Source organism: bacterium, assembly GCA_013360215.1.
GTDB lineage: Bacteria > CLD3 > CLD3 > SB21 > SB21 > JABWCP01.
On sequence record JABWCP010000001.1, the window covers coordinates 57,672 to 288,357 of the forward strand.

Sequence of the window (230,686 nt, forward strand, 5' to 3'; positions counted from 1 at the left end):
CGGCGCAAAATATCCGAATCCGGCGCTGTGTATTAACACATCCAGCGATTCTTTCGTCGGCCATTTTTTTTCAACTTCTTCGAGCGCATTTATATCCCGAACGTCACACACTATCGGTACGAAGTTCGCATGACGCCAGGTTGTTTTATCAAAATTACGTGCAAGTCCATAAACCCGGTACCCCATTTCAGTAAGCTTCTGCGCCGTGGCCAATCCTATCCCGGATGAAGCGCCGGTTATCAATGCCGTTTTCATAGGATTATCCTCTCCTCTTGGACATAAGGACTCATTGTTTTACGAATGAAATCCAGCATACTTTCCCGATCGAGGTCAGTATAACTCATAGTTTGATCTTTTTCGTCGTACGGATAAAACAAAATATCGGAATCAACACGCATAGCACGAATATTATTAAGATAATTTTTATTCATACGAAAAACACCCAGACTTACATCATGCAGCGCTGCGCCCGGAATACGTTCGAATATGTATTCAATACAACGGCTATATACGGCTTGCCAATCCTTGATTTTCAAAATCGGATCGATACACAAACGCACTTTCCGTCCGTCTTTTACAGCTTGTGCCATCGCCGAAAGTCTTGTATCTAATGGCGGCGTGCCGGATTCATATACTTTTATAATCTCATCCGGTGAGCATGTCCATGCCAAAATCACGTTATCTGAAACCGGCGTATCGCGTATGGCATCATAAGCGCCGGATTTGGTGCGAATTTCAACCACCAGATCCCGTCGTTGTGCGGCGAAATGAATCCAGCGATGACACTGCGGGAGAAATGACTCCATCGCCAGCAAATCGGTATCGTACGATACACACAAATACAGGGGACCCTTGGCCAACTCAGCAACGACGCTATCAAAAAAAGCATCCGGATTGACAAAGAACAAAAGATGCGCTGACGGGAACATACCCTGCAAATAACAATAATCACAATTGTAAACACAGTTGAGCGCCATCGCATTGTAAAAAAAACGATCATGCCCGAAACTCGGCGTCTGCGGTGAACCGGCGTATAAATAACCTTCGCGTTTGACAGCAAGAATGATATCCATCGCCCGTTTTTGAAGCTGAAAGTCTTGATGCTTGCGGTTAAAAACATCTTTATAATGCCGTATCGGAATGCGTCGGGCTGTCGGAAACCGCGCAAGAATAGTTTGCGCGTCCGGATAAGCTTCTGCGCCGTCCTCGATATAAATACGGCTAAAATGTTTACTGAATGAGCTTTTGTCGAAGCCGCTCCACGCGTGCATTGCGCTCCTGTTTATTTTCTCCGGCCCATTGTGTCATATCCATGAGATCACCGGGTAAGTAACCATTACGAATTTTATAACTGCGTGCCGCATCAAAAAGCGCTATACGCTGGGCATGACTGGGTTTGATCATTTCAAAAATGTGCTGCATGGTTTCCTGTTCATTCACACCCAACACTTCTTTATCAATATACATCGCCGACAGAACATCCAGACACGAGGAAAACTTCGGCAAACATTGCATAGTAAGATTTTCGATAAAATCCGAAGTTATACCCTTGATTTGTAAATGATCGGACACGATTTTCAGAACATGAATACGTTCTAACGGCAAAAAACGCGTTGATGCAACAAAAAAACCGCTCGCCTCCATATCATAGAGCGCATGGTCAACGGAACTTACAGACTGGTTTTCTTGCGGCCGATCTACGGTTCGCAAAACACTCTCCCCCATCGTCAAACGGATACTCCCGTCGGGATAATAATCTCTGCCGGAAACTACGTCCGTGATCTTGTGAATGCGCCAAAGCGAGCCGATATCGAGTGATGTATCCGATGCGCCGCAGATTCCGAAATTCCACAACGTATGAAGATGGCCTGTCGTGTAGAGGTACGTAGCAGCCGTTGCTGATTTGATTTTTCCGATCCCGCTGACGATCAGGCTTATGGTTTCGTTTTCGAACACTTCAAACGCCGTATGCGCGATGTTTTTTTTCAATCGCCATGCGCGTATCAGCGGCGCGGCTTCCGGGCGTAATGCGACGACGATACCGTGCTTAGTGCTTTTTTTCACAAAGCTCCAGTAATACGCCGCCTGTGGACTTAGGATGCACAAATGCTATTTTGGCGCCGTGCGCACCTGTTTTCGGTACTTCATCAATAAGCTGAAATCCTTTAGCTTTGAGATCGGCGAGTTTTTCTTCGATTCCCGTCACACCGATCGCGACATGCGCAATACCGCCTTTACCATTATTTTTTTCAATGAATTTGGTAATCGGGCTTTCGGGATCAGTACCCGCAAGTAATTCGATCGAAGATTCGCCGACTTTAAAAAAAGCCGTCTCGACTTTTTGATCCGCCACGATTTCGCGACCATGGTATTCAAATCCCATAGCCTTATATAATTCGATGAATTTTTCAAGATCGGGTACTGCAATTCCGAGATGATCGATTTTTTCGAGTTTCATCTGCGTTATCCTTGTTTTGCCGCTTTAAGTGTATTTTTGAGTAGCATAACGATCGTCATCGGACCCACACCGCCGGGAACGGGTGTGATGGCTGACGCCACTTCTTTGGCCGAATCAAAGTGAACATCCCCTACCAAACGTGATCCCGATTTGGTGGACGGATCGGATATGCGATTGATTCCCACGTCAATCACCACCGCGCCCGGCTTGAGCATTTCGCCGCGTATCATTTCCGCACGCCCCACCGCCGCAACGACGATATCGGCTTGCTTGATAAAATATGTCATGTCCGGTGTTCCCGTATGGCATACCGTCACGGTAGAATTAGCGCCTTTGGCTTTTTGCACCAGCATATTGGCCAAAGGTTTTCCCACGATATTGCTACGTCCTACGATCACGGTATGTTTTCCTGATGGGTCGGCGTCCGAACGCATGAGTAATTCCTGCACCCCGGCCGGTGTACATGGCAAAAAAATCGCATCCCCTATCGCCAAACGGCCGACGTTAAAAGGATGAAAACAATCTACGTCCTTGGCCGGATTGATGGCATTGATGATAAGCGATTCATTGATGTGTTTTGGCAAAGGCAATTGCACTAAAATACCGGTGACCGAAGGATCCTTGTTAAGCCGATCAATCAGAGCCAGCAGATCTTTTTCAGGCATCGTTGTGGGTTGTTTGATCGTTTCATGTGCCATGCCGACTTGTTCACAGGCCAACCCTTTGTTGCGAACATAAACTTGTGAGGCCGGATCTTCGCCGACTAAGACAACGACCAATTTGGGCTGCACATTTTTTATTTTAAGCGCTTCGACTTCTTGCGCAATTTCACGTTTGATGGATTCGGCGATTTGTTTACCATCGATTATTTTTGCATTCACGGATGTATCCTCGTATATAGATTCGATAATGAAGTTATTTTTACAAACCGATTGTTTCTAATATCCAGCCGCATATCCCATAATTCGTTGATCCGCTTCCCCGTGATAATATCCAGTCCGAGGATCAATCCAGATGGAATGGGCGTCACCGATAAATGGCCGTTCTGATAATATATATCCGTTTCGTAATAAAAAAGCACGTCGCGTTTCGTCTAGTTTATCTTTTTCGTAGGATAACACATTCGGTGACCACGTATGACTCAAGCGTGGACGATCCACCGCCTTCCGCAAGGAATCCCCATAATCTATCATACCGATGATGATTTGCAGTACGGTATTGATGATTGTTTTACCGCCGGGCGAACCCGTGATCAAAAACGGTTTGTCATCTTTGAGAATGATCACCGGTGTCATCGAACTCAACATGCGCTTATGCGGTTCGATACGATTGGGTTTTTGCCCATGAACGGGAAAACGATTACTATCCGGAAAAATATCAAAATCATGCATTTCATTATTGAGCAAAAATCCTAAACCGGTCACCACAGCTTTGGAACCAAAATTATCTTCGAGAGTATAGGTATTGGAAACGCAATTACCGTCTTTATCAATGACCGAAAAATGTGTAGTCTCGTTCGGCTCCTGCTTCATGGCTAAGGCCGGTATTTTAGCATTGATACGCGCCGAATCAATCCATGAAGCCAACTTGCGAGCCAGTACTTTATCCGTCAGAGCGGAAACCGGAATATCTGAAAAATCAGGATCACCGAGATAAACTAACCTGTCTAAAAAGGAACGGCGCATCGTTTCGATCACGCGGCGCGTTGATATCGAATCGTCATGCAGTGTAAAATTTTCGAGTATATTCAACATCTCGATCAATGTCACTCCACCCGAAGACGGCGGCGGCATGCTGTATATGGTATAACCGCGATAATTCCCTCGTATGGGTTCCCGCACCACCGCTTCGTAGGCCGCAAGATCCGCCTGCGTGATCAGACCGCCATGCGCTTTCATATCATCGGCTATTTGTGTGGCGATTTTACCCCGGTAAAAAACATCCGCACCTTCATCGGCTATAGCACGCAAAGTCGCTGCTAGTTCTTTTTGAATCCACCGTTCGCCCTCGGCATAAGGTGATCCGTCGGCTTTAAAAAACATGCGCGCCGTTTCATCAAACCGTTTGAGTGCCGGCGCAAATTCACTTAGTCGCCGTGCTTCTGCCGCCTCGAGAATAAACCCTTCTTCCGCGAGACGTATCGCGGGGTTTATCAGTTCCGACCAGGGCAGCTTACCGTACAATTTCCATGCTTTTTCAAGCCCGCGAACTGTTCCCGGCACACCGGCAACTTTGTATCCATAATTACTGGCGATCGTATCCTCGCTGCCATCCGCATTCAAAAACATGCGTGCATGCGCTTGATGCGGCGCTTTTTCACGATAGTCTATGGCTTTCACATTTCCGTCGGATGTTCGCACCATCATAAATCCGCCACCGCCGATATTGCCGGCTTGCGGATACGTCACGGCCAAAGCAAAAGCCGTAGCAATAGCCGCGTCCACGGCATGGCCGCCTTTTTGTAAAATTTCCAACCCGACACGCGCCGCATTCTGATCAACACAGACCACGACACCGTTTTGTGCGGTTACGGAAGATGATATACGCGATGTTTGGTGCGAATTCTGACAGGAGGGAAAAATTATCAGTGCGGTAAGAAAAAAAATCCGAAGAAGCATAATCCCAATCTCAAACTAAATTGCTGAAGCAATTTAGCGAATATGATAAAAAACCACAAGCAACGATTGTATAACGTGTAAGCTTCGTTTCGCGATTTTTATAGTTAAAACGAAGCTTACGCAAGGTTCAAAAAAATCACATCAAGGCTTCACGCACCGCGGCTTCAAATTTGGCCTTGGATTGCAAACCGATCATGGTTTTTACGGATTTACCGTTTTTATCAATGATCACCGTCGTGGGAAATGCCTGCACTTGAAACTGTTGGGCGAACGCATCGTCACCATACCATACCGGATAATTGATATTAAATTCTTTCACCGTCGGCTTCGAAGCTTCGGCGGATTCGGACTCGAGAAGAACACCGAGCACAACTACATCTTTGTCCTTCATTTCGTTATGCAAAGCGATGAGATCCGGAATTTCTTTTTTACATGGTCCGCACCACGTCGCCCAAATATTTAATAAAACCGTTTTGCCGCGGTATTGTGAAAGCGAAACGGTATTCCCGTCGAGATCTTTGATCGTAAAATCCACAGCGCCACCCGATCCGGGTTTATTGCAACCCGATAACATGAGTCCTGACAAAACAAATATCGCGAGAGACCAACGCATAAAAACTCCTTATGAAGTTATTTTTGACTTTTTTGTAATCCGTCAGCTAAAAATGATTTAAAAATTTCGGGGTCGCGTTCAAGCCCGCCGAAACGAGCCAATACTTTTTCATCGGGCGTGATGATAACGTAAAACGGCAAAGCTACACTGCCGACCAAACGCTGCTGCAATTCCTGATAACGTTCCATGTCTTCTCCAAAATCAGTCCACAGCCGCGTCAACACCATACGATCAAAGTAGGATTGAACGTCAGCGCGCGTAAACATGGTTTTTTCCATGAGGCGACAATTGGTGCAGGTTTTGCCGGTAAAATCAATAAACAACGGTTTGCCGGAAGTACGGGCTTCACGAAGCGCGGCCTCGTAATTTTCGATCCATGTGCCGTGTGACTCTGTACTCTTGGCATTTCCGGCCGTACGCACTACGCCATAATCCGACGGTGGCAAATACGCATCCATATCAGCTTGTAACGGATTTCCGAAAAGCCCGCTGAGCAAATAGACCGTAAACGAAATAAATAAAAGTCCGGTCATCGTACGGCCAAAACCTATTTCTTCGACTTCATCTTCGACAGACCAGCGAATTTTCCCCAACAGATAAATACCGCTGACGCCAAACAATGTGATCCATATCGAAAGCATGGCCGGGCGTGTGAGCCACTGCAGATCCCAGACTAAGTCAACATTACTAAAAAATTTGAACGCCGCGGCTATTTCGACCAATCCCATGACAATTTTTGTCGCATGAAGCCATCCGCCGCTTTTAGGTAGATTAGCGAGGTATTGCGGAAATAAAGAAAGAAAGAAAAATGGTGTAGAAAATGCCGTCGCAAAACACAACATCCCAATCACCGGCAGAAACCACTCTCCGTCGGCTGCCGCCACCATCAAAAGCCCGAGAAATTGCACGGTACAGGTAAATGAAACCAAAGTAAATGTAACACCGGCCATCAGCGTACCGATCGTTTGTCCGGTATGGGCTTGCTGTTGCGAAAAATTGACAATAAACGACGGTAGCCGAATTTCAAAAACCCCAAATAAACTCATTGCAAAAACGATGAATAAAATTCCGATCGCGAGATTCACCCAGGCGTTGGCAGCAAAATTTTGTGCTCCGGTAGCGCCGACGACAAGCGACATAAGCCATCCGAATAACGTAAACGACGCGATAATTCCGACGACATAGATCACCGACTGACGCACCGCCCCCGCCCGGCTTGATGCCGAATGTTTGGTAAAATATGAAACCGTAATCGGAATCATCGGAAAGACGCAGGGAGTGAGTAGCGCCAAGAGCCCTGTAAGAAATGCTAATCCGATGAATGAGGCCAATGATTCTTGACGCAAACTTTCGTACGAAGCCGTGCGCTCCTGTATCGTCGAAACTTTATCCGACGCTGTTTGAGCGACGCTATCATGGGACGCAGAGCTTTTGTTTTCGGGATCAGCGACCGAATGGTTCTGCGGGCTGATGGTTTCAACGGCTTGGTTAGGATTTATTTTTTTTAAGGGTTTTATCGTCCCCGCGGATAATCCGATCCATTGTTGCGAAATGGTATGCGTAGTCCGTATTGTTTTAGGAGGAAGGCAATAAGATTCGGTACACGCCTGATACGTCATCGCGACGGTTATTATGTCGCTCGTTTTTGCCGTTGCGTTAAGCTTGAGCTTCTGTTTAAATACAGCTTTACCGGAGTGCCACGTCACGTCAATGCCAAATCCCTCATCATGATGACGTTTCCCCTCCGGGCTCATCACTTCTCCGACGAGCTCTATACCTTCCGGCAACGTAAATTTAAATTCCGTTGCGATGGGACCGTCGAGTTTTTCCATTCCGTAAACGTGGTATTTCGAATCAATATCAGCTACGATTTCCAAAACCGGTTGGCCGTTTTCGATCGCCTCACGGGTTGAAAGTTTAACTACGTTGGTTTGCGCACGTGCCGGTATGCCGGAGAAAATTAAGAATGTAAGAATAACGACAATCGTTCGCTTTGTTTTATACATCATGTTTTTCCTTAATTGCAAGTTGCCCGCAAGCCGCCGCAATATCCCTGCCCCGGGAGCGACGTAATGTTAAAGGCGATGAAATACCTGAAACTAATTTCATAAATCGCGCGATATGCTCCGGCGAAGGGCGTTTCAGATCGGGGCCTTCGATGGGATTGTACGGTATAACATTCACTTTACATTTTCCTAATTGTTTAGCCATCGTACGTAAGCGTTTGGCATCGTCATCCGAATCATTAACGCCCGCAAGTAAAACATATTCCAGCGTCGCCGGGTTTTTTCGCCGGGCATTGAGATATTGGATAGATTCCAGCAAATCCTTAAGCGGATATTTTTTGGTAATGGGCATCACTTTTTGCCGCACCTCATCCGTCGTGGCATTGACACTGATCGCGAGATTGTAAGGCAAATCGGCGGCGGCAAACTCATAAATTTTGGGGATAATACCTGAGGTGGATATGGTGATTCGTTTAGGCGCCAAACCGGGACCATGTTCCGATATTATAATGCCCGCCGCATTCATGACATTTTCATAATTAAGAAACGGTTCGCCCATGCCCATAAAAACAATATTGGATATCTCAGGATCGATTTCACGACGGATATACATAAGCTGCCCGATGATCTCGCCGACACTAAGGTTGCGACGAAACCCCATCCAGCCTGTGGCGCAAAATTGGCATGCTACCGCACAGCCGACCTGGGAGGAAATACAAACCGTTTTACGCCCCTCATCGGGTATATACACGGCCTCAACTTTTTCACCGTCCGCAAGCTGAAATAAAATTTTTCGCGTTACGTCGTTCTCTTTTTCGCCGGAAGTTTGGATTTTGATCACGGTATCGGTTATGATAACGGCGGATGCATGCAGCTTATCCCGTAAGGATTTGGACAAATCCGACATATCATCAAAATTTGTGACACCGCGTTTATACATCCATTGAAAAACCTGTACGGCACGGAATTTTTTTTCACCCAACGCTTCAAAAAACGATTCCAGTTCGGGCAATGTCTTGCCGAAAATATTGATCGTCTCGGGCTTTAAATTTTGATTTTTTGCAATGCTTTTCATTGGTTTGCAACATATTAACTCCGGTGAAGATAAACAAGATTTTTTAGCCGCCCCTTGCACGTCACGGCAAATCATTGTATCATGCGCCATGAATTTTTATGCACGTGTAACCGTATTTCTTTTATCCTTGGTCTCCATTTTATTAACGGCATGTTCCGGAAAATCGTATTCAACCGATACCCCGGAAAACTGCCATAATGCCGTGGTGACTGCGATCCGTACGCAGGATTTTGGCGCCTTATATACTCTGATAGACACCGCCATTCGTTCCGATGTACGTACATACTTTCACAATACACGCTCTGTATTATCCATGATCGATTTGTCCTATCCTCCCAGCCAGCATATCGCGGCACGCGGTGATCTGACGTTACGATTCAACAATGACTCTCTGACGATGGCGTATTTTGAAAAAATCAGTACCGACACGGTTTTGTTTTCCGATGTTTCATCGCGCAGCATCGGTAATGTTTCGTGGTGGGAAAACATTATCCAGGCCTATCGTGCACACGCTGAAAAAATTATCGAGGAAGATGGTTTTGCTTCTGTCATCACGTCTGCCGGTGATACGGTGCTCTATCAACGTTATAACGACGGTAAATGGTACTGCCTATTGCCGGTTCATACGTTTTGGAAAACTCTCGCCACGGTCAGTCGGCAAAACTTAGAAGTAACCCGTCGCAATAGTATCGTTTTTTCATCCGCATTACAGGATACGCTATGAGTCTAAAGTTACCTTGGGATATCGAATCGCTGCATCTGATTTGCGAACGTGACGAAGAATCTTGGCTTCACGGTGGCACGCATTATTTCCATGACAATAATTCTTCGATCCTCGCCGTAGCCCATCTGGATTGTGTTCAGGCATATGCGGGATTTGACTTTGAAGAAACCGACGGGCATTCGACGGTGCATTGCACTACATTGGACGATCGCCTTGGGGTATATATCATTACGGAATTACTTCCCACCATAGGAGTGACTACGGATATACTCTTAAGTACCGATGCACGGCATGGTGAAAGTACGGCACAAATGTTTATACCGGAAAAAAGATACCATTGGATCTTTTCGTTTGATCGAAAAGGGTCGGGTGTTGTTTTATACCAATACGGCGATGCGGAAACCATACAGCGAATGCAAAAATACGGATTTGATGTGCATGAAGGCTACCGCTCGGACATTGTTTTGATGGATCACTTGGAGTGCAAAGCATTTAATTTTGGCTGTGGATATCATGAACCTTTGACAGACAAATCCTTTGCGGTATTGGACGAATCGGAGGCAAATATTCTCCGATTTCAACAATTTTACAACGATCATAAAAACACGCTGATGCCGCATGTGCCGTCGTATTTATAACATTATGCAACTTTAATTTATCAACCAATCATACTTTTTATGTCCGAACGTTTATTCTTATTAGATGGTATGGCCTTAGCTTATCGCGCATATTTTGCATTTATTCATAATCCTTTGAAAAATGCTAAAGGTGAAAATACCAGCGCGGTATTCGGTTTTATTAATGCCTTGATCAAAATCCGTGATGAAGAAAAACCGGATTACATCGCCGTTGCGTTTGATCTCGCTGAACCTACGTTTCGACACAAGCAATATAGCGAATACAAAGCAACGCGTGAAAAAATGCCGGAAGACATGGTGCCGCAACTTCATTATCTCAAAGAACTGACTGAAGCCATGGGCGTACCTATTCTCGAGTACCCGGGCTATGAAGCAGATGATGTGATCGGTACATTATCCGTACGCGCCGCACAGCAAGGTGTCGTGGCACACATGGTGACGGGTGATAAAGATTTCATGCAGCTGATCGGCCCCAATATCGTAATGTATAATCCCTTAAAAAAAGGCGGCGAAAAAGAAATCATCGGACGCGAAGGTGTTCTTGAAAAATTTGGCGTCGAGCCTTCGCAAGTCACCGATATACTGGGCCTCATGGGCGATGCCGCTGATAATATACCCGGCGTAAAAGGTATCGGAGAAAAAACTGCGGCCAAATTGATCAATCAATACGGCTCCATCGAAAAAATATACGAACAAATTGATAGCATCAAAGGAAAGCTGCGCGAAAACCTGGAACAACATAAAGAGGATGCTTTCCTTTCCAAGTCGCTCGCAACGATTGCACTGGATGTGCCGCTTCGCGAAGATATCCATGATCTGCGTGGCCGGACGCCGGATCATCAAAAAGTCACTCGCCTTCTTACCGAACTCGAATTCAAGTCTTTGATTAAAAAAATTTTAAAAAACGAATCCGATTTATTCGTCGATGATACACCGCCTCAGCGTGAACGTGCGCCGGAAGCCGCTCGTAATTATCATACACTCCAAACCGAAGTGGCTATTCAAGAACTTGTCACCAAGTTAACGAACTCAGGCGGCTTCGCGTGGGACACAGAAACGACCGATGCCGATCCGATGCGTGCTGAGTTAGTGGGCTTTTCATTCAGTTGGACCGAAGGCGAAGCCTTTTACATTCCTTGCAATGGAAACGTCCCTGTCGAAACAATTTGCACTTTATTGAAACCCGTATTGGAAGACTCGTCCATTCCCAAGTGGGGACAAAATACCAAATACGATATCATCGTCGTATCACACTATGGTATCGAAGTACAAGGAACTGCTTTTGACACTATGATAGCGGGGCATCTGTTGCACTCCGACAAAGAGGTCAACATTGACGCTCTAGCCGCGTCCTATCTTGGGATTGAAAAAATTCCCACAACGGATCTGATCGGCACCGGAAAAAATCAGATTACGATGCGGGATGTCCCCATCGAAAAAGTCAGCGTTTATGCCAGTGAAGACGCGGACTGCGTCGTACGTTTAAAAAATGTCATGTCCCCTTTGCTCAAAGAAACGCATAGTGCAAAAATTTTTAATACGATTGAAATGCCGCTTATTCCGGTGCTTCAACTAATGGAACGCCACGGCGTATGGCTTGATTTGGAAATTTTAAGTACGATGTCCAAAGATTTTGCCGTACAAATCACTCAGGAAGAACAACGCATTTTCAAAGAAGCCGGAACTGACTTCAATATGAATTCGCCTCAACAGCTTGGTGAAATACTTTTTGAAAAACTGCAAATTCATAAATTGGCCGGTATCGAAAAACCGAAACTAACGGGTAAGACCAAACAATACGCCACGGATGTAAAAATATTAGAACAATATCGTACGCTACCGATCGTTGAGGCTATACTCAATTACCGCCAGCTGACCAAACTTAAGTCAACTTATATTGACGGCCTTCCCCCGCTTCGTAATCCTCGAACCGGGCGTATTCACACGACATTCAATCAAACGATCGCCGCTACTGGACGTTTATCATCGACTAATCCCAATTTTCAAAATATCCCTATACGTACCGACATGGGCCGTGAAATTCGTCGCGCATTTACAGCACAGGAAAAAGGTTGGGTTTTGTTATCAGCCGATTATTCGCAGATCGAACTTCGTGTTATGGCGCACATGTCCGGAGATGAAAATTTAATAGCGGCGTTTTCTGAGGATGCTGATATTCACACAAGTACAGCCGCAAGGGTGTTCGGCGTCCCGGCCAATGAAGTGACAAAGGACTTGCGCCGAAAGGCTAAAGACATTAATTTCGGCGTCATTTACGGTATTTCACCGTTTGGCTTGGCACAACGAATCGGCATGAGCCAAGCCGAAGCACGCGACTTTATTCATAGTTACTTTGCTACATATCCTAAAGTAAAGTCGTATATCGAATCGGTTATTGCCAAGGGAAAAGAAGACGCCTTTGTAACAACTCTCTTTGGTCGCCGACGGTATTTACCGGACTTACAAAGTAAAAACTTTACAGTACGCCAGTTTGCAGAGCGCGCAGCGACTAATACGCCGATACAAGGAACGGCCGCTGAGATTATAAAAATGGCTATGCTCAAAACACATGCGGCGCTTGAGAAAAGTTCACTTTCGGCAAAAATGATTTTACAGGTTCATGATGAATTGGTATTTGAAACACCACAGACCGAATTACAGCAACTTGAAGCGTTAGTTCGTTCGTCCATGGAGTCTGCTGTTCAGATGAAAGTTGCACTTAAGGTGGATATGGGCAGCGGTGACAATTGGTTAGAAACAAAATAAAAATTGATATAACAAGGAGACAGTATGGCTTCCGTGAAAGCAAGTAAGATCAATTACAAAACAATAGTCATAGCGGTATGCGGGTTAATACTCGTGGGATTGGCAATTTGGTACTTCTTTTTACGTTCTAAAGAATATCCGGGCGTACCCCGTACGGCCGTAAAGTATTATAAAGAAGGTTTGGATTCGTTAGATGCCGGACGTATCGAAGCCGCCGCAAATCTCTTCACTAAGGCCGTGGATCTGGATCATACCTTTGCGGATGCATGTGCCAAGTTGGCAGAAACTTATTATCAGGCTGGCGCTGTTCATAAACGAAATAAAGATATTAAAATGCAAAACGCGATGTTTGATCAATCCAAGAGGTTCATGAATATGGCCTTTGATGCAAACCCACTAAATGGAAATGCGTATTTTGTTCGCGGTTTATTGCATTACGAAAATGAAGAATGGTCAGATGCTACGCGTGATTTAGAATTAGCCATTATTTATGGAGTTAGTAATTTCAACGTGCACTCGACACTGGCTTATTTATATAATCAAAGTGAGCTCACGGCAAAATGTGTCGAACAGTATCAAAAAGCGTTGAACTACAAGAAAAATGATGTGCGGACATTAACCAATTTGGGCGATATATATTTTCAGTTGGAAAATTATACAGTAGCAACCGATTATTACTCAAGTGTTCTTAAAGAAAACGAGAGTAATATTAAAATTAAAACTCGCTATGCGGTTGCTCTTTGGAAATCCGGGCAACAAGAAACGGCTAAAAATATTTTGAATCAAATTTTATCAGATGATGCCGGTAAAAAAGTTCAAAACTATAACGCTATCGCATGGGCGTTAGTAGATAACGATGTTGACTATGAATGGGGACTCAAGCTTGCTCAAGCTGCCGATGAAATGAAACCCAACAATATTGAATCTTTAAATATCTTAGGTTGGGCTTATTTTAAGTTAAAAGATTATGATAAAGCCATCCAACATTTGAGCAAGTCATACAAACAAACCAAATCAGATGATGTAAAAGAAAGAATTCGCCTCATCAAAGAGCAACAAGAAAAATCGAGTAAATAATAAATCCAAATAAATTCTACGATTGACCGCCTAACGCCTGCTCTACCAACCGCAGGCGTTTTCTTATTTCATTTTGATATATGGATTTTGGAAATTTTACTAACAATTGCCGATAGAGCTGAATCGCTCTATCAGGTCGATTTAATTTATAATCGTAAATTTCGGCCGCTTTTTTTAAAGCCAAATCAGCCTGAATGCCTTGGGGTTCAGCTGTCAAAACTTGATAAAACGTACTCACGGCTTCATTGTACTGACCGAGCCGCTCGTGGGTTATTCCGATCCGCATCAAAATCCATTCTTTTAGACGACTCTCCCCCAGCGTTTCGCTGATATGGTTGAGCTCACGCAAAGCTTCTGTATACTTTCGTTGCTCTGCCAGCAAATCGGATTTTGCGATAGCCTTCTGAAACGATAAATTCTTCTTACTCTCCTGCAAAAGTAAAATGAAAGAAAGCGCATCGTTGACATATAAACCGTTAGGTACTTTAGCCAAAGACTGCATACGTTTATAGCACGTATCTATGTGACCGTTATAAAAATCAATTTTAGCTAAGGCAAATTCAGCGCGCTCCAAGTAAATTGGAGTACGGTTGATCCGCATGGCTTCTTTATAACGCTGAGCACTGTTATCTATTTCGCCGCGAATCAAATGACATTCGCCCAAGCGAAACAACGATTCGATGGCGAAATTATTTTTAGCAAAATTTCGGTACACCGCTTCATAGTGACGAATAGCTTCATCAACGTCAAACATTCGGTTTAAATAAATTTCTCCAAGTCGAAAATGCGCTTCGGCCGCCCACTCTAAATTTTTATATTTTTCAGCAATGTTTTTGTAAACTTCGATGGCTTGATTAGTATAGCGCAATTCGGCTACCATAGCTTGGCCAAGCGATGTATCCTGAAAAGCTTTTACTTCCGATGTGCGTACATCTTGATTTTCCCAACATCGCGCTAAACCCATTTCAGCTTGCGGCGCATTAGGGTACTGATTAAGAAATGATTTGTAGGCTTTCTCAGCTATCGTATATCGTTGTGCGCCAAATGCCATATCCGCAAATGCGAGGAACTCCGTCCCCTGTTTTTGAAACTGTTCATCTAATTGAATTGTGGTAGCAAACGCCGCATCCATGCGTCCGGTTTTAAATTGAAGTTCTCCAATGAGCTTGAGCAGTTTAGGTTCTTTGGGTAATTGCTGAATATAGATTTTTACAGCGTTTACGATAGTATCCAAATCTGCGGATACATCGCCGAATTGTAATATTTGCTGACGCACGTAATCAAATGTCCCCATGCCGTAAGACCAAAACGAGAGAAATTCAAGCGTAGCCGCATGATAGTCGCCGCGATATTGCTGCAAGTTGGCCATTTCAGCAATAAACAGTTTTTCGTTACGCAATGTTTTACGCGCCGATTTATACAATCGTTCCAATTCATCCCATCGACGGTTTTCCATTAAAATCGAAGCAAATACGCGGTAATTCCCGATTGGGTTTTGTCCGGTAGAAATATACTTTTGTATTATGGTAGCAGCTAGCTCCGGGCGTTTAAGTTTATAATAATTATCAGTTAATTCTGCCCAAAATGTAATTTGGGACGAATCACTTTGAATCTGCGCCAAAAGTACGCGCTCTCTCAATTCATATTTTCCTAAAGTTTTATACGCGCGTTTCAGGCGATCTGCTATAACGATATTTGAGGGGTCTTTTTGATATAATTTTTCATAAATGGTCACTGCTTTTTCAAATTGACCATCCGCTTCCAGACTTTGTGCGAGGCTCATCGGATCACCGCTTTGCGCGCTGATTGGAACTATCTTAAAAAGAAAAACAGCAACGTAAAAAGTTGCTGTTATTAAAATACGACTGAACATATTATCCCTGATTATTTGATGGATTCCACGCGAAGTTTTCCTAGCCCGGTTTCCAAGTGTAATTCCAAAACAGCATCCGAAGCGTCAAATCCTTTGGAAATATATAACCCGTCACGCTTCTTCACAAAATCATTATGATCAATTCGAATTGATGATAAATACGATTCGTCCGTATGTATTTTTACGGCAAGGTTCTGAGGCAATCGTATAATAAGACTACCGATGCCTACTGTAATATGCGCCGACGCACTTTGTGTCATCGTTCCCGAAAAATCCAACATATAATTTCCTACACCGCCTTCAAACTCTAGTTTTTCGAAGTTGGCATTGCCTAAGCCGTACATATTAAGCTTAGAAATACCGGCTTCGATTCTAAATTTATTGATGCGATCACGATTGAGTGTCGAGAAGCGTATATTGGACGAACTGGCACCCATATTGAGCGTAAGATCGCGAACGCGTAACTGAGTAAAATCCATCTCACTCTCACAGGCACCCAAATCAATTTTAAACGATACTGGTATCTTGTCCGTCAGATACATCTGTATATCTTGATTGCCCACATCGAAGAAGCCCACATTGTTTTCTTCGTCCATACGCATGGAAATCATACCGGTGGTACCGTTTTTTTCATAGTCCACGGTCGGTTTGACTTCACGATCTTCTGATTGTATCGTTATTCGAGCAAGCTTGTCCGTTGAAATCCTTTTTAGCGATAACTTGCCGGCGGCATACTCAAGACGAACTTTTAATTCCTTTTCATCCGTACGTTCGATCTCCTGCACATCATATTGCCCAACTGCAGGCAATACCTGTAAAATAAACAGCCATAAAAAGTAGAAGATCTTATTTGCTGGATTGAACGTCATTACAGTACCTTATCTATTTTTCCTTTTAGGAATTTATTCAACATTTCACGCGCTCGAAAAATCCGCGCTTTTACTGTCCCGATCGGTATGTTGAGCATTTCAGAAATTTCTTCATACGATAATTCTTCCGAATGCCTTAAAAATATAACCCGTTTGTATTTTTCCGGTAATTCGTCGATCGCACCCTTGATCATTTGCGTTCTCTCGTTACGCATCATTTCTTTTTCGGGGTGATACGTAAGATCGGGTATCTCAATCTGATACTCAGAATCCTTATATTGTACCGGTGCATCAATCGAATACGTCTGCAACTTTTTCTTGCGAAGGTGGTCTATACAGTTATTGGTTGCAATTTTGTATAACCATGTGCTGAATGCATATTCGTAATTAAAATTACTTAATGAGGTAAAAGCCTTCATAAATGCTTCCTGCACCAAGTCCTCGGCTTCCTCGGATTTATGTACCATACGATACATCAAACCGAATATCTGAGGACGATACCTATTCATCAGCAGTTCGAATGCTTTTTGATCGCCACCGACGGCCCGAGCTATGAACTCAAAATCTTCTTTTTTCTGCTTTTCACGCTTTTCCAAAAGAAGCCGATTGGGATCCTCCGGCGTTAACGGCACATCAAGATCCAAATCATCGTCAAGTTTTGGCTTGGACGGTGGTTGCTCAGAAACCACTGATTGTAGCGGGGTTTTCAAAGAGCGTTGAACCGGCTTACGCTTGGCTTTCGCAGTCGGTTTATTTTTCTTTATTGCGCGCTTGGCCATTTCCAAACCAATAGTGATACGTTAAATGTTTATTCTAAGTTTCGATTATTTTCGATTTCTTTTAAACCGTGTTTATCCAGAACGCCGTAAATTAAGGGTTTTTTATCCGGTGCATTATACTCTATTTTATAAGCACTCTGTATTCGATGCGCGACCGTTTTTCCATCCACGCGGGGTGAATGATAAATTTCGGCAATGAGGTCATTGGCTTTGACGGCATCACCCACTTTTTTCTTTATAACTATACCGGCTGTCGGGTCAATCGTATCTTCTTTTTTACTGCGACCGGCACCGATCGCAACCGACGCTAAACCGATCTGCAATGTATCCGTCGCCGTGACAAATCCGTCCGTTTGAGCATACACCGGAGTTTTGCATTCGGCTTCAGGATACGTTTCAGGCCGGTCAATATAGGATAAATTACCGCCATGTACACGCACGATTTCACGAAATTTATCAAATGCTTTGCCGTTATTCAAATTATCTTTACACCGCGCATAGGCTTCGTCATACGTCATACCGGGATTAGCAAACATGAGCATATACGCCGTTTGCGCTAATGTCAGTTGAATAATATCCTGCGGGCCGCCGCCGCGTAAAACATCCAGCGATTCACGCACTTCCAGCCAATTGCCAATTCCCTCGCCGAGTGGTTCATCCATATTGGTAAGTAACGCCACAACCGATTTGCCGGCCGATTCACCGATAGATACCAAGTGTTGTGCCAGATTGACGGCGTCATCAAAGTGCCGCATAAAAGCGCCATTGCCCACTTTGACATCCAGTACAAGTGCGTCTATGCCTTCTGCTAGTTTCTTGCTCATAATACTTGCCGAAATCAGCGGTATAGATTCTACGGTCGCTGTCACGTCACGCAGCGCGTATAGTTTTTTATCGGCTGGAGCAATTTCCGCCGTTTGACCGATCATGCAAACTCCGATGGATCGCAGTACGTTTATGAATTTTTCCATCGAAAAAAAAATATCGAATCCGGTTATGGATTCAAGTTTATCCAATGTACCCCCCGTATGACCAAGACCGCGACCACTGATCATCGGCACGACAACGCCCAGCGAAGCTGCCAGTGGAGCAAGTATCAAAGAAATTTTATCGCCGACGCCGCCGGTACTGTGTTTGTCTACTTTGATACCCGGTATGGACGATAAATCAACAACCACTCCGGAATCCCGCATTGCCAAAGTCAGGTCCGTCGTTTCACGGAATGTCATTCCGTTAAAAAAAACGCTCATCAGCCATGCGGACATCTGATAATCGGGAATTTCGCCGTCGGTATACGACCGTATAAGCCACCGAATTTCATCGCCGGACAACTCCTGGCGATTTCTTTTTTTCATTATGATTTCATATGGCGACATAGTTTTTCTTTCTTAAAACAAAATGAACGCGCTCCGATGCCTCACTTCCGTCCGTAAAACCAAGATTGGCTAATTGCGCAACGCAGGTAAATGGTGATGCACGGATTATCGCATGGATTTCATCCAAAGAATAAATTCGTTGTTGATGGGTTTCATGAAACAAGGTTCCGTTTATTTCTGCTTCGATTTCGTTAAATTGTGTTCGGGAAACGCGATCATAGTAACTGCGGCGTTTGTAATGATGCGTTCGATCCAGTTCATACCTCTGATCGAAGTGATCAAGTGAGTTTTTTTCAGTACAGACATCAAAAATAAAAACACCACGGTCCGTGATACACTCAGAAACATGATTAAAGAAATTCAGGATATCTTCAGCTTTCATCAGATAATTAACACTGTCATATAGGCAAAGCGCGGCATCGCATTCGACAGTAGGCTTGAAAGAAAGCATATCGCCAGTAAAAAATTGCATCTTATCCGATTGAGCAACGGGTTTTTTACGTGCGGTCATGATCATGGTTTCAGACCGATCGCTGCATATCATCGTATAAGGAAACGCGGCCATCGCTGCGGCAAAATTACCGGTTCCGCAGGCAAATTCACAGACGGTTGATATACCAGACCCGTAACGCTCGAATATTTGATGAATAAATGACGACCATGTCCGGTAATCCACATGCTCCATCATGCCGTCATAAAAATCTGCAAGCATAGAATACGGAGGTACATTCTTTTTTTCAAGAAAAGGCTGCATGCGCCATCACTTTCAGTGAAAATAAGTCCGGAATTACAACATCCGCTTCATTCAAATATTTTTGATCTAGGGTCGTCGTCAGTGCGATACACGCCATCTTCGCTTTTTTGGCTGCAGTTACTCCCAAAGGTGCGTTTTCTATCACAATGCACCGTTCGGGTGATACGGAAAGCCTCGTCGCCGCTGTCGTGTAGGGCTCCGGATCAGGTTTGGTTTTCATAACGTCATCAGCCGTTATGATGACTTCAAATCGTTTTGTAAAATCCGGCCCCACTGTTTTATAAAAACGGTCCCGATGCGCTCCGGTAACCAATCCGGTTTTCAGACCTTGTTTGCGAAACCATTCGATCAAGTCCTCAGCCCCATCGTAAAGCTTAGGTTTTGCCGTATTCAGGTATAAATTATTCTTCTTCTTTCCAATCTCCTGACCATATTTAATATCCACGCCGTGGTTCATACATAATTGTTCGGCTATTACAAAAAGGCTTTGGCCTTCGAGTAAACAAAATTCGTCCCAGTTTATGGAAACGCCGTATTCAGAAAAAACACTATTCCAAGAGCGATGGTGATCGCCAATACTATCCATGAGTACGCCGTCAAAATCAAAGAGTACGGCTGAAAATTCCTGTAAACGTAAGTTTGACATCTATCGTTTTTTCATTCTGCGATGATATCGCATTTCTAATTCTTCCGGTGAAGCACCCAGCAAACGAAAACGAATAATCACTTCCGCCGCGATACATATGCGCTTGACGATACCGGAAGAAAAATATCGGCGCGACGAAACGATAACCGGATCTTTTATGATAATCATTCGCCCTGCCTTTTTCATTGCATCACAAAATATCACATCTTCCAACAAAGACACTTGTTTAAATCCGCCAAGCTGATGAAATACGCTTGATCGGACAAAGATCGCATTGGTACCAACGAGATTACGCAACCAAAGTGTGCGGATCGTATTGATGAGGATACGGTACAATCGCATGAGCATATTTTCGGGATTATATTTTTTTTGAAATCCGCCGCCGATGCATTGGGGATCGCTCAGAAATTGTTCGACGGATTTAAACGCATCCGGAGGAAGTTGGCAATCTACATGCAAAAAGAGCAGTACCTCACCTTTAGCGGCTTGGGCTCCCCGATTAAGTTGGTTCGCTCGCCCTTTATCACCCGATACGACGGTGCACGGAAAAGATAAATTTTTCAAATCACTTACACGTTCGAGCGTTCCATCTGTACTGCCACCGTCGGAAACGATAACTTCGAATACGCCGGTCTGATGTTTCAGTTGTTCAATACAATGGGTTATCCACTGGCCTTCATTGAGGACAGGTATGATGACAGAGATCATCCCGGAGAATTTCCGTTTTGTTGGAGACCAAGACGTTGATTGACAGCATCCATTTGTCGCTGTTTGTATTTACTATGGCTGCCCTCGCCGATCTCATTATTCTGGTACGTCATCTGGTCCATGATCTGTATTTCGACCGGCACAAAAATAATACGGCCAAATTCGGAAAAATCCGGTGTGTATAAAAAATCATCCACCCGTATCGGTATATCCATAACGATATTGATGGAACGATAGCTTGTGCTTGAAAATTTATTTTCTTTGGATACTTCATCCGGATCAAAACCGTGCGTATCTTTTCGTCTGAGAAATTTTGCGTACGATCTCAGATTGGGAAACATCTCAACGAGCTCTGCAAAGGCAATCAGATTATTATGCGAACTCCCCGGAATAACATAATTAAACGGACAAATCGTGCGGCCTAAAAAATACAATACCGGCAGTATGTCTTCGAGCGTCTGAGTAATGATACGAAAGCGGATACGGTCATAGATAGCCGCCGCATGATTTTCTTTCTTGGCCATCAGTTTGGTAACCATGCTCATCTTGTCTTTATGGCTTCCGTAAAAATCAACGATATGAAATTCGTTATTTTTCATCGTCGTAACGGCATGTTCCACTTTCCGTTCGACGGCAAAATAAAGATCCGAAGCCCGCATCTGGCACCGGTGGAAAAGTTCGCGCGCATCCAGGTGGTTGATCGTATGCATGATCTTGAGGACCATACACGCATAAAATTGATGTTTATTTTTTCGTGCGGACTGTGAAGCGAGATACAGAAGTTGTTCGATGGTGGCCGATTCCGGTCGGATTTCTTTGGGTATACGATGCGGGTATTTACTGTCGAGATATTCGACCGCTTCGCGATGAATTTTTTCAATACGTTTGTGGTCCTGCACATTGGTAAGATCGTAGCCGTTGACTTGTAAAAAAAGCTGAACCTGATCCGGTGTATGAAAATCTAGACGGAACCAATCAATCACCGAATCTCCGTTGAGTACCAGCCGAATGGCTTCGAGATCACTCAAACGCATATCGCTGAGATAGAGTATCTCCTGCGGAGAAAAAATATTTTTCACCGGCGGAACATACAACGGCGCTTTTTTCTTGGGATCAATCATGCGTTTACTTTGCGCAAAGCTTGTGCGCGATCCTTGAGTCGCTGGACGACGGAATACGGGACACGGTACTGACCTATGAGCGGCACTTGCCCTCGCCCGTGGCAATCGGAACCGCCGCTTTCTTCGAGTCCGTATTGTACAGTAAGGCGTCGGTAATATGCGGTCGAATCGGCCGTATGTTTGGGATGAATGCACTCGATTCCGTGGATACCGGCTTTGATCATATCATAGACATGCGTTTCTTTCATATTAAGCGTAGGATGCGCCAAAACGGCTACACCCCCGGCCTTTTCGATGAGCTCGACGGCAAAACGCGGTGAAATTTTATATTTATCCTCATAGGCTGTACCGTCAGGGCCGAGAAACCGCGCAAAAACATCGTTGATATTGTACGCCAATTTTTTGGATAACATCACATCGGCAATGTGCGGTCTGCCGATCACACCGCGACCGGCTTTCATTTCGACTTCTTCGATCGTAATCTCCATGCCTTGTTTTTGAAGACGGTCAATAATACGTATGGCCCGGTGGCGCCGCTCATCTCGGTAAAGCTGCAGTTGCGCATCCAATGCCGCATCGGTGTGATCAAAACAATATCCCAAAACGTGAATATCGCGTCCATCCCAAGTCGTGCTGAGTTCTATGCCGGTCAGGACTTCCACATTATGTTTATTCCCCGCTTCTGTGGCTTCATCCACGGCCTTCACCGTGTCATGATCGGTGATCGCTATACAGTTCAGGCCGATTTTGGCGGCGTACTTTACAATGGCTTCCGGCGATAATATGCCATCCGAATAATAGGAATGCATATGCAGATCGGCCCAAAGTTCGGACGTTTTTTCGATCATAAATCCTTAGAGTAATTCCGATAATAGCGGCGCTTGTTTTTTAAAAGCCATCCGAAGTCCGCCGAGATTGACTTCCGGTTCGCATAAGACAAATAACCATTCTTTGCGACCGGGCACTGGCGCCATGAAAATGGTTTTCTTATTGAAATCAAGAGTGATAAAACGAAGCCCTTCGCCTTTCAGTTCCGTATCCACTTTCAGCAGATATTCCAAGCCTGGTGGAATGATCGTACTCAGAAGCGTGATATCCATACGCTCTTCTTTTTTTTCATTAAAAAGCGACGCTCTCGAAAACCCGGCATCATCGATCACAGCTACCAGATCCACACCTTTGATTTTGATAAACTCCGCTATAGATGACTTTATTTTTTCGAGCATCTCCTGACGCGATTCTTCTTTGATCTGCGTTTTCGTCTCGGGCGAATATTCATCTTTGCGGCGCATTCCTTCCAATAAAAGACTTTGCCACCCTTTATCTATAGTCTCTTTTTCGGGATCTTCACCTTTACGAAATTCAAAACGTCCGTTTTCCCATGCCAATATTTTATAAAACGCTTCTTCGCCGATCAGCGTACCGCATTCGGCATGAACAATATTACCATCACTAAAGTATAATGTTCCCTTCTCTTCATCTTTGTTTACCACCAAGGCGGCTTTCATACGCCCGAGTATATTCATTTGGATAAGATCGGACAACTGAAAGTCGGAAACTTTACCGTCAAATCCTTTTTTCTCCGTCAGTGCACGGTGTATCAGCGTACGCAGCTCTTCGATTTCAAACGGTTTTTCGATGTAGTACAACGAACCGCGATCCGTAGCTTCACGTTGAACTTCGGCGGAACCAAAGGCTGTCATAATGATAACCTTGGTTGTCGAATACGTTTCTTTGATTTTTACAAGCAGTTCCAACCCGGACATACCCGGCATTTTGATGTCGCTTACTACCAGATCCACAGGTAATTGGGAAAGAACATTAAGCGCCTCTTGAGCGTTATTGACACAGATCAGGTCAAAACTATCCTTGTCTTTAGATAAATTTTTGGAAATGCTCCACGTAAGGTCTTCTTCGTCGTCAACTATGAGTACTTTTTTTTGCATATGGATTTAACGGTTAGATGGTTGTTGTCAATGTATGCCGGTTTTCCAATATAGATTTTGATTTTTCTGCACAAGGTATGTGCATGATGAATGTTGTACCTTTACCCGGTACACTTTCCACTTTGATTTCACCTCCGTGCTCCTGCACGATACGATACACGATCGAAAGACCTAACCCGATACCACCGGGTTTAGTCGTAAAAAAAGGATCAAAAATGGAACGAACTTGCTCTTGAGGAATACCTTTCCCCGTATCGCTGACGCGTATTTCCGCCATAGTTACCGGTAAATCATAGTTATTCAGCGGTGTACGCTGAACGGATTGAGCAAGGATCGCGATGCGCCCTCCTTGACCGATCGCATCCATAGCGTTCATCATAAGATTAAGCATGACTTGCGAAAATTGATTTTCATCCACCTCGATGGGCACAAGTTTTTCGTCATACGCTTCGTGTATTTCGATGTGATCCGTCTCGGCACGCGCTTTCAAAAGAGCCTTGATTTCTTGTATCAGTTCCGGCAGTGCACAGGCTTTTTTCTCCGGGCGCACGGGTTTGGCATAGGTGAAAAAAGCTTTAAGCAAATCGTTGAGCCGGTTAATCTGTTTGATAATGCGATAAACATACTCATGGCGCGGGTCATCGGGCGGCAGTTCCTTTTGAAGGGCCTGTGCGATGGTTTTAATGCCCGCCAAAGGGTTGCGAATTTCATGCGCAATGGCACTGGTCAATGCGCCCGATGCGGCGAGACGATCCATTCGCATGATCGTCTCATGCATGGATTTGACCAGGGAAATATCTTTGAAACTGATAATATACCCTACCATGTTGTGGTCGACGTCGTAACGCATAGTGGTCGTAAAACCTAGAAAAAGGCGTGTACCGTCTTTTTGTCGAACCTGCACCTCCGCATTGCCCGGGGCGGATTCATTTTCTACCGTCGGATGAAGCATGCGTGAGGCCTCTTCGCGACCAAAAATTGTTTCCATTTTGTGATCGAGCAATTCGTTATCGGAATATCCTAAAATGGATTTGGCGGCACGATTGACAAATAAAATGCGCCCGGAAAAATCAGCCGTGATGATACCGGCGCTGACATTGTGCAAAATACTCTCATTAAAATTTTTCAAATCCACCAATGCATGCGTCGCCTGCCGAATTTGATCCTGCAAGTTACGATTGAAATCCGACAACTTATTAAAAAGCTGCATATTCTCCATCGCTAAGGCGATTTGACCGGACACCGTCATGAGTAATGAAAGGTCGCCGTGTTCGAAACCCATCTGTGTTTTTTTATTGATGATCATCATCACCCCCATGAGCTGACCGCGTATGTATATGGGTGTACATATCGCTGCACGCAACGGATTGGGCGTCAGTGCATAAATCGCCGCGGGTATCCTTTCATCGCGAACGGCATCATTGACGATCATCGGCTTTTCATAACGCTCGATATATTCAAAAATCGAACCGCCATGCGGTAATAACGTCCCGATGTGTTTTTCGGAAATATGAGATGACAATGTATGAATCGCCCAGTCCGATCCTTCCCGCGTTATGAGCAGAGCAACTTCGACGCCAAACGCGGCCGTTATTTTATCAATAATTTCCGCTAATACGATTTTCTGTTCTTTGAGCGAAATAACAATCCGCGCTATGTCCGATAGAAGTTGCAGTTCGCGGGTACGTTCTTCTAATTTACGTTTTTCGGTTTCTTTTTCAGATATCAAATTTTCCAAACGATCGTGCAGATGCTTGATGCGCAAGAGGTTGACGACACGCGACAACAGTTCGACACGATTGTACGGTTTCGTGATAAATTCGTCCGCACCCGCCTGTATCGCGCGATTGCGCGTTACTTTATCGGACATACCGGAAGCCAGCATCACCGGAATATGCCGCGTTCGTTCGCTCTCTTTAAGCAAACGGCACACCTGAAAGCCGTCCATCGCATACGTATCGGTAGCAATCAGCGCCAAATCATAATCGAGGCTTTTTACCTTATCGAGCACATCGTGGCCGTCATGTGCATGAACCAATGCATAATCGTTGGAGACGAGAATTTCCGTCAATGCGGACGCGGAGTCCGGATGCGGGTCACAAATTACGATAGTGGCTTTTTTCTTCATATGATTTATGCGCGGGCAATATACGGAAGCACCTTTTCAAAAGCCAAAAAAACAAAAGCCAACCGTAGGGCTGGCTTTGGGCTGCATTCCATATTTATTCTTAAACCAAATCTTTTTTAAATTTTTCAAAATCTCTGATCACAAGTTTATTACCATCTTTAGATACATAACCATCATTGATAAAACGCTGTAGCACCCGGGAGATCGTCTCGCGACTTGTTCCTGACATATTGGCCAAGTCCTGTTGCGTCGGTAAATTGGGAATTTCGATGGTACTGCCGTTATTGGGAATACCAATATCTTCGGCTAAGCGTGCGATCGTACCGGCTACTTTGCCGGTCGAATTTTTCAGCGATAGATTTTTAATCTGAGAATCGGATTTTCGCATACGACTTGCCAATTCACGCAGAAGTTGGATAGCGATTTGCGGAAATTCACTAAGTAAGTTGAGAAAATCATCCCGGTTAATAAGAAGCATCTCTGCATCTTTTGTACAAACCACATTAGCCGAACGCGACTGGCCATCTAGCAACGACAATTCGCCAAAAAAATCTCCCTCCGCCATAACAGCCAATATTACTTCACGGCCATCTTCACTGATGCGTGAAATTTTGACTTGCCCGGTCATCACAATAAAGAGCGTTTGGCCGCCTTCATCCTCGAAAAGCACAACCTGCTCTTTTGTGTAACTGCGTTGAAAGGCTACGTTCGCTATTTTCTCCAGGTCTTTAATACCAAGGCCGGAAAAAATAGGTACTATTTTTAGCGTCTCAAGTTTCCGCGTTACGGATTTGTTATCGTTCATAGATATTGTTTGAAGGGATTTTGGAACGGCACAAAGTACAATATTCGCATCCTGCAATCAAGAACTAATTAGGTACAAGCACTTTGAGGCGCCCCGGCAGAATTTTAAAATGTAAGGTGTTATTTGTTTCGCGCGCTTCGCCGTCCATGTGATAATATATTTTACCGGACGGTATCACCTCGGCTTCCTGCACACGCAAGCTGACCACATCTTTGACTTTATCAATCGTACCGTTAAATAAACGCCATCCGTTTAAAAGACCTTTAACAAAAGACATGGACTGTATCATGGAAATATCAAAGGCACCGTCATCCGGTAAGGCATTAGGGGCGATACGCGCACCATTACCGTATTCATCCGTATTAGCTATCGCTAAGATAAAGGGTTTGCCGGAGTACAACACATCATCGGCTTTCAAAGTAAGCGCCACCGGCGCATAACCATTGTACGCCGTGAGCGATAAATATACATACGGCAGAAGCCCGCGGCGCCCTTTGCGTTGATTAAAAAGCCGCCCGATGTAAGCATCGTAACCGATACCGGCAAATCCGAAAAATAACCGCTCCTGTGGGCCATCAGTGAGTTGCCCGACATCAATGCGGCGAACTTTTCCGTTTGGAATACCTTGTACTGCCGTGGATGGCTTAAGTGGTATCGCCAAACCGCGTGCCAAACCATTGCCTGAACCGTAAGGGATAATCGTAAAAGCCGAATCAGAATCCATAACGCCCTGTGCCGTTTCATTGGCCGTGCCGTCTCCGCCTGCCGATGCGATAACATCATATCCTTGTTGCACTAAATTTCGCGCCATTACCGTCGCATCGCCCGGGCCTTGGGTTTTGTGTAATGTTATCGTATGACCCTGAGCAACCAATTTGCCGGCCAAAGCGCTAACCTCTTCGTATGCATTATGATGCGTTCCCGCACGCGGGTTGACGATAAAACCTATTTTCATCTATTGTTCGACTACACCTTTCCCAATTTTAACTGCAACGTAAGACGCTTCTTTTCGCGTAATACCTCGACATCTACGACATCGCCGGCACGCAAGTCGTCGCCTAACGTGATTTTTCGAAAATCGTATTCTGAATTGATCGGTTTATCATTGATTTTTACGATAAGATCGCCGACCAGCAATCCGGCATTTTCAGCCGGGCCGTTTTTGATAATTTCGGAAACGACGATACCTCGTAATTCTTTTAGACCAAGGTATTTGGCGATCATTTGATCCACCTGCTGATAGCGAAAACCCATCGTAAAATAACGATCCACCTTACCGTTGGATTTTAGTTCGGATATAATTTTATCTATGCGATGAATCGGTATTGCAAACCCGATACCGATACTCGTTTTTGAAGTGTTACTTCCGCTGTAAATGAAAGTATTCATCCCTATCACTTCGCCATTACTGTTCAGTAAAGGCCCCCCGCTATTTCCACCGTTAATCGCAGCGTCGGTTTGTATCATGTTTTGGTAGACGTGATCGTTATCTACGAGCCCGAAATCACGATTGGTCGCACTGATCACACCGACCGTTACCGTAGGTTGGCTATTGATGTCAAACAAACCGAACGGATTGCCCATGGCAATAACCCATTCGCCGATAAGCAGTTTTTCCGAATCGCCAAATTCGAGATATTTGAGTTTGCGCTCCGGTTCGATCTTGAGTAACGCGATGTCCGTAGTTTTATCGCCGCCGACTATTTTAGCGGGATATTTTGTACCGTCGGTCAATGTAACAACGATCTCTACGGCACCATTGATCACATGGTGATTGGTGACAATATACCCATCCGATGAGATGATGAAGCCCGACCCAAGGCCTTTGACTTTATCGTAATATTTTTGCTTCGGAAAAAATTGGCTGAAAAAATCGTCATTAAAAAAAGGATTCCCGTAGGTAAATTCTTGAATCTGTACGACGTTGATACCGACGACGGCAGGTAACGCCTTTTTGACGGAACGGGTAATCGCATTTTGACGCGACGACGTAATGTCATCTTGCGCAACAAGAGAGAAACATACGAAGAAAAATATTAAACCCCAGCGCTTCATCCGGAACCTCCTGAAATGTTGTACTTCATTATATGCAACCTTGCTTACGTAGGGTAAATCCAAAAGGTTCCGGCGCGTACTGATTCATTCATTATTTTCCGGCTTTTACTTTGGCCCAATCTTCAAGAAACTTTTTCAAACCGAGGTCGGTCAACGGATGCGCGATCAGCTGATCAATCACTTTATAAGGCATCGTACAAACATGCGCACCGATCTGAGCGGCTTCGACCACATGCATCGGATGACGTACGCTGGCCACGAGAACCTGCGTCTCATACCCATAATTGATATACATATTCACGATTTCTTCGATAAGTTGCATACCGTTGGTGCTGATATCGTCAAGACGACCCACAAAAGGACTGATAAATGTGGCACCTGCTTTCGCAGCCATCAAAGCCTGATTGGGCGAAAAGCATAGCGTCACATTCGTCTTTATACCGTCCGACGTAAAACGTTTGCAAGCCTGTAAGCCGGATTTGATCAATGGTAATTTGACCGTGATGTTGGAGTGAATTTTGGCTAATTCGTAACCTTCTTTGAGCATGCCGTCCAGATCGGTACTGACCACTTCCGCCGATATAGGTCCGTCAACGACTTTACAAATCTCTTTCAGCAAATCATGAAAATTGACATTTTTTTCGCGCGCTACCAGAGATGGGTTGGTTGTCACACCATCCAAAATGCCCAACGATGCGGCTTCGCGAATTTCATCTAAATTGGCGGTATCAATAAAAAACTTCATACGACGACCTCCTGCGGTTAATAAACGGCCTCAACTCTTCGATTAATTTTAGCAGAACGGTCTCAAAATAGCCCTTTGATTTTATCCAATCAAGGCTATTTCTGCATATGAAATTTATGCAAAGCACAAGCACATTATTGATACATTTGTTTTTTCATTGTTATTTTTTTATATACTGACATAAGGTTGTCACTACGATCGTGTATATTTGATGTATGGAATTTAAACTCAAATCCGATTATGCCCTACAAGGCGATCAAAAAGAAGCCGTAGCCCATCTTGTGCGGGGCATCCGAGACGGACAGCAACACCAAACTCTATTGGGCGTTACCGGTTCAGGTAAAACATTTACCATGGCTAATGTCATAGCTCAGATCGGCAAACCTACCCTCGTACTCTCTCATAATAAGACTCTGGCGGCGCAGCTTTACGGTGAACTCAAACAATTTTTTCCGGACAATGCCGTCGAATATTTTATCAGTTATTACGATTATTACCAACCTGAAGCCTACGTCGCGTCAACGGACACCTACATCGCTAAAGATATGTCCATCAATGACGAAATCGAAAAATTACGTCTTCGCGCTACCAGTTCGTTATTGGAACGTCAGGATGTCATAATTGTCGCATCAGTAAGTTGTATTTACGGCATCGGGTCACCGCAAGATTACAAAGATATGTTTGTTTTTGCAGAAAAAGGGCAAACCGTTGATCGTAATAAAATGCTCGCCCGTTTGGTAGATATGCAATATAACCGCAATGATATTGCTTTTGAACGCGGCACATTTCGTGTGCGCGGTGATGTGATTGATATCTATCCGGCTTACGAAGATCACTATGTCCGTATCGAATTATTCGGCGATGAGATCGAACAGATCGCTTATCTTGATCCGGTAACACATAAAACTATCACAAAACCGGCAACGGCGATTATTTTTCCGGCGACACACTTTGTCACATCAGAAAGCAAATTGCATCAAGCCATACTGCGTATACAAAAAGAACTCGAAGAGCGTTTGACTTTTTTTCGGAGTCAAAATCGCCTGGTCGAAGCACAACGGCTGGAGCAACGCACCAAATACGATATCGAGATGATGCTGGAGTTAGGCTATTGCTCGGGCATCGAAAACTACTCACGCCACATTGACGGCCGCGATGAAGGTGACAGACCGGCCTGTTTGCTGGACTACTTCCCCAAAGATTTTCTGATGTTCATAGACGAATCCCACGTAACGATATCGCAGGTGCGCGCTATGTATAACGGCGATCGCGCACGAAAAACGAATCTGGTCGAATATGGATTTCGTTTGCCTTCCGCTTTGGATAATCGCCCGCTCAAATTTGAAGAATTTGAAAAAATGCTGAGTCAGGTCGTGTATGTCAGCGCCACGCCCGCCGACTATGAATTGCAAAAATCCGGCGGAGAAATCGTTGAACAAATTATACGCCCGACCGGTTTGCTTGATCCTATGATCGAAGTGCGTCCCGTAAAAAATCAGATTGATGATCTGATCCACGAAATCCGCAAACGAACGCAGGCCGGTGAACGCGTGTTGGTCACCACCTTGACGAAACGTATGGCCGAAGACCTCACGGAATATTTAGCCAACCTCAAAATACGGGTTCGCTATATGCACTCCGAAATTGATTCTTTGGAAAGAGTGGATATCCTGCGCGATTTGCGGTTGGCGGGTTTTGACGTATTGGTAGGTATCAATCTTCTACGGGAAGGCTTGGATCTTCCGGAAGTTTCCCTGGTTGCCGTACTTGATGCCGACAAGGAAGGTTTTTTGAGAAGTGAACGCTCGCTGATGCAAACAGCCGGACGTGCTGCGCGCAATGCCAACGGAACCGTGATTTTTTATGCCGATAAAATGACCGACTCAATGAAATTAGTCATTGATGAAACCGGTCGTCGCCGTGCCATGCAAATGGCGCATAACGAAAAACACGGTATAACGCCGACCACGGTTTTCAAATCAAAGGAACAAATTATCCGATCCACATCGGTTGCCGATTATTTTACGTACAAAGAAGGCCAGGAGGAAGCTCAAGCTTTAGCGGCAGCCGAAGCGACGATAGACTATCAGACCATGTTGAGCGCCGATGACCGCAAAGCCATGATAAGCAAACTCAAAACGGAAATGCAAGAAGCCGTAAAAAAATTGGAATTTGAACGTGCCGCCAGCCTCCGGGACCAAATCATTCGCCTCGAAAAATAAAACCAACACATCCGTATATCATAAATCCTCGCATAATTGTTTTTACTGTTTCTCGTTGGCATTTTAGCCGCGTTCAATTATATTGCCACCATGAAAAAATTGACCTCATGGTTTGCAATACTTTTGATTGCGACCGTTATCAAGTCCTGCGGCGGTTGTAATGAGCGACAGCTTCTAGAAAAAGCAAAACCTTATTATGAAAAAGCCGTAGAACTTGAGCAAAACGGACAGTTTTCGTCAGCCGTGGCCTTTTACGATACGGCGATTCAGATTTTTCCGGATTACCGCGATGCTTATTTTCAAATGGGCACAGTTTATGAACGCCTCGTATTGCCGGAAAAGGCCGCCGCATCATACCGCACCGCAATCCGCATTGACGCGGACTTTGCAGCCGCACATAACAACCTCGGCAATTGCTACGGAAAGCTCAACAAATTGGACAGCGCTTTGCTGCACTTGAAAAAAGCTATCCAGTTGGATACTCAATCCCCTTCGGCTCATTACAATTTAGGTCACGCCGCATTGCTCAAAGGTGATTTCTTCGGGGCAGAAACAGCTTTTACTACAGCCTTAGCATTACGCCCGTCCGACCCTGATTATTTGCAGGCATTAGCAATGCTGTATGTTACACAAAACAAATTGGCCGAAGCACTGCCTCTTTATGAGCGCGCTGCCTTGCAACGTCCGGCGCAACCGGAATTGAGATACCGTATGGCGTTGGTATATCGCGATCAGAAAATGTACCCTTCGGCATTAACCGAACTTGAAGCCTACCTGAAAACGCGAACCGACCCCCAGGAACAAACGATGATAAGACGCCTGATCGGCGAAATAAAAGTCGAACAAAGTCGCGAAAAACTGGCTCAGGCAAGAAAAGTGTACCAAAAACCATAAAAATTTCATTATTTTCCGTTTACCTTCTTTACCAAATTGTATTTATAACATAAGAAAAACGGCCCATGAATTCTGGTTCTCCGGTTTACGAAAACGCTACGATAGAAACGGATCAGATACTGATCGAACGTATTCGCCGTGGTGATGAAAAAGCGCTCGTCACGATCTATCATAATAATATCATGATGGTTCGCAAATATGTGATGGATAACAGCGGCCATGAAGACGACGCGCAGGATATGCTGCAGGATGCCATCGTTGTTCTTTGGGAAAATGTAACAAAAGGCCAGTTCGACTTGACTTCCAAGATCAGCACGTACCTTTATTCTGTGGTACGAAATAAATGGCTGCGGGAAATCAATAAACGCAAAATCGGCAAAACGAGCGATATTGCCGATTACGAAATGGCGGAAGAACAGATCGATGCCCTGCGCAGTGTGGTCCAAAAGGAAGAATTTAAGACTATTCTGCGTTGTATCGAAAATATGGGCGCTACGTGCCGTAAACTGTTGATGATGTTTTATCTAGAAGAAAAAGGCATGGAAGAAATAGCTCATGAGTTAAAATTCAGCAATACAGATGTCGCCAAGGCCAAAAAATGGCAATGCAAAAAAGAACTCGAAAAAATGGTCGAAAAAGCATTTCAATAAAACAGAAACTAAGCACAAGTAAAAACAAATAACACGAAATGATGCGATAGAATATGGTAAATCCGATCGACCGCCAATGGCTTGATGAAAATGAGATTATAGATAAGTTTGTCTTCGGCAGACTGACGGATAACGAATCTATCCGTCTGAGTGAATTACGTAAAAACGAAGATTTTAACGTGATGTTTGATCGCGAATTAATGACCATAGCCGCTTTGCGTGCACATGGCCGCATGGCCATGAAACAACGCATTAGAGAATTGCTCCATACATCTTCTCCGCTACATTTATCGCACACCGCAAATCCGGCATCCGGAAAAGTAATGACCATGCGTTTTGTGTGGCGTGCCGCAGCGGCCGTAGCTGTGATCGCCGGAGGACTCTGGATTTATAAGATGAATCTTCAACCGGCACCGGAAGTTGCTAAAAAACAAAATATTCAAAACGAGCAAGCACCGATTGTAAACACGGACAAACAGGCTCCTGCTCAAACGTCTACCGAGCCGGGTACTCCATCCAATGATGTAGCCGCAAAACGTACCAATAAACCCAACGAACGCAAGAGTATGATCGCCGGTCAGTTACCTCCGAGTAAAACTGATCGTACACGTCCGGCCGCTCTGGCTGCTGTTCCGCATGAAGTGTACGTGCCGATTTCAGTTTTGAATGCGACGGAATCCATAGAAACCCGTATTTTATTTAAAAATCCGTTCGACCTGGTTGCGGCGGATATACGCGAAACGCAGGATGAAAAGGACGGGCAGCTCAATTGGTTTTATGTGTACTACGAAAATCGTATCGTTAGCGCATATTTGGACAATTCTAAATATGTAGCAAGATTTATCGGGACCCATCTGAAGGAAGAACCCGGGGTCTTGATAATAAATACGCCTCAATCCAAATATCGCGTTGATCTTACGACTAAAGAAAAATTCAAAAAAGCCGTACGCATTCCTTAACCATGTGTGATTTTACGGGCATTATTCTGGCCGGCGGTCTATCCCAACGTATGGGTCAGGATAAATTTAGTCTCTATTTCTACGGAGTCCCACTTCTTAAGAATTTAGCTGATGAATTGGCTAAAACCGCACGCGAAATCCATATCGTAACTAAATCCCCTGACTCCTTAGCAGCGCTTAATATACATCACTCGATCATCACGGATGTGCATCCGTCGCGATCAGCGATGGCAGGAATCTATACCGGACTTCAATCCGCATTATATGACCACGTATTTGTTTTAGCTTGTGATTTACCCCTTTTTGATCATCGCGTAACCACTCTGATGCAATCCAGATTGCTTCAGTTTGATACGATCGTCCCCCAAACACCCGGCGGCCTTGAAACGCTATGTGCATTTTACCACAAAAAACACCTTCCTATAATTGATTCGATGATCCGAGGCGAAAATTACCGCTTAACGGATTTCCTGAATCAAACCAAAAATCTCGTTCTGCCTGCCTCACATTTTGAATCTGCAATTTACCCTGACGTTTTTTTTAACATGAATAGTCCTGAAGATTATTCGACAGCGTTAAAACTATTTAAAGATCGAAAAAACATCTAAAAAGGGAATATAAAGGATATATAATTGCAACTTTTTTGGTGTTAAACGGTCTTTTTAAGAAAATATAAAAATCCTGCAACTTTTTGGGATTAAGCATCGTAAAAAACAAAGCTAACCATATAAGAGATAAGGGGCGACCATGAAACTTTTCACGAAAACTTTAACAGCAGTTTGTTTATTGATGCTTAGCTGGACATTTCCAGGTATGGCACAAAATGAAATGATTGACGAAGACGGTGTTGTTGCAGATGTGCGTGAGAAATATTTGGCCGATTCCAAATCGGTCCTTATATACAACGGTAATCGTGAAATTCCCGAAGGACGCACGATCAAAAGCGACATTTTACTGCTCAACGGCGACCTTATTATTGCCGGTACTGTGGAAGGTAAAATTGTCGTTTCCAATGGAAATATCATCATGCGCGAAACCGGTTCGGTCACTCGTGATGCTGTCAGTATCAACGGCCGCGTCGAAACGGTTAATTCCGATCAGATTGCAGGCAACATTCTGCAGGTAAAGTCCTCTCAGCGCTCAACGAATAAACAAGATATCGCCGCAAAGCAAGAATCTAATTTTTCAGCCGATGAATTTACAGCAGATGAAACATCAAGCGAAGCAACAGCTTACACTCCATCCGTCAAGTCGAATAGTTATCAAGAAAATGATCCCGAGGAATTAAACGATGATGAAACCTCCGTAACACCACCTACTGTCCAGCGTAAGGACGGTGCGCGGGTATATGACTATAAAAACAAACGTAAGAATAAAAGTATTACCCCGTATGTCGAAGTGCCACCTGTGGTAGAAGCTCCTAACGCGGACAACATGACCGAAGCGGATTGGAAGCGGTTCAATCGCGAGATGGAAAAGTTTAATCGTAAAATGGAAAAATTTAACCGCAAAATGGCACGGATGAATGAAACCGTCGAAAAAGATCTGCCGGAATACGAATATAACTATACTCCCCAGACGGATGAAGACGACAATGAAGACGAAGATCGTTCGCACAGCGCTTCGTTTGTACGGGTGGATAATGTGCCTCGCCGTAATGAAGATCGTACAAGTCCGCGCTATTATTCACGCAATAATTATTGGGACAATCATCAGGAAAAACTTCGTAATACATCCTTCGTTCTTTTTGACTACAATCGTGTAGACGGTCTTTATATCGGCGGCAAAATAGATCGTGACCATCAGATATATGATAACAAACCGTTTCAAATATATGGTGAAGCCGGTTATGCTTTCGGACCTAAAGATTTCCATTACCGCCTTGGCCTGGATAAAATCTGGGGTGCGGAATACCGATTTACTTTAGGCGGCGAAGTACACGATCTTACGACGACAAATGATAATTGGATCGTCGGTCAGATGGAAAACGCCATGAATTCCATGCTGCTAAAAATAGACAATCGAGATTATTTTCGTACACGCGGTTTTAGTTTCCAAGCTCAGCAAAATCTGAACAGTCAATTCAAAATAAGCGTTGCATACAAAGTTGATGACTACTCGTCCGCATCCAATAATGTTAATTGGGCGCTTTTTCGGAGTAAAAAAATTGACTTCCGAACAAACCCTATGATTGATGAAGGTCGCATGAACAGCGTTGTTGTACGTGCTGAACTCAATACGCGCGGATGGGTCTATAATAATCGCAAGTACAGCAAACGTGTAGGATGGGATATTTACGGCGAAGCCGAGCGTAGCCGCGATGAGTGGAATTCCAATTTTGATTTTTCTCGCTACGTTCTGAGCATCGCACGCTACCAACCGCTGAGCCGTTACGAAAATCTGGATATGCGCCTGATGTTGGGATCGGTGACCGGCACTGTCCCCGCTCAGAAAATGTTTCACCTCGGCGGCATCTCCACCTTACGCGGTCATGATTATAAAGCGATGTCGGGAAATCAAATGGCATTGGCTAATGTCGAATACCGCATCAGTTCCGGTGCTCTGAAAAATGATCGCATTTTCCCCATTCACCCGTTTAGTGCCATTTTATTTGCCGACGCCGGTTATGCATGGAATAATACGATTTATTCCATTCGCGAATTGGCTCGCGGAACCAATCTGCGCGATATACAAACCGACCTCGGCGTAGGTATTGGCGATGAAAATGACCTGTTCCGATTTGATATTGCCAAATCAGTAAGCGAAAAAGGCAGTCCTTACAAATTTGCATTCCGCGTGAATTACATTTTCTGATTTGATACAAACTTATCGTACAACCCCGCTTCGTCATCCGATGCGGGGTTTTTATTTTACATGCATTATCAGGCTTGAATGAAAATATCCTTTAAGGTATATTGTTCAGATTTTTATGAACTTACTATTATTTTTATGGCATTTCGTTTAGCTAATCGTTTTGAAGAATTGCCCGTACATGCTTTTGCCGAGGTGGATCGCCTCAAACGCGAAGCCATTGCCCAAGGAAAAGACGTTATAGATTTGGGTGTAGGTGACCCCGATGTTCCCACCCCACAACCTATCATAGATGCTTGCACCAAGGCGCTACAAAAACCGGCCAACCACCGATACCCCTACCAAGCCGGTTCAATGCGTTTTAGGGAAAGTGTTTCGGCTTTTATGAAAAGACGATACGATGTAACGGTAGATCCTCAACGCAATATCGTTCCTTTGATCGGTTCCAAAGAAGGTATAGCCCATTTTCCGATCGCTTTTGTAAATCCGGGTGAAACCGTCATTGCACCGGATCCTGGTTATCCGGCCTATGTGACGGGAACTAAATTAGCCGGCGGCGTGCTCCATTCGATACCGTTATTAGCAAAAAATCGTTTTCTGATGCCGCTCAATGAAATCCCTGCCGATGTCGTAAAACGTGCACGATTGATGTTTTTCAATTATCCCAACAACCCGACTACCGGTTGGGCGGATCGAAGTGATTTCGAATCCATCGCTCAGTTCTGTAAAACTAACGACATTATTGCTGCTCATGACGCGGCATATCAGGAACTTTTCTTCGAAGAAGCACCACCCAGTCTGATGCAAACAACATGCGGTCTTGACGGCGGCATCGAATTCCATTCGCTGTCTAAAACTTTTAACATGACCGGATGGCGCGTCGGATTTGCCGTTGGCGAACCTTCCTTGATCGCCGGACTGTCCAGACTCAAAGCCAACATAGATACCGGTTTATTCTTAGCGTTACAAGAGGCGGCCGCGTTTGCATTGGATCATTGCGAAGAATTTACGAAACCTATGATCGAATTATATAGACGCCGTAAAGATACGGTAGTGCAAGGGCTCAATGCGGCCGGATTCAAAAGTCATCATGGCAAAGCAACCATTTACGTATGGACAGAAGTGCCCGGCGGTTCAGATTCAATGACCTTTACTAAACAATTATTGGATAAAACAGGAGTCGTTGTAACACCCGGTTCGGCGCTCGGTCAGTCCAGCGGATCGTACTTTCGCATTGCGCTGACACAGTCCGAAGAACGTCTCTCGGAAGCCGTGCGGCGTATGGCGGCTTTTGCTAAAGCGTAACATGAAAAATAACGATAAAATCCGACTCGTCAATCTGATCATTTATGCTCATCATGGTGCACATGAAGAGGAGCGGCGCTTAGGTCAGCGCTTTGAAATCGATGTTGAACTTGGACTTGATTTCCAACCGGCGGCGCTCGCCGATGATTTGCATCTGAGCGTGGACTACGGCACCGTGTATCAGCGCATTCACACTGTCGTCACGGAAAAGAAATATTACCTGATTGAGGCGGTCGCTGAAAATATCGCGCAGCGACTACTTAATGATTTCCCGATACAGGTCGTCACAGTCTGTGTCCGTAAACCGAGTGTTCCCATTCACGGTTCCTTGGATCATGTGGAAGTTGAAATCACCCGTGAAAGAAAAACCACATGAAAAGTAAAGTACTGCTCAGCTTAGGCTCCAACATAGGTGATCGGATGCAGCATCTTCGCGAAGCTGTTGATCTAATGAGCCGATTTGCCGGCATTACACAGATCGCATCCATTTATGAAACCGAGCCGGTTAGCCCGATCATGCAGGATAATTATTACAATACGGCTATGATCATTGATACGGACTTAGATGCTCAGAGCCTCATGAAAAAACTATTAGACGTAGAAAAATCATTAGGTCGTGAAAGAACGATTCCCGGGAACGCACGCACGATTGATTTGGATATTATATTGTTTGGTGATCTCATTATGAATACGTCGGATACGGTCATCCCCCATCCGCGTTTTGCAGAGCGAAATTTTGTTCTCGTACCGTCGGCCGAAATTGCCGGGAATTGGCTTTGCCCGGTTCGGCACCTCACGATACAGGAAATTCTAAATCTATCCCGTGATACGCATCACGTACAATGCGCCGTTTCGCGGGACAATCCCGACGCCATCTTTCACTTATTACCGATGGGAGACGCGATTGGCCACTGACGAAAAAATACGATTTATCGCCATAGAAGGCGTCCTTAAGCCGGAAAACACCGCGCTCGCACGCAATCTTTCCCAGATGGCCAATGCCCGACCCATTTTGGAAGCCGAATTTCTTTCTCCATTGGTTAACATTCACAGCACCGATCCCAAAGATATGGCCTTCAAAAAGCATATGCTGCACCTTATGGATCGGTATAAAATGCTCAAACAGATTCATCAGACTGAGATTTTTTTTGAACAGGTCATTTGCGATTATCTTTTTTATGCCGATCGCGTATATGCGAACCTGAAACTTGATAACGAAGATATGCATCTGTACGATACGATGATGAATGTGATGGAACGCGAATTACCCATACCGGATCTGGTCATCTATCTTCAGAGTAATATTGACACCGTGATGGAAAAAATTCACACCCGGCATGCACTCGGTAATGCAAGCAAAGAACGGCAACGCATGGACGAAGCCTACATCGCAGCGCTCAACGAAGAGTTCAATCAATTTTTTCTTTATTACCGTTGGTCACCGGTGCTTATTGTTAACGCCAATCAATTAGACCCGGAAAATACCCATCACCTCGAAGATCTTTACCAACGTTTAGATACGCGCTTATCCGGCGTAGTTTACTATAATCCGCCGGCCTGAATCCCCGAAAGGACGGATCATGCGTGCCCCATCATCATTGCGCGATAACCTCCGATCACTTGTCCAAGAAGGAACACTGTATAAACAAACCGACGACGGTCGTGTGCAATGTTACGCGTGCGGTCATCGCTGCATCATCGGCGAAGGGCGCGATGGTATTTGCAAAGTTCGCTTCAACCGCAATAATAAATTATGGGTTCCCCACGGATATACGGCCGGCATACAACTTGATCCCGTCGAAAAAAAACCATTCTTTCACGTGTTTCCCGGCAGCACAGCGATGAGTTTTGGAATGTTAGGATGCGATCTGCACTGCGCGTATTGCCAAAACTGGATCACATCCCAAGCCTTGCAAGACCCATACGCCGGCGTACCGCCCCGTCTTATCACCGCCGCCGAATTGGCCCAACATGCATCGGATCATGGCGCGCGCCTTCTCACAAGTACCTATAATGAACCGCTCATCACCGCCGAATGGGCGGTGCGCGTCTTTGAAGAAGGACAACGCCTAGGTTTATACGGTGCCTTTGTATCCAATGGCAATGCAACACCGGAAGTTTTAACTTTTCTGCGTCCGTATGTTTCTATGTACAAAGTAGATCTCAAAAGTTTTAACGACAAAAATTATCGGAAGCTCGGTACCACGTTAAAAAATGTAACCGACAGCATAGAAAAAATTCATGCCATGGGTTTTTGGTTGGAAATCGTAACCCTGATCGTTCCGGGCTTTAATGATTCGGATGCCGAACTGCAGGGCATGGCATCATTTATAAAAAAAATTTCATCCGATATACCCTGGCATGTCACGGCGTTTCATCCTGACTACAAGATGACCGATCCGGATGAAACCGATGCCGATACATTAGCACGCGCAGCACATATCGGTAAAAACGAAGGCCTGCATTTTGTATATACCGGAAATCGCCCGGGTGAACTGCGTGATATGGAAAACACGTACTGCCCGGGATGCAAAGCATTGTTAGTAAAACGCCACGGTTATCGCATTCAGCAAAATAGGATTATCCACGGAAAATGCCCGAATTGCGATCGGAAAATTCCCGGCTATTGGTCCTAAATTTACCCCTTATCGTAATCATTAGTTTTAAATTGAAATAAATAGCACTGGTATAAGTGTGCACGCATTTAATCTTCGATTGATTATTTTCTAACATCTTATTCTTAATAACGTAATTGCTAAAATAGCGTAATGACTAATACTTCTTATTCAACACACTGATTCAATCTCCTACAGAAATTTAGTTTAATCCAAAATATTTGATTCCATGCTTTCTTTTTTATATACTTCGCGCGGTTTCGGTTTCACTAAGAAGGAAAATTCATTGGTTATTGAAGATCCGCGCTCAGAAGCACGTAAGCGCTTATTGCAATACATTTTTATCGGCATCAGTATTCTCGTCGTTGCTACATTGCTTGTCGTTGTTAGTTTTTACAAACTTGTTTTGTATAACGCGCCTTCGATCAATGTCGAACAATTACCGTTAGATAAAAAGTTACTCATTACTATTCCCAAAGGCGCATCGTTGAATGGCATTTCGAACGTCTTACAGGAAAGCGGTGTTATAGAAAACGCTACTCTCTTTCGTTTGGCCGCTCGCTATCTCGGCGCAGAACGAAGTCTGAAAGCAGGGCAATATCTTTTGCCGGCACACGGTTCCAATCATCAGATCATCCGCATATTACAAAATGCCGTACCCCAGAGTGTTCGTGTGACGATTCCGGAAGGCCGCGGCTTACGCTCCATCATACAGCTTTTATCGGCCAAACTTCCGCTGGACTCTGCTAAATTTGTCAATGCCGTCAATGACTCTTTACTCTGTCGTGAATTAGGATTCCCGGATAAATCGCTCTTTGGTTATCTGATGCCCAACACTTATTTCATTGATCCCGGAACCAGCGAAAGTGACATCGTTCGCTTGATGATCGCGGAGTATACTAATTTTTTTGGCGATGACTTAAAAAAGCGAGCTGCAGAATTGCAATTGACACCGCGTCAGATCATGACCATTGCCTCCATCATCGAGGGCGAAACTGCGGACGATGACGAGCGATATTTAGTTTCATCCGTTTATCATAATCGTGTACGCCGCGGAATGATGCTGCAAGCGGATCCGACCATACAGTTCATCATCAAGGATGGTCCGCGTCGCCTATACAACAAAGATCTGGAAATAGACAGCCCTTACAACACATATAAATATGCAGGTCTGCCTCCGGGCCCGGTCAACAATCCAGGCAAAGCATCCATTCTTGCCGCGCTGTATCCGGCCAATTCGGAATATCTTTATATGGTGGCGGACGGAAAAGGAAAACACATTTTTTCTAAAACAATGGAAGAACACTTGCGTGCGCGCAAACAATTGGATGCGATACGTAAACAATTAGAAAAAAAGAAAAAATAGCGTCATTCTCCATCACGTTACCACAAAATCTCACATAACCCGCAGAACCGCAACCTACAATGTTTTACAGCCAATCGCATAAAAAAATACACCAAACGGTAAAAAAAAACACAAAATCAAAAACCATTTTTATTCTCCGAAGTATAAAATTTTATTGACTTTATTTTCAAAATAGGTTAAAATAATTTTGTGAGAGTTTGAAGGAGCTCTCATTTAATTAACAGAAGTACTAACAGGTGAAAGGAGTTCAAACCATGCCTACTAAAAAAGCTGGTGCGAAGAAACCCGCTGCTAAAAAAGCCGCGAAGAAGACCGCTAAGAAAACGACCAAAAAAGCTGCTAAGAAGAAGTAATCTCTTCTAATCGCTTACTTACCGGGTTCCGACTGGATTACACCCCGTAAGTTGTCGTTTGCGGAGGGTTACACGACCTCCACAGTCTTTGAAAAAGCAGGTATCCTTGATGCCTGCTTTTTTCTTTTCTTTTTTTTAATTATGATTTGCTATGAAAAATATTTTAATACCTACCACTATCATAACTACAATCCTATTCCTGTTAAGCAACTCATCACTGCAAGGTCAAACCGCGAACTCCGAGGCGATGAGTAAGAAACATGTTTTGGGCAAATGGGTACAACTTCCCGATACGCTGACTTTTTGCGGAGAGGTCATCCCTCTCAATGATCCCGAAGTACGCGAACGTGCAGAAGATATTTTTTATACACGGCTGGGCGACGATGATCGCTTCTATCTTTTATTACGACGCACCTCCCGTTATTTCCCGTTTTATGAAAAAGTTTTTCGTGAAATGGAATTACCATCCGACCTTAAATACTTATCTGTCGCCGAAAGCTCGTTGCGTATTGATGCATACTCTTCAGCCGATGCCACAGGTTTATGGCAATTTATTGCAGGAACGGCCAAAATTTGGGGATTGCGCGTAGATAAATATGCCGACGAACGATTTCATGTCGAAAAATCAACCCGCGCTGCCTGCACTCTTTTAAAGAATCTGCGCATGGCTTTCGGCAGTTGGAGTTTGGCCGCAGCAGCGTACAATACAGGTGAAGCAAATATCGAAAAAGCCGTTGACGGCCAGCATGATGATAACTATTACAATCTTTTTTTAAACAAGGAAACACGGCAGTACGTGATTCACATCGCCGTACTTAAGGAAATTTTAGAACATCCCGAAAAATATGGTTACGCCATTCCGGATTCCTCCTACTTCAAACCATTCGATGACCGTACAGAAACAATAGCACTAAAAGGTCCGGTCAAAGATTTGGGATTGTGGGCAAAATCAATCGGTACCAATTACAAAACGATCAAAATGCTTAACTTCTGGATTATGCGCTATGATTTGCCCGAAGGTATTTGGGAGCTACGCGTTCCTGAAGGTCTCTCAAGTGATTCTTCGCTCATGCAGTTTTGGCAATCAAAAAATGATTCGATCATTTACGGCGAAAACAATCGGGTGACGATTTTTCACACAGTTCAACCGGGTGAATCGCAGATACGTATTGCCGCCATGTACAGCATAAGTATTCAGGAACTGAAAGATTGGAACGGGCTTAAGAATGATGCTGTTGTGGTAAATCAAAAATTGAAATTGAAAATCCCTGCTCACACTAAGATACAATATCCGGTTCGCAGTGGTGATAATCTTTTGAAAATAGCCGAACAATTTAAAGTCACAGCAGCACGTATCAAAGAATGGAATAAACGAGAGTTGAATGGTTTGCAGGCAGGTGAAGTACTTACGATCTATATCGGAAGGAATTAATTACCATTCCATTTCCAAATAATCCACCATATCGAAGAAAATAAAAAGCTCAGGGTTTTGAGGTACATTATTGATACGCACTTCGTAGTGCAAATGCGGTCCGGTAGATAAACCGGTGCTCCCCACCTCAGCAATTTTTTGATTACGCTTTACCCGTTCCCCGTTTTTTACTTTATACGATGACAAATGGCCGTATAGTGTCTTTATTCCGTTACCGTGATCTACGATGATAGATTTACCGTAACCACCGCGCCAAGTCACCCCTTCGACAACGCCATCGGCCGTAACATAAACCGGCGTTCCCCAACGCGCGGCAATATCCAAACCGGTGTGCGGTATAAACGAACGAAATGATTTACGAACGCCGAAACGATCTGTGATGCGCCCGCGTTTGATCGGATTGATTGACGGAAGATAAACCAACTTCGCTGCATTGGCACTGATGTTTTCATGCAGTTCCGCATAACTCTGCAATTCGAGTTTAATATTACTTTCCAGCTTCTCTAAGTTCTCAAGATTTTTACGCACCAGCCCATCCGCATCGTCCGATAACAAATCCGGGTTGTAATCAATTTCCAAATCACTGCCACCGATACCGGCATCTTTAAGCAGCATATTGATATCCGGCAGATCGGCGATGACACGCAGTTCACTATCCTTAGTACGAATTAGCTTAAGCTGTTCGTCAATCACTTTCATACGGCCGCCGATATCGGAAAGTTGATCTTTGAGAATTCGATTTTCCGCGTTGAGTTCGGCCAGGCGTTCATCACCGGAATATTTGGAAAACAAAAAACCGAGAATACTCATTGAAATAAATAAAAAACTAACCAAAGCCGCCAAAAACAAAGTAAGGCGATTCCGGGAAACCATAAGTTCACGCATGCCCGATTGATTCTCGGGAACGTATAACAGGCGGAACCGTTTGTCAGTAAACCATTTCATGGGCATAAAAGTACATAAGCATGCCCTTAAAGGCAAGATGTTTTGAGGATACCGCCTGCACTTTTTCCAAAAAAAGCTGCTATGCAAAGACATTTACTATTGCATATCTATGCGGTTCGGTATAATATTGCGCACCATTAATTTTAACTTTACAACGCAGACTGAAATACCTGCATTTTGAGGAGACGCCGAAGTTGACCTGGACAACCGATGATGCCAATAAAATCTACAATGTCGAAGAATGGGGTGCGGGTTATTTTCACATCAACACCAAAGGCCATATTAGCGTAACGCCCACCGGCGACCTTGGCAAATCCATTGACCTTAAAACGGTTGTAGACGATATCAAAGCACGCGGCATAGCCCTGCCCGTTCTTGTTCGGTTTCAGGATATTCTTCGAAGCCGCGTTCGGGAGCTCAATGAACATTTTCGCCGTGCGATCAGTGAATACAATTATCAAGGCAAATACCACGGCGTTTTCCCGATCAAAGTCAATCAATTGCGTGAGGCCGTCGAAGAAATACTGGATGCCGGTATTCCCTACGGTTACGGGATTGAGTGTGGCAGCAAACCGGAACTGTATGTCGCGCTAGCTCTTGTCGAAGATAAAGAAACGCTCATCATAGCCAACGGCTATAAAGATGCGCAATTCATTCGTATGGCGCTCCTGGGTAAACAACTCCGAAAGAACGTTATCATCGTTGTCGAAAAGTTATCCGAGCTGCGGCAGATTTTGCAGATATCCAAAGAAATCGGTGTCGAGCCGGCAATCGGTATTCGCGCTAAACTCAGTACCAAAGGCACCGGCAAATGGGAAGCTTCCAGCGGTGATCAGTCCAAGTTTGGCCTCTCTATGCCAGAGATCGTCGAAGCCATCGAAATGCTCAAAGAAAATAACCTGACGAGCGCTTTTAAGTTACTGCACTTTCACATGGGCTCCCAAATACCCGATATCCGTACGATCAAAGCGGCCGCTAAGGAAGCTTCGCGTATCTATGCGAGCGCCTATAAAATGGGTATGCCTATTCAGTTTATTGATGTCGGTGGCGGTTTGGGCGTTGACTATGACGGATCTCGGACAACATTTCGCAGCAGTATGAATTATAGTTTGCAGGAATATGCCAACGATATCGTTTATACTATTTTGGAAGTATGTAATTCGGAAGAAATTCCCCATCCCAATATTGTCAGCGAAAGCGGACGTGCCATCGTAGCCCATCATTCCGTTTTGGTTTTGGAAATTTTTGGTAACATTGAGAAAAAACCGTCCGCATTTAAAATGGATTTTTCTCCCGAAGATCCGGACATTATACAAGAAATGCTGGATCTGCGTCATCAATTGCACAAAAAAAACACCAACTACCTCGAAGTCTATCACGACGCCGCACAACGCCGCGAAGAAGCGCACTCGCTATTCTCACTCGGTTATCTGACGCTCATCGAAAAAGCTAAAATTGAGAACCTGTATTGGGAAATCATCAATATCATCCGTGAATATTCCCGCAGTCTGGAAGTGATACCCGAAGAATTAGCCGAGCTTGAGCCCAAATTAGCTGATCAGTATCTCTGCAATTTTTCGATTTTCCAATCGTTGCTGGACCATTGGGCGATCGACCATTTATTCCCCATTGTACCGATACACCGACTCAACGAAGAGCCGACCAAACGCGCTATTCTGGTGGACATCACCTGCGACTCCGACGGAAAAATCTGTAAATTCATTGACATGAAAGATGTCAAAGATAAGCTGGAACTTCACCCCCTGAATGATGATCCCTATTATATCGGTATTTTCTTATTGGGCGCTTATCAGGATATCATGGGTGATATGCATAATCTTTTCGGTCGCGTCAATGAAGTACACGTTTTTATGGATGACGAAGAACCGGATAACTACTACGTCGAAGAAATCATTCCCGGTTCCAATGTTGGGCAAGTATTATCGCTGGTACAGTACAATGAAAATGAGATCATCAAGCTCATCAAAAAAACCGTGGATCAGCGCATCAAAGAAGGGCAACTCAAACCCAGCGAAGGTGTTAAATTATTAGACACCTACGAAGCCGGACTTAAAGATTATACCTATCTTCAGCTCAACGGCCGTTCACGTTAGACTGTGGCGGATATAGGACTATGATCACACGCACCCGCATTTTGTATCTTACGGGGCCGTTGCTTTTTTTATTAAGCTTTCCCCCGCTTCCTACCGGATTTTTAGCCTATATCGCTCTCCTTCCTTTTTTTGAATTGCTGCGTCAAAATCAATATCGGTTCGGTTTTAGAACCGGTTACGGCTTGGGTTTGCTTACCATGGGTATTTTTATTCATTGGCTCAATGCCAATACCGGAGCAACACTACCGCAGGCCACCGGCATGTATCTCGGGACGATCATGTATCTGGCTTTGTATTGGGGATGTTTCGGCGCCATACAAGGTTTTATCCAACGCAAACTTGGTGAACGTGGTTTATGGTTAGCTCCCTTTTTGTGGGCATCGCTGGACTACGTCCAGTCGCTCGGCGAACTTGGTTTTACTTGGCATAATCTGGCGACAACCCAGTCTTATTATCTTCCTTTGATTCAGTTTATAGATATTACCGGCATTTACGGGCTTTCGTTTTGGATCGCTTTGGTTAATGTTATCATTTTCAAATTAATCAATGCCTATCGTGAACAGCAAAAAAATCAAGTGGTGTCCTATGCCGTGGGTTTGGGAATGATTTTTCTTTTGCCGCTAGTCTATGGCTTTTTGTCGTCGTGGCGGGAAACTTCGGAAAAAAAGTTGCGTGTAGCGATCATACAGCCCAATATTGAACCGAACCGCAAATGGCTTGAGCATGATTTTGCATACGAAGAATTGTTGCGCTTAACGCAATCCATCCCTGAAGGTAAAACCGATCTGATCATTTGGCCGGAAACGGCCATTCCAGTTCGATTGAGACAAGATCGAACTAAACTCGCAGCGATACGTGAAATCTTAAAAGAAAAAAAAGCCTCTCTGCTCACCGGAATACCCGATCGGAAAACGACAGAAACCGAAGACGGACGACGGACGGCTGAATATTATAACGCCGCGCTCGTTATTCGCCCGGATAATACGCAGCTTGGAAATTATGAAAAAGTTCATCTTGTTCCTTTTGGCGAATTCGTTCCGAGTTTTTTGAAGTTTTTGGACGCCATCGCCATGGAAGTCGGTGCCTCTAACTATACGCCCGGCGATTCAGTTCATGCTTTTACCATTCCTCTCTATTCCGATAGCATCCCGGCCGACTCAGCGTGTATTACTGCTGTCATTTGCCTTGAGTCCATATTCCCCTATCTAGTTCGGGAAGGTTTGGAGCGGGATGCGCAAGCTTTGGTCATTGTAACCAATGATTCATGGTATGATGGTACGATGGCGCCTGAACAACACGCACGCATCGCCGTTCTGAGAGCGATTGAGTTTCGCACTTCGGTAGCCCGGTGCGCCAACTCCGGCGTCTCCAACGCCATTGATCCCTACGGGCGCATTACGGCCAAGTTGGATAATGGCTTGCAGGGAGTGCTGTATGCGACGATACCGTTGCAAACCAGTACCAGCATTTATATGCGATGGGGCGATTGGTTCGCTCACAGTCTTTGGGTGATCACCACTTTATCGCTGTGCTTTTTGTTTTTTTATAAACCGTCGAAGCTCGATTGACCATGATTCAAAAGCCTTCATTTTTCATATCTGACATTCATTTTATGGGCGGGCGCTCAGCGGCGGAGTTTCATAAATACAGAATGGTCAAATCTTTTTTTGAGCACGTCGCTGAACATGGACAAGAGCTTTTTATACTCGGGGATTATTTTGATTTCGGCATTGATTATCGTCACAGCCTTCCCTCGCAAAACGTACGCGGCCTTGCGTTGTTGGTATTATTGGCAGACGCAGGAGTACAAATTCATTACCTTGTCGGCAATCATGATTTTTGGCTCGGTGATTTTTTACAAAAGGAGTTGGATATTAAACTTTATTATGAGCCATTTTCGATTTCACGCAACGGGAAAAATATTTATCTTATACACGGCGACGGATTATCCGATCTTGATAAATCCTATCGCACGATGCGCCGCATTTTGCGCGCTCGTTTCAATCAGTTTTTATTTCGATGGTTACATCCCGATCTCGGTATCGCCTTAGCCAATCGTATGTCGCACGCGAGCAAAAATCAGGATGTTTTATATACCAAATACAATCAGGATGAAAGCTATTTTAAGTCGCTGAATACCATTTTTGATCAGGGCTATGATATGATATTGATGGGACATCATCATCAGCCTATGATGCGTGTTTTCAATAATAAAATATATTATAATCTGGGAGACTGGATTCAGCACGGCAGTTACCTTGAATCCGACGCGCAGGGGTTTTCGCAAAAAACTTGGAAACTTACATGAGTTATATTCGACGAGTATTGTTTATCCTGTTATGCTTTCAAGCGTCGCTCTTTGCACAAGCACAGGTTTCAACGGACGCATTGAAGTCGCAGTTAACTTCCCTACGCGAGCTATTAAGAGATACGGCGCGCTTCCGTTCGACGCACGCTCCGGTTTTGATGGACCAGCTGATGGATTGGAATGAAATTACACGTCGAAAATTTGAAGCCAATTGGGTGAACCTTACCAAAAGCTGGCAGTTACGTTTCGAAAGAGCGATACGACAACGCCTCAGCGAGGTTTTTACACAATACCTGATACACAATGCGGCAACATTACGCCGTGCCGAGTCCCGTTGGTTTGACGAAGAGATCGGTATAACACGCGCCAAAGCGTCTCTGGAAATCGTACAAAATCAAGAAATCGTGCGCATCGCGTTGCGGCTTTCCTTTTCCGAGAACCGATGGCGAATATACGATATACGTACGCCCGAATTTCGTTTGCTGCGTGACCTTTTACCGGATTGCGATGAAAAGATCAGTGACGGATATAGCAATGAATACGTAGAAGCGCTGATCACCAACGCCGAACATTTTGTCATTGACGATTTTAATGCCGTTGAGTCAGGTGTTTTTCCGCGCAATTGGGGTTGGCGCAAGCGGGATGATGATCTGATGCGTTCTTCACAGCGCGTCTATAGTGTCGTCAAAGACAGTCAGGACAGCTATTTATCCGCCATAGCCCGCGGCACATCCGTTGCGCTAGTTCGGCCTTACAGTTATGATCTCCGTGAATATCCGGTACTCAAATGGAAATGGCGCGTCAATACCATGCCTCCGGCTTCATCCCAAAACGATGCGATCGAAAACGCCGCCTCGGTAACCGTCATTTTTTATCAAAATTGGCTCGGTGTGCCGATCACCATAACCTATGCCTGGGCCTATGAAGGCGGCACTTGTACGACGGTCAAAACTTCGGGTTGGTTATACGATAACTTTTCGATCGTTTTACGCAATGCCCAATCACCGCACGGTCAATGGATCGAAGAGACCATAAATCTTAGGGAAGATTATAAACGTATTTTCGGCGAATACCCACCGGATCAAATCGCCGGGTTATACATTATCACGGACAGCCCCAATTTTCAGTTTCCAACAACCGCCGATTACGATCATATCCGGGCTCAAAAAAGCACCACTACATATTCGTGCCGAAATTGAAAATTTACCTCAGTAACCCGGCTTCCAAGCCTTTGATTTTAGATACAAATTTTCCTTGCTTGCATAACTCTGATTTTCTATCTTCCTGCCCCTAAAACGGGATCTAAAAACAACAGCGTACACAAGGACGCCTAACCAAACCTCCGTTTACGCGGAGCCAGTAAAAGGAAATTTTGCGGATGCACCCTGTGGTCTGCCCATCCGGCGGATAAACATCAGCAAATAAAAGTTATCATGTCACAAACCACAAACCAAGCCCGTGACAAATTTCACGGCAAAGCCCCGCTCCCTTTCGTCAAAGTCAATGAAGCCATCGGTGATTATTCCGAATCGGAATTTCTTGATCTCAAGACCATGTATGATCGCACACTGAGTGAAATTTCACAAAGCACGATCGTCAAAGGTAAAATCCGTGCCATCAATGAAAAAGAAGTCAAAGTGGACATCGGATTCAAAAGCGAAGGCATTATTGCAACAACCGAATTTGGTTCCAACCTCGACAAATACAAAGTCGGCGATGAGATCGAAGTTTATCTTGACAATATGGAAGATAAAGAAGGCAATGTGATCCTTTCACACAAAAAAGCCGACTTTATGCGTTCCTGGGAAAAAATCAACCGCTTGCATGACAGCGGTGAAACCGTCAGCGGTACAATCGCCAAACGTATCAAGGGCGGTATGGTTGTCAGCGTGATGGGTATTGACTGCTTCCTCCCCGGATCGCAAATCGATGTTAAGCCGATCCGCGATTTTGATGCGTATGTAGGCCGCGAAATGAATTTCAAAGTCGTTAAGATCAACAACCTGCGCAAAAATGTGGTTGTCAGTAGCCGCGTTCTCATCGAAGAATCCACCAAAGGCCAGCGTGAACGCATCCTTACGGATTTACAAAAAGGTCAGATTCTTGAAGGAACGGTCAAAAACATTACCGATTTCGGTGCGTTTATTGATCTTGGCGGAGTGGACGGACTATTGCACATTACCGATATGTCTTGGGGTCGTGTCAAACATCCTTCGGAAATCGTCAAACTTGATGAAAAAATCAAAGTTATGGTCATTGATTTCAACGAGCACAAAGACCGCATTTCCCTCGGCCTCAAACAAATGCAGCCGGAACCGTGGCTCGAAGCCGCTAAAAAATATTCCATCGGTTCGATGGTCAAAGGTAAAATTGTTTCGATCACCGACTACGGCGCCTTCATCGAAATCGAAAAAGGTATCGAAGGTCTCATTCACATTTCTGAAATGTCATGGAATCAAACGATCAAACATCCTTCGCAGATGTTCAATCTCGGCGATGAAGTGGAAGCCGAAGTCGTTAATATCCAGGCGGATCAACGCAAAATATCCCTCTCGATCAAAAAACTGCAAAATGATCCTTGGGAACATGTGGATGACCGTTATCCCCTCGGCAGCAAACACGCCGGTACAGTACGTAATCTTACCAACTTCGGCGTTTTCGTGGAACTCGAACCCGGTATTGACGGTTTAGTTCACATTTCCGATTTATCATGGACTCGTAAGATCCGCAATCCTAATGAAATGGTCAAAAAAGGCGATCACTTGGATGTTGTCATCATGGGTATTGATAAAGATAATCGCCGTATCTCCATGAGCCACAAGCATGTCACGGAAAATCCGTGGGATGGCTTTATCCAGGCTTATGCCGCCAGTACGGAAACAACCGGCAAAATCATGCGTCATATCGAAAAGGGTGTGATCGTCGAATTGCCGCTCGGCGTCGAAGGTTTTGTACCGACGTCGCACTTGCCGAAATCCGATAAAAAAGACGCTTACGGCGAAGGCGTAGAACTCAACTTAGTCGTGATCGAATTTGATAAGGACAACAAAAAAATCGTCCTGTCCGCGACAGAGCTTGAAAAACAAAAAGAAGCTAAAATGGTCGAAGAATATAACGCCAGCCAAAAAGGCGGCGAAGCGCAAGCTTAATCTTCAGCCGTAATGAATCTGTTAAGGGTTGAATAGCGTAAGCCGTTCAACCCTTTTCTTTTAACCGTTTGAACTATGAGCAGTCATCCGCTATTAAAATACGAAACTGAGTGTTGGGAACACGGTCATCCCCACGTTGCCGGCGTGGATGAAGCCGGACGCGGTCCTCTGGCCGGGCCGGTCGTCGTGGCCGGTGCGATTTTTGAACGCGATTTTGTGATCGAAGGCGTTACCGACAGTAAACAGCTCACGGAAGAACGACGGGAGTTTTTTTTTAACACCATTCAAAGTAGTGCCTTAGCATTTCACATCGAAATCATCGATCATGAAAAAATAGATAAAATCAATATTCTGCAAGCTTCGCTATTAGGAATGCGGATGTGCGTCGAAAAGATGCGTATACCCGCTGATTTTGTTTTGATTGACGGCAACTCCGAAGCGTTTCCTAAAAACAACACCTATTATACCCGTCAGCGCCCTATCGTCAAAGGTGATGCCAAAAGTTTTACGATCGCGGCCGCTTCCATACTTGCCAAAGTAACACGGGATCGTTTGATGGTCGAATACGATAAAATTTTTCCACAATACGGATTTGCCAAACACAAAGGTTATCCGACCGCCGACCATATCCAAGCCCTCAAAACGCACGGACTTTGTATGATCCATCGCAAAACCTTTTGCGCTGGAATTATGAATGAGCAGATGGGATTAGAATTTTAGCGGATAGATAACTGTCGACGAAGAAAATTGCGAAGTATGCGATTAACTTCTTCCGGTTTTTCCATCATGCTGAGATGCCCGGATGCTTGTAGCATGTGAAACTCTATGTTTTGATCCAGCTCCCCCATTTTTTTTCGCCGTTCCTCAGAAACCAGTACATCATCGGTGCCGGTGATGATTAATTTCGACACGCGGCTTTGGATCAACATATCGGTATTATCTTCGCGTCGGGCCATCGCACGCTGCCCTTGCACCATGCCTTTAATATCCGCCTGTGTCATGATCGGAGCAATCGCTCCCGACAAATGCGACTGGTTGGCGGAGAGCATTTTGATTTTCATCATGTCTACGACAAACGCGCCGCCTTCCCTTTCTATGCGTTCTGCCATAGCATAACGATTTTGTATGCCTTCTTGTGTATCGGCAAAGGGTTGCGAATTCACCAACGTAAAAGAGAGAATATCGGCTGTGCCATCCTGACGCAACATCTCCAAAGCGATATATCCGCCCATAGAGTGCCCGAGAAGATGATAGCGGGCAATGTTTTTTTGTCGTAAACATAGCGTTACCCATCGTGCATAATCAGCTATGGTTTCCAATTCATAAAACGGAGTCTTACCCATACCCGGAAGGTCCAAAGCAAAAAACCGATATGTATCCGACAGTTCAAACTGATTTTGCCAAATCGAATGATCAAGCGGGTAGCCGTGTATAAATACAACGGGTACACCGCTACCTTGATCCTTACAATGAAATTTAATTTCACTATTCATAGCGATGCCCTCTGTTTAAGCAGTCATTAATACGCTTTAGCGAAAATTACCTGCACATCCGTTTCTTGGCCTGTCAACACACAGCGACCTTTTTCTCCGGACTGCTCCATCGGTATGCATCGGATCGTGGCCTTGGTTTCTTCTTTGATCTTGGCTTCATCTTCGCGCGAACCCGCCCAAAAGCAACGTGCAAAACCTTCTTCGTTTTCTACGATCTTTTTTAATCCGGCATAATCGCTGACGAAAATTGTATTTTTATCGCGAAATTCTTTTGCCCGATCAAATAGATTTTTTTGAATCTCTTCCAATAACGCTGGAATACGTGACGAAGCTTCATTGACCTTCATAGTGATTTTATCCGTTTTGGCCGTTTTATCACGACGTGCGCATACGATCTGGCCGGCGGCTAAATCTTTCGGGCCCAGTTCGACGCGGATCGGCACGCCTTTGACTTCCCATTCGTTAAATTTGAAACCCGGGCGATACTGATCACGGTCATCCACATGCGTGCGAATGCCTTTGGATTGCAAGTCGGTTTTCAACTTTTGCGCGGCTTCCACCGTCGCAGTACGTTCATTATCTTCTTTATATATCGGAACTATCACCACCTGCATCGGTGCCAATTTAGGCGGTAAAACCAATCCGTTATCATCGCTGTGTGCCATAATGAGTGCACCGATCAGACGAGTGCTTACCCCCCAACTGGTTGCCCATACATGCTGGAGCTGAGCATTCTCATCCTGAAACTTCACGTCGAACGCTTTGGCAAAATTTTGCCCGAGATTATGCGACGTACCGGCTTGAAGCGCCTTTTTGTCTTGCATCATCGCTTCGATACAGTAGGTGTGCAGTGCGCCGGCAAATTTTTCAGAATCGGTTTTTTTTCCGTGGTAAACCGGCAATGCCATATACTCTTCAGCGAACGTTTTATAAACATGCAGCATCTGCATAGCTTCTTTTTCCGCGTCATCATACGTCGCATGCGCGGTATGCCCCTCCTGCCATAGAAATTCCGTCGTCCGTAAAAACAATCGAGTACGCATCTCCCATCGCACGACGTTCGCCCATTGATTGATCAAAATCGGCAAATCGCGATAGGAATGAATCCAGTTTTTGTACATACTCCAAATGATTGTTTCCGACGTCGGTCGTACGTATAAACTTTCTTCCAGTTTTTTTCCACCGCCATGCGTGACCACCGCACACTCCGGCGAAAAGCCTTCAACGTGCTCTTTTTCTTTAGTCATGAAACTTTCCGGTATGAATAGCGGAAAGTAGGCATTGACATGGCCGGTATCTTTAAACATTTTATCTAAAGATTGTTGAACCAACTCCCATATCGCATAACCATTTGGACGAATTACCATACAACCTTTGACCGGCGCATAATCGGCCAGTTGAGCCTGCGCAATGACATCCAGATACCATTGTGAATAATCTTGTTCGCGTTTAGTAATTCGTTCAGCCATGGGTCGATTCCTTCGATAAAATAAAAAAACTGTTTCGGGTTATCGGGGACACCGGAAACAGCTTTTGTAAATTAATACGTTTTCGTAATACGTTTAAAAGTGTTTCCTATCTCAAGTTGTACTAGGTCGATTATTTAAAAAAGTAAAAATCATAGTCTGTATCTATCATACATTATGTAATAAAGATGTGCGCCCGGCGGGAATCGAACCCACAACCTTTGGCTCCGGAGGCCAACACTCTATCCAATTGAGCTACGGGCGCAAACAAAAACAGCGCGTGCATAGTACAAAACGAGGTTTACAAATTCAAGGTGAATTATGAATAAAAACAATAAATTCTCCTCAAAAAAATTCTTGCAGAAGTAATAACAAATACCTAATATTTCCGCAACAAATCAGTCCCATATTACCTCGTTTAGTTCATTTCTTTTAAGTATTTGTTTTTAAATGTTAATCAATTCTTCACGATGTCCCAATCTCAACTAATAAGGAGAAGTCAGGATGAGAGGTAGTTTTTACTCTCGTAATTGGCGTGGCGCTTTTGTGTATATGGCAATGTTCTTATTTGCCCTTACACTTAACCTCCGCGCTCAGGTGACCACATCTGCCATAAGCGGTATGGTCAAAGATAATAACGGCACACCGCTTCCGGGCGTCAACATAGTCGCCGTACACGAGCCATCAGGAACAAAATCAGGAACCTATAGTCGTTCCGACGGTCGCTTTAATATTCCCGGTATGCGTGTTGGTGGTCCTTATACGATTACCGCCTCAATGATCGGATACAAAGAGCACAAAATTGAAAATATCAACCTTGCTCTCGGCGAAGACAAAAATCTTTCATTTGTATTGGTTGAAGAAGCGGTAGAAATGGAAGGTTCCGAAATTGTTGCTGAGCGTAATCCGATCATCAGCGATACGCGAACAGGGGTAGCCCAGTCAGTTTCAACAAAAGAAATTGAAAACCTCCCTACTATTTCTCGTAGTTTTGACGATTTCACGCGCCTTACCCCTCAATTTTCCGGTAATAGCGCAGCTGGCCGCAATAATCGTTATAACTCAATTCTCATTGACGGCGCCGTAAACAACGATTTGTTTGGGTTAGCCGCAAGCGGTACACCCGGCGGCCAGGCTGGTACCCAACCTATCAGTTTGGATGCCATTCAGGAGTTTCAGGTAGAAATTGCACCGTATGATGTTCGTAAAGGAGGGTTTACGGGCGGTGGAATTAACGCAGTAACGCGCTCTGGAACAAATAAGTATGAAGGCTCAGGCTACTACTATTTTCGAAATGAAAGCTTTGTCGGCAAGTACGAAAACGCAACATCTTATGCAAATTTAGACGAAAAAGTCGCCGGTTTCCGTATTGGCGGCCCCATAATTAAAGATCAATTATTTTTCTTCGTAAATGGCGAGTATTCTACCCGCACAACCCCTACACCGCTTGGTATACTTGGTAACGGAAAAAGCAACGATTTCACCGGTATATCATCATCCGATGCGCAACGCGCGATACGGATATTGGATTCGGTCTATAACTACAAAGCCGGCGGTTATGGTATCCAAGATTTGAAACGCCCCAATACCAAATTTTTTGCTCGTCTTGACTACAATTTAAACAACCAACATCGTCTTACCTTACGTCATAACTTCGTCGACGCAAGCGATGACAATCTGTCCCAGTCATTAAGTTCGACCTCTGCGAACTCAGGTTTTCGTTTGAGTGATGCAGGTTATGAATTCTTGAGCACTACGAACTCAACCGTGTTCCAGGTAAATAGCGTCATCACAAACGAATTGCACAACGAAGCAATTATCGGTTACTCCACAGTTAGAGATCGTCGAAAAATCAACGGATCGCCTTTTCCGGCTATTAACGTTCGCATTGGGAGTAATACTCTGATTGCGGGTAGTGAAAATTTTTCACAAGCAAACAGTTTGGATCAGGATATTCTTGAAATCACAAATAATTTGACGTACTACATGGGTGACCATACAATTATGGCCGGCACTCATAATGAGTTTTTCTCTTTCAAGAACGTTTTCATTCGTGATTTTTACGGCAATTATACTTTTAGCAATCTTGACTCATTAGCCGTAGGATCTCCCAGTTCTTATGGTTTGAGCTATTCTTTGGATACCAATAATTTAAAACCCAGCGCCAAATTTGATGTCCAACAATATGGATTTTACGTTCAAGATATGTGGCGAGTTACTCCTACAATGAATGTGACATTGGGTCTTCGTTTTGACTTACCGGTATTGCCGACCAATCCGACCAATAACCCCACCGTTGATACAACCGTATTTGCGGGCGGTTTGAAGCTAAAAACTTCCGAGGTCCCGAGCGGAAATTTGCTCTTTTCACCTCGACTTGGATTTAACTGGGATGTGAAGGGTAACAATACTACCCAGGTTCGTGGTGGCATCGGTATTTTCTCCGGACGTACTCCCTATGTATGGATTTCTAACCAGTATGGAAATACGGGTATTGAAATTGGCCGCACAACAACCAATCCTGGGCCGCGAAGCTTCAGAACAGATGTCAACAACCAACCCGGGAAAGTATATACTGCCCCACCCAGCGAAATTGATTTGACCGATCCAGATTTTAAATTACCCCAAGTTTATCGATTAAATCTGGGCGTTGATCACGAGCTGCCGATGGGCATTACCGGCACAGTTGATTTTCTGTTGTCAAAAAATAAAAATGATATCCTCTATCAGGATATTAATCTTGTTGGCTCTTCAGGTACTTTGCAACTCAGCAATAGCGGTGACGAGGACGGAAATCGTGTCCGTTACACAACTACGCCGACGAGCACCACGGTAAACAAAATTCGCAGCCAGTACTCCAACGTTATTTATTTAACAAACGCGGATTACGGATACGAATATAGTTTTACAACTCAACTGAGAAAATCTTTTTCAGCTGGATTATTTGGTAGCTTTGACAAAGGATTTTTTGCAAGCATCGCATACACGTATGGACGTGCATTTGACAATAACAGCGGTACCTCCAGCCAAGCGTTTTCAAACTGGCGGTTTAATCCAGTCAAACAAGATCCAAATAACGCACCATCCGCTACGTCAAACTATGAGACACGTCATCGGATTATCAGCTCCGTGGTTTATGATTTTGAATTCATACCTAAATACACGACAACTGTCTCTTTGTTTTACAACGGATTCTCAGGTAGGCCTTATTCCACAACGTATGACGGTGATGTCAACGGCGACGGCCAGACGTCCAATGATTTGATTTATGTTCCCAAGGATCGTAACGATATTAATATCGTTCCTGCTACAGCCAGTGGTGGTGCGCCAGCCGATACGCGTACCGCGGATCAGATTTGGGTTGCACTCGACGAGTATATCTCCGGCGATCCTGTTTTACGTAAATCAAGAGGTAAAATTATTAGCCGAAATGCAAGCCGTGAACCATGGACTAACCGACTTGATTTCCGCCTTGCGCAAGAAATACCTGTCGCCGAACAATGGGGCAAGTTCGAATTGACTGCGGACATTCTCAATTTGCTCAATTTTCTTAATGAATCTTGGGGATTGTCGGAATTTGTTAACAATCAAAACAACAGCGCTATTGTTTACCGCGGTATCATCAGTGGCAAACCTGCATTTACATTCGGAAAGTATAATTTCCTCACAAAAGAATACGAAAACCCAAAACGCACCCAAGTCAGTGATTTGGCATCACGTTGGCAGTTGCAGCTCGGCGTTCGCTATACTTTCTAAGGCAAGCTTTTCCTGAGTATAAAAAGCCCTGATGCCTTCGCATCAGGGCTTTTTATTTATAATATCTGTCCCGGTCTGGATTTCCTAAATAAACACACAAAGCGTGACACAATGCAAGAAGCGGCAAGAATTATCGAGTCGATAATTCTGAACGATAGATTCATGTGTTCTGGATTGCGTTGTTATACAGAGAGGCGTAAGTAAACGTACGCCGACTTACTGAAAAGATCAGTATAAACTTGTAGTATCTTTTTCTAGTTAACGATTTAGTCACCATCGTACAAAAACAATGGAAAAACCTGCTAATTTACTCCTTCTCTATCGCACGCTTAGGCAAAACTTCATCAGACATAGCACTCATATAAACGAAGTAAGCGACAATAGCCGCATTGCGTTTCAAATCTAAAGGCTGGATATGATCATACATATCCATGTTGGTATGCCAAGTGATATTACCATAATCCATGGGATCTTGAATGAACTGAAATCCGTTTAATCCGGCACTGATAAAAGACATGTGGTCCGTACTACCGGTACCTTTAAGTGAAATGGTTGATGCGCCCCAGGAGCGGAAAGGTTCCATCCATTGTCTAAAATAAGACTGCACATCTTCATGCCCTTGCAAATAAATGCCGCGGATTTGACCGCCGCCATTGTCCATGTTAAAATAGACATTGAATTTTTCATACCCCGGTTTAGCGCCGGTCGAATCATATAAATGTTTATTAACATAACCTGCCGAGCCGAGTAAACCTTGCTCTTCTGCTGACCAAAGGCCTATTTTGATGGTGCGACGGGGTTGAAAACCGATAGCTTTGAGAATACGAATAGCCTCCATCATTACGGAAACGCCGGCGGCATTATCCGTCGCTCCGGTGCTGGAATGCCAAGAATCCAGGTGCGCCCCGATCATCACAGTTTCATCTTTGCGATCACTTCCACTCCAAGTCCCTATCGTATTATACGCTTTCAAATCTTTATCACGCCACTCGACTTGGAGATCACATTCCATGATCACTTCTTTACCGCTTTTGATCAATTCGATCAGCTGATTGTACTGCTCCGCAGAAATAGCAATCTGCGGTGCTACCGATGGCGGATTAGGATCCCACGCTTTGGGATTCGTATTACTGAACGGATCGGATTCGTCCACAAGCGGCATGGATGCACCCATAACACGCACTATGCCCGAATGAGGTGTACCGCCGCGAAAACTAAACGATCCTCCGTCCACGATAAGCGCCGGTTGTTGATTATTAATCCATGTAAATATCCTCTGCCTTTCAATAAAAGCCGAGAATCGAGGCGACTTACGAAAACTCTGACGAAAAGATTCTGCTCGTCCTTCATTTTTACCGGCATTGGACATGGTTAATAATTCACTATCGCTCCAGCGTTTAGCATCCGCTTCAAAATCTTCTTCAATCTTTACCTTATCGCCTAAAAGAACAATGGCATTCTTGAGCTTGTTTGAATATTTCTTCTGAATGTCCTCGAGTTTAGTTTCGTTGATATACAAGATTTTTGATCGTACCGTACCGCGCGTAGCGGGTGACCAAGCTTTGGGATAAGCGATGAGTGGTATCGCATACGGCGCTACAATGCCGGCACGAAAACTTTTCATATCCCATCCGCGACCAAATTCTCCCCACGGCTCGACTTCCGCCGATAAACCCATTTTTTCAAGCGCCTCACGTGTCCAATCGTTAGCGGCCGCTAATCCTTTAGAATTAGTTAAACGTGCACCGATCACATTTGTAAGAACATTCAGAGTTTGCAGAGCTTGCGAGCGCTCTATCGCCTCGGTTTTTATGGCTTCGGCGGCGGCCGAATCACCTTTTTCCGCTTGTGCAAACAGCGAAAGACTACAGCACAAGATTACAATCAACATACGATAAAAATGCATGTTACCTCACAGGATAGTTTTATGTTTATTGATTTTTGGATTCAGAAGTCGTCAGTATTTCGATAATCGTTTCATGTTTTTTAATACGCGCTATGGTAAGTGCCGTGCGCCCTTGCACATCTTTGGCTTTCAAATCAACGCCACGATTAACTAATAACCGAACAGCCTCCATTCGATTATAGTTAACCGCAAGCATCAATACGGTTTCTCCGTTGGGTGTTCTTGCTTCAAGATTAGCTCCTTTGTCCAGTAAAGCCTCAATGATCGGCGCTTTTCCTTTGATAGCGGCCTGCATCAGCGGTGTAAATGAGAACCGATCCATTGCATTAGGATCCGCTCCGCGATCTAGTAAAAGACGTACAACATCCAAACGATCCAGTAACACGGCAAAGGTAAGCGCGCTTTTACCGTCTTTGTCACGCCCATTTACATCGGCACCTGCGGCTATGAGATCGGACACAAGTTCAGCCGGTGCATAACGCACACCGTACATCAATGCTGTTTGCCCATTATTGGCAACGGCCGTCGGATCAGCGCCCTTGCGTAATAGTGAACGAACAATACCGATATGCCCTTCACGCGAAGCGATCATCAGCGGCGTAGGGTCATTGGACTCGCCTTGCGAAACCGAATCCTTATGATTGGTAAACCTCATGTTTGGATTCATCCCGGCCTGAAGAAACATATTGGTCAGAATAAGATCGCCTTTTCGAATTCGCGACAAAAATTCCTGATCGTTGTATGCAATTCCAAGGCGCATCAAATCGCGTTGGGCGCTGTCTTTTGGGTTTGAACAGGAAACGATGACTAAACACATCGCAAGCATAACTATCGTACGCATAATAACTACATTCCTTTTAACCGCCATAATTCCAACCGGTGTCCCGTAATAAAATAGGTTTAAAATCACGACGTACTTTAGCATTAATGATGGAGGCTACTATGATCGAATGATCACCCCGTTCGATACGATCGGTAACCGTACATTCGATATACGCGTACGCTTCATCCAATATCGGTGCGCCGCTTTGATCCGTATCAAACGAATATCCATTGATCATCTGGCCGTTTACTTCAATGTTTTTAAAAAATTTTCCGGCAATCGATTTTTGATCTTCTGATAAAATATTCAGTGCAAATGAATCGGTTTGACGTATCGCCTCATTGGCCCAACTGTCTTTGCGCAATCCCAGCATGATCAGAGGCGGTTCAAAGGATGCCTGACTTACCCAAGTCACGGTTGAGGCGACATACGGGCTTCCTTGGAAATCATGCTGCGCTTTGGCCGTCAAAATGAACATACCGTATTGGAAAAAACGTAATGCTTTTTTTTTATCTTCGTTGGTCATATTAATGTTTATATCGTTTTGGTTAATTTACCGACAGTTTCTGTTATGCGTTTGATCGTATAGTCTATATGGTCCGGTGTGTTCCCGCGTCCAAGTCCAAATCGTAATGAGGCTTTCGCCAATTCTTTAGAAATGCCCATGCGCAGTAAAACATGCGAGGGTTCAGGGACGGCCGACGAACATGCCGATCCGGTGGACACAGCAATATCTTTGAGCGCCATGATAAGGCCTTCGCCATCAATGTCCGGAATGCTGACATTGAGATTATTCGGAAGCCGACGGGAAAAATTGTCGTCTTTTTCAAAATCAGGACCATTTAACCGAATGCCTTTTATTGTTTGTTTTAAGCCACTCCATAGGCGCTCTCTAAGTACGGTATAATGTTTTTGGTTTTGTTGTAATTCATCAACGGAAAGGCGCGCCGCTTCGCCCATGCCCACGATACCCGGCACATTAAGTGTGCCGGAACGTCGCCCGTTTTCATGACCCCCTCCGTGTAAAAGAGCCGTGAGCTGAATACGGGGATTACGTTTTCGAATATACAGTGCGCCAACGCCTTTGGGACCATAAAACTTGTGTGCTGAAAGGGATAATAAATCAGCATTAAGGTTTTCTACGTGCACCGGGATTTTGCCAAGAGCTTGTACCGCATCGGTATGAAGAATAATACCTTTCTCACGTGTAATAGCGCCAATAGCTGCTATATCTTGAATCACGCCGGTTTCATTGTTGGCCAACATGACACTCACCAAAATCGTATCGCTTCGTATGGCGCTGACGATTTTTTGAGGATCCAATAAACCGTCTTGTGAAACCTCCAATACAGTGATTTCAAAACCGGCTTCTCGCAAATATTCACACGTATCCAATACACTGGCGTGTTCGGTCGAAACCGTGATGATATGGCGTCCCTTGTTTTGAAACGTTTCGGCTATACCTTTGATTGCAAGATTATTAGCTTCCGTCGCACCGCTTGTAAATACTATTTCATCCTTGCTTGCCCCGATAGCCGTAGCGATGCGGATCCGCGCTTGTTCTACGGCTTCTTCGGCGATCCAACCGTATTGATGCGTTCTACTGGCGGCATTACCGTAATGCTCAGTTAAATATGGCATCATTTTTTGCAAAACGCGCGGGTCGAGCGGCGTCGTCGCATGGTGATCTAGATAGATCGGTTTTTTCATGGCGACGCAAAGTAGATAATCACTATCATAAAATCAACCGACAGGCCGATGAAAAAAACTTGTTAAAAAAAAATAGCTTTCGTAAGATAGGCTAAACCAAAAGGAAATTATTATGAAAAAAATTCTGACGTTTTTATTGTTCACGGGCGCAATTTCCGTTTACGCGCAGGACGTTTCAAAGCAACTTGAGCGCCTAGATCCGGGTACGGCCACGGCCAATCTGGATAACTTCGGTAAAACTCACAGTGAACAAATCACGGCAGCGCACCAAGCTCGTCTGGGCGAACTCATCAAGGCCGGTACGATCATTATTCGCCAAGACACTATGATCACCGCGGATAAACCGGTTAAAATCGCATTTAACTGGCCTGTTGCAAGCGGTCAAAATCTCAAAGATAAATCCATGGTCAAACGCGACCCGCAGATAATGACACTCTATCCCGCTAAAGATCCGAGCAACAAAGATATTCCACAGCGGTGGCAGGTCACTTACAAAGATGGCACAGTCAAAGCGATACAATAAATTTTTTGTTTAGTTATCAAATAAGCACCCCTTCATCAAAACGGATGAAGGGGTTTTTAGTGGACCTAACTGAGGATATATCGTATTAGAAATTTGTCTCAAGCCATTTTGCTGCAAAAGCGGCTTCATCCTCATGAGCGGGCATACGGACAAACCGTTCGTTGAATTTCCATGCACCGGTTTTGGGCGAAATTGACGAATAAACAATCATAATCGTTTTCCAATTCGCATCGCGCTTTTGTTTATCCGTTTTTTCGCCAAACGTTTGTTTCTTGGCCATATTTTTATAACTCCATTTAAAAATTCATAGATTAATTCACTGCGCTCTCTTCCGCGGATTGGATTATCCACTCGGGAAACGGATCAACAAATCGCACCCAATCCGTATGATCGATTTTCATCTCTTCGTCCGTAAGCAAACACTTTTCAAATGCTTCGCTTAACGAGACTTTATCCATGTCTTTACCTATGAGGACGATTTCCTGACGACGATCTCCGTATGGCGGGTGCATTTGTGCTTCGATATCTTGTATATACGCCGCATCGTCCGGCCATGAACGGCGATCTATCGCAGACCACCAAAAACCAGCCGGTTCATAGTTGCATGTACCGCCGGCTTGTTCCCAATGCCCCGCCCACTCCATGCGCGTCGCCAGCCAAAAATAACCCTTGGATCGAAGCACTCCGGGCCACTCTGTATGCACCCATACCCAAAATCGTTCGGGATGAAATGGTTTTCTTGCGCGAAAGACAAAACTGGAAATACCGTATTCTTCCGTCTCCGGCGTATGTTCACCGCGCAATTCCTTAAGCCAGCCGGGAGCCGACGAAGCTTTATCAAAATCAAAAAGTCCCGTATTCAATATCTGCGTCAATGGCACATCACCGTATTTAGAAAAAACAATCTGCGCGTCAGGATTCAATCTTTGGCATACGGAAAACAAAACTTTTCTGGCCTCTTCACCGATCAGGTCTGTTTTGTTTACGATTATGACATTGGCAAACTCAATTTGGTCTATCAACAAATCGGCGATCGAGCGCTCATCTTCCTCACCCAAAGCAATGTTTCGATCTATCAGTGAATCGCTGCCGCAATAGTCGTTAAAAAAATTATACCCGTCCACAACAGTAACCATCGTATCCAGTCTGGCGTAACGGGATAAACTTTCGCCCTGTTCATCTTCAAACGTAAATGTTTCGGCAACCGGCAACGGTTCGGATATTCCGGTTGATTCGATCAACAGATAGTCAAATCGCCCTTCTTTGGCCAGGCGCGCTACTTCGACAAGAAGGTCTTCGCGCAATGTACAACAAATGCATCCGTTGGTCATTTCGATCAATTTTTCTTCTTTGCGACTTAAGGCGGCCTCACCGTTTTTGACGAGCGATGCATCAATATTTACTTCGGACATATCATTGACGATTACCGCGACACGTTTACCTTCGCGGTTTTTCAAAATGTGATTGAGTAATGTCGTTTTTCCGGCGCCTAAAAATCCGGAAAGCACGGTGACTGGAAGTTTTTTAATCATAAAAGCATCTCTAAAATAAGTGTAAATGAAGAATAAATCATCACTGGCCGGGTCACGGCAATACATAACACCGATCTTTTGTGTAAGGCCAATGGAAAAGGAATAATGGAAAACCTCTGTTAGAAGTTTCCTCATTTAAGGAATAAATGTTAATGTGTATTTAGACGAACAATGGCGGGGCTCGAGCGGAACGACGTGGTAAAATACTTTCAAGAAACCAAACATGGCTGTGGCCTGTGTTCTCATTGATACTAGACACAATAACGAGTGACAACGAATCAACACGATCGTGCCCCAATGCAAATTGATGAGCCAAACAATACGGATGTTGGGCGTCTTCCCCTGTAGAATAGCCGATATCGCTGCTGGCAATTTCAACCGTATGAACCGATATGCCGCACTGATCCGTATGCAGCATCGGTAGCAGGCTACAAACGATCAGATAAAAAACAATGTATAAATATCGTAACAAAGAGTGCACGTTCCGCTTTCCGATTAGAACTAATAAAGGCGTCACATGATAAGTAACGCCTTGTATTTATGAGAAACCTTATTGAATCCGAATCGGAAACTCCACCTCAATATCCGTTTCGCCGGGTGTAGATGTACCGTTTTTGACTCCGGGCTGGTGTTTAAGCGTCACATGCGCTTCGCCGCTTGAGGCCGCACCGGTAATCCAACGCGTCAGTAAACCGACGGGAATATTATTATCATCCACATCGCGATAGTTTACGACAAGGTTAACATCGTGGCCATGAAAGAAAAACATATGATCATTACGTTCATCATACACTTCATTGGAAATCGTATCGGCGGGTTCTTCCGTTTCGTTTAATAAAACGATCGTAGCGTGATAGGTTTTGTTTGCGGCTAATTTAATTGTATCAAACTGTACCGGATCCGCGCCGCCTTCACCGTCCAAATCGCGAAACGAGGCCGTAACCGTATTCGCCGCATTCGAAGTATCTACAAACTTAATCACGACCGATGTGATGAGTTCTTCCGGATTGGTTTCCTTATCGTCTTTTTCGCATCCGCTGAATACAAATAATGACATCAGTATAGTTACAGTTAATAACGCTGTTTTTGAGAAAACACGTGTCATACAACACCCCTTAAGTTTTTCGATTAATGATTTATTTTAACTAAAATTCTAGGTTACCAAACGGAATCTGAACACGCAGCACAATATTGCGACCGGGATCATCTATATAATATCGAAACCGGCTCAGATAATTCGCGTACCGCGTATTGAATACATTATTGATGGCCAGACTGATCGTGATCGGCGACCAGGATGTATGCCATTCGCACCCAACTTCAAAATCAACCGTCACATAGCCGGGTGGCGGAGTGACCGTAACCGAGTCGGCATCGTTTACAAACGTCTCGGCACCTTCAGGTACATGCGATTGACGGCGATACCATGTTATCCCGATATCCACATACGGTTCATGGATCGTACCCGCATCTGAAAAATGCCAATGCATAAGTCCACTAAATCGGTCGGAAGGCATATAAATCAGGGGCTCATCTTTTTTCAAATCGCGACCGCGCACGATAGACCATCCGGCATCAAGACGCACAATGTCAAGGGCATGCCATTGGATCTGACCGTCAATACCGGTCAATTGAGCTTCGGTCTGCGCATAACGAAACGTCGGAAAAGCCCCCCTGATCGTGAGCGTAGGTTTACGCGATGGATACAAATGAATATAGTTATCCATGCGGTTTACAAACACACTCACATCGCCGTTGATCTTTTCACTGTTATGATGCAAAGTGATATCCGTACTGTAGCTTTTTTCTACACCCATCGCAGGATCGCCGATTTCGTATTGTGCCGTGCCATGGTGAACTCCGTTACTATATAACTCATTTACTCCCGGCGGTCGCCACGCCGTACCGGCATTGATCCCGATTGACCAATATTCCGCAAAACGCCGGTTCACACCGACGGCCGCCGAAGTACTGCGATAAACATGGTCTTCATTTTCATTTACACCCAACTTCAACTGTTGTTGTGCTGTAAAGGAAGCATCCAGCCATCGTTGGTCATAGCGTAACCCCGCCTCTGCTGACCAATCATCTTGCACCCATTTTTCGATCCAGTACAGACCGGCATTATATGTACGGAAACTGGGAATCAGACGTATCGCTTGATTGACATTGCGCTGCCGCATGACATTGACGCCGATGGTTCCGGCAAAGTCCCCGATCGGACGATGACGCCATCGTACATCGGCGGTGTAGGTGTACAGCGAAAGATCAAAGGAAGGTTTTTTTAAATCCTCGGCCGGTGTACCGAGCGGCTTATGCGAATCAAACTCCTGACGATGATTGCGTTGCCAACCGCCCTGAAATTCGAAACGATCACCGGCATCCGTTTGACGGTGCACACGAGCTGATATCAGATCATGAGTGATTACCTGACGTGGATTTCCGATCGCGAAGGAAAAATCATCCTCGGTTAATGGAACACGGTTGCGTTTTATCGCAGCGATAAGATCGCTGGTATTCCCGATATGCGAACCTTTGTAGATACCAAGTTCCGTTCCAAAATGACTATAATACAATTGCGATTCCCAGCGATGGTTTCGAAATCCCACCGCCGCAGATCCGTTGAACTCCTGAAATCCGGAATTACCTATGACATAACGCGGTGTTTGAGCATTACCCGCCTTACGCCCGCTGACCTGTGCACGCCAACCAAAACCGGGTTTATTGGCAAGGCCCCCTTCGATTCGCAATGCTCCGGCCATTTGGCGATTATTGGTAAAACCGTTGAGAGAGAGCTCGCCTCCGATTCCGGCATGTTCCGGTAACGGACTTGGCTCTACACGTATCACGCCGCCGATAGCACCTGCTCCGTATTCTAAACCCGAAGCGCCGCGTATCACCGTAATGCTTCCGGCCGCAAACGGATCTATTTCGGGTGCGTGTTCCCCTCCCCACTGCTGTCCTTCCTGCGTTACGCCGTCATTGAGCACGACGACGCGTTGGCTATGCAGGCCGCGCACTACCGGTTTGGCAATCGACGGACCGGTTTGGAGTAACGAGACCCCCGGAACATCCTTTAGGGTTTCTCCCAGGGTTTGTCCGCGATGTTGATCCAGCTGCCCTTCATCCAGTGCCGTCACGGATTGATAGGAATCCATTACATTATCCCGCTCCACGGTTACAGTTGAACCTTCGATCTGTAACGGATCCGGAGTTAATGTGATGTCCAATGTTATTGAACGATTGAGTTCGATCGTTTTTTTATAAATACCGTAACCGATGATCTGGGCCGTAACTTCATACGTACCGGCCTTGAGACCGCTGATCACATAATGACCGTGCGCATCCGTAATTGTTCCCTTTTTTAAGGCGGGAAAAAATACAGACACACCGGGTAATCCATCATGGGTATCTTTATCGTACACAGTTCCGCTGAGTTTGAATGTCTCACCGGGATTTTCTTCAGCAACAGCCGTCGAAAAACCAAATATGAGCATGACCCAAACCACAACGGAAGTACGATGCATCGTTAAAATAGGCATGCATTTCCTTCGTGTAGATCGCGGCAAACTAAATGTCGCCGGATACAATCATGAAACCAAAAGGGAGTTTTAAATGGAAACTAGGAAATTACGGGAGGACCGCGACCGGCATGAACCTGATCAAGTGATGCGGTGTGTATCGGTGAGTAACAAACAATTTCAAATAACGGAATATAAACATGCGAAACGCCGTGAAATTGGACTAAACTATGTGATGCGCTGTACTGGTGCGCCAAACAAAAGTCCGCGTCATCCGATAAATGATGACCGTTTTCAACGTCGGTAATGATCGTTTGCGCAGCTCCGCTACAAGGCAAACGATCCGTATGAAAAAACGGCAGCAGCATAACCAGCGGTACATACGCGATCAATATCAGGCGCGATAAAATATGTTTAGCCGGTTGCTTCATAAAGTATGATAAGATATCGTTAGTTATTTGTCAAGCGGTTTGACGTTGGCCGCTTCATCCAAAATATCAAACAGACGACGGAGCGTTTCGCTTGTTATAACGATAGGATTTTCAGCTGTTGGTTTAGAGGTGATACTCGGGGACGCATCGGCGCTATCGGGTTGATTTTTGTTGGCATCCGGTATCACGTGCAGCTTAAAAATTGAAAGACCGATTCCGCCTTCAGCCATAAGTTCGTCTGACAAATGTGCTATAGCCGATATTTTGATGACATAGATACCATCTGTCAAAAGTTTTGCGGGAGTGGTAATGGCCGTTTCGTGATGTTGGCCATATCTGATTTTTCTGACACTTCCGGGTATCATCGAGGCGCGCCAGCATTCTTCGATGCGTTTTCTTCCGTTCTGGCTTTCTTCCGGTAAATACCGGCCTACCGTGATGGTAAAATAATCAATCATCATCGGTACATCCGCCACGGTGCTCCATTCGATTTCCCAATTCTCCTCAGGAACAGTCATACCGCGTTGCTGCGGCTTCTGTATGGCATCCTGAGGACGCACTTGTATAAAAAATCGTTCCATACCTACCAATTAACCTCTATTTGAATCGGTTTATTTCCGCGATCAAAATATTTGACGTGGCCTTCACGTACACCGTATTCTACCACATCACGCAAAACCTGCACATCTTGCTTACAATAGTCAATGATCTCCTGTATCCGCCCTTCTTTCCACCATTTAAGCGCTTCCAGACCATCCGCACTTTTACCCACATTTAAAGTCGCAGTTGCCACACTGTCCAACTTGATGCGATGTTTGAGTTTGAAACTCAGATATTGCGCGACGTCAAACGAACGCTTGTTGATTGGGGAAACATCTCCGTAATGCGATAATACTTTACTGTCAAAGTTATCGCCATTAAATGAGACAACTTTATCAAAGCCGCTCATATACTGAATCATCGCAGGCACATCTTTTTCATACCATACCTTGAAACCATCATTTTCCGCATAGGTTACCGCAATAGAAATCAGCATCAGATCCGCTCTATCCCAGCCACCGACTTCTTCGGCCAGTTTCTGAGTTTCCACATCGTAGTATACCAAACGTTTTCCGGCTGTGATCGGCTCTTCAACCTGAATCGTTGAAGATTCCAGATCAAAATGCGAATAACAGCTAAACCAATATTCCGCAGGATAGCGATCTTCAGGTACAACAAGCGTCATTTATTCCCCGCTGTAATCCACTAAACTCAGGACTTTATACGGATTCAGTTTTTCTCGTGCACCTAGAAACGATAACTCGATTACGACGCTTATCGCGGCCACTTTACCTCCCAATTTCTCCACTAATGCGCACGTCGCACCGACCGTACCGCCGGTTGCCAAAAGATCGTCCACGATCAACACGCGTTGTTCTGGTTGGATCGCATCGGTATGCATGTGCAACGTGTTTTCACCATACTCAAGTGCATACGAAGCGGATATCGTTTGATACGGCAGTTTCCCCGGCTTGCGAACGGGAATAAATCCAACTCCCATTTTTTCAGCGATGGCTGCACCAAAAATAAATCCACGCGATTCGATGCCGGCAATAAGATCAATTTTCAGTTCAGCGGCGGCTTCTGTCATTGTACGAATAACATGCCTAAAAGCATCCGCATCACCTACCAATGTCGAAATGTCTTTAAAATTAATTCCCGGCTTTGGAAAATCCGGAACTTCACGTATATATTTTTTATAGTCCATAATACGATGCACACTTCAAACTAATATTTAATCATAAAACCGGTGAATTCGGATGTTGCATGCACCCATTCGACGTTTACATTTGTTACACGCGCAAACGTCGGGCCCTTGCGAAGATATTGGAGAAATTGATCGAGTTCGGTGTCATGCCCTTCGACGACGCAGTATACATCGCCATTCTCGAGGTTTTTTACCCAACCGTTCAGTTTACATTCAGCGGCGCGCTTTTCCACAAATCGGCGATACCCGACACCTTGCACCATTCCGCTGACGGTGATGACGGCCCGTTTCATCCTTTGATTTGCTTGTACTCCGGCAGATCCGAATAACGTACCGTCTGGTTACGACCATGTTCTTTAGCGTAGTATAAACCTTTATCGGCCCATTCAATCAACGTAAACTGGTCATTCATCAGATCGTCAGGAAGTGACGAAATACCGACGCTCACCGTCCTGCGAATGGAATTGGTCGCATCTTTAAATTCATGCTCTTCGACTTTTTTACGAATACGATCCGCCACTACAAATGCATTATCAATATCCGTATCCGGAAGAATCGCAATAAATTCCTCGCCGCCAAAACGTCCGCAAATATCTACCAATCGCGCCGTTTCAAGAATTATCGCGGCAATGTCCTTAAGCACCACATCGCCAAAGGCATGGCCATAGGTATCGTTTACTGATTTGAAATGATCCGCGTCAAACATGATAACGGATAAAGGACGCTTATAACGTACGGCACGACGAAATTCGTCATCGAGTTTTTTGTTGATGTATCGGCGGTTGTATAACTTGGTCAATTCATCCGTAACCGATAATTCTTCAAGTTGACGGTTGGCGTTACGAAGCGAATCATTGAGTTGCTTGATGCGCAACATGGAACGAATACGCGCTTGCAATTCGCCCATATCGTAAGGTTTTGTGAGGTATTCATCGGCACCGCAATCAAGTCCTTCGATTTTGCTCATCAGTTCGCTTTTCGCCGTCAGAAGAATGATCGGAATATACTGACCTTCCTCGGTAGCTTTCACGCGTTTGCATACTTCGAAACCGTTCAATTTGGGCATCATGACATCCAAAAGAATAATGTCCGGTATCAATGCCTCCGCCTTATGCAGCGCTTCTTCGCCGTCCTTGGCCGTGTACACTTCGTACTTCATTTTGGATAAAAGAAGCTTGAGGATGTACAACCCGTCATCATCGTCATCCACGACCAATACACGCGTCGGGCGTTTATTGTCTTCCGCGTTGCGCTGGGCTTCGTCTTCTTTGATTGTGTCTTTCGTCTGCAATTCCATCATGGCTTCGCCTTTTAATAATCTCCATGGGAAGGTTTTATGATCATTTCTTCGATAACCGTAGGTGGTGGCACATGATACGCATAAACCACCGTATTTGCAATATCTGCGGGCGGTATCATGGTTTGGGTATCAAACGTCGTTTTGTTCTTTTCCCAAAAATCAGTTCGCACTCCGCCGACCGTAAGATGTGTTACGCGAATTCCTAACGGTCGCATTTCTTCGCGTAGCACTTCGCAAAATCCGAATAATCCAAACTTGGACGCACTGTATGCGCCGTTTTTGATAAATCCTTTGCGCCCGGCCGTTGAACCGACTAAAAAAATATGCGCTTTGCTACTCTTTCGCATAAGCGGCAAAAGGGCCTTCGTCAAATAAAAAGAACCGTTCAGATTGGTATCTATAACCTGCGTCCAATCACGATGCATTGTGTTTTCGATCGTATCAAAAAATCCGACGCCTGCGCAGTGAACCAAAACATCAAGTGTCGGTGTGTGTTCAGATATTTTAGAGACCGCTTCCTCGACCGATTTTTCCGAACGTATATCGCAAGGAATCGAAATCAGACGACTTTTTAAGTCGTTCGTTGTATCATGTTTTGAGGTTCGGGACATTGCAAAAACATCCGCACCCTCAGCCAACCATGCTTTCACCGCTGCCGCGCCAATACCGCCGGTCGCTCCGGTTACGGCCACTTTGAGAACCATACTTTACGGTGATTTATTGATATGATAAATTAAGTAAAACTACGCAATTATGCGCGCACTAGCAACCCTTTTCTAATGCGGACGCATAATGTCACTGATGAGATTTGCCAAAGGCTCTTCATTTCTTTTTTTGGCCGCTTCTTCGATCGCACGTAGTACATTTATTTTTGAGTCCAGCGTAGATGAGGTTTCCTCATGCGGCTGATGGGTTATTAGAGACTGGGCGTAATCCAATAAAAGAAATCGCTGTTCCAGCGTCATTTCGTCAATGAGCTTATGTAACCATCGGCGTGCATTATTCGTTTGCAAAATCAAAATCCGGTCGTCATCCAGACCCGGTTCACTCACAATGGGTTTTGAAATTTCTATTTCATCATACTGTATATTCATAGTCCTCATTATCCGTTGTATATTGCAAATAATCCGATAAACATGGCTAACTTCAGAAGTTGATTCAGCCGGCGTATTTTGAGTGCGGATGTATCACGCCACATCATAAAAGTCACCGCAACGATCAAAGGCATCAATCCGCTCAGCACGATCAGCGCATACCACTTACCATAAAAACCGGTATGATAAGGCCAGTACATCGCAATGCTAAGAATGATAAATGACAACGTCACGATAAGCAATGATGCACGAACGCCATACAGTACGGGAAATGTATTCGCACCGCCGACACGATCGCCTTCGATATCCTCTACGTCTTTAAGTAACTCACGCCCGAACTGAAATAAGAAGGTAAATAACGCAGGATACCACGCATGTTCCGTTTGATCAAAGGCCATACCTCCGGCCAAAAAGTTTACCGATGTAAAAAAACAAACGGTCAGGTTACCCCAGATCGGTGTGCGCTTAAGATATACACTGTAATAGTATAATAGTAGAACAGAAAAAACTACGATACCAAAAACAGCCCAATTTATCCAAGTACTCAAAATTACGGCCGAACCCGTTAAAAAAACATAATACCGTCTCGCAGCCATCAATGACATAGCCCCGCTGGCTATTACGCGGTGCGGTTTATTGATACGATCAATCTCAAGATCAAAAATATCATTGATCACATTGGCTCCCGCACAGACAAAGGCCGCCACAATTCCGGAAAGCAGCGCAATACCCCATGCGACTTCATCTTCTGATGCATCGCTGATCACGAGGATCAACATCGGCGAGAGAAATGAAATCAACGCATTGAGCGGTCGTATAATAGTCAAATAAGGAGTGATACGATGCATCATGTTAAATGTCGTAACAATGGCAATGGAACCGAATAAGAAAAAAAAAAGGGCATGCCAATCGCATACCCTTATTCAATAAAAGTCGAAACTTATTTTGCGGCCGTTTGTGCCGTTTCCGTTGTATCCACAATATCTTGAATACGTGCACTCTTACCACGGCGACCGCGGATATAATAAAGTTTGGCACGACGAACACGACCACGCTTCAAAACTTCGACGGTACCAAGGCGGGGCGAATTAGCCAAAAAGATACGTTCCACGCCGACACCGTTTGAAATTTTGCGAACGGTGAATGATTCATGGATACCGCTTCCACGGCGTTGGATTACGACGCCTTCAAATGTCTGAATACGTTCTTTATCGCCTTCAACTACTTTTACATCTACGGCAACCGTATCGCCTGCGCGAAATTCCGGTATATCGTTACGCAACTGGAATGCCGTAAAGGCATCTACTTTGTTCATGGGTTCCTCCAAAATATGTATTGTTAAATTATTTTTTTAATACTTCTTCTTTACGTATCAAATCGGGACGAAGCTTACGCGTCATTGCCAACCTTTGCTCTTCCCGCCATGTTTGTATCGCTTCGTGATGCCCTTGCAGTAATACCTCAGGTACTTTCATTCCACGAAAGTTTTCCGGCCGCGTATAATACGGGCAATCTAAAACACCTTCCTGAAACGAATCCGTCAACGCCGACTGCGCATCACCGATGGCACCCGGTAAAAGTCGAACCGTCGCATCCACCATTGCCAAAACCGGTATCTCGCCGCCGGTCAGAACATAATCTCCGATGGAAACAGATTGGGTAACTAGTTTTTCATGGACCCTTTCGTCTATACCTTTGTAATGGCCGCAAATAAAAACCAGATGTTTTTTCAATGAAAATTCCACGGCTTTTTTCTGGTCAAATGTTTGCCCCATCGGTGAGGTCATAATTACATCCGTATCCGGACTAATCACATCGCGTACATGATTTGCACTGGTGATCGGAGGAATCTGAAGCACCTCCTCAATACAAGCAAACATCGGCTCCGGTTTGATAAGCATACCGCCGCCGCCGCCGTAAGGTGTATCGTCTATGGTGCGATGCCGATCTTGCGTGTATGTACGCAGATCAATGGCACGAATCTGTACCAGCCCTTTTTTGGCCGCACGTCCCACGATACTGTGACCCAGTGCATCGCCGATCATTTTCGGAAATGCCGTGATGATGTCTATACGTAAAGTACTCATTGTAAAAGAACATCGCTCCGTTTAGGAGACCGTCTGATATTCCAGCAAACCCGGAATCAGATGTATTGTAATAACGCCGGTTTCTTTATTGATAGCCTTAATAAATTCTGCAACGGCCGGAATTCGGTATCTTTTGCCTTGCACCTCAATGACGTACAGATCATGTGCAGGTGAGGTTTCGACATCGGCTAAAATTCCTATTTTTTTTCCGGATTCGTCCCGCACTTCCAAACCCGTAATATCCTTCACATAAAAAGCATCTTCGGGTAAAGCCGGCAACAACTTTTCGAGTAACCATATTTCGCCTTGCGACCAAACATCCGCGGAAGACTTATCCTGCATCTCACGCAATTTCAGGATCGTATCATTACCAAAACGTATGCGCTCAATATGCATTTCCGCTTGTTTACCGAACCGCGACTTTAAAACACAGGGCGTACCGGATTCCAATTCTTCCAGACCGTCGTTGAAAACTTCGATCTTAAGTTCGCCACGTAAACCGTGGCTGCGCAAAATACGACCGACCTGAATTAATGCCTCGGATTGCACGTACAGTTACTCCAGGATCTCCAGCACGGCGCGTTTACCGGCGCGTGCCGAAGCGGCCGCGAGCAGAGTTCGTAAGGCTTTGGCGTTTTGTCCGCGTTTGCCGATCACTTTGCCCAGGTCGCCTTGGCCTACCTTGAGTTCGTAAACGACTACACGTTCACCATCCACCTCTTTGACTTCGACTTCATCGGGTTTATCAACCAGGTGTTTGACAACAAATTCAATGAAGCTCTGCATCGTCATTCCTCCTTAGAAGTTAGTTGCAGACCAGTCCTGTATGAATTAAGCCGCAGATCCTTCAGAAGCTTTTTCAGTTTTTTTCTTCACCGCTTTTGTACGTTTGGCACGTTTTTCCGCGGCTTTTTTAGCTTGATTGGCTTTCCACTTTTCCATTTCGGCGTTGACTTCTTCGACGGAAAGACCTTTCGCCGTCAGGCGCCAGCGGTGCAGAATACCCGCACTGCGGAATAATGTCTTTACCGTATCCGAAGGTTGTGCACCATCCGTAAGCCATTTCAGCGCTTTCTTCTCGTCAATCGTGATTTGCGGCGGAGTCGTCAGCGGATTATAACTGCCGATACGTTCGATATAATCACCGTCGCGTTTACGCGTGCTGTGCGCCGCTACAATACGATAAAACGGTTGATGGGCTTTGCCCCCGCGCTGCATTCTGATCTTAACCAAGGTATTTTACCTCCAATTCGATGTACGTTAATTTTATATATAAACTACTAAACTTTTTATACTTAACACATTTTTCACTTTAGCGCACATCATAAAAAAAACAAAGGATTAACGCAAGATTTTTTTTGTTCAGATATCAATGCGCTATTTCCATTCCTACAGACGTGTACGCCGTGTTACAACTCATCTATTCTCAAACCCTATCGCCCCATTTGCGACATCATATTCATCACTTCAGCCGGATTCATTTTTCCGATCTTTTTCATCATGCGTTTCATATCATCAAATTGTTTAAGCAGACGGTTCACTTCCTGTACCGAAGTGCCGCTGCCGCGGGCAATACGCAAACGGCGGCGCCCGTCCAGCATCTGCGGACGTTCGCGTTCTTTGGGGGTCATGGAAGAAATAATCGCCTCCATGCGAACCAAAACTTTATCGTCCATCTGCATGCCTTTGATTTTGCTGCCGACACCCGGTATCATCGAAAGAATAGATTCCAGCGAACCGAGTTTTTTGATCTGCCCGAGTTGCGTCGAAAAATCGGCGAGCGTAAACTCGTTTTTCATCATCTTCTCGTGCATCTTCTGGGCCTGCTCTTGATCAATCGTCTCTTGCGCTTTTTCCACGAGACTGACGATGTCGCCCATACCCAAAATACGCGACGCCATGCGATCCGGATAAAATTCTTCCAGCGCATCCATTTTTTCGCCGGTACCGATAAATTTGATCGGTTTTCCCGTAATACTGCGTATAGATAATGCCGCACCGCCGCGCGCATCACCGTCCAACTTGGTCAGTACTACACCGTCAAAATCCAATCGTTTGACAAACTCGGCCGCGGTATTAACGGCGTCTTGTCCGGTCATACCGTCGGCAACAAATAAAATTTCGTTAGGCTGCGTTTTAACTTTGATCTGTTCGAGCTCCGTCATCAATGCATCATCAATATGCAAACGACCGGCCGTATCGAGTACGATCAGATCACGCCCGTGTTGCCGTGCATAGGTCACCGCATCAAAACAGATTTTGACCGGATCAAGGGAACCCGCTTCGTCGGGAGAAAATGTCGGAATATCGAGCGTTTTGCCAAGGGTGCGCAACTGATCGGCCGCAGCCGGACGATATACGTCCGCCGCCACCAGCATGGGCTTACGACCTTTTTTTCTCAGATAGTTTGCTAATTTGCCGGAAAACGTCGTCTTACCGGAACCTTGCAAACCGACGACCATCACTACTGTCGGGGGAATGCCTGCGTGTTTGAGCGGCGCGTGTTCGTGCCCGAGTGTCTCGACCAGTTCATCATACACGATCTTGACGAGCTGATCACCCGGCGAAACGCTGCGCAACACTTCCTGTCCGAGCGCTTTGGCCGTGGCTTTATCAATAAAGTCTTTGACTACTTTAAAATTGACGTCGGCTTCCAAAAGCGCCATACGAATTTCGCGCAACGCTTCCTGGATATTCTTTTCATTGATAACGCCGCGCCCGGCAAGACGCTTGAAAGCACCTTCTATTTTGGCCGAAAGATCATTGAACATATTTTATCCTGTAGTCTGATCCTTAATCTTTTTTCTTACGCTCTTCACGACGACGATCCGATTCTTTGAGTACTTTTTTACGAAGACGGAATGTTTTAGGCGTAATTTCAACCAATTCGTCATCATTAATGAACTCAATATAATCTTCCAAACTCATCGGACGCACCGGTTCCAATCGAACCGCATCATCCGAACCGGAAGCACGCATGTTGGTCAGTTTTTTTCCTTTTCCAACATTCACGACAAGATCGTTTTCACGGGAATGTTTACCGATGATCATTCCTTCGTAAACCGGTGTCTGAGGATCCACGATCAATTCACCGCGTTCCTGCAAACCAAACAATGCATACGCTACGGTTTCCGTTTGTTCCATCGAGATCAAAACACCGTTTAAGCGTCCGCCGATATCGCCTTTGTACGGCGCGTAGTCGTGAAAAATATGATTGAGTACGCCGGTTCCGCGGGTATCGGTGAGAAATTCACCGCGATATCCGATCAATCCGCGCGCCGGAATAACAAATTCGATTTTCACCTGTTTATTGTCCAAGTGAATCAGGTTTTTCATCTCGGCTTTACGCTTACCCAATTTTTCGATCACGACACCCATATACTCTTCTGGTACGTCAATGATCAGATATTCCATCGGCTCCAGTAATTGGCCGTCGACGCGTTTCATGATCACTTCGGGACGCGACACTTGAAATTCAAATCCTTCACGCCGCATATTTTCGATAAGAATACAAAGGTGCAGTTCACCGCGTCCGGATACTTTGAACGTATCCATACTTTCGGTATCTTCGACGCGCAATGCGAGATTCGACAATAATTCTTTATACAAACGTTCGCGTAAATGGCGTGACGTTACAAATTTTCCGTCTTGCCCTGCGAAGGGTGAATTATTGACGATAAAATTCATAGCAATCGTAGGTTCATCCACGTGTATCGGTTCCAGTGCTTCCGGATTATTGTAATCCGCGATCGTTTCACCGATCTGAATTTCCTCCATACCCGCCATGGCTACGATTTCACCGGAGTAGGCGCTTTCCGTTTCCGTACGTTTCAAGCCTTCATAGGCGAAAAGCTTCACCACACGGCTATTGTAGCGCGTACCGTCTTTTTTCATAACGGCCACATTTTGGCCGGTTTTGATTTCGCCCCGCTGAATGCGACCGATAGCAATCCGTCCGAGATAATCGGAATAGTCTATATTGGCTACCAGCATTTGAAACGCCGCTTCCCGTTCGCCCGGCGGACTCGGGATACGTTCGAGGATCGTATCGAACAGGGGCACCATGTCGCTATTGGCCTGATCAATTTCATACTGCGCAAATCCCATCTTAGCTGACGCGTAGATGGTGGCGAAGTCCAACTGCTCGTCGTTGGCGTTGAGTTCGAGAAAAAGATTAAATACTTCGTCGAGCACTTCGTGCGGCCGCGCACCAGGGCGGTCAATTTTATTGATCACGACGATCGGTGTACAGTTGGAAGCGAGAGCTTTTTTGAGTACAAATTTGGTTTGCGGCATAGGCCCGTCAAACGCATCCACTAGTAGCAATACGCCATCCACCATGGTCATGATACGTTCCACTTCACCGCCAAAGTCGGCGTGACCGGGTGTATCCACGATATTGATTTTTGCGCCTTTGTAACGAATCGACGTGTTTTTAGCTAAAATGGTAATGCCGCGTTCACGTTCGAGATCGTTGGAGTCCATCACGCGTTCGGCGACCTGTTGATTTTCGCGAAACGTGCCGCTTTGGCGCAAGAGCTGATCCACCAAGGTTGTTTTGCCGTGATCAACGTGGGCTATGATAGCTACATTGCGAATGTCCGTTCGGCGCTTCATGGAAGGGGTACTCCCCTTTTTTTCTTCAGAAATCACATCTTCGATCATAAGACTCCAGGATATTTATCAAAAACAAAAACAATAAATTACGTGTTTATTCAAAGGCGCGGCAATATATTTATCCGACCCTGCAAAAACAAGTACTTTTATAGCAAAATCCAATCATTACGAATGCACGGCAAAACTTTTAAATTAGATTAGAATCTTTTTATCCTTTTTTTATTTTTATGTGCTACACTGTAGCATAACGTGCGCATTTAATGCCGCACGTACCGTGGCGGCGCTTTTAAGTCGCACATCAAATTGTTTATGTATTAGTATGTAAAATAAAACAAATAATTTTTAAAATATTATATAACAATCAAATATGGCTAATAAATACTAATAAAATAGTACTATTTTCTACTTGACAATAGTTTTATTTTGTTTAACATTTAGTTGTCCATATTAAACATTTTAACGCTACTATTTAAACGCGAGGAAGATGTCGTATGGAAATTGCGATTTTTTTTGCAGGACATTGGTTCACGTCCTTGTTTTCCCAAAGTTTCTTTTTACACCGTTATTCGGCTCACAAGATGTTTAATATGAACGCGTTTTGGGAAAGGTTCTTTTATTTTTTCACGTTTCTGACGCAAGGATCGTCGTTTCTCAACCCGCGTGCATACGCCGTGATGCATCGAATGCACCACGCTTTCAGTGATACCGAAAAAGATCCGCATTCACCGCATTTTTTTAAGGATGTGTTTCGCCTGATGTGGCATACCAAAAAAGTTTATTTTGACCTGTTGACGGGAAAAACTATTCCCGAACAACAATTTGACGGCGATACGCCGCGCTGGGGTTGGCTTGATGCGATGTCCAATGCCTGGGTCGTGCGCGTCGCGTGGGGTGTAGGATACTTTATTTTTTATTATTTTTTCGTCCCGGAAGGATATACCTGGCTATACGCCCTTTTACCACTGCATTTTTTGATGGGACCGATACACGGCGCGATTGTCAACTGGTGCGGACATAAGTACGGATATGCTAATTTTGACAATCGTGATAAATCGAAAAATTCACTCGTCTGGGACTTTATGTTGCTGGGCGAATTATTTCAAAATAATCATCATAAATACCCTAACCGGCCTAATTTTGCCGTGCGTTGGTTCGAATTGGATCCGACCTATCCGATTATGAAGGTTTTGGATTGGATGCGAATCATACGTATACGCCGCAAATCCAACGCCGCGTAGAAAGAGAACCATGCTTACTTTTCTGAAAATCCTATTCAGCGTTATTTTTGCGGGCATGATCGCCGTCGTGGTTACTACCAGCTACGAAAGTAATCTATTTACTCTGATCGCTACCTGGGATCCCGCGAATTCTATGGCCCCGTGGTTTTCGGCCACGCTGTGGGATTTTTATGCTAATGTCGTTTTTATTTTTGTGTGGGTTGCATATAAAGAAAACAATGTTCTTCGCAGTATTGTGTGGTTGATCTTGCTGGTTACTCTCGGAAGCATCGCCACGGCACTGTACGCATTGATTCAGCTTTTCAAACTGCAAACCGGGCAAACTATACGTGATTTTTTTACGGCACAAAACGCAGCATAAGCGCAGAAAAGACGCATGGTACATGATTTTTGGAACTATCAGCTGATCGCGCTGATCGTCATGATTTTAATTATGACGATTGTTTGGATTATCCATCTGATTATCCGGCGCGCCGATATTGTTGATATCGCTTGGGCATACAGCCTGTCGATATTGGCTGGAATGTTTGCCTTGTTATCACCGCACGAAGGTTTGCGCCCTGTTCTGATGGCCGTGCTTGTCGGGATTTGGGGTTTACGACTTGGTACGCACCTCTTGTTGCGTATCGCGGGTCATGAGGAAGACGGCCGCTATCAACAAATGCGTCGCGAAGGAAAAGGAGCATTGGATTTTTTTTGGTTTTTTCAATTTCAAGCCCTGCTCAATGTCATACTCTGTATTCCGTTTTCATTCGTTGCACTCAACCCCGTCAACCGCCTCGGCTTTTTTGAATACGCAGGTTTGAGTATCGGCGTTATTGCGATTATCGGTGAATCGCTCGCGGATGCGCAACTCCGTCGTTTCAAGGCGCGTACCGGCACCCGCGGCCAAGTCTGTCGCGATGGATTATGGAAGTATTCACGCCATCCTAATTATTTTTTCGAATGGTTGATATGGGTGGCCCTTTTTGTTTTCGCCTGCGGCTCACCGCTCGGGTGGATTTCCTTTATCGGCCCTTTATTGATGCTGTATTTTCTTTTTAAAGTCACCGGTATTCCGGCTACGGAAGCGCAAGCATTGCGTTCCAAAGGCCTCGCATATGCAGAGTATCAACGCACCACCAGCGCGTTCGTACCGTGGGTCAATAAACAATAACAAAATATACAAAACTACGACATGATTCATACCCTACTTAAAAACGACCTCATTCCGGATGCATTCATTCGTTACGGTATTCGCAGACTATTACGTCAGCGTTTGTTTGAAGAAAAGAAACCGACGATCGAACTCCAATGGCAGCACTGGAAAAACTATATCAATATGCTCAAAGAAAGCCCTATCGCCATTGATACCAAGGCCGCGAATGAGCAACATTACGAGGTGCCAACCCGTTTTTTTCAGCTCGTACTGGGACGGCATCTGAAATACAGTTCCGGCTATTGGCAAGAAGGTGTCACGGAATTGGATCGCGCCGAAAAAGACATGCTGGCCTTAACTTGTAGCCGAGCCGATCTGCGTGACGGACAGGATATTTTGGAACTCGGATGCGGTTGGGGCTCCCTATCGCTTTATATGGCCGAACATTTTCCTCAAAGCCGCATCACCGCGGTTTCCAATTCCCGCACCCAAAAGGAATTTATTGATGCCACAGCACGGCAACGCGGGTTTAATAATCTGACGATCATCACCGCCGACATGAATCATTTTACGACCGATCAAAAATTTGATCGCGTGGTGTCTGTAGAAATGTTTGAACACATGCGCAATTACCGCACGCTTCTCGCCAAGGTCGCCCAGTTTATGAAAGACGATGCCCGGCTTTTTGTACATATCTTTACCCACCGGGAGTATGCCTATCTTTTCGAAGTGCGCGATGAAAGCGATTGGATGGCCAAATATTTTTTTACCGGCGGTCAGATGCCCGGTGATATGCTTTTTCATTATTTCAATGAAGATCTTCGCATTGAAGAACATTGGCGCGTATCGGGTTTGCATTACGCCAAAACATCCGAAGCGTGGCTGGCCAACATGGATCGCCACCGCAAGGAAATCATGCCGCTTTTGGAATCAACCTATGGCAGCAACAATGCGCGCATGTGGTGGGTGTACTGGCGAATATTTTTTATGGCCTGCGCCGAACTATGGCAGTACAACCAAGGTGACGAATGGTTAGTCAGTCATTACCGATTCAGGAAAAATATATGAACCTGAAACGATCCTATTACCTTTTGTTTGCGCTTTCGTCGGTCAGTTTGTCGGCCATAGTGTCGCCGACGGAAACGCCGACACTGCAACTTAAAACACCGGCATGGGATAACAAAAGCGGGACTCTGTTGTACACGGAGGAACGTAAACAATTTGACTCCGATGGAAAACCGGGACGATGGGAGTTTAATTATCAAAATCCCAAAGGACAAATCGTCGTTCAACGTTCAGTAAATTTTCAGCAAGACAAGCTCAAGCCTTCTTTTATACTTCGCGATTTACGCAACGGCTATAGTGAAGGCGCAGAAATCATCGGTAATAAAATCAAAGTTTTTAGCGGCGGTTCGCCGGACGATCCGTACCAGGAAAAAACAATCCGGGTTCCTGAACCGGCTGTGATTGATGCAGGATTCCATTTTTTCATCGAACAACATTGGCGTGCTTTACTGAACGGTGAAACTAAAACGTTTTATTTCGTTGCACCGAGCCAATTGGATTATTTTTCATTTCGCGTTTATAAATCCGGTGAAACTCAGACCGGAGGCCGCACCGCGTATCAGTTGACTATGGATATTGATAATTTTTTACTCCGTCTTTTCGTGGACCCGATACGACTTACATATGATCCGGAAAGCCGTAAACTGATCGGATACGAGGGCATTTCCAATATCTACAACGACGAAGGCAAAGCCCATCATGTACGCATGGAATTTGTTTATTAATTTCAATTCGGAGCGAGACTGATTTGGAACGGTTAGCTATTATAGGCACAGGCATTGCCGGAATGGGATGTGCTCATTTTTTAAATCACCGGTATGACATTACGATGTACGAACAAAACAACTACATCGGAGGACATACTCATACGGTCACCGTAGATGAAGAAGGTTCGCCTGTTTTTATTGATACCGGCTTTATGGTTTTTAACTTGGTTACGTATCCTAACTTAGTGCGACTCTTTAAAGAACTGGGCGTAGACTATAAGCCGACTTCCATGTCTTTTAGTGTTCAGCATGTACCCAGCAAATTAGAATTTAACGGATCCGGCCTTAACGAATTATTTGCGCAACGTAAAAATTTGTTTAACCCGCCCTATATCCGCATGCTTTTGGAAATAAATCGTTTTAACAATACGTGCCGTGAAGTGATCGAAAAATCGCAGTTCGCCGATTATACGCTCAAAGAATACGTTGAGGAAAAAGGATATAGTGACGATTTTTTGATGAAGTATCTCGTACCGATGAGTTCCGCAGTATGGTCTACCCCGCCGGATGCGATGCTTGGTTTTCCAGCCGCAGCGCTGGTTCGCTTTTTTGATAACCACGGTTTTCTCGGTTTACATACCCAACATCCATGGTACACACCGGTCAACGGGAGTCAACAATATCGGGAAAAGCTTATCGCACCTTTTAGGGATCGTATTTTTACGGATCGAGCCGCCGTGCACGTTCGTCGCGAGAATGGGAAAGTTTTCATTACGGATAAACGCGGCGACAAAGCTGCTTTTGATAAAGTCATTATAGCATCGCACGCCGACCAAGCGCTGGCCATGTTGGAGCAACCGTCGGAAGCCGAATATCGTTTGTTGAAAGAATTCAAATACCAAAAAAATATTACTACATTGCATACGGATGCATCCGGCATGCCGCGAACCCGCCGGGCCTGGGCTTCATGGAATTATCGAATGGATCAAAAACATGACGGTTCACTTGAGGCGCATACGATTTATTGGATGAATTCGCTCCAGCATGTATCCCAAAAAACAAATTATTTTGTTTCGATCAATGGCGCGGAACGCATTGCACCGGATCGCGTGATTCGCCGCATGACCTATGAGCACCCCGTTTTTTCAGTAGCCGCGATGAAAGCGCAATCCGAGCTCCCGACCCTCAACACCAAAGGACCGGTGTATTTTTGCGGGAGTTATTTTCGCTATGGATTTCATGAAGATGCGTTTATGTCCGCATTGGCATTGTGCCGTCAAATCACGGGAGAAGCGATTTGGTTATGAATTCATGCCTGTACCGATGCCGTGTCATGCATCACCGGATGGAACCGAAGCCGCATCGCTTTTTCTATAATATTTTCATGTTCTATCTGGATTTGGACGAATTGGACACACTATCCGATAAACTTACACTTTTCGGACATAATGCATTTGCAGTTTTCAATTTTAAAGACACCGATCATTTATTTTATAGCGGCACATCGCGACGTGAGCATATCACAACCTATCTGCGACAAAACGGCATTACTTCTCCGGTAGGTCGTATCATGTTGCTGACGCATGTTCGTATGTTGGGTTATGTATTCAATCCCGTGTCGTTTTATTTTATTTTCGATAATGACGACCAACCGATTTGCGCCATTCCGGAAGTTGGCAACACGTTTGGCGAAATGAAACCCTACTTGATTCGCCGCAGCATGGAATCGTCCCATACATTTTACCTGAAAACCACAAAATTTTTTTATGTCTCCCCATTTATTGATATGGATGCAGAGTTTGAATTTGACCTCACGTTGCCGGACGATCAGCTGATGATGCGTATCAATGATATTCAGAATAATCGCCGTTTTTTTGTCAGCACCTTATCCGGAAAACGACAGATACTAACCGATGCAAGATTGGCACTGTATCTTCTTCGGTTTCCACTCGTAACCTTGCAGGTGATATTTTTTATTCACTGGCAGGCATTTAGACTGTGGTTGAAAAAATTACATTATCATAAAAAAACGGATTTTCCCGACTTACAACGGGAGGTACATCATGCAGGAAGTTATGTTAACGCCATTGCCACAGAGCGCCGATAACACCAAAAAATTAATGCCGGGTTTTTACGAAAAACTGGTACTTCGTACGTTCGAAGGAATGCATCAAGGTTACATGCGCATCCATTTGCCGGACGGACGAATGTATACGTACGGTAATGCCAATGCCGAATTGCAGGCAACAATCCAAGTGCGCAGCAATAATTTTTTTAAGAAATGCGCTCTTTACGGTGATATCGGTTTCGGCGAAGCCTATGTGGATGGCGATTGGGACACCGACAGCGTTACCCGTGTGATTCGCTGGTTTTTGCTCAACGTCGAACAAGCGCCTACCATTTCCGGATCCAAGCGCCGCATCGTCACCGCTAATTTTCTCAAAGGGATAAATCGTTTATATCATCGGTTGCGGGAAAATACCGTCAAACTTGCGCGTAAGAATATTCAGGCTCATTACGATCTGAGCAATGAATTTTTCAAAACGTTTCTGGATGCTTCCATGACTTATTCAAGCGCGTATTTCCGTACGCCCGATATGTCGCTGGAAGCCGCACAAACGGAAAAATATGACCGTCTTTGCCGTCAGCTGAAACTCAAGCCGACGGATCACGTTCTCGAAATCGGTAGCGGCTGGGGCGGGTTTGCCTTGCATGCGGTCAAACACTACGGTTGTAAGATTACGACGATTACGATTTCAGAAGAACAGTATCATTATGCCCGCGCACGTTTTGCAGCCGAGGGATTTGCGGATCGGATTTCAATATTGTTTACGGACTATCGCAATGTCAGTGGTCAATTTGACAAAATCGTATCCATCGAAATGCTGGAGGCCGTAGGGCATCGCTATTTCAAAACTTACTTTGCAAAACTTCATGAAGTACTAAAACCCAATGGCCTTGTCGGCTTGCAAGTCATTATATGCCCCGATTCACGCTACACCGCATTGCGCAAAGGTGTGGACTGGATTCAAAAACATATTTTTCCCGGATCCTTGTTGCCATCCGTAGGTGTGCTCCATGAGGCCGCTCATCGCACCGGCGATCTTTCACTGGTTGATCTCAAACATCTTGGTCGTCATTATGCCCGCACATTGGCCACTTGGCGTGATCGCTTTAATCAGAATAACGAACTGGTACAGGCGCTGGGTTTTGATGAAAGTTTTCGACGGAAATGGAATTATTATCTTAGCTATTGCGAAGCGGCTTTCGAAGCGCGTAATATAGGTGTTGTACAAATGATATGGTCACGCCCCAATAATATGCTGGTTTCATGATCACCGATTTCTTTCGACGACGCCTTATTCAGCCGCTGATGGATTTGTTACGCCAAGGCCTTTCCGCCGAAAAACTTGCGCTGAGTGTCAGCCTCGGTTTTGTGTTGGGTATATTCCCTATGATCGGCGCCACGACCATTTTATGTTTGGTGATCGGAGCGCTTTTTCGTGTTAACCAACTGGCCATTCAAACGGTTAATTATTTTCTCTTTCCTGTACAAATCGCTTTTTATATTCCTTTTTTTCAGATGGGTGCTTGGCTTTTCGGATACGATCATTTTCCTTTCACGTTTGAAGAGATCGCAACCATGCTCAGCCGTAATCCATGGCAAGCCATCGTATCCCTATGGTGGGCCAATCTGCGTGCTATAACGGCATGGCTTCTTACGGCGCCGCTTTTAGGCGGAATACTCTATCTGATTTTAGTTCCCGTTTTCAAACCTATCACAGCGCGTTTCTTTCCGGACAAGGCTTGAATTCCAAAACTCAGCAATGTATCTTCATCGGATAGCCGGAATAACTTGATTACGTTTTTCGTTGTAGTATCATAATCCTTTTTTTGAAAGCTATAGACGCATGGCACCGCTGCGTAGGATGATCCTTACGTTGTTCTATCCGCTTGCTTTTATACTGGCGAGTAATAACGGCGGGAATCCACTTGTAGATTCTCTTTCGAGCATTTCGCCCGAATCACCATACTATTCCACGGCTATGGTACGCCTGTCTGAAATTCTCATGACGGAAAACACCGTGTTATCCCGACGTGCCGCGGAGGAGGCTATGCGCAATGCTATACGCACATCGCCCGACGATCCGTGGCACTATGTACGTTTAAGCAAAATACAATTTGAACGCAGTTTTTACCGTTCTGCGTTTGCCGCCTGCGATGATGCGATCCGGGTCAATCAATCTAAACCAGTGCCTTATCATGATGTTTTTTCCGAAGCCTATTACTACAAAGGCCTGATCAAAGAACGGCAAGCGCTCAAATACAAAGATATGATCAGCCCCGTTAACGAAGATTTCAGCATTTCTTTATCCAATTTCGGTTACGAAGATATGTTGGAATCAGCGCGATACTACGAAAAAGCGCTGGAATATAATGGCACACATCGGGACGCCCTTTTTCATCTGGGGTTGTTGTATTATGAAATTCGTGCGTTTGATAAAATGTCGGCTTTGTTTGAAAAAATCATTCAGTATAAGCCGGAAGACAAAGATGCCTTGATGTTTTTGGGGCTGGCTTATTATCACCGCGGCGATTTTGCACAAAGCCACACCTACTACCAACGCGCCATGCATGCGATGTCGCCGGAAGAGGCTTCGCGTGTTAATCATATCGGACATATCATACCCCGAGACGATAAAGAAAGCTATTTGTCCCGCGCCGGAAGCCCTACGCAATCATCAGCTTATGCGGCACAGTTTTGGCGGAAGCGTGATCCCCTGTTGTCGTCGGATTACAATGAACGTATGTTGGAACATTATAATCGAATGGCGTACGTCAATCTTCGTTTTGGAATACCGCGACAGAATATCATGGGTTGGGAAACAGAACGGGGTATGATCTACATTCGGTACGGCAAACCCTCGCAATGGGTGCGCACACAACCGGACGAAAAAATGCTGGGCGGTACCGAAATATGGTATTATCCGAGGTTCTCATTTCGTTTTGAGGATCATTACAGCAGCGGAAAATTTTTGCTGGATAATCCCTCACTGCTCGCATCGGAATCGGCCTATAACGAGCATTCGGAAGATTACGTATTTCCGGCCGAACGTTTATTCCCTGTGACGGCCAGAGTGTATCAATTCAAATCCCAATCCGGTCTCAACAAAATACGCGTGTATTATTCCGCCCTGATCAAGTCCATGGACCCCGATTATGAGACCTACGGTCCGACCGGCAAAACACAAACCGGTTTTTTTATCACAGATTCCGAGCGAAACATTTTATCTAAAACCATGGATACTTCGCTCGTTGAACCGAAAGAAACCCGGGATGCGCATGTATATAAAACGACCACGATGGAGACCTTCATACAAAGTAAAGAGCCCGTGCAGTGGTCTCTCGAATTAAAATCTTTGGGTGAATTTCGTTATGCGATGGCCGGCGATTCGTTGACCCTCCGAAGTTTTTCGTCACGCACTTTGGATATGAGCGATGTTGTTTTGGCCGATTATGTTGACGAAAATAAACCTTATGCCGTTTTTGCCAATACCCAAGGTGTTTTGCAGGCAGACAAACCCCTATACTTTTTTGCCGAAGTGTACAACCTTACTTTAGAAAAAGATCAAAGCCGTTTTGTCGTGGAAGCCGGATTAGCGCCGCATGCGACGGGTGGCATACGAACCTTTTTGCAAAAAATTTTCGGAAACACCGATGCCTTGGTGTATTCGACGTTTGAACAAACCGGCACGTCCCGTGATGATACCGTTACCTTTGCGCTCAATGTCAGTGAGGTACCGCCGGGAAACTATGATGCCGTTGTACGTATAAGGGATTTGATTTCCGGGCATACCACCGAACAGAAAACATCTATCAGGATCGTACGATGAAATGGTTAGGATGGTTTCATAAACCCAAATCAGCTATTTCCGTTGAAATTTTTAGCAAATCGGATTGTCATTTATGCGATGAGATATCCGATGCGTTTCATGGTCTGCAAAATGAATTCCCCATGACCATAAAATACACCGATATTACTTCCGATGAAACCTTGTTTGAAAAATACCGCTACGATATTCCCGTAGTATTTGTCAATGGCCGCAAAGCATTCAAGTATCGCGCAACAACCGATGCGATACGAAAACGTTTGCGCAGAGAGATATAAACTAAGCCGCGGTCTCTTTTACGTTATGCAAGCGTTCAAAAATCCCCACTTTATCCAAATGGAGCACCGTTGCCGTTCCATCCGGTGATGGCGCAAACATCGGCAAAAAACGTGCATTCCATTCGAAGTCGGCATGCAAATAAGAACGCCGTGCACTCGCGATTTGCATGGAAGTTTCCTCCGTGCCTTTGAGCGATACGATGAGTTCGGCCTCACCTTGCATCAAATCGGCAGGCGTCAAACCATTCAAAGGACTTTCAGCGTTCAACGGATGTACGACAGTCCAGTTGAGCGGAAGAAAGTTGACCGTGGAACGCTCCAAATTCAGATTAAAAAATTTACGCGTCGGTGCTCCCGATTCATCCAATACCATTGAAAACATCATATTGACTTCAACATCCATCAGCTGTGTGTCTTTGGAATTGGCCAGCCGCATCATGACCGCCTGTCCGTCGCGATACGGAGCGATCAAAACTTTATCGCTCCAAACGATTTTGGCGTCCGGTCTGGAAAAACGAGCATAAAGTAACCCGGTCGCAAGAGCAAAACAGAGTAGCCCGATCAATGCCTCCGCCGAAGCGACAATATTGGCTGCAACGCCTGTGGGATTGACGCGCCCGTAACCCACTGTCGTAAGAGTCTGTGCGCTAAAGAAAAAATCTTCGATATATTCACTGGCTGTATCAGAGGACAATAAGCCTGAAAAATGTTCCCGGCCGATCACAAAATATACCGACGCAAACACAAGGTTAATCGCAGTATAGATACCAAAGATAACGGCAAAAAATCGCCCCCAACTCATAGTTAGTAACGCATTGAGATAACTAAAACGATCCGCAAAGGATGCGCCGCGTTTGATCACATTAAATCGCCCGTCGGCATTCATCAGACGTTTGCCCTGATTATTGATCGTGCTGCTAAAACCGGAATCGTTGTAATCTTTGATCGTACGCGCAAGTTTCGTGAGCATAGGTTTTTCTGCCAATTCGTAGGTGAATTAAAAAGTAATTTTATAAATTTTTGACTGCAATGACGGTCGCTAATCGGTTACCGACGAACCATTATAATAGATTACTGGCCAATTCTGCCAAGGCGCTGCGCTCCCCTTTGAGCAAATTGACATGCGCAAACAGATCCTGACCTTTCATGCGATCCACCAGATACGCCAAACCATTGGACTGTGTATCAAGATACGGTGAATCAATTTGATAAATATCGCCGACAAATACCATTTTAGCACCTTCGCCCGCACGGGTGATAATGGTTTTTATTTCATGCGGCGTCAGGTTTTGCGCTTCATCTACGATAAAAAATATTTTATCCAGGCTCCGCCCGCGGATATAAGCCAGCGGCGCAATGACCAATTTTTCGCGCTCAAGCATTTCAGCAATGCGTGTCACTTCGGTGCTTTCCTGAGAAAATTTATTTTTTATCACGGCTAGATTATCCCACAGCGGTTGCATATACGGATCAAGTTTTTCATGGACATCGCCCGGCAGGTATCCGATATCCCGATTACTGAGCGGTACGACCGGTCGTGCTAAGTATATTTGACTGTAAAGCTGTCTTTGCTGCAGTGCGGCGGCCAGCGCCAGCAGCGTTTTGCCCGTACCGGCTTTACCCGTCAGCGTAACCACCGCAACCTCCGGGCGCATGAGCGCATCCAATGCAAACACCTGCTCCGCATTGCGGGGTTCGATGCCATACGCTCGTTTTTTCTCGATACGTTCCAAACCCTGCGCCGATGGATTATAGTGTGTGAGTACGCTGCTGCTGTGATTTTTGAGAATATAGTATTCATTAGCTACCGGTTTACGCGGCAGTTTGAGATCATCGGCCGGGACGGCCTCAGTCTGTTCATAAAATCTGCGGATCACCTCGGTATTAAAATTTTCATGCGTCTGAATGCCCGTGTACAGTTCGTCCACGTTGCGAATTTTCCCGGTCTCATAATCCTCCGCCGGAATGCCAAGCGATTTGGCTTTCATCCGGAGATTGATGTCTTTGCTGATGATGATGACTTCGCGATCCGTACGCTTATGCCGTAGCTGATCCGCCAGCGCCAAAATTCGGTGATCGGGTTTATTGGTCGTAAAGGCATTATACACGAGCTCCGAGTGCGCCTCACCGACTTCGACAAATAAACGCCCGTGGCCTTTTTTTAATTGAAGGCCTTTATTGAATAATTGTGCCTTGGATAACTTATCCATCTCGCGGATAAATTCGCGCGCCTGAAAATTGATCAGATCACTACCTTTTTTGAATTGATCAATTTCTTCCAGTACGACGATGGGTATCACGACATCGTGCTCTTTAAAATTATAAATGCACGTGTAGTCATACAGGATCACATTGGTGTCGAGGATAAAAAGTTTCGTTTCGGGCTTGGTTTTAGAATTCGGCATAGGCTTCCTTGGTTAAGGGATCACGGAAGGAAGAATATCGTTGTGAATTATTTGGCGAACGGATGTCAGGACTTGATCGGATACGGTATAGTTGACATGAGGGTCGGCGGTTGCGATCACCACGATATCCAGCGCCGGTACGACGTAGATCAACTGTCCGCCATAACCGAAGGCATAAGCCGCCGGATAATCCATAGCCTCATCCAACCACCACAGATGGCCATACGCGTGGTTATCATCCAAAACATCGGTAAAAGAAATATCCGGCCATAAATCTGAAAAAACACGCTGCCCGTCGTAACAACCACCGTCCAGATACGTCATACCGATCTTGGCCATATCCCGTGCCCGCAGATATAAACCCGTACCGCCCAAAGGAATCCCCTGCGGATCGGCCTGCCAATGCATCGAATCAATTCCAAGCTTCGAAAAAAATTTATTCCTAGACCATGATATTAATTTATTATCGGTACGATCTGACAATATACCCGAGATAATATGCGGCACGGCCGAACTGTAGTTAAAAACACGCCCCGGCACGGTATCCATCGGGAGGTGTACTGCGAATGAAACATAATTCCCATACAAGCGATCGGCGACTTCATTCCACGCATATCCCGCAGACATCGTCAGGAGATGTTTCAATGTGATTTGCCGTGCACGGTTATCGCTGATATCTTCATAATATTTTGGGAAATACCGGCTGAGTTTATCGGAAACATTGTGGATGGTATGATCATACAGCGCAACACCGGTCAAAGCACCGACGATGCTTTTGGTAACCGAACGTTGTTCAAAAAATGTTGCTGAATCCGCAGACTGAAAATATTTTTCAAACACCAAGCCGTTTCCCCGCACGACCAATAAAGCGTAGAGTGTTTCGATCGCGGATGCATGGCTGTTCCACACATTGACGCTTGTAGAATCCATTCTCGCCTCCGCAAAAGATATACGGCGCAAAGCGGCCGTTTCATCGCACGGCGGTTCCTGCAGGTCATTGCTACGACAGGAGGTAAATAATAGAAAAAATGTAAGAAGTTTCCTAAGTTCTCTCATACACCCTACGCTCAAACATTAAAATTCACGTTGAATTTCTATTTATCTAATAATTTTATGATAGCGTCAAGAAAATCAAAATAATCTGGGTGTATATCAGAATACTTTAGTTCATCAAAAAGGGTATCTTTAAATTCATTCACAAATTCTTCAGAATCATCTTTACTTATATCATTTTGATTTAACCAAAGTTTCAATGCGAATATTTTACCTTTTGAGTGATTACTAAATTCTTTTTTTTTCTTAAAACCCTTTTTTGAAATTAAATTTTCTAAGGTCTTTTGAAAGTATTCATCTTTTATAAAGTCCTCACTGGTAACGGCTTGAACCGTTTTGAATAATTCATCGTATCTTTTCCAAACTCCGTAGACTCTTTCCTTTTGAAACTCCTTTTGTCTTGAAACAGCAGCCTCATCAGCATCGCTAATAATCAGACACTCTCGTCTTGCAAGTTCCATTAATGGTGTGATCATTTTTATTGATGAAACACCTTTTGCATGAGTAACACCAATTCCTTCAAAAAACTCTTTTTGAGTTTTGTGCGATTTACTACTTAGTGCAGTTTTAAATAATTTTTTGTCTTTCCAGCCTTCAAAAATAATATTCTTTTTTTTAAGAACCTCGTACACAGAAAACCCGAGTGCTCTATATATCAACTCTTCGTCTTTGAAGTTAGAATCGTTCGCAATACTTATATTGGTTACTTCATTTTCTTTTTTTACAATTAAATGCCTCTCAATGTTTTCATTATCTATCATAAAAATGGAGTGCGTTGATGCAAACACATAATTATTATTTTTTGAAATCCTAATTAACTCATCCCTCAAGTAACGAGTTCCCGATGGGTGTAATCCAGTATCTGGCTCATCAAACAATAACAATGAATTAATTAAGCTTTGATTTTTTGCGCTTATCGAAACAGTCAAAAGAAATGAAACAAATCTTTTAAATCCATCACTTCGCATAGCTAGTGGAAAACTATTTTTTTCCGAAACAGCTATCCGGATATTTGTCCCATCAGGTTCTAATAAAAATTCAACCTTATCATATTCCTTCCATATATTTTGGAATAACTCCGTAGTATGGTAAGCAACACTTTTAAGAAGATTCTTCAAACCAGTTGACGATTTTTCTCTGGCAGTTGCAATTGCGACATCAATATCGCTTACTCCTGCAAGTTTAAACATGTTTTTTAGAGGAATGCATATTTCTGGATTAGTTGCGAACCTATTAAGGTCAACTTCCGATGGAAGTAAATTTTTTTCATCATACTCCCATAATATTACTTCTGGTAGATTTTCCTCTATAACACTTATGGCGCAGTCTCTAAGTAGTAGTAGGATATCTTCAATTTTAGCGTCCTCCCAATCATCATCTTGCAGTGACGATGTATCATAAATAAATGATTTGCCTTCAAATCCTGAGGGTGTTTTTGATCCTTTCTTTATTTTTTTCCATCCTTTTTCTAATATTATACCTGCTGTATTAGACCTTAGAGCTGAAAATTTTTGTTCTTTACCTATATTAATACGAAAGACTGCTTCGCAATAGTTTCTTAAAAAGTCTTTAAATAAAACTATTTCTTCAGTTTTACTTTTTTTTAGTAAATTAAATTCACCTGTAATACTGAATAAACTGTTGATAAAAGCTGATTCTATTTGAATGTATTCATCATCCGTGAATTCAAATACAAATCTTATAAATGACTCATCCCCTTTTACCGGTTCTTCATTTGGCAGAGCCTCTCGAATATCTGTTTTTTTGGGCTCTTTATCTTTCGAAAGTAATGACAACGCGCTAAGAACATTAGATTTTCCACTTTCATTTATCCCTACCAAAAAATAACAATTTTTTGAAAGGTCTATTTTCAGATTTTTGATTGACCTAAAATTCTCAATTTGCACATAGTTTAAAACCATAGTATTTCCCTCAAAAATAAAGCACGACAATACATCCGTTACCGGATCATCATCGTGCTCTCTATTCATAACTCAAGGACAGTCAGCATTCAGTAGATTCGACCTTTTCTTTATAGTCGGTCACTTCCCAAAAAACGCTGCAATTCTTTTCAAAACCATATGCCCGGATTACGAGCAGCCCATACTGTTACCGCAGTTCAGACACTTGTAGCAAGCGCCGTTACGAACCGTCATATGCCCGCATACATCGCAAGCCGGCGCATCACCCATCATTTCGCTCAGTTGTTTTTCCATCGGATTGGCTGAGGCGTCATGCGCATGAGTATCATGCGTATGGGAATGTGAAGCCGTCGGCGTTTCGTTTGTCCCCGATTGGGCAACCGGTGCCGTAGCCGTATCAATCTGCGGCGGCACATGTACGAAGTCCATACGTCCGAGATACTCCATCGCCAATACGCGGAAAATGAAGTCTATGATGGATGTCGCATTTTTAATATTGGGATGGTTTGTAAAACCGCTCGGTTCAAACCGTGTGAACGTAAACTTCTCTACAAATTTTTCAAGCGGCACACCGTACTGCAAACCCATGGAGACGGCCACGGCAAAACAGTTTAACAAACTGCGATAAGCCGCTCCTTCTTTAAACATATCGATGAATACTTCACCGATCTGACCGTCTTCGTATTCACCCGTACGGAAATAAATCTTGTGACCGCCAAGCTCAACCTCTTGGGTAAACCCGTTACGTTTGAGCGGCATCGGTTTTTTCTGGCCCCGCCGCAATTCTTTGGCCGCATGTTCGATCGCAGCTTTGACCGCAGCATCAATTTGGGCTTTCACTTCTTCCGCACTTTGTCCGGCCTCAGACTCCGTCGACAGGCCTTTGCTGCTCAGCGGTTGGGAAAATTTGGATCCGTCGCGATACAGCGCTACGGCTTTCAGCCCGAGCTTCCAGCCTTCGAAGTAGATTTTCTCGATATCTTTGACGCTGGCTTCGTTAGGAATATTCACTGTCTTGGAAATCGCTCCAGACAGGAAAGGTTGCGCGGCGGACATCATCTTGATATGTCCCATCGGGTCAATAAACCGTTTACCGATACCGCATTTATTGGCACAATCAAATACGGCCAAATGTTCCTCTTTGAGTAAATGCGTGCCTTCGACCGTTTGCGCGCCACCGATATAGATCACCGCACGGGAGATCTGTTCGCCGCTGAGGCCTTTGGTTTTGAGGCTTTTGATATTGATATGCGGCGTCCACTCATCAAGCGATTTGTTTTTCTGTACGTAGGCTTCGGCTTCAGCGATCTCCGCATCGGCAAAACCCATTTGTTTCAGCTGTTCGGGATTGACGTACGGCGCCCCTTCGAACGTACCATGGCCGAGAATATATTTGATGATACCGTCAATATCATCGGCGGAGTAACCGAGATTGCGCAATGCTTGGGGGATCGAATTGTTGACGATTTTGAAATAACCGCCGCCGGCCAATTTTTTCCATTTGACGAGCGAAAATTCGGGTTCCACACCTGTCGTATCGCAGTCCATCAGCAATCCGATCGTACCGGTCGGAGCCAACACGGTAGCTTGGGCGTTGCGGTAGCCATATTTTTCGCCCATCTTGACGCAGGTATCCCAATCTTCTTGGGCCGCCTTCAGCAAGGCTTCGTCGTGACTGAATTCCGGGTTGATTTTATATGCCGCGTCACGGTGCTTATTCATTACACGCAACATGGGTTTTTCATTTTTCTTATAACCCGCAAAAGGTCCTTTGATGGAAGCCACTTCCGCAGAACCGCGGAATCCCCATGCGTGCATGATCGCCGTGATCGCACCGGCCATCGCACGGCCTTCTTCGGAGTCGTATGCAAGCCCGTTGACCATCAGGAGCGTACCAAGGTTGGCATAACCCAAACCGAGCGGGCGGTAGTCATGACTGTTTTGCGCGATCTGCTGCGTCGGATAACTGGACATATCCACAAGGATTTCCTGCGCAATGATAAAAATGCGGCACGCTTGACGAAAACCTTCGATGTCAAACTTACCCGATTCATCGGCAAACTTCATCAGATTGATGGAAGCGAGGTTGCAGGCGGAGTCATCAAGGAACATGTATTCCGAGCAGGGATTGGATGCATGGATTTTGTCTGTATTGGGACACGTATGCCAATCATTGATCGTATCATCAAACTGTACGCCCGGGTCGGCGCATGCCCAGGCCGCATAAGCGATTTGCTCATACAAGTTGCGCGCGTCGTGGGTTTCCACCGTTTTACCAGTGGTGCGTGCGATGGTATCCCATTTGCCGTTTTCCAAAACGGCATTCATAAATTTATCGCTGATACGTACGGAATTATTGGAGTTCTGTCCGGACACCGTCTGATACGCTTCGCCGTTGAAATCGGATTCGTATCCGGCGTCAATTAACGCTTTGACTTTTTTCTCTTCTTTCACTTTCCAGTTGATAAAATCTACGATTTCAGGATGATCCATATCAAGACAGACCATCTTTGCCGCACGGCGCGTCGTGCCGCCGGACTTGGTAGCACCGGCACCGCGATCCAAAACAGTCAGAAAGGACATCAAACCGGACGATGTACCCCCGCCGGATAGTTTTTCCTGCTTACCGCGCAACGAAGAAAAATTAGAACCCGTACCGGAACCGTATTTGAAAAGTTTAGCCTCGTTTTTGGCTAATTCAAAAATACCCATCAGATCGTCCGACACGGATTGAATGAAACACGCCGAGCATTGGGGTTTGGAATACGAATCTTCCGTCATTTCGATTTTGCCGGATTGCGCATTCCAGTAAAAATTACCACCGCTGCCCTTAATCTGATATTCATGATAAAGACCGCAGTTAAACCATACCGGTGAATTGAAGGCACCTTTCTGATTCACAAGCAGGTGCGTAAGTTCCAATTCAAAAACTTCCGCATCGGCCGACGAATCAAAATACCCCATCGCTTCGCCTTCGATGCGAATCGTATGGGCCACACGATGAACAAGTTGTTTGACGCTGATTTCGCGTCCCGTTCCCGGCACACCAGCTTTACGGAAATATTTGGAAGCCGCGATATCCGTAGCCAACTGAGACCACTCGCGGGGTATCTCCAGATCACGCATTTCAAATACGACGCGACCATCGGGTTCGGTGATCACGCTGGAACGCTTTTCCCACACGATCTCATCAAATGGATGTATGTTTTCTTTGGTAAAAAAGCGATTAAATCGAAGACCCTTCGCGCCTTCATAATTAACGCCATTGAGCATCGCCGCATCCGCCTTCTTGGGAGATGCTTTTTTCACATCACGCTCTTGAATTGCCATGGCTCCAAGATTCCTTTAGAATAAGGTTTGATAAACAGTTATAAAAAACTTATTAAAAACGTTTTTTCCTGTCTTACGAGCCGTCTGTAGAAGGGACAAAAGAACCGTAGGTCTGAATCGTCTTTTCAGACAACCTTCCCGATGTCCACCGGCCTCTCAACTCCTGTGGACGAACCGAAAGCCATGTCGCTCTCAAAAACAGGGGTAAGCACATAATAAAGTCCCACCTAAAAAAACGCAAGCCGAATTTTCGCATTTCAAGATAATAACAAGTTATCAACATGATAAATATTTATATTTATTAACTATAAATAATAGCAATATTGAATTGCCAACAATTTTGTTAATAAAAAATTACCAACATTATCTAAACAAAAAACGAAGTTAATTTTGAATGATTATTTATTAAGATTTTACGTGCTGTTTGTGCTCAAAAAAGGCCAAATAGCTAAAAATCTGAAGAAATCATTAGAAATCGTTATTATAAAATTCACCATCACTCATGTAAATTATTAAAGCCATGCGTTCATTTAAAAGCCAATGATCATTATTTTATCGGAGCATCTTATCCAGCGGAGCAATAATCGTAGCGCAAGTTTAATCAATACAATCCCCTTGCATTTTTTTTTTCATTCCCGTATTTTGCCTTTGTTCATTCCGACAGCAATTCGTTTCTTCATAATATCATTATTTACCACGTTTCCGGAGTTTACTATATGCAGGTTCCCTTTTCGACGCTGGTAACCTCCTCCGTCGGCAAAAAAATCATGACCGGCTTGACGGGGTTGGGTTTGTGTCTTTTTATTCTTTCTCACCTCCTCGGTAATTTTAATCTTTTTCTCGGCCCGGATGCTTTCAATCAATACACCAAAACCCTGGAGAGTTTCGGCAAAGCGCTGTATGTGATCGAAGCCTTGCTCGTTTTGGCCTTTGTAATGCACGCGGTCGTAGGCATCTCCGTATGGCAGAGCAAACGGCGCGCGCGTCCCGAAGCCTATCACAAGACGGCTTACGCCGGAGGCAACAGCAAAAAATCCTTTGCTTCGCTTTCAATGCTTTATACCGGTCTTATTATTCTTCTGTTTCTTTTTATTCACATCAAATCGCTTAAGTTTGGACCCAATATGGCCGAAGGGTATGTCTACACCCACACAGTCACTGGCGAAAAAATGCGAGACATGTACAAACTGACGGTCGAACACTTTAAAAACCCGTTTTATGCGTTCGGTTATGCGTTGGTAATGCTGCTCCTTGGCGTCCACCTCCGGCATGGATTTTGGAGCGCCTTCCAATCGCTGGGCCTTACGCATCAGCGTTTGAAGCCGCTTATTTTTTCGGTGGGAATTCTTTTTGCCTCAGCGATGGCGTTGGGCTTTTTTGTGCTCCCGCTGTGGATTTATTTTTCACGGTAGGACATGCTTTACGATAATATCTGCATCCTAATGACTATATAAGCTTACGAGGATACTCATGAAACTTGATTCCAAAATTCCCTCAGGCCCGCTCGCGGATAAATGGAGCCAACATAAGTTCAATATGAAGTTGGTCAATCCTGCGAATCGCCGTAAATATACTGTCATTGTCGTCGGTACGGGGCTTGCCGGTGCATCCGCCGCAGCAACCCTCGGCGAACTCGGCTACAATGTACATTCTTTTTGCATTCAGGATTCGCCCCGCCGAGCTCACTCGATCGCGGCGCAGGGCGGCATCAATGCGGCAAAAAATTATTCTAACGACGGAGACAGTGTGCACCGTTTGTTTTATGACACGATCAAAGGCGGAGATTACCGCGCACGCGAAGCTAATGTCCATCGTTTAGCGGAGCTTTCCGTCAATATTATAGACCAGTGCGTCGCACAAGGCGTCCCGTTTGCACGTGAATACGGCGGCCAACTAGATAACCGCTCCTTTGGCGGTGCGCAGGTATCGCGTACATTTTATGCCCGCGGCCAAACCGGACAACAACTTCTCCTTGGCGCCTACGGTTCGCTGATGCGTCAGGTCAATGAAGGCGCCGTCAAAATGTTCCCCCGTCGAGAAATGCTGGATCTGGTGGTGATTGACGGTCAGGCCCGCGGCATCGTCGTCCGCAATCTCGTGACCGGTGCGATCGAATCCTATGCCGGTGACGCCGTACTGCTGTGTACCGGTGGCTACGGAAACGTTTTTTATCTTTCGACCAATGCTAAAAATTCCAACGTTACTGCTTCGTGGCGATGCTATAAAAAAGGTGCGTTTTTCGGCAATCCCTGCTACACGCAGATTCACCCGACCTGTATCCCCCAAAGCGGCGATTATCAGGCCAAACTGACGCTCATGAGCGAAAGCCTCCGTAATGACGGGCGCGTATGGGTTCCTAAAACCAAAGGTGATAAACGTCCGCCGGAACAAATTCCTGAAAATGAACGCGACTATTATTTGGAACGTAAGTACCCGAGTTTCGGAAATCTTGTACCGCGTGATGTGGCATCCCGTAATGCCAAATCCGTATGTGATGAAGGACGCGGTGTCGGCGAAACAGGTCTCGCCGTATATCTTGATTTTTCAGATGCCATCAAACGCCTCGGTGAAGACGATATTCGTGAAAAATACGGCAACCTTTTTGATATGTACGAACGTATCACCGGCGACAATCCTTATAAGACACCGATGCGTATATATCCTGCCGTTCACTATACGATGGGCGGTCTTTGGGTGGATTATAATCTGATGTCCACCGTTCCGGGCTTGTTTGTATTGGGTGAGGCCAATTTCTCGGATCACGGAGCCAATCGCCTTGGCGCCAGCGCCTTGATGCAAGGACTCGCCGACGGCTATTTCGTGATTCCTTATACCTTGGCTAACTATCTCGCCTCGTCAAGTTTTAATAAAATCACGACGGATCACCAGGCGTTCAAAACAGCCGCAACCGCAGTAACCGAACAAACGAAAAAACTATTGGCCATCAAAGGCAAAAAAACCGTTTTGGAATTTCATCGCGAACTCGGCAAAATTATGTGGGACGAAGTCGGTATGGCTCGCAATAAAGCAGGATTGGAACGCGCTTTAAGTGAAATCCCAAAACTCCGTGAAGAATTTTGGAAAAATGTCAATGTTCCCGGCGAAGGTGAATTACTCAACAAAAACCTCGAATTTGCGGGACGTGTTGCTGATTTCTTGGAACTTGGCGAGCTCATGGCAATGGACGCACTGCAACGCGAGGAATCATGCGGAGGCCACTTCCGTGAAGAACATCAGACACCGGATGGTGAAGCCAAACGTAATGACGAACAGTTTGCTTACGTCGCGGCATGGGAATATGCCGGTGCCGACAAAGCGCCGATACTCAACAAAGAAGAACTGACGTTTGAAAACGTTCATCTTGCCCAACGAAGCTATAAATAATCTGAACCGAAGCGCCGCAACGCGGCACTTAATAGATAAGAGGAAATTATGGAACAAAAGAAAATGACCCTTCACCTGAAGATCTGGCGCCAGAAAAACATGCAAAGCGCCGGTAAAATGGTGGATTATACGTTGGACAATGTATCAACCGATATGTCGTTTCTCGAAATGCTGGACGTTCTCAATGAACGCATCATCAAAAACGGTGAGGATCCCATCGAATACGATAATGATTGCCGGGAGGGTATTTGCGGTATGTGCAGCATGGTGATCAACGGTGTTGCCCACGGTCCTGAAAAAGGCACGGCCACCTGCCAGCTCCACATGCGCAAATTTAAGGACGGCGACCACATCACGGTAGAACCTTGGCGCGCATCACCCTTTCCCGTTGTTAAAGATTTAGCCACGGATCGTTCGGCTTTTGATGCGATTATTGCCGCCGGTGGTTATACCTCGTGCCGTGTTGGCTCCGCGGCCGAAGCCAATGCGTTACTGGTTCCCAAAGATATGGCCGATAAAGCGATGGATGCGGCCGCATGTATCGGTTGCGGCGCTTGCGTAGCGGCCTGCCCCAACGGCTCCGCTTCCCTTTTTGTATCCGCTAAAATCGCGCAGTTTACTTATCTGCCCCAAGGTCACGCCGAACGGAAGCAACGCGTACTCAATATGGTCAATAAAATGGATGAACTCGGTTTTGGCGACTGCTCCAATCACGGTGAATGCGAAGCTGTTTGCCCGAAAGAAATATCCATCACTCATATAGCTATCATGCGCAAAGAATATCTTAAAGCCGCACTGAGCTAAATGCTAATAATTTTGTCCCTTTGAAAAAGGCGAGCGATGCATGCTCGCCTTTTTTGTAATAGTATTTTTACAATTTTTTAATTTTTTTGTGAAACCTTAAACCATAAGCATCGTATTCATTATTGGTTACACCATTAATGAAAGGTGGTTTGTACTATGGCAGGTGTTTATAAATTCTCAGACATGCGCAGTCCCCTGCTTTTTGTTTCCCTGCTTTTTTCCGCATTACCCGCGTTTGCTCAAACATCCGTAGCGGAACTGAAAAACTTTGAGATGGATAAAATCTATGTCAAAGGATTCAGCGTTTCCAAAAACTCATCCGTGCATATCAAAGGCATCGGTGTGATGTCGGATCACGAAAAATGGTATCGCTGGAATCCCATGATCGCCTACGGATGGATCATCAACGCGGATACCCGTGAATTGGTTTGGACCATGGATCCTTCCAACGTCACCAGCAATTGGAACTCGCGCAACATAGTTTACGAGGGCAATCTGACGTTAGCGCCGGGTAATTATGAAGCCTATTACACCACGACGGGCCAAAAGGTTATTCGTATCTCCCGCTCACAAAGTTATTTCAATCAATTCTTCAAAAATCTGGCCAATGTTTTTGTTGACGATGCCGATTTGTACGAAAACGCGGATGAGTGGTTATTACAAATCACATCGGATGAAAGACCATCCAATTTTGGTTCATACGACGGCGCTTTACCCAAAAGCGTTTTCCTGAACCTTTGCGGCGCCCGCGACAGCGATTACCGGGAAAAAGGTTTTACGCTGGAGCGCGACATCAAAGTCAAAGTGTATTGCAACGGCGAAGGCCAAGACCGGCGCATGTATGATTATGGCTGGATCGCTGAGGATAAATCTTCAAAGACCGTATGGGAAATGCGTTTTGATAATACCGAACACGGCGGTGGCGCTGAAAAAAATCGTTTGTATCGCGGCATCATCACCTTGCCCGCCGGCAACTATGTTGCAACATTCCTAACGGATGATTCGCATTCGTTTATGGATTGGAATATGCAACCGCCGTACGATCCCTCTTCATGGGGTATGATGCTGAGTGTCGTTGACGAGCGCGATTTGGATTTTGTACGCGAATACAAAAAAGCCAAGAAACAGGAAATTCTTTCCATTACCGGTGTCGGCGATGAACAGTTCCGTTCTGAAGGCTTATCGCTCAGCCGTAAAACGGATCTACATGTTTTTGCCCTGGGAGAAGGCCGTGAAAACCGGATGTACGATTATGGATGGATCGTCAATGCGCGCGACGGCAACACGATATGGGAAATGCGATTCCGCGATACCAAGTTCGCCGGTGGCGCCGACAAAAACCGTTTATTTGATGGAGTCGTATCGTTACCTGCCGGTGAATATATGGTGTACTATCGTACCGACGGTTCGCATTCGGCTGAAGATTGGAACGATGATCCGCCATACAACCAACAAAAATGGGGCATTACGTTAAGTCTTGTTAATAACAGCGATGCATCGTCCATCAGCAAACTTAATGAATTGCCGGAAGATAATAATGTTCTCGCACAGATCGTTCGCGTCGGAGATGACGAATACGAAACCCGCGACTTTTCGCTGAATCGCGCCACCGAAGTGCGCATCCAATGCATCGGTGAAGGACGTTCCGGAAGAATGTACGATTACGGATGGATAAAAAACGCTGAAACCGGTCAGACTGTTTGGAAAATGCTGTATGAAGATACCGAGCCAGCTGGTGGTGCACGAAAAAACAGATCATTTAATGGTGTGGTCCTATTGGCTCCGGGAAATTACAAGGTAACTTTTATTTCGGATGATTCACATTCCTACGAAGATTGGAACGACGATCCGCCGAATTTACCGGACCGCTGGGGTATTACGGTACGCGTCAATAAATAGTTTTCCCCTACTGAAAAAATAAAACCCTGAGTTGAACTCAGGGTTTTTTATTGCCATTTTTATAAATTGCCTCAAGCGGCTACGGTCGGCGCAGATTGTGATTTAGTTTTTGATTCTTTGGATTCCGCGATACCCGCTTCCATCCAACCGTATTTATTATTCAAAATATCTTTGGCCATGTTGTATTTAGCGTTGTCATCATTATTCCACATGGCTTTGAATGACACTTCGACGCGACGTCGTGCGTTACGGCAAAAAAGATCCGCAAGCTTCATCGCATCGGAATTACCTTCTTTGGCCATCTTGACGGCACGCGACATCGTAGCCGACATAGCAAAAAGTTCGGCACCGATATCAACGGCGCGGAACAAGAATGCCTGTTTGTATGCCAGTTTAGCTTGATGACGCATCATTCCGTGGAAAATCTCCCGGGATAATTTGCGTGTTTTGCGTTCGACAAAACGCATGTGCGTCGCGAGCGGACCAAATTCACTAAAACGTGGCCACCGTCCCCAACCTAACCAGCGTGTCGGATACCAAATGCCATAAAACAGCGCAATCTTAGGCAGAGCTCCCAGTTTTTCACCGATAGAGGATTTGGGATCGATCATTTTCCAAGCAACTTCCAAATGTTTATCTACGGCTTCCCGCGCAATAAACAAGCGCATAATTTCACTCGATCCTTCAAAAATCAAATTAATTCGAAAATCACGCATCATACGTTCAACAGCAACCGGATCTTCACCGCGTGCGCGTAAAGAATCGGCCGTTTCATATCCGCGGCCGCCGCGTATCTGCAGCGTATCATCTACAATTTTCCAACCGGCTTCGGTATTATACATTTTACCGACAGCGGCCTCTAGGCGAATGTCCAACTTCTTATCCGCCATGGCTGTAGATAACGAAGCAACCGATTCCATGGCAAACGTCATGGAAGCCATATCGGCAATTTTTTGTGCGATGGCTTCATGTTTACCGATGGGTTGTCCCCACTGTACACGCTTGGAAGCCCATTCCCGCGCAACATGGAGGCATGCTTTCGCCGTTCCCGCCGCTCCCGCCGGCAGTGTCAATCGCCCGGTATTGAGCGTGATTAACGCCAACTTGAGACCTTTACCTCTACCCCAAATGATGTTTTCTTTGGGCACGCGCACGTCTTTGAATGACAGAACCGCATTTTCCAATGCTTTGAGACCCATGAAGTAACAGCGATGATCTACTTTTACGCCGGGCCATTTGGTCTCAACGATAAACGCTGTGATCGCTCCGTCTTCAGGATGACGTGCCATCACAACGATGATATCAGCGATTGTACCGTTGGTACACCATAGTTTTTCACCATTGAGTATGTACGACTGACCGTCTTCGCTTTCAACAGCGGTGGTGTGCAACTTGGCAGGATCCGAACCGGCTTCAGGTTCCGTCAGCGCAAACGCTGAAATTTCGCCTTTGGCTAATCGAGGCAGATACTTTTGTTTTTGTTCGTCGGTACCAAATAGCATCAGCGGTTGAGGTACGCCGATGGATTGATGTGCAGACAATAAGGCAATCACATTGCCATCTTTCGTACAGATCAATTCCATTATTTTATTATATTCGGCTTGCGAAAATTCCAAACCACCGTACTCTTTTTTGATCTTCATGCCGAACGCACCCATCGCCTTGAGCCGGTCGCGCACCGCCATGGGTATTTTTCCTTCACGATCGATCGCATCGGAATCCACTTCCTCTTCGATGAACTTCTTGAACTCGGTATAAAACTGCTGAAATTCGGGACGGTTAATTCCCTTGGGTTCCGGATACGGATGAACTAAATCCAGACGAAGGTTACCTAAAAAAATTTCACGCAAAAAACTGGGATTTTCCCATTTGCTCTCGCGGGCGGATTCGGCTACTTCCCGAGCCTCTTCCTCGGTGACATGGCGCTTGCCGCTTTGTGCATCATGAGCTGACATTATCGGATTACCTTTCCTGTAATAACATATGTGATAAATAAAAAGCTTGTTTGTATAAATCAAATATCCAAATTCATTGCACTAAATTCAAATTAAAAATACGCCGTCAGACGGATATTACGCTTGTATTTTTACATGTGGTCGGCTATATTAGCCCGCTTTTTAATTTTCGTTCAAATCTTACGATTTCATGTTCAATTTTTCTCGTACGCTGCTTCGTGATGTCATCTTATATGCCGTCCTCGTTGCTATTTTTATCGCTATTTTTCTCATCGGAGAATACATCTCCGACAGTTACTTTCCGCGCACCAGCGACTATGTGATTTTTTTCTTCAAAGCTCTGGTTTTCATCCTCATTTACGAGCCTATCCGTAAACTCACGGAACTCTATATCCGGAAAATCGTTTTTAGCTATTACTACCGTCGCCAGGAAGATCTCCGTGATTTGGATGCCCGGTTGGTTTCCACGATGGGTTATCATGAAATGGCCGATATTATCACCGAACGGATTAGTGGATTGCTGAATGTCAAATACGCCGCGATTTACCTTCGCATCCCCGAATTTTTTTCATTGGTGAGTTCGTATGGCCGCAGTGACCTCATTACCAAACGTATTAAAGCCGACATGGCCGTTTATGATGCCTTGTTATCCGGCAAACGCGTATTCACAATAAATGAACTGTTTGTTATGCATCAGACCGTTTTAACCGATGATGCGTTAAAAGTTTTCAAACACGAAGGCTGCAAATACATCATACCGATGTTAAAAAAAGACGGCATTAGCGCCTTGCTCGTGTTGGGTGAAGAAACGCAGATTCGCTACGATCTGAGCGACGAAGATAAAAAAATCCTCTGGCAATCCATGCAACGCGTCGGCAATACGCTTGAGAGTACGCGCCTCTATAGTCAACTTCAAAAATCGCTCGTAGAAAAAGAAATCGTTCTAGAGATTGCCAAAAAATTTAACGGTGAAATTCATACCGAAAAATTGCTCGATAATATTCTCGATGCCGTCAAATCCATCGTGCCGTACGATGCCGCCGGTATTTTCCTGGTGAATGAAGTGACGCAAGAAATCGAAAGTGCGGTCATGCGCGGTTACGATCCTGAAGTAATGGAACAAATTCGCATGAAAGTCGGAACCGGTCTGATCGGTCACGTTGCGATCATTGGCAAACCGGTCATCGTAAAAGACGTCAATTTTGATGAACACTACGTCAGTGTTCGTGACAATACCCGATCCGAAATAACAATTCCCATCAAGGACAGCGACCGTACCATCGGTGTACTCAATCTCGAAAGTGACATGCTCGGCGCTTACCATGAGGGATTTCTCGATATACTCAATGCAATCGCCGGCGAAGCCGGAATTGCCATACAAAATGCACAGCTCAACGAGCAAGCCATTCGCAATGAAGAATTGCAAAAAGAACTTAAAATTGCAGGTAAGATCCAGCAGGCTATCCTCCCGCAGCAGTTACCGCGTATTCCCAATCTGCAAATAACGGCCAAAAGCCTTCCCTGTTATGCTGTCGGCGGCGACTTCTATGATGTGCTAAAGCTTAATGATCATCAGGTCACGGTTTCCATCGGCGATGTATCCGGAAAAGGCGTACCGGGCGCCATCATGATGTCCGTATTGTACACCAGCTATCGTGGCATGGTGCACGAATACAAAACGAGCTGGGAAGTCGTTAATAGTTTGAACAACCTCCTTTGCACACATACGGCCGAAGGCCGCTATGCAACGTTCTTTCACTGCATAATTGATTTTGAACGCCTCATCATGTATTATACGAATGCGGGCCATAATCCGCCGATGATCCGTAAAGAAAGCGGCGAATGGATCAAACTTCGGGAGGGCGGCATTGTATTGGGATTCATCCCCGATCAGGATTATCGTCAGATGACCCAGCCGCTTGATCCGGGCGACATCATCGTATTGTACACAGACGGGATTACGGAAGTATTCAGCGAAGCCGAAGAATTGTTCGGCGAAGAGCGTCTCAAAGAGGTTATAGAAAATAACCGTGAAACTTCTGCTAAAAATATTCAGGACGAAATCATCGCCGCGGTCAGCACATTTGCCCCGGATCAGGAAATGCAACAGGACGATATTACACTCGTGATTATTAAAATCGAAAAAAGTACATTAGTATAAATGATACAGTTTTGGAGCAAGGGACATCATGGCATCGGTTGACATCAAAGCACTGAACGAGCGCATTTATATCGAAAGCGGATTCATTGACAACATTCTCAAAGAAGTCGGCCTCGTTATCGTCGGTCAAAAGTATATGATCGAGCGTTTATTAGTAGCGCTTTTGTCCAACGGCCACGTTCTGCTCGAAGGCGTGCCGGGTCTTGCGAAAACCTTAGCGATCAAAACATTGTCGGAAACGATTCATACCAAGTTTCAACGTATTCAGTTCACGCCCGACCTTTTGCCCGCCGATTTGCTCGGAACGCTGATTTACAATCAGAAAGAAGGAAATTTTTATACCCGCAAAGGACCGGTTTTTTCCAATCTTATTTTAGCGGATGAAATCAACCGTTCACCGGCCAAAGTGCAAAGCGCGTTGCTTGAAGCTATGCAAGAGCGTCAGGTTACCATCAGCGATACGACGTATCCTCTGCCGGAACCTTTTCTCGTATTGGCGACGCAAAATCCCGTCGAGCAGGAAGGAACATATCCTCTGCCCGAAGCGCAAGTGGATCGCTTTATGCTCAAACTCAAGGTGGGTTATCCTACGCGCGATGAGGAATTGGAGATTATACGCCGCAATGCAACGACGGCACCGCAACTGAAAGTTAAGCCGGTGGCGACCCCGGAAGAAATTTTACGCGCACGCAAAACGGTAAACGAAATATACATGGACGAAAAAATCGAAAACTATATTGTCGATCTCGTTTTTGCGACACGTCAACCGGAAAAATATGGATTGCCGGAGTTAAAGCCGCTGATTCACTTTGGCGCTTCACCGCGCGCATCCATCAGTTTGACCCTTGCATCCAAAGCGTATGCATTTCTCAAGCGTCGGGGTTATGTGATCCCGGAAGACGTACGCGCCGTGGCTATGGATGTATTGCGTCATCGCGTTATACTCACTTACGAGGCCGAAGCCGAGGAACTGACTACCGAAGAAATCATTACGCAAGTTTTGAATAAAGTCGAAGTACCGTAACATCGGTTCAGCCGCATTTGCGATCATACGCAGATCGGCTTTCTAACTTTCAACGCTCACCCGAGTATATATAATATGGATTCCTTATTTAGTCTTAAGCTGAAGATCGAAGGCGGTCTGGCATGGCTGACCTTTGACTATCCCGGTGAAAAATTTAATAAACTTTCCACCCCCGTCATGCAAGCGCTCAATCAGGCTTTGGATTATTTGGCAAGTCAGTCGCCATCTATACAGGGCTGTATCATTCACAGTGCCAAAGACGGTATTTTTATCGTCGGTGCGGATATTGATGAAATCAAAAATATCACCGACCCCAAAATCGCGGAAGCCGCCGCCGCGCAGGGACAAGCCATTTTCACGAAAATAGAAAAACTTCCCTTCCCGACCGTTTGCCTTATTCATGGCGCGTGTATGGGAGGTGGTACGGAGTTAGCACTGGCCTGCACCTACCGTATTGCAACCGATTCACCTAAAACAAAAATCGGCCTTCCGGAAGTCATGATCGGCATAGTGCCGGGTTTTGGCGGAACCCAGCGTCTGCCTCGTCTTATAGGCCTCCAGCGTGCCCTCCCCATGATTTTGTCAGGTAAAGCTTACGACGGGAAAAATGCATTGAGGAACGGTGTTGTAGACAAAGTCATACCGTCTGAATTTGCCGAACGCTATGCTGCCGCTTTTGTACAAGAAATTATTTCCGGAAAAACAACCGGGTATGTCAAACGACGTAAACCATCGGGGCTCATTAATTTTTTACTCGAATCCGTTGGCAAACCGCTGATCTACAGTCAGGCGCGTAAAAGTGTACTCAAAGAAAGCAAAGGCCAATACCCCGCTCCGTTAAAAGCATTAGACGCTGTACGCGAAGGGTATTCCCAATCGCTTGAAAACGGATTGAAAATTGAGGCGCGTTATTTAGGCGAAATGGTTGCTTCTCCGATTTCTAAAAATCTGATACGGATTTTTAGGCTCACTGAGCAAATTAAAAAAGATACAGGGGTAACCGACAAATCCGTAAAATCGCCCGAGATACGTTATGCCGGTGTACTGGGCGCAGGCGTCATGGGTGGCGGAATCGCCTATCTTTTTTCTAATTATGATATCGAAGTACGACTAAAAGACATCAACCATCAAGCAATCACATTGGGTCTCGACTCAGCTAAAAAAGTATATGAGCGGGCATTAAAACGACGTAAACTAACCAAACAAACGTTCAACAGGAAAATGTCCTATATCACCGGCGCATTGGATTATTCCGGTTTTCGCCGTTGCGATCTGGTTGTCGAAGCCATCGTCGAAAATATGGATGTGAAGAAAAAAGTTATCGGTGAACTTTCAAGTCACGTCAGCGATAGCTGTATCGTAGCGTCCAATACGTCTTCCTTATCCATAACCGAAATGGCGAAGGCTTATAAAAATCCCGACAAATTTATCGGAATGCATTTTTTTAACCCGGTACACAAAATGCCGCTCGTCGAAATTATTCGCGGAGAAAAAACATCGGATGCGACAGTGGCCACGATCTATGCGTTGTCAAAAAAGCTCGGTAAACAGCCTATCGTCGTAAAGGACGGACCGGGGTTTCTTGTCAATCGTCTCTTGATGCCCTATCTCAATGAAGCCGGGCATCTGATGGAGCAAGGCGTTACCATCGAACTATTGGATAAAACGATGCTCGATTTCGGTATGCCGATGGGTCCGGCGCTACTTATCGATGAAGTCGGAATTGACGTAGCGTACAAAGTCGGCCATATTTTTTACGATGCATTCGGCAAACGCGTACAACCGTCCCGCGTTGTCGAAAAACTTTATGAGGCCAAACGTCTCGGAAAAAAAGGAAAATTAGGATTTTATAAACACGCTGACGACAAACCTCAGGTTGATCCTGCCGTCTACGCGCTTATAGGAGCAAATCAAACTTCGACTATCCGTTCAGAAGAAATGGTCGAACGCATGACCTATACGATGATCAACGAAGCGGCCATGTGTTTGGCCGAAGGAATCGTCAGCCAACCTAGCGATGTCGAAATCGGGATGATCTTCGGAACAGGTTTTGCTCCATTTCGCGGTGGCCTTTTGCGATACGCCGACAGCGAAGGTCTTGATAAAATAGTTGCACAGCTTGAAAAATATGCGCACACTTACGGCGTACGTTTTACCCCATGCGATTATTTGGTACAGTTGCAAAAATCAGGTAAAAAATTTTATAACGAATAACTAAATCAAACGAACAAACGAAAGGACTGAATCATGCTTGGCGATAAACTCATCAGCAAAGGTGTTATCAATCAATCCCAACTGGACGAATGCCTCAAAGAACAACAAAGCAGCGGTAAAAAACTCGGTGAAGTTATCATCGCCAAAGGCTATGCGACACAAGCTCAGATTGATGCCGCTTTAGCCGGATAGACTTCGGATTATCGCTTGAAATCTTTTGCACAGCCGCGTATATTCGACTGCATTTAACATTTCATTTTATATTCAGGCCCAGCCCTTATGGATAAAGACCTCATCGCTATTCAAGAAGCACGCGACATCGCCCGTGCAGCTAAAGCCGCACAAAAAGAGTTTGCAAAATTTACGCAACAAAAAGTAGATGCCCTTGTCAAAGCGATGGCCGATGCCGGGCTGGCCGCCGCAGATCGTTTGGCGCGTATGGCCGCCGACGAAACGCGTATGGGACGTTATGAGGATAAGATTGTAAAAAATCAATTTGGCACACGCGATGTGTACGAATACATCAAGGACATGAAAACGGTCGGTGTCTTGCGGTACGATGATAAACTCAAATTTTATGAGATCGGTACTCCGATGGGTGTCGTATGCGCTATTATCCCTACGACCAATCCCACATCTACCGTGATGTATAAAATTTTAATATCGCTTAAAGCCGGTAATGCCATCGCTATCGCTCCCCATCCGCGTGCAGCCAAGTGTACTTATGAAGCCATGCGCATCCTCCGCGACGTTGCCGAATCTATGGGCGCACCCAAAGGTCTCATCGGTTGCATCGAACATCCGACGCTTGAAGGAACACAAGCATTGATGAAGTGCCCGGAGACTTCGGTGATTTTGGCTACCGGCGGGCCCGGTATTGTACGCGAAGCGTACAGTTCGGGTAAACCGGCTCTGGGCGTAGGCTCTGGCAATGTCCCCGCTTTTATCGAAAAAACGGCGAATGTTAAAAAAGCTATCGCCGATATCGTCGCGGGTAAATGTTTCGATTACGGTTTATTATGTTCATCTGAAAACTCCATCGTTGCCGACGCCGCACTGCGTGATCAGGTTATTGCTGAATTGAAAGCCAATCGCGCATATGTTTGCAATAACGAAGAAAAAATTAAGCTTCAGCAACTGATGTTTCCTAAAGGAAAATTGAATACCCAGATTATTGGCCTTCCTGCACCTAAAATTGCGCAAATGGCCGGTGTAGCGGCACCATCGGATGCGACGGTCCTGGTTGTTCCTTGCGAAAAAGTCGGCAAAGAAGAACCCCTGTCAGCCGAAAAACTTTCACCGGTATTATCGCTTTTTTGGGTAAACGGGTGGGAACAAGGCTGTGACCGCGCGCTGGAAATTCTCAATTTCGGCGGTATAGGACATACGATGTCCATTCATTCGCAGGATAATGATGTGATCATGAAGTTCGGCCTCGAAAAACCGGCCTTCCGTATTTGCGTGAACACCGTTTCCACCTTAGGCGCTGTCGGTTACACGACCGGCCTCGCACCGTCCATGACACTCGGACCCGGCACACTCGGAGGCTCTATCACGACGGATAATATCATGCCGTATCATTTGATGAACGTAAAGCGGCTTGCTTTCGAAATACGCCCGTTCAAATCTTCTTTAGTTCACGGCAATACCGAATCACCGGCAAAAGATACAAGCAAAAAAACCGCCGAAATATCGCCTGCCCCCGTTTCTTCTTCGCCTAAGAATGATTCTTTGTCGGAAAAAGAAATAGATAAAATCGTAGAGGAATTCATTCGCAGCAGAAAATAGCATATAAAATCTATTGCAAATTAACGTGTTTTACGTGACATTGCATCAGCTTTTAAGCACTTCGCTCAACGTGAAGTGCTTTTTCATTAAAGGAGATAACACCCCTCGTGGTTATTGATATCTTAGTAATCCTTATACTCGTTTTACTCAACGGCTTTTTTGTCGCCGCCGAATTTGCCATCGTTAAAGTGCGTTCAACGCAAATCGACACCATCGAACAAAAAAACATCCGTGCACGCATCGCTAAAGAAGTTATTATGCACCTCGATGCGTATCTGTCTGCAACCCAGCTTGGTATTACGATTACAAGTATTGCGCTCGGCTGGATCGGCGAACCCGCCATTTCACGCATGATTGAGCCTATTATCAATTATTTTGGAATAACCAATCCGCAAGTGATTCATGCCTTGTCTTTTGGTATCGGTTTTTCCGTGATTACGTTTTTACACATCACGATGGGCGAACTGGGCCCCAAATCCATTGCTATCCAATATCCTAAACAAACAACGCTTTGGATTGCATCACCGCTTCATCTTTTTTATGTCGTTTTCAAACCGTTCATATTCATACTCAATAAAAGCGCTAATCTCATGCTTCGTATGGTTGGGATTCACCCAGCCGGTGAACATGAGTTGTCTCACTCCGAAGAAGAAATTCGTATGCTCATTGCTGATGGTCGTAAAAGCGGTGTGATTGATGCTACGGAGTACAAGTTGATCGAAAATATTTTCAATTTTACCGAAACTTCAGTAAAAGAAATAATGATTCCCCGCATGGATGTATTTGCCTTGGATATAGAGAAACCGGTTGTTGAAAATCTGAAATCGGCGATAGACAGCGGCTATACGCGCATACCAGTGTACCGTGAGTCAATTGATACATTGATCGGTATTCTTTATGTCAAAGACTTATTCAAAATTGACCGCGATACGATAACGACCGCTTCCTTTGAAACGATACTGCGACCTGCTTATTTTGCACCGGAAAGCATCAGTATCAATCGTCTGATGCAGGACTTTCTGCAACAGCGGTTTCATATGGCGATTATCATTGACGAATTCGGCGGAACGAGCGGTGTTGTCACACTTGAAAACATAATCGAAAAAATAGTCGGCCAGCAGATTCAGGACGAATACGACGATGAAAAAAAGGAATTTGAAATTTTATCTGACGGCAGCTATACGGTACAGGCCAAGATGCGAATCGGCGATTTTAATCAGCAATTTCAGGCTAACATACCCGAGGATGATAACTACGAAACGTTAGCCGGTTTTCTGAATAATGTGGCAGGTCATATTCCCAACAACGGAGAAGAAATTCGGTATCAAAATCTAAGTTTCAGGATTACCAAAAAATCACCGAAGCTCGTTCAACAAGTGCGTTTTGCTAAACTTACTTAATCAGCTATCCTTCAAACTTTCGAAAGCCGGTGTTTAGATAACCGGCTTTTTTCTTTTTTGAGTGCCATGAATATCGCATTTATAGAGACATCCACCGACTTTTCTCCGGCCGCTATGAGTTCATTCATTTTTTCAAATGCCGCCCAATGATGATGTCCGACTTCAGGTCGAATATGTACCGTTGACCTGGAACACATAAGAGCATTGGCTTGCAGGGCTGTGATAAGATGAGTTCTAAATAATAAATCAATCATATTCGCCGGCGGTGCCTCTCCGGCCAGAGTGCGCGACGTATCAACAGCGATCACATAGTCAGCCCCCATCTCCCATGCCGCATCTACCGGCGTCTGCGCAGCGACAGCACCATCCACTAAGACTTTATCTTCGTATTGCATCGGCGGTAAAAAACCCGGGATAGATGAACTGGCCTTCGCGGCTTCTTTGATTGAACCTTCTCTGAAAATTTCCGTTTTTCCGGTGATCATGTTTGTTGCAACAGCGGCAAATTGAATGCGGGTATTTTCGATTAAACCATCTCCTAACAATTCATCCATCACGATGCCGAGTCGGTTTTCTTTCATCAAAGACATTCGATCGGCGTACAACTGAATCAGCAACTCATTCCCTACTGCCCGGGCTATTTGTCCGAAAAAATTTTCAGGATGCATATCACGACGAAAAAGGTGGAGTCCCGTTTTTTTAAAATCATCGCCAAGAAAGAACTTTTTAATCCGAGATTCTACCTCAACAATATGCAAACTCTGAGCATACATCGCTCCGACGACAGCGCCTATACCGCTACCGACGATGATATCCATCGGAATATGATGGCGTTCTAAAGTTTTGAGTACACCGATGTGGGCCAAACCGCGCGCACCGCCGCCGCCCAAAGCTAATGCAATTTTCCGCTGTCCAAACATTCGTTATTTTAAAACGATTTCACGTTTTTCTTTGGCCGATTGATAAATCGCTTCCGAAATGCGCATGATCTCCATAGCTTCTTCGCCGCTGGACATCGAAGGCCGGTTATTTTTAATGCATTCCACGAAGTGCTTCAGTTCGTATTCATAAGATTTTTTATAATTATTTTCCGGCTTTTCCATTTTTTGAGGCGTCACATTGACAAGGTTGCCGTGCATTTCTTTGTGAATACGCAGCGGATTGAGCAAAGCGCCCCCGCTTGTACCAAAAAGATTGGAATACATAAAATCATTTTCCATAAGTAATGTCCAGCTGACTTCGATGGAAAGCACGACATCGTTTTCAAAACGAATCATTACCGCCGCCGAATCTTCGACGCCGTCTTTCTGAAAATGGCTGTACATCGTGCTAAAAACACTATGAACTTTAGGATTGTCCATCAGCCATATGGAAAGGTCCAGCATCGGAATTCCCAGATCCATAAAAACACCGCCGCCGGAAACATTTTTCTTTTTGGCCCAATCGGTTTCATTCCAGCTGCCGCGACGACGCAGCCAACCCGATTTGGTGTAAAATATTTTACCAAGCTCTTTACCTTTAACGAAATTTTTAAGAACCATCGCATCCGGACGGAAACGATGATTCATTCCCACCATAAGAATCTTTTTCCGTTTTTTGGATTCTTCGACCATGGCTTTGGATTCTTCATAGGTAAGTGCGATGGGCTTTTCCACCAGAACATGTTTCCCTGCGGATAATGCTGATTTAGCCATCGGCGCATGCATACTGTTAGGCGTACATATATGAACGCCCTGAATTTCTTCCATTGCCAAAAGTTTTTCAAAATCGGTAAAAACATTGGGGATATGATACTTTTCCGCCAACGCTCCTACTTTGGTTTTATCCGAATCCGCGATAGCCACGATTTCAACATCGTTCATTTTAGAAAGTATAGGTAAATGGATTACCTGTGAAATAGCGCCGGCACCGACGATCCCCAATTTCACTTTTTCCGTATTCGCTTTGCCTTTGTCCTTGGGCATAAAACCTCCGTAAGAATAAAACTATTGATGAACCGCCATGCGGTCCGAAGATAAGGATATATTTAATATACTATAAAATTCAGGGAAAGAAATACGTACAGCCTCTGCAGAGTGTACGATAGATTCACCGCCTTCAGCAATCAAAGCGGCAACTGTAAATGCCATTGCAATGCGATGATCATCAAATGAATCTATTTCTGACGATCGAAATGAACCGGGATAAATACGAAATCCGTCATCAAATTCATCAATTCGTACTCCCATAGACCGCATGTTTTTTACAATGGCTTCGATACGATCACATTCTTTATTGCGTAGTTCACGTGCATCACGGACTTCCAAACCATCTTTCAAATGAGTTCCTAGCACGGCCAATATCGGAATTTCATCAATCAAAGCAGCTACAACCGAGCCGCTTAATTGTACCGATTTTAATTCGCGGGTATGACGCGCGACGATATCACCATAAGGTTCTCGCGCCTCAGTGATATTATGAATAGTAATATCCGCACCCATATCTTTCAAAATTTCCAAAAAGGCAATGCGAGTGGGGTTTAGCGAAACATGGCGTATAGTCACTTCACTTTCAGGCACCAAGAGCCCTGCCACAATCAAAAAGGCGGCCGAAGATAAATCACCGGGAATCGTCATATGCTCAAAACGAAAAGAATCACCTCCCGTAACCGACAAACGAATCCGGCCTACTTCAACCGATTTTTTTATCGTCGGTAGAAGACGCTCCGTGTGATCCCGAGTCATGACCGCTTCGCGAACGGTTGTTGTTCCTTTAGCATAATGACCGGCCAGCAAAATACAACTTTTGACTTGAGCGCTTGCAATCGGTAAACTGTAATCGATGGCTTTTAATTCTGTACCTTCAATTTCTATCGGTAAAGTTTGCTGTGCTGATGTTTTTATTTTGGCACCCATTTGAGTCAGCGGTTCAATAATGCGTCTCATCGGGCGTCGGGATAAAGACGCGTCGCCACTAAGTTCAGATTTAAAACTTTGACCGGAAAGAATACCCGCCAATAATCTTGCCGTTGTTCCTGAATTCCCGCACTCCAAAGGCGCGGATGGTGGTACAAAACCATGCATACCGCATCCGGTAATGTGCAACTCTGAACCGTTTTGATCGACCTTCACACCCAATCGGCGCATACAATCTATAGTACTTTGCACATCTGCGCCGGTTGCAATATTAAGCAAGGAGACGATGCTTTCAGACATAGCTGAAAAAATAACCGCACGGTGTGTGATGGATTTATCACCGGGTATTCTACAATCAATTCTGATCTTTGTCGCAGGTTTAATGAGCGCCGTTGCCATAACATTTCAAACAAATAATTGGTAACAAAAATACACATGCAACGATGAAAAAGCAACGGTAAAGGGGGCTTTATTCAAGCCAAATCGGGTTCGTGTAGCAGAAATTTTGACTTTTCGTAGTAACGCTCAAACGTATATAACTCGGCGCATCCGCCGTCGTATGGAATTCTCCTTGATCGCACCATGCATCAACCGCCACCGTAGAAACCTTTTCGTGCGGTTCGCCGATAACTCCTTGAAAGACGCTAATCGTTTCGAGCGCACCAAACTCTTGCGCGCTTGATGCTTCCCATGCAATCCGAAACCGTCGTCCTCTAGCATTTTGACCGATGCGGCTAGAAAGGCCTGCTTCGTTTACGACATTAAAAACAATGTACGGGCCCGTCGAAATAATCGCGCATCCTTCACGAATGGCGTTGATTGTGTTTTCCGTATTAGGTTTTTGTTCACCGAGGTATAATACGGTTCTCGCCCATCCCAGTTGTTTGTGATGCGACACATCTTCGATGGTCCAAAAAGGAATACGCACCTGACGGTTACGATTAAAGTTGCCATGCGCATCGTTTCCGGCAACGATATAAACACGTCGGCCAGACAACAAAAGATGCACCCACAAGCCCAATCCTTGCTTGAATGCCGTATCGTTACTACCATTTAAAATTTGTAAGACCTCCGCCGAACGATTATAAAAATCTTCTAAACGCCATACCCCCCGCTGCAAAAAAGTACGCTCCATGGGAGATGGTTTTTCTAAAGGATGCGCAGCCATAATAAGAGTTTTTTTACTCAATAAACGGGTCATTTCCGACACCGTATGTTCGGAGGATGTGTTTAGCGGATTTTTACCTCCGTCGCCGGAACCATAAAAAAATTGATCCGAATTAAGAATCAACGCATGTATATTTTCATCGGCAATATTCATACATGATAACTCTTCACCGGCCAGCAATAATACTTTTGAAGTGGGTTCATCATTCATCTGTTTCACGGATTCGAGAAATGCGCGCCATTGCGCAAGCGTAGGATCGGATTGATTATAATCCTCTTTCTTATTGTCCAAGTCATAGGAATGGTCTGTCACGGCGATAAAATTTAATCCCAATGCCTCGCTCGCAGCTCTGAGCATGGGCAGCGGAGCCCCATATTCTATAGCATCTTCGGTATAGTCGCTGTGTACATGCAAATCACCGTTAAACCACCCTTGGGGTTGCGGCCAATGATCCCCGCTCACATAGACATCAAACGGGGCCTTTGTTGTTCCAATTATATTGTCGGCTTCGACGGTATGCGTGACCCCGGCTGTTCTGTATTCGACAACAATACGCAGTTGAACAGTATGACCTATCCATGATTCGTTTACGGCGATATCCCACTTTTTCCACCACCAATGTTGACGTATTTCCTCTTGTACCGGGAAAATCAATTCATCACTATTTGCGCCTTTTGTAATGATGATACGAACAGAGAGAATGGACGTAGGATAGAGATGCGCATCTTTGATCAAAACAAAAACCGGCATCCTTTGACCACGATCTATACGATGTGGAATATCCGCAATGATTTCAGGTTCTTTTTTGAAATATCGGCTGAACGGAAAGAATCGGAAGCGGTAATGAATTTCTGGATATAATAAAAAAAACGGAAGGATCAGAGAGGACGTGGTTTGCAGGGATTCAAGAGTTAAAGAAGTGAACGTCATGAATTAGTGTCGAAGTCGTCACGAAACGTATTTGATCATTTTAACACGATTTTTTTCGCCGGGATGAATATCAAAAACCACTTCATCCATCATTCGTTTGATCAGCGCTATTCCAAGGCCTCCGCGCGCATGTTTCTGAAGACGCTGTTGAGGTGTTTCCAGACGATCCGGATCGAACCCTTCGCCTTCATCGGAAATAATGATGGTAAATTTACTACCGTTGGTTTCTACTGTAATATCAATATTTTTGGATTCGTCATATTTATACGCGTGCTTGATCACATTGGCACATGCTTCATCAACGGCCAATTCGATTTCACCGATCGCATCATCGTTAAATCCAAACCGTCGGGCGATCGACGTGATAAACTCACGAATGATCCCCAGATTATCCGTACGGCTCGGGATGGCCATATTAAATGAATTTGTTGTAACGCTGGACACCGTTGTTTCCACGATTATTGTTTGTTGGCCTGTACAAAGTGATCGCGCGCTTCCGAAGGATCTTTGAGTATCTGATAAATCGTCGGAAAACCGAGCAAATCGAAAACTTTATATACTTTGGTGGACATCGTACACAGCTTGATATCACCTTGATTTTCGCGAACTGTTTCAATAAAGCCCATAAAAACGCCCAACCCGGCGCTTGAAATATAGCTCAGCTCCTGAAAATCCACGACGATCCGGTAACGTTTTTCTTCCATCAATTTTTGAAGCTCGCCTTCAAAATGCGGATACGTGTGCGCGTCAAGATATCCCTTCAAGTACAGAACAGTGATATCCTGCTCGTCTTTTCGCGTGACTTCGAACCCGTTCATGGTTTGTTCCTATCGTTATAAAATGAAAACTGAAGTGTCGCTTTTTGAAAAATATTGTACTTCAATTTTTCATCTATTTCAAGCACAAATCAAACGCGTCGTACGGCTGTGATTTCCCCTGTTTCCGCTTCGGTGACAGGGGCCACCGGAACAACTTGTTTCTGCAAATCTGCCAACCTGAAAACAACGCAAGTCAAATCATCGTGTGTTTTCGCCGAACCGACAAATCGTTTTACGTCGGCTATAATTTTATCTTTAATAACTCCGGCCGGAAGATGCTCGACACCGTCAAGACATTTACTGAGGCGCTCTTCACCGTACTCTTCATCCTTCGCATTTCGCGCTTCAACCAATCCGTCGCTGTACATGACAAATACATCCCGATCATCAATTCGTATTGTCTTCTCTTCGATAGCTTGACGAAAAAGATTACCTTTATCCAATCCTAAGCCGATGCCGTTGGGCTGAATATAGGTTTTGACGCCATCGCGCATGTGCAGTAAAGGACAGTGGCCGGCCCGCGCAAAACGCAGTTCGCTCTTTGATATATCCACGTCCGCATATAGCAACGTAATAAACGATTTGCGATCAATCGTTCCAAAAAGTACGTCATTAACGGCGATCAAAAGGTCTTTAGGGGCGGAATAAATACCGGCTAAGGCTTGAATTATGCCTTTGATCTCTGCCATATAAAAAGCGGCCGAGGTACCCTTTCCGGAAACGTCGGCTACCGCAATTCCGCAGCGCCAGTCGGCCAGACGAACAAAATCATAATAATCACCCCCTACTTCATTGGCAGGCACTGTCGTCGCGCCGATATCAAGCGTCATTTTAGATAGGTCATGGCGTATATCGGGAATTTCCTGCGGTATAAGCTTCATCTGCACATCATGGGCGATGCGCAATTCTTCCGCAAGACGTTCTTTTTCAAGTGACTCTTTGACCAAACGCGTGTTTTCGATAGCTACCGTCGTCTGATTGGCTAACGCTGATATGATCGCAATGTCATCCTGATCAAATCCGAACGAAGTTGATTTGACGGCAAAAATAATCCCGAGCATACCATCCGACGTGATCAAAGGCACACCAATAAGCGACTCGATGGGTGTGCGTTTCAGATCTTTTGTTCGTTTATCGCGTTTGACTTGATTGATCAAAATCGGCTGTTTGTTATTGATGATCCAATCCGTCGGTTCGGTCAGATAGTAATGGTGATGCTGATCGTTGGATGGTATCAATCTTGCATTTTCATGTTTAGAAAGAAATTTACGAAAGCTAACTTCGAGAAAATGAACCTGAAACGGTTCTCTCTGACGTACAGCCGCAAAATCAAAATGCGTACGGAAGGCAGGGTTTTTTGTATTGGCCAGTTCCAACCAACACGCATTGGCGCCTGTCGCATCGCACACCAATTCGGTCACGGAGACCACGATTTTTTCCACATCAAAGAGCGAATTGATCGTGCGACTCAGCGAGTAAATTGAATTGATTTCGCGAACTTTTTTATCATAAATGGCGGCCGTCGGCAAGTGCAGCAGTGTATTGATCGTCGTACTGATACTATATACAAAAACAAAAACCGTCATTAAAAAAAGAAAACTCCCGGCTGTACGGCTATAGGAATACACCATGTCAGCATAGGTGGCACCACCACCGATCTCCGCACCCAAAAGTCCGGCCGAAATTAGGGTAAATACCAACCCGCCGATAAATGTAAGAAACTTCTGACGTCGGTTGAGAACAGTTACCCATGTCACACGTCCCGCATTGATCAGAAGAAAAATAGTGGTAATAACAAGAAGGTTAAATGTGATGATGTGATTAGAGGACGGATCGTACTTCAGTGGCCGCCCCGTAATCGCGGTTGATAAGGCCGTCAAAGCACCAAAAAGTAAGAACAAATGAAAAAAAGTAGCCGTATTCTTTTTTCGACGATAGAAAATCAATGTCTGCAAAATCCGAAGGCATGAACCCAGCGATAATACGGCCACGAATCCGATCACATGCGCGACTATGACACCTGACCATGTATAAGCTCTGAGTACATAGGAACCGGAGTAACGCGGCGTGAAAAAAACGGGTTGGGTGACGAGCGTCATCAATAGGCCCACACCATAGATCGTTACAACGAAAAAAAGCGACAATCGCAATTTTTGTGTGATACTGATTGATTCAAATCGAGGATAATTAAACGCTACGTACAAAACCAAAGCAATAATAGCAATACTCAGAAGTTCACTGCCCCAGTCCCCTGCACTAAAACGAATTTTCGCATAGAACATAAACGAATTGAGAATCACTCCGATCACGAAGAGAATCGGAATAAAAATCAATGCGACACGAAACAATTTGTTCTTAGGATCCATGCAACCCGTTTTAATTTCAAAAATGCTATCTAAGCTGGCATACGCAAAAATAACACATAGGTTTCCAATAATATGAACTTACGATAGGCCGATTACGATTTCAATACGAAACTCACGCGCCTATACGAAGGATGATTTTTCCGATATTAAGATTTGACTTCATTCGCATATGAGCGGCCTCCGCGTCAAACCATGAATATTCCGAGTCAATAATCGGACGAAATAAACCGGAAGTGAAATGCGGCATGATCAGTTCTCTTATACTTTTGGTCAGATCTGATTTTTCTTCATGTGATTTGTTACGCAACGTGGAGCCGATAATGGAAATGTTTTTGGTCAATAATGTACCCGTCGGTAAATTGGAAGACGTACCGCCTAATAGCCCGATTACGACGATGCGCGCCTTGTTGTTAGCGATGTCCACGTGATGTGACATATTTTCCCCGCCAACGGTATCCAATATGACATCCACGCCGCCACTACGCGTCTTTATAAGATTCCAAAAATCTTTGGAGTGATAATCAAATACAAAATCGGCGCCTAATTCATAACAAAAGCGCATTTTCTCCGAGTCGCCGACAGAGGCTATGATCTTTGCATCTAAATTTTTAGCTAGTTGTATAGCCGCAGTTCCTACCCCACTTGCACCGGAATGAATGAGGGTGACTTCTCCGGCTTTGAGTTGAGCGATCGGAACAAGATTGAGATACGCGGTAAACCACGCTTCCGGTATCGCTGCAGCCTGAGCAAAACTCAGGTTTTCCGGTATCGGTATGATCATGGTCTCATGAACAACTACTTTTTCTGCATATCCGCAGCCCGGCAAAAGAGCACACACCCGTTGCCCTGGGCTCCACTGCGTCACATTTGAGCCCACTGAAAGAATAATGCCGGCACATTCCAATCCCAAAATATCGGGAACACCTGCCGGCGGCGGATAAAGCCCACGCCGCTGGAGCAGATCAGCACGATTGAGAGCTGTAGCTTTGATTGCGATCAATACATCATTCGGATGAACTATGGGTTCATCGACTTCGCCGATAACCAACCGTGATGTATTTTTTTCACGTTCTACGAGTATGGCTTTCATAAGCAATTAACAACAGTTAAAAGTAATGATACTTTCAAATCTAAAAAAATAATAAATAACCTATGAAATTTTGCATGTTGTGATATACGTCACAGCACGAGCGAAGCATTTATAATAGCTTGAAAACCGAAGTGTCGCTATATCAAATCTAAGACATTTTTATTTAATTTCAACTAAAACAAAAACTTAAAATGAACGTTGGCACACAACATAATGTCTCTGATAAGAAGCTCAATGCTTCAAGTAAGAGTGGTGTGGTGTGGCCTGCTCTGACTGAACGTGAGATTATACGTATTGCTGTTGAAGATGCAGCCCGTTTTGAACCCGCAATGTCGGAAATATGGGAACGCTACAAAAAACGTTTGTATCTTTATATAAAATATAAACTCAATATTAATAAAGGTTTTGAAACTGATAAAGAACGTTACATTATCGAAGATATTCTTCAGAATACCTTTTGTGATGTTCTAGAAAACCTTAATGAATATAATCCTCAATATGAAGTTTCAACATGGATTTATAATATTTGTAACAAGCATATTGTACGTTATATCCGCGAAGTTCAAAAATATCAAGGACGTACGATAGCTATCGAAGACGAATCCGTCGAGGTTATCCGACTATCCTCTGACTCTGTGAAGCCTGACCAAGAATTCGAAGTAAAAGAATTTGAACGAATCATAACCTTTTTTGTAAAATCATTACAGCACAAAGCAGATCAGGAAGTGTTCCTTTTGTATTTACAGAATTTACATAATCATAACATTTCCGATCTTTTGGGTAAAACGCAAGACGCGGTACGAGCCCGGCTCAATCGCGTGATCAAACGGTTCAAAAAATTTATGACTAAGCAGTATCCGGAATATCTAAATTCAACGATGCTGTCGCAAATCAAAAATCTTTCGTTTGGTTCGGCCAATACCGAAAATGATTTTTCACCTGAAAGAGGATAGGTGGTAAGCGGATTATGAAGCAACTTCAAAACAAAATCGAAGTTACGGCTGACGAACTGTTTGAACAGTTTGTTCGCGAACTGGAAAATTACAGCACGAACGGCGTTGTTCGTTCGTTTGAAACGGACCGTCTCTGGCCGCTTGCTCAGCACTACATTGCGCAATGCGCGCCCATGCAAGAGCGCATGGATTTAGAAGAACGAATTCGCCTTCTTTTAGCATCGAAATATCAGTACACTTTGCAGGAATCCCGATTAAAACTCAGTGAAAATTTAGAACAAAGTATCAAAGAAAAAATCAGGGCCTTAGTCAAATCTAATATAGAAAATGCCGGTAAATTTGCTGCGTTGGCTTTCAATTGGACGGTCTTAAAGCCTTTGCAGTTTGCAAAGGATATTTTACAGCCAGTCGCAACCAATGCTATGCTTACCTATGCCGTAGCGATTCAACCATCATTCACACCGGCTATGGATGCGATAAAATTAGAGTCTAAAATCCAAGCCTCGCATGTAGAAGTTGCTGACGAAATTAAGACTGATTTTTCACGAGTTTATGAACTACCAAGTGTAAAAACATACTCTAATGAAGATCTGAATGCTATGAACGCCGGAGCCAATACACTGGCAGACGAAAAAGCTCCGATAATTCAGAAAAATGTAAATAAGACGTATCACATAACACCTGTACAATCATCTCTTAAAGAGACTTCTAAGTTGACCATTGATGTGGAACGCGCTCGGTTGATTCCGGAGACCATACCTTCAGTGACTTCTTCCCCCGTCTCTTACGACCGTACACGGCGTGAGTTGCGATCAATCGGTGAAGTTCAGCAAACTATCGGCCTGCATGAAAATAAGATTTTTAGTTGTTATCAGTCATATCGCAAAACTTCAAATAGAAAAAATGGACGTGTCGCCGTTAAGTTTTTAGTTTCGAGTAAAGGTGTGATCAAGGATGTACAGGTAACAGCTAATAGCTTTAACCGGCAAATGGCGGACCGCATTGTGGTCCAACTCAAAGCTATCAAGTTTAGCGAAGTAGAATCACGCCATGGCGACCAGACTATATACCATACGTTCTATTTCTGATCGAATTATTTGAGAAAATAAGTAGAGAGGGGTTACTTTTATGCTGGAGTACATGCTACTCAAGTACGGGCTTATTTATATGCCGGCTTCGATCAATATTATCGCCAAACGTATCGGGATATCCGAAACCGATCGCAATCTTGAGGTTCTCAAAAAAGAATTGGATAAACTGGTTTCAAAGAAAAAGGCCTATCGCTCCGGCAACCGCTATGCGATAGATGCCGAAGGCGCACGCGCCATTTCAGAATACCAAGATCCTAAAAAACTGCAGGAAAAACCTAATCCGGAAAACTTTAAAAAAATTTTTAAGCAGTATTCTGTCGCACGCTAGGAAAAACGTGCGAATTTTAAGAAAGCCTAACGATAACCGTTAGGCTTTTTTCGTTTTAGAGGATTTTGCTTTGTTTGTACGAACCGCCGATTTCTTTTCGGTATTTGCTCGTTTTGGCAAATCAACTACTACTGAAACCAAGCAATTTTCCGTACCAAAAGGATTGGTTTTACGCGGTGCTTTATCATCTACCATCCAGGCTTTTTTATTAACACGATAAAGAAATTCGTACTCGCCCGTCGGCAATTTTAATGTTATAGACCAGTTACCTGATTTATCTTTTTTGAGAGAATGTTTATCTTCATCCCAACCGTTAAAATTTCCTAAAAGATTGACCGATTCCGCCTCGCTTAAATGAACAGAAAAAGTCGTCTTCCCCGTTTTAGAGTCTACCATTACCATAAATTGCTTCCTCTCATTTTAGATAAATAACTTAATGAATATACCTACAAATCATAAAAACACAAGCAAAAGCCGAAAAAATTACAAAATTCATGCGATTTCACGGTGTTTACCCGACAAAAATATACGTTTTTATAAAATTCTTGACTTTGGATATGCCATTCTCTACTTTGAGCGGTCTAAAAAATACAATCGTTTACTTTCTTTAGGATTCAGATTTACATGGCAGGTGTCGCCGATTTTCGTACAGGTATGACCATTTTGATGGATGGTAATCTTTTTGTTGTTACTGAGTTTCAACATCGCAATCCAGGCAATTGGCGCGCTTTTGTCGTCGCTAAATTAAAAAATGTTCGCACCGGGCGAGTGATCGAAAAAACATTTCGTTCGCACGATAAATTAGAAGAAGTACGCGCCGAAAGCAAAAACATGGCCTACCTCTATTCCGATGGCGACATGATGTACTTTATGGATAACGAATCATTTGAACAAGTCGGTATACCCCGTGAATCTGTCGGTGAGGCGGCCAATTACCTGAAAGAAGGTATAGCGCCGGCTATTCTTTTTTATGAAGGCAATGCCGTCAGTATCGAAATGCCTATCACCGTTGAATTAAAAATCACAAGTACGGTTCCTGGAGTCAAGGGTGATACCGTGACCGGAGGCACCAAACCGGCAACCTTGGAGTCCGGTGCTGTAGTCAATGTACCTCTTTTTATCAATGAAGGCGATACGGTGAAAGTTGACACCCGCTCCGGTGATTATCTCGAACGCGTCAATACGAAATAAATCTTCTGCACAAACGGAGAGAGAAACGCATGGATCTCAAAGACTTGAAAAATCTCATCAAAATGGTAGATGAGAGTAATGTCAATGAAGTCGAAATAGAGCAAGACAATGCCAAAACCAAAGGACGCCTGAAGATACGGATAAGCAAATCCGGTACGACACATGCCATGGCTGTCGTTCAACATTCGGCTCCGATGGCTATGCCGCACCATGTACCGACACAACATCTTCCCCCGCCGGCTGTCCAATTTGAAAGCCAAGAGACGATAGAAAAATCTAAATCTGAAAGACCGGCCGGAGCCGTGGAGCAAGGCAACTTTATAGAGGTTAAGTCTCCTATTGTCGGCACTTTTTACCGTTCGCCCGCACCCGACGCCGATGTCTATGTTCAAGTGGGCTCTTCGGTCAAACCCGGGCAGACGCTTTGTATTATCGAAGCGATGAAAATAATGAACGAAATCGAATCTGAATCGTCCGGTAAAATCGCCAAGATCCTCGTAGAAAACGGCCAACCTGTGGAATACAATCAGACGCTTTTCTTGATCGAAAAAGCTTAATCCCCGGCGAGAATAAACGCCGTGTCATTTCGGAAAAAAATATACATAACCGGTTTTTTACTGATAATAACCTGGCTTTTTGCCGGGTTTTATCTTTTAATGCACTACCAGCGTACACAGGAACTTACCGACACGCTAATCCCCTTCGAAATTGTCAAACTTAAATCCATCGAATATCTTCGTCGGCACGCTGATACATTTGAACGATATTGGAGCCCTACCGAAGAAACGCCAGTCCATCCGATCGTCCTTAATCAGGAATTAATCAAATTTGATGAAGAGATACAGTCGTTAATAAAGCTACATTGGGAAAGCAAGGCGTTTTGGGAGGCGCATGGGGATCACGTCGGCTCGTCATCTCTTGTCATGTACGTTACGGGCCTTATTTGGTATGACACACTTTCCGTGGACTCGGAACGGATTCAGCTGAGCCATCTCAAAGAACTCACAGCTCAGCTTCGTAACTCCGCGCCAACCCGTGCAGGCACTACGATTGCTTCAACAGAAAAGAAAATATTAGGCACCATACATGAAATCCAAATTACCATCCATGCGCTGGATGAAACTGCCAATAAAATTCTGGAACAGAAAATCTCATATATCTCGCATCGCGGCCTTTTCGCCAAATCTATCATATTTGCAGTTTTTACACTTGCCATCATTTTGATTACATTTCTCATCATCGACATACATCGAATTTTACAAAGTATCGGCGGTATAAAAACGATCACATCCGCATTTGCCGAAGGCAAACTTGATGAACGGCTGCCCGTAGAAGGTTTTGAGGAAATACGAACCATCGCCGTATCGTTTAACGCCATGGGCGAACGCATGCAGGAATTGGACAAACTCAAATCCGATTTTTTTAACAAACTCGTACATGACTTCAAAAGCCCGCTGGATAATATCAAACAATCGGCCGATGTACTGATCAGCGGGATAACCGGCGAAACTTCGGACGGAAAACAAAAGAAGTTCTTAGAAATTATTAAAAAAAGCTCCATTCAACTCCGTACGATGATACAAGAGCAGTTGGATGAATCCAAACTTATCGCAGGACAAAGCTCGCTTGTTTATGAACAAACAGATATTCGCCAGTTAATCCGAGAGCGAATGGAATTGCAACGCCCGACCGCCACAGCGCGCCAACTGAATTTTGCCGTAAAATTCACAGATGCCACCTTCGTCATCTCTTGTGATCGTGCAAAACTCTCGCGTGTAATGGATAATCTGCTTAGCAATGCGATCAAATACGCATTCCCCGAGACGACCATATCAGTAGAAATTGAAGATCGCGTGCATGAAATTGAACTCCGAATCCGGGATCACGGTCCGGGCATTCCAGCAACGATGCTAACTCAAATTTTCCAAAAATACGTACGGATAGAGCATAATCGAGGTACAAACGGAACAGGTCTCGGTTTATATACCGCTAAATATATAGTGGAGTTACACAAGGGGCGCATTTGGGCATCGAATTACAATGACGGTGCCGTATTGCACGTTTTACTTCCAAAATCACCGGGACAACCACGGCTCAATCATTAAAAACAAAATCTGCTTGAAACAGGAATCCTTACACTCTATATTGCGCGCGTCAAACATATAGTATGGGCCCGTAGCTCAGTTGGATAGAGCATCTGCCTTCTAAGCAGAGGGTCACAGGTTCGAGTCCTGTCGGGCCTACTAATAAAAAAGGTTTGCTAAATCTATAGCAAACCTTTTTTATTTAACCTCAAGACTTCTTTGTAAGATTAACCCATCAAACCATCTCTTAAATGAGCTACACGCAGGCCCTCGAATGAGAAGTTTATATCAAAATGCGAATATGTGATTCAAGCAACTTTGTTTATTATTTTTTTCCGTCGAAATTAAAAACGATTTCATGATCAAACCAATCTTCGGCCGGAACACCGTCATTGGTGGCAGGATAAAACTTCATTCGATTAGCCGTTTTGCGGGCAATTTCCTGAAGTTCCTTTTCTTTGGTAGTATTGTTTACAACGACAGCTTCAACCACATTACCCTGGCTGTCGATGTGTAAACGTAATCGTACGGAGCCATTGATTTTATTTTTTACTTTTTCGACATTGGGTTGCACCAAAACCCGAACTCTCGGATTGGTATGAACGACGGGTTTTTCTTTACCACTGGATGCTCCATCGCCTCCTTCATCCCCCACACCCATGCCTATTCCACGTCCTAGACCGTTACCGGTTCCGTTTTCTGCAAAAAATTGCGCGGTCGTATCCACAACCATGCTATCCGTTATTTTTTTATCAGCCTCTTTTTCGTCCTTTACGATTTCAGATACATTAGCCATCTTCTTAAGATCTTTATCCGAACTTACTTTTGCACGCATCGAAGCACGTGATCCGGATGACTTTGGCTTACTATCATTGAGGAGAAAATCCAAATTTTCGAGCTTGAAAACCATCGGCGCTTCCTGTTTACCATCCGACCAATCCCAAAGCGTGATGGCCATGTATAACCCAACAGCCATGAGATGCACGGCAATGGATATACCTACGGCATAGGAAATATATTTACGATAAACGAGTTTTAATTGACTTTGAATCATATAATAATAAACGAATTCTGGCACGAATTGTTCCCCAAACTAATATCCGTGTTTTTTCTTAATAGCGCAAGATTGAAAATTATTAAACAAAAAGGCCTGCGGCATGCCCCGACGCCCATGCCCACTGAAAATTATGCCCTCCAAGGTGCCCAGTTACATCTACAACCTCACCAACGAAATACAAACCTTTCTGTTTAACCGATTCCATTGTTTTCGACGAAATATCGCGTGTATCAACGCCTCCGCGTGTAACTTCAGCTTTTTCAAATCCCGCTGTTGAGACAGGTATCAATTTCCACTGATGTATTTTCTCATCCAAATTATTTAGTTCTTTAGACGAAAGTTGATAAACCGGTTTATTAGAAAAATGCTCTACACACCATGATTGTATAAACCGTTTGGGGAAATGATAGCTCAATACGTTAACCAGATCTGAGCGGCTGTTCATATGTTGATCTAACAATTGTTCTATCGTTTTATTCGGCAAAAGATCAATGGTTAGTATATCCCCTTTTTTCCAGTAAGAAGAAATCTGCAAAACCGCCGGCCCACTAATACCCCGATGCGTAAAAAGCATATTTTCATGAAATGATTTTTTTTCGCAGGAAATAATAACCTCGATTGAAACACCAGTCAAATCACCGTACCGTTGAATAAAACCGGCATCCATGTGAAGAGGAACTAACGCCGGTTCAGGTGGTATTATCCGATGGCCAAATTTTTCCGCTAGTCGCAATCCAAAATCCGTAGCGCCTATTTTCGGGATTGAAAGCCCTCCAGTCGCTATGACGACATGGGGTGCTTTGTAAATACCGGTGTTAGTTTGTAACGTGTAGCATTCATCATAACGAACTTCTTCAACACGATTTTTTATAACCATCTTGACCCCGGCATCGGCGCATTCGTTCAAAAGTATGGATACAATGTCCCTCGCCGAATCATCACAGAATAACTGACCGCCTTTTTTTTCATGAAAGGCAATACCATGTTTTTTTACCAGTTCAACAAAATCTGTGGGACTATACCGTGATAGGGCTGATTTGAAAAAATGAGGGTTTGTTGAAATAAAATTATCAGGTCCGGATAAAAGATTGGTGAAATTGCAACGTCCACCGCCTGAAATCAGAATTTTTTTTCCGACCTGTTCATTTTGTTCTAAAACTACGACGCGGCGCCCTCTCCGAGCCGCCGTCATAGCGCACATCAGGCCGGCTGCGCCAGCGCCGACAATGATGACATCCGTTTGGTTGACCATAGTGAATTAGAGTGCAAATATTTTATTCTTTTAAGATCGAATTAGTGTTCCGACCGATGAGTAAAATACTGAAATAAACGGATGATGAAAGAAAATTAAATGATGAACTAAAAAATTTAAATACGTATATAAAACCTTCTTAAAAATAGAGAATTCAAAATTCAATAACTGGACTTCAATATACTTCAAATTCATTGGAATACACGGTGTCTTTACGTCCAGGATCACCGTCCCACAAAAAGGGAATTCCTACACGGTAAATACCCGGTTTTACGACGAAAATATCCAGTACCGTTGTTTCATTTATATTGATAATAACTGTATCGCTTTGAGGATCATCTATAAGCGATGAAGTAACCAAACTCCATCGATCCTTTACAATTTTTTCACGAAAGGCAGAATTATACAGTAACAAATATAAAATTGATTCCGTTTTATTGGAAATATGTATATAAATACGCTCATTATGATATAGTGATTTATCAGTTAAAACTGATAAGCCAACTCTAAGATCATCTTGTTGATCATTTGAAATACATGACTCTAGAAGAAAACACTGTAATAGAACAATCACCATCACAATTAAAGACCATTTTTGCCTCATAATCCATCCTCCCTCGATAATTACTATTATCTTAGTACAGGAGAGGTAAAAAAACTTACAGATTATTTAAAAAATAAAACCCTCGTTACCGAGGGCTTCAATTCTTATAAATTTGTTTCCCAAATTCCTTTAGCAACCATGTCGTACAATCGTTGTTGCCGCTGTCTGGCATTTTTATATATCGCATTATCTTTTGGATGCGGCTTATATGTTTTTCCAAGAGGTACGGGAGCCATATCAATATTTTTGATAGCCCCTATTGATTCTAACGCCAAAATTGCCGCTCCACGCGCAGAGCCTTCGGCCTCACCTGATTGGGTGATCGGGAATCCGATCACATCTGCCGCAAGTTGTGTCAATGCTCCTGAATCAACAAAACCTCCTCCCGAAGCCAATATTTGCTTCACGGGCATTTGATTCTTTTTAAAGATTTCATAAATCGCTGCATAACGGTAACATAAGCTTTCCAATGTCACGCGTAAGATATCTTCACGCGTTGTGCTGAGATTAAAGCCGTTGATCATGCCGCGCGCATTTTGATGCCAACCGGTACTTCGTTCACCAGCCCAAAAAGGTAACATTGTAAGACCATGTGCGCCCGGCTTGGTCGTGTTAAGTGCAGCATCCACGCTCTTTTTGCCGCCCTCGATCGCTAAGCGACTTAGCATCCACTTGCGTAAATTACCACCATCACTCAAAGCGCCGCCCATCAGGAATCTCTTGCGGTCAACCCGATAGACCCAAAGTTCGGATGGAATAGTAACATCCTTCGCTTCCCACATAACGCGAAGCGCACCGGAAGTACCCATAACTATACAAAGCTGATCTTTTTTCACTGCACCGGTACCCACGTTAGAACTGGCGCCGTCGCCAACGGCGGGAAGCCACGGGATCTGCGCCAAAGCCGGCCAGCGACGCGCATACTCTGATTTGAGTCCACGCAAAGGCGTATCCAAATCACCGAGTTCCCCGAGTTGGCCCGATTTGACCGGTAGCACGCTCAACATTTTGTCATCCCAGTTGCACGTGTTTTGGTTAAAAAGTCCCGTACCCGATGCCATCGAAATACCGCAAATTACTTTCCCAAAAAAGACATGATAGAGATATTCACCGATGGATAACCATGTTGTCGTGCGACGGAAATCTTCTTTATTATATTTATGCATCCACAATAATTTCGCAGGCAAATAACTGGGGTGAAGCACGCATCCGGTAAGGCGGTGTGCTTCTTCAGGATCAATGCGTTTACGAAGGTCGTCAATAACTATGCGTGGTCTGGTGTCAGCCCAATTAATGAGCGGAGTCGTTGGTTTTCCGCGCATATCAATGCCCATCATATTATGCCAAAAAGTATCAAACCCTACGGCTTTTATATCGTTGGCATCTTTTCCCATCGCTTCCATGATCGCATCAATGCACTGCGATGTTGCATCAACAATAAACTTAGGATCGGCAAAAACACCACCATCGGGCGTTACCTGCATCATATATCCTACCTGATGAACTAATTTTTTTACAGAGCGTCCTTGCGCGTCATATACTACCGCACGTGTGGAGGATGTGCCGATATCAATAGCTAGAATTAACGGGCGATCAGCTTTTTTGAGCTTAACGGGTTCGTTAGAAAACATTTTCATACGCGTCTCCGGTGATGGTACAATTAGGATACGTAAGGCAGGCAACTCATTTTAGCCATTTCCAAGAATGCCTTCAAGCAGAAAAAACATTCTTAAATGCAGTGATATTTTATGTGAAATGGTTTATTTATAGCAATTGATCAAGTCTTACTTGAATTGTCGTTCGTTCCGCCGCTTGACCTGAATACACTTGGATTCTATGGTGCGTGCTTTTGAAAAAATAACATGGTTTTTAAAATCGTGGCGACGGTTTGCCGGTATACTGATAAAAAAAATGCAGAATTACGGCCGCTTGCGAACCGGTAAGTACACGATGAACTCCGAGCCTTTACCTACTTCGCTCCGCACTTCGATCTTGCCGTGATGCCGCTGAACAATCCCGTATGCTTCCGTTAGACCAAGCCCACGTCCCGACCCCACATCACGTGTTGTAAAAAACGGATCATAAATTTTATCCATAACGGACGAAGACATGCCAATGCCATTATCGCGAATCGAAATGACAGCATATTCGTTTTGTTCATGCGCCTGTGTGGATGTGGATAAATCAATTTGACCTTCTTTTAACCCTCTATCCTGTATAGCTTGCACCGCATTCGTGAGAATATTGACGAGGGCTTGATTTATTTCGGCCGTATTACAATATACGGCAGGAACTCCGGTATATTTTTTTTCAATCGTAACAAAATCATACTGCTTGATAAAAAGATCACAAATAATATCAAGATTGTCTTCTAAAGAAATTAACTTCCAATCGGATTCATTGAGATTACTAAAACGTTTAAGGTTGTCAATGATAGCCTTAATACGCATGCCGCCTACCATCGAACCCTCAAGTGAAGGCATCATCTCGGCATGTAATTTTTTAAACACACCGGAACCGTCATCCGGCCGATTTTTCAGCTGATCGCACGTTTCTTTGATCTGCTGTATATTACCTATTACAAACGTAAGCGGGTTATTCACTTCGTGCGCAATACCGGCAACCATCTGCCCTAAGGAAGCCATTTTTTTGCTTTGGATGATCTGCGCTTGTTGTTCTCGAATCTGTTGATTTTTTATCGCCAACTGCGAGTTTTGTTCATCCAGCATTTTGTTTTTTTCAACCACTTCAAACGTACGCTCACGCACTTCGTTTTCCAGTTCACGCTTACGGAGTTCTATGGCGTATACACGCCGGCGGTATATAACATAGGTGACACTCAAAAGTAAAATAACTACCGTGATACGAAACCACCACGTCATCCAAAATGGCGGATGGATCACTACCGCTATTTTAATTCCATCCGTATTCCATATATCATCATTATTTGATGCACGTACCCTAAACGTATAACTTCCCGGATCAAGATTGGTATACGACGCGGTTCGTTTACTGCCAACAAAATTCCAATCTGTTTCAAAACCTTCCATAATATACGCGTACTGATTTTTCCCGGGAGCGCGGAAATTGAGGGCCGCAAATTCAAACGAAAAGACATAATCTTTGTACGACAAGTGAATTTCTTCTGTTTCTGATATGTGGATTGGAAATTCAAAATTACGATTAAATTTCTGAAACCCCGTAACGGCTATTTGCGGAATAAAAGGATTATCGCGTACGCTGTCAGGATGAAAAACGTTGAAGCCGTTGATCCCTCCGAAATACATCCATCCATCGCGCGCCTTGAGTCCAGCATTCATGCTAAATTCATTACTTTGCAAGCCATCATACACATCAAAATTACGAATGCGATTGTGCGCGGTAGGGCCACCGTTTTCAAAATTATTGATGTCAATACGAGACAACCCTTTGTTCGTACTAATCCACAAATGTCCATTACCGTCTTGCTGGATTGAAGCAATGACATCGTTGGGTAAACCATGCTTCTCTGTGATTTGAAAAATTTTATCGTTGGAAGGATCAATACGATTTAATCCACCGCTGGTACCAACCCAAATCTTTCCTTGCGCGTCCTCGAGTATTGATACGATGGCATTATGACTCAGACTGTTCGGATTGGACGGATCATGCACAAAACGCGTGAACGCATACGTTTTCGGATCCAGCCGCACAATACCTCCGCCGCTCGTTCCCACCCATATATATCCTCGGCTATCCTGCATCAATACCTGGACGCCATTGTCCGCTGGATTTCGACCGTCGTAACGTACGCGCCGAAATTCACCTTTTTTTTCGTCAAAAATTTGTAGCCCAATCGCGCGTGTACCAACCCATAATGTTCCTGAGGTATCTTCCAATATGGCAAAAACGACATTATTGCTTTGCGCCGATGATATAGGATCTATTCGGTAATTTTTAAATTGCTCGGTCTTACGATCAAAACGACTCAGCCCTCCGCCACGCGTACCTACCCATAGATTATGTTTGCGGTCTTCATAAATCACCGATACGCGATTATTACTGATACTCTTTGCATCGGCAGGATTATGTTTAAAGTGGCGGTAGGTCTGGTTTTTCGGATCATAACGATTTAGACCCGCGTCGTCGGTCCCGATCCAAATGATTCCCTCATGATCTTCGGCAAAACTAATCACAATATTTCCGCTGAGTCCTTGCGGTTGTGAAAGATCCAAGTGATAATGCTTAAATCGTTCTTTGTATGGGTCGTACATATTGACACCGCCACCATACGTGCCAAACCATAAAATACCCATGCGATCTTCGCAAAAAGCATTTACAAAATTATTACTGATACTGGAGGGATCCGCGGGGTTATTACGATAATTATAAAACTTTTGGGTCGCCTTATCATGAATACTTACGCCCCCATTGGTGCAAACCCACAAACGGTCCTGACGGTCAAAATAAATTGATTTGATCCAATTATCCGCGATCGAATTGGGATCGGCTGAGTTATGGCGGAATATTTCAAATTCATCCGTTGCTACATTCCAGCGCGATAACCCGTTATTATTTGTACCAACCCACAAATAACCTTTACGGTCTTCCGATAAAGCCCATATGCGTTCTTCGGGAACGGGCGAACGTTGCCCGGGCTTATACCGGTAACGGGTAAATTTTCCCGTAGCGCGATCCATTCTATTCAAGCCGCCACCATTGGTACCTATCCAAAAATTATTTTTTGAATCCTCGAAAACCGTCATGACATAATTATGACTCAGGCTTGTCGAGTCCTGCGGATTGTTTTTATATGCAATAAAACGATCTGTTGCACGATCATACTTGCAAAGGCCGGCGTAACGCGTCCCAACCCATAGCACACCGGCGCGGTCTACATACAATGCCCACACGCGGTTATCACTGATTGAGTGTGGATCGTCGGCTATATTACGATAGGATTTGAACTTTTGAGTCTTACGATCAAATCGGTTTAATCCTCCGCCGTTAGTACCGATCCACAGGTTTTCTTCTTTGTCCTCAATAATCGACCAAACGTAGTTTTCTGATATCGTCGTCGAATCGCGCGGATCATGGCGAAAAACGGTAAAACCGTATCCATCATAGCGATTGAGCCCGTCCATCGTACCGATCCACAAAAATCCTTTGTGGTCTTGATAAATCGAAAAAACTTTACTTTGCGACAGGCCTTCTCCGATGGATAGGCGTTCGAATTTAATACGATCCGATTGGGCGAGCACAATCGTGCCACTCCAACAAATCCAAACTATAAGTTGAACGATATGTTTTTTCATCAGGATACGCGCTTTATAACCGGGAGGCTGATAATAAATTCAGAGCCTTTACCTTCTTCACTTATCACTTCGATATCACCATTATGTTTCTTTACAATACCATAACTGATGGATAAACCCAGACCCATTCCTTTACCAATTTCTTTCGTTGTAAAAAACGGATCAAATATACTTTTAGCCATCGATGGATGCATACCGATACCATTATCTTTGATATGGATGCGAATATTATTTTCTGACAGAACTGTTTTAATAGTGATAATACCCTCGTTTGGAATAGCCTCGATGGCATTGGTTAAAATATTAAGAAATACCTGGTTGAGCAAACCGGGATAACAATCAAGCATGGGAATTGTACCGAACTGCTTATGGACGGTTATGCGGTCGCTCAACATGGACTTTAAAACAGTCAGAGTGGACTCAATCCCCTCGTGCAAGTCGGCCGGGATAAATCCCATCGCATCGGTACGCGAAAATTTACGCAAATCCTGAACGATATGTTTGATACGTTGACTGCCATTTTTACAAGAGTCGAGTATCTTCATTGTTTCCTGTCGGACATATTCGTATTCATGCCGTTCGCGAATTTCCATCATACCCAATTTAATTTTCTCAGGATCGGCCGATTCGATAAGTCGCTCGTACTCCGTGATGATGTGGTCCCAGCGCAGTACGTTTTCTTCGAGCAGGTGGAGATTGCCATCTACAACCGTCAGCGGATTATTGATCTCATGGGCGATACCGGCCACCATTTGACCGAGCGATGCCATTTTTTCGGCATGCACCAGTTGGGATTGTGTTTCGTTGAGTTCCTGCAACGTTTTTTCGAGTTGGGAATTTATGGTTTTCAAATCGTCGCGTTGTGCTTTGATTTCACGCGTCCGGTTGGACACTTCGACTTCAAGTTTATTTTTTTGAAGTTCGATAACACGCACACGGTAGCGTATAAATGCCCACAGCAGTCCCATAAGCGTACTAAAACTCAATGCGATAAACCACCACGTTTTCCAAAAAGGCGGAATAATCCGTATCGGAATCGAAATACCCTGCTCATTCCAAACGCCGTCATTATTGGATCCGCGTACATAAAAGACATAATTGCCTGCATCCAGGTTCGTATAATTCACATAGCGGCGTGTACCCGCAAGGATCCAGTTTTTATCGAATCCTTCTAATTTGTATGCATACTGATTTTTGGCCGGCTCTGTAAAATCAAGCGAAGCAAATTCAAATGAGAAGTCTTCATTGTAATCAAGGGTAATCGGATCATGGCGGTACACCGATTCAATATAGGCGTCAACAAATGCTTTATCGGATTTGTGCATTGTTTTGAATGCCGTTAATACGATTTGCGGAATATGCGGATTGTCCATCGCAAGTTTAGGGTAAAAACGATTAAAGCCGTTGGTCCCGCCGAAAAATATTTCTCCGCTGCGGCTTTTGTAGTAACTGCCATATTTGAATTCATTATTTTGAAGCCCGTCACTTTCATCAAAATTACGAAACATCAGTTTTTCCGATTTGTCATTCTCATCTTGGATCAGACGTGCACGGGACAAACCTTGGACCGTGCTGATCCAAAGATTGCCATGTTCGTCCGGCAATATCGCATATACGTAGTTATCCGGAAGCCCGTCTTTTTCGTAATAGTTATAAAACTTCAAGCTACCGTCCGTAGTGCGTACGATACGATTGAGTCCTGAGCTGGCGCCGATCCAAATATTTTTGTCCGAATCTTCGGAAATCGCAAAAATAACATCACTACCCAATGAAGAATTACTTTCCCCTCGCCCGGCGATACGTTTAAAGGACGCATAACCCGTGCGATCCTGAACGGCATCCAACCGATTGAGCCCTCCGCCAAATGTACCAACCCAAATCTTATCTTCCGAATCCATCAGTATAGAGCTGACTTCATTATGGCTCAAACTCTGCGGGCGATGAGGCTCATTGCGATAATGAACAAATATTTCTTTTCCGTTTTCTACGATCAATTTATCCAGGCCGTTGCCGAAAGTTCCTATCCACAGTTGATTGTATTTATCGCTCAACAGTACGGATATGTCGTTAGCTGCGATACTCAGCGAATCCTGCGGACGATGTTGGTACACGGTAAACCGATTTGTTCGGCGATCAAATTTATTTAATCCGCCGCCTTCGGTACCAAGCCATATCATTCCGTTTTTATCTTCCGCAATGGTTCGCACTTCGTTGCTACTCAGACTGCCCGGCCCGGCGCGGTATGCCGTAAAACGATCGGTACCGGCATCATATCGATTGAGTCCGTCGTGCGTACCGATCCACAAAATCCCATCGCTATCCTCCCAAAACGAACGGACAATATTATTGATCAAGCTGTTGGGATTATCCGGTTTGTGACGTATGTGATTAAATTTGACCGGCTTCAAATCAAGTTTGTTCAAACCGCCGCCGCCGTATGTACCGATCCACAGATTGCCCGACCGGTCTTCGCATAACGCTCGGATTTCATTATCGGACAACGACGACGCATCGTTGGGATTGTGTCGAAAAAATATTTTGGTATTACTGTTAAAGTCTATCCGATCCAATCCCAAACGAGTCCCGACCCATACGATATTTTGTCGATCGACCATCACAGTTACAATATCGGCATGTGTTGTGGACGCATCATTACCGGAATGAACAGGTATTTTTTCAAAAACAGGATTCAGAATGTTCTTGCGGTCTAATTTGCAAAGACCACCGTCTTCCGTACCGATCCAAATATTATTATTAGCGTCTTTAAACAAAGCTGTAATATTATTGGATGGGAGTCCCGAACCGCCCTGCTTATCGGCAAAGTAACGTATTATTTCACCGTTGGTTATTTTATTAAGTCCCTGCTGCGTACCGATCCAGATATCGCCATTCTCATCATCCGTGATCGCTGTAATCCACGAATGTGAAATGGAATTGGCTACTTGACTGCTGCTAAAATACCGCACAAACCGCATTGCAGTCTCGGTTCGCATCGAATCGTACGGAATGACGTTGAGGCCATTTTTGGTGCCCACCCAGATATTGCCATGCCGGTCCTCCATAATCGCCGTAATCGAATTATGACTTATCGTACGTTGATTTTCAGGATCCGAAATCATGTGCTTAAATTTTTTTCGAGCCCGATCAAAACGGTTCAAACCTTTATTTAAGGTACCGACCCAAAAATTATGATTTCGATCTTCATACAATGCCGTGATCCAATTATCGGAAATAGATTCCGGATCCGTAGGACTTGATTTGTACACCGTAAAACGATATCCGTCATATTGGTTGAGGCCATTGCGCGAGCCGAACCACATCAAACCGGTGTGATCTTGCAAAATCACGCCGACAGTGCTCTGCGATAAACCCTGATCGCCGGACAGATGCTCAAACTTCATATTTATCTGTTGCGAAAAAACATCATGCGGAGCGCCCATCCCAACGAAAACCAACATCACGCCGATGCTTCGAAAAAACTTTTGGTACTGCATATAGGTTAAACCTTAACCTTTAGATTTTTATCCGATTGTTTGTCCGCCCGCGGCAAACTAAAACTGAAGGTCGAACCTTGCCCTTTGTTGCTGCGAACCAAGGTCTGACCATTATGAATTTCGATAATTTTCTTTACGATAGCCAGCCCCAAGCCTGTACTGGATTCTCCGGCCGTGGGTTTGGCGCTCAGGCGTTTAAAGCTCATAAATACGGTTTGTTTATCTTCGTCACTAAGGCCTTGACCGGTATCTTCAACGTGCGTTACCACATCCTGATCACGCACTTCATGATACACACGCACTTTACCGCCGGGATACGTATATTTGATCGCATTATTGATAAGATTATCCACAACCGATTTTATTTTTTCACGATCCATCAATGTATCCGGTAAAGTCGGATCATATTCGTAATCCATGGCGATATTTTTTTGATTCGCGGCACGCCGATGCAACGGTTCCGCATCGCGAATAATAGTACCCAGATTGTCCGGCAAAACTTCTAACCGGATTTTGCCCGACTCAATAGCCGAGATGTCCAGCAATTCTCGTATGAAATGCGACATCTGATGCGATATGCGGGAAATACGGACTAGATCTTTTACGGCTTCTTTCGGTTTGAATGTATCCGTTTCCGCATCGGCGATCAAAAGATCAATATATCCCATAATCGTTGTCAAAGGACTACGCAAATCGTGTGCTACAATACCCAAATATTCGTTCTTTTTTTCGTTCAGATTTTCTAATTCCACATTTTTTTGTTTCAATTCCGCGGTCCGCTGCTGAATGATGCGTTCGAGATTGTCATTGGCAAGTACCAATCGCCGCTCACGATAATGAATTATCACATAAATACATAAGAAAACTAAGGCCGTATAAAAGCCAAACGCCCACCATGATTTGAACCACGGAGATCGTATGACGAACCGCAATTGATCTTCGACACTGACTTGTTCGTAGAGATTGCGTGCACGCACCCTAAATCGAAATACTCCGTCCGGCAAATTGGTATAATCTTTACGAAACTCCGTTGACCACTCCGACCAACCCGGGTCAAAACCTTCGAGATAGTATTGAAATTGATTGGATCCGTCGCGTTCGTAGCTGCTGGCCGAAAATTCAAATCGGATATTATTGTCATAGTGCGCCAACATAACATGCCGTGATGTATCCGATAAAATCGGAATATTCTGTCTCTGGTCATTCATCACCACTGCTTTGCGTATCAGTGCATAAAATTCCGAATCCCACGCATATTGGATATTGCCGTCATAACGGATAAGTCCGTCCGCACCGCCAAACCAGATGATGTTGCCCGATTCCGGATACGGTATATTGACGCGAAAGTCCGATATTCGCAGAAACGGATTTCTTACGGTATAAGAAATCGCACGCGATGACGAGGCGGCATGTAAAATTTCAAATCGTTCTCCCACTTGGGCGGTCATCCACAAACCGAACTGCGGATGCTGCAAAAAGTGATGAACTACTGTTGCGCTGTCCGACAATAACGGACCAAAAAGAGTTTCACGCACAAAGTGATTATGATCCACATCGTAACGAAAAAGCCCTGATGTCGTCCCGACCAAGGGTCTCCCGTCCACTTCATACATATACATTTCGCCGATGGGTAAACCGTTAGCTCGGTCATAACGGGTAACCGGCCAGTTGAGTGAATCCCCTTCGCGTTTGAGGTGAATGACGCCTTTGAAACGCGTACCGAGCCACAAATCACCATTCAAAGACTCGGCGATCGTTCGAACTTCCTCTTTGATCGTACGATGTTCCTCGACGCGCACCCATTGTTCTTTATCAATCCGGCACAACGCTAATCCGTCGGACAAACCAACCCACACCTGATTTGGGTTTCGTTTGGATCGCATCATATTTCGCACCGAACGATTATCCACCATTTGTGCCTGCTGACCGGTAATCCTGAAAACACCTTGTGCCGTACCCGCAAATAATGAAACCTCATTATCCACAAAAGACCAGCACTGCGCCGTGATACCGGCGATCGGCTCAAATTTCCATATTTCCTGACTGGATGAAAGCGGAACATCCTTTTCCGGGGATGAGGGATAACGATTCAAACGGTACACCCCCCGGCTGGTGCCCACATAAAGCGTATTATTCCAACGCGTCAATGAAAGCACAGTCCCACGCAATCCGTGTAATTCACTAAATCGCGAATACGGACTGCCGATTTCAACCCGCGCAATGCCGTTATTCATGGCCAGCCATAATATGCCATTGTGATCAACGTACGTCGCCCAAATATTGTCATCCAATAATCCGGAACTTTTATCTACTCTGCGAATAAAACTACCATCTTCGGATAATTCAACAACACCGCCCAAAATTGTCCCCAAAACCATATTACCGTTTTTCAGTTTTGATGCATAATACAACTGATGTTGAATAAGCCAATCATCAACCGAAGTTTTCATTGCAGCAAAACTGCTGCGTGTTGCAACAAAAAGATTTTTCTCGCGCGTTGCGATCAGAAACCGTCCGTCTTTAAACGGCAGCATACCATAAATACGCAAATTCGCAAACTCTTTACCATACGGCAATAGATGCAGCGTATCCTGATCTATTATGTATAAGCCGCGCTTGTCCTGTCTCACAAAAATCGTATTATGGATAAGATAGGAACGGTGAAACTGAGTATCAGATATAATAGCTTTGACAAAGTGATACGAGCCGTCGGCGGCGCGTCGAAAAACGAAAAAATATTTATTGCTACGAAAATAAATTTTATCAGCAATACAGCTAATTTCCCAGATATCGGTAATTCCTTTGAACGACGAATCCAGTGATGCGCTCAGCGAATAATATTGACGAATACCCGTCGAATCTGTTTTGAGTATTCCAAACTCGCCGACCGCTCCGACATAAATCGTTCCCACCTCATCTACGGCCAAAGCACGGATCGACGTTCGATTAGGAGCAGGGATCAGACGCCAGCGGATTCCGTCGAACTCCAATACGCCGTCATTGTTTCCGAAATACATTAGTCCGCGATGATCCTGTACAATAGACCAGTTTTGTGATTGTGCGCGGTACTCTTGGGGAAAGTAATTGCGGATGAACGGTTCGCCTTGCTCATCTTGCGCCGCAAGCGGCGAAAAATAAATCAAACAAAGCAGGCTGTACATTATTGTGGATTTCATCACGAACCGTGTTGGTAGTTTTCGTGAAATAATGTTTTTACCGGGAGATCAATGCACAGGGTCGTACCGATACCGGGTTCACTTTCGACAGTGACATCGCCGCCATGTTTTTGCACCGTCGTAAAAACTTCTGACAAACCCAGTCCAGCACCTGCCCCGATAGGTCGCGTTGTAAAAAACGGATCAAAAATTTTCTTTCGAACAGAGGAATCAATGCCCACACCGTTATCAATGAAGCAAAGACGAATTTTATTCGTATCCGTTTGCCATTCGGCAGATAATGTAATACGACCATCTCCGCTTGCGAGCAAATTTTGTTTTTCCGCATCGCGGATTGCTTTGACCGAATTATCGAGGATATTAATGAAAGCCTGATGCATAAGCGTCAAGTGAACGGTTATAAAGGGAATTTCGGTGGTTTTGCGTTCAATAACAATATCTTTATGCTGGCGCATAAACAGATCCACCACCATATTGAGCGACTCCAGCAAATTGGTTTCTTGTATTTCTTCCTGATCCAGACTGCTAAACGCTCGCAGGCTATTTACGATTTTGATAATACGGGTACTACCTTCTACAGAGCTTCTAAACATGTCATCCAGATCTTTTTCGAGGTAGTCGTAATCCAAGGTATGTTTGAATTTTTCATACTGTTTTTTTTCATCATCTGTCCATGATTCCGTGTGTGAGCGTTTATCGAGAAACCCCATGAAAAGAAATAATCGTTGAACCCGCGCGCGAAGAAGTTGAATATTGGAATACACAAACGTCAGAGGATTATTGATCTCGTGCGCAATGCCGGCCACCATATGTGCCAATGAACCGATTTTTTCGGATTGAAGAATCTGAACCTGAGCGCGTTTAAGCGAATCCATCGCTTTCTCTAATTCGTATGTCCGCGCCTGGACTTGACGTTCTAATTCTCTTTTTTGATTCTGTATTTGCCTGAAGCGATACACAAGAACCGCGCATAAAAAGGCACCTACCAGGAATTGAAACCACGCTGTTTCCCAAAATGGCGGTTCTACAATCAAGGTGATCGCACGCCCTTCCTCATTCCACACATTATCATTATTACTGGCTTTGACCTTGAATACGTACGTGCCGCCGTCCAGATTGGTATACGTCGCTTCGCGGCGGCTACCGGCGTCTATCCAGTCGCGATCAAAACCTTCTAATTTGTAGCGGTATAAATTTTTTTCGCTATGGGTATAATTGAGTGCCGCAAATTCGAACGCGATGAAATTATCTTTGTATGAAATAATGATCGTGTCCGTTTCAGAAACGGATCGTTCGAGGACGAAGGGTTTGTTAAATTTTTTGAAACCCGCGATTATTACCGGAGGTACATAACGGTTTTCTTTGATACTGTCCGGATGAAAAGTCACCAGCCCTCTGTTACTTCCAAAATACATACGGCCGTCATGGGCGCGTAAGGCCGCACCGACACCGAATTCCGCAGAGATCAAGCCGTCGCCCTCATCAAAATTGCGAAATGTTTCCGTTTTAGTGTCTAATCGGCTCAGGCCTTTATTGGTACTGATCCAAAGGCGCCCGGTTTGGTCTTCCAAGATACCGTTAATGACGTTGTTCGCTAAACCATGTTTATCGGTATATGTTTTCCAATGACCCGTCTGTTTATCGTAACGATTAAGACCGCCGCCGGCTGTCCCGATCCATATCAGACCGTCACGACTTTCAAAAATACGTAAAACAAGATCGCTTGAGAGCGACGACGAATCGTGGTTTGAACTTAAATGCCGGGTAAATATTTCTTTTTTTCGATCCCACACACTGATGCCCCCGCCGAACGTGCCGACCCACAACAACCCTTCTTTATCCTGGTGCAACGCGCGAATTTGATTGCTACTGACCGTATATCCAAGCGCCGGATCATGCGTAAAACGACGAAACGTACGCGCATTACGATCAAAACGATTAAGACCGCCGCCGGAGGTTCCAATCCAAACGGTATTTAACGGATCCACATAAACTGTAAAAACATTATCGTTGCTAAGCGAATTCGCATCATGCGGATCATTGCGAAAAACTTCAAAAGTTCCCCTTTTTCGGTCCCAACGATTGAGCCCTCCTTCATTGGTACCGACCCAAAGATCACCGTTTTGGTCTTCGGCTATACTCCATATATCATCATGACTGAGACCGTGTTGGGGTTTTTGAAAATGAAGAAATTTTTTCTGATCCGGCAAATACCGGTTCAGACCGCCGCCGAATGTTCCTACCCAAATAGTGCGGGACTGATCTTCATGCAGCGCATAAATGCGATCTTGACTCAGAGAGTACGAATTGGACGGATCATAACGATAGTTGATAAATCGATGCCCCGTGGGACTGATATAACTTACACCGCCACCCCATGTACCAAACCACACCGTGCCGGATCGATCTTCCACTATAGATATTACGCTTTTATGAATTATACTACCCGGATCGGTAACATCAGGAAGAAATCGAATAAACTTCCCGGTAACACGATCCATTAAATTTAACCCTCCATTAAGCGTGCCTACCCAAAAATTTCCACGTTTGTCTTCATACAAAGCCCGTACAAAATCATGACTCAAACTCTGAGAATCGTTCGGATGATTTTTGAATGTTGTAAAAGTACGCGTAACATAATCAAAACGATTGAGACCCCCTCCGGATGTAGCCACCCATAAGACACCGGCACGATCTTCGTAAATCGCGCGCACCGTGTTGTGACTAAGGGATCGAATATTACCCGGTTCATTTTTGAAAACGGTAAATTTTCCCGTCAGCGGATCCAACAAATTAAGACCGCCGCCATCCGTCCCTACCCAAAAATTACCGCGGCTATCTTCATACAATGCCCACACGTTGTCAGACGATAAACTGGTCGGATCAAGCGGATTGTGACGGTAATGTTTGAATTTCCCATCCGCCGTCATTTGATCCAAACCGCCGCGAAATGTGCCGATCCATAAAATTCCTTTGCGATCACGATACAGTGCACGTATGGTATTATCTCCGAGCGAAGTTGCATCCGTAGAATCATGTTTGTAAATCGTAAATGATTCACGAATACGATCAAAGCGGCAAAGTCCTTGATTGAAAGTGCCGATCCATATGCCGTTTGCCGTATCTTCGCACAGCGTATATATAAAATTATCGCTTAACGCTTGACGCGGAGAACCTTGCCTGTATATAGCAAATGTATATCCATCATAACGATTAAGACCGTCTTGCGTACCAAACCACAAAAAACCGCGCCGGTCTTGTAATATAGTATGCACCGATCCCTCGGAAAGACCATGTTTAGTTGTGACGTGATTAAATGAAATTTCGATTTGACCAAAAACGGGAAAGGATAGAACAAACAGCCAAGCTATGAGCGCAAGTGCTTTCATGGAATTATTGATTCGATAGGAAATAACAGAGGAGAGCGAAACGCTTAACGGATATCAAGCATTGTATTGTTTACCAATCAAGCCAGCGCCGCGCGGAGCGATCCTTCCAATTCGATTATTTCACGGATATTATTGAGAAACCAGGGGTCTATAAATGTGTAGCGGTGAATATCTTCTACCGTCATACCCATCTTGAAACCGTCACGTATGGCGAACATCCGTTGTGAATTGGGTACGCGGAGTTTATTGATAACTTCCTGACGATACGCTTCGACGGCCGTTTCATCTGACGCATCTGCCGGCGGATTGTCTTTACCATCTGCGCCAAGTCCAAATCGCCCGTTTTCGAGCGAACGCAAAGCTTTTTGTAATGACTCTTTAAAGTTACGGCCAATGGCCATCGCCTCACCGACCGATTTCATCTGCACATTGAGCGTTGTATTGGCGCCTTGAAATTTTTCGAAATCCCAACGCGGAATTTTGGTCACTACATAATCAATCGTCGGTTCAAACGATGCCGGGGTTTTTTTCGTAATATCGTTCGGTATCTCATCTAATGTGTATCCGATAGCAAGTTTGGCGGCGATTTTTGCAATCGGAAACCCTGTTGCTTTGGAGGCTAACGCCGAACTGCGCGACACACGCGGATTCATCTCGATCACGATCATGTCACCGTTAGCGGGATTAATAGCGAATTGAATATTGGAACCTCCGGTTTCAACACCGATTTTACGAATAATCTTCAATGCGGCATCGCGCATTTTCTGATATTCTTTATCCGTCAGTGTTTGCGCCGGTGCGACGGTGATCGAGTCGCCTGTGTGCACGCCCATCGGATCGAAATTTTCGATCGAACAAACAATGACGACGTTATCGTTTTTATCGCGCATTACTTCCAGTTCATATTCTTTCCACCCGATCACGGATTCTTCGACGAGCACTTCACTGATCGGACTCGCTGCCAACGCTTTGACGATGAGATCGTTATATTCGTCAATGTTATATGCTACAGCGCCGCCCGTTCCGCCCAGCGTAAAAGACGGTCTTAAAATAATCGGGTAATCAAATTCGGATACCGCTTCGTTGGCGTCCTGCACTGTACGAACAAATCGTCCTTTGGGTACGTGCAAGCCGATGCGTTCCATGGCTTCTTTAAAAAGTTCGCGATCTTCGGCTGTTTGAATGGAATCATACTTTGCGCCGATCATTTCGACATTATATTTTTCAAGCACGCCGGATTTGAAAAGCTCCACCGACGTATTGAGTGCCGTTTGGCCGCCCATAGTCGGTAACAAGGCATCCGGGCGCTCGCGCTCAATTATTTTTTCAACCATCGCCGGGGTAATCGGTTCGATATAAATACGATCCGCCGTTTCCGGATCGGTCATGATCGTGGCGGGATTACTGTTGATCAGAATTACACGGTAGCCTTCTTCTTTGAGGGCTCGGCAGGATTGAGTTCCGGAATAGTCAAATTCGCAAGACTGACCTATGACGATCGGCCCGCTACCAATGACTAAAATTGATTTGATGTCGGTACGTTTGGGCACAAAATATCCAAGAAATTTTGATATATGTTAAATCTTCGTAATTTATCAAAATTCCTTATTAATGCAAGACTGGCTTTCATTTGTGCAGCCTATAAAAAAACTCCCAAAATATCGTATTTTTTAACCTACGACATGTTAGGAGTTTAAACGAACTCGATGTAGTTGTTTAGATCTATTTAGCGTTAAAATACTTTAAAAAATTATAATCCGCCGGATTGCTGCGATCCATGGCGATTTGTATCCACGCCCCTTTTTTATTGGCGCCGTAATATTTAATCCAAGATGAAGCCAATCCGTTTTCATTAAGTCCTAACACTTCATCCACCTGATTTTTATTCACTCCGGCAAAACCCGTCCAAAAATCAGGCAACTGATATTTTTTTCCAAATTCGGTAGCAAACGACGGATATAAACCCTGAAAACTGCGGAGATCATTGGGACCATAAGCCACTCCGAAAATTTCTTCCGCCTTTAGGAAATTATATGTTTCAATACGCGGATCGAATACGGTAGGATTAAATCCAAAATTGATGACCGCACCGCCTTGATCAAGAAATCGGCGAACCAAGCTGTTTTTTCCACCTTGTAATATCGTATCCGGAAATGCCGCAGAAATCACTACCACTATTGTTTTTGATGCCGAATCCGATTGCGCCGTGATTTCAGCAAAACGATTGGTATCAATGACAGCATATCCGATATCGGTAAGATAATTTTTTAATCTTACATCCATATTGTTGCTAAACTGAAGCCCTACTTTATCCATCCAAAGCGCAAGTTTCCGTGTACGTGATTCGACAGGGGTCGGCCTGCCAAACGAAGCATACAGAATACCGCTGTCATTGGTATAAAGCAGCGTTTTGCCTGTAAATACGGGTGACGAAAACGATTGGATCGGCGTGATCGTACGATGTTCTGAAATTTTCTCACCGGTTTTTGAATTTAAAATATGCATGACACCATCACAACTTTGGGCATACACATGATTATTGATGATCAGGGGTGACGACCATAAAATTTGGCGCGTATTAAATCGCCAGATTTCTTTACCGGTTTTGGCTTCCACGGCATTTACATAACGTCCGTCGGATGTTGCCGTCACGGCGATACCTTCACGAATTGCCGCGGTCGAATTGACCCAACTTATTGTATAATCCAAAGACCAAAGTTGTTTACCGTCTATCGTATTAAAACCATATAAAAATCCATCGCGGCTGCCGATGACACAAACGTCCTCCGACAACGCTGCCGAACTAATCACCGCTTTGCGATCAAAAATATACTGTGATTGATCTATGCGTACGCCTTCGGTTTCACTCCTCCATTTCGACTTTCCTGTCGCTGCATCTACTGCATAGACATACCCCATACAATCGCCAAAATAAATAATCCCGTCTCTGATAACCGGTGTTGAGCGAATCACAGATTCCGCTTTGAATTTCCATTGTACCTTACCGTCACGTAACCGTACACTATGGAGGTAGCCATCATCACCACCCACGATAATATTTTCGCCCCAAAAAACAGGCGATGAATACCAATAGTCAAACTTCCAATCGTAAGGCAATGCCTTATCAAAAGCATAACGCCATTTTTCTTTACCGTCACCCGCCGATACACAATACAAATGCTGTGAATTGTCAGTAAAATACAAACGATTGCCTTTTACCGCCGGCGTAGAATGAATAGCCGAGCCAAAATTACGATTCCATTCTACCGTACCGTCTTTTTCGCGAACTGCATAAAGCGTTCCTTTGGCTGTACCGATATATACATGGCCGTCCGAAAAAGCTGCTGAACCACGTATGGGGCCGTCTAGTGCAGTACGCCAATCGGGTGTATCATACAGTTTATTCTCAGGCGTGGTGTGGGCCTGATTTTTGAGAAACCAATACCCCTCACCTCCGGCCTTCAGTTCTTTCACACACAACGAAATACTGAATACCCAAACCCACAAAAAAATCCCCGCATTTTTCATGACAAACCTCATCATTTAATAACAACAACGGATGTGTTTAGATTAGGTATGAGGTTACGTATTTATTTAAATATTGTTTCGTCGTCACGCAACGGCTACGGTTTTGACGGATGCTCTGTTTTCAAAAAAATCAGCATGCAAGAGCCGCACCGCCGGTGTAAGCTGATGTTCGCGGAGCAGCACCGCCCAGTGATGCCCTGATCCCCCTTGTGCGATCGCTTCGACATGAATGGCCTCGGATTGCATCACACCCAATGCTCTTGTCAGGTTGGAAAAATCTTCGGCGATCAAATGACCAACCAATGCACACAACGCCCGTCCGGTCTGAAAAGTAATATGCCATGAGGCCGGCAGATGATCGCAAAAATACCGCCAACGTTCATTGGAAGCAGCCGCCAGAACAATCCCCCGCTCTGTCGTGTTTACCAATTCAACATCGGTTCCTGTTTCCTGCAACCTTGCAAAAATTTCAGCAAGAATCGGGCTCTTTTGTTCAGGATCATTAAATCGTACCGTCATAACTTCCAAACCCCGCTTAAACGCAATCGAACGGACAATCCCTTTTCCTTTGATCGCTTCCCGCGTAATGCATGTACCGGCATTGGATGGATTGAATGTGTTAAGCACACGGATTGGAATGTTCTTTTGAATCGCCGGTAACACCGTTTTAGGATGCAATACTTTAGCACCAAACTGCGACAACTCCGTAGCTTCATCAAAGCTGACATGCGTCAGTTGACGGGCGACATGCACCAGGCGCGGATCCGTTGTGAGAATACCGTCCACGTCCGTCCATATTTGTATTTCATCCGCTTTGAGCGCCGCACCCAAAAGTGATGCACTGTAGTCCGAACCGCCGCGACCCAGCGTGGTTGTGTGCCCGTCCGTGGTCGCACCGAGAAAACCTTGGGTGATCACGATGCCCCTTTCTAAAGCGGGTATGATTTTTTGCTGAACTTGTAACGGCAGCGCATCTGTCTGTGGATGGGCGGCGTTGTAGGCATTATCCGTTGTTATCACGGTTCGTGCATCCAACCATGAAATGCTTTGACCTGTCTGACGAATCGCCGACAAAGTAAGAACCGATGACCACAATTCACCGAACGACAAAAGACGATCATGCGTCCTCGGCGTCACTTCATGCAAAATGGATGCGCCGTTGACACAGCGTTCAAATTCACCGTTAAATCGTTCTAATTGCTCTTTTTCCTCCGCCGACAAAGTTAGCGTTTGAGCCTCCATTTTGTGTTTATCAATTAATGTTTCTTTTATCTTGCCGATAGCGGCTTCATCACGCCTTTCGATAGCCTGACTCAGCCGTACAAGTTGATCGGTCACACCGGCACATGCCGAAACCACTACCAGCACCTTGCGTTCAGCGTGGCGTCTGACGATTTCGGCCACCCGGCGAATCGCACCCGCATCCTGCACAGAAGTACCGCCAAATTTCATAACTATCATGATATCCTCATAAAATTATAATTGAATTTAAACTAATACGGCGCCCCCATTGACGCTGATCGTCGAACCGGTGATATGGCGGCTCAGATCTGATGCCAAAAATAAAACGGCACCGGCCACATCTTCCGAGGACGCAATACGACGAATCGGGATACTCTCAATCACGGTTTTTTTGAAACCCGCATCAGAAAAAACTTCGCGGTTAAGATCATTGTCCACCCAACCCGGTGCTACATTATTCACTAAAATACCCTGCGGCCCGAGTTCAACGGCTATAGATTTTGTAAACGCAGTGATCGCTCCTTTGGATGCGGCATAATGACTGTGAAATGCTTCCCCGCGTTGGCCGGCTGTGGACGTGATATTAATAATACGACCGCGTGATTTCATCAAATGCGGAACGGCCGCATTAGTCACGGATAAATAGCTTTGTACATTAGTGAGATATGTAGCATCCCACACGGATTTATCGGTAAGCCCGATCGGAGCGCGCGTCCAGATACCCGCATTATTAACAAGAATATCCAATCGTCCGAATTTCAGAATCACCGATTGCACCAATTCTTTGGCTTGCGCGTCATCGCTGACATCCGCACGGATTGCTGCTGATTTTCTACCTAATGCCTGAATGCGATCAACTACGCGCCGCGCATTCGCCTCACTGTTTAAATAATTTATGGCTATGTCGGCTCCGGCCTCGGCCAGTAATATCGCCGTGGCGGCTCCGATACCACGCGAACCTCCGGTGATCAAGGCAACTTTATCTTTTAACGATATCATTCGTTTTCCTTTAAAAATTTTGCAATCGTTTCGTTCATCAATTCATTTTTTATCAAAAAAGCATCGTGACCATCATCCGAATCCAATTCGATATAGCGTGCATTTTTAATTCCCCGCGCGATCGCTTTTTGTTCCTCCGCAGGATAAAGCACATCCGAGCGAATGCCTATGCACAAAACTTTAGCACGTATGCTATGCAGTACATAGTCCAAGGGGCCCCGGACTTCAGTCACATCATGACGGTCCATGGCTTGCGTTATTCGGATGTAACTGAGCGCATCAAAACGCGCTGTAAGTTTCTTTCCTTGGTAATCCAAGTAATGCTCAATCGCGAATGGTTGTGCCGTTTCATCCGAATAAAAAAAATCGGGATTAATTTGATCGCACGGTTGACCCCCGCGTGCAAATTTGTCCTGATAAGATTTTTGCGAGCGATACGAAATCATAGCAATCCACCGTGCCAGACCGAGTCCCTTAACCGGCTGTTCGTTATACCCGCCATTTTGAAATGCAGGATCTTGGACTATGGCACGTCGTGCTGCTTCATTCCAGGCAATAGCCCAAGCTGAATGGCTTGCTGCCGTGGCAATAGGTATGATCCGCGCAACTTTTTCCGGATACATCAGCGCCCATTCAAGCACTTGCATACCACCCAGCGAACCGCCGATAACGGCTTGCAGTCGCTCAATGCCTAAATGTTCCAAAAGTGCGTGCTGTACCTGCACCATATCGCGTACTGTGATGAGGGGAAATCGTTTGCGCCAGGGTAACCCGTCCGCCGGATAATGCGATGCCGGGCCGGTCGAGCCGTAACAACTGCCGAGAATATTACTGCAAATAATAAAGTATTCGCCCGGATCGAGTGCCAAATTTTTTCCGATCAATCCGTCCCACCAACCGGGTACATTTGTACCGTCGCTGTAGGCATGCGCATTACCCGTCAATGCGTGGCAGACCCAAACGGCATTTGATTTTTCGTTGTTGAGTGTACCATAGGTCTCATACGCCACAGTAATATTCGACAAAGTACCCCCTTGCTGAAGACGCAAGGGGATCGTATCAAACACCGTCGTATATTTTACTGACGAAAAAACCGATGGTATCGGAGAAACAAGCGGATTCATGCGGCGGATTCCTCCACTGTCAGGGATTCCGTCTTATGCAATGCTTGTTCGAAATCAGCGATAATATCATCGATATGTTCGATTCCCACCGAAACACGAATCAAATCCGGCGTCACTCCGGAGGTTTGTTGCTCGGCATCGCTTAATTGCTGATGCGTGGTCGAATTGGGGTGAATGACCAAAGTTTTAGCATCGCCTACATTAGCCAAAAGACTAGCTAAAGAGAGACTGTTGATAAATTTTTTCCCGGCTTCTTTCCCGCCTTTAATTCCAAATACCAGCACTCCGCCATAGTGACCCGCGCGTAAATATTTTTTGGCATTGGCGTGATACGGATGATCTTCCAAACCCGGATACGACACCCACGATACTTGCGGTTGTTTTTTCAACCAATGTGCCAGTGCTAACGCATTTTGGGCATGCCGTTCGACGCGTAACGACAGTGTCTCCAAACCTTGCAGGAGCAGAAATGCATTAAAAGGTGACTGACTGGGACCGATATCCCGCAAACCCTCGACACGCGCACGTATGGCAAAAGCAATATTGCCAAACGGCCCCGCACTGCCAAAAATATCCCAGAATTTTAGTCCATGGTAACCCGGACTGGGTTCGGTAAACAAAGGAAATTTACCGTTACCCCAATCAAACGTACCGGCATCAACGATCACGCCGCCTATCGCCGTGCCGTGGCCTCCGATCCATTTGGTCGCCGAGTGCACCACGATGTCGGCGCCAAAACGAATGGGTTGTGCGATGTAGCCGCCTGCACCAAATGTATTATCAACAATCAGTGGAATACCATGACGGTGCGCTACGTCCGCGATTGCCTGAAAATCCGGAATATTCAATCGCGGATTGCCGATCGTTTCGATGTAAAGCGCTTTGGTTTTCGCATCGATGAGTTTTTCAAAATCTTGGGGACGATCCCCGTCGACAAACTTCACGTCAATGCCGAGACGCGGTAAAGTGACTTTAAATTGATTGTATGTTCCGCCATATAACAAACTTGTAGCAACGATATTATCACCGGCCTGAGCGATCGTCGTGATAGCCAGAAATTGAGCCGCTTGACCGGACGATGTAGCTACCGCCGCAACACCGCCTTCTAAAGCTGCTATGCGCTCTTCAAAAACAGCTGTCGTAGGATTCATAATGCGCGTGTAAATATTACCGAATTCCTGCAGCCCAAAAAGTGCCGCCGCATGATCGGCATTATTAAATACATACGATGTACTTTGATAAATCGGAACGGCGCGCGCATTGGTAGCGCTATCCGGTTTCTGACCCGCATGAAGTTGCAATGTTTCAAAACGGTAGGTTGATTTTTTTTCTTCCGTAGCCATGGTGGAACCTTTCTTTACATGTTTATGTATGAATTAATGAGCATTGATTGATGAAAAAACGGATCGCGCCGACGCGGGCGTTGCAGGCGTATTGTGTTGACACTGACGCAAAGCCGACGCCAAGTCTTCAATCAAATCGGATGTTTCTTCGATACCGACCGATAAGCGTACAATCCGGTCATTGATACCGGCTTTTTCCCGCAACTCGGCATCCATCGAAGCATGAGACATTGTGGCCGGATGTTCGATCAGGGATTCTACGCCGCCGAGGGACTCCGCCAACGTAAACAATTTGGTACCTTTGAGAAGCCGGCGCATAGACTCCGAGTCCCCGTCCAGTTCAAATGAAACCATTCCGCCAAAACCGTATTGCTGACATCGAGCCAAGGCATGATTTGGATGTGACGGAAGTCCGGGGTAAAAAACCCGCCGTACCTGGGGATGTTCGGAGAGAAATCGCGCTACCGCCAGCGCATTGCGCTCATGCGCTTGCATGCGCGCCACAAGAGTTTTGATTCCGCGCAGTACAAGCCAGCAATCAAAAGGCGCCGCACCCAAACCCAATGCGTTGACAAGAAATTTGAGACGCTCGGCCAAATTTGAGTCCTTGACAACCACGGCACCGCCGACTACATCGCTGTGACCGTTGAGATATTTAGTCGTCGAATGCACGATGATATCGGCTCCCAATTCAAATGGCCGCTGGAAATACGGTGAGAGAAATGTGTTATCTACAATGGATAAACCTCTTCGTGCACGCGCTATAGCCGTAATCGCTCGGATGTCCACGATATTGAGCAACGGATTGCTTGGCGTTTCGATCCATATTCCGCGCGTTTCAGGCAACCATGCAGCTTCTACCGATTTCAGATCACACATGTCTACATACGTAACACGCAGACCAAACAATTCACTGTACGTCCTCAGTAATCTTTCTGTGCCGCCGTAACAATCATGTGTACACAAAATATGATCGCCGCTTTTGAAAAAATGCAGCGCCGTCGCGACGGCCGCCATTCCTGTAGCTACGGCACGCGCGCATATCCCACCTTCAAGCGCGGCTATATTTTCTTCCAAAGCCGAGCGCGTCGGATTGCCCGAACGCGTATAATCATATCCTTTAGTAAGTCCCGTCTCTTCAAATCGAAATGTCGAAGACGTATAGATCGGTGTGGTGACGCTGTTGTAGGCCGTATCTTTGTTGACGCCGGCATGGATCGCAGAAGTTCCGAATTTCATGATGTTCCTTTCATTTTAAAAAAAATAAGCCTCTCCCGGGAGATTGGAAGAGGCCTAGGCTTCTTCTCTCATCTTTCCCGAAACCAATACCGTTCGGTATCGGCGGGCAGGATGCGGCACCGGGCATGCACAGGACGTCACTATGCATCGGTTGCCAAGGCTTCACAGGGCCTGATCCCTCAGCCTTTCGCGATAAGAGTGTATGTCGTTGGTTGTTTAAGTCATTTTATTCTTTGTTTGAGTGTAAAACAAAAAGCCCTTCCGTTTTATCGGAAGGGCTTGAAGTAAAAATATTCTACTTATTTGCTATAAATGGATATAGCCCTTCCGCGTACAGGTGCACATGCACATCTGCATCATCGTGGGCATTATATTCTGAGCTGTTTTTGTGTTGCTAAATAAAATCATAATGAAATAATATATACGCCGCACCCCACCCTTGTCAAGAGGAATCATCGTTTTGTCTAAAAAACTTTTCATTTATTTGATTTTTTTATTCCAATAAACCTTTAGCGTGAAGCAATTCGGCATTGAGTACCGCTCCTCCGGCCGCACCACGAACCGTATTATGAACCAAACAAGAAAACTTGAGGTTGCCTGAACGGTCGTATCGAATACGGCCGACCGACGCAGCCATTGATTTTTCCAAAGTAACATCACGGCGCGGTTGCGGACGGTCATCGCCTTCGATGACGACGATAGGTCTTATCGGCGCGAGCGGTAAATTCAGTTCCTGCGGCGCACTTTTAAATTCAGACAACTTTTGTTTGATATCGCCGATTGCAGGCTGCTGTTTTAATTTCGCTGTAACACTCGCCAAGTGCCCGTCCAATACGGGAACTCGGTGTACGGAGGCGCTGATCGCAATCGAAGCGAACTGAATGCGATCCTGTAACATTTGTCCCCAAATTTTTAAAGGTTCGGTTTCAATTTTTTCTTCTTCACCGGAAATATACGGAATCACATTTCCTAAAATATCCATCGAAGGCACGCCCGGATAACCGGCGCCGGAAATCGCTTGCAGTGTGGTCACATCTACCGATACGACACCGTAATGCTGATGCAATACATGCACAATAGGAACAAACCCCATGATCGCACAGTTGGAATTGGTTACAATATACCCTCGATCAAAACCGCGATTCTTTTTCTGAATTTCTATTAACCGCGTGTGATCTGCATTGACCTCCGGAAAAAGCAAAGGTACATCTTCATCCATCCGGTAATTTTTGGCATTACTTACGACAACATAACCGGCGCGGGCCAACTCCATTTCGATCGCGCCGGCAACTGAAGAATCCAATGCCGAAAACATCACACGCGCATCCATTCCCGGAGAACATGGCTGCACGATCATTTCCCCGATACGCGAAGGCAAAACACTGTCCAGTTTCCATGTATTGAGATCGTTGTATTTTTTCCCGACGGATCGTTCCGAAGCCGCCAATGCAGTAATTTCAAAATATGGATGGGCGTGAAGCAATTCGATGAAACGCTGACCCACCGTGCCTGTCGCTCCCAAAATTCCTACTTTTATTTTTTTCACATTGACTCCTAAAAAAAATTAGCCGGGCTGTGAACCCGGCTGTTATTAAAAATATATAAATAACTAGATCAGACGTTCAGCGTCGCATTCGATGGTGCATAACCATACGTTTTCGCTTACCGTTAGACATTCGGCACGAAAGTATGTTCGTTAATTTTAGCGCTGAAATCTTCATTTATTAAATCGTTTTTTATTATCAATTATTCTTCAATACTAACTTATACTAAAGAGAAACGAAAAAAGCAAATCCGGTTATTGCGATAGCAATAGAACCCAGTACCATACTGAACAACCAAAGTTTGCGATTGCCTGCGATCATTGCCACAGCCGCAAGAATGATGGCTATTTGATAGAAACCTTCGGCATAGTCGTATTTATCTTCGATCTCAGCCGCCTGATCGGAAAGCTTCTCGTGCTCTTCCGCTTTGGCTTTTATCTCTTTTTTCTCCGTATCATAACGTGCTACTTCCGCATCAAACTTCTCAAGCTTAACCTGAATTTCTTTTTTATAGCTTTCGGCCAGGGACGGATCAGCGAGTTGTGTTTCAAACATTTTACGATTTACTTCATAGAGCGCTTGTTTGGTGCTCTTCGCTTGGAAATACGACCATTGATTATTGGCCAAACCGCGATGAATCATGATATCATCATTGGCATTGCCGCCCAAAATGGAAGAAATGGATAAAAATACGCCGATAATCGCCGTGCTCAACGCCGCGCCTTTTTCCAATAGTTCGTCATTTTGTTCCTTTTCATCAGCCATAAATATTTCTCCTCCTAAATATTAAACTGAACCTTAAAATTTATTCCCCTTCATTAAAGGAAATCGATTCGTTTTCAGGTTGTTCTTTCATCACCGACGTATCCGCCGGCAAAATCTCTTCGTGATTGCAAGTCATACATAAAAGGAAATCACCTTTACGTTTGCTGGTCTTTTTGACCATAAACGCAGCATCGCAATGCGGGCAACGTGTTGCTACCGGCTCGTTCCACGATACAAAATCACAATTAGGATAATTCGCACAACCGTAGAAAAATTTACCATACCGTGAACGACGGCGTATCAACTGACCGCCGTCTTTAGGACAAATCACGTCTTTGATAATATCATCCGGATGCGCTTTAGCCGTTTTACAAGTCGGGTAATTGGAACAACCGAGAAACTTGCCGCCGCGACTTTGGCGCACAACCATAGGACTTCCGCAGTTCGGACATTTTTCATCGGTCACTTCCGGCGGTGGTGCGGCTTCGCCGTCTTTAGACACTTTTTTGATATTCTTACATTCCGGATAACCTGTACAGGACATAAATTTTCCAAAACGACCCCACTTGATTACCATCGGTTTACCGCAGATTTCGCAAGTCTCATCCGTTTTTTCCTGCACCGATTCTTTGATCGCATCTTTTTTACTTTCCACATCCTTCATGTTTTTTACGAAAGGATTGTAGAAATCATCGAGCACTTTTTTATAACCCAGTTCGCCGGATTCGATCTTATCCAGTTCTTCTTCCATCTCCGCGGTAAACTGGACATTAAAAAGCGCATTAAAATGATCGTTCAGCACTTTATTGACACTCTTACCGAGATCGGTCGCATACAGCTTGCGCTCGCGCAGTTCGGCGTATTCGCGTTCCACGATCGTACCGACGATCATCGCGTAAGTGCTGGGACGGCCAATGCCGATATTGTCTAATTCTTTTATGAGCGAACTTTCCGTAAAACGTGCAGGCGGTTTGGTAAAATGCTGCTCCGGCAAAAGTTCATGCAACTTGAGTACATCATTGATCTTCAGATTGGCCGGCAGTAAACCGCTGTTATCCTCTTCTTCACCATTGTCCTGCGTTTTATCACCTTCGTCGCGACCTTCTTCATATACCTGCAAAAATCCTTTAAAAGTCACAACGGAACCTGTAGTACGAAACAGGTATTCGTCGGCGGAAATATCAATGGTCGTCTGATCCAGCTCGGCCGGAGTCATCTGCGATGCTACAAAACGATTCCAAATCAATTCGTACAGTTTGGCCTGCTGCGGCGTGAGATATTTATTTACGGTTTTAGGCGTGAATTTCACATTTGTGGGACGTATCGCTTCGTGCGCATCTTGCACATTGGCTTTTTTACTTTTGAACTGATTAGGCGTATGAGGAATATATTCGCGGCCGTAGCTGCCCATGATATATTCACGCACCGAAACCAACGCTGTATCGGCTACACGCGTAGAATCCGTACGCATGTAGGTAATAAGACCCGTAAGTCCCTCGCTGCCAAGATCAATACCTTCATACAGCTGCTGCGCGAGCATCATGGTCAACTTAGGTGAAAAACCGAGCTTTCGTGAAGCTTCCTGTTGTAGCGAGCTCGTAACAAAAGGCGCCGAGGGATTACGTCGCGCTTCACGCTTGCGAATATCTTTGATCAGAAAATTTTTCTTACGAATGTCTTCAACAAAACGGTGTGCAACGTCGCCGCTGGCTATATCTACTTTTTTCCCGTCTATAGAATGCAGATGCGCCAAAAAGGCCTCTGTCGGTTCATCCTGCACTTTTGCATGGATGCTCCAGTATTCCTGGGGAACAAAAGCATTGATTTCTTCTTCACGTTTGCAAACCAGTTGCAAAGCGACGGACTGTACGCGACCTGCCGACGTCCCGCGGCGAACAACGCCCCAAAGGTATCGACTCACACCATAACCGACGATGCGATCCAGTACACGGCGCGCCTGCTGCGACTGAACTAATTTGGGATCAATTTTCGTCGGTGTGCGCATTGCCTCTTCGACACCGCTTTTGGTGATTTCATTAAAAAGTACACGCGATATGCTGGGATTATGCTTTTCGATTTCACCGGCGATGTGCCATGCGATCGCTTCACCTTCGCGATCAGGGTCGGTCGCGATAAATACGTTTTTTGTGGAAGCGGCCAACGTTTTTAGTTTACGGATGACATCCTGCTTGCCGTCAATAATGCGGTACTCGGGGGTAAAACCGTTTTCGATATCAATACCGAGTTTATTCGACGGAAGATTTTTGATGTGCCCGACCGAAGCTTCGACATGAAATGATTTGCCTAAGTATTTATTGATCGTTTTGGCTTTGGAAGGCGACTCGACGATCACCAGCGATTTATTGGTACGCTCAATATTATCGGGTATTGTGATCTCAATGTCTTCTTTGACCGTCTTAGCACGAACAAACGGTTTACGACCGCCGCGTGTACGTTTGGCGGGTGCGGATTCGACGGCTGTTTTTTCCTCCGCGACGGAGGTTTTTGTTTTTCTAACCGATTTTTCCTTAACCGGCTTTTCAGCGGTATCCGATTTGACGGCTTTAGGCTTAACGGTTTTTGTAGTCTTCTTTTTTCCGGATGATACTGCCATAATTATGAATTTCTCTCAATCGTTATACAAAAAGCGGATTCAATTTATCAAAAAACGATGGAAATGCAAGATGGTGCGAAAAAAACTATACTTCGGCCACCGGTTCCATCGCAACCGGCGCCTCGTCCAATTTCAGATCACGGCTTTTGAGAATAAAAGCCATGACCGCGGCAACGGCCATCAGCACAAAAGCAAAATAATACGGTGATTTATGTCCGGCATAGTCATACGCCGCACCGCCGATGAACGGACCGATCATCCGTCCTAAACTGGCAAAACTCTGTGCAATACCAAGAATCGAGCCTTGCTCTGACACATCGGCCAAACGCGATGTAAGACCCATCGTCGTCGGCGCTAAACACGAACTGCCCATCGAGATCAACGCGGTCGAAATTATAAGTAAAACAATACCACCGATTGGCAAATATGCCGACAAAGGAAAAGTAATAAAACCGATCGCCATAGCGATAGCTCCAAAACTGATCAAACGCTGTTCACCAAAGCGGTGATTCAGTCTGCCGATCAAACCGCCTTGAATGATTACACTCACGATTCCGATTTCTACAAAAAACCATCCCATCGCCGAACTCGTCAGACGAAATGGCTCTTCCATAATAAACAGAGGGAACGTCGCATAGATACTGGAAAAAGCAATCGTCACAATAAAAAAGAAAATCATCAGTAAGCCCAGGTTTTCTTTTTTTATGGCGCGCTGTAAACCGCGCACATCTATAAGATGATGCGCTTTTATTTCATCCTGCTTGGTTTGTGCCAGAGATTCCGGCAGCATAAAATAAGCCATGAAAAAATTGATCAACGACAACCCCACTGCGATCCAACCGGGAATCGCAAAACGATACGCTCCAAACGCTTCGCCGGAAAAAACACCGCCGATTAACGGCCCAAAGACAAATCCAAGACCAAATGCCGCGCCGATCAATCCCATACCTTTGGCGCGTTCCTTGGCCGAAGTGACATCGCTGATATAAGCTTGTGCCACGGAAATATTCGCGTTACCGATCCCGGACATGATACGTGCCAAAAAAAGCAACCACAGTGCGAACGCATTGGCAAAAATGATATATCCGATAACTGAACAAAATATCGTCACCAATAAAACCGGCCTTCTCCCGTAACGATCCGAAATACGTCCCCATAAAGGCATAAATAAAAATGACATGAGTGAAAAAACACTCAATAACAAACCGATCGTCGTGCCCGATGCGTCAAACTGCTGCGCATAAAACGGTAATAACGGTATTACAATACCAAAACTTACCAGATCAATAAATACCGTAATAAAAATAACCGTAAGCGGAGAACGCTTCATACAACTCCTATGATGCAGGCACTTCGGCTGACTTGGGAACTCGTACCATCGTCAGCAATATCATACCCAGAATAAAAAAAACTATTAGCGATACAATGGATAAACGGGACGAACCGGTCGCTTGCCGAATGACGGCAAACACAAGCGGACCCCATATCGCAGAAAACTTGGTAAATACAGAATAAAACGCATAATACTCGGCAGAAGATTCTTTGGGAATCATCGCACCGTAATACGAACGGCTCAGCGCTTGCGACCCACCCATGACGATGCCGACCACCACGCCCAGCGCCATATATTCAGCCGAAGTAGTCATCCCATACGCATACAAGACGACCAACGACCACCCGACCAATGTCGTAAGAATCGCCTTTTGTGTACTCCAACGTTCGGCGAGTTTACTGAAAAGTAGTGCACCGAACATGGCCACGATCTGGATCACAAAAAGTGTGATCATGAGTACCGAAGTCGAGAGACCGAGTTCTTCTTTCCCGTAGATAGTTGCCATGACTATCGTAGTTTGAATACCTTCGTTATACAACATAAAAGCGATAAGAAAAATTAACAGATACGGCGTGGAAACTATTTTTTTAAGTACACCGACCGTCCGACGTAATCCGAGACGAATATACGCTATGACTTTGGGCGAACTTCTTAAATCATCAGGTATGTTTTCCGTCGCAGGCGCTTCGTGTACATATTTCCAAGTAAAAATAGAAAACCCGGCCCACCACAAACCGGAAAATGCCAGTACCAAACGAACTGCCATCGTACCGGTCAATCCCAACGCATCGTGTCCTAAAATAAGACCGAGGCATAACAAAAACTGGATGTCGCTTCCGATATAACCATACGCGAAACCTTTCCCGGATACCCAATCCATCTGCCCGGGCGGAGCGACATGCGGCAAAAAAGCGTCATAAAAAATGTTTCCGCCGACAAAACCGATTTGGGCGATGATCAGAAAAATCATAGTCATCCATACATCACCGGACCCGCAAAAAAACAGAAGTACGGTAAAAAGACTACCGGTATAACAAAACACCATCAGAAATTTCTTTTTGGCAGCGGTAAAATCAGCGATCGCACCTAACATCGGTGCACAAAGAAATACAAATAGCGCCGAGCTGCTGATCATAAAGCCCCACAGCGATGTCGCACTATACAGTGTGCCGCCGATATCAAAACCCTCTTTGGGTACGACGACATCGGCAAAATACACCGGCAATACCGCCGTGACAACGGTAAGTATGAAGGCCGAATTGGCCCAATCGTACATACACCACCCCCAAATGGATTTTTTTTCAGAGGGCGTTAACGCAGGATGCCGGGATATCAATCGTTAGCTCCGTTTTTGTAGTCGCGCAAAATAAGCGATCATCCGTCGAATGTCAAATTGCAATTGCACAATGTTTGGCGATGTTCTATATTCCCCGCATTCAAAAAAGGAGTTATCATGAAAACGGGTGTTGTCGTATTTCCGGGTTCCAATTGCGATCACGATGCTTTTTACACGGCCGGTGAACTGATCGGCCACAAAGCAGAATACATTTGGCACAAAGACCGTAAAGACCTTCGATCGTTTGATCTCATCATCGTACCCGGCGGTTTTTCGTATGGCGACTACCTGCGAACCGGCGCCATTGCCCGTTTCGCGCCGATCATGCAGGATGTGATGGATTTTGCAAAATATGGCGGTACCGTTTTCGGTGTCTGCAATGGTTTTCAGATTCTGACCGAAGCCGGTTTACTGCCCGGGGCCTTATTGCGCAACAGCCACCTGCACTACGTGTGTAAAAATATTTACCTTCGCGCGGAAAATGATAATTCGCGATTTACCAATACGCTGAAAAAAGGCGAAGTGCTCATGGTGCCGATAGCGCACGGTGAAGGCAATTATTTTGCCGACAACGAGACGCTCAAACGGCTTGAAGGCGACAACCGTGTTCTTTTTCGCTATTGCACGGAAAACGGAACGATCAACGCCGATGGCAATCCCAATGGTTCTCTGAATAATATTGCCGGTATCATGAATGAAAACGGTAATGTCGCCGGTATGATGCCGCATCCGGAGCGTTGTGCAGATCCGGCTTTAGGTCAAAATGACGGGCTCAAAGTTTTTGAATCGCTGCTTATAGCGCGGCAAAAAGCGGCATAATTTTTTACGCCATCATTTTCCAAACATCATAACCGAAACGAAGTATCAATCCGCCGACGACGACGAGAAATACGTATCGGATAAACCGATTGCCTTTCAATACAGCCATTCGGCTGCCCACCACTTTGTACAGATCATTGTCGAAATGAAGTGAAGCGAATTCCGGAACGATATGATCGCAAAATGCAATTTATATAATGTAACCCATAAAATTAAACCTTACGATTTCCTCTATCGCGAACTAAATTCTTTAAACTTTTCTAACAAGATTTTATCGTTTTGATTCTCGACAACTTTATTTACATGCTTATCAAGTTATTCATTTTCACGCACAAATGTTTTATTAAACTTTTTTCATGACCATGTTTTTACATCACTTATTTAATTTTCTGAATCAAGCCCGAAATAATTTCTGCATAAATCCGATAAGCAGATTTAATTATTACACTGGCATGAATCCCTTAGCGATTTCACAACAAAATGCGTGTTGATGGAATTATAGGCGCCGAAGTAGCCCGCGATTTTAGCTCCGTCCTGATTTGTAATATTCGAACGGTACGTAATCGGAGTGGCCGCCGATCGCCAATGCAAAAGTGAGTCGAACAAATCATACCCGAACCCAGTATCTTCACCCATGCCCCATGCTCTAGTCAGTACCGTATCAAAGGCCATGACGGTCTCGGATATATTTGTGTACTCCACACCTCCGCATAATTCGATGATTACCGCAGAACCACTATTGTTAGAAGACTGTAGGTGCGCGGTCTCATCAAACTTAGACCTGTAAATATAGGCGCCGGTCACCGCGGGCCCTGATATATAAGCGACCGCACCGCAGAAATCACTCTCGGGCGTATTCTTCTTAGGATAGAGCACGGTCGTATCTCCGGGAGACAAACTCGTGATCGTAATGTGATCCGGAACTCTGACCATCGCTTGATAAACCTTACCCCCCGGCCTAGTGACCTTGAGCGTGCAGGTTTGAAGCGCCGAGATGTGTAGCGCATTGGATACGTCACGATAGGTCCCCTTACCCACGTTTTGAAGCTCGACCGTCTGACCCGAAGACGTTATAAATACCTGTGCGTCGTCGTGATACTTCAGCAGCGCATAGTATTCGTTTTGAAACTGACGTAACTGAATTTTCAAAAGGTAATCTTGAATATTGGCACCGTCGGTTGAGTCGGGAACAATGGTCAACAGTCGTCCTACGAAAACTTCGACAGGATTGATCCGATCCTCGTCCGGGGCTACATGTGCGATGACAAACTCACGATCTTTATCCAAGAAGCCTTCATATGGCTTTTTTTTATCATCCGTACAACCGGAACATCCGCATAGTACGATGGATATAAAAGCTAAAACAAATTTATTCATAGGGCTCCTAAAATAACAAACTATCCGGTCGCAAAACCGGATAGTCTGAAAAGAAAAAAGATTAATTACTGTACAATCTGCTTAATAATCCAATCTACATCTGTCAAAGCGCCCCCATCAGCGTTTGCAGTTTCAATATAGTGTTCACCGTTGTTTGTACGAGCGTATAGTGTTCTCGCATTTATGCTCTTGATGGCGCCTTTCTGATATCTATCATCATTGAGCGATGTCTTCAAATCAACATAATAGGCGCTGTTCTCTTGAAGCTTTTTGGTATTGTCCGTCATGTCATAGTAGTCGGTGAGAATCTCGCTCGTGGTACCAACCTGCTGATTACGATTGTATCGACCCTGAACATAATTTCCCGAACTCCAATCCGCCTCGATAGCTACCATACGAACACTGTCTGTCAGATTATCAACGCGGATCAACGAGATTTCCTGCCCATCAGACGTCGGATACCATAAGTTCTTGTCGTTTACATCCATATAATAACGTGAATTTCCTGCGGCATCCTCTCTGGTATTGCCATTGAAAACGTGATCTGTCGTACCGTTAAAGTAGCTATTGATTGGATGTGATCCGTTTGAAAAATACACTTCAAATTCTTCATCGCTTTCGTCTTGTTTTACTTTCACTTTAATCGATCGGCATGCAAAAAAAGTACCGGCAATCTGCATGCTTTTGGAAAGAGTATGGGGTTCCAAGGAAGTAGATTTAATAAAAAAAATGAGTTTGTCGGTTTGTTTATCGGGATCGAGTTGAACGGTCGTTTCCGATACGGACTGTCCGTCAAAATAGAAAACGGGCATATCCATCACAGGAAGACCAGTCAATTCTTCCTGAATGGAAGGAGAGAAATTATACACGTCCGGATCAAGGCCTACATAGTAAGGTGTTGTACCTAGAGATTTAGAAAGGGACTTGACATTGGAATTGTCATACATCTCGATTTCAATATCCTGAACAAATCCGTTACTCTTCGACAATTTTATTGAGCTCGGCAGATCGGCGGATTTCACAGCGCCTTTTTTTAATTTTTCAATAAGAGTTTGATCGATCCAACTGGGATCGCTTGCAAGAGTCTGGGCCATCTCATTAAGTGTTTCGCGAATTTCCACATCTTCCAGCGATGCGTTGTCCATCTGTTGATGATCGGTACAGGAAGCAATCATCACGAAGACCATAAGCAAAGGAAATTTTTTCATGGGAACTCCATGGTTGAGGAACAGGTTGCATTTAGGCGTAAAACATCCTATAGTTACAACTGAGGAAGGCGGTATTACTAAAAAATTCAAAGCTCCGAAGCACTGAATTCGGTAATATTGTTCTTCCTTTTTTTGTTCCAGGTTAAACAAAGCAAGTTAATTACGGCATCTGCCTTTATTTGATGAAGTCGTTCACCTCCTTCAAATAACAATTTTAAGTACTCCAATAATGATTAAAAAAAACCATTGGATTGGATTGGATTGGATTGGATTGGATTGGATTGGATTGGATTGGATTGGATTGGATTCTACTTAGAAATCCCCTCATCCCATTTCATACGACGTGTAATGATACTATAGCAACCTTGAATTGTCAAGAAAATTCTTGAAAACGGTAATGTCGCCGGTATGATGCCGCATCCGGAGCGTTGTGCAGATCCGGCTTTAGGTCAAAATGACGGACTCAAAGTTTTTGAATCGCTGCTTATAGCGCTGCAAAAAGCGGCATGATTTTTACGCCATCATTTTCCAAACATCATAACCGAAACGAAGTATCAATCCGCCGACGACGACGAGAAATACGTATCGGATAAACCGATTACCTTTCAATACAGCCATTCGGCTGCCCACCACCGAACCCGCAATCTGACAAAACGCCATCGGTATGGCCAACTTCCAGAACACAAACCCGTTCGTAATAAAAAATATCAGCGATGCGATGTCGGCGACGACGTTGACAATTTTGGCCATTGCGGATGATTTCAAAAAACTAAATCCGATAACCGAAACAAACGCAAATACAAGCAGACTGCCCGTACCCGGTCCAAAAAAACCATTATAAAAGCCGAGCACGGCACACACAAGTATCGCCGTAGCCGGTAACCGCCAATCTGAAAACGTATGATCATCGGTATGACCCAGATTTTTTTTCATATATGTATAGGCTGCTACGGCTACCATGATTATGAGCATCAGTGGCTTGAGCACGTCGGGCTTGAGTAATCGCGAAACCGCGGCGCCTGTGTAGGACATCACCGCGGCCGAAAACGCACATAATAAGAGCATTTTAACAGGAATTTGGGTGTGACGCAGATAATGTCGCGCCGCTACGATGGTTCCAGGAATCGAAGAAAAACGATTGGTACCGATCACCATCGAAACCGGAGCAGTCGGAAATCCTACAAATAAAAAAGGTACTGTAACCAATCCCCCGCCGCCGACGATCGCATCCACAAATCCGGCCAAAAAAGCAAACCCGCAAACACCTATAAAAAGTAATGAAATGAATTCAAATTCCATGAATAATCTCTATGCATGATGATTTAATATGATAAAAGACGGCTACGCTTCCGACCGCTTGACATAACGTTCGATCTCCTGAAATATTTTGTGTAACAAACGCACGTCACGGTCTTCCAACGGTGTACGCCCCAGTATGCGCCGGACGCCCAGTAAAAAATCTTCATTGGTTTTTCGTGGTTTAAATTTTACTGCTTCCAGTACGCGTTGTATTCTTTCATATAATATTTCCATATCTGCCGGTTTGGCCATATCCCACACAAACTGCGGATTGCCCGTAAGTCGCGCGGCGAATACTTCATACAAATAGATCATAACCGCATGCGAAAGATTGAGCGAATTTTGAACCGGAGCGGTCGTCACGGTAGAGAGCACTCGGCACGCATGCACATCTTCGGTTGACAAACCATTTTTTTCTCCACCGAAAACCAAGGCACATGAAGTAACGGGCGAAAAGGCCGCCATTTGTTGCGCGATTTCGCGCGGTGTAAAACTCGGGAAATGCGTTTCACGACGGCGATTACTTGTGGCAACAGAAAACTGAATACCCTTCAAGGCGTCGGTAAGTGTCGGATAGATCTGCGCCGAATGAAGTATGTCCTCCGCTTTCACAGCCATCCACAAGGCTTCACGATCCAAATGATCGCATGGACGCACCAAACGCAAATCCTTCATGCCAAAATTTTTCATGGCGCGAGCGACCGAACCGATATTTCCGGGTGCTTGCGGTTCGACGAGAATAACAGCTATCGAGGTAAGATCGGGATAAACAAAATCCTTTTGCGGCGTCACTTCGACCTTTCATCAAGCTTTTTGAGGCGCTCCTTGAGGCGGGCTTCGATATCTAAAAGAGGGGCCGGTGCACCGTTCATTTGCACCGTATCGATCGGTTCGCCGCTGACTTGCATTTCGCGCACCAAGTCCTGCAAAGTGTCAATCACCGCCGTTATACGCCGCGTTTCATGCGTACATACCCGCACCAGATCGTGATAGACGGCCAGTTGATTGAGTTCCAGCGACACTTCACTTTTGGCGGATATTACAGCGGAAGCATTGCGAATATGGTGCGACAGCGTGGTCAATGCTTCGACTAAAGCTTGTATCTGCCCGGCCTGACGTTGGCTTTCGATGAGATGAATCAGTAGCCGATTCTGATCCGTAATATCTTTGGCGATAAACGATACCGCTACGACATTTTCGTTTTCATCCGTCACCGGTGAAACGGTAATGTAGGCCGATACGACATGCCCGTCTTTGCGGGTAAGTTCGGTTTCCAAATTTTTGAGCGCACCGTGATCAAACACCTCAATCGCCATTGCACGCATATGGCGTTTGTCATCCAGCGGCGATAGAACATCCACACTGTGGCCAAGAACGTCTTCCTTGCCATATCCGAGCAATTCACGCGCTCCATCATTCCACGATAAAATAATCTGCGATGGACTGACGGTAAAAATCGCGTCGCCGGCACGCTGTATCAATGATCCGAAATATTTTTCGATATGATCCATCGGGTCAGTTCCTCCTCCCAATCACGCCGACCATACGGCCAGAACGGCCCCCGGCAGCGCGGTGCGAATAGTATATATCCGGTTGGCACATCGTACAGGCAGCGGTCACGACGATATGACCGACGCCGGCTTCATCTAATTGTGTGGCATTAGCTTTCCATAAATCAAGATGCGGTTTCGGGTAGTCGCGACGATTGACAAACGCCGTATCAAACATTGACGCAACCTCATCACTGACTTCATAATGATCCGCGCCGATGGACGGCCCAAGGACCGCCACGGCATGACCCAATGAACATCCGAATGTTTGTTGAATAGAAGCCATCGTTTTTTTGATAATTTGTTTCTGCGTTCCGCGCCAGCCTGCATGTATCACAGCGATGATACGATGCGCAGGCTCATAAAATAAAACCGGTACACAATCCGCCGCGACGACGGTCAGAAATTTTTTCGACTGGTCGGTATACATCGCATCGGTATCGGCACAGAGGGTTTGCTCCTGCAAAAAAACGACGCGATCTTCGTGCACCTGATGCTGTCGAATTACATCATTCATATCTACACCGAGCGCTCGCCAAAACCGTTGCCGATTTTCTTCGACACGATGCGGATTATCATCCGTGCTCAGTCCAAGATTGAGCCCTTTGTAATCCCCCTCGCTGACACCGCCGATGCGCGTGGACATCACAGCCATCACGTCGGGAAATTTTTCGAGCGCCGGAAACCGGCAAAGGCGCAATCCGTCTTTTTCTTCGAAAATCATGGAGGGTTCAGGCACGCGCTAACTCCGGGTGAATGACAATGGATGAAATCTCCGGAATATTCCGATGAATTCGGTTTTCGAGTCTTGTCGTTATGGCGTGTACCTCATCGAGCGATAAATCGCCGGGCACCACGCAATTGAGCATCATTTTTTTATGACCTCCGATATCCATCACGATAAAATCGCTGCATGCCAGCACCGGCTGTGTATCAGCCGCAATAGCCCGTACGGCGGCGATGAGCGGCTTGCTTTGGTCCGTAATGTCAAATGCTTGCACAACCCGATCCCGCGCATCTTCGATATGCACTTTTACATCCTTAATCTCCGGAATTTTTTCCATCAATCGGCTTTCAATGCGCGATGACGCTTCATGCGCTTCGTCAAATCTCTGATGGCTTTCACATTCCAAATGAAAATCCACAAAATATCCGTTGGTAACCCGTTGTGCACGTACATTGTGGCATGCAAGACCTTCTTGTACGACGATCATCCGGATTTTATCAATGATACTTTCATCGTCGGTTTCCTGCGGCTCCATATGAATGATCACATCCGCATTGGGCACGATTTCATGAATGCGCGTTTCCACAGCATCGGCGACATGATGCGCCATTTCGAAAGGCACCGTACGCTTGACATCAATATACATGTCCACAAACACTTTCGAACCCGACTGACGAACCCGCAAATGGCGATACCGCTCTACACCGTCTAAACTGACCAGCGCCGTTCTGATGCGCTGTTCAATATCTTTAGGCATGGAGTCCGTCAAAGCATCAATCGTTTCTTTGAGTAATTTACCGCTGATCACAAGCACAAATAACGCCACGCCGATAGCCGCAAGCGAATCGCCTTGATGAAATCCCAACGCTGTGGAAATAAGGCCTATGATTACAACCGACGAACTCCAAATATCCGACGAAAAGTGCAGTGCGTCAGCTTCCAGCGCCTGACTGCGATACGTTTTGGCAATACGCGCAAGTGCCCGAGACCGGGAATAATCCACGATGATGGAAACTATAATTACAACAAAACTCCATACATTCACCTCCACCTGCACATCGCCGGACATCAAACGCTCTACGGCCGCGCGAATGATAAAAAAGCAAGTCAGGATCAATAATCCCGTTTGCAGCAGCGCCGATATGTTTTCGACTTTACCGTGACCATAGGAATGATCGTCATCGGCCGGCTTATCGGATATACGCACAGCTACATACGTCAGAAGCGCAGCGCCCAGATCCAGCGCTGAATGGGCCGCTTCGGATAATATACCGAGACTGCCGGTGGCTAAACCTGCAGCCAATTTCATACCGGTTAAAAAAATAGCCGCTAATACGGAGGTCAAAGCCACCCGCATTTTGTCGGAGTGCATGGATTGTGAGAATGTCATTTAATAAAGTATTCGGTTTATTACCCGCGCAATGTAGAAAACGCCCCATCTATTGTCAAGGCGGGTAATTATCAAAAAATAAAAACCTGCTGACATAAGGATGTCAGTCATGCACCTTATTTTTTGATAAAATAATTAACAAAAAATAAAATGAAAGGCGATCATGAACTACCAACGTTTTATTTCTCTGTTTTTTTTCGCAATGTTATTTTTGAACTTAAGTGCTTGCCAAACCAATACTCAAACTCCGTCAAATGAGTATGTAACGGAAGTGGCTGTTATTAAAATCAAACCGGAGTTTGTGTCGCGTATGCCGGATATTGTCGCTGAAGCCAAATCCATTATCGGCACGTACGAAGGATTTATATCATGGGAAAACATGCGTGCTGACGACACGTCGCGTGTTTTTGTAGATATTTTACGATGGAAAACCAAAAAACATGCCGATCAGGCCTTTGTAAAATTTCATTCCACCGAATCGTGCTCTCGTTTAATGAACGCTCTCGAAAAAGATGTCTATTTCGGTCATGTTCGCCACTATTAATTTACGCTTTTTGCATTAAACACTAATTTGAAATTAACTATGAATATCACTGCACACTTACATAAATTCGAATCCATCGCAAACGATTGGATGGCGGCTTTGGACACGTATGATGAACGAAATTTCAATCGTAAACCGGACCAAGAAAGTTGGTCCATTGGGCAGGTGTATTACCACCTCGTACACGGCACACAAAATTTTCATCTCCGCATGGTGCGGCAATGTATGGATAACCCGGCCCATGCTCATGAGAAAAAAACCTTTCCGGGAAAAATTGTGTTTTTCATGGGCCGCTTTCCCCCGATACGCATCAAAGTACCCCCTTCCGACATGTACACACCCAAACAGCCGGAATCCATTGCCGCCATACGCCGCGATTTGAATACTTTGATCGGAACCATGCCAACGATTGCTAACGAACTATCACAGAAACAACATCAGGGCAAGGCACAACACCCCCGATTCGGATATTTGAGCGGCGACGAATGGTTTGCCATGATCCAAATGCATTTTCGACATCACTTGTATCAAAAAAATCGTCTTGATAGTTTCTTACAGAAAGGAGCATAACGATGAATACCAAAATATTGGGATTGTGCTCTGTAATACATCACGTCACGGATCTGGAAACGGCCAAACGTTGGTATGCCGATGCGTTTGGTGTAAAGCCCTATTTCGATCAACCTTTTTATGTCGGATTTCAATTCGGCGGATTCGAACTTGGTCTTGATCCGGATCCTAAACAATACAATTCACCTGGATTCGGCAGTATTACCTATTGGCGCACCGACAATGTGCAAGCTATGTTTGATCATCTTATCCGGTCAGGCGCTCAAGCCAACGAGCATCCAAACTGTGTTGGCGGCGATCTTATCATCGCATCGGTGCGCGATCCGTTTGGTAATGTGATCGGATTGATGTACAATCCTGAATTCAAAATAACGGAATGACCTATGGCAGAACCATTAAAAAATATGTTTTCCAGATCGTTTGTCGAAACTTTAGGCGATCAGGTTCAAACCGTTTATTCGAGTTTTGACAAACGGGCATTTACGAATTTTATTTTTGATCACGCATGGTCTCAGCGCGAACTCAAAGATCGAATGCATCATATTTCCTCCGGTCTCAGATCTCATTTACCTGAGGATTACCGAAAGGCGCTCGGTATTCTCATTCATGTGACGAAACGTTTTCGTATGAATAATACCAATGTATCGTTTACGGATATGGTGTTTCCGGATTTCGTAGAACACTTCGGACTTGACGATTTGGAGTCATCCATACCGGCATTGGAATTATTCACCCAAGTTTCAAGCGCTGAATTCGCCATCAGGCCTTTTATTCTTCGTTATCCGGACATCATGTTACAGCAAATGCTCGTTTGGAGTCGGCACAGTAGTCCGCATGTACGCCGATTGGCCAGCGAAGGTTGCCGTCCGCGACTGCCATGGGCTATCGCATTACCTGTGTTTCAAAAAGACCCGGCTCCGATTCTGCCGATTTTAGAAAATCTTAAGGCTGATCCTTCAGAATATGTTCGCCGAAGCGTGGCGAATAACCTGAACGACATAACCAAGGATAATCCGGAAATCGTACTGCAGATCGCAGAACGCTGGCGAGGTTTGTCTACGGAAACAGACAAATTGGTCAAACACGCCTGTCGCACGCTTTTGAAACGCGGGAACAAAAAAGCGCTCTCAATTTTTGGAACGCATGATGCCTCCGGCGTTTCAGTGCTTTCATTTGTATCCAAGAAGAAAAAAATATTTATCGGTGATACGTTGGATTTTGAAGCGGAAATTCGGATCCGGAAAGTCAAAACACTTCGCATCGAATACGCGATTGATTTTGTCAAATCCGGAGGAAAAATCAGCCGCAAAGTCTTCAAATGGCGTGAAGGTCCTTATGATAACGGTTCTTTGAAGTTGAACAAAAGGCATCGTTTTCAAAATTTTACGACGCGCAAGCATTATCCAGGAAAACATGCAATTACTTTGATCATCAATGGTCATCCCATAGCAGACTTGCACATAACGCTTGGCGACCGCCATGACTAAAAGTGAATTAATAAAAATGCTTACCGGTAACGATCGCCGAACCATCGCTAACGCGAATTTGCTAGTAAGTAAGCTGGCTCACGATAGAACGGCGCTTAAAAATTTATACCATCTTTTATCGCACGAAGATGCGGATATTTGTTTCCGCGCTTCCGATGCGTTAGAAAAAATCCTACGAAACGAAACCACCGCTACACGTACTCTATCACCACACCTGGCTAAAGACTGGGTAACGCTGATTAGCAACGAGGCTTTACAGATGCATCTGCCTCTGATTTTGGGTTACGTCGCATGGAAAAAAAACGATGCCGCTCGAATCAGTACGAATTTGCTTGAACTCGCGCACACCACTAAAAATAAATTTGTTGCCGTTAATGCGATGACCGGCTTAGCCGATATCGCATTACGGCATACGTGGTTATTACCTACGGTTTGGGGATTATTGGATGAAATGGAAACGAAAGGCAGTGCGGCGCTTCGTGCAAGAGCACGTATCCTAAAAAAGAAAATCAATCTTACAACTAAGCTATAAATTCTTTGGCCAAGTGGTATGTTTCATAAAAATATCAACGAATTCCTCCAGACCGGCCCGATCCGTTTCGTCAAAACGAGCCATCTGAGGGCTATCCAAATCCAGAACTCCGAATAACTGTTCTCCCGAAATCAGAGGGATCACAATTTCAGAATTCGAAGCACTGTCGCACGCGATATGCCCCGGGAAAGCATGCACATCCTTCACTACAACAGTTTTTCTCTGTTGAGCGGCCGTACCACATACCCCCTTGCCCATAGCGATGTGAACACAAGCAGGTTTACCTTGAAAAGGGCCTACCACCAATTCACCGCCTTTATAAAAATAAAAACCGGCCCAATTAAGTGCTGGCAACGTATAATATAATAAAGAAGAAGCGTTGGCTGCGTTGGCAATGAGATCGTTTTCACCTTCAAGCAAATGATGAATCTGGGTATGCAATGCAGCATACATTTCGGACTTGGTGCTATATTCGGTGGAGTGCGTCTCAAACATATAATTTGACCCTATATCAAAAGTTCAGTTCAATATAATACTTTTATCTTTAAGCTAACGTAAAGTACATTTTTCATTTCAAAAAACAACTTGATTTTCTATTCAAAATCATTACAATTACGTCTAAGAAAGGCCGATATTAAATCTCATATCGTTGATCGTATAACATCCCTCAAAAAAGATGCGCATCGCGATGTGACTTATTTTTTTAGTACAAATTAAAAAATATTTACATGAGCAAGAAACCTATTACCAACAAAGACGTAACGCCGCGAATGTTTGAAAGTGATTTTTTGGAGTTTTTTTCCAAAGTACACTTTAGCGTTCCGTTGATCGTATTTATTCCTGTAATTTCTTATTTCATCTATCAGAGTTTATGGATTGAAAAGTCAGATCTAAAACACTTTTTGTTTTGGATTTTAGCCGGACTCGCCGTTTGGACTCTGACGGAATATGTTTTGCACCGTTTTGTTTTTCATTTCACGCCGCGTGGCGCTCTGATGGAACGCATACATTTCATTTTTCACGGTGTGCACCACGATTATCCCAATGATTCTAAACGCCTTGTCATGCCCCCGGCAGCGAGCATTCCGTTAGCTGCATTATTCTATTTTTTATTTTTAATTATATTTGGATCAAATATCGCTCCCATGTTTTCTGGTTTTTTGATCGGGTATTTGTGGTATGATATGACGCATTATGCCATACATCATTTCAACATGCACTCGGCGTTTTGGTTAGCTATAAAAAATCATCACATGAAGCATCATTTTCAGAATCCGGAAAAAGGGTTCGGAGTCAGTACGCCCATTTGGGATTACGTATGGCAAACTATGTTTCCTGTTAAAAATAAATAAAAATATTTTAAGTAGTCTGAGTAATTTTGGGAAGTGGTCTATATGATTATTAGACGATGCGAATCCGGTAAGCCCCGTAAGTGTTTTGATCCAATTATTATTATAATAATGGTTGGACTGTTTTCAAACAATGCCCCGTCATCCGCTCAAGACCGGTATGATCCTGAATTAAATCGTAAGCCATATATACCAAACGTCACAAAAAACGCTGACGCAAGCAGTAAAGACACTATTAATTCTGAACACAGACCACAGCAAAAAATTAAATCCAACCTTATCGATTACAAGCAAAAGAAAATTCATTTTTTCTTAACTTATGGACGTTCGCTAATGCGCGATTATGAACAAACTATCAAGTATATACGCGCATCCGGATATCCATACGTATTAGCCGAAATATCTGACCCTGATGAAAAGAAAGTTAAACCTCAAATTTTCCAAATCGGGGTACAATACAACATTAACGACCGTTTTATAGTTGAATTTTCCAACACGCGAATTCTAGCTCAGAAAATTTCAGGAAGCAATTGGGTTGCCGGTATAAATGAATCCGTACCGGGAATAGGTGATTTACTTTTTGATATTGTTCAAGCTTCCAAAACATCAATTCTACAACCGGGCGTTAGATATATTTTGATGCCATTAAATATAGAAAGTCGACTTGAAATTACTACCGGCTTGGGGTTGTCTTATGCAAGCTACCATTTGACATCAACAAATTATTATAAACAGAATTACGGTACTTATCGCGTACCGGTAATAATTAATGCAAAAAAAGAATCCAGTAAATTTGATCGAAACGCTTTCGGAATGTATTGCGATTTAGGTATGGAGTTTTATTGGTCAAAATTGATAAGTACGCAATTTAAAATTGAACAGCGTTATGCTCAAACAATAAATATACCAGAACAACAATTCAGCTACATTGTTAGAAAAAAGGACAACCTTTCAGGATCATATATTGAAGAAACTCAAACACGGTTTTTTAAAAAACAAAAAATTGATCACTCCGGCTTTATATTAAGTTCAACACTTCGTATACATTTGTTCTGATTAGAAAGATATACGATACCTACATTATGCAAACATAATCTATTTGATTTTTAGCTCTATCTTTAATATTATTTTCAACTTAAGCGACTGTATTTTCAATTACGATCTGCAATTGCTATGCATGCTGATAGTAATCACCATCGGACGTATTGTTTTACTTTTTAAATGTTAGAATTCATCCCCAATGATGCGTGGTTTTGAAAAGGCAGCGGATATTTTGGAATTGGATACCGGTGTTCGCCAATACCTCCTTACGCCTGAAAAACAAGTTACTGTATCCATTCCAGTAGTACTTGAAGACGGTTCAATCAAAGTTTTTAAAGGCTTCCGGGTCATACATAGCACCGTTCGAGGCCCCTCCAAAGGTGGAATTCGAGTTTCTCCGAAAGCCACGCTTGAAGAAACAACCGCTTTGGCCGCATGGATGACGTGGAAGTGCGCCGTAGTAAATATTCCGTTCGGTGGAGCAAAGGGCGCCATTGAGTGCGATCCTTCTCGACTTACGGAATCGACCTACGAAAAAATTATTCGCCGTTATACGGCCAATTTGTTTGAAATTTTCGGCCCCGATAAAGATATACCGGCACCGGACAACAATACCGGTGAACGCGAAATGGGATGGATCATGGATACATACAGCATGCATGTCCGGCGAACCGAGACCGCCGTGGTGACGGGAAAACCGCTCATTATGGGCGGTTCTCACGGAAGACGCGACGCCACCGGCCGTGGTATTATGCTGATTGCCCTTGCCGCGATGAAACAGCGTAACATACCGACTAAAGAAGCGCGCATCGTTATCCAAGGATTTGGTTCCGTTGGTGCAACCGCCGCTCAACTTTTGTATGAAAACGGATGCAAAATCATCGGGATCGGTGATGCGAGTGGGTCTTATTTTTCTGAAAAAGGCATCAATATTTCTGATGCAATCCGATTTGCTCAACAAAACCGTCGTTCTTTATCCGGATACCCCAACGCACAGAAAATAACGAATGAAGAATTATTGATGCTAGATTGCGATGTGTTAATACCTGCAGCTATGGAAAACCAAATTCATTCGGAGAACGCATCCAAAGTGCAGGCTAAAATAATATGCGAAGGGGCCAATGGCCCGATCACGCCGGAGGCTGATACTTTGCTGCATGAACGCGGCATCTTGGTTGTACCGGACATTTTAGCCAATGCCGGCGGTGTTACAGTCTCCTATTTTGAATGGGTACAAAATAGAATAGGTTTTTTTTGGCCGTTGCATGAAGTGCATGATCGCCTTGAACGTATTATGATCGAAAGTTTCGAATCGGTTCACGCCGCCGCACTTCGCCACGCCCAGTCCATGCGCGTCGGCGCTTACATACTGGCGCTTGACCGCGTCACTCAGGTTTTAAGACTTCGTGGAATTTATGCTTAATTTATGAAATAAAGAGAGTAAGGACTTTTTCTGATGCCTAAAAAAATTCTGATCGTTGACGATAACAAAACCGTGCGCACCTTATTAAGCATTAATTTGCGCAAAGAAAATTTTGAAGTCATCGAAGCCGAAAATGGCGCCGAAGGTTTACAGATGGTCAATGACCATTTACCCGACCTCGTGATATCAGACATTATCATGCCACAAATGGACGGTTTTGAATTTTGCCGTAAAGTACGAGAAACTTCAAAATCACCCATGGTGCCCTTTATGTTCCTGACGTCTATTGATCAGGTTGCAACGGAATTACGCGGCCTTCGAACCGGAGCAGACGACTACCTCATCAAATCGAATATTAAAAAAGAAGAGTTGGTCGGAAAAGTATCCGCCATGCTCCAAAAATCAAACGAATACAAACAAGCCGAAAATCAGATGCAAGAAGGCTTGTATGGTAAATTTAGCGACTTAAGTCTTGTGGATGTATTCCAACTTTTGATTATGAATAAAAAAACCGGCTTGCTGACGATCACCCGTGACAGCGACAAAGCCGAAATCACATTCGAAGACGGACGCATGTTGCATGCCGAATACAAACAGTTTGTCGGTGAAGAAGCCGTGTATAATCTCGGCGAATGGAAAACTGGGGTCTTTAAATTTGAATCCGTTGAACCGAAGGTGACGCCGACCATCCATTCGGCCACCATGAATATTTTGATGGAATATTGCCGCATCACCGATGAAAACAAACTGAACTGAAGCTGAGGAGAAAAACGGCTATGGCAGAAACAAAAAAAACTCGCTCCAAACTGCTCCTCGTAGATGCCGATGAACAGGCGCGCCTGCTTATTAAAGAAAATCTTATCAAAGAAGATTATATCGTTTTTGATACCGGCAATGGAAACGTGGCCTTGGAAATCGTCAACCGCGAAAAACCGGATCTGGTAATCAGCGATATTTTTCTTGGTGAGATGAATGGTTTTGAATTGTGCCAACGGATTCGCGATACATCCAACGTACCAACCGTACCATTCGTATTTTTTACGGCCATTGACGACATGCTGACCGAAATCCGCGGCTTCCGCTGCGGTGCCAATGATTATCTCGTCAAACGCCACACCAAACGACAAGATCTTTTGCTTCGGATCGAAAGCATGGTCAGTCAGGTTAATGCTTTTGAAAAAGAAAAAGCGACGTTGCGTGACGGATTCCTCGGTAAGCTCGGCGACGTCAGCGTGATTGACGTTCTCCAGCTTTTAGCGAATACCGCTAAAACAGGCAACCTGCTGATTTCAGACGGTACGATCGAAGGCAACGTGTATTTTATGAAGGGTCAAATTTTTAATGCTACGCTCGGTCACGTTCAAGGCGAAGACGCTATTTATGACATGATATACTGGGAAGACGGATTTTTTCGGTTTACACAGGAAGAAATCCCGCGCCAAAGTGTCATCGCATCGCCGACCAATAAAATCATCAGTAAATGCAGACGTTTGCTTGGGAAAGAAGAATAGTTTTCAAATATATTTTACTTATACACCATAGACTGCCATGAAAGATCACATCCTCGTGGTTGACGACGAACTGGACGCCGTTGACCCACTTATTCGCGTACTCCAGCATGACGGTTATGAAGTTGATTACGCAGCCAATGCGAAAGAAGCATTGGGCTATGTAAAAACAACATCGTATCAGCTCATCCTGATGGATGTCATGATGCCCGGCATGAGCGGTTACCAACTTTTGAAAAAGCTTCAAGAAGACGAGGAAACAGCATATATACCGGTCATTTTCGTTACCGGCCATTTTAATGCGGAGGAAATCGTCAAAGGGCTGGAAGCCGGTGCGGTTGATGCCATAAGCAAACCTTTTCACATCGCAGAGGTTGTCACACGCGGAAAAGTGCGCATCGCCGAGTCCAAACTTAAACGTCGTTATACACCCATTCACCATTTCTTTGCCGAAGCACAGGAAAAAGAACAAAGCCGTCGCACGGGCTGTTTCGAATTTTTTGATAAATCTAAAAATAAAGTCGGCGACGTTTTTGTCAGCGAAGGCAAGATTGTTTACGCGACAAGCAAAAACGCCATCAAAGAAGACGCTTTTCTTCAACTCGCATCGATGAAAGATATCACTTATATTTTTCAGGAAGGTGTACGCTCTCAAAATACCAGTTTTTCGGCCAGTGTAACGAGCCTCATCTTAGAAGCCTCCAAGATCGTTGATGAATTGGAAGCCAAAGAAATACGCGATGAAGATCAAAAACGTGTTCTCGTGATTGATCGAGACCGTATTCCCCGAATTCTTGCGAGCCGCGCCCTTAAATCGGCCGGTTATGCTCCGACCGTAACGAGTCCCGATGAAGTAACACAAGACATTATTTCCAAATACGATCCGCATGTGGTGATCGTAGATCCGCAAGATTGTGAATTAGTCCTTAACAAAGTGGCTCTCACCCGGCCATCCCGCCAACCCATTCCGCTCATCGTGTACGGTGATCAGGATCAGTTAGAAAAACACGACGCGCTTCGCAAATACCATATCAAAGCGTTTGTTGACAAGGCACAAACTAATGAATCGCTTGCCCATGCCGTTTTTCAGGCGCTGAAATAATATCGGGCGGTTCCGCCGTGAATCATGCAACCCAAGAAAAAAAAATCACGCTCCAGCACACGTACTAAGAAAAAAAAAGACTTCTGGTGGGAAGTTGATCTCGGTCATATCGTTAATCTCGAAGCTACACAAGCTTTATTGTTCGAATTAGGCTCCACCGGCTCCATCGAAACGGCAACGGGGCTCACGGCTTATTTTCAACCGGCTGATTATTCCTCAGAAAAAACACTTCATGCTAAACTCGCACCGCGACTTGGACCGGGCACGACAATTCACATTCGCCCAATGGCCGCTCAAGATTGGGAAAGCGAATGGAAGAAAAATTTCAAACCGCGACGTGTTGGAAAACACTTTATCGTGCGCCCCTCATGGGAAAAATACAAACGTAAACCCAAAGATATCATCTTGGTTATTGACCCTAAAATGTCATTTGGTACGGGAACGCATGAAACAACACAGTTAGTTTTAGGTTTTATCGAATCGTTTCCCGTTAAAAACAAAATACTGTTAGATGTCGGCAGCGGGACGGGAATACTGGCGATCGCCGCCGCTAAGTCCAGTGCACGCGCTGTTTATGGTTTTGATGTGGATACGAATGCCTTTGAAAATGCCGAAGAAAACATTCGTCGTAATCGCGTTTCAGCCCGTGTAAAAACGGCACTAACCACTATCGAAACCCTGCCGCCTAAATGGCCCGAACGTTACGATATAATACTAGCCAATATCCAACGCGCGGTATTCGAGATGCCCGGGTTTATGGAAAATTTGAACCAAAAAATGAAACCTGCCGGAATGATGATTCTTTCTGGAATCCTTGCCATCGAAGATGAACGCATGCGCATGTTGTTTTCTGAACATAATCTGCATGTCAGTGAATTTCGAGCCGATGGCGAATGGGTCGCTTACGTACTGCAAAGGACATCGTGATGCGGATCGCCTCAATTGACATCGGCACCAATACAGTACTTTTACTCATCGCTGAAGCGGATTCCACCGGCCATTTGCACACACTTTTTGAAAAGCAGCGTATCATCAGACTCGGAAAAAACGTGGACGCTCAAAAAAATATCGCGCACGAGGGATTGGATAAACTGACACATGTTTTAACTGAATATGTGCAAGATGCCGCAAATCATCAGGCCGCTAAAATCGTCATCGGCGCCACCAGCGCCATGCGCGACGCCGCAAACAAAGAAACAATTTTAAATGAAATTTATCGTCGTACCGGTCAACGTATTCAAATTTTAACCGGTGATGAAGAAGCCCAGTGGACGTTTCAAGGCGGTTGCCTTGCTCTTCCCCCATCGGCGCACCACCCCATTCTCTTGATTGATATCGGCGGCGGAAGTACTGAGTTCGTTGTCGGCTCCGCTTCCGATATGACGTTCAAAAAAAGTTTGAACATTGGCGCGGTTCGTATGACGGAGCGTTTTATCAATCATGATCCGCCGCTTCAATCCGAATTGGAAAGCCTTCGCCGGTATGTAAACAGCGAATTTGACACTCATTTATCCGGTATAAAAAATATTCAACCCGCCCATGCACTCGGTGTTGCCGGTACCGTTACTACATTATGTGCGATGTTGCAAGCACTCCCACATTATGATCCCAACCGCATCAACGGTTATATGATTGATAAAGCGGCGTTGGATTCGCTGATCGAAAAAATGAGCGACCTTACCCTCGAAGAACGTCGTAAGATGCCGGGATTGGAACCGGAGCGTGCGGATGTTATTATTGCGGGGGCGACGATTTTGTCGGAAATACTTTCTTTTTTTAATTTAGATAAAATCACGGTCAGCAATTTTGGCTTACGTTACGGTCTCATACTAAGAGAGCTTGCAAGTCATGGTCAATGAAACCGCATTTACGCATCATGCCGGTGTGCAATACCCTATTCTTTGCGGGGCTATGTATCCGTGCAGCAATCCGGAGCTTGTTGCCGCTGTTTCTGCGGCTGGAGGACTCGGCATCATACAACCCTTATCGCTTACCTACGTTCATAAATACGACTTTCGCCAAGGCCTTCGTTATATTCGTTCTCTGACGGATAAACCCATAGCACTCAACGCGACAGTCGAAAAGTCATCGCGCGTTTATGAAGATCGTTTGCGACAGTGGATTGATATCGCGCTGGAAGAAGGTATCCGTTTTTTTGACACATCACTTGGCAATCCGCGCTGGGTCGTAGATCGTGTCGCACCATACCAGGGCATCGTCTATCATAAAGTCACCGAACGCAAATGGGCGGAGAAAGCGATGGATGCCGGAGTACACGGCCTCATTGCCGTCAATGCCCGCGCGGGAGGACATGCCGGCCATCTTTCGCCCCAGCAACTGTATGATGCGCTGGCCGATACCGGTTTGCCGATTCTGTGCGCCGGTGGTATCGGTGATGAGAACGATTATGCAGACACCTTAAAAATCGGTTATGCAGGCGTCATGATGGCCACCCGATTTATTGCTACCACCGAATGTACGGCACACGAGGATTACAAACGAGCCATCGTACAAGCCGGCGAAGCAGATATCGTTCATACAGAACGCGTTACGGGCGTACCATTGGCCGTGATAAAAACCGAATATGTCGAGCGCGTCGGGTACAAAACGGGTACCATAGCGCGCCTGATGCTCAAACATCGCCAATTAAAAAAAATGATGCGTTTGATTTATGCATTGCGGTCCATGCGTCAGTTAAAGCGCTCATCATTGCAAGGCAAGATGTCTACACGCGATTATTATCAAGCCGGTAAAAGCGTCGCCGGTGTCCATGCCGTCGAATCCGTGGCGGCCATCATCGCACGTTTTGTTCGATCTACAAAACCAAAATAATTGTAATCATAAAGGAATTCATCTATGCGAACCATACGCGCACCCCGAGGCACTACACTTACCTGCAAAAACTGGCTTACCGAAGCGCCTTTACGCATGCTCATGAATAATCTTGATCCCGACGTAGCGGAACGTCCGGAAGATCTTGTGGTGTATGGTGGCATCGGCAAAGCAGCCCGCAATTGGGATTGTTTTGACGCGATCGTAAAAAGTCTTACCAATTTGGCAATGGATGAAACTCTGCTCGTTCAATCCGGAAAACCGGTCGCCGTTTTCAAAACCCATGCCGACGCACCGCGCGTTATTATAGCCAATTCCAACATCGTTCCGCATTGGGCAACATGGGAAAATTTTCGCGAATATGAAAAATTAGGCTTGATCATGTATGGACAGATGACCGCCGGAAGCTGGATTTATATTGGTACTCAAGGCATTTTGCAAGGTACGTATGAAACTTTTGCCGAGTGCGGGCGCAAACATTTTAAAGGCACTTTACGCGGTACGATCACGCTGACGGCCGGATTGGGCGGTATGGGCGGTGCGCAGCCATTGGCTGTCACAATGAATGACGGCGTGGCTATTTGTATTGAAGTTGATCGCACCCGTATTCAGCGTCGTTTGGATACACGTTATTGTGATGTTATGGTCGAGTCGCTGGATGAAGCCTGGCGTATGGCAACGGAGTGTAAAGCCAAAGGCGAAGCCAAATCCATAGGCTTATTGGGAAATGCCGCAGAACTTTTACCAGAAATGCTCAAACGGAATATGATCCCGGACATTGTAACCGATCAAACGTCGGCCCATGACGAATTAAACGGCTATATTCCTACGGGTATCTCCGTCGAAGAAGCAGCGGAATGGCGTAAAAATCGCACCCAGGAATATATTAACCGGGCCATGGAATCAATGGCCTTTCATGTGCGCGCTATGCTTGATTTTCAAAACCGCGGAGCGATCGTATTTGACTACGGCAATAATATTCGCGGGCAGGCGCTTAAAGTCGGCGTGACCAATGCGTTTGATTTTCCAGGTTTTGTTCCGGCATTTATTCGTCCGTTATTCTGCGAAGGGCAAGGTCCCTTTCGTTGGGCTGCGCTCTCCGGCGACCCGGAAGATATTTATGTAACGGACAAAGCTATTATGGAGGCTTTTCCTGAAAAGGCAGGTCTTCAACGTTGGCTGTCGCAAGCCAAAGATCGCATAGCGTTTCAAGGCCTCCCCAGCCGCATTTGTTGGCTTGGTTACGGAGAACGTGAAAAAGCCGGTTTGATTTTCAACGAATTGGTACGTACTAAAAAGGTAAAGGCACCCATCGTCATCGGTCGTGATCACTTGGATTGCGGCTCCGTTGCTTCACCTAACAGAGAAACCGAAGCCATGAAAGACGGTTCTGATGCTATCGCTGACTGGCCGCTATTAAATTTTGCGATCAACGCGGTCAATGGTGCGACGTGGGTATCTTTGCATCACGGCGGCGGCGTGGGGATCGGATACAGCTTACATGCAGGTATGGTGATCGTCGCCGATGGTACATCGGAAGCAGCTGTGCGGTTAAAACGGGTGTTAACGTGTGATCCCGGTATGGGCGTTGTCCGACATGTGGACGCGGGTTACGATGAAGCCATCAAAGTAGCGAAAGAAAAGAACGTACATATTCCGATGATACGCTAATCGTTTTTTGGCAAACCGGTTTTTTCGCCAAGTTCGTCGAAATAGCGTTTGATCAGATCCTGATAATCTTTAGCATAACCTTGTTTCATTTGGCGCAATAATTCCTGACGTAAAAAATTGCGACGATCCGTCAGATTTTCAGGCAATGCGCGCGGAGAAACCGTATCATAATTTTTTCCGGATTCGCCTTTTCGTTTTTCGCTCATGTCTTTTTCTTGCATGGAAGTCGAAGCATCCAGCATACGCTGAAGTATTTTCTGCTGCCGTTCGATGGTCTTACGATTAACTTGATTGGACTGCATGTCTTTGATGACCTCTTCCATCTCTTTAGCCAAATTACCTAGCTGCCCTTTTAAGCCTTGTTGAGCGCCGGCTTGATCTTTCATGGCTTCCATAGATTGTTTGAGCGCCTGTTGCTCCGCCATCATACGACCGAGTTGTGCTTGCTGTTCCTGCGATAGTCCGCCCGGGTTATTATCTTGACCCTCCATCAACGATGACATTCCCTGATTAATCCCCCTTTGTTTTCCAGCCGCCTCACGCATCTGTTCCATCAGCTCTTCCATTCCTGTACCGGATTGGCCGTTATTCATCTTATCCATGCTCAGAAGCAATAACTTGATCGCTTCATTGACGGATACCATAGCCGCTGTTTGTGAATTGACCGCTTGTGGCGTATTACGTTCTTCCATGGCCTTCACCGCGGTCTGCATTTGCCCCATTGCCTGGCCGACGGTTCTACCGAGCGGTGTATTCACAAAGAAAGTTTTATTGGAAAGCTCCAAGAGGTTTTCCGTAACGATACCCATATTGGATAAAATGTCTGACTGATCTTGTGTCACCTCACGAAAACGAACGCTGGCAAAATTTAACGGCGAAGTCTCGGAAATCAAAGCCTCCTGGTTTTGTGAAATGACCAGCATATCTACGACGATTTTTTGCATAGCACGTTTTATAGCCTCATCCTGATTGGCACGATGTTCCTTTTGCGCATCGGCCATAGATCGTGAAAGCGAATCTAAAGATTTATGGATGTCCTCTCTGTTTTCTTTTTCTTCTTTCGTTCCTTCTTGTTTATCGCTCATGCCCTGCTGAGATTGTTGCATGCGATTCTGAATGTTGTTTTGTTGCAGCTGATCTTGCGCCGTATTGAGCTTTTGATTGGATTGATTATTATTTAATTCCTTTACTAATTTTTGTAACTCATCCGATTTTTTCTTCAGATCATCGATGTTTTTCCGAATGCGTTCTTGTTCCTTGATTGCGGCGTTCCGTTCATTATCATTTTTCAAATTCGACGCCATCCGATCCAGATATTTTTGTTGCTTTTCCAAGTCTTCTGCTGTGCGGCGCAACTGATCAAACATCTGTTCGGCTTTGATACGCTTGAGCAATTCGACAGTCCGATCGACATTTTTTTTGAACGCCTCTTGATCCATTTTAAAATTCTTAAGCGCATCCCGCATTTGGTTGGGGTTAAAATTATTTTCCATAGCCTGCTGCATTTTTTGCATCAATTCCTGCATTTCTTTGGAATTAATCTCGCTAAGTAGCTTTTGCAGTTCCTGATATTTTTGAACCGTTTCGGGTGTAAGTAGATTTTGTTCTTTAAGCTTATCCGTCATTTCTTCTAAGCTCTTTTGAATGGACTCCGCTTTCTTTTGAAGCTCCTCTTGTTTTTCGACAAGCTGTTTTATCTTTTCCTTGTCCTTCCACTCCGGTTTTTTATCTTTGAGCATCTCACGATGTACTTCTTCAAGCGATTTTTTTATTTCTTCGCTTTCTTTGGCAATTTCCTCAGCCGCTTGGATCTGTTGATCTTGCTTTTGATTGGTTTCTGCAAAAATTTCTTCCATCGAAGGAAACCGCAGACGACGCTCGACACTTTTTGTTTTTTTCGGCCCGGAAACGGCATCATTATCCCACACTTCGAGATAAAAGCCGATCACGTCTTCCGGTTGTAAAAGCAGTTTTGAGAATTCCCAATTATAAACGACATCAAATTCGCTCTGATCGCTGCGAATCAAAAAACTCAAATCTTCGGTGGTATATGTTTCCGGAATCGGCAGAACACCGCGGGTATGCATCAATTTATAGTTTAGCACAATTCGGCTTACACCAAAGTCATCCTGCACATCGGCCACGATCTTCTGAAGCATAGCTTCGGTGATATCGCCGTCCTTTTCGGGAATATTCAATTGAACCAGCGGATATAAATCATCTTGCACATCTATACGATATTCGACCGGATCTTCACTGGGTGTTCCTTCGTTATCCATCATCACAAAATGATAGGTTCCCGACTTCATTACTTTAAAAACACCCTCGGCTTTTTCAGAATTAAACACCGAAGTTTTCAGCGGTATTGAAGTCGAATCGGAAAAGACAATACGCGCTTCTTGCAATGATTTTGTCGCTTCCATGGTAACCCGGACACGGGACCCCTTGAGGGCTTGTATATCACCGTTATTGGCTTCTAAGACACGATGTTCGATGCGCGCATAGTTCGGGGATTCGATTTCGATCTGAAGGCGTTTTACCGACGGACGACGCATCACACGAAGCGTGTTTTTTTCTGAAACCGCAGCACGTTTGCGGCTATTTTCTATGTATGAAAATTTGAACCAATATGTCAGTTCCTGACGGAGGTTTTGTAACTCCAACGAGTAAAATCGTGCCGTATCTTTTTTCATGACGGCTTCGGTCACCTGTTCTACGCCGGACAGCTGTGTTAAGAGTTGCACGGCATCCGGCATCACCGCGTCGGAAGTCAGCGGAATAATTTCGACGCTAATTTTACGATTCTGGCCTTGGAGTATATCGGTCGTTCCCGGTACTATCACCCATCGGTACGGAATGACTTCCATCGGCTTTTTTCCCGGATCGGCTAGCCGCGCAAATGCGTCAGTCAAAGGACGATTAAAAAGTAAAAAAACAAAACTTGCCGTAATAACAACGACGGATGTATATCGCCATGTTTTGCGAAGTACTGTACGATCGGCTACGCTGGCGATATCATACTTTTCAAGTGTAGCATGTATTGTTTGTATCGCCGCTATGATCATGGGCTCGGAAACTTTTTCTTTGCCTTCGCGCAATTCCCCAAAAAGCTGCAACGCATTCAAAAGACGATCTTTAATTTCTGGAAACCGTTGACCGATCTGCTGCGCTAAAGCAAAATCTGATGAAGCTGCAACAACGCCGAACAAACGCAAAATCGGCGAAACGATATAGAATGCAATTATCACACAGGCGATCATAAGTCCGCTCATCGCCAATACCCATCGCCCTACCACATCCGGATCAGAGAGTACTTCAATACTTGCCGTTAAGAGAGCGAGTAACAGTAACAAAGCCGTGCCGCGAAGGGCATTCGTTTGAAAATAAAGACGATTCTCTTCACGACGAAGCCGCATTAGCGGAATCTGTAATGACCGGTATAAGGAATCTGTATCGTGCATATTAGTAAAATAAAAAACCGACAGGATAATACCTATCGGTTTTTACGAATCCGTTCAAAAACTGTTGCATTATTTTATTTTTTCGCTGACGACTTTAGCTTGTGTAAATAGCATCAGATAATCTCGTCCACCCGCTTTGGAGTCGGTACCGCTCATGTTGAAACCGCCGAACGGATGTACGCCGACCAATGCCCCGGTACATTTACGATTCAAGTACAGATTTCCTGCATGAAATTCATTGCGCGCACGTTCCAATTTTTTACGGCTTTTCGTAAAAATAGCGCCGGTCAAACCGTATTCCGTATTGTTCGCGATTTCCAACGCTTCATCAAAATTTTTGGCTTTAATGATAGCCAGCACCGGGCCAAAAATTTCTTCCTGCGAAATCGTATCTTTGGGTTTCACATTGTCAAAAATTGTCGGCATCAAAAAGCTTCCCTGCGTGTCATCTTTCACGCCGCCCAGCAGAAGTTCGGCACCCTCTTGTTTGGCTTTATCAATATACCACATCATTTTTCCAAGCGCTTTATCATTGATCACTGGGCCCATATAGTTTTTAGAATCAGCTGGATTACCGACGGTCAATGTTTTCGCTTTGGCGATCAATTTTTCAGTGAACTTTTTATGAACGCTCTCGACGACAATCGCCCGGGAACATGCGGAGCACTTTTGACCGGAGAATCCAAACGCCGAATACAACACACCGTCCACGGCTTTATCCAAATCCGCCTCATTGTCAACGATGATCGAATCTTTGCCGCCCATCTCCGCAATCACGCGCTTGATCCAAAGCTGACCGGGTTGTGTTTCTGCGGCAACTTTATTGATATGCAAACCTACGGTCTTTGAGCCGGTGAATGCGATAAAACGTGTCAATGCATGTTTAGTGATGACATCACCCATACCGGAACCGGGTCCCGGAAGAAAATTGATAACCCCTTTCGGTACTCCTACTTCTTCCATCAACGCAACAAATTTAGCTGCAATCGTCGGTGAATCACTCGACGGCTTGAGTACAACTGTATTACCGGAAACAATGGCGGCCGTTGTCATACCGACAAGAATGGCCAGCGGAAAATTCCACGGCGGAATCACGGCACCGACACCCAAAGGAATATACATCAGTTGGTTATCTTCGCCGGCTATTTTAGTCAATGGTTGCTCCGACGCATAACGCAGCATTTCGCGCCCGTAAAATTCCATAAAGTCAATAGCTTCGGCCGTATCGCCATCGGCTTCAGCCCAACTTTTCCCGACTTCATAAACCATCATTGCCGAAAATTCGTGTTTACGCTTACGCATAATTGAAGCAGCCTTGAATAAATATGATGCGCGTTTTTCGGGTGCGACACGACTCCATTTTTTAAAAGCTTCAGCCGCCGTTTCTACTGCTTTATTAGCTAATTCTTCATTGCCATCATAAAAAATACCGATGAGCTGCTCACGATTGGACGGATTACGTGATTCCATTTTGTGATTGGTACGAATACGGTCACCGCCGATAATGATATGGTATTCTTTGCCCAATTCTTTGGAAATCTTTTCCAAGGCTTTTTCAAATGATTTACGGTTCGCAGGTTTCGAAAAATCCGTAAACGGTTCATTTTTGAATACGCTGTATTTGAAGGTTTTCTTTTTACGTGCCGTTGCCATACGTTTGCTCCTGCATTCGATCTAAGTGAATTTTTTGAATCAAAATTACTTTTCGAATATAGCGAATATGATAAAAATCTACAAGAAAATAGCGTATGCGATAAGATACATATTCACTTTTTTCACACTCACTAAAGCCCGGCTGCATTGTAAATAAAAGCTTTAAGAATGGCACAAGGTTTGAGTGTAATCGGTTATCAAACCGGAGTTGTGTATGAAAATCATATCTGAAGCATGGTTCAAACGGCATCGCTGGACTTTATTGGTTTTTCTGTTTTTAGTTTTTCGACCGCACATTACAGCCGCTATTCGCAATCATGTAGTTATTCCATTCAAAAAACATATTCTGCACGATCACCGCACCATGCCTTCTAAAAAGCTACTCAAACCCAAAGCCAAATTAAGTGTACATTATGCCGGTATAGTGTTGCTGAATGATACAGGCGACACGGAAGATGACGGATGTTCCGATGAAGACGGCGATGCTTGTTCGACTGAGTCCGAATACTACGAAACCGAGGACGATACTGAGGATGATGGCTGCAGTGATGAAGAAGACGATAGCTGCGAATCGTCTGATGAGGAATCCGATGACAGCGATTATTCGGAAGATGACGGATGTTCCGATGATGAAGGATGCGAATCCGACGACGAGGATACATACTCTTCGGATGATTCCGATTATTATGAAGACGATGGATGCTCCTGCCAAGGCGAAACTGTGGTATACTCCGATGATACGCCTGAGAATTATTATAATAGCACTCTGAGCGTACATTTCTCAGTCTATACAGGGGGCGCGGATTGGACGATCCGCATCGAAGATACCTACGGGAAAACGTTGTACACGATGATGCGAATAGATAATGTGGCGTCGGGGAATTATTCGTACAGTTGGAGCGGTGACTATTACGATGGCGCCATCGGACAAAGTCGTTTTATCCTGCCGGGAAGTTATTACGTTGTACTCCAGCGAAGGGACGGCGGTGTCTACCAAAGTAAAAAATCATTTACTTATGATTCAAAAAACGGATTTCAGGTGGACGGTCTGAATATCAATGAAATCAACTTTATGTATTAATCGTTCGCAGTATGCTTTTAAGCCGAAGATCAAGCGTATCAAAATCGGTATACCCATTGGCTATCAGATAGGCTTGATCTCCGGCACGAAATACCAGTGCCGGATACCCTTGAATACCTAAATAATGTACGTCCCTAAATTCCCGTTGCGCGGTCTCACGCCACACCGGATCATTCACCGCAAGAATAAATTCATTTCCGTCTAATCCGAATTGTTCTGCCACGGTTGCATATAAATCCGGTTGATTAGTATCGGCTCCGTTCACAAAATGACGTGATTGAACCTCGGACGCAAACTCAAATGCCATTTCAGGCTTTGCCTTTTTACATACGGCCAACGCTACCGCAGGAGGCAACGAATCCAATACAAACCGTCCTTGTTCAACCAAATCACGATACGGTTTCCCGAATGTAACGCCCGTCATAGTCTCTAACCTCGGCATCACGTCTAAAATATAATGCGACATGAAACCGATAGGTTTCACTCTATCGCCCACAGCCAATCCTCCGCTCATGATTGCGAACGGTATTTCCCTGGAATAGTTTTTCCTTAGTCGTTGAACAACCGGGCCAAAACCGTAGCACCAACCACACAACGTATCAAAAATATAAATGATTTCTACATCTGTGGCGATCGTTTCTACTGAACCGGATTTGTCTGAAGACATAGAATAGTACCAATGGTATTGTTATAAAAAAACCAACGCTTGCGCGATGGTTTGTATTTCCAAAAAAATTTCAGATCGAACACTATTTACATGCATGCCGCGGTTTTGAGAAAATTAATACTTTACTCGAAACGCAATGCCTCTATCGGATTGAGCGACGCGGCTTTGCGGGCAGGATAAAAACCAAAGAAAATGCCGACGCCGGCGGCGAAAGACATTGAAACAACTACGGAAACCATCGAAATACTGACGGCCCAACTCGTAAATGTCTCAACCAAATAACCGATCACTACACCCAGTATCATGCCGATCACGCCTCCGGTAAGACTCAGTACTACGGCTTCGACAAGAAACTGTAACAAAATGTGTTTTTCCGTTGCACCGATCGCCATACGAATGCCGATTTCACGTGTTCGTTCTGTTACAGAAACCAGCATGATATTCATAATGCCTATGCCGCCTACCAGTAGTGAAATCGACGCTACGATAATCATGAGTAGCGATACTGTTTTGGAAATGGACTTGGCAATTTCATTGACTTGCTCTTGTGTACGTATCGTAAAATCATCATCACCGTAAGCAGGAATACGATGTTCCTGACGCAAAATCTGACGAATTTCCTCCATTGCCGTATTCATGTCCTGACTTGTTCGCACGGAAACATAGATATAATCAATATTTTTGTCACCCGTCAGTCGTTTATCATAAGTCGTATATGGAATGATGATCATATCGTCCTGATCTTGACCGGACGCCAATTGACCTTTCGATTCGAGCACACCGGCAACACGAAACGGGATATTCTGGATACGAACTATTTCCCCTGTCGGATCGCTTTGCCCGAAAAGATTGACTGCCACGGTTGAGCCAAGTACACAGACTTTGTTTCCGGAACGATAATCCTGATCCGTAAACATCGCACCATGCATCATACCCCAATTGCGTATGGTCGTAAAACTTGTATTGACGCCATATACTTGGGATGCCCAGTTACGTTCCGATGAAACGACATTAGTTACAAGACGAATCACCGGCGTTTGTGCCGTGACTAATTCCGACCCGCGCACGATAGCGTCGCCATCACTGGGTTGCAACTCTTTCATCGCACGTATTCGGATACCGCCCGCTGTCATACCGCCGGAACGAATCGTAATCATATTGGTACCAAAGGCGGCCGTCTGATTATCAATTTCTTTTTGTGCACCGGCACCCACACCGGTCATGGCGATAATAGAGCCTACGCCGATCACGATCCCCAGCATTGTAAGCGCCGAACGCATTTTATTACGCATAAGCGCATTAAATGCAATTTTGAATATATTTGAAAAACCCATATCAATTCCTGTTAAGCATTATCAACGATGGAAGTTGCAAGCACCTTACGCATTTCCTCTTCGGGTTCGAGACGACGTTCGACCATAAAATCCTTAATAATACGGCCGTCACGAAAAACAACATTGCGTTTACAATATTGTGCAATATCGTTTTCATGTGTCACAAGTACGATCGTAATACCTTGATCGTTGAGACGCATAAAAATCTGCATGATTTCGATGCTCGTTTTACTGTCCAGGTTCCCGGTTGGTTCGTCGGCGAGAATCATGGATGGATGTGCCGCCAAAGCACGCGCAATCGCAACACGCTGTTGTTGTCCACCGGAAAGTTCGTTGGGTTTGTGATCATAACGTTTTTCCAGGCCTACCGCTTTAAGCGCTTCCATGGCACGATCGTGCCGTTCTTTGGGAGCTACGCCTTGATAGAGCATCGGCAATTCCACGTTTTCGATAGCACTCGTACGCGACAATAGATTGAACCCCTGAAAAACAAATCCGATTTTAAAACTACGTATGCGCGCCAGATCGGTTTTGGTCATATGACCTGTGGATACGCCGTCTAAAAGGTATTCCCCGGATGTCGGTTGGTCGAGGCATCCAAGCGTATTCATAAATGTTGATTTGCCCGATCCGGAAGACCCCATGATCGCAACAAATTCACCTTCGTAAATATCCAGCGATACACCGCGTAAGGCCATCACCTCGATGTCACCCATTCGGTATGTTTTTTTGATGTTGCGAACGGATAACAATGGTTTGGATCCGGCACGCTCCATCAAAGGATGAAATATTTGTTGTGTAGGTTGACTCATATTTAATGATGTATTATTTCTTTGGTGCAAAGCGATCGCGTGCACTACCTGGTGCCGCAACAGTGCTGATGCCGGTTACCAATATCTGCTCTATTGTAAGTTGATCGCCTCGAATTTCGGTATACTGGCCGTCCGTTAATCCCGGATCGACGATGATCGGCGCCAGTTCACCGGATTGTAATGCCCAAACCATTGCGCTGTTTTTTAGATCAAATTTATCGCCGTACATTGCCGAATATTTCTTGAATTGCTCCTGCGTCAGTGCCGGTTGAAATCGCAATGCCATATTTGGAACTTTTACCACATCTTTTTTGGTGTCAACGATGATAGACAAATTGGCTGTCATGCCCGGCAACAATTTATTGTCGCGATTCTCTACTTCGATGATCACTTCATAGCTAACCAAGTTCTGTGTAGTAATCGGCTGCAAACGAACCTGTGCCACACGACCTTTAAATTTTTCATCCGGGTACGCATCCACATAAAAAGACACTTCTTGATTCACTTTTACTTTGCCGATATCCACTTCATCGATCGTTGCCTCGACCTGAATTTTGCTGAGATCATTGGCAATGACAAAAAGAATCGGCGCCTGAAGACTTGCGGCGACAGTTTGTCCGACATCCACATTGCGCGATATGACCACGCCGTCTATCGGAGAGACGATGGATGTATAGCGGAGCGATACTTCCGCACGATTATAGGCGGCCATAGCTTGTTTGTATTGCGCTCCGGCCAAATTGTAATTAGTCAGCGCCTCATCTTTTTCCGATTGAGAAATCAATTTTCGATCAAAAAGTTCGGTAGCTCGATCGAGCGTTTTTTTCGATTGTTCTACTTGCGCTTTGGCCTTTTCCGCATTGGCTTCGGCTTCTAAAAGTTGTGCTTTTAAAAATGTAGGATCAATTTCGGCAATCTCCTGCCCTTTGCGCACCTTCTGATTAAAATCGGCAAAGATGCGTGAAATCGTGCCCGTGATCTGAGTACCGACTTGCACGCGCGTGACCGGATTGACTTTGCCGGTCGCCGTGATGACCACGGAAATATCGCCGCGCGTAACGGATTCCGTTTTATAACCCCCGGCAGCGGTTGATCCGCCCCACACAATCCATCCGAGGATTACGGCCACAAGCACGGCAATACCTCCGATGATCCATATTTTCTTATTCATGTATAGCTCCTAAAAACAATTATTTTCGCAAAGTTCCGATTGTGCGCTGAAAACGCGCCAGTTCGATTTTGTAATTATATAATGCTGTTGTACGTTCTATGCGCGCATTGGCTACTGAAAAATTGGCATCCGTCACTTCGATGGCTGAACCGACACCGGTGTCAAATCGCCCCTCCGCCAGATTGAGATTACGCTCCGTTTGAGTAACTATACGCTCGGTTGATTTGTATCGTTCTTCCGCAAACTTCACACTGTAATATCTTTCCTGCACTTCCTGAGCAATGCGTTGTTTCGTAGTATTGTACTGCGAACTTGCAATACGAATCCCGCCTTGCGCTTCGGATATATCGGCACGTACATTGAGGCCTTGAAAAATCGGAAACTCAAAATTCACGCCGATGTTATAACCGATCTTGAACTTGTCTTTTGTTTCCCCGGTAGTCAATGTGTTACGCACGATATATGGGCCAAAACCACCCGAAGCTGTGATAATGGGATAATATTGGCTTTTGGCTGCACTCAATGCAGAACGCCATGCTTGGACTCGCATTTCCGAAGCCGCTACCTCACGACGTCCGGTAAACGCAGAATTGATAGATTCTCTGAGATTCGCGTTAAAAGCTACATAATTTTCATGAGACGCCACTTTATAACTTGTTACGTCGTCCGTCCAATCGGCCACGCCCATAGCGCTATTGAGGCTTACTTTTGCTAATTGTAATTTTCCTCGCGCATTCGTCAATTCAAGTTCAGCGTTAGAAACTTCAAGCTCCGCTTTATAAACTTCCGACTCTGGAATTTTTCCTACGGCAAAAAAACCACGCGCACGCTCTAAGTGTTTTCGCGATTGCGTTACTCGCTCCTCATTGATTTTTAAAATTTGTTGCGCAAGCACGTAGTTGTAATAACTCGTATGAACATTGAGTATCACATCATCTTCGGTAGCTTGCAGAGACATCTCAGCAGCGCGAATTAATTTGCTTTTGGATTCGAGCGATTTATCCGTACGACCAAAATCATAAATCGGTTGTTTGACGGTAAGTCGTATGGTGGGAATAAAATCCGTGTTGTTTTTAGGTTCGATCACCGGTGCCTGAGCTATTGCATTGGAAGACCCAAGAGGTGTATTGGTCACATAAGCCCCTGCTTCCATTTGAATCTGCGGAAAACGAAGTGAGCGCACCTGCGTATAATCGGATTCGGCCGTGATAATAGCACCTTGCGCTGCACCGAGAGCCGGTTGATTTTTGAGAGCAATCTCAATACAGCGATCAAGCGTAAGCGTGTCCTCTGTCGAAATGGTAATAACTTCTTGCGACCATCCGCTCCGCGCGGCCAATATTACCCACACAAAAATAAATTTCATACAACGCATGTTTTTTCCTTTGAGTAACGATTCAGTCTTTGATCTACAAACCCCATGCCAAACGTTATTTTGATAAACCCATATTTTACACCGTGAAAATACTAATATTAATTTCTATTGCAATACTTCACATGCTTAATTTTCACAGTGTGAAATTCAGTGGGTCATTCCGAAAATGCGTCGGGCGTTAGCTGAAGTGATCGACTCGGTTTCACCCACTGTCCATTTGTTTATTTCACTTAACTTTTCGGCCGTAAAACGTAAATTTGCCGACTCATTACGTTTTCCGCGGTGCGGAACCGGTGTCAAAAATGGCGCATCCGTTTCGATCAAAATACGATCGTGCGGTATCATAGGAATGATGGAAGGCAGATGGCTTTTTTTATAGGTAATGTTCCCTGAAAAAGAGATATAAAAATTCAAATCCAGCGCTTGTTTTACAGCCTCTGCATCACCGGAAAAGCAATGCATTATTCCTCTTAAATTACTCAATTTCCCGTTTTCCTTCTCCTCCTGCAGTACGCTGATGATATCGTGATTGGCTTCTCTGTTATGAATAATGATCGGCTTGTCATAAACACACGCCATTCTGATAAAAGAACGGAATAGGGGGAGTTGTTGCTCCGGTGCCGCTTCCTTCCAATAATAGTCAAGCCCCGTTTCGCCGACAGCCACGCACTTGGGATGTTGTATCAGTTTTTCATAGTGCGGCATCATAGATGATTGGTATGTATGAGCATCGGCAGGATGATGCGCTACGGCAAAAAAAACGAAGTCATACTTTTCAGCAATCGTTTTAGCTCGTTCAGCCGATTGTAAATTGGTACCGATAGTCACGATCGTATCTACTCCCGCTTCGCGCGCACGTGCGATCATCGCTTCGCGGTCATCGTCAAACAAATCGTAATCCAGATGCGCATGCGTATCAAACAACATAGAATCAGTATTCTTTCCGGAAGTAGAGCAGAAGGTTAAAAATGTCGGGTTGATCCGTTTTTTCCTGCGGTGGTTGCTTATATTCAAATTCGAGTGTTTTTTTCCAGGATTTTAAAAATTTGCGAACACCCCACACGCTATCGGCCACAACTTCCAATGTGATGGATCGTCCGACAGTAGGGTCCGTACCGCCTGAAAAATTTACCGAAACTGTTTCACTGATGCGTTTGCCAACCTCGATCGTTGCCTTGCTCGCATCCGACGTGCTGGGTATGTATTCCAATTTTGATAATCCGGCCTTGTTGGCTACGATATTCAACACTTGATTGATCGCTGTTTGCTGCACAATATCTTTTGCTTGCGACGCATCCACCTTGGCCAAATCTTTAGTCTTTACCCCGAGTACCAGGTAAGACAAAATATCCGCGGGCTCTGTCAAATCCGGCAATGGTGAATCTTCCGTTCCGCGTTCGACGGCCGAAATGGCCACTTCCGGTTTGAGTAATTTACCGGTTACCTGAATGCGTGCTTCGGCAGGAATACTTTGACCTTCCGAATCTTTGTATTCAAATCGCTTCTTAGCGACGATATCCAAATTTGGATTGACTCCGGGTTCACCCGTAAATACGATGTCGCCTTTTTCGATATTAAACGCAATACTCAGATAAGCATATTTCCCACCCGGACGCGTTTTCACGTCACCGCTTAGGAAAAATTCTTCGGATTCCGGTGGTTTGGTTACACCGATATTCCCATAGAGCGTAAGTAACATTTCCGCGCTTCGAATCGCATTATCCGCATTTTCCGGCAAATCAATATTGACATCTAAATCTAGATTTTTGTAAAAATCAATGGAGTGCTTCTCGCCTTTTTTAGCTGGTGCTGACGCCGTGGCTAACTTGGCTTTACGAGGGTCCACGACCCAAATTTCAGAATTATTAATCACCAGATCACCCGAAATCTGCGTATAATATAGCGTGGGCGCTTTAACTGTCATTTTACCTGATATAGAAGCCGTATGAAGATACGAGGTTTCTGATTTCGTATTGATAGGTACAAAGTCAGTAAACTGTGCATTGATGAGATAGCTTATTTTATCAACGTTTTCAAATTTGAAGTCCTTGAGGACATCGCCGAGATCCACCGAACCTTGCGCAAAAAGCCTCGAACGCGGATCTTTCCCCGATTGGACAAATAACGTATCCAAAAAAACACGCTCCGGCGTCAATTTGACATACATACTGATATTTCTAAAAGTCTGCCCCAAAGTTGATCGCGGAAACGTAATTTGACCGCCTTCTATTTTAACTTCACCTTCCAGTTTTGGTTTTTCTTTATTGCCACTGATCGTCATATCTACTTTGATATCACCACGATTGAGGCGAAGCGACCGCCCAAAAAAAGACTGCAAAAACCGCAAATCAATACCTTCGCTGTGCATCTTAAAATTCATCGGGCGATTGGTAAAACGTTCTTTGACATCTTTAAACGAAAGATCTATCGGTACATATCCGCCCATCGTAAGCGATTTTTCTGAATTTTGATTGAGCGTCATATTGACCTGAATTTTGCGATTCAGATACTGCATGTTTCCGAGAAAGTTTTCATACGTAAATTCGGAGGCTTTACCTTTGGTGATACTCCAGTCGGCCAAAATTACCGGTTTCTCAAATGTACCTTTGAGGCTCGCCGTCATATTGAGAATACCTTCGACAACCGATTGTTTGGAACCTATCAAAGCATTGGCGCGCGACAAATCCAAATCCTTGAGCTTAATATCAAGATTTTGATCGCCGGCTATGTCCGCTTTACCGGCCAGGCTTACTGATCCACGTCCGATGTCTAAATTGAAATTTCTAAACTCATACTGATTTTTTTCGATGTCAAAAAATATGTCAACAGGCTGACTGTTCTTCCACGACTCCGTCCACCGCTCAAATGTCGTATCAATCATTGCATCTTCGCCGAGTTTTTGTGATACTTCCCGTGTCCGCATGGACTTACCGTTGATCTTGAGGAAGAGTTCATCAAAAAACAACTCACCTCGTTTTTCATTTTCCAAAACTAAACTTCCGCGCACACTCGCAAAAGCATCGGCCGTATCCTGCGATCCGGAAACCTCAAATAATGTACGGCCTTTTTCTTTGGTTATAGATGTGGTAAAGTCCCTAAAAACCATACCTTCCATATTGACCATGTGGGTATACAAAAAAACATCGCCGATAATGGTGGTATCTTCGCGGCGAAAATCCAATGCGCGTGCTAATTGGTTGGGCGAAAGATTATCAAAAAAATAACTAAACTGCATGGAATCAATTGTGATACCGGAAAAAATAAAATTGGTCAGAGTCAAAAAACCGGCCGTCGTCATTTTATTGGGCGTTCCGCGAAGGCTTCCGTTATACTTTAATTTCAAGTTCAGTGAATCTTTGAGTAAACTATCATTACCCAAATATTTTTTTAGAAGCGTGAAATCAACAGTCTCCATCGTGTATTTGAGGTTGACTGACGAATCTAACCCCACCGAACCCGAAGCCGTAACATTGGCCAGCGGTGTTCTTAGTTTTACTTCGTTGAGTGTCAAGCGACCGTTCTGCTGACTGGCATCAAATGTAAGATTTTGAAGTTCGCGGCCTAAAATTTTTGACGAATCCGAAACCACGCGCACTTGGCCTTTGGCCGTTTTAGGGTTGAGGCCTTTGCCGTCATAGGCTAGCGAAAGATTGATTGAGCTCTGCAGCGATGTGTCACCGACGACATCCGCGATATTGATCGAACGTAACCGTGTTTGAAGGTGGTACGTTTCATCAATTAGATTATAATATCCATCGCAATTAAAATTCCCGGCTGTTGTTATTCCCTCAAATTTAGTCAATTGAGCTTTCCCATTTTGCACGTCCGCGTTGATCGTAAAGCGATCAATGCCAATCCCGTAAGCTTTGGATTTGACTAATTGGAGTTCGAGTTTACTCGTTAGAGTTTTAGGCTCTATACCCGCACCCTCAGCACGAATATGTCCGTTGATATTGGTAAAAAGATCAGGATTATCCGCAAAAGCAGCCGCATTGATACCCAAAAACTCAAGCTCGGTTACATAACGCAATGGTTCGTCGGCGCCAAAATGTACGTCTGCAAATCCACGTAATGTACCGGCCGGTGTATGAATGCGCAGATCACTGATGGTTGCAGTTCTATCATTGCCTGTGGCGAGCGCTTCAAATTCGATCTTATCAATGTTCCGCATTTGAACAGGTGCAAACCTGCGAATATCCGAAAGATGTAAAGGCTGTGTTTTAATGTCGGCTGTATATTGTAAAGCAATACCCCGCGCACTGTCCGGTAGCAGGAATCGTCCTTTGACATACACATCCGTCTGGTCAGTAACAAATCGAAATTCATTGATATCCAACCATAACGAATCCCGTTTTTCCGGATGATTGATCTGATAATACAATGAACGCGCTAATAAGTGGGCTGAAACGTCCAATCCGATATTTTTGATATCAAGCGAATCCGTTTTGACTGTTTCTTTAGCTTTGTTCAATTTGTTTTTAGTCAAAAGAAACGCTAACTGATCCAGTTTAATATTTTGTTTATTGGGTGACGCTTTGACGTTCATACGTACATTAAGATTTTGAAGTGCACCGTCAAAAGCAGGTAGTTGGACTTTTACGTGACCTTCCTCTATTGAGAACTCATCCAAATTAATGGTAAAACCAGCCAGAGGTTCCGCCGCGCTATCTACTGGCTCCGGTTCTATAGGTTTGGCTAAACGTGCCAGATTGATTACCCCGTTGGTATCGCCGATAGCGTGAATAAAAGGTTTACGGATACGAATATGGTCAACTTGAATTTGTTTATTGAAAATCGCCAAAGGAGAAATGGCCACATCTACAGATTCAAACGCCAATACGGAGGTATCACCAAAAGCGATCCGCCCGTCAAATACGCTTATGTGCGTGAGAAAATTACCTTCGATTTTGCCTATAGTTAGTTTCGCGTAGAGTGATTTATTAGCAATGCGTTCGATCTCTCCGCGCAAAATATTCTTGACCCATGGCAACTGAATGGCCGCAAGAACAAGCCCGATGAGAAGTACGATAGATACAACCGTACCGATTATAATTTTGAGAGTGTTGCGAAGTGCCAGTTTTAATGTCATATCAAAAATTATTAATGAAAACCGTGGCGGAAACTACAAAAAATACTTCTCACTTTCAAACGATTTACCTACAAAATTGTTTTGTCTTTTATCCGTGTATGTATATTTTTCAACATCATGATGTAAATTCGGAGAACGCATGTATCAATCTATTATCAGACCTATTCTTTTTCGATTTGACCCTGAAGTTGTGCACGAAACCATATCACGCGGGCTATTTGCAAGCGAGCCGTTACTTAGACATATAAATTTCTTATTCTGTAATAATTCCTCTGTCCTTTCGCAGACCCTACATGATATTAATTTTACAAACCCTATAGGACTGGCGGCCGGTTTTGATAAGTATGGCATGGGTGTTCCGGTTTGGCCGCATTTGGGTTTCGGTTTTGCTGAGATCGGTACGATAACCGGGCAAGCACAAGATGGCAACCCGCGGCCTCGTTTATTCAGGTTACCGGAAAACAAGGCACTAATCAATCGCTTTGGCTTTAATAATCATGGCGCTGATCAGACTGCACAGACTCTTGCGCAGTGGAAACGTGAAAATACGTTGCACCGAATACCTCTCGGCATCAATATCGGTAAAACAAAAATTGTTTCGCTTGATCACGCTGTCGAAGATTACGCTTATACGTTTTCCCGTTTGTTTGATTACGGCGATTATTTTGTCGTCAATGTGAGCTCACCCAATACGCCCAATCTGCGCAAACTTCAGGACAAAGCTTTTCTCGATGCGATATTTTCGTCCCTCATGAAGATAAACCGTGAGCAAAGCGGTAGCAAACTGCTTAAACCGCTGTTTGTCAAAATAGCGCCGGACCTTACACTTTCACAGATTGACGATGTGTTAAGTTCAATTGAAAACCACAAATTACATGGTATCATTGCAACCAATACGACGATAACGCGTGAAAATATAAATTCGAGATACGCAGGTGAAACCGGAGGATTGAGCGGATTTCCACTCCGTGGTATGTCAACGGAGATTATACGTTACATTCACAAAGTTACATCGGGAAAGCTGACGATTATCGGCGCCGGAGGTGTTTTTACAGCTGAAGATGCGTATGAAAAAATAAAAGCCGGTGCGTCATTAATACAAATATATACCGGATTTATCTATGAGGGGCCACGTTTTTGTCATAATCTAAATGCTGGTTTATTAAAACTTATGAAACGTGATGGAATCAATTCTATAAAAAATATCAATTGAGATGATAAATATATTAGATATGCTTATAGTATTTGGTTTGACAGTTTGATATTTAAATGACCTTCTGTAGCGTTACAGAAGGTCATTTATAATACTAATTTCCAATACTTACGAATACCATTTAAACCTTATGTTATTGTTAGTAGGACATTGAGATACTCAATCCAATTACTTTTCCCATACCATTTGAAATTTCTTCATCCATTGGAATTTTTAAAAATAGCCCCGGTCGTATCCGATCATGTTTCAAATAAGCCGAAACTTCAACGGTGCTAAGATGCCGATCTGAAATATTACCATCTTCAGTAAAGATAACTACACCTTCGTAACCCATGGATGCCCCGAATTTTTCCAAATCCAATCCGCAGTACACTCCATAATTCGCCCATAAATCTGTCGGATCTTCAACTTCACTATCAGTAAAATGTGACACCGAAGTACCCAATCGAAACCCCATATACGATCCTTTATCCATAATTTTATGACGTTGAACCATTATTGAACCTGTAATAACGTCTGCACCGTAGGCATACATTCGCTCATAGTCTGCAGAACCACCAATAAGATTAGCTAGAAACTTGTCGTCACTCGCTGTAGGTAGCCTGAGACCTATATCCGTAAACCATTCATCATTGTTGTTCATTCGAAATCCGAGGTAGATATTAGACAAAGCAAATTCATCTTCTTTAAAACCATTTCGTTCATATGAAAAATTACAGAATGGCACTTCAATTCGAACGGCACTTCCGGAGGCCAAAGTCGTCTGAAATGTTATGTCGTATAATCCTGTTATTGCATTGTAACCTTTTGAATCAAAATCGGGGTGATAAAAATCAATTGAAAATTTACCACGAGTTGTCGGATTCATCCAATCCATTTGTGCGTGGGTGATATGTACCACACCTAAAATTAACAATAATAGGAACATTGTTTTTTTCATACGTTCTCCCTTGAATGATTTTTTAAAAAATAGAGACGACTTCTACAAACTTATAATATCCCAATCACACATTGCTTAAAGATTATTCATCGTCCCGGCTTAGATATTGTCCCTTCAATGGATACATTAACAACAGACGAATCCGTAGTTGCTGGGCCACTAATCCGCGCCCATGCTTGCACGGTAATCCTTTTGGATCCGTTCAAACCAGTAACATCCCAATCAAATGTGGTATTGTTAGTCAACGTCTTGCGGGAAAGCCGTTTGTTGTCAATATAACAAACCATACTATCAACCGACGACGCGGCAACATTTGTAACCTTAGCTTTTATTGAATAAATACCTGCGCTAGCAGAGATAAATGCCGCATCCGTAGGTTGTGTGATTTCTACTATGGGTGTACCGATATTGGTGACTTTAATCGTGATATTTTTACTGGTACTTTTGTTAGATTCATTGATAACTTTACTCTTTATTACGTAATCACCCGGTAAAAAAGGCGCCCTATAAGTTACTGTTGATCCATTAATAGCGCCCTCAAATGATCCCCCATTGTTGGTACTGATGGTCCAAACATAGTCCAACTGTTCATCGTTCAAATCGCGTGCTGAAACGGTTATGTTTGTTGTATCATTTACAAGTATGGTATTTCTTGCAGCCGTGATGCCATCAATAACCGGAGCATCGGCACTAACGCTGTCCCCTATGGGTTGACATGCAGCAAAACAAAAAACAGTGATTGTTGATAAAAGTATTAAATTAAAGCGCATTTTTCCTCCTAAAACGCCCGCGCGGCTTGAAGAATACGGCCGTTTAACGCAGACTTAATAATAACAACCACACCGATTTGCGATTGCACATAGCTAGATTTGAGATTGATCGGATCAGTCGTAAATTCATAAATTGTCTTAGCCGGTATGAGTGGTAACGTCTCCGATGGTCGCACTTCGCGAACGGTATAATGCCCGCTTGGCATGCCTTTGTCCTCATAGACGATATACTCGATTTTGGCATTAGTAAGATCTTCATCGCCGTAGCGTGCGATCTGTATGTCTAACGTCAATTGGGATGCCTCTATTTTTTTTGTCGCCGTGACATACAGCTTTTCTTTATTGGAAACTAGAGAATCTAAAACCGTTTGGTACCGTTGTTTGGCAACACTTAATGACGAAGCGCCCTGCACAGCAACAGATTTCCCATTAAAAAATGTATGCGGAAATCCGCGCGAAGCCGACCCTTTGTACTCATTGGCGTATCGCAATTCATTATCCGATATGGCTAGCGAATCCTCAAATCCGCCTGAATTGGGAGTCATGTGATACTCCAGTGTAATCAAATTATTATCGTAGCGTTCTTCCAATTCGTATAATGCATTTAGAGAATACGTATTGAATTCAGGAGCCGTGACATTCACATTGGTATTGATAATGACAAAATTTTCGACTACGGCTATTTGATCCGCGGCCGCATTGGGATTTTTAGGATCTAGCGTGTTGTCATGTTTTAAATCACAACCGGCGTTGCTGGCAATGATCACTAAAATAAAAAAATATGTTTGAATTAATTTCATAATTTTCAAAATGAGAATGAAAGGTTTAGCCCTGACGTTTTAGAATCAATATACGGTGCGACAGCAAAATTACTTATTTCAGGTAAATCCATATCCGCCAAAACTTCACGATCGGAAGAAGCGTTTTTTATAAATGCATAAACTAAACCGATCGCTGTAGCTGCGGTGCCGACCTGAAGCGAAATCGTCGCTTTATTCCAACGATCTGCTTTTTTATAGCGTGCATTCATTTTTGCAAGATCGGTAGTACCGCGATACGCCGCACGCAAATCAGAAGTTTTTTGCGCTGCTAAATAGGCTCCGCCGCCAAGGACTAACGTGGCAATGGCGAATTCTTTGACCGGTGCTCCACCCAACTTCATAGACGGTATTTTTTTGCCTTCGCCGGATAATTCGTAAGCTATATTATTAGCTAATAACCGCGCCATCGTATTCACATTCTTGCGTGATGGCCCTGTGACCTTCTCAGCGATAACCTGACCGCTGGAAATACGCGTAACGGCTACGTCAATACGTAAGCGACCTTCCGCCTCAGAAACTTCACCGGTGATCACATAGTCCGCTCCGATCAAATTCCCGACCTTCGCTTGTTTATCCTTATCTTCGGACAGATCACTTAAAACAAAATCCTGTTCTTTCAATACCGCATCCAGCTTTTCACGTTCGACGATGACAACGGAGCGCGTTTGTGCAAGTTCCGTTTTGAGTAAGGTGGGGAAGGATTTTGCTACTTCGTCTAAATAAAATTTCTCTGAAGTGTTGTGAAAACTTAGAATAGCAGCTACCGGTTTTTCCTGTGAAAAAATCGGAACCACGGCAACAAACAGCAACCATAAACCACTAAAAATACAACGTATAAAGATCATGAGTACCCCTATTTCTGAATATCGTTCATTCAAGAAACGACGTATAGGTAAACGAATTTTAACCAAAAAGTTTCAAAGCATTTTCACGAACTATTTTTAGTTTGGCGGTTTCATCGAGCGGTAAAGAAAGAAATTCATCGGCGTTTTTACGCATATCATCTACCTGCGGGCCCGGCCAATCCGTACCAAAATATACCTTATCCGCTATTTCCTCAAGACGGGGAAAATAATCCGTCAGTATTTTTTTGGGAGGAATGGAGGAAATATCAATCGACACATTTTTATGACGGCGCACAAGATAAAAAGCCGTCTCCATCCATAGCGGCCTCCCGCCGTGCGCCATGATGATTTTGAGATTGGGAAAATCTACCGCTACATCATCCACATGAATCGGATCACCGTACTTGATACGCGCTCCCGCAAAAAAAGACGTACCGGTATGTATCATCACCGGTATTCCCCACTCTTCACAGCGACGGTAAATAATTTCCAAGTTTTTCATGCCGTTCAAATAATCATTTGGATAATAGAGCTGATGCGGCGGATGCACCTTGATGGCGCGAATGCCGAGATCGTGAATCAATCGGTGTATATCCGCTTCGGCATCTTTGGTGAATCGAGGATGTACAGATCCATAGGCGATAAACCGATCCGGAGCATATTTTTGATACGCCGACGAAAAATCATTGGATGAATCGTCAAAACCCATCAGATCAGGGCTTACATAGTTGATCAAACCTACTTTTTCTATATCGGCCTTATCCATCAACGCGATCAACTTGGCCGGGTTTTTCATAATATCCAGAAGTTGATCGTAGTTCTCTTTCCCGTGGGCCATACGCGTGCGTATCTCCGGCTTCAATTGCCACCACGGCTGGATATGAATGTGAATATCTATAATCTTGATGCGAGACATGATTACGCCTGAAAACCAAATGGATTTTTAGGTTCGCTGGCTTCTTCGATTTTACCGAATTGTTCTTCGTAGTGGCGCATATTTTGTGCAAGGGCCGCGATGACACGTTTGACATGACCGGGGCTCATAACGATTCGGGCATTAACTACACCTGTCGGAGGCGTTACCAGCATAAAATCGAGTATAAATTCTTCTTTGGAGTGCGCTACGACCATATTATTGGCATACGTTCCGGATTGTTTTTCAGGGGGAAAGTGAATTTGGATTTCCTGCATTTTCTTTTCTTCAGCCATAAACTCCTCTGAGGTTATTCTTAACGCTATCAGTTAAATAATAAAAATTTACTTTTCACACAATCGCTTTAGTTCAGACAAATTACGATCATTGATTTGATAAGCTCCATTTTTTGATAACCACGCTTTGACGCCGCCCCAGAACCCTTGGACCGTTCGCTGCTCTGTCATAGTCAGCGTTGTCATACCTTCGCCGGTTGGGAATAACGTAACAGATTGGGCCAAACCATGAAAAGGACCGCCTTCAACACGTAGTGAAAACGCATGCGGTGGATTAGTTTCGGTAATCCTACACACCATTTTAAGTTGATTGACCCCTTTGTCAACGAGCGCAGAACCGCCTTGTGCAATATATTGCCGCACTGTATCAAGCCGCACACCCGCACCCACAACGCCGTTTCCGGATGGCAATTGCAATAACAATTGCATCAATTGATCCCCGTCTATTTTTTCCAGCGACAATTGAGCCGCTTGTGCCAGAGCGTGCCAAGCCGGCAAATCCATCGCTCTTTCATATACGACCGGCGGAGCCGCTTTGATCATTATTGTTGTTTCAGCGGTATAATGCTTCGGAAGAAAAAAAGCGGCTATGACCGCCACGCCTAACATTGCTAAAGAAAAATATATCAGACGAAATAATAATCGTATCATAGCTTAGAAGTTAGAATTCCATACCGCTAAAGGCAAGCGCATTCTAAGGAATCACAAAAACACATGTCTTATTATTTATTATGAATATGTTAAACGATGTCTTTTCTTGCAGACCATGCGAGGATTACTTAACTTAAAAAACATTGCTAAAAAATATAGTCAATCATTATCACTGCTATGAACGAATCTCCCAAAACGGTTTCCGATCCTGCCGAAAGCGACTCAACGGGTGTTTTTAACCCCAAATCATTTGATAAATCTGAACATTTTGCAAACCGCGAACTGAGTTGGCTGGAATTTAATCGGCGCGTACTCGAGGAAGCGCAAGACCCGGCGGTGCCTCTGCTGGAACGCCTCAAGTTCCTCTCTATATTTAGTACAAATTTAGACGAGTTCTTTATGGTTCGCGTGGCCGGTGTATCGCGGCAGATCGATGCGAATGTGCTTCATAAAGGAGCCGACGGACTTTTGCCTCGCGATGTGATGGACGCGATGTCGCGGCGAATTCATGAAATTGCTATCATCCAACATGATTATTTTTTCGATGTGTTGATTCCTCAACTTCAGAAGGAGAACATCGCCATACTTAAACCCGGCGAATTATCGACCGAACAAAATAATTTTGTACGCGATTACTTCCAAAATACTGTGGTTTCCATCCTTACGCCGCTGGCGATTGATCCGAGCCACCCGTTTCCCCATTTGGCCAATCGCGCATTGTGTTTAGTATCTGAAGTCGAACCCAAAATTGAGAGTAAATTACCGAAGACCAACCTCGTCGTCGTTCCCATTTCCCTGAATGTCATTCCTCGTTTTGTGCGATTGCCGTCGGCGGAAGGAACTTATCAATTTATTCTGTTGGAGGACTTGATTCGCACGTGTATCAATGATCTATTCATCGGTTATGAAGTAAAGAATTGTTTTACGATTCGGGTGACACGGGACTCCGATCTGACTTACGACGAAGATCCTTCGGAAGATCTTATCAAAACTATTTCCGAATCTTTGCGTAACCGCAGAAAGGGAGCGGCTGTTCGCTTGCAATATGAACGCGGCCTACCGGATAGTTTACTCAAGCTACTTCTCCGTGAACTGGATCTTCAATACGAGGATTTGTACCCCTCGCGGGGATTTATTTGTCTTTCCGATTTGATGAATTTGTATCAACAGCTTGACATTGCATCACTCAAAGACCCGCTTTTTCCTCCGCATCACATTCCGGAGCTTGAAACCGGTGCGGATATGTTTAGTATTATTCGCAGCGGTGATATTCTCACCCATCATCCATACCAGAGCTTTGAATACGTCACACGATTTGTGCGTGAAGCGGCGGAAGACCCGAGTGTACTGGCAATCAAAATGACGCTTTATCGTATTGCGGCTAATTCCCCGATTGCGCAAGCATTGCAGTTAGCTGCCGAGCGCGGCAAAGAAGTAGCCGTCCTAGTAGAACTCAAAGCACGTTTTGATGAAGAAGCCAATATCCAATGGGCACGCAAACTCGAAGATGCCGGAGCGCATGTGATCTACGGCATGGCCGGACTTAAAACACACTGTAAAGTATGCCTTATCGTGCGTCAGGAAAAAAACAAAATCCGTCGTTATTGTCATTTATCGACAGGAAACTATAATGAACGCACGGCGCAAATATACGGTGATCTGGGCTTATTTACGGCGCATCCGCGTTTTGGTGAAGACTTGACCAATTTGTTTAATGTTTTGACCGGATATTCTGCCCCGCCCAAATTTCATCGCATCAAAATTGCTCCGACGGATTTGCGCGATACATTTATCAATAAAATCCGACGTGAAGTCAATCACGTCCGTGATGGTAAACCCGGTCTTCTCATTGCCAAAATGAATGCCTTGGTAGATAAACAGATTATTTTGGAATTGTATCGTGCAAGCCAGGCCGGTGTTCAGATCAAATGCATCATTCGCGGAATTTGTTGTTTGAAACCCGGCGTAAAGGGGTTGTCAGAAAACATTGAAGTAGTCAGTATCATTGATCGTTTTCTTGAGCACGCGCGTATTTTTTATTTTCACAACAATGACCAACCGGAGTATTGGCTCGCCAGTTCGGACTGGATGCCGCGTAACTTGGACCAACGCGTCGAAGTCATGTTTCCTATACTGGAACCGCGCCATCAGCAAACGGTGATGACCGTACTCCAAACGCAGCTCGGCGATAATGTAAAAGCCCGCCGGTTTTCAGCCGACGGGACTTATGTACGAGTCAAAAATGATCGTAAAAAAATTCGTTCGCAGCAGGTACTGTACGAAATAGCTGGTAAGTTAGCCAAAATTTACACCGTCAACGAATCCAAAATATTCAAATAATTCTGATAGCGTTCTTCTGAAATCTCTCCGGTTTCTACGGCCTTTTTGACTTTACAATTCGGTTCATCCGCATGATTACAATCGGGAATAGAACATTGGTGATTGTAATTTCGGAAATCACGGAAGTATTTTTTAAGATCTTTTTTCTCAATACTCGATATCTCATATTCGGTAACACCCGGCGTATCGATCAGAACAATTCCTTCCTTCCCGCGCAAACAATTTACTTGGCGGGTAGTTTCCACAATATCATCTACGATCGTCAAGTCATATTCTTCGGGATTATCCGGCAATCGTGCACTTTCTTCTTCGAGTATAAGCTCCGCCAGCGTAGTTTTCCCGACTCCTTGATGACCGGTAAATAACGAAGCCTTTTGTTTGACGGCAGCTTTGAGCTCATTCACACTGGAGAGCACGGCGGACGAGGTAAATATGACGCGATATCCCATCTGTTTATAGACTTCCATCTGCTCTAGAAACATATTATCATCGGCCAAATCAATTTTATGACAAACGATCAGTGGTTTGAAACCTTTACGCTCGCACACCAGCAAATGCCGATCCAGCCAATCCGTACGCAACACCGGCTCCATCACCGACAGGACTAAAACGATTTGGTTGACATTAGCTGCTAATACCAAATCACCCTGACGTTCGCGTGCACCGGGAGCTAACACAAAATTCTGACGCGGTTCATATTTCTCGATCACGCCGCGCATCTCAGGTTGGATTTGAATTCGGACACGGTCGCCGATATACAATGGGCCTTGACGCGTGATATACTCCTGAACCGTACATGCATATTCTTTATTTTCCGCTAAAACAGTGTACACTGAACCGTTCATTCCGCAGATATATCCGCCAAGAACTCGGTTTTTCTGTACAACCGGCGGTTTAGATTCCGGTCTGCGATCGCGATCTTGGGGACGCTGCTGACCGCCGCGGCGATCCTCTTTACGAGGCGCTTCGCTTTTCTTTGGTACATTATTATTCTTTTTCTGCTCATTACGATCGCGATTCGGATCATTGGGCCGGCCGTCGTTTTTGCGATCACGATCATTGCGGTTATTCTGAAAATTCTTTTTAAAAGGTTTTTCAGAAAAAAATCGTTTGTCCTGCGGGTTATTACGATTGCCCTCGCGTGAAGACTCTTTGCGTTGATTATCGCGTTGCGGCTTATTGTTATTCTGCTGATCGCGCTGCTGTTGCTGATGGCGAGGTTGATCTTTAGGAGTAACCTGAGGTTTTACTTGCTCTTTCGGGCTATTATCCGTAGGCGATTTGGGTACATCTTTGTTGGCCTTAATCTTGGCATTAAGATCATCCAGATATTTTTTGGACCAATCATTGTTCGTCGGTTCAGACATAAAACTCCTTACTTCTTCATCTGCGAAAATTCAGCCAACAGACGGTCATACGTCTGCTCTAAGTATTCAGGCATCACTTTGGTGTCCATGATTACCGGCATAAAATTGGTATCGCCGTTCCATCGCGGCACGACGTGCATGTGGACGTGGTCGTCAATGCCCGCTCCGGCGGTTCGTCCGAGATTAAATCCGATGTTAAAACCATCCGGTTTGACACTGCGCTGAAATGCTGTAACGCATTTTTGTGTGGTCGTCATCATGTCCAATAGCGTTTCGGGCGGCAAAGCATTGATGTCCGGAGCATGTTGGTAAGGCACCACCATCAAATGACCGTTGTTGTACGGATATAAGTTCATTATTACAAAATTATGCGTCGAGCGAAAAAGGATCATGTTTTCACGGTCCCGATCTTCTTGCGGTTTAAAACAAAAGATACATCCTTCGCCTTCATTTTTGTCGCCGGCTTTGATATACCGCATGCGCCAGGGTGCCCATAAATGTTCCACTACGTTTACTCCATCCTAAGTATAAAATTATGCCGGTTCGATCCATCGTCCTTCGCGGCGAATAAGATCAATAAGCTTTTGATCGGCATCGGCCATATCAATATTACGCTCGACTAATTCTTTTCCAATATACAGATTGATCTTCCCGGCGCTGGCTCCGACATATCCGAAATCAGCATCGGCCATTTCGCCCGGTCCGTTGACGATACAACCCATAATAGCGATTTTAACGCCTTTCAAATGACCGGTCTTGGATTTGATACGTGCAGTAACTTCCTGCAAATCAAACAATGTTCGGCCGCACGAGGGGCACGAAATGTATTCCGTTTTGGAAACACGTAAGCGAGCCGCTTGCAAAATGTTATACGCTAAGCGCACGGTTTCTTCCGACGCCATAGCCCGGCAATCTAAATAAATAACATCGCCAATGCCATCGGAAAGCAGAGAACCAATGTGCGAAGCTGCATCAAATAAGGGATTCGCTTTATGTTCAAAATGCAAAACCATCGGCGTATTAAAACCGGCTGCATTCAGCTGAGCAATCAGTATCCGATGTGAAGCAATAAAATCACTATCTTGAATCGAAATAATCAAATTACTAAATCCCGCTTCGTGTGCTATCTGAGCAACGCGGATCGCCATCCAGCCTGTTTTTTCCGATGATGATTGGACATGTCGATCAACGAAAGAAGGTATCTCAGTCGGTGAAAAATGAATCTGCAAAATTTTTTTCTCGAAACCGGCTATTGATTCGATAAGTTTACGAACATGCGCTTCGTACACATCGGCCGTCCACGCCTTATCCGGAGTCCAACGTACGCCATCAGTAAAAGGAAGTACAGCACAAGCCATATCTGTCGAATGCCTACAATCCGCCATCAAAGCTACAGTTAATAAATCCTTTTCAATCGTTTCACGCATGCGTTTCCATGCCGTGATATCCTGATAATTGCGTACCGGTGCGTACAACATCTCGGCTTTAAAGGGATTATCGGTTTGGTGTGCGGAAAGCTGTTTGATTTCATTTACAACCTGCATCGTATCATGGATATCACTCCGCAGCGGGAGAGCAACACGCACATGATGCACACCGCCGGCATTAAGCGCCGCTGTTTCAACGACTTGCGTCCATCTTCGATGGTATTGAAACGGGTCCCGCGGTTCTTTAAGACGAATTTCTAAGGCAGCTTTTTCTGCATCAAAAATTACGTTCTGACGATTAAATTTATCCGCTATGGCGCGGGCGGCCGGTATTTCGTGTATTGAATCTTCGGTTAACGAAACACGTATCGTGTCACCGATACCCTCTTCCAATAATGTACCTATGCCTAGCGCTGATTTGATACGGCCGTCTTCGCCGTCGCCGGCTTCCGTTACGCCAAGATGAAAAGGGTAATCCATACCCAATTCATACATCCGCGCGGCAAGCAGACGATACGCGGCGATCATCACCTGCGTATTCGACGATTTCATCGAAAGAACAATATCGTGATAATCGTAGTGTTCGCAAATTCTAACAAATTCGAGCGCGGACTCCACCATACCAAGCGGGGTATCGCCATAGCGATTCATTATTCGATCGGATAACGAACCGTGATTGGTGCCGATTCGCATTGCGACGCCGCGTTCTTTGCATTTGAGAACCAACGGTTTGAAGGCTTCTTCGATACGTTCAAGTTCGCGAGTATAATCATTTTCGGAATATTCGATTACGGCAAATTTCTTTTTGTCTGCATAGTTACCGGGATTGATACGTATTTTTTCTACATACTCGGCGGCTTTTAAAGCGGCATTCGGAGTAAAGTGAATGTCCGCAACCAACGGAACCTTGATACCGCGTTTACGCAGTCCTTCGCGTATCGCACCTAGATTTTCGGCATCTTTGATCGAAGGCGCGGTAATGCGAACGATTTCACAACCAACATTCACAAGATCAATGACTTGACGGATTGTAGCTTCGGTATCTAATGTATCCGAAGTCGTCATGGATTGGATTCGAATGGGATTGGAACCACCGATTCCGATATCGCCCACCATCACCTCGCGGGTAGGTCGCCGACGGTAGGTAAACCGGTATTCACTATAGCGAAAGAGTTTACTTGAGTTCAATATTTGCGGGATAGCAGTCCGAGGTTCCATGCCAAATAATTACGCCTTTGCGCTCGCCGTAATACGCCGGACGCCCGCCTCGATTTTTTTGAAAATTTTTTCTCGTTTTTCAGTACTTTCGTCTTCCGGGACAGTCAAAGCCAACACGCAGTCACCATGCGCGCTACCGATGAGTTTGGCCTCAACCATAAGTTTGGCCTCACCAATGATAACAGGTTGAATCATATGCGAATCGGTAAATCCTTGTCCTACGGCTACATTCATTGCTTGGATGACATTACGGAGCGAATCGCCCGACAACACGCGGGAACCGACCGTTTTGATTGGGTGCTTTTGAATGTCATACAGTCCGGCGGCCGCATAATGATTTTCATTAATATGATACATCAGCAGCATCAGAATTCCTTCTTCATTTTGTTGTGAACGCTGCTTACGGCGATCAAAACAACTGCGGATAACCTCAATCTGAGCGCGTAATTTATTGCCTGCGCATACCGGATGTGAAACAAAACATGATCGTCCGCGGCAAGTATCAATGGGTTCGCCACAAAGTTGGCCGCGCCAATACTCCGTGGTCGGCATCATGTGCGATGTGATCATTTCGCGCGTTATCGGCTTACCTGCTTCGTCGCGCCCGATGTAAAGCGCCGCATCCCACATAAATTCTTGAATGTCTGATAATTGATACGGATTAGCTTTTGCAATAACTTCGTCAAAAGCTGTTTTACTATAAACCGATTTTATCAGATTTACTTTAAATTCGCGTGATAAACCTTCCTGTGGCATATTGATTTCCTTGTTTCTGCCTTGTTAAAGAGGCTCAGGCTTCCGATTTGGATTCGCGCGTCATCAGATCATATACCGCCGCGCGCGGATCTTTATTTTCAAATATAACACGGTATACCTGTTCTATAATGGGCATTTCTATGCCGTGTTTTTGAGCTAACGCATAAGCCGCTTTGGCTGTCTTAACGCCTTCGGCAACCATTTTCATGGAGGCTAAAATTTCTTCGAGTTTTTTTCCTTGTCCTAATTGAATACCGACGCTGCGATTTCGACTCAGATCACCGGTGCATGTCAGAACCAAGTCTCCCATGCCCGAAAGACCCAAAAAGGTCATCTCTTTGGCTCCCATTTTTTTTCCGAGACGCAATATCTCCGCAACACCTCGCGTTATGAGCGCCGCACGAGTATTATGCCCATAACCAAGCCCATCACTGATGCCCGCCGCAATGGCGATAACATTTTTGAGCGCACTCGCCAGTTCCGATCCGACAATATCATCCGTTGTGTATACACGAAAACGCTCACTGGAAAAAATTTTCTGGCAATATTGAGCAGCGGACGGATTTTTAGAAGAAATCGTAACGGCCGTCGGCGCACCGAGTGCCACTTCGCGTGCAAAACTCGGTCCCGATAAAAAGGCCAGTTGACTGTGTTTTGATGGTGGAATAATCTGAAGCAATAATTCCGACATGGTCAACAAAGATTCATTTTCAATTCCTTTGGTACAATTGAGAATGATCGCATCGTCTTCCAAAAAAGGAACGGCACGCTGCATGACGTCTCGCGTTGCATGGGATGGATTAACCTGCAAAACCAGTTTTTTACCACGCACAGTTTGCTGTAAATCAGATGTAGCCGTCAGACTATTAGGTAAAACGACACCCGGTAAATAGGTTTTGTTTTCCCGTTGGGTCTGCATGTATTCAGCGGCTTGTGCATCATGTGCCCAAATTGTAACAGGATAACCGTTACGTGCCAAATGAATAGCCATGGCTGTCCCAAAACTTCCACCGCCAATCACACCGACTTCTACTAATTCTTTTGTATTCATGAGGAAAATATAGTATACGTTGTTTATTATATCAAGACTTATTAAAACACAAATTTTACAATAAGTTAGTTTTAACTTGAATTTTTATTGTATCGGTAATACTTTTCCCATGTTCAAGCACTTTTCTTAGGAGAAATATTTGATGAAAATTTATCTCGAAGCCGGAGTCGGCTTCCAATCCGGAACAGACGCGTATGGTAATGAAATTACCGGCTCATCTAACACAGAGTTAACCGTAAAATATTTACAAGAATATTTAAACAACCAATCTGACATACGGGATCGAAAAACGGAAGTAATAACCACCTCCAACGCCGCCACCGTACTTGAAACGATGCAACCTGAAGATATTTTTTTGACCGTACATCTAAATTATTACAGGCAATCCCAAGGTGTGGGCTTACGCGGGTTTTATCGCAGCTCCCGTAAGCTTAATTCCGAAAAGTGCAAAGCTTTGGCTATTACTGTTACCAAAGCATTGCATGATCACACGGACGTATACTATCACGGCGTCTTCAATGAGCAACGAAATAATAAACCTCAACTCGAACCGATTTTGTCTACTAAAGCTACAGCCGCTTTGGTAGAAGTCGGTTTTAATGATGATTTTAAAACAAAATCACAATCTGAAATGTTGCATAAAAATTTAGCAGAGGGTTTAGGTAAAGGTTTAGTTCGTCACATAAACGCTATACGCTAAAAGTGACCATAAGACAAAAAAACTGTATTATTGTATTAGTATAATTACAATTGGATAGGTCACTTTCCTTTGACAAAAGTCGACTTAAAGTTCATTTTAATAAATACTTGACATTGCACCAATAATCATTTATTTTTTCTCAAATTACCGTCTTAATAGCTTAATAGCTTAAATCAAGAATTATACTGATTAATATTAAAATTTATTTATAAACATCCGAAATTCGGAGGAATGTATGTTGCGTAAAAAATTGATTTGGCTGAGTATGTTAATGGCAACTTCAGCCATGGTTTCCGCGCAGATCGGCAATGGGCTTGGTACCGGGCGTATGGGTACGTTTAACACCTATTCCGCATCAGTTATGGGTTCAGGCTTCTTGAGTACTTACAATCAGGGACGTTTATTCGCAGTGGCAGGACAGAGCGGATTTGGAACAATCAAAAATGTTAATTTGTATCATGCGTCCAACAATTTCACAGCAGCATATGGATTCATGGATAATTTTGATGCTTTAGTTTCTATTATTACATATCAAGACATCAATATTCGTACTGTTCGAGGTTCGCAGTCATTGGTACCAGGCGATTTATATCTCTCGATTCGAACTGGAAGTTATCAAATTGGTGAAGGTAGTTTGGAATATGGTGGATCCGTCACAGGACGTTTTCCAACCGGAGGACAGCATAATATTCCTTTTGAAGTATATCGTTCAAAGAATATCGAATTCGGTGTAATGGGATTGTTATCGTACTATAGTAATCCATATTACAAGGATCAGAGCTATAGTCTTAATTTAAATTTGGGATTTTGGAGTCACAACGATAATGGCACTGTAGTTACGCCATCGGATGATCCAAATTATTCAAAAGTTGAAAGTGACGTCAATGCTCTTGCACTTCAATATGGATTAGGTTTGCAAATCCCCGTTAGTAAAGTACATTTTATGTTGGATTTGTATGGCCTAAATTACCTCACCGCTCCTACCAAATATGTATTTAGTCGTGAATCGTTTGCTTATTCTTCTTTCGGTTTACGCTACAATCTTCGCTCATGGTTAAATGTTGGAACTTTCTTTGACTTCCAATTAGCAGGAAAATCTGACAAGACGAGCTATGATGGGAATGGCAAATTATATGGCGTTACTAAACCAGGTCAACCTGCAAATTCTTCCTCAAAAGGTGCTCCTAACTACAATACTTGGCGTTTCGGCTTCGGACTTGGGTTTAATATCCTTCCTGCCACCTTTGGTAATTCTGGTGGAGCATCCGGCGGTGAACAACGCCGCAAAAAACTTTTAGATCGCCTTATGGAAGAAGAAAAAGGGGCTCAGCGTGCATCCAATCAACTTGATAAACTAAAGAATATCCGAGTTAATGCCGAAAAAGAACTTGAGCAAATTAGATTAGAATTGGAAGGCGGACAGTAGTATATACAGTAAATGAAAAAAATCGAAGCAATCATTCGACCGTTTAAACTTGATGACGTCAAAGAAGGACTTCTTCAAGTCGGTGTAAAAGGAATGACGATTTCAGAAGTACGCGGTTTCGGGAGACAAAAAGGACATACAGAGTTATATCGAGGTAATGAATATCGCATTGATTTTTTACCGAAAATAAAACTTGAAATTGTAGTTGAAAATGCTATGTTAGACACGACCATAGACATGATTATAGATCGGGCTAAAACCGATCAGGTCGGTGATGGTAAGATTTTTGTAACCAATTTAGAGGAAGTGATCCGGATTCGTACCGGAGAATCAGGTGAAGAAGCGATCTAACATACGAGCCGTTCGACGGCGAACAAGAGACATCCGAAGTGTCTCTATCGCCAAAAAAAGTATATTATAGGAATTTTAGCCCCTGACCGAAAATCAGGGGCTTTTGATTTTAATTAACTTAAGTAAGTAATAATTCACTTATCAACAAAGGAGCTATCGATGAGCAAAGAAGCCATCAAAAAGGCTATGGACCTTGCTAAAAGCCGCAACGTTCAAGTCGTTGATCTCAAGTTTATGGATTTTATTGGTGTATGGCAGCATTTCACCATCCCTATCTATGAGCTTAACGATGAAGTTTGGGAACAAGGTCTCGGTTTTGACGGTTCCAGTATTCGCGGTTGGAAAGCTATCAACGAAAGCGATATGCTTGTTATCCCCGATCCGAATACGGCCATGATTGACCCTTTTCAACAACCCTCGACATTGAGTATTGTGTGCGATGTACACGAACCGCTTACCAAAGAACGATTCAGTCGTTGTCCTCGCGGTATTGCTCATGCTGCCGAAGCTTATCTGAAATCCACCGGAATCGCCGATACGGCTTACTTTGGTCCGGAAGCCGAATTTTTCATTTTCGACAGTATCCGATTTGATCAGACACAAAATGCCGGCTATTATTACATTGACTCGATCGAAGGTGTATGGAATCGTGGCCGCGATGAAAACCCCAATTTAGGTTACAAGATTAGAAACAAAGAAGGTTACTTCCCCGTTCCCCCGGCTGATCAATTTCAAAATATGCGTAATGAAATGATAATGATCATGCACGAATGCGGGCTTCACGTCGAACGTCAACACCACGAAGTCGCAACGGCCGGTCAAGCAGAAATTGATTACAAATTTAACAGCCTTGTTCGTTCCGGTGACGATCTTATGCTTTTCAAATACATCGTTAAAAATGTAGCCTGGAAGTACGGTAAAACGGCTACCTTTATGCCAAAACCTATTTTCGGCGATAACGGCTCGGGTATGCACGTTCACATGAGCCTTTGGAAAGCAGGACAACCTCTTTTTGCCGGCAATCAATATGCAGGACTGAGCGAGCTCGCACTGTACTTTATTGGCGGTATTCTAAAACATACCAAAGCACTCAACGCCTTGGCAAACCCTACGACGAACTCCTACAAGCGTCTTACGCCGGGATTTGAAGCACCTGTCAATCTCGCCTATTCACAAAGTAATCGTTCGGCGGCTGTACGCATACCGATGTATTCCAATAGCCCTAAAGCGAAACGTGTAGAATACCGTTGCCCCGATCCGAGTTGCAATCCCTATCTTGCGTTTGCAGCCATGATGATGGCCGGTCTTGATGGTATTCTCAATAAAATTCACCCGGGTAATCCCCTAGATAAAAACATCTACGACCTTGCTCCGGACGAATTGGCCAAAGTACCTTCGACCTGCGCATCGTTGGATGAAGCATTGCGTGCATTAGAAAACGATCATGACTTCCTTCTCAAAGGCGATGTCTTCACAGAAGATGTGATCAAATCTTGGATCAGCTATAAGTATGAAAACGAAGTAAACCCCATGCGTCTGCGTCCGCATCCGTATGAATTTGCTTTGTACTACGATATGTGATCGTTTGAACTCCACTCTGTTAAAAAGCCGGTGCTCACGCATCGGCTTTTTTATTTTTGACTTTTCTGAGCGAATTGGTTAATTTCGCACGCATTTTTTTAACCATAGGAATCATACTGCCGTGATTGAAATTTCCGACATCGAAAAAAAACTCGAACTCGCTCAATTTAAAATTTCAGAATTGCGGAGGTTTCTTTGACGTCGATCAACGTGATCAAAAAATAGCCAACCTCGAAGCCCAGACCACCGTTGAAGGTTTTTGGAATGACAATCAGCGTGCGCAACAGATCATGCAACAGATTGCCTCTGAGCGCGCATGGGTCGATCAATGGAAAAAGCTGGATGCGCAATGCGAAGATCTGAATATGCTTTTAGAGATCGCTGAAGAGGAAAATGACGAAGCTACAATCAAGTCCATTGATACCGAACTGACCGAACTCGAAAAGGCGCTTGCACACCTGGAGTTGCGCGCTTATTTCACTAATCCGGAAGATAACAAAAGCACTGTTCTTACGATTCACCCCGGTGCCGGCGGAACAGAGTCCCAGGATTGGGCGGAGATGCTTATGCGCATGTACCAACGCTGGGCCGCCAATCGCGGCATGCAGTGCCAGATTCTTGATATTCTTGACGGTGATGGTGCAGGCATTAAGAGCGTGACGATGGAAATTTCCGGTGAATTTGCATTTGGTCTGCTCAAATGTGAAAGCGGCGTACACCGTCTGGTGCGGATATCCCCTTTTGACTCCAACGCACGCCGTCACACGTCATTTGCGTCAGTATATGCTTATCCAGAAATGGAGGAAGTCGAAGCCAAGATCGAAATTAATCCCGCGGATATCAAAATGGATACGTATCGCTCTGGGGGTAAAGGTGGCCAAAATGTAAACAAAGTAGAAACAGCCGTGCGACTGACGCATATTCCTTCCGGCATTGTCGTGGCGTGTCAGGTAGAACGTTCACAGCATAAAAACCGCGATCTGGCTATGAAGCTTCTGATCTCCAAGCTTTATCAAATGCGTAAAAAAGAAGAACAAGATAAATTAGACAAACTTGAGAGCGCCAAATCCGATATCGCATGGGGCAATCAAATCCGTTCTTACGTTTTTCATCCGTATAATCTCGTAAAAGATCACCGCACCGATACCGAGACAAGCAACGTGCAGGCTGTCATGGATGGTGATATTGATATGTTTATCGAAGCCTGCCTCAAACAAAAAGTCGTTCAATAATAAGTCATGAAAAGTTACCTCGAACAACAGCTCCACTCCGCTTTAAAAGCATTAAACATAGTGCCCGATTGTGAAATAATTTTCACTAAAACAAAGGATGAACGTTTTGGTAATGTGGCGACAAATTTGGCAATGAATCTCGCCAAAACTCAAAAAACGAATCCTCGCGAATTGGCGCAAAAAATTGTTGACCATCTCCAGCTTGATTCATCCTTAGTCACCAAAGCGGAAGTTGCCGGTGGCGGATTTATCAATTTTTTTTTCAGCCCCAATTACCTTTTTGCTCAACTCAAAACTATACTGCTGCAAAGTGAAGAATATGGTCGTCATCGTTTTGGGACGAATCAACGGGTTGATGTCGAATTTGTCAGCGCAAATCCAACAGGTCCTTTATCTATAGGTCACGGGCGTCAGGCGGTGCTCGGCGATGTTCTTTGCAGATTATTATCCAATGCCGGTTATCAAGTTACACGCGAATATTATTTTAATAATGCCGGTGTTCAGATGAAAAAATTAGGCGAATCCGTACGCCTACGGTATTTGGAATTGTTGGGTGAGAACATCACTTTTCCTGAAAAACATTACGAAGGCGAATATATACGCGACATCGCTGCCGATATAAAATCACAATACGGCGAATCCTGGAAATCTTATGATTTCGAACCCTTCAAGTCCTTTGCCGAGGATGTATTATTTGCCAATATCAGAAAAGTCTTAGGTCGCATCGGACTAAAATTTGACGTTTATTACAATGAAGACTCCTTGTACAAAGATGGAAAAATCGAAGCTTTGCTCAAATCGTTTGCGGCTAAAAACCTAACCTATGTCAAAGAAAACGCTACCTGGCTAAAAACTTCCGAATTTTCTTATGATCACGGACCTAAACCCGAAAATGATAAAGTCATCGTAAAATCAACCGGCGAGCCAACTTATCGTTTGCCGGATATGGCCTACCATGTTACCAAATTTGAGCGCGGCTTTGATCATATCATTGACATTTTCGGCGCGGATCATATCGCCGAATACCCCGATGTATTAGCCGGACTTAAGGCCTTAGGTTATGACACCTCGCATGTGCGCGTTCTCATTCATCAGTTTGTGACATTGATGAAAGAAGGAGAAATCCTCAAAATGTCCAAACGTAAAGCTAATTTCGTAACTATTGATGAATTAATTGATTTGCTTGGGCCTGATGTGTTTCGTTATTTTCTCATCATGCGCAGTCACAATTCGCATCTTAATTTTGATCTCGAATTGGCTCAAAAGCAGTCTATGGAAAATCCCGCGTATTACATACAAAATGCCCACGCGCGTATTTGTTCAATTGAGAAAAAAGCCGGTGAACGCGGCATTTTGTTCTCTGTTTCCAATGAAATTAAATTGGATCTATTGAAAGCAGACGAGGAAACCACCATCATTGAAAAACTTCTACAATTTCCGGAACTCACTGCGCGGCTTGCTAAAAATCTCGAACCGCATCCGCTCACTACGTATCTTGAGGAATTGGCCGGTGTATATCACCATTATCAGACGGCAGGCAAGAAAAATCCAGACCTGCGTGTTATCACAGAGGATAAAGCTTTATCTGAAGCACGTCTTGCTTTATGTATCGCCGTTCGCATCGTTTTACGTCGAGGTCTTGATATTTTAGGCATCCATGCTCCGGAATATATGGCGCGTGATCAGGTTGATGAAACAGTTTGAAATAAATTGACTTTCCGTGGTGCGTTGTATACATTGCGCCGCATTTAATTGAAAATTTCAGGAGAAAAATGTGGATATATTGGTTGTCGGTTCGGTCGCTTTAGATTCAGTAGAAACACCTTTTGGTAAAGTCGAAGACGCCGTCGGAGGTTCTGCTACTTTTTTCAGTGCAGCGGCCAGTTATTTTGCTCCGGTCAATCTTGTGGCGGTCGTCGGTAACGACTACCCTATGCATGCTATCGAATATCTTAAATCACGCCGTGTTGATTTTAAAGGATTACAAGTTGAACAAGGCGAGACATTTCGCTGGGCAGGTCGTTATAATTATGATCTGAATCAACGCGACACAATCTACACCCACCTCAATGTATTTCAAAACTTCAAACCACATATTCCCGATGCTTATAAATCATCACAATATGTGTTTTTAGGCAATATCGCTCCTGAATTACAGTTTGATGTGTTGGATCAAGTCCAATCGCCTAAATTAGTCGCTTTAGATACAATGAATTTTTGGATTGAAGGCAGTCAAAAAGCATTACGCAAAGTTCTTGAACGCATTGACATCTTTATTCTCAACGACTCCGAAGCAAGACAACTGGCCAATCAACCCAATTTGATAAAAGCCGCCAAAGAAATTTTTAAAATGGGTCCTAAAGCGATTGTGATTAAAAAAGGTGAATACGGCGCAGCACTCATAACACCTGATGCACAATTTAATGTGCCGGCTTATCCTTTGGAAGACGTGTATGATCCGACCGGTGCCGGAGACACCTTTGCCGGTGGTTTCATGGGTTATATCGCTAAAACAGATGATGCATCATTTGAAAATCTCAAGCGTGCCGTAGTCTATGGCAGCGCGATGGCCTCATTTTGCGTACAAGACTTTAGTATCAATGCCTTAAAGGAGCTTTCCGAAGATAAAATTTTTGATCGCGTTCTTGCATTCAAACAACTCAGCCATTTTGAAGAAAAATAGAGTGGATATTTTTGTATGAAACTGAGCGAAATTCTTAACGCCAAACTCATTCGTATCCCGCTACTCCAATCTAACAAGCAGGATATTATTTTAGAAATGCTGGATGTTTTGGTTGCGTCCGGAAAAATAAGCAATCGGGAAAAGGTATTACAATCCGTTCTTGAACGCGAACAAATGATGAGCACCGGCATAGGTAACAGCGTTGCTATCCCGCACGGGAAATCCTCCGGCGTGGAAGAACTGCAAGTAGCTTTGGGAATCACGGCTCAGGATATCAATTTTGACGCATTAGACGGCAAACCTGTACGTATCATATTTATGCTCGTCGGACCCGAAAAGGCTTCCAGTCTGCATATCAAAATGTTATCCCGCATTTCGCGGTTGCTCAATCAAGCACCATTTCGGAAAAAACTGACCGATGCCCAATCGGCCGATGAAATAATGCAAATCATTTCAGATGAAGAAAAACTTTTGGAAGGTTAATCCGGAAGCGTAATGATTGGTTTTTCGTGGTGGCATTTATATAGCAAAATATTATTGCCGATAATCTGAACAATTTGTGACTGTGTCCCCTCGCTGATCATTTCAGCTACTTCTTTCTTATCCAAATCACAGCCGTCTTGCACTTTGACCTTGATCAATTCTTTGGTATTAAAACCGTTATTGACGGATAAGTACGTGTTATCCGTAATACCGGATTTTCCTACCGAAATGGTTGCTTTAATGGCGTTTCCCAAGCCACGTAAAAAACGTTTTTGTTTTCCTGTTAATTCCGACAAATGATCCTCAATCGTTGGGCAATTTTCTGTGCTTATACCAAGCTGCACAGACCAGTATAATGCCCGACACTACAAATGTCAACGGCCAATACGTACGGATGATAAATACCCAATCGTATGGAAACATATAAAAATTACGTGAAATATGAATTCCTCCAAAACCGATCAGAGAAAGTCCTGCAACCAACGAAAACCAGCGTCGCATATTGAAGAAAAAATTGATGACAAAAGCGATACCGCTTATCAGAAAATATACGGGCCATAGCGTACGCATGGCGAGTCCTTCCTGTGTGTCAAGGTACAAGTGGAATACCCCGATCAACAATAACGTCAGGCCAAAAAACACATAATATTTTTTGGTTACGATCGTCTTGATTATGCTCACGCCACCGATGATAATCAATCCGTAACGCTCCATCCAACCCCAGCTCAGTACATTCATATTCCATAGTATCCAAAACGTACCGATCACAATAAGCCATAAACCTGTAAACAGATACTTCTTATTGCTGTCAGATGCGCTATCGGACTTCACATCTGATACCGCGGCGTCTGATGCGTTGTATTCGCTTTCCGTTTGCATAACGATCTCCTATAATTTCTTTTCCGATGCGGCGCCAAAAACTTTTTGATCTTTGTCATCCGGTGTCAGAAGTCCTACGAGCGCATACGCGATCAAGCCGACGGGAAATGCAATAATCGTGATAAGCACCCATGCGATACGCACAATCGAAACATCAAGATTCCAGTGTTTAGCAGCGCCGGCACAAACGCCGAATATTTTTTTATTTTCAGACGCACGACGAAATGTACTTTCACTTGTTTTATTAAAAAATCCGACTGAACCGGCAAACCGGTTACGCGATGCTATCAAAAGAATTCCGGCAATAATAAATACCGTCGGTACTAAAAATTTCCATCCAAAGTGCCTCCAGAAAAAATGGAAATTAAAAAGATTCATCGTATCAAGGAACATTATCGCACCAATCAATATCAATATGGCGCCCCAGAAAAAACCATGGTTTACAGCACTTCGTTTTTCTATCAATTCCATATCAGGATCCTGCGTCAAACTGACGGGCTCGCGGGGTACAAGAACCATCGCCGTAATATAAGCCACCACACTAATACAATCCACAAACGCAAAAACAACAAACAAAAGTCTCACTAAAGCTACATTCACATTAAAATATTCGGATAGACCTGCACACACGCCGTCCACCATTTTATCACGACGCGACTTAAAAAGTTGCTTTGTTGTTTCCATGGTATCTCCTGATTCAAAATAATGTCCATAGATAAGAACGTGTATCTTCCAAAAATGTTGCATTTTTTAGTTAATTTGTTTAGTTCCAATGCGAGGAGATTTGCTTTGAATAATATACTACTACTCGGTATTTGTTTTATTTTGGGTATCGGCTTGCGTAAAAGTGGACGTTTCCA

At 44.5% G+C, this 230,686-nt stretch carries 199 protein-coding genes, 2 tRNA genes, 1 pseudogene and 1 riboswitch (2 of these 203 only partly in view); of the genes and pseudogenes, 82 read left to right on the forward strand and 120 right to left on the reverse strand.

Annotated features, from left to right (window positions below):
* The 9 genes from HUU58_00260 to rlmN all read right to left on the reverse strand — a co-directional run.
* A protein-coding gene (locus HUU58_00260; GenBank protein ID NUN44086.1) for an SDR family oxidoreductase crosses the window boundary here: on the reverse strand, positions 1-255 show its start. It extends 450 nt beyond the left edge of the window; 255 of the gene's 705 nt are visible here — the first part of the coding sequence; the start codon lies at positions 253-255; the stop codon falls past the left edge of the window.
* A complete protein-coding gene (locus tag HUU58_00265) occupies positions 252-1,271 on the reverse strand; it encodes a hypothetical protein (GenBank protein ID NUN44087.1) in 1,020 nt (339 codons plus the stop codon). The genes HUU58_00260 and HUU58_00265 overlap by 4 nt, the downstream gene beginning before the upstream one ends.
* Positions 1,231-2,064 carry a hypothetical protein gene (locus HUU58_00270; GenBank protein NUN44088.1) on the reverse strand — a complete coding sequence of 278 codons (834 nt, stop codon included), beginning with the start codon at positions 2,062-2,064 and terminating at the stop codon, positions 1,231-1,233. The genes HUU58_00265 and HUU58_00270 overlap by 41 nt, the downstream gene beginning before the upstream one ends.
* Positions 2,048-2,458, reverse strand: a complete 411-nt coding sequence (gene mce, locus HUU58_00275; GenBank protein ID NUN44089.1) for a methylmalonyl-CoA epimerase — start codon at positions 2,456-2,458, stop codon at positions 2,048-2,050. Before mce ends, HUU58_00270 begins: the two co-directional genes overlap by 17 nt.
* 5 nt (positions 2,459-2,463) lie before the next feature.
* Positions 2,464-3,339 (reverse strand): bifunctional 5,10-methylene-tetrahydrofolate dehydrogenase/5,10-methylene-tetrahydrofolate cyclohydrolase, encoded by an 876-nt coding sequence (locus HUU58_00280; GenBank protein ID NUN44090.1) that lies wholly within the window; start codon positions 3,337-3,339, stop codon positions 2,464-2,466.
* Positions 3,340-3,396: 57 nt separating this feature from the next.
* On the reverse strand, positions 3,397-5,076 hold the full coding sequence (gene ggt, locus HUU58_00285; protein ID NUN44091.1) for a gamma-glutamyltransferase: 1,680 nt from the start codon (positions 5,074-5,076) through the stop codon (positions 3,397-3,399).
* 136 nt (positions 5,077-5,212) lie between these two features.
* Positions 5,213-5,689, reverse strand: a complete 477-nt coding sequence (locus tag HUU58_00290) for a TlpA family protein disulfide reductase (protein ID NUN44092.1) — start codon at positions 5,687-5,689, stop codon at positions 5,213-5,215.
* A 17-nt stretch (positions 5,690-5,706) separates the two neighbouring features.
* Positions 5,707-7,698, reverse strand: a complete 1,992-nt coding sequence (locus HUU58_00295; GenBank protein NUN44093.1) for a thioredoxin family protein — start codon at positions 7,696-7,698, stop codon at positions 5,707-5,709.
* Complete coding sequence (gene rlmN / locus HUU58_00300; protein NUN44094.1) at positions 7,688-8,770, reverse strand: 23S rRNA (adenine(2503)-C(2))-methyltransferase RlmN; 1,083 nt, start codon at positions 8,768-8,770, stop codon at positions 7,688-7,690. Before rlmN ends, HUU58_00295 begins: the two co-directional genes overlap by 11 nt.
* A gap of 88 nt (positions 8,771-8,858) precedes the next feature.
* Here rlmN and HUU58_00305 point away from each other — a divergent pair, with 88 nt between their 5' ends.
* The 4 genes from HUU58_00305 to HUU58_00320 are packed head-to-tail and all read left to right on the forward strand — an operon-like array spanning position 8,859 to position 13,975.
* Positions 8,859-9,494 carry a hypothetical protein gene (locus tag HUU58_00305; protein NUN44095.1) on the forward strand — a complete coding sequence of 212 codons (636 nt, stop codon included), beginning with the start codon at positions 8,859-8,861 and terminating at the stop codon, positions 9,492-9,494.
* Positions 9,491-10,132 (forward strand): hypothetical protein, encoded by a 642-nt coding sequence (locus HUU58_00310; GenBank protein NUN44096.1) that lies wholly within the window; start codon positions 9,491-9,493, stop codon positions 10,130-10,132. The genes HUU58_00305 and HUU58_00310 overlap by 4 nt, the downstream gene beginning before the upstream one ends.
* Before the next feature lie 39 nt (positions 10,133-10,171).
* Complete coding sequence (gene polA, locus HUU58_00315; protein ID NUN44097.1) at positions 10,172-12,898, forward strand: DNA polymerase I; 2,727 nt, start codon at positions 10,172-10,174, stop codon at positions 12,896-12,898.
* A 24-nt stretch (positions 12,899-12,922) separates the two neighbouring features.
* Positions 12,923-13,975 (forward strand): tetratricopeptide repeat protein, encoded by a 1,053-nt coding sequence (locus HUU58_00320; GenBank protein NUN44098.1) that lies wholly within the window; start codon positions 12,923-12,925, stop codon positions 13,973-13,975.
* A gap of 16 nt (positions 13,976-13,991) precedes the next feature.
* Here the strand turns inward: HUU58_00320 and HUU58_00325 are convergent, their stop codons facing one another.
* From HUU58_00325 to fsa, 15 genes are all read right to left on the reverse strand, one after another.
* Positions 13,992-15,848: a tetratricopeptide repeat protein gene (locus HUU58_00325; protein NUN44099.1), complete on the reverse strand. Its 1,857-nt coding sequence runs from the start codon at positions 15,846-15,848 to the stop codon at positions 13,992-13,994.
* An 11-nt stretch (positions 15,849-15,859) separates the two neighbouring features.
* Complete coding sequence (locus tag HUU58_00330; GenBank protein NUN44100.1) at positions 15,860-16,717, reverse strand: hypothetical protein; 858 nt, start codon at positions 16,715-16,717, stop codon at positions 15,860-15,862.
* Positions 16,717-17,496 carry a sigma-70 family RNA polymerase sigma factor gene (locus HUU58_00335; GenBank protein ID NUN44101.1) on the reverse strand — a complete coding sequence of 260 codons (780 nt, stop codon included), beginning with the start codon at positions 17,494-17,496 and terminating at the stop codon, positions 16,717-16,719. Before HUU58_00335 ends, HUU58_00330 begins: the two co-directional genes overlap by 1 nt.
* 29 nt (positions 17,497-17,525) lie before the next feature.
* Positions 17,526-18,872: a thymidine phosphorylase gene (locus HUU58_00340; GenBank protein ID NUN44102.1), complete on the reverse strand. Its 1,347-nt coding sequence runs from the start codon at positions 18,870-18,872 to the stop codon at positions 17,526-17,528.
* A complete protein-coding gene (locus HUU58_00345) occupies positions 18,859-19,626 on the reverse strand; it encodes a class I SAM-dependent methyltransferase (GenBank protein NUN44103.1) in 768 nt (255 codons plus the stop codon). The genes HUU58_00340 and HUU58_00345 overlap by 14 nt, the downstream gene beginning before the upstream one ends.
* On the reverse strand, positions 19,610-20,272 hold the full coding sequence (locus HUU58_00350; GenBank protein ID NUN44104.1) for an HAD family phosphatase: 663 nt from the start codon (positions 20,270-20,272) through the stop codon (positions 19,610-19,612). The genes HUU58_00345 and HUU58_00350 overlap by 17 nt, the downstream gene beginning before the upstream one ends.
* Positions 20,273-20,980: a TIGR04283 family arsenosugar biosynthesis glycosyltransferase gene (locus tag HUU58_00355; GenBank protein NUN44105.1), complete on the reverse strand. Its 708-nt coding sequence runs from the start codon at positions 20,978-20,980 to the stop codon at positions 20,273-20,275. It abuts the gene before it with no gap.
* Positions 20,977-22,101 (reverse strand): TIGR04552 family protein, encoded by a 1,125-nt coding sequence (locus HUU58_00360; protein NUN44106.1) that lies wholly within the window; start codon positions 22,099-22,101, stop codon positions 20,977-20,979. Before HUU58_00360 ends, HUU58_00355 begins: the two co-directional genes overlap by 4 nt.
* Complete coding sequence (locus HUU58_00365; GenBank protein NUN44107.1) at positions 22,098-22,949, reverse strand: PHP domain-containing protein; 852 nt, start codon at positions 22,947-22,949, stop codon at positions 22,098-22,100. Before HUU58_00365 ends, HUU58_00360 begins: the two co-directional genes overlap by 4 nt.
* 6 nt (positions 22,950-22,955) lie before the next feature.
* Positions 22,956-24,047 carry a response regulator gene (locus HUU58_00370; GenBank protein NUN44108.1) on the reverse strand — a complete coding sequence of 364 codons (1,092 nt, stop codon included), beginning with the start codon at positions 24,045-24,047 and terminating at the stop codon, positions 22,956-22,958.
* Positions 24,048-24,060: 13 nt separating this feature from the next.
* Positions 24,061-26,175, reverse strand: a complete 2,115-nt coding sequence (locus HUU58_00375) for a response regulator (GenBank protein NUN44109.1) — start codon at positions 26,173-26,175, stop codon at positions 24,061-24,063.
* A 100-nt stretch (positions 26,176-26,275) separates the two neighbouring features.
* Complete coding sequence (locus HUU58_00380; GenBank protein NUN44110.1) at positions 26,276-26,980, reverse strand: Crp/Fnr family transcriptional regulator; 705 nt, start codon at positions 26,978-26,980, stop codon at positions 26,276-26,278.
* A 64-nt stretch (positions 26,981-27,044) separates the two neighbouring features.
* Complete coding sequence (locus HUU58_00385) at positions 27,045-27,935, reverse strand: diacylglycerol kinase family lipid kinase (GenBank protein ID NUN44111.1); 891 nt, start codon at positions 27,933-27,935, stop codon at positions 27,045-27,047.
* 11 nt (positions 27,936-27,946) lie between these two features.
* The gene (locus HUU58_00390; protein ID NUN44112.1) at positions 27,947-29,035 is read right to left on the reverse strand and encodes a trypsin-like peptidase domain-containing protein; all 1,089 of its coding nucleotides are present in this window, start codon (positions 29,033-29,035) and stop codon (positions 27,947-27,949) included.
* Between the two features lie 91 nt (positions 29,036-29,126).
* Positions 29,127-29,780, reverse strand: coding sequence for a fructose-6-phosphate aldolase (gene fsa, locus HUU58_00395; GenBank protein ID NUN44113.1), 654 nt, complete (start codon positions 29,778-29,780; stop codon positions 29,127-29,129).
* Between the two features lie 215 nt (positions 29,781-29,995).
* On the opposite strand from fsa, the gene uvrB reads away from it, so the two are divergent.
* The 13 genes from uvrB to HUU58_00460 all read left to right on the forward strand — a co-directional run bounded on the left by uvrB (position 29,996) and on the right by HUU58_00460 (position 44,387).
* Positions 29,996-32,002 (forward strand): excinuclease ABC subunit UvrB, encoded by a 2,007-nt coding sequence (gene uvrB / locus HUU58_00400; GenBank protein ID NUN44114.1) that lies wholly within the window; start codon positions 29,996-29,998, stop codon positions 32,000-32,002.
* 90 nt (positions 32,003-32,092) lie between these two features.
* Positions 32,093-32,896, forward strand: coding sequence for a tetratricopeptide repeat protein (locus HUU58_00405; GenBank protein ID NUN44115.1), 804 nt, complete (start codon positions 32,093-32,095; stop codon positions 32,894-32,896).
* A gap of 65 nt (positions 32,897-32,961) precedes the next feature.
* Complete coding sequence (locus HUU58_00410) at positions 32,962-33,546, forward strand: sigma-70 family RNA polymerase sigma factor (protein ID NUN44116.1); 585 nt, start codon at positions 32,962-32,964, stop codon at positions 33,544-33,546.
* Between the two features lie 53 nt (positions 33,547-33,599).
* Positions 33,600-34,505, forward strand: a complete 906-nt coding sequence (locus tag HUU58_00415; GenBank protein ID NUN44117.1) for a hypothetical protein — start codon at positions 33,600-33,602, stop codon at positions 34,503-34,505.
* A gap of 2 nt (positions 34,506-34,507) precedes the next feature.
* Complete coding sequence (locus HUU58_00420; GenBank protein ID NUN44118.1) at positions 34,508-35,113, forward strand: molybdenum cofactor guanylyltransferase; 606 nt, start codon at positions 34,508-34,510, stop codon at positions 35,111-35,113.
* A gap of 139 nt (positions 35,114-35,252) precedes the next feature.
* Positions 35,253-37,319: a BamA/TamA family outer membrane protein gene (locus HUU58_00425; GenBank protein ID NUN44119.1), complete on the forward strand. Its 2,067-nt coding sequence runs from the start codon at positions 35,253-35,255 to the stop codon at positions 37,317-37,319.
* Positions 37,320-37,454: 135 nt separating this feature from the next.
* Positions 37,455-38,621: an LL-diaminopimelate aminotransferase gene (locus HUU58_00430; protein ID NUN44120.1), complete on the forward strand. Its 1,167-nt coding sequence runs from the start codon at positions 37,455-37,457 to the stop codon at positions 38,619-38,621.
* Position 38,622: 1 nt separating this feature from the next.
* Positions 38,623-38,997 (forward strand): dihydroneopterin aldolase, encoded by a 375-nt coding sequence (gene folB / locus HUU58_00435; protein NUN44121.1) that lies wholly within the window; start codon positions 38,623-38,625, stop codon positions 38,995-38,997.
* On the forward strand, positions 38,994-39,536 hold the full coding sequence (folK, locus tag HUU58_00440; protein ID NUN44122.1) for a 2-amino-4-hydroxy-6-hydroxymethyldihydropteridine diphosphokinase: 543 nt from the start codon (positions 38,994-38,996) through the stop codon (positions 39,534-39,536). The genes folB and folK overlap by 4 nt, the downstream gene beginning before the upstream one ends.
* Positions 39,526-40,182, forward strand: coding sequence for a deoxynucleoside kinase (locus HUU58_00445; protein NUN44123.1), 657 nt, complete (start codon positions 39,526-39,528; stop codon positions 40,180-40,182). The genes folK and HUU58_00445 overlap by 11 nt, the downstream gene beginning before the upstream one ends.
* 19 nt (positions 40,183-40,201) lie before the next feature.
* Entirely contained in the window at positions 40,202-41,257 is a 1,056-nt protein-coding gene (amrS, locus tag HUU58_00450) for an AmmeMemoRadiSam system radical SAM enzyme (GenBank protein NUN44124.1), read from the forward strand.
* Between the two features lie 208 nt (positions 41,258-41,465).
* Complete coding sequence (gene mltG, locus HUU58_00455; protein NUN44125.1) at positions 41,466-42,602, forward strand: endolytic transglycosylase MltG; 1,137 nt, start codon at positions 41,466-41,468, stop codon at positions 42,600-42,602.
* Between the two features lie 600 nt (positions 42,603-43,202).
* Positions 43,203-44,387, forward strand: a complete 1,185-nt coding sequence (locus HUU58_00460; GenBank protein NUN44126.1) for a LysM peptidoglycan-binding domain-containing protein — start codon at positions 43,203-43,205, stop codon at positions 44,385-44,387.
* Here the strand turns inward: HUU58_00460 and HUU58_00465 are convergent, their stop codons facing one another.
* Complete coding sequence (locus HUU58_00465) at positions 44,388-45,272, reverse strand: M23 family metallopeptidase (protein ID NUN44127.1); 885 nt, start codon at positions 45,270-45,272, stop codon at positions 44,388-44,390. It lies immediately after the preceding gene.
* A 230-nt stretch (positions 45,273-45,502) separates the two neighbouring features.
* Between HUU58_00465 and speA the strand changes: the two genes are divergently transcribed.
* From speA to HUU58_00495, 6 genes are all read left to right on the forward strand, one after another.
* Positions 45,503-47,446: a biosynthetic arginine decarboxylase gene (gene speA / locus HUU58_00470; GenBank protein NUN44128.1), complete on the forward strand. Its 1,944-nt coding sequence runs from the start codon at positions 45,503-45,505 to the stop codon at positions 47,444-47,446.
* A 20-nt stretch (positions 47,447-47,466) separates the two neighbouring features.
* A complete protein-coding gene (lnt, locus tag HUU58_00475; protein ID NUN44129.1) occupies positions 47,467-49,014 on the forward strand; it encodes an apolipoprotein N-acyltransferase in 1,548 nt (515 codons plus the stop codon).
* Positions 49,015-49,016: 2 nt separating this feature from the next.
* A complete protein-coding gene (locus tag HUU58_00480; GenBank protein NUN44130.1) occupies positions 49,017-49,754 on the forward strand; it encodes a UDP-2,3-diacylglucosamine diphosphatase in 738 nt (245 codons plus the stop codon).
* Entirely contained in the window at positions 49,751-50,953 is a 1,203-nt protein-coding gene (locus HUU58_00485; GenBank protein NUN44131.1) for a DUF3047 domain-containing protein, read from the forward strand. The genes HUU58_00480 and HUU58_00485 overlap by 4 nt, the downstream gene beginning before the upstream one ends.
* A gap of 234 nt (positions 50,954-51,187) precedes the next feature.
* Complete coding sequence (rpsA, locus tag HUU58_00490; GenBank protein ID NUN44132.1) at positions 51,188-52,903, forward strand: 30S ribosomal protein S1; 1,716 nt, start codon at positions 51,188-51,190, stop codon at positions 52,901-52,903.
* 75 nt (positions 52,904-52,978) lie between these two features.
* Entirely contained in the window at positions 52,979-53,623 is a 645-nt protein-coding gene (locus HUU58_00495; GenBank protein NUN44133.1) for a ribonuclease HII, read from the forward strand.
* Here HUU58_00495 and HUU58_00500 read toward each other — a convergent pair.
* From HUU58_00500 to HUU58_00510, 3 genes are all read right to left on the reverse strand, one after another.
* Positions 53,620-54,396 (reverse strand): alpha/beta hydrolase, encoded by a 777-nt coding sequence (locus HUU58_00500; protein ID NUN44134.1) that lies wholly within the window; start codon positions 54,394-54,396, stop codon positions 53,620-53,622. The two genes, HUU58_00495 and HUU58_00500, sit on opposite strands and share 4 nt — an antisense overlap.
* Before the next feature lie 26 nt (positions 54,397-54,422).
* Positions 54,423-55,865, reverse strand: a complete 1,443-nt coding sequence (locus HUU58_00505; GenBank protein ID NUN44135.1) for a proline--tRNA ligase — start codon at positions 55,863-55,865, stop codon at positions 54,423-54,425.
* Between the two features lie 188 nt (positions 55,866-56,053).
* Positions 56,054-56,127 (reverse strand) — tRNA-Arg (locus tag HUU58_00510).
* Positions 56,128-56,483: 356 nt separating this feature from the next.
* On the opposite strand from HUU58_00510, the gene HUU58_00515 reads away from it, so the two are divergent.
* Positions 56,484-59,618 carry a TonB-dependent receptor gene (locus HUU58_00515; protein NUN44136.1) on the forward strand — a complete coding sequence of 1,045 codons (3,135 nt, stop codon included), beginning with the start codon at positions 56,484-56,486 and terminating at the stop codon, positions 59,616-59,618.
* A 307-nt stretch (positions 59,619-59,925) separates the two neighbouring features.
* Here HUU58_00515 and HUU58_00520 read toward each other — a convergent pair whose 3' ends face one another.
* The 4 genes from HUU58_00520 to HUU58_00535 are packed head-to-tail and all read right to left on the reverse strand — an operon-like array spanning position 59,926 to position 64,057.
* On the reverse strand, positions 59,926-61,509 hold the full coding sequence (locus HUU58_00520) for a M20/M25/M40 family metallo-hydrolase (protein NUN44137.1): 1,584 nt from the start codon (positions 61,507-61,509) through the stop codon (positions 59,926-59,928).
* A gap of 40 nt (positions 61,510-61,549) precedes the next feature.
* A complete protein-coding gene (locus tag HUU58_00525; protein ID NUN44138.1) occupies positions 61,550-62,365 on the reverse strand; it encodes an ankyrin repeat domain-containing protein in 816 nt (271 codons plus the stop codon).
* A gap of 16 nt (positions 62,366-62,381) precedes the next feature.
* Positions 62,382-62,873: a flavin reductase family protein gene (locus HUU58_00530; protein NUN44139.1), complete on the reverse strand. Its 492-nt coding sequence runs from the start codon at positions 62,871-62,873 to the stop codon at positions 62,382-62,384.
* An 8-nt stretch (positions 62,874-62,881) separates the two neighbouring features.
* Positions 62,882-64,057 carry an IscS subfamily cysteine desulfurase gene (locus HUU58_00535; protein ID NUN44140.1) on the reverse strand — a complete coding sequence of 392 codons (1,176 nt, stop codon included), beginning with the start codon at positions 64,055-64,057 and terminating at the stop codon, positions 62,882-62,884.
* Between the two features lie 112 nt (positions 64,058-64,169).
* On the opposite strand from HUU58_00535, the gene HUU58_00540 reads away from it, so the two are divergent.
* Positions 64,170-64,580 carry a hypothetical protein gene (locus tag HUU58_00540; GenBank protein ID NUN44141.1) on the forward strand — a complete coding sequence of 137 codons (411 nt, stop codon included), beginning with the start codon at positions 64,170-64,172 and terminating at the stop codon, positions 64,578-64,580.
* Positions 64,581-64,665: 85 nt separating this feature from the next.
* On the opposite strand, the gene HUU58_00545 is transcribed toward HUU58_00540, so the two are convergent.
* From HUU58_00545 to typA, 21 genes are all read right to left on the reverse strand, one after another.
* The gene (locus tag HUU58_00545; protein ID NUN44142.1) at positions 64,666-64,860 is read right to left on the reverse strand and encodes a hypothetical protein; all 195 of its coding nucleotides are present in this window, start codon (positions 64,858-64,860) and stop codon (positions 64,666-64,668) included.
* A gap of 31 nt (positions 64,861-64,891) precedes the next feature.
* Entirely contained in the window at positions 64,892-66,109 is a 1,218-nt protein-coding gene (locus tag HUU58_00550) for a GTP-binding protein (GenBank protein ID NUN44143.1), read from the reverse strand.
* A 163-nt stretch (positions 66,110-66,272) separates the two neighbouring features.
* Positions 66,273-66,584, reverse strand: coding sequence for a hypothetical protein (locus HUU58_00555; GenBank protein NUN44144.1), 312 nt, complete (start codon positions 66,582-66,584; stop codon positions 66,273-66,275).
* Between the two features lie 78 nt (positions 66,585-66,662).
* The gene (locus HUU58_00560) at positions 66,663-67,217 is read right to left on the reverse strand and encodes a hypothetical protein (protein ID NUN44145.1); all 555 of its coding nucleotides are present in this window, start codon (positions 67,215-67,217) and stop codon (positions 66,663-66,665) included.
* 40 nt (positions 67,218-67,257) lie between these two features.
* Positions 67,258-69,654 carry a TonB-dependent receptor gene (locus HUU58_00565; GenBank protein ID NUN44146.1) on the reverse strand — a complete coding sequence of 799 codons (2,397 nt, stop codon included), beginning with the start codon at positions 69,652-69,654 and terminating at the stop codon, positions 67,258-67,260.
* Between the two features lie 80 nt (positions 69,655-69,734).
* A complete protein-coding gene (locus tag HUU58_00570) occupies positions 69,735-70,064 on the reverse strand; it encodes a hypothetical protein (GenBank protein ID NUN44147.1) in 330 nt (109 codons plus the stop codon).
* A 23-nt stretch (positions 70,065-70,087) separates the two neighbouring features.
* Positions 70,088-70,645 carry a hypothetical protein gene (locus HUU58_00575; protein ID NUN44148.1) on the reverse strand — a complete coding sequence of 186 codons (558 nt, stop codon included), beginning with the start codon at positions 70,643-70,645 and terminating at the stop codon, positions 70,088-70,090.
* Positions 70,646-70,647: 2 nt separating this feature from the next.
* Positions 70,648-71,289 (reverse strand): ribonuclease H-like domain-containing protein, encoded by a 642-nt coding sequence (locus HUU58_00580; protein NUN44149.1) that lies wholly within the window; start codon positions 71,287-71,289, stop codon positions 70,648-70,650.
* Complete coding sequence (locus HUU58_00585; protein NUN44150.1) at positions 71,290-71,811, reverse strand: adenine phosphoribosyltransferase; 522 nt, start codon at positions 71,809-71,811, stop codon at positions 71,290-71,292. It lies immediately after the preceding gene.
* A 20-nt stretch (positions 71,812-71,831) separates the two neighbouring features.
* Positions 71,832-72,104, reverse strand: coding sequence for an acylphosphatase (locus HUU58_00590; protein NUN44151.1), 273 nt, complete (start codon positions 72,102-72,104; stop codon positions 71,832-71,834).
* Positions 72,101-73,111 carry a diguanylate cyclase gene (locus HUU58_00595; protein NUN44152.1) on the reverse strand — a complete coding sequence of 337 codons (1,011 nt, stop codon included), beginning with the start codon at positions 73,109-73,111 and terminating at the stop codon, positions 72,101-72,103. The genes HUU58_00590 and HUU58_00595 overlap by 4 nt, the downstream gene beginning before the upstream one ends.
* 11 nt (positions 73,112-73,122) lie before the next feature.
* On the reverse strand, positions 73,123-73,815 hold the full coding sequence (locus HUU58_00600; protein NUN44153.1) for an SDR family oxidoreductase: 693 nt from the start codon (positions 73,813-73,815) through the stop codon (positions 73,123-73,125).
* Positions 73,816-73,887: 72 nt separating this feature from the next.
* Positions 73,888-74,205, reverse strand: coding sequence for a hypothetical protein (locus HUU58_00605; protein ID NUN44154.1), 318 nt, complete (start codon positions 74,203-74,205; stop codon positions 73,888-73,890).
* 8 nt (positions 74,206-74,213) lie between these two features.
* Entirely contained in the window at positions 74,214-75,056 is an 843-nt protein-coding gene (locus HUU58_00610) for a geranylgeranylglycerol-phosphate geranylgeranyltransferase (protein NUN44155.1), read from the reverse strand.
* Between the two features lie 89 nt (positions 75,057-75,145).
* Positions 75,146-75,520 (reverse strand): 50S ribosomal protein L19, encoded by a 375-nt coding sequence (gene rplS / locus HUU58_00615; protein NUN44156.1) that lies wholly within the window; start codon positions 75,518-75,520, stop codon positions 75,146-75,148.
* Between the two features lie 28 nt (positions 75,521-75,548).
* On the reverse strand, positions 75,549-76,292 hold the full coding sequence (trmD, locus tag HUU58_00620) for a tRNA (guanosine(37)-N1)-methyltransferase TrmD (protein ID NUN44157.1): 744 nt from the start codon (positions 76,290-76,292) through the stop codon (positions 75,549-75,551).
* A gap of 21 nt (positions 76,293-76,313) precedes the next feature.
* Positions 76,314-76,841, reverse strand: coding sequence for a 16S rRNA processing protein RimM (gene rimM / locus HUU58_00625; GenBank protein NUN44158.1), 528 nt, complete (start codon positions 76,839-76,841; stop codon positions 76,314-76,316).
* A 6-nt stretch (positions 76,842-76,847) separates the two neighbouring features.
* A complete protein-coding gene (locus HUU58_00630) occupies positions 76,848-77,078 on the reverse strand; it encodes a KH domain-containing protein (GenBank protein NUN44159.1) in 231 nt (76 codons plus the stop codon).
* Between the two features lie 45 nt (positions 77,079-77,123).
* Complete coding sequence (gene rpsP / locus HUU58_00635; GenBank protein NUN44160.1) at positions 77,124-77,510, reverse strand: 30S ribosomal protein S16; 387 nt, start codon at positions 77,508-77,510, stop codon at positions 77,124-77,126.
* Between the two features lie 215 nt (positions 77,511-77,725).
* Entirely contained in the window at positions 77,726-79,063 is a 1,338-nt protein-coding gene (gene ffh / locus HUU58_00640) for a signal recognition particle protein (GenBank protein NUN44161.1), read from the reverse strand.
* Between the two features lie 22 nt (positions 79,064-79,085).
* Positions 79,086-80,909, reverse strand: a complete 1,824-nt coding sequence (gene typA, locus HUU58_00645; protein ID NUN44162.1) for a translational GTPase TypA — start codon at positions 80,907-80,909, stop codon at positions 79,086-79,088.
* A gap of 491 nt (positions 80,910-81,400) precedes the next feature.
* Between typA and HUU58_00650 the strand changes: the two genes are divergently transcribed.
* The 11 genes from HUU58_00650 to HUU58_00700 all read left to right on the forward strand — a co-directional run bounded on the left by HUU58_00650 (position 81,401) and on the right by HUU58_00700 (position 91,226).
* A complete protein-coding gene (locus tag HUU58_00650) occupies positions 81,401-82,147 on the forward strand; it encodes an acyl-CoA desaturase (protein ID NUN44163.1) in 747 nt (248 codons plus the stop codon).
* 10 nt (positions 82,148-82,157) lie between these two features.
* Positions 82,158-82,508: a DUF1475 family protein gene (locus HUU58_00655; GenBank protein NUN44164.1), complete on the forward strand. Its 351-nt coding sequence runs from the start codon at positions 82,158-82,160 to the stop codon at positions 82,506-82,508.
* 15 nt (positions 82,509-82,523) lie between these two features.
* On the forward strand, positions 82,524-83,303 hold the full coding sequence (locus HUU58_00660) for a DUF1295 domain-containing protein (protein NUN44165.1): 780 nt from the start codon (positions 82,524-82,526) through the stop codon (positions 83,301-83,303).
* A 21-nt stretch (positions 83,304-83,324) separates the two neighbouring features.
* Entirely contained in the window at positions 83,325-84,353 is a 1,029-nt protein-coding gene (locus HUU58_00665; protein NUN44166.1) for a class I SAM-dependent methyltransferase, read from the forward strand.
* Positions 84,350-85,075, forward strand: a complete 726-nt coding sequence (locus HUU58_00670) for a hypothetical protein (protein ID NUN44167.1) — start codon at positions 84,350-84,352, stop codon at positions 85,073-85,075. The genes HUU58_00665 and HUU58_00670 overlap by 4 nt, the downstream gene beginning before the upstream one ends.
* 23 nt (positions 85,076-85,098) lie before the next feature.
* Complete coding sequence (locus tag HUU58_00675) at positions 85,099-86,364, forward strand: FAD-dependent oxidoreductase (protein ID NUN44168.1); 1,266 nt, start codon at positions 85,099-85,101, stop codon at positions 86,362-86,364.
* Entirely contained in the window at positions 86,361-87,164 is an 804-nt protein-coding gene (locus HUU58_00680; GenBank protein ID NUN44169.1) for a DUF1365 domain-containing protein, read from the forward strand. Before HUU58_00675 ends, HUU58_00680 begins: the two co-directional genes overlap by 4 nt.
* A gap of 13 nt (positions 87,165-87,177) precedes the next feature.
* On the forward strand, positions 87,178-88,392 hold the full coding sequence (locus tag HUU58_00685; protein ID NUN44170.1) for a class I SAM-dependent methyltransferase: 1,215 nt from the start codon (positions 87,178-87,180) through the stop codon (positions 88,390-88,392).
* Complete coding sequence (locus HUU58_00690; GenBank protein NUN44171.1) at positions 88,389-88,868, forward strand: DUF2062 domain-containing protein; 480 nt, start codon at positions 88,389-88,391, stop codon at positions 88,866-88,868. The genes HUU58_00685 and HUU58_00690 overlap by 4 nt, the downstream gene beginning before the upstream one ends.
* A 100-nt stretch (positions 88,869-88,968) precedes the next feature.
* Positions 88,969-90,951 (forward strand): GWxTD domain-containing protein, encoded by a 1,983-nt coding sequence (locus HUU58_00695; protein ID NUN44172.1) that lies wholly within the window; start codon positions 88,969-88,971, stop codon positions 90,949-90,951.
* Entirely contained in the window at positions 90,948-91,226 is a 279-nt protein-coding gene (locus tag HUU58_00700; protein NUN44173.1) for a glutaredoxin family protein, read from the forward strand. Before HUU58_00695 ends, HUU58_00700 begins: the two co-directional genes overlap by 4 nt.
* 1 nt (position 91,227) lies before the next feature.
* Here HUU58_00700 and HUU58_00705 read toward each other — a convergent pair whose 3' ends face one another.
* The 5 genes from HUU58_00705 to HUU58_00725 all read right to left on the reverse strand — a co-directional run bounded on the left by HUU58_00705 (position 91,228) and on the right by HUU58_00725 (position 99,879).
* Positions 91,228-92,196 (reverse strand): Inward rectifier potassium channel Irk, encoded by a 969-nt coding sequence (locus HUU58_00705; GenBank protein ID NUN44174.1) that lies wholly within the window; start codon positions 92,194-92,196, stop codon positions 91,228-91,230.
* Positions 92,197-92,287: 91 nt separating this feature from the next.
* Positions 92,288-93,631, reverse strand: coding sequence for a PhoH family protein (locus HUU58_00710; GenBank protein NUN44175.1), 1,344 nt, complete (start codon positions 93,629-93,631; stop codon positions 92,288-92,290).
* A gap of 12 nt (positions 93,632-93,643) precedes the next feature.
* Entirely contained in the window at positions 93,644-94,561 is a 918-nt protein-coding gene (locus tag HUU58_00715; GenBank protein ID NUN44176.1) for a serine hydrolase, read from the reverse strand.
* Positions 94,562-94,725: 164 nt separating this feature from the next.
* Positions 94,726-96,675: an AAA family ATPase gene (locus HUU58_00720; protein ID NUN44177.1), complete on the reverse strand. Its 1,950-nt coding sequence runs from the start codon at positions 96,673-96,675 to the stop codon at positions 94,726-94,728.
* Positions 96,676-96,774: 99 nt separating this feature from the next.
* On the reverse strand, positions 96,775-99,879 hold the full coding sequence (locus HUU58_00725) for a vitamin B12-dependent ribonucleotide reductase (GenBank protein NUN44178.1): 3,105 nt from the start codon (positions 99,877-99,879) through the stop codon (positions 96,775-96,777).
* A gap of 773 nt (positions 99,880-100,652) precedes the next feature.
* On the opposite strand from HUU58_00725, the gene HUU58_00730 reads away from it, so the two are divergent.
* The 4 genes from HUU58_00730 (at position 100,653) to HUU58_00745 (ending at position 106,023) form a co-directional block, all read left to right on the forward strand.
* Positions 100,653-101,348: a succinate dehydrogenase cytochrome b subunit gene (locus HUU58_00730; protein ID NUN44179.1), complete on the forward strand. Its 696-nt coding sequence runs from the start codon at positions 100,653-100,655 to the stop codon at positions 101,346-101,348.
* A 58-nt stretch (positions 101,349-101,406) separates the two neighbouring features.
* Positions 101,407-103,320, forward strand: coding sequence for a fumarate reductase/succinate dehydrogenase flavoprotein subunit (locus tag HUU58_00735; protein ID NUN44180.1), 1,914 nt, complete (start codon positions 101,407-101,409; stop codon positions 103,318-103,320).
* A 63-nt stretch (positions 103,321-103,383) separates the two neighbouring features.
* Entirely contained in the window at positions 103,384-104,124 is a 741-nt protein-coding gene (locus tag HUU58_00740; GenBank protein ID NUN44181.1) for a succinate dehydrogenase/fumarate reductase iron-sulfur subunit, read from the forward strand.
* Positions 104,125-104,280: 156 nt separating this feature from the next.
* On the forward strand, positions 104,281-106,023 hold the full coding sequence (locus HUU58_00745) for a hypothetical protein (GenBank protein NUN44182.1): 1,743 nt from the start codon (positions 104,281-104,283) through the stop codon (positions 106,021-106,023).
* A gap of 71 nt (positions 106,024-106,094) precedes the next feature.
* Here HUU58_00745 and HUU58_00750 read toward each other — a convergent pair whose 3' ends face one another.
* Positions 106,095-107,978: an acyl-CoA dehydrogenase family protein gene (locus HUU58_00750; GenBank protein ID NUN44183.1), complete on the reverse strand. Its 1,884-nt coding sequence runs from the start codon at positions 107,976-107,978 to the stop codon at positions 106,095-106,097.
* A gap of 190 nt (positions 107,979-108,168) precedes the next feature.
* Here HUU58_00750 and HUU58_00755 point away from each other — a divergent pair, with 190 nt between their 5' ends.
* The 6 genes from HUU58_00755 (at position 108,169) to HUU58_00780 (ending at position 116,565) form a co-directional block, all read left to right on the forward strand.
* Positions 108,169-110,139, forward strand: coding sequence for a SpoIIE family protein phosphatase (locus tag HUU58_00755; protein NUN44184.1), 1,971 nt, complete (start codon positions 108,169-108,171; stop codon positions 110,137-110,139).
* Positions 110,140-110,167: 28 nt separating this feature from the next.
* Positions 110,168-111,163 (forward strand): MoxR family ATPase, encoded by a 996-nt coding sequence (locus HUU58_00760; GenBank protein ID NUN44185.1) that lies wholly within the window; start codon positions 110,168-110,170, stop codon positions 111,161-111,163.
* Positions 111,164-111,238: 75 nt separating this feature from the next.
* Complete coding sequence (locus HUU58_00765) at positions 111,239-113,377, forward strand: enoyl-CoA hydratase/isomerase family protein (protein ID NUN44186.1); 2,139 nt, start codon at positions 111,239-111,241, stop codon at positions 113,375-113,377.
* Between the two features lie 33 nt (positions 113,378-113,410).
* Positions 113,411-113,569, forward strand: coding sequence for a hypothetical protein (locus HUU58_00770; GenBank protein ID NUN44187.1), 159 nt, complete (start codon positions 113,411-113,413; stop codon positions 113,567-113,569).
* 87 nt (positions 113,570-113,656) lie between these two features.
* Positions 113,657-115,165, forward strand: a complete 1,509-nt coding sequence (locus HUU58_00775; protein ID NUN44188.1) for an aldehyde dehydrogenase family protein — start codon at positions 113,657-113,659, stop codon at positions 115,163-115,165.
* Positions 115,166-115,272: 107 nt separating this feature from the next.
* Complete coding sequence (locus HUU58_00780; protein NUN44189.1) at positions 115,273-116,565, forward strand: HlyC/CorC family transporter; 1,293 nt, start codon at positions 115,273-115,275, stop codon at positions 116,563-116,565.
* 11 nt (positions 116,566-116,576) lie between these two features.
* Here HUU58_00780 and HUU58_00785 read toward each other — a convergent pair whose 3' ends face one another.
* The 8 genes from HUU58_00785 to HUU58_00820 all read right to left on the reverse strand — a co-directional run bounded on the left by HUU58_00785 (position 116,577) and on the right by HUU58_00820 (position 125,831).
* Positions 116,577-117,485, reverse strand: coding sequence for a patatin-like phospholipase family protein (locus HUU58_00785; GenBank protein ID NUN44190.1), 909 nt, complete (start codon positions 117,483-117,485; stop codon positions 116,577-116,579).
* A 3-nt stretch (positions 117,486-117,488) separates the two neighbouring features.
* The gene (locus HUU58_00790) at positions 117,489-118,529 is read right to left on the reverse strand and encodes a Gfo/Idh/MocA family oxidoreductase (protein NUN44191.1); all 1,041 of its coding nucleotides are present in this window, start codon (positions 118,527-118,529) and stop codon (positions 117,489-117,491) included.
* A 21-nt stretch (positions 118,530-118,550) separates the two neighbouring features.
* The gene (gene aroA / locus HUU58_00795) at positions 118,551-119,858 is read right to left on the reverse strand and encodes a 3-phosphoshikimate 1-carboxyvinyltransferase (GenBank protein ID NUN44192.1); all 1,308 of its coding nucleotides are present in this window, start codon (positions 119,856-119,858) and stop codon (positions 118,551-118,553) included.
* 70 nt (positions 119,859-119,928) lie between these two features.
* Positions 119,929-121,377: a CehA/McbA family metallohydrolase gene (locus HUU58_00800; GenBank protein ID NUN44193.1), complete on the reverse strand. Its 1,449-nt coding sequence runs from the start codon at positions 121,375-121,377 to the stop codon at positions 119,929-119,931.
* Positions 121,378-121,575: 198 nt separating this feature from the next.
* Entirely contained in the window at positions 121,576-122,001 is a 426-nt protein-coding gene (locus HUU58_00805) for an ATP-binding protein (GenBank protein NUN44194.1), read from the reverse strand.
* Positions 122,002-122,015: 14 nt separating this feature from the next.
* Positions 122,016-122,375, reverse strand: coding sequence for an STAS domain-containing protein (locus HUU58_00810; protein NUN44195.1), 360 nt, complete (start codon positions 122,373-122,375; stop codon positions 122,016-122,018).
* 89 nt (positions 122,376-122,464) lie between these two features.
* Positions 122,465-124,741 (reverse strand): SpoIIE family protein phosphatase, encoded by a 2,277-nt coding sequence (locus HUU58_00815; protein ID NUN44196.1) that lies wholly within the window; start codon positions 124,739-124,741, stop codon positions 122,465-122,467.
* Positions 124,742-124,853: 112 nt separating this feature from the next.
* Positions 124,854-125,831 carry an NAD(P)H-quinone oxidoreductase gene (locus HUU58_00820; protein ID NUN44197.1) on the reverse strand — a complete coding sequence of 326 codons (978 nt, stop codon included), beginning with the start codon at positions 125,829-125,831 and terminating at the stop codon, positions 124,854-124,856.
* 191 nt (positions 125,832-126,022) lie between these two features.
* Between HUU58_00820 and HUU58_00825 the strand changes: the two genes are divergently transcribed.
* Genes HUU58_00825 through HUU58_00835 form a run of 3 tightly spaced genes read left to right on the forward strand, consistent with a single transcriptional unit; the run spans position 126,023 to position 128,203 of the window.
* Entirely contained in the window at positions 126,023-126,784 is a 762-nt protein-coding gene (locus HUU58_00825; protein NUN44198.1) for a sigma-70 family RNA polymerase sigma factor, read from the forward strand.
* Positions 126,785-126,798: 14 nt separating this feature from the next.
* Entirely contained in the window at positions 126,799-127,872 is a 1,074-nt protein-coding gene (locus tag HUU58_00830; protein ID NUN44199.1) for a hypothetical protein, read from the forward strand.
* 40 nt (positions 127,873-127,912) lie between these two features.
* Positions 127,913-128,203, forward strand: a complete 291-nt coding sequence (locus HUU58_00835; GenBank protein ID NUN44200.1) for a hypothetical protein — start codon at positions 127,913-127,915, stop codon at positions 128,201-128,203.
* 39 nt (positions 128,204-128,242) lie between these two features.
* Here the strand turns inward: HUU58_00835 and HUU58_00840 are convergent, their stop codons facing one another.
* Positions 128,243-128,605, reverse strand: coding sequence for an isoamylase early set domain-containing protein (locus tag HUU58_00840; GenBank protein ID NUN44201.1), 363 nt, complete (start codon positions 128,603-128,605; stop codon positions 128,243-128,245).
* A 222-nt stretch (positions 128,606-128,827) separates the two neighbouring features.
* Here HUU58_00840 and efp point away from each other — a divergent pair, with 222 nt between their 5' ends.
* The 4 genes from efp to HUU58_00860 all read left to right on the forward strand — a co-directional run bounded on the left by efp (position 128,828) and on the right by HUU58_00860 (position 131,637).
* The gene (gene efp / locus HUU58_00845) at positions 128,828-129,394 is read left to right on the forward strand and encodes an elongation factor P (protein NUN44202.1); all 567 of its coding nucleotides are present in this window, start codon (positions 128,828-128,830) and stop codon (positions 129,392-129,394) included.
* A 29-nt stretch (positions 129,395-129,423) separates the two neighbouring features.
* Positions 129,424-129,951 (forward strand): acetyl-CoA carboxylase biotin carboxyl carrier protein, encoded by a 528-nt coding sequence (locus HUU58_00850; protein ID NUN44203.1) that lies wholly within the window; start codon positions 129,424-129,426, stop codon positions 129,949-129,951.
* Between the two features lie 21 nt (positions 129,952-129,972).
* A complete protein-coding gene (locus HUU58_00855) occupies positions 129,973-131,499 on the forward strand; it encodes a HAMP domain-containing histidine kinase (GenBank protein NUN44204.1) in 1,527 nt (508 codons plus the stop codon).
* Between the two features lie 64 nt (positions 131,500-131,563).
* Positions 131,564-131,637, forward strand: a tRNA-Arg gene (locus HUU58_00860).
* 166 nt (positions 131,638-131,803) lie between these two features.
* Here HUU58_00860 and HUU58_00865 read toward each other — a convergent pair.
* From HUU58_00865 to HUU58_00960, 20 genes are all read right to left on the reverse strand, one after another.
* Positions 131,804-132,556 carry a TonB family protein gene (locus HUU58_00865; protein ID NUN44205.1) on the reverse strand — a complete coding sequence of 251 codons (753 nt, stop codon included), beginning with the start codon at positions 132,554-132,556 and terminating at the stop codon, positions 131,804-131,806.
* 58 nt (positions 132,557-132,614) lie between these two features.
* The gene (locus HUU58_00870) at positions 132,615-133,787 is read right to left on the reverse strand and encodes an NAD(P)/FAD-dependent oxidoreductase (GenBank protein ID NUN44206.1); all 1,173 of its coding nucleotides are present in this window, start codon (positions 133,785-133,787) and stop codon (positions 132,615-132,617) included.
* Between the two features lie 175 nt (positions 133,788-133,962).
* Complete coding sequence (locus HUU58_00875) at positions 133,963-134,148, reverse strand: hypothetical protein (protein ID NUN44207.1); 186 nt, start codon at positions 134,146-134,148, stop codon at positions 133,963-133,965.
* Positions 134,149-134,495: 347 nt separating this feature from the next.
* Entirely contained in the window at positions 134,496-136,028 is a 1,533-nt protein-coding gene (locus tag HUU58_00880) for a gluconokinase (protein ID NUN44208.1), read from the reverse strand.
* A gap of 282 nt (positions 136,029-136,310) precedes the next feature.
* Positions 136,311-139,685, reverse strand: a complete 3,375-nt coding sequence (locus HUU58_00885) for a histidine kinase (GenBank protein NUN44209.1) — start codon at positions 139,683-139,685, stop codon at positions 136,311-136,313.
* A complete protein-coding gene (locus HUU58_00890) occupies positions 139,685-143,179 on the reverse strand; it encodes a GHKL domain-containing protein (protein ID NUN44210.1) in 3,495 nt (1,164 codons plus the stop codon). The genes HUU58_00885 and HUU58_00890 overlap by 1 nt, the downstream gene beginning before the upstream one ends.
* Positions 143,180-143,184: 5 nt before the next feature.
* The gene (locus tag HUU58_00895) at positions 143,185-146,355 is read right to left on the reverse strand and encodes a hypothetical protein (protein ID NUN44211.1); all 3,171 of its coding nucleotides are present in this window, start codon (positions 146,353-146,355) and stop codon (positions 143,185-143,187) included.
* Positions 146,355-149,744, reverse strand: coding sequence for a histidine kinase (locus HUU58_00900; GenBank protein ID NUN44212.1), 3,390 nt, complete (start codon positions 149,742-149,744; stop codon positions 146,355-146,357). The genes HUU58_00895 and HUU58_00900 overlap by 1 nt, the downstream gene beginning before the upstream one ends.
* A gap of 77 nt (positions 149,745-149,821) precedes the next feature.
* On the reverse strand, positions 149,822-151,294 hold the full coding sequence (carB, locus tag HUU58_00905) for a carbamoyl-phosphate synthase large subunit (protein NUN44213.1): 1,473 nt from the start codon (positions 151,292-151,294) through the stop codon (positions 149,822-149,824).
* A 172-nt stretch (positions 151,295-151,466) separates the two neighbouring features.
* Complete coding sequence (locus HUU58_00910) at positions 151,467-153,272, reverse strand: PQQ-like beta-propeller repeat protein (protein NUN44214.1); 1,806 nt, start codon at positions 153,270-153,272, stop codon at positions 151,467-151,469.
* Between the two features lie 84 nt (positions 153,273-153,356).
* Positions 153,357-154,733, reverse strand: coding sequence for an aspartate kinase (locus HUU58_00915; GenBank protein ID NUN44215.1), 1,377 nt, complete (start codon positions 154,731-154,733; stop codon positions 153,357-153,359).
* A 27-nt stretch (positions 154,734-154,760) separates the two neighbouring features.
* Positions 154,761-155,513, reverse strand: a complete 753-nt coding sequence (locus tag HUU58_00920) for a 3-oxoacyl-ACP reductase FabG (GenBank protein NUN44216.1) — start codon at positions 155,511-155,513, stop codon at positions 154,761-154,763.
* Positions 155,510-156,637 (reverse strand): homoserine O-acetyltransferase, encoded by a 1,128-nt coding sequence (gene metX / locus HUU58_00925; protein NUN44217.1) that lies wholly within the window; start codon positions 156,635-156,637, stop codon positions 155,510-155,512. Before metX ends, HUU58_00920 begins: the two co-directional genes overlap by 4 nt.
* The gene (locus HUU58_00930; protein NUN44218.1) at positions 156,634-157,980 is read right to left on the reverse strand and encodes an O-acetylhomoserine aminocarboxypropyltransferase/cysteine synthase; all 1,347 of its coding nucleotides are present in this window, start codon (positions 157,978-157,980) and stop codon (positions 156,634-156,636) included. Before HUU58_00930 ends, metX begins: the two co-directional genes overlap by 4 nt.
* Positions 157,981-158,013: 33 nt before the next feature.
* Complete coding sequence (locus HUU58_00935; GenBank protein ID NUN44219.1) at positions 158,014-159,219, reverse strand: PLP-dependent transferase; 1,206 nt, start codon at positions 159,217-159,219, stop codon at positions 158,014-158,016.
* A 65-nt stretch (positions 159,220-159,284) separates the two neighbouring features.
* Positions 159,285-159,418: riboswitch (SAM riboswitch) on the reverse strand.
* A gap of 294 nt (positions 159,419-159,712) precedes the next feature.
* Positions 159,713-160,765: an aspartate-semialdehyde dehydrogenase gene (gene asd / locus HUU58_00940; GenBank protein NUN44220.1), complete on the reverse strand. Its 1,053-nt coding sequence runs from the start codon at positions 160,763-160,765 to the stop codon at positions 159,713-159,715.
* A 223-nt stretch (positions 160,766-160,988) separates the two neighbouring features.
* Positions 160,989-161,528 (reverse strand): DUF4337 domain-containing protein, encoded by a 540-nt coding sequence (locus HUU58_00945; GenBank protein NUN44221.1) that lies wholly within the window; start codon positions 161,526-161,528, stop codon positions 160,989-160,991.
* A 40-nt stretch (positions 161,529-161,568) separates the two neighbouring features.
* Positions 161,569-164,142 carry a type I DNA topoisomerase gene (topA, locus tag HUU58_00950; GenBank protein NUN44222.1) on the reverse strand — a complete coding sequence of 858 codons (2,574 nt, stop codon included), beginning with the start codon at positions 164,140-164,142 and terminating at the stop codon, positions 161,569-161,571.
* Positions 164,143-164,227: 85 nt separating this feature from the next.
* Positions 164,228-165,472 carry an MFS transporter gene (locus tag HUU58_00955; protein NUN44223.1) on the reverse strand — a complete coding sequence of 415 codons (1,245 nt, stop codon included), beginning with the start codon at positions 165,470-165,472 and terminating at the stop codon, positions 164,228-164,230.
* Positions 165,473-165,479: 7 nt separating this feature from the next.
* Complete coding sequence (locus tag HUU58_00960; GenBank protein NUN44224.1) at positions 165,480-166,751, reverse strand: MFS transporter; 1,272 nt, start codon at positions 166,749-166,751, stop codon at positions 165,480-165,482.
* A 177-nt stretch (positions 166,752-166,928) separates the two neighbouring features.
* Between HUU58_00960 and purQ the strand changes: the two genes are divergently transcribed.
* Entirely contained in the window at positions 166,929-167,630 is a 702-nt protein-coding gene (gene purQ, locus HUU58_00965; protein ID NUN44225.1) for a phosphoribosylformylglycinamidine synthase subunit PurQ, read from the forward strand.
* Between the two features lie 435 nt (positions 167,631-168,065).
* Here purQ and HUU58_00970 read toward each other — a convergent pair whose 3' ends face one another.
* A complete protein-coding gene (locus tag HUU58_00970; protein NUN44226.1) occupies positions 168,066-169,007 on the reverse strand; it encodes a hypothetical protein in 942 nt (313 codons plus the stop codon).
* Positions 169,008-169,072: 65 nt separating this feature from the next.
* Positions 169,073-170,215, reverse strand: coding sequence for a hypothetical protein (locus HUU58_00975; protein ID NUN44227.1), 1,143 nt, complete (start codon positions 170,213-170,215; stop codon positions 169,073-169,075).
* Between the two features lie 393 nt (positions 170,216-170,608).
* Between HUU58_00975 and HUU58_00980 the strand changes: the two are divergent.
* Positions 170,609-170,725, forward strand: a pseudogene (locus tag HUU58_00980) (phosphoribosylformylglycinamidine synthase I).
* Between the two features lie 3 nt (positions 170,726-170,728).
* On the opposite strand, the gene HUU58_00985 reads toward HUU58_00980, so the two are convergent.
* The 5 genes from HUU58_00985 to HUU58_01005 are packed head-to-tail and all read right to left on the reverse strand — an operon-like array spanning position 170,729 to position 175,163.
* Positions 170,729-171,514 carry a TSUP family transporter gene (locus HUU58_00985; protein ID NUN44228.1) on the reverse strand — a complete coding sequence of 262 codons (786 nt, stop codon included), beginning with the start codon at positions 171,512-171,514 and terminating at the stop codon, positions 170,729-170,731.
* 42 nt (positions 171,515-171,556) lie between these two features.
* A complete protein-coding gene (locus tag HUU58_00990) occupies positions 171,557-172,306 on the reverse strand; it encodes an RNA methyltransferase (GenBank protein NUN44229.1) in 750 nt (249 codons plus the stop codon).
* Entirely contained in the window at positions 172,303-173,025 is a 723-nt protein-coding gene (locus tag HUU58_00995; GenBank protein NUN44230.1) for a PAS domain S-box protein, read from the reverse strand. Before HUU58_00995 ends, HUU58_00990 begins: the two co-directional genes overlap by 4 nt.
* Before the next feature lie 4 nt (positions 173,026-173,029).
* The gene (pgeF, locus tag HUU58_01000) at positions 173,030-173,803 is read right to left on the reverse strand and encodes a peptidoglycan editing factor PgeF (protein NUN44231.1); all 774 of its coding nucleotides are present in this window, start codon (positions 173,801-173,803) and stop codon (positions 173,030-173,032) included.
* The gene (locus HUU58_01005; protein ID NUN44232.1) at positions 173,796-175,163 is read right to left on the reverse strand and encodes a cation diffusion facilitator family transporter; all 1,368 of its coding nucleotides are present in this window, start codon (positions 175,161-175,163) and stop codon (positions 173,796-173,798) included. Before HUU58_01005 ends, pgeF begins: the two co-directional genes overlap by 8 nt.
* A 289-nt stretch (positions 175,164-175,452) precedes the next feature.
* On the opposite strand from HUU58_01005, the gene HUU58_01010 reads away from it, so the two are divergent.
* Genes HUU58_01010 through HUU58_01030 form a run of 5 tightly spaced genes read left to right on the forward strand, consistent with a single transcriptional unit; the run spans position 175,453 to position 178,314 of the window.
* Complete coding sequence (locus tag HUU58_01010; GenBank protein ID NUN44233.1) at positions 175,453-175,725, forward strand: antibiotic biosynthesis monooxygenase; 273 nt, start codon at positions 175,453-175,455, stop codon at positions 175,723-175,725.
* A gap of 39 nt (positions 175,726-175,764) precedes the next feature.
* Positions 175,765-176,295 (forward strand): DinB family protein, encoded by a 531-nt coding sequence (locus HUU58_01015; protein ID NUN44234.1) that lies wholly within the window; start codon positions 175,765-175,767, stop codon positions 176,293-176,295.
* Between the two features lie 14 nt (positions 176,296-176,309).
* Positions 176,310-176,675, forward strand: a complete 366-nt coding sequence (locus HUU58_01020; GenBank protein ID NUN44235.1) for a VOC family protein — start codon at positions 176,310-176,312, stop codon at positions 176,673-176,675.
* Between the two features lie 3 nt (positions 176,676-176,678).
* Entirely contained in the window at positions 176,679-177,782 is a 1,104-nt protein-coding gene (locus tag HUU58_01025) for a DNA alkylation repair protein (GenBank protein NUN44236.1), read from the forward strand.
* A complete protein-coding gene (locus HUU58_01030) occupies positions 177,775-178,314 on the forward strand; it encodes a hypothetical protein (protein NUN44237.1) in 540 nt (179 codons plus the stop codon). Before HUU58_01025 ends, HUU58_01030 begins: the two co-directional genes overlap by 8 nt.
* On the opposite strand, the gene HUU58_01035 is transcribed toward HUU58_01030, so the two are convergent.
* On the reverse strand, positions 178,309-178,809 hold the full coding sequence (locus HUU58_01035) for a GAF domain-containing protein (protein NUN44238.1): 501 nt from the start codon (positions 178,807-178,809) through the stop codon (positions 178,309-178,311). The two genes, HUU58_01030 and HUU58_01035, sit on opposite strands and share 6 nt — an antisense overlap.
* A gap of 233 nt (positions 178,810-179,042) precedes the next feature.
* Between HUU58_01035 and HUU58_01040 the strand changes: the two genes are divergently transcribed.
* From HUU58_01040 to hutU, 10 genes are all read left to right on the forward strand, one after another.
* A complete protein-coding gene (locus HUU58_01040) occupies positions 179,043-179,666 on the forward strand; it encodes a sterol desaturase family protein (GenBank protein ID NUN44239.1) in 624 nt (207 codons plus the stop codon).
* 42 nt (positions 179,667-179,708) lie between these two features.
* Complete coding sequence (locus HUU58_01045; protein NUN44240.1) at positions 179,709-180,719, forward strand: hypothetical protein; 1,011 nt, start codon at positions 179,709-179,711, stop codon at positions 180,717-180,719.
* 184 nt (positions 180,720-180,903) lie between these two features.
* Positions 180,904-182,127: a Glu/Leu/Phe/Val dehydrogenase gene (locus HUU58_01050; protein NUN44241.1), complete on the forward strand. Its 1,224-nt coding sequence runs from the start codon at positions 180,904-180,906 to the stop codon at positions 182,125-182,127.
* A 33-nt stretch (positions 182,128-182,160) separates the two neighbouring features.
* The gene (locus HUU58_01055) at positions 182,161-182,883 is read left to right on the forward strand and encodes a response regulator (protein ID NUN44242.1); all 723 of its coding nucleotides are present in this window, start codon (positions 182,161-182,163) and stop codon (positions 182,881-182,883) included.
* Positions 182,884-182,903: 20 nt separating this feature from the next.
* On the forward strand, positions 182,904-183,638 hold the full coding sequence (locus HUU58_01060; protein NUN44243.1) for a response regulator: 735 nt from the start codon (positions 182,904-182,906) through the stop codon (positions 183,636-183,638).
* A 37-nt stretch (positions 183,639-183,675) separates the two neighbouring features.
* Positions 183,676-184,737: a response regulator gene (locus tag HUU58_01065; protein NUN44244.1), complete on the forward strand. Its 1,062-nt coding sequence runs from the start codon at positions 183,676-183,678 to the stop codon at positions 184,735-184,737.
* 24 nt (positions 184,738-184,761) lie between these two features.
* A complete protein-coding gene (prmA, locus tag HUU58_01070; GenBank protein NUN44245.1) occupies positions 184,762-185,664 on the forward strand; it encodes a 50S ribosomal protein L11 methyltransferase in 903 nt (300 codons plus the stop codon).
* On the forward strand, positions 185,631-186,596 hold the full coding sequence (locus HUU58_01075) for a Ppx/GppA family phosphatase (GenBank protein NUN44246.1): 966 nt from the start codon (positions 185,631-185,633) through the stop codon (positions 186,594-186,596). Before prmA ends, HUU58_01075 begins: the two co-directional genes overlap by 34 nt.
* Positions 186,586-187,569: a nitronate monooxygenase gene (locus tag HUU58_01080; GenBank protein NUN44247.1), complete on the forward strand. Its 984-nt coding sequence runs from the start codon at positions 186,586-186,588 to the stop codon at positions 187,567-187,569. The genes HUU58_01075 and HUU58_01080 overlap by 11 nt, the downstream gene beginning before the upstream one ends.
* Positions 187,570-187,593: 24 nt before the next feature.
* Entirely contained in the window at positions 187,594-189,240 is a 1,647-nt protein-coding gene (gene hutU / locus HUU58_01085; GenBank protein ID NUN44248.1) for a urocanate hydratase, read from the forward strand.
* Here the strand turns inward: hutU and HUU58_01090 are convergent.
* Complete coding sequence (locus HUU58_01090; GenBank protein NUN44249.1) at positions 189,237-192,656, reverse strand: hypothetical protein; 3,420 nt, start codon at positions 192,654-192,656, stop codon at positions 189,237-189,239. The genes hutU and HUU58_01090 overlap by 4 nt on opposite strands.
* Positions 192,657-192,770: 114 nt before the next feature.
* Entirely contained in the window at positions 192,771-194,354 is a 1,584-nt protein-coding gene (gene pruA / locus HUU58_01095) for an L-glutamate gamma-semialdehyde dehydrogenase (GenBank protein ID NUN44250.1), read from the reverse strand.
* 214 nt (positions 194,355-194,568) lie between these two features.
* On the opposite strand from pruA, the gene HUU58_01100 reads away from it, so the two are divergent.
* Entirely contained in the window at positions 194,569-195,435 is an 867-nt protein-coding gene (locus tag HUU58_01100) for a hypothetical protein (protein NUN44251.1), read from the forward strand.
* Here HUU58_01100 and HUU58_01105 read toward each other — a convergent pair.
* The 7 genes from HUU58_01105 to HUU58_01135 all read right to left on the reverse strand — a co-directional run bounded on the left by HUU58_01105 (position 195,425) and on the right by HUU58_01135 (position 205,883).
* Positions 195,425-196,102, reverse strand: a complete 678-nt coding sequence (locus HUU58_01105) for a DsbA family protein (protein ID NUN44252.1) — start codon at positions 196,100-196,102, stop codon at positions 195,425-195,427. The two genes, HUU58_01100 and HUU58_01105, sit on opposite strands and share 11 nt — an antisense overlap.
* A 122-nt stretch (positions 196,103-196,224) precedes the next feature.
* Entirely contained in the window at positions 196,225-197,436 is a 1,212-nt protein-coding gene (locus HUU58_01110; protein ID NUN44253.1) for an ABC transporter permease, read from the reverse strand.
* A gap of 11 nt (positions 197,437-197,447) precedes the next feature.
* Entirely contained in the window at positions 197,448-198,188 is a 741-nt protein-coding gene (locus HUU58_01115; protein ID NUN44254.1) for an ABC transporter ATP-binding protein, read from the reverse strand.
* A gap of 73 nt (positions 198,189-198,261) precedes the next feature.
* Positions 198,262-199,419, reverse strand: coding sequence for an efflux RND transporter periplasmic adaptor subunit (locus tag HUU58_01120; protein NUN44255.1), 1,158 nt, complete (start codon positions 199,417-199,419; stop codon positions 198,262-198,264).
* Positions 199,420-199,438: 19 nt separating this feature from the next.
* On the reverse strand, positions 199,439-200,785 hold the full coding sequence (locus HUU58_01125) for a TolC family protein (GenBank protein NUN44256.1): 1,347 nt from the start codon (positions 200,783-200,785) through the stop codon (positions 199,439-199,441).
* Positions 200,786-200,941: 156 nt separating this feature from the next.
* Positions 200,942-201,721: a TatD family hydrolase gene (locus HUU58_01130; protein ID NUN44257.1), complete on the reverse strand. Its 780-nt coding sequence runs from the start codon at positions 201,719-201,721 to the stop codon at positions 200,942-200,944.
* Positions 201,722-201,725: 4 nt separating this feature from the next.
* Positions 201,726-205,883, reverse strand: coding sequence for a translocation/assembly module TamB domain-containing protein (locus HUU58_01135; GenBank protein ID NUN44258.1), 4,158 nt, complete (start codon positions 205,881-205,883; stop codon positions 201,726-201,728).
* A gap of 139 nt (positions 205,884-206,022) precedes the next feature.
* Here HUU58_01135 and HUU58_01140 point away from each other — a divergent pair, with 139 nt between their 5' ends.
* On the forward strand, positions 206,023-207,096 hold the full coding sequence (locus tag HUU58_01140) for a quinone-dependent dihydroorotate dehydrogenase (protein NUN44259.1): 1,074 nt from the start codon (positions 206,023-206,025) through the stop codon (positions 207,094-207,096).
* A 139-nt stretch (positions 207,097-207,235) separates the two neighbouring features.
* Here the strand turns inward: HUU58_01140 and HUU58_01145 are convergent, their stop codons facing one another.
* The 7 genes from HUU58_01145 to HUU58_01175 all read right to left on the reverse strand — a co-directional run bounded on the left by HUU58_01145 (position 207,236) and on the right by HUU58_01175 (position 212,332).
* Positions 207,236-208,036 (reverse strand): hypothetical protein, encoded by an 801-nt coding sequence (locus HUU58_01145; GenBank protein ID NUN44260.1) that lies wholly within the window; start codon positions 208,034-208,036, stop codon positions 207,236-207,238.
* 86 nt (positions 208,037-208,122) lie between these two features.
* Complete coding sequence (locus HUU58_01150; protein ID NUN44261.1) at positions 208,123-208,806, reverse strand: hypothetical protein; 684 nt, start codon at positions 208,804-208,806, stop codon at positions 208,123-208,125.
* An 8-nt stretch (positions 208,807-208,814) separates the two neighbouring features.
* Entirely contained in the window at positions 208,815-209,606 is a 792-nt protein-coding gene (locus tag HUU58_01155; GenBank protein NUN44262.1) for a hypothetical protein, read from the reverse strand.
* A gap of 5 nt (positions 209,607-209,611) precedes the next feature.
* The gene (locus HUU58_01160; protein ID NUN44263.1) at positions 209,612-210,472 is read right to left on the reverse strand and encodes a hypothetical protein; all 861 of its coding nucleotides are present in this window, start codon (positions 210,470-210,472) and stop codon (positions 209,612-209,614) included.
* A 58-nt stretch (positions 210,473-210,530) separates the two neighbouring features.
* Entirely contained in the window at positions 210,531-211,388 is an 858-nt protein-coding gene (locus tag HUU58_01165; GenBank protein NUN44264.1) for an amidohydrolase, read from the reverse strand.
* A 2-nt stretch (positions 211,389-211,390) separates the two neighbouring features.
* Positions 211,391-211,681: a DUF3467 domain-containing protein gene (locus HUU58_01170; protein NUN44265.1), complete on the reverse strand. Its 291-nt coding sequence runs from the start codon at positions 211,679-211,681 to the stop codon at positions 211,391-211,393.
* 48 nt (positions 211,682-211,729) lie between these two features.
* Complete coding sequence (locus tag HUU58_01175; GenBank protein ID NUN44266.1) at positions 211,730-212,332, reverse strand: SRPBCC family protein; 603 nt, start codon at positions 212,330-212,332, stop codon at positions 211,730-211,732.
* A 177-nt stretch (positions 212,333-212,509) separates the two neighbouring features.
* Between HUU58_01175 and ppk1 the strand changes: the two genes are divergently transcribed.
* A complete protein-coding gene (gene ppk1, locus HUU58_01180; protein ID NUN44267.1) occupies positions 212,510-214,672 on the forward strand; it encodes a polyphosphate kinase 1 in 2,163 nt (720 codons plus the stop codon).
* On the opposite strand, the gene rsgA is transcribed toward ppk1, so the two are convergent.
* The 5 genes from rsgA to HUU58_01205 are packed head-to-tail and all read right to left on the reverse strand — an operon-like array spanning position 214,639 to position 220,491.
* Positions 214,639-216,039: a ribosome small subunit-dependent GTPase A gene (rsgA, locus tag HUU58_01185; GenBank protein NUN44268.1), complete on the reverse strand. Its 1,401-nt coding sequence runs from the start codon at positions 216,037-216,039 to the stop codon at positions 214,639-214,641. The two genes, ppk1 and rsgA, sit on opposite strands and share 34 nt — an antisense overlap.
* An 8-nt stretch (positions 216,040-216,047) precedes the next feature.
* The gene (locus tag HUU58_01190; protein ID NUN44269.1) at positions 216,048-216,545 is read right to left on the reverse strand and encodes an HIT domain-containing protein; all 498 of its coding nucleotides are present in this window, start codon (positions 216,543-216,545) and stop codon (positions 216,048-216,050) included.
* A 27-nt stretch (positions 216,546-216,572) separates the two neighbouring features.
* Positions 216,573-218,684, reverse strand: coding sequence for a (E)-4-hydroxy-3-methylbut-2-enyl-diphosphate synthase (ispG, locus tag HUU58_01195; protein NUN44270.1), 2,112 nt, complete (start codon positions 218,682-218,684; stop codon positions 216,573-216,575).
* Between the two features lie 9 nt (positions 218,685-218,693).
* Positions 218,694-219,440 (reverse strand): hypothetical protein, encoded by a 747-nt coding sequence (locus HUU58_01200; protein ID NUN44271.1) that lies wholly within the window; start codon positions 219,438-219,440, stop codon positions 218,694-218,696.
* 34 nt (positions 219,441-219,474) lie between these two features.
* Complete coding sequence (locus tag HUU58_01205; GenBank protein ID NUN44272.1) at positions 219,475-220,491, reverse strand: NAD(P)H-dependent glycerol-3-phosphate dehydrogenase; 1,017 nt, start codon at positions 220,489-220,491, stop codon at positions 219,475-219,477.
* Positions 220,492-220,633: 142 nt separating this feature from the next.
* On the opposite strand from HUU58_01205, the gene HUU58_01210 reads away from it, so the two are divergent.
* The 8 genes from HUU58_01210 (at position 220,634) to HUU58_01245 (ending at position 228,947) form a co-directional block, all read left to right on the forward strand.
* On the forward strand, positions 220,634-221,191 hold the full coding sequence (locus HUU58_01210; GenBank protein NUN44273.1) for an N-acetylmuramoyl-L-alanine amidase: 558 nt from the start codon (positions 220,634-220,636) through the stop codon (positions 221,189-221,191).
* Between the two features lie 235 nt (positions 221,192-221,426).
* Positions 221,427-222,617 carry a hypothetical protein gene (locus HUU58_01215; GenBank protein NUN44274.1) on the forward strand — a complete coding sequence of 397 codons (1,191 nt, stop codon included), beginning with the start codon at positions 221,427-221,429 and terminating at the stop codon, positions 222,615-222,617.
* Positions 222,618-222,629: 12 nt separating this feature from the next.
* Positions 222,630-222,968 (forward strand): P-II family nitrogen regulator, encoded by a 339-nt coding sequence (locus tag HUU58_01220; protein ID NUN44275.1) that lies wholly within the window; start codon positions 222,630-222,632, stop codon positions 222,966-222,968.
* Between the two features lie 159 nt (positions 222,969-223,127).
* Complete coding sequence (gene glnA, locus HUU58_01225; protein NUN44276.1) at positions 223,128-224,549, forward strand: type I glutamate--ammonia ligase; 1,422 nt, start codon at positions 223,128-223,130, stop codon at positions 224,547-224,549.
* A 125-nt stretch (positions 224,550-224,674) separates the two neighbouring features.
* The gene (locus tag HUU58_01230) at positions 224,675-225,781 is read left to right on the forward strand and encodes a peptide chain release factor 2 (GenBank protein NUN44277.1); all 1,107 of its coding nucleotides are present in this window, start codon (positions 224,675-224,677) and stop codon (positions 225,779-225,781) included.
* A 6-nt stretch (positions 225,782-225,787) separates the two neighbouring features.
* The gene (locus HUU58_01235) at positions 225,788-227,485 is read left to right on the forward strand and encodes an arginine--tRNA ligase (protein NUN44278.1); all 1,698 of its coding nucleotides are present in this window, start codon (positions 225,788-225,790) and stop codon (positions 227,483-227,485) included.
* A 70-nt stretch (positions 227,486-227,555) separates the two neighbouring features.
* Entirely contained in the window at positions 227,556-228,464 is a 909-nt protein-coding gene (locus HUU58_01240; protein ID NUN44279.1) for a bifunctional hydroxymethylpyrimidine kinase/phosphomethylpyrimidine kinase, read from the forward strand.
* Between the two features lie 15 nt (positions 228,465-228,479).
* Positions 228,480-228,947 carry a PTS sugar transporter subunit IIA gene (locus HUU58_01245; GenBank protein NUN44280.1) on the forward strand — a complete coding sequence of 156 codons (468 nt, stop codon included), beginning with the start codon at positions 228,480-228,482 and terminating at the stop codon, positions 228,945-228,947.
* Here HUU58_01245 and yhbY read toward each other — a convergent pair.
* From yhbY to HUU58_01260, 3 genes are read right to left on the reverse strand one after another with little or no spacing between them, the layout of a single operon-like run.
* Entirely contained in the window at positions 228,944-229,243 is a 300-nt protein-coding gene (gene yhbY / locus HUU58_01250) for a ribosome assembly RNA-binding protein YhbY (protein NUN44281.1), read from the reverse strand. The two genes, HUU58_01245 and yhbY, sit on opposite strands and share 4 nt — an antisense overlap.
* Before the next feature lie 7 nt (positions 229,244-229,250).
* Positions 229,251-229,826 (reverse strand): hypothetical protein, encoded by a 576-nt coding sequence (locus tag HUU58_01255; protein ID NUN44282.1) that lies wholly within the window; start codon positions 229,824-229,826, stop codon positions 229,251-229,253.
* 9 nt (positions 229,827-229,835) lie between these two features.
* Positions 229,836-230,510, reverse strand: coding sequence for a PspC domain-containing protein (locus HUU58_01260; GenBank protein NUN44283.1), 675 nt, complete (start codon positions 230,508-230,510; stop codon positions 229,836-229,838).
* A 105-nt stretch (positions 230,511-230,615) separates the two neighbouring features.
* Here HUU58_01260 and HUU58_01265 point away from each other — a divergent pair, with 105 nt between their 5' ends.
* Positions 230,616-230,686: the start of an AEC family transporter gene (locus tag HUU58_01265; GenBank protein ID NUN44284.1), read on the forward strand. Its footprint extends 832 nt past the window's final position; only the first 71 of its 903 coding nucleotides appear in the window; the start codon lies at positions 230,616-230,618; its stop codon lies off the right edge, out of view.

Excerpts from the sequence above, each read along its gene's own strand:
- HUU58_00265 (NUN44087.1), bottom strand. The coding sequence starts at position 1,271 with ATGCACGCGTGGAGCGGCTTCGACAAAAGCTCATTCAGTAAACATTTT.
- mce (NUN44089.1), bottom strand. The coding sequence starts at position 2,458 with ATGAAACTCGAAAAAATCGATCATCTCGGAATTGCAGTACCCGATCTT.
- ggt (NUN44091.1), bottom strand. The coding sequence starts at position 5,076 with ATGCTTCTTCGGATTTTTTTTCTTACCGCACTGATAATTTTTCCCTCC.
- HUU58_00290 (NUN44092.1), bottom strand. The coding sequence starts at position 5,689 with ATGCGTTGGTCTCTCGCGATATTTGTTTTGTCAGGACTCATGTTATCG.
- HUU58_00295 (NUN44093.1), bottom strand. The coding sequence starts at position 7,698 with ATGATGTATAAAACAAAGCGAACGATTGTCGTTATTCTTACATTCTTA.
- rlmN (NUN44094.1), bottom strand. The coding sequence starts at position 8,770 with ATGAAAAGCATTGCAAAAAATCAAAATTTAAAGCCCGAGACGATCAAT.
- HUU58_00305 (NUN44095.1), top strand. The coding sequence starts at position 8,859 with ATGAATTTTTATGCACGTGTAACCGTATTTCTTTTATCCTTGGTCTCC.
- HUU58_00310 (NUN44096.1), top strand. The coding sequence starts at position 9,491 with ATGAGTCTAAAGTTACCTTGGGATATCGAATCGCTGCATCTGATTTGC.
- polA (NUN44097.1), top strand. The coding sequence starts at position 10,172 with ATGTCCGAACGTTTATTCTTATTAGATGGTATGGCCTTAGCTTATCGC.
- HUU58_00320 (NUN44098.1), top strand. The coding sequence starts at position 12,923 with ATGGCTTCCGTGAAAGCAAGTAAGATCAATTACAAAACAATAGTCATA.
- HUU58_00325 (NUN44099.1), bottom strand. The coding sequence starts at position 15,848 with ATGTTCAGTCGTATTTTAATAACAGCAACTTTTTACGTTGCTGTTTTT.
- HUU58_00330 (NUN44100.1), bottom strand. The coding sequence starts at position 16,717 with ATGACGTTCAATCCAGCAAATAAGATCTTCTACTTTTTATGGCTGTTT.
- HUU58_00335 (NUN44101.1), bottom strand. The coding sequence starts at position 17,496 with ATGGCCAAGCGCGCAATAAAGAAAAATAAACCGACTGCGAAAGCCAAG.
- HUU58_00340 (NUN44102.1), bottom strand. The coding sequence starts at position 18,872 with ATGTCGCCATATGAAATCATAATGAAAAAAAGAAATCGCCAGGAGTTG.
- HUU58_00345 (NUN44103.1), bottom strand. The coding sequence starts at position 19,626 with ATGCAGCCTTTTCTTGAAAAAAAGAATGTACCTCCGTATTCTATGCTT.
- HUU58_00350 (NUN44104.1), bottom strand. The coding sequence starts at position 20,272 with ATGTCAAACTTACGTTTACAGGAATTTTCAGCCGTACTCTTTGATTTT.
- HUU58_00355 (NUN44105.1), bottom strand. The coding sequence starts at position 20,980 with ATGATCTCTGTCATCATACCTGTCCTCAATGAAGGCCAGTGGATAACC.
- HUU58_00360 (NUN44106.1), bottom strand. The coding sequence starts at position 22,101 with ATGATTGATCCCAAGAAAAAAGCGCCGTTGTATGTTCCGCCGGTGAAA.
- HUU58_00365 (NUN44107.1), bottom strand. The coding sequence starts at position 22,949 with ATGATCGAAAAAACGTCCGAACTTTGGGCCGATCTGCATATGCATTCC.
- HUU58_00370 (NUN44108.1), bottom strand. The coding sequence starts at position 24,047 with ATGCAAAAAAAAGTACTCATAGTTGACGACGAAGAAGACCTTACGTGG.
- HUU58_00375 (NUN44109.1), bottom strand. The coding sequence starts at position 26,175 with ATGAAGAAAAAAGCCACTATCGTAATTTGTGACCCGCATCCGGACTCC.
- HUU58_00380 (NUN44110.1), bottom strand. The coding sequence starts at position 26,980 with ATGAACGATAACAAATCCGTAACGCGGAAACTTGAGACGCTAAAAATA.
- HUU58_00385 (NUN44111.1), bottom strand. The coding sequence starts at position 27,935 with ATGAAAATAGGTTTTATCGTCAACCCGCGTGCGGGAACGCATCATAAT.
- HUU58_00390 (NUN44112.1), bottom strand. The coding sequence starts at position 29,035 with ATGAAGCGCTGGGGTTTAATATTTTTCTTCGTATGTTTCTCTCTTGTT.
- fsa (NUN44113.1), bottom strand. The coding sequence starts at position 29,780 with ATGAAGTTTTTTATTGATACCGCCAATTTAGATGAAATTCGCGAAGCC.
- uvrB (NUN44114.1), top strand. The coding sequence starts at position 29,996 with ATGGAATTTAAACTCAAATCCGATTATGCCCTACAAGGCGATCAAAAA.
- HUU58_00405 (NUN44115.1), top strand. The coding sequence starts at position 32,093 with ATGAAAAAATTGACCTCATGGTTTGCAATACTTTTGATTGCGACCGTT.
- HUU58_00410 (NUN44116.1), top strand. The coding sequence starts at position 32,962 with ATGAATTCTGGTTCTCCGGTTTACGAAAACGCTACGATAGAAACGGAT.
- HUU58_00415 (NUN44117.1), top strand. The coding sequence starts at position 33,600 with ATGGTAAATCCGATCGACCGCCAATGGCTTGATGAAAATGAGATTATA.
- HUU58_00420 (NUN44118.1), top strand. The coding sequence starts at position 34,508 with ATGTGTGATTTTACGGGCATTATTCTGGCCGGCGGTCTATCCCAACGT.
- HUU58_00425 (NUN44119.1), top strand. The coding sequence starts at position 35,253 with ATGAAACTTTTCACGAAAACTTTAACAGCAGTTTGTTTATTGATGCTT.
- HUU58_00430 (NUN44120.1), top strand. The coding sequence starts at position 37,455 with ATGGCATTTCGTTTAGCTAATCGTTTTGAAGAATTGCCCGTACATGCT.
- folB (NUN44121.1), top strand. The coding sequence starts at position 38,623 with ATGAAAAATAACGATAAAATCCGACTCGTCAATCTGATCATTTATGCT.
- folK (NUN44122.1), top strand. The coding sequence starts at position 38,994 with ATGAAAAGTAAAGTACTGCTCAGCTTAGGCTCCAACATAGGTGATCGG.
- amrS (NUN44124.1), top strand. The coding sequence starts at position 40,202 with ATGCGTGCCCCATCATCATTGCGCGATAACCTCCGATCACTTGTCCAA.
- mltG (NUN44125.1), top strand. The coding sequence starts at position 41,466 with ATGCTTTCTTTTTTATATACTTCGCGCGGTTTCGGTTTCACTAAGAAG.
- HUU58_00460 (NUN44126.1), top strand. The coding sequence starts at position 43,203 with ATGAGTAAGAAACATGTTTTGGGCAAATGGGTACAACTTCCCGATACG.
- HUU58_00465 (NUN44127.1), bottom strand. The coding sequence starts at position 45,272 with ATGCGTGAACTTATGGTTTCCCGGAATCGCCTTACTTTGTTTTTGGCG.
- lnt (NUN44129.1), top strand. The coding sequence starts at position 47,467 with ATGATCACACGCACCCGCATTTTGTATCTTACGGGGCCGTTGCTTTTT.
- HUU58_00480 (NUN44130.1), top strand. The coding sequence starts at position 49,017 with ATGATTCAAAAGCCTTCATTTTTCATATCTGACATTCATTTTATGGGC.
- HUU58_00485 (NUN44131.1), top strand. The coding sequence starts at position 49,751 with ATGAGTTATATTCGACGAGTATTGTTTATCCTGTTATGCTTTCAAGCG.
- rpsA (NUN44132.1), top strand. The coding sequence starts at position 51,188 with ATGTCACAAACCACAAACCAAGCCCGTGACAAATTTCACGGCAAAGCC.
- HUU58_00495 (NUN44133.1), top strand. The coding sequence starts at position 52,979 with ATGAGCAGTCATCCGCTATTAAAATACGAAACTGAGTGTTGGGAACAC.
- HUU58_00500 (NUN44134.1), bottom strand. The coding sequence starts at position 54,396 with ATGAATAGTGAAATTAAATTTCATTGTAAGGATCAAGGTAGCGGTGTA.
- HUU58_00505 (NUN44135.1), bottom strand. The coding sequence starts at position 55,865 with ATGGCTGAACGAATTACTAAACGCGAACAAGATTATTCACAATGGTAT.
- HUU58_00515 (NUN44136.1), top strand. The coding sequence starts at position 56,484 with ATGGTCAAAGATAATAACGGCACACCGCTTCCGGGCGTCAACATAGTC.
- HUU58_00520 (NUN44137.1), bottom strand. The coding sequence starts at position 61,509 with ATGTTGATTGTAATCTTGTGCTGTAGTCTTTCGCTGTTTGCACAAGCG.
- HUU58_00525 (NUN44138.1), bottom strand. The coding sequence starts at position 62,365 with ATGCGTACGATAGTTATGCTTGCGATGTGTTTAGTCATCGTTTCCTGT.
- HUU58_00530 (NUN44139.1), bottom strand. The coding sequence starts at position 62,873 with ATGACCAACGAAGATAAAAAAAAAGCATTACGTTTTTTCCAATACGGT.
- HUU58_00535 (NUN44140.1), bottom strand. The coding sequence starts at position 64,057 with ATGAAAAAACCGATCTATCTAGATCACCATGCGACGACGCCGCTCGAC.
- HUU58_00540 (NUN44141.1), top strand. The coding sequence starts at position 64,170 with ATGAAAAAAATTCTGACGTTTTTATTGTTCACGGGCGCAATTTCCGTT.
- HUU58_00545 (NUN44142.1), bottom strand. The coding sequence starts at position 64,860 with ATGGCCAAGAAACAAACGTTTGGCGAAAAAACGGATAAACAAAAGCGC.
- HUU58_00560 (NUN44145.1), bottom strand. The coding sequence starts at position 67,217 with ATGACACGTGTTTTCTCAAAAACAGCGTTATTAACTGTAACTATACTG.
- HUU58_00565 (NUN44146.1), bottom strand. The coding sequence starts at position 69,654 with ATGCCTATTTTAACGATGCATCGTACTTCCGTTGTGGTTTGGGTCATG.
- HUU58_00570 (NUN44147.1), bottom strand. The coding sequence starts at position 70,064 with ATGAAGCAACCGGCTAAACATATTTTATCGCGCCTGATATTGATCGCG.
- HUU58_00575 (NUN44148.1), bottom strand. The coding sequence starts at position 70,645 with ATGGAACGATTTTTTATACAAGTGCGTCCTCAGGATGCCATACAGAAG.
- HUU58_00580 (NUN44149.1), bottom strand. The coding sequence starts at position 71,289 with ATGACGCTTGTTGTACCTGAAGATCGCTATCCTGCGGAATATTGGTTT.
- HUU58_00585 (NUN44150.1), bottom strand. The coding sequence starts at position 71,811 with ATGGACTATAAAAAATATATACGTGAAGTTCCGGATTTTCCAAAGCCG.
- HUU58_00590 (NUN44151.1), bottom strand. The coding sequence starts at position 72,104 with ATGAAACGGGCCGTCATCACCGTCAGCGGAATGGTGCAAGGTGTCGGG.
- HUU58_00595 (NUN44152.1), bottom strand. The coding sequence starts at position 73,111 with ATGATGGAATTGCAGACGAAAGACACAATCAAAGAAGACGAAGCCCAG.
- HUU58_00600 (NUN44153.1), bottom strand. The coding sequence starts at position 73,815 with ATGGTTCTCAAAGTGGCCGTAACCGGAGCGACCGGCGGTATTGGCGCG.
- HUU58_00605 (NUN44154.1), bottom strand. The coding sequence starts at position 74,205 with ATGAATATACAGTATGATGAAATAGAAATTTCAAAACCCATTGTGAGT.
- HUU58_00610 (NUN44155.1), bottom strand. The coding sequence starts at position 75,056 with ATGATGCATCGTATCACTCCTTATTTGACTATTATACGACCGCTCAAT.
- rplS (NUN44156.1), bottom strand. The coding sequence starts at position 75,520 with ATGAACAAAGTAGATGCCTTTACGGCATTCCAGTTGCGTAACGATATA.
- trmD (NUN44157.1), bottom strand. The coding sequence starts at position 76,292 with ATGAGTACTTTACGTATAGACATCATCACGGCATTTCCGAAAATGATC.
- HUU58_00630 (NUN44159.1), bottom strand. The coding sequence starts at position 77,078 with ATGCAGAGCTTCATTGAATTTGTTGTCAAACACCTGGTTGATAAACCC.
- rpsP (NUN44160.1), bottom strand. The coding sequence starts at position 77,510 with ATGCAGCGCGGGGGCAAAGCCCATCAACCGTTTTATCGTATTGTAGCG.
- ffh (NUN44161.1), bottom strand. The coding sequence starts at position 79,063 with ATGTTCAATGATCTTTCGGCCAAAATAGAAGGTGCTTTCAAGCGTCTT.
- typA (NUN44162.1), bottom strand. The coding sequence starts at position 80,909 with ATGAAGCGCCGAACGGACATTCGCAATGTAGCTATCATAGCCCACGTT.
- HUU58_00650 (NUN44163.1), top strand. The coding sequence starts at position 81,401 with ATGGAAATTGCGATTTTTTTTGCAGGACATTGGTTCACGTCCTTGTTT.
- HUU58_00655 (NUN44164.1), top strand. The coding sequence starts at position 82,158 with ATGCTTACTTTTCTGAAAATCCTATTCAGCGTTATTTTTGCGGGCATG.
- HUU58_00660 (NUN44165.1), top strand. The coding sequence starts at position 82,524 with ATGGTACATGATTTTTGGAACTATCAGCTGATCGCGCTGATCGTCATG.
- HUU58_00665 (NUN44166.1), top strand. The coding sequence starts at position 83,325 with ATGATTCATACCCTACTTAAAAACGACCTCATTCCGGATGCATTCATT.
- HUU58_00670 (NUN44167.1), top strand. The coding sequence starts at position 84,350 with ATGAACCTGAAACGATCCTATTACCTTTTGTTTGCGCTTTCGTCGGTC.
- HUU58_00680 (NUN44169.1), top strand. The coding sequence starts at position 86,361 with ATGAATTCATGCCTGTACCGATGCCGTGTCATGCATCACCGGATGGAA.
- HUU58_00685 (NUN44170.1), top strand. The coding sequence starts at position 87,178 with ATGCCGGGTTTTTACGAAAAACTGGTACTTCGTACGTTCGAAGGAATG.
- HUU58_00690 (NUN44171.1), top strand. The coding sequence starts at position 88,389 with ATGATCACCGATTTCTTTCGACGACGCCTTATTCAGCCGCTGATGGAT.
- HUU58_00695 (NUN44172.1), top strand. The coding sequence starts at position 88,969 with ATGGCACCGCTGCGTAGGATGATCCTTACGTTGTTCTATCCGCTTGCT.
- HUU58_00700 (NUN44173.1), top strand. The coding sequence starts at position 90,948 with ATGAAATGGTTAGGATGGTTTCATAAACCCAAATCAGCTATTTCCGTT.
- HUU58_00705 (NUN44174.1), bottom strand. The coding sequence starts at position 92,196 with ATGCTCACGAAACTTGCGCGTACGATCAAAGATTACAACGATTCCGGT.
- HUU58_00710 (NUN44175.1), bottom strand. The coding sequence starts at position 93,631 with ATGCCGAATTCTAAAACCAAGCCCGAAACGAAACTTTTTATCCTCGAC.
- HUU58_00715 (NUN44176.1), bottom strand. The coding sequence starts at position 94,561 with ATGGATTCTACAAGCGTCAATGTGTGGAACAGCCATGCATCCGCGATC.
- HUU58_00720 (NUN44177.1), bottom strand. The coding sequence starts at position 96,675 with ATGAATAGAGAGCACGATGATGATCCGGTAACGGATGTATTGTCGTGC.
- HUU58_00725 (NUN44178.1), bottom strand. The coding sequence starts at position 99,879 with ATGCTCAATGGCGTTAATTATGAAGGCGCGAAGGGTCTTCGATTTAAT.
- HUU58_00730 (NUN44179.1), top strand. The coding sequence starts at position 100,653 with ATGCAGGTTCCCTTTTCGACGCTGGTAACCTCCTCCGTCGGCAAAAAA.
- HUU58_00735 (NUN44180.1), top strand. The coding sequence starts at position 101,407 with ATGAAACTTGATTCCAAAATTCCCTCAGGCCCGCTCGCGGATAAATGG.
- HUU58_00740 (NUN44181.1), top strand. The coding sequence starts at position 103,384 with ATGACCCTTCACCTGAAGATCTGGCGCCAGAAAAACATGCAAAGCGCC.
- HUU58_00745 (NUN44182.1), top strand. The coding sequence starts at position 104,281 with ATGGCAGGTGTTTATAAATTCTCAGACATGCGCAGTCCCCTGCTTTTT.
- HUU58_00750 (NUN44183.1), bottom strand. The coding sequence starts at position 107,978 with ATGTCAGCTCATGATGCACAAAGCGGCAAGCGCCATGTCACCGAGGAA.
- HUU58_00755 (NUN44184.1), top strand. The coding sequence starts at position 108,169 with ATGTTCAATTTTTCTCGTACGCTGCTTCGTGATGTCATCTTATATGCC.
- HUU58_00760 (NUN44185.1), top strand. The coding sequence starts at position 110,168 with ATGGCATCGGTTGACATCAAAGCACTGAACGAGCGCATTTATATCGAA.
- HUU58_00765 (NUN44186.1), top strand. The coding sequence starts at position 111,239 with ATGGATTCCTTATTTAGTCTTAAGCTGAAGATCGAAGGCGGTCTGGCA.
- HUU58_00770 (NUN44187.1), top strand. The coding sequence starts at position 113,411 with ATGCTTGGCGATAAACTCATCAGCAAAGGTGTTATCAATCAATCCCAA.
- HUU58_00775 (NUN44188.1), top strand. The coding sequence starts at position 113,657 with ATGGATAAAGACCTCATCGCTATTCAAGAAGCACGCGACATCGCCCGT.
- HUU58_00785 (NUN44190.1), bottom strand. The coding sequence starts at position 117,485 with ATGTTTGGACAGCGGAAAATTGCATTAGCTTTGGGCGGCGGCGGTGCG.
- HUU58_00790 (NUN44191.1), bottom strand. The coding sequence starts at position 118,529 with ATGCCCAAGGACAAAGGCAAAGCGAATACGGAAAAAGTGAAATTGGGG.
- aroA (NUN44192.1), bottom strand. The coding sequence starts at position 119,858 with ATGGCAACGGCGCTCATTAAACCTGCGACAAAGATCAGAATTGATTGT.
- HUU58_00800 (NUN44193.1), bottom strand. The coding sequence starts at position 121,377 with ATGCCGGTTTTTGTTTTGATCAAAGATGCGCATCTCTATCCTACGTCC.
- HUU58_00810 (NUN44195.1), bottom strand. The coding sequence starts at position 122,375 with ATGAACGGGTTCGAAGTCACGCGAAAAGACGAGCAGGATATCACTGTT.
- HUU58_00815 (NUN44196.1), bottom strand. The coding sequence starts at position 124,741 with ATGGATCCTAAGAACAAATTGTTTCGTGTCGCATTGATTTTTATTCCG.
- HUU58_00820 (NUN44197.1), bottom strand. The coding sequence starts at position 125,831 with ATGAAAGCCATACTCGTAGAACGTGAAAAAAATACATCACGGTTGGTT.
- HUU58_00825 (NUN44198.1), top strand. The coding sequence starts at position 126,023 with ATGAACGTTGGCACACAACATAATGTCTCTGATAAGAAGCTCAATGCT.
- HUU58_00830 (NUN44199.1), top strand. The coding sequence starts at position 126,799 with ATGAAGCAACTTCAAAACAAAATCGAAGTTACGGCTGACGAACTGTTT.
- HUU58_00835 (NUN44200.1), top strand. The coding sequence starts at position 127,913 with ATGCTGGAGTACATGCTACTCAAGTACGGGCTTATTTATATGCCGGCT.
- HUU58_00840 (NUN44201.1), bottom strand. The coding sequence starts at position 128,605 with ATGGTAATGGTAGACTCTAAAACGGGGAAGACGACTTTTTCTGTTCAT.
- efp (NUN44202.1), top strand. The coding sequence starts at position 128,828 with ATGGCAGGTGTCGCCGATTTTCGTACAGGTATGACCATTTTGATGGAT.
- HUU58_00850 (NUN44203.1), top strand. The coding sequence starts at position 129,424 with ATGGATCTCAAAGACTTGAAAAATCTCATCAAAATGGTAGATGAGAGT.
- HUU58_00870 (NUN44206.1), bottom strand. The coding sequence starts at position 133,787 with ATGGTCAACCAAACGGATGTCATCATTGTCGGCGCTGGCGCAGCCGGC.
- HUU58_00880 (NUN44208.1), bottom strand. The coding sequence starts at position 136,028 with ATGAAAATGTTTTCTAACGAACCCGTTAAGCTCAAAAAAGCTGATCGC.
- HUU58_00885 (NUN44209.1), bottom strand. The coding sequence starts at position 139,685 with ATGAAAAAACATATCGTTCAACTTATAGTTTGGATTTGTTGGAGTGGC.
- HUU58_00890 (NUN44210.1), bottom strand. The coding sequence starts at position 143,179 with ATGCAGTACCAAAAGTTTTTTCGAAGCATCGGCGTGATGTTGGTTTTC.
- HUU58_00895 (NUN44211.1), bottom strand. The coding sequence starts at position 146,355 with ATGAAATCCACAATAATGTACAGCCTGCTTTGTTTGATTTATTTTTCG.
- HUU58_00900 (NUN44212.1), bottom strand. The coding sequence starts at position 149,744 with ATGAAAGCACTTGCGCTCATAGCTTGGCTGTTTGTTCTATCCTTTCCC.
- HUU58_00910 (NUN44214.1), bottom strand. The coding sequence starts at position 153,272 with ATGAAAAATGCGGGGATTTTTTTGTGGGTTTGGGTATTCAGTATTTCG.
- HUU58_00915 (NUN44215.1), bottom strand. The coding sequence starts at position 154,733 with ATGATAGTTATGAAATTTGGCGGTACTTCTGTGCAGGATGCGGGTGCG.
- HUU58_00920 (NUN44216.1), bottom strand. The coding sequence starts at position 155,513 with ATGATATCGTTAAAAGATAAAGTTGCCTTGATCACCGGAGGTTCGCGT.
- metX (NUN44217.1), bottom strand. The coding sequence starts at position 156,637 with ATGAATCCGCTTGTTTCTCCGATACCATCGGTTTTTTCGTCAGTAAAA.
- HUU58_00930 (NUN44218.1), bottom strand. The coding sequence starts at position 157,980 with ATGGCTACGGAAGAAAAAAAATCAACCTACCGTTTTGAAACATTGCAA.
- HUU58_00935 (NUN44219.1), bottom strand. The coding sequence starts at position 159,219 with ATGAAATTCGGAACTTCTGCGATCCATGCCGGCGTCAACAAAGATACG.
- HUU58_00945 (NUN44221.1), bottom strand. The coding sequence starts at position 161,528 with ATGGCTGATGAAAAGGAACAAAATGACGAACTATTGGAAAAAGGCGCG.
- topA (NUN44222.1), bottom strand. The coding sequence starts at position 164,142 with ATGGCAGTATCATCCGGAAAAAAGAAGACTACAAAAACCGTTAAGCCT.
- HUU58_00955 (NUN44223.1), bottom strand. The coding sequence starts at position 165,472 with ATGAAGCGTTCTCCGCTTACGGTTATTTTTATTACGGTATTTATTGAT.
- HUU58_00960 (NUN44224.1), bottom strand. The coding sequence starts at position 166,751 with ATGTACGATTGGGCCAATTCGGCCTTCATACTTACCGTTGTCACGGCG.
- purQ (NUN44225.1), top strand. The coding sequence starts at position 166,929 with ATGAAAACGGGTGTTGTCGTATTTCCGGGTTCCAATTGCGATCACGAT.
- HUU58_00970 (NUN44226.1), bottom strand. The coding sequence starts at position 169,007 with ATGAATAAATTTGTTTTAGCTTTTATATCCATCGTACTATGCGGATGT.
- HUU58_00975 (NUN44227.1), bottom strand. The coding sequence starts at position 170,215 with ATGAAAAAATTTCCTTTGCTTATGGTCTTCGTGATGATTGCTTCCTGT.
- HUU58_00985 (NUN44228.1), bottom strand. The coding sequence starts at position 171,514 with ATGGAATTTGAATTCATTTCATTACTTTTTATAGGTGTTTGCGGGTTT.
- HUU58_00995 (NUN44230.1), bottom strand. The coding sequence starts at position 173,025 with ATGGATCATATCGAAAAATATTTCGGATCATTGATACAGCGTGCCGGC.
- HUU58_01005 (NUN44232.1), bottom strand. The coding sequence starts at position 175,163 with ATGCACTCCGACAAAATGCGGGTGGCTTTGACCTCCGTATTAGCGGCT.
- HUU58_01015 (NUN44234.1), top strand. The coding sequence starts at position 175,765 with ATGAATATCACTGCACACTTACATAAATTCGAATCCATCGCAAACGAT.
- HUU58_01025 (NUN44236.1), top strand. The coding sequence starts at position 176,679 with ATGGCAGAACCATTAAAAAATATGTTTTCCAGATCGTTTGTCGAAACT.
- HUU58_01030 (NUN44237.1), top strand. The coding sequence starts at position 177,775 with ATGACTAAAAGTGAATTAATAAAAATGCTTACCGGTAACGATCGCCGA.
- HUU58_01035 (NUN44238.1), bottom strand. The coding sequence starts at position 178,809 with ATGTTTGAGACGCACTCCACCGAATATAGCACCAAGTCCGAAATGTAT.
- HUU58_01040 (NUN44239.1), top strand. The coding sequence starts at position 179,043 with ATGAGCAAGAAACCTATTACCAACAAAGACGTAACGCCGCGAATGTTT.
- HUU58_01045 (NUN44240.1), top strand. The coding sequence starts at position 179,709 with ATGATTATTAGACGATGCGAATCCGGTAAGCCCCGTAAGTGTTTTGAT.
- HUU58_01050 (NUN44241.1), top strand. The coding sequence starts at position 180,904 with ATGATGCGTGGTTTTGAAAAGGCAGCGGATATTTTGGAATTGGATACC.
- HUU58_01055 (NUN44242.1), top strand. The coding sequence starts at position 182,161 with ATGCCTAAAAAAATTCTGATCGTTGACGATAACAAAACCGTGCGCACC.
- HUU58_01060 (NUN44243.1), top strand. The coding sequence starts at position 182,904 with ATGGCAGAAACAAAAAAAACTCGCTCCAAACTGCTCCTCGTAGATGCC.
- HUU58_01065 (NUN44244.1), top strand. The coding sequence starts at position 183,676 with ATGAAAGATCACATCCTCGTGGTTGACGACGAACTGGACGCCGTTGAC.
- prmA (NUN44245.1), top strand. The coding sequence starts at position 184,762 with ATGCAACCCAAGAAAAAAAAATCACGCTCCAGCACACGTACTAAGAAA.
- HUU58_01075 (NUN44246.1), top strand. The coding sequence starts at position 185,631 with ATGGGTCGCTTACGTACTGCAAAGGACATCGTGATGCGGATCGCCTCA.
- HUU58_01080 (NUN44247.1), top strand. The coding sequence starts at position 186,586 with ATGGTCAATGAAACCGCATTTACGCATCATGCCGGTGTGCAATACCCT.
- hutU (NUN44248.1), top strand. The coding sequence starts at position 187,594 with ATGCGAACCATACGCGCACCCCGAGGCACTACACTTACCTGCAAAAAC.
- HUU58_01090 (NUN44249.1), bottom strand. The coding sequence starts at position 192,656 with ATGCGGCTTCGTCGTGAAGAGAATCGTCTTTATTTTCAAACGAATGCC.
- pruA (NUN44250.1), bottom strand. The coding sequence starts at position 194,354 with ATGGCAACGGCACGTAAAAAGAAAACCTTCAAATACAGCGTATTCAAA.
- HUU58_01100 (NUN44251.1), top strand. The coding sequence starts at position 194,569 with ATGAAAATCATATCTGAAGCATGGTTCAAACGGCATCGCTGGACTTTA.
- HUU58_01105 (NUN44252.1), bottom strand. The coding sequence starts at position 196,102 with ATGTCTTCAGACAAATCCGGTTCAGTAGAAACGATCGCCACAGATGTA.
- HUU58_01110 (NUN44253.1), bottom strand. The coding sequence starts at position 197,436 with ATGGGTTTTTCAAATATATTCAAAATTGCATTTAATGCGCTTATGCGT.
- HUU58_01120 (NUN44255.1), bottom strand. The coding sequence starts at position 199,419 with ATGAATAAGAAAATATGGATCATCGGAGGTATTGCCGTGCTTGTGGCC.
- HUU58_01125 (NUN44256.1), bottom strand. The coding sequence starts at position 200,785 with ATGAAATTTATTTTTGTGTGGGTAATATTGGCCGCGCGGAGCGGATGG.
- HUU58_01130 (NUN44257.1), bottom strand. The coding sequence starts at position 201,721 with ATGTTGTTTGATACGCATGCGCATCTGGATTACGATTTGTTTGACGAT.
- HUU58_01135 (NUN44258.1), bottom strand. The coding sequence starts at position 205,883 with ATGACATTAAAACTGGCACTTCGCAACACTCTCAAAATTATAATCGGT.
- HUU58_01140 (NUN44259.1), top strand. The coding sequence starts at position 206,023 with ATGTATCAATCTATTATCAGACCTATTCTTTTTCGATTTGACCCTGAA.
- HUU58_01145 (NUN44260.1), bottom strand. The coding sequence starts at position 208,036 with ATGAAAAAAACAATGTTCCTATTATTGTTAATTTTAGGTGTGGTACAT.
- HUU58_01150 (NUN44261.1), bottom strand. The coding sequence starts at position 208,806 with ATGCGCTTTAATTTAATACTTTTATCAACAATCACTGTTTTTTGTTTT.
- HUU58_01155 (NUN44262.1), bottom strand. The coding sequence starts at position 209,606 with ATGAAATTAATTCAAACATATTTTTTTATTTTAGTGATCATTGCCAGC.
- HUU58_01160 (NUN44263.1), bottom strand. The coding sequence starts at position 210,472 with ATGATCTTTATACGTTGTATTTTTAGTGGTTTATGGTTGCTGTTTGTT.
- HUU58_01165 (NUN44264.1), bottom strand. The coding sequence starts at position 211,388 with ATGTCTCGCATCAAGATTATAGATATTCACATTCATATCCAGCCGTGG.
- HUU58_01170 (NUN44265.1), bottom strand. The coding sequence starts at position 211,681 with ATGGCTGAAGAAAAGAAAATGCAGGAAATCCAAATTCACTTTCCCCCT.
- HUU58_01175 (NUN44266.1), bottom strand. The coding sequence starts at position 212,332 with ATGATACGATTATTATTTCGTCTGATATATTTTTCTTTAGCAATGTTA.
- ppk1 (NUN44267.1), top strand. The coding sequence starts at position 212,510 with ATGAACGAATCTCCCAAAACGGTTTCCGATCCTGCCGAAAGCGACTCA.
- rsgA (NUN44268.1), bottom strand. The coding sequence starts at position 216,039 with ATGTCTGAACCGACGAACAATGATTGGTCCAAAAAATATCTGGATGAT.
- ispG (NUN44270.1), bottom strand. The coding sequence starts at position 218,684 with ATGGAACCTCGGACTGCTATCCCGCAAATATTGAACTCAAGTAAACTC.
- HUU58_01200 (NUN44271.1), bottom strand. The coding sequence starts at position 219,440 with ATGCCACAGGAAGGTTTATCACGCGAATTTAAAGTAAATCTGATAAAA.
- HUU58_01205 (NUN44272.1), bottom strand. The coding sequence starts at position 220,491 with ATGAATACAAAAGAATTAGTAGAAGTCGGTGTGATTGGCGGTGGAAGT.
- HUU58_01210 (NUN44273.1), top strand. The coding sequence starts at position 220,634 with ATGAAAATTTATCTCGAAGCCGGAGTCGGCTTCCAATCCGGAACAGAC.
- HUU58_01215 (NUN44274.1), top strand. The coding sequence starts at position 221,427 with ATGTTGCGTAAAAAATTGATTTGGCTGAGTATGTTAATGGCAACTTCA.
- HUU58_01220 (NUN44275.1), top strand. The coding sequence starts at position 222,630 with ATGAAAAAAATCGAAGCAATCATTCGACCGTTTAAACTTGATGACGTC.
- glnA (NUN44276.1), top strand. The coding sequence starts at position 223,128 with ATGAGCAAAGAAGCCATCAAAAAGGCTATGGACCTTGCTAAAAGCCGC.
- HUU58_01235 (NUN44278.1), top strand. The coding sequence starts at position 225,788 with ATGAAAAGTTACCTCGAACAACAGCTCCACTCCGCTTTAAAAGCATTA.
- HUU58_01245 (NUN44280.1), top strand. The coding sequence starts at position 228,480 with ATGAAACTGAGCGAAATTCTTAACGCCAAACTCATTCGTATCCCGCTA.
- HUU58_01255 (NUN44282.1), bottom strand. The coding sequence starts at position 229,826 with ATGCAAACGGAAAGCGAATACAACGCATCAGACGCCGCGGTATCAGAT.
- HUU58_01260 (NUN44283.1), bottom strand. The coding sequence starts at position 230,510 with ATGGAAACAACAAAGCAACTTTTTAAGTCGCGTCGTGATAAAATGGTG.